General features: G+C 45.2%; 203 protein-coding genes, 2 tRNA genes and 2 riboswitches (2 of these 207 only partly in view). Of the genes, 118 read left to right on the top strand and 87 right to left on the bottom strand.

Annotated features, from left to right (window positions below; genetic code table 11):
* Nucleotides 1-10 carry the end of a squalene synthase HpnC gene (gene hpnC / locus H8K33_RS01545; protein ID WP_186889218.1) on the top strand. 800 nt of this gene lie to the left of the window's left edge, so only the last 10 of its 810 coding nucleotides appear in the window; its start codon lies off the left edge, out of view; it ends in the stop codon at nt 8-10.
* Nucleotides 11-39: 29 nt separating this feature from the next.
* Nucleotides 40-744, top strand: coding sequence for a M24 family metallopeptidase (locus H8K33_RS01540; RefSeq protein ID WP_281387216.1), 705 nt, complete (start codon nt 40-42; stop codon nt 742-744).
* Nucleotides 745-855: 111 nt separating this feature from the next.
* Here the strand turns inward: H8K33_RS01540 and H8K33_RS01535 are convergent, their stop codons facing one another.
* Complete coding sequence (locus tag H8K33_RS01535; RefSeq protein WP_186889216.1) at nt 856-1,710, bottom strand: hypothetical protein; 855 nt, start codon at nt 1,708-1,710, stop codon at nt 856-858.
* Nucleotides 1,711-1,925: 215 nt separating this feature from the next.
* Here H8K33_RS01535 and hpnD point away from each other — a divergent pair, with 215 nt between their 5' ends.
* From hpnD to H8K33_RS01505, 6 genes are all read left to right on the top strand, one after another.
* Nucleotides 1,926-2,759 carry a presqualene diphosphate synthase HpnD gene (hpnD, locus tag H8K33_RS01530; RefSeq protein WP_186889215.1) on the top strand — a complete coding sequence of 278 codons (834 nt, stop codon included), beginning with the start codon at nt 1,926-1,928 and terminating at the stop codon, nt 2,757-2,759.
* 5 nt (nt 2,760-2,764) lie between these two features.
* Nucleotides 2,765-4,174: a hydroxysqualene dehydroxylase HpnE gene (gene hpnE, locus H8K33_RS01525; RefSeq protein ID WP_343043769.1), complete on the top strand. Its 1,410-nt coding sequence runs from the start codon at nt 2,765-2,767 to the stop codon at nt 4,172-4,174.
* 121 nt (nt 4,175-4,295) lie between these two features.
* Entirely contained in the window at nt 4,296-5,165 is an 870-nt protein-coding gene (locus H8K33_RS01520) for an alpha/beta hydrolase (RefSeq protein ID WP_186889214.1), read from the top strand.
* A gap of 432 nt (nt 5,166-5,597) precedes the next feature.
* Nucleotides 5,598-8,243, top strand: a complete 2,646-nt coding sequence (locus H8K33_RS01515; RefSeq protein WP_186889213.1) for a TonB-dependent receptor — start codon at nt 5,598-5,600, stop codon at nt 8,241-8,243.
* Nucleotides 8,244-8,628: 385 nt separating this feature from the next.
* Complete coding sequence (locus tag H8K33_RS01510; protein WP_222613245.1) at nt 8,629-10,260, top strand: sensor histidine kinase; 1,632 nt, start codon at nt 8,629-8,631, stop codon at nt 10,258-10,260.
* Nucleotides 10,261-10,286: 26 nt separating this feature from the next.
* Nucleotides 10,287-10,952 carry a response regulator transcription factor gene (locus H8K33_RS01505; protein ID WP_186889211.1) on the top strand — a complete coding sequence of 222 codons (666 nt, stop codon included), beginning with the start codon at nt 10,287-10,289 and terminating at the stop codon, nt 10,950-10,952.
* 174 nt (nt 10,953-11,126) lie between these two features.
* Here H8K33_RS01505 and H8K33_RS01500 read toward each other — a convergent pair whose 3' ends face one another.
* On the bottom strand, nt 11,127-12,356 hold the full coding sequence (locus H8K33_RS01500) for an extracellular solute-binding protein (RefSeq protein ID WP_222613244.1): 1,230 nt from the start codon (nt 12,354-12,356) through the stop codon (nt 11,127-11,129).
* 400 nt (nt 12,357-12,756) lie between these two features.
* Between H8K33_RS01500 and H8K33_RS01495 the strand changes: the two genes are divergently transcribed.
* Entirely contained in the window at nt 12,757-13,971 is a 1,215-nt protein-coding gene (locus H8K33_RS01495; RefSeq protein ID WP_186889209.1) for a DUF5009 domain-containing protein, read from the top strand.
* Between the two features lie 64 nt (nt 13,972-14,035).
* On the opposite strand, the gene H8K33_RS01490 is transcribed toward H8K33_RS01495, so the two are convergent.
* A complete protein-coding gene (locus tag H8K33_RS01490) occupies nt 14,036-14,659 on the bottom strand; it encodes a hypothetical protein (protein ID WP_186889208.1) in 624 nt (207 codons plus the stop codon).
* A gap of 287 nt (nt 14,660-14,946) precedes the next feature.
* Between H8K33_RS01490 and H8K33_RS01485 the strand changes: the two genes are divergently transcribed.
* The 7 genes from H8K33_RS01485 (at nt 14,947) to H8K33_RS19715 (ending at nt 21,836) form a co-directional block, all read left to right on the top strand.
* On the top strand, nt 14,947-15,540 hold the full coding sequence (locus H8K33_RS01485) for a DUF6882 domain-containing protein (RefSeq protein ID WP_186889207.1): 594 nt from the start codon (nt 14,947-14,949) through the stop codon (nt 15,538-15,540).
* Nucleotides 15,541-15,631: 91 nt separating this feature from the next.
* Nucleotides 15,632-16,210 carry an SAM-dependent methyltransferase gene (locus tag H8K33_RS01480; RefSeq protein ID WP_186889206.1) on the top strand — a complete coding sequence of 193 codons (579 nt, stop codon included), beginning with the start codon at nt 15,632-15,634 and terminating at the stop codon, nt 16,208-16,210.
* 129 nt (nt 16,211-16,339) lie between these two features.
* Nucleotides 16,340-17,434: a type 1 glutamine amidotransferase domain-containing protein gene (locus H8K33_RS01475; RefSeq protein ID WP_186889205.1), complete on the top strand. Its 1,095-nt coding sequence runs from the start codon at nt 16,340-16,342 to the stop codon at nt 17,432-17,434.
* A 516-nt stretch (nt 17,435-17,950) separates the two neighbouring features.
* Complete coding sequence (locus H8K33_RS01470) at nt 17,951-18,508, top strand: GbsR/MarR family transcriptional regulator (protein ID WP_246443226.1); 558 nt, start codon at nt 17,951-17,953, stop codon at nt 18,506-18,508.
* A gap of 36 nt (nt 18,509-18,544) precedes the next feature.
* On the top strand, nt 18,545-19,915 hold the full coding sequence (locus H8K33_RS01465) for a cytochrome ubiquinol oxidase subunit I (protein WP_186889203.1): 1,371 nt from the start codon (nt 18,545-18,547) through the stop codon (nt 19,913-19,915).
* A gap of 3 nt (nt 19,916-19,918) precedes the next feature.
* Nucleotides 19,919-20,953: a cytochrome d ubiquinol oxidase subunit II gene (locus tag H8K33_RS01460; protein ID WP_186889202.1), complete on the top strand. Its 1,035-nt coding sequence runs from the start codon at nt 19,919-19,921 to the stop codon at nt 20,951-20,953.
* Between the two features lie 622 nt (nt 20,954-21,575).
* On the top strand, nt 21,576-21,836 hold the full coding sequence (locus H8K33_RS19715) for a hypothetical protein (protein ID WP_222613243.1): 261 nt from the start codon (nt 21,576-21,578) through the stop codon (nt 21,834-21,836).
* Nucleotides 21,837-21,972: 136 nt separating this feature from the next.
* On the opposite strand, the gene H8K33_RS19810 is transcribed toward H8K33_RS19715, so the two are convergent.
* On the bottom strand, nt 21,973-22,701 hold the full coding sequence (locus H8K33_RS19810; RefSeq protein WP_246443223.1) for a TRADD-N-associated membrane domain-containing protein: 729 nt from the start codon (nt 22,699-22,701) through the stop codon (nt 21,973-21,975).
* 97 nt (nt 22,702-22,798) lie between these two features.
* Nucleotides 22,799-26,914 carry an ATP-dependent RNA helicase HrpA gene (gene hrpA, locus H8K33_RS01445; protein ID WP_186889200.1) on the bottom strand — a complete coding sequence of 1,372 codons (4,116 nt, stop codon included), beginning with the start codon at nt 26,912-26,914 and terminating at the stop codon, nt 22,799-22,801.
* Nucleotides 26,915-26,938: 24 nt separating this feature from the next.
* Here hrpA and argA point away from each other — a divergent pair, with 24 nt between their 5' ends.
* Nucleotides 26,939-28,249 (top strand): amino-acid N-acetyltransferase, encoded by a 1,311-nt coding sequence (gene argA, locus H8K33_RS01440; protein ID WP_186889199.1) that lies wholly within the window; start codon nt 26,939-26,941, stop codon nt 28,247-28,249.
* A gap of 98 nt (nt 28,250-28,347) precedes the next feature.
* The gene (locus tag H8K33_RS01435) at nt 28,348-28,620 is read left to right on the top strand and encodes an oxidative damage protection protein (protein ID WP_186889198.1); all 273 of its coding nucleotides are present in this window, start codon (nt 28,348-28,350) and stop codon (nt 28,618-28,620) included.
* Between the two features lie 146 nt (nt 28,621-28,766).
* Here the strand turns inward: H8K33_RS01435 and aceB are convergent, their stop codons facing one another.
* The gene (gene aceB / locus H8K33_RS01430; RefSeq protein ID WP_186889197.1) at nt 28,767-30,353 is read right to left on the bottom strand and encodes a malate synthase A; all 1,587 of its coding nucleotides are present in this window, start codon (nt 30,351-30,353) and stop codon (nt 28,767-28,769) included.
* A 452-nt stretch (nt 30,354-30,805) separates the two neighbouring features.
* Between aceB and H8K33_RS01425 the strand changes: the two genes are divergently transcribed.
* Nucleotides 30,806-31,714: a LysR family transcriptional regulator gene (locus H8K33_RS01425; RefSeq protein ID WP_186889196.1), complete on the top strand. Its 909-nt coding sequence runs from the start codon at nt 30,806-30,808 to the stop codon at nt 31,712-31,714.
* 89 nt (nt 31,715-31,803) lie between these two features.
* Here the strand turns inward: H8K33_RS01425 and H8K33_RS01420 are convergent, their stop codons facing one another.
* Nucleotides 31,804-33,513 (bottom strand): methyl-accepting chemotaxis protein, encoded by a 1,710-nt coding sequence (locus H8K33_RS01420; RefSeq protein ID WP_186889195.1) that lies wholly within the window; start codon nt 33,511-33,513, stop codon nt 31,804-31,806.
* A gap of 245 nt (nt 33,514-33,758) precedes the next feature.
* Nucleotides 33,759-33,962: a cold-shock protein gene (locus tag H8K33_RS01415; protein ID WP_186889194.1), complete on the bottom strand. Its 204-nt coding sequence runs from the start codon at nt 33,960-33,962 to the stop codon at nt 33,759-33,761.
* A gap of 316 nt (nt 33,963-34,278) precedes the next feature.
* On the opposite strand from H8K33_RS01415, the gene H8K33_RS01410 reads away from it, so the two are divergent.
* On the top strand, nt 34,279-34,722 hold the full coding sequence (locus H8K33_RS01410) for a hypothetical protein (RefSeq protein ID WP_246443220.1): 444 nt from the start codon (nt 34,279-34,281) through the stop codon (nt 34,720-34,722).
* A complete protein-coding gene (locus H8K33_RS01405) occupies nt 34,719-35,729 on the top strand; it encodes a CapA family protein (RefSeq protein ID WP_246443219.1) in 1,011 nt (336 codons plus the stop codon). Before H8K33_RS01410 ends, H8K33_RS01405 begins: the two co-directional genes overlap by 4 nt.
* Before the next feature lie 72 nt (nt 35,730-35,801).
* Here the strand turns inward: H8K33_RS01405 and H8K33_RS01400 are convergent, their stop codons facing one another.
* The 5 genes from H8K33_RS01400 to H8K33_RS01380 form a co-directional block, all read right to left on the bottom strand.
* Entirely contained in the window at nt 35,802-36,113 is a 312-nt protein-coding gene (locus tag H8K33_RS01400) for a 2Fe-2S iron-sulfur cluster-binding protein (RefSeq protein WP_186889193.1), read from the bottom strand.
* A 23-nt stretch (nt 36,114-36,136) separates the two neighbouring features.
* Entirely contained in the window at nt 36,137-36,433 is a 297-nt protein-coding gene (locus H8K33_RS01395; protein ID WP_186889192.1) for an SCP2 sterol-binding domain-containing protein, read from the bottom strand.
* A gap of 13 nt (nt 36,434-36,446) precedes the next feature.
* The gene (locus tag H8K33_RS01390; protein WP_186889191.1) at nt 36,447-37,100 is read right to left on the bottom strand and encodes a class I SAM-dependent methyltransferase; all 654 of its coding nucleotides are present in this window, start codon (nt 37,098-37,100) and stop codon (nt 36,447-36,449) included.
* A gap of 86 nt (nt 37,101-37,186) precedes the next feature.
* Entirely contained in the window at nt 37,187-38,128 is a 942-nt protein-coding gene (locus H8K33_RS01385) for a CysB family HTH-type transcriptional regulator (protein ID WP_186889190.1), read from the bottom strand.
* 185 nt (nt 38,129-38,313) lie between these two features.
* The gene (locus H8K33_RS01380; protein ID WP_186889189.1) at nt 38,314-39,303 is read right to left on the bottom strand and encodes a fumarylacetoacetate hydrolase family protein; all 990 of its coding nucleotides are present in this window, start codon (nt 39,301-39,303) and stop codon (nt 38,314-38,316) included.
* Between the two features lie 266 nt (nt 39,304-39,569).
* Here H8K33_RS01380 and H8K33_RS20045 point away from each other — a divergent pair, with 266 nt between their 5' ends.
* Nucleotides 39,570-41,168: a methyl-accepting chemotaxis protein gene (locus tag H8K33_RS20045; protein ID WP_186889188.1), complete on the top strand. Its 1,599-nt coding sequence runs from the start codon at nt 39,570-39,572 to the stop codon at nt 41,166-41,168.
* A gap of 44 nt (nt 41,169-41,212) precedes the next feature.
* The gene (locus tag H8K33_RS01370) at nt 41,213-41,743 is read left to right on the top strand and encodes a GNAT family N-acetyltransferase (RefSeq protein WP_186889187.1); all 531 of its coding nucleotides are present in this window, start codon (nt 41,213-41,215) and stop codon (nt 41,741-41,743) included.
* A gap of 79 nt (nt 41,744-41,822) precedes the next feature.
* Here the strand turns inward: H8K33_RS01370 and H8K33_RS01365 are convergent, their stop codons facing one another.
* Together H8K33_RS01365 and H8K33_RS01360 are read right to left on the bottom strand one after the other, a co-directional pair.
* Nucleotides 41,823-42,290, bottom strand: a complete 468-nt coding sequence (locus H8K33_RS01365) for a cyanophycin metabolism-associated DUF1854 family protein (protein WP_186889186.1) — start codon at nt 42,288-42,290, stop codon at nt 41,823-41,825.
* Between the two features lie 2 nt (nt 42,291-42,292).
* The gene (locus H8K33_RS01360; RefSeq protein ID WP_186889185.1) at nt 42,293-44,557 is read right to left on the bottom strand and encodes a cyanophycin metabolism-associated ABC transporter; all 2,265 of its coding nucleotides are present in this window, start codon (nt 44,555-44,557) and stop codon (nt 42,293-42,295) included.
* Nucleotides 44,558-44,584: 27 nt separating this feature from the next.
* Between H8K33_RS01360 and H8K33_RS01355 the strand changes: the two genes are divergently transcribed.
* The 3 genes from H8K33_RS01355 (at nt 44,585) to cphA (ending at nt 49,804) form a co-directional block, all read left to right on the top strand.
* The gene (locus tag H8K33_RS01355) at nt 44,585-44,923 is read left to right on the top strand and encodes a hypothetical protein (protein ID WP_186889184.1); all 339 of its coding nucleotides are present in this window, start codon (nt 44,585-44,587) and stop codon (nt 44,921-44,923) included.
* Nucleotides 44,924-44,965: 42 nt separating this feature from the next.
* Complete coding sequence (locus H8K33_RS01350; RefSeq protein ID WP_186889183.1) at nt 44,966-47,146, top strand: cyanophycin synthetase; 2,181 nt, start codon at nt 44,966-44,968, stop codon at nt 47,144-47,146.
* Nucleotides 47,147-47,233: 87 nt separating this feature from the next.
* Complete coding sequence (cphA, locus tag H8K33_RS01345) at nt 47,234-49,804, top strand: cyanophycin synthetase (protein ID WP_186889182.1); 2,571 nt, start codon at nt 47,234-47,236, stop codon at nt 49,802-49,804.
* A gap of 63 nt (nt 49,805-49,867) precedes the next feature.
* On the opposite strand, the gene uvrB is transcribed toward cphA, so the two are convergent.
* The gene (gene uvrB, locus H8K33_RS01340; RefSeq protein WP_186889181.1) at nt 49,868-51,961 is read right to left on the bottom strand and encodes an excinuclease ABC subunit UvrB; all 2,094 of its coding nucleotides are present in this window, start codon (nt 51,959-51,961) and stop codon (nt 49,868-49,870) included.
* A gap of 286 nt (nt 51,962-52,247) precedes the next feature.
* On the opposite strand from uvrB, the gene H8K33_RS01335 reads away from it, so the two are divergent.
* From H8K33_RS01335 to H8K33_RS01265, 15 genes are all read left to right on the top strand, one after another.
* Nucleotides 52,248-52,323, top strand: a tRNA-Asn gene (locus H8K33_RS01335).
* Between the two features lie 64 nt (nt 52,324-52,387).
* Nucleotides 52,388-52,463, top strand: a tRNA-Asn gene (locus H8K33_RS01330).
* Between the two features lie 119 nt (nt 52,464-52,582).
* A riboswitch (TPP riboswitch) is annotated at nt 52,583-52,680 on the top strand.
* A 59-nt stretch (nt 52,681-52,739) separates the two neighbouring features.
* Nucleotides 52,740-54,866, top strand: a complete 2,127-nt coding sequence (locus tag H8K33_RS01325; RefSeq protein ID WP_186889180.1) for a TonB-dependent siderophore receptor — start codon at nt 52,740-52,742, stop codon at nt 54,864-54,866.
* Nucleotides 54,867-55,052: 186 nt separating this feature from the next.
* Nucleotides 55,053-55,535, top strand: a complete 483-nt coding sequence (gene iscR / locus H8K33_RS01320; protein ID WP_186889179.1) for a Fe-S cluster assembly transcriptional regulator IscR — start codon at nt 55,053-55,055, stop codon at nt 55,533-55,535.
* A 15-nt stretch (nt 55,536-55,550) separates the two neighbouring features.
* Complete coding sequence (locus tag H8K33_RS01315; protein WP_186889178.1) at nt 55,551-56,819, top strand: IscS subfamily cysteine desulfurase; 1,269 nt, start codon at nt 55,551-55,553, stop codon at nt 56,817-56,819.
* A gap of 25 nt (nt 56,820-56,844) precedes the next feature.
* The gene (gene iscU, locus H8K33_RS01310) at nt 56,845-57,231 is read left to right on the top strand and encodes a Fe-S cluster assembly scaffold IscU (RefSeq protein WP_186889177.1); all 387 of its coding nucleotides are present in this window, start codon (nt 56,845-56,847) and stop codon (nt 57,229-57,231) included.
* A 49-nt stretch (nt 57,232-57,280) separates the two neighbouring features.
* Nucleotides 57,281-57,604, top strand: coding sequence for an iron-sulfur cluster assembly protein IscA (gene iscA / locus H8K33_RS01305; protein WP_186889176.1), 324 nt, complete (start codon nt 57,281-57,283; stop codon nt 57,602-57,604).
* Nucleotides 57,605-57,640: 36 nt separating this feature from the next.
* Nucleotides 57,641-58,144, top strand: a complete 504-nt coding sequence (hscB, locus tag H8K33_RS01300) for a Fe-S protein assembly co-chaperone HscB (RefSeq protein WP_186889737.1) — start codon at nt 57,641-57,643, stop codon at nt 58,142-58,144.
* 82 nt (nt 58,145-58,226) lie between these two features.
* The gene (gene hscA, locus H8K33_RS01295) at nt 58,227-60,092 is read left to right on the top strand and encodes a Fe-S protein assembly chaperone HscA (protein ID WP_186889175.1); all 1,866 of its coding nucleotides are present in this window, start codon (nt 58,227-58,229) and stop codon (nt 60,090-60,092) included.
* 19 nt (nt 60,093-60,111) lie between these two features.
* On the top strand, nt 60,112-60,450 hold the full coding sequence (gene fdx / locus H8K33_RS01290) for an ISC system 2Fe-2S type ferredoxin (protein WP_186889174.1): 339 nt from the start codon (nt 60,112-60,114) through the stop codon (nt 60,448-60,450).
* A gap of 278 nt (nt 60,451-60,728) precedes the next feature.
* The gene (locus H8K33_RS01285) at nt 60,729-62,336 is read left to right on the top strand and encodes a sensor histidine kinase (RefSeq protein ID WP_186889173.1); all 1,608 of its coding nucleotides are present in this window, start codon (nt 60,729-60,731) and stop codon (nt 62,334-62,336) included.
* 124 nt (nt 62,337-62,460) lie between these two features.
* Nucleotides 62,461-63,255 carry a thymidylate synthase gene (locus tag H8K33_RS01280; protein WP_186889172.1) on the top strand — a complete coding sequence of 265 codons (795 nt, stop codon included), beginning with the start codon at nt 62,461-62,463 and terminating at the stop codon, nt 63,253-63,255.
* Between the two features lie 12 nt (nt 63,256-63,267).
* On the top strand, nt 63,268-63,750 hold the full coding sequence (locus H8K33_RS01275) for a dihydrofolate reductase (RefSeq protein ID WP_186889171.1): 483 nt from the start codon (nt 63,268-63,270) through the stop codon (nt 63,748-63,750).
* Between the two features lie 116 nt (nt 63,751-63,866).
* Complete coding sequence (locus H8K33_RS01270) at nt 63,867-64,328, top strand: DUF4337 domain-containing protein (protein ID WP_343043768.1); 462 nt, start codon at nt 63,867-63,869, stop codon at nt 64,326-64,328.
* On the top strand, nt 64,313-65,143 hold the full coding sequence (locus tag H8K33_RS01265; RefSeq protein WP_222613242.1) for a MipA/OmpV family protein: 831 nt from the start codon (nt 64,313-64,315) through the stop codon (nt 65,141-65,143). Before H8K33_RS01270 ends, H8K33_RS01265 begins: the two co-directional genes overlap by 16 nt.
* A gap of 68 nt (nt 65,144-65,211) precedes the next feature.
* Here H8K33_RS01265 and H8K33_RS01260 read toward each other — a convergent pair whose 3' ends face one another.
* Nucleotides 65,212-65,898: an ABC transporter ATP-binding protein gene (locus H8K33_RS01260; protein WP_186889168.1), complete on the bottom strand. Its 687-nt coding sequence runs from the start codon at nt 65,896-65,898 to the stop codon at nt 65,212-65,214.
* Between the two features lie 9 nt (nt 65,899-65,907).
* On the opposite strand from H8K33_RS01260, the gene H8K33_RS01255 reads away from it, so the two are divergent.
* Both H8K33_RS01255 and mnmH read left to right on the top strand, forming a co-directional pair.
* Complete coding sequence (locus tag H8K33_RS01255; RefSeq protein WP_186889167.1) at nt 65,908-66,552, top strand: arylesterase; 645 nt, start codon at nt 65,908-65,910, stop codon at nt 66,550-66,552.
* Nucleotides 66,549-67,613 (top strand): tRNA 2-selenouridine(34) synthase MnmH, encoded by a 1,065-nt coding sequence (mnmH, locus tag H8K33_RS01250; protein WP_186889166.1) that lies wholly within the window; start codon nt 66,549-66,551, stop codon nt 67,611-67,613. The genes H8K33_RS01255 and mnmH overlap by 4 nt, the downstream gene beginning before the upstream one ends.
* 39 nt (nt 67,614-67,652) lie before the next feature.
* Here mnmH and ccoS read toward each other — a convergent pair whose 3' ends face one another.
* From ccoS to H8K33_RS01220, 6 genes are all read right to left on the bottom strand, one after another.
* On the bottom strand, nt 67,653-67,817 hold the full coding sequence (ccoS, locus tag H8K33_RS01245) for a cbb3-type cytochrome oxidase assembly protein CcoS (protein ID WP_343043767.1): 165 nt from the start codon (nt 67,815-67,817) through the stop codon (nt 67,653-67,655).
* Between the two features lie 9 nt (nt 67,818-67,826).
* A complete protein-coding gene (locus H8K33_RS01240; protein ID WP_186889165.1) occupies nt 67,827-70,112 on the bottom strand; it encodes a heavy metal translocating P-type ATPase in 2,286 nt (761 codons plus the stop codon).
* Entirely contained in the window at nt 70,112-70,357 is a 246-nt protein-coding gene (locus H8K33_RS20210) for a heavy metal translocating P-type ATPase metal-binding domain-containing protein (protein WP_390320079.1), read from the bottom strand. Before H8K33_RS20210 ends, H8K33_RS01240 begins: the two co-directional genes overlap by 1 nt.
* Nucleotides 70,358-70,808: 451 nt before the next feature.
* Nucleotides 70,809-71,183 (bottom strand): Rieske (2Fe-2S) protein, encoded by a 375-nt coding sequence (locus tag H8K33_RS01230; protein ID WP_186889163.1) that lies wholly within the window; start codon nt 71,181-71,183, stop codon nt 70,809-70,811.
* A 26-nt stretch (nt 71,184-71,209) separates the two neighbouring features.
* Nucleotides 71,210-71,869: an HAD-IIIA family hydrolase gene (locus H8K33_RS01225; protein ID WP_186889162.1), complete on the bottom strand. Its 660-nt coding sequence runs from the start codon at nt 71,867-71,869 to the stop codon at nt 71,210-71,212.
* A gap of 57 nt (nt 71,870-71,926) precedes the next feature.
* The gene (locus H8K33_RS01220) at nt 71,927-72,934 is read right to left on the bottom strand and encodes an RluA family pseudouridine synthase (RefSeq protein ID WP_186889161.1); all 1,008 of its coding nucleotides are present in this window, start codon (nt 72,932-72,934) and stop codon (nt 71,927-71,929) included.
* A 687-nt stretch (nt 72,935-73,621) separates the two neighbouring features.
* On the opposite strand from H8K33_RS01220, the gene H8K33_RS01215 reads away from it, so the two are divergent.
* From H8K33_RS01215 to H8K33_RS01185, 7 genes are all read left to right on the top strand, one after another.
* Entirely contained in the window at nt 73,622-76,687 is a 3,066-nt protein-coding gene (locus H8K33_RS01215; RefSeq protein ID WP_186889160.1) for an Rne/Rng family ribonuclease, read from the top strand.
* 163 nt (nt 76,688-76,850) lie between these two features.
* Nucleotides 76,851-77,990 carry a GTP 3',8-cyclase MoaA gene (gene moaA, locus H8K33_RS01210; protein WP_186889159.1) on the top strand — a complete coding sequence of 380 codons (1,140 nt, stop codon included), beginning with the start codon at nt 76,851-76,853 and terminating at the stop codon, nt 77,988-77,990.
* Nucleotides 77,991-78,040: 50 nt separating this feature from the next.
* On the top strand, nt 78,041-78,679 hold the full coding sequence (mobA, locus tag H8K33_RS01205; protein WP_186889735.1) for a molybdenum cofactor guanylyltransferase MobA: 639 nt from the start codon (nt 78,041-78,043) through the stop codon (nt 78,677-78,679).
* Nucleotides 78,680-78,790: 111 nt separating this feature from the next.
* On the top strand, nt 78,791-80,047 hold the full coding sequence (moeA, locus tag H8K33_RS01200) for a molybdopterin molybdotransferase MoeA (RefSeq protein ID WP_246443217.1): 1,257 nt from the start codon (nt 78,791-78,793) through the stop codon (nt 80,045-80,047).
* Nucleotides 80,048-80,230: 183 nt separating this feature from the next.
* Nucleotides 80,231-81,139, top strand: a complete 909-nt coding sequence (locus tag H8K33_RS01195; protein WP_222613241.1) for a substrate-binding periplasmic protein — start codon at nt 80,231-80,233, stop codon at nt 81,137-81,139.
* A gap of 58 nt (nt 81,140-81,197) precedes the next feature.
* Nucleotides 81,198-82,034, top strand: coding sequence for a peptidylprolyl isomerase (locus H8K33_RS19790; protein WP_246443216.1), 837 nt, complete (start codon nt 81,198-81,200; stop codon nt 82,032-82,034).
* A 221-nt stretch (nt 82,035-82,255) separates the two neighbouring features.
* Complete coding sequence (locus H8K33_RS01185; protein WP_186889156.1) at nt 82,256-82,786, top strand: lipocalin family protein; 531 nt, start codon at nt 82,256-82,258, stop codon at nt 82,784-82,786.
* A gap of 55 nt (nt 82,787-82,841) precedes the next feature.
* Here the strand turns inward: H8K33_RS01185 and H8K33_RS01180 are convergent.
* Together H8K33_RS01180 and purM are read right to left on the bottom strand one after the other, a co-directional pair.
* Nucleotides 82,842-84,076, bottom strand: a protein-coding gene (locus tag H8K33_RS01180; RefSeq protein ID WP_186889155.1) for an IS3 family transposase whose coding sequence is annotated in 2 segments (ribosomal slippage) — nt 82,842-83,728 and nt 83,728-84,076 — 1,236 coding nt in all. Because the reading frame shifts where the segments join, the coding sequence is not laid out codon by codon here.
* A 155-nt stretch (nt 84,077-84,231) separates the two neighbouring features.
* Nucleotides 84,232-85,275, bottom strand: coding sequence for a phosphoribosylformylglycinamidine cyclo-ligase (gene purM / locus H8K33_RS01175; RefSeq protein ID WP_186889154.1), 1,044 nt, complete (start codon nt 85,273-85,275; stop codon nt 84,232-84,234).
* A 207-nt stretch (nt 85,276-85,482) separates the two neighbouring features.
* Here purM and H8K33_RS01170 point away from each other — a divergent pair, with 207 nt between their 5' ends.
* From H8K33_RS01170 to H8K33_RS01110, 13 genes are all read left to right on the top strand, one after another.
* The gene (locus H8K33_RS01170) at nt 85,483-86,571 is read left to right on the top strand and encodes an AI-2E family transporter (RefSeq protein ID WP_186889153.1); all 1,089 of its coding nucleotides are present in this window, start codon (nt 85,483-85,485) and stop codon (nt 86,569-86,571) included.
* A gap of 70 nt (nt 86,572-86,641) precedes the next feature.
* On the top strand, nt 86,642-87,319 hold the full coding sequence (gene hda / locus H8K33_RS01165) for a DnaA regulatory inactivator Hda (RefSeq protein ID WP_186889733.1): 678 nt from the start codon (nt 86,642-86,644) through the stop codon (nt 87,317-87,319).
* A 51-nt stretch (nt 87,320-87,370) separates the two neighbouring features.
* Nucleotides 87,371-88,066 (top strand): histidinol-phosphatase, encoded by a 696-nt coding sequence (locus H8K33_RS01160; RefSeq protein WP_186889152.1) that lies wholly within the window; start codon nt 87,371-87,373, stop codon nt 88,064-88,066.
* Nucleotides 88,067-88,081: 15 nt separating this feature from the next.
* A complete protein-coding gene (gene pcnB / locus H8K33_RS01155) occupies nt 88,082-89,479 on the top strand; it encodes a polynucleotide adenylyltransferase PcnB (protein ID WP_186889151.1) in 1,398 nt (465 codons plus the stop codon).
* A 4-nt stretch (nt 89,480-89,483) separates the two neighbouring features.
* Nucleotides 89,484-89,960 carry a 2-amino-4-hydroxy-6-hydroxymethyldihydropteridine diphosphokinase gene (gene folK, locus H8K33_RS01150; protein WP_186889150.1) on the top strand — a complete coding sequence of 159 codons (477 nt, stop codon included), beginning with the start codon at nt 89,484-89,486 and terminating at the stop codon, nt 89,958-89,960.
* Nucleotides 89,961-90,016: 56 nt separating this feature from the next.
* On the top strand, nt 90,017-90,364 hold the full coding sequence (locus H8K33_RS01145; RefSeq protein WP_186889149.1) for a DMT family protein: 348 nt from the start codon (nt 90,017-90,019) through the stop codon (nt 90,362-90,364).
* A gap of 159 nt (nt 90,365-90,523) precedes the next feature.
* Nucleotides 90,524-91,336 carry a 3-methyl-2-oxobutanoate hydroxymethyltransferase gene (gene panB / locus H8K33_RS01140; protein WP_186889148.1) on the top strand — a complete coding sequence of 271 codons (813 nt, stop codon included), beginning with the start codon at nt 90,524-90,526 and terminating at the stop codon, nt 91,334-91,336.
* Between the two features lie 98 nt (nt 91,337-91,434).
* The gene (locus tag H8K33_RS01135; RefSeq protein ID WP_186889147.1) at nt 91,435-91,689 is read left to right on the top strand and encodes a type II toxin-antitoxin system Phd/YefM family antitoxin; all 255 of its coding nucleotides are present in this window, start codon (nt 91,435-91,437) and stop codon (nt 91,687-91,689) included.
* The gene (locus tag H8K33_RS01130) at nt 91,689-92,111 is read left to right on the top strand and encodes a type II toxin-antitoxin system VapC family toxin (protein WP_186889146.1); all 423 of its coding nucleotides are present in this window, start codon (nt 91,689-91,691) and stop codon (nt 92,109-92,111) included. Before H8K33_RS01135 ends, H8K33_RS01130 begins: the two co-directional genes overlap by 1 nt.
* A gap of 204 nt (nt 92,112-92,315) precedes the next feature.
* Complete coding sequence (locus H8K33_RS01125) at nt 92,316-92,630, top strand: hypothetical protein (protein WP_186889145.1); 315 nt, start codon at nt 92,316-92,318, stop codon at nt 92,628-92,630.
* Nucleotides 92,618-92,911 carry a type II toxin-antitoxin system RelE/ParE family toxin gene (locus tag H8K33_RS01120; RefSeq protein WP_186889144.1) on the top strand — a complete coding sequence of 98 codons (294 nt, stop codon included), beginning with the start codon at nt 92,618-92,620 and terminating at the stop codon, nt 92,909-92,911. Before H8K33_RS01125 ends, H8K33_RS01120 begins: the two co-directional genes overlap by 13 nt.
* A gap of 58 nt (nt 92,912-92,969) precedes the next feature.
* Complete coding sequence (locus H8K33_RS01115) at nt 92,970-93,932, top strand: carbon-nitrogen hydrolase family protein (RefSeq protein WP_186889143.1); 963 nt, start codon at nt 92,970-92,972, stop codon at nt 93,930-93,932.
* A gap of 19 nt (nt 93,933-93,951) precedes the next feature.
* The gene (locus H8K33_RS01110; RefSeq protein WP_186889142.1) at nt 93,952-94,452 is read left to right on the top strand and encodes a hypothetical protein; all 501 of its coding nucleotides are present in this window, start codon (nt 93,952-93,954) and stop codon (nt 94,450-94,452) included.
* Nucleotides 94,453-94,499: 47 nt separating this feature from the next.
* On the opposite strand, the gene H8K33_RS01105 is transcribed toward H8K33_RS01110, so the two are convergent.
* The 7 genes from H8K33_RS01105 to H8K33_RS01075 all read right to left on the bottom strand — a co-directional run bounded on the left by H8K33_RS01105 (nt 94,500) and on the right by H8K33_RS01075 (nt 101,348).
* On the bottom strand, nt 94,500-95,903 hold the full coding sequence (locus H8K33_RS01105; protein WP_186889141.1) for a S41 family peptidase: 1,404 nt from the start codon (nt 95,901-95,903) through the stop codon (nt 94,500-94,502).
* A gap of 82 nt (nt 95,904-95,985) precedes the next feature.
* Entirely contained in the window at nt 95,986-96,687 is a 702-nt protein-coding gene (locus H8K33_RS01100) for an SDR family NAD(P)-dependent oxidoreductase (protein WP_186889140.1), read from the bottom strand.
* 245 nt (nt 96,688-96,932) lie between these two features.
* Nucleotides 96,933-97,196, bottom strand: coding sequence for a TIGR02450 family Trp-rich protein (locus tag H8K33_RS01095; RefSeq protein WP_246443215.1), 264 nt, complete (start codon nt 97,194-97,196; stop codon nt 96,933-96,935).
* Nucleotides 97,197-97,202: 6 nt separating this feature from the next.
* The gene (locus H8K33_RS01090) at nt 97,203-98,750 is read right to left on the bottom strand and encodes a cryptochrome/photolyase family protein (RefSeq protein ID WP_186889139.1); all 1,548 of its coding nucleotides are present in this window, start codon (nt 98,748-98,750) and stop codon (nt 97,203-97,205) included.
* A 7-nt stretch (nt 98,751-98,757) separates the two neighbouring features.
* Nucleotides 98,758-100,116, bottom strand: coding sequence for a DASH family cryptochrome (locus H8K33_RS01085; RefSeq protein ID WP_186889138.1), 1,359 nt, complete (start codon nt 100,114-100,116; stop codon nt 98,758-98,760).
* On the bottom strand, nt 100,113-100,274 hold the full coding sequence (locus H8K33_RS01080) for a DUF2256 domain-containing protein (protein ID WP_222613240.1): 162 nt from the start codon (nt 100,272-100,274) through the stop codon (nt 100,113-100,115). Before H8K33_RS01080 ends, H8K33_RS01085 begins: the two co-directional genes overlap by 4 nt.
* A gap of 27 nt (nt 100,275-100,301) precedes the next feature.
* Nucleotides 100,302-101,348: a MerR family transcriptional regulator gene (locus H8K33_RS01075; RefSeq protein WP_222613239.1), complete on the bottom strand. Its 1,047-nt coding sequence runs from the start codon at nt 101,346-101,348 to the stop codon at nt 100,302-100,304.
* A 219-nt stretch (nt 101,349-101,567) separates the two neighbouring features.
* Between H8K33_RS01075 and H8K33_RS01070 the strand changes: the two genes are divergently transcribed.
* The 3 genes from H8K33_RS01070 to H8K33_RS01060 all read left to right on the top strand — a co-directional run bounded on the left by H8K33_RS01070 (nt 101,568) and on the right by H8K33_RS01060 (nt 102,632).
* Nucleotides 101,568-101,963, top strand: coding sequence for a thiol-disulfide oxidoreductase DCC family protein (locus tag H8K33_RS01070; protein ID WP_186889136.1), 396 nt, complete (start codon nt 101,568-101,570; stop codon nt 101,961-101,963).
* Between the two features lie 93 nt (nt 101,964-102,056).
* Nucleotides 102,057-102,368 carry a high-potential iron-sulfur protein gene (locus tag H8K33_RS01065; protein WP_186889730.1) on the top strand — a complete coding sequence of 104 codons (312 nt, stop codon included), beginning with the start codon at nt 102,057-102,059 and terminating at the stop codon, nt 102,366-102,368.
* 6 nt (nt 102,369-102,374) lie between these two features.
* Nucleotides 102,375-102,632, top strand: a complete 258-nt coding sequence (locus H8K33_RS01060; RefSeq protein WP_186889135.1) for a TIGR03643 family protein — start codon at nt 102,375-102,377, stop codon at nt 102,630-102,632.
* 9 nt (nt 102,633-102,641) lie between these two features.
* On the opposite strand, the gene H8K33_RS01055 is transcribed toward H8K33_RS01060, so the two are convergent.
* From H8K33_RS01055 to grpE, 6 genes are all read right to left on the bottom strand, one after another.
* Nucleotides 102,642-104,246, bottom strand: a complete 1,605-nt coding sequence (locus H8K33_RS01055; RefSeq protein ID WP_186889134.1) for an FAD-binding domain-containing protein — start codon at nt 104,244-104,246, stop codon at nt 102,642-102,644.
* A 106-nt stretch (nt 104,247-104,352) separates the two neighbouring features.
* Nucleotides 104,353-105,468 (bottom strand): acyltransferase family protein, encoded by a 1,116-nt coding sequence (locus H8K33_RS01050; protein ID WP_186889133.1) that lies wholly within the window; start codon nt 105,466-105,468, stop codon nt 104,353-104,355.
* Between the two features lie 149 nt (nt 105,469-105,617).
* Entirely contained in the window at nt 105,618-106,283 is a 666-nt protein-coding gene (gene can, locus H8K33_RS01045) for a carbonate dehydratase (protein ID WP_186889132.1), read from the bottom strand.
* A 155-nt stretch (nt 106,284-106,438) separates the two neighbouring features.
* The gene (dnaJ, locus tag H8K33_RS01040; protein WP_186889131.1) at nt 106,439-107,560 is read right to left on the bottom strand and encodes a molecular chaperone DnaJ; all 1,122 of its coding nucleotides are present in this window, start codon (nt 107,558-107,560) and stop codon (nt 106,439-106,441) included.
* 429 nt (nt 107,561-107,989) lie between these two features.
* Nucleotides 107,990-109,927, bottom strand: a complete 1,938-nt coding sequence (gene dnaK, locus H8K33_RS01035) for a molecular chaperone DnaK (RefSeq protein WP_186889130.1) — start codon at nt 109,925-109,927, stop codon at nt 107,990-107,992.
* Nucleotides 109,928-110,125: 198 nt separating this feature from the next.
* On the bottom strand, nt 110,126-110,704 hold the full coding sequence (gene grpE / locus H8K33_RS01030; protein WP_186889129.1) for a nucleotide exchange factor GrpE: 579 nt from the start codon (nt 110,702-110,704) through the stop codon (nt 110,126-110,128).
* Between the two features lie 396 nt (nt 110,705-111,100).
* On the opposite strand from grpE, the gene rfbB reads away from it, so the two are divergent.
* The 11 genes from rfbB (at nt 111,101) to waaC (ending at nt 123,000) form a co-directional block, all read left to right on the top strand.
* On the top strand, nt 111,101-112,162 hold the full coding sequence (gene rfbB / locus H8K33_RS01025; RefSeq protein WP_186889128.1) for a dTDP-glucose 4,6-dehydratase: 1,062 nt from the start codon (nt 111,101-111,103) through the stop codon (nt 112,160-112,162).
* A 38-nt stretch (nt 112,163-112,200) separates the two neighbouring features.
* Entirely contained in the window at nt 112,201-113,091 is an 891-nt protein-coding gene (rfbA, locus tag H8K33_RS01020) for a glucose-1-phosphate thymidylyltransferase RfbA (protein ID WP_186889127.1), read from the top strand.
* Between the two features lie 20 nt (nt 113,092-113,111).
* Entirely contained in the window at nt 113,112-113,669 is a 558-nt protein-coding gene (gene rfbC / locus H8K33_RS01015) for a dTDP-4-dehydrorhamnose 3,5-epimerase (protein ID WP_186889126.1), read from the top strand.
* Entirely contained in the window at nt 113,666-114,607 is a 942-nt protein-coding gene (gene rfbD, locus H8K33_RS01010; RefSeq protein ID WP_186889125.1) for a dTDP-4-dehydrorhamnose reductase, read from the top strand. The genes rfbC and rfbD overlap by 4 nt, the downstream gene beginning before the upstream one ends.
* A 1-nt stretch (nt 114,608) precedes the next feature.
* Nucleotides 114,609-115,943, top strand: a complete 1,335-nt coding sequence (locus tag H8K33_RS01005; protein ID WP_186889124.1) for a flippase — start codon at nt 114,609-114,611, stop codon at nt 115,941-115,943.
* Nucleotides 115,944-115,992: 49 nt separating this feature from the next.
* Nucleotides 115,993-116,805: a glycosyltransferase gene (locus H8K33_RS01000; protein ID WP_186889123.1), complete on the top strand. Its 813-nt coding sequence runs from the start codon at nt 115,993-115,995 to the stop codon at nt 116,803-116,805.
* 10 nt (nt 116,806-116,815) lie between these two features.
* On the top strand, nt 116,816-117,778 hold the full coding sequence (locus H8K33_RS00995; protein ID WP_186889122.1) for a UDP-glucose 4-epimerase family protein: 963 nt from the start codon (nt 116,816-116,818) through the stop codon (nt 117,776-117,778).
* A 22-nt stretch (nt 117,779-117,800) separates the two neighbouring features.
* Complete coding sequence (locus H8K33_RS00990) at nt 117,801-118,361, top strand: sugar transferase (protein ID WP_186889121.1); 561 nt, start codon at nt 117,801-117,803, stop codon at nt 118,359-118,361.
* 51 nt (nt 118,362-118,412) lie between these two features.
* Nucleotides 118,413-120,311 (top strand): polysaccharide biosynthesis protein, encoded by a 1,899-nt coding sequence (locus tag H8K33_RS00985; RefSeq protein ID WP_343043766.1) that lies wholly within the window; start codon nt 118,413-118,415, stop codon nt 120,309-120,311.
* 101 nt (nt 120,312-120,412) lie between these two features.
* Nucleotides 120,413-121,789: a phosphomannomutase/phosphoglucomutase gene (locus H8K33_RS00980; protein WP_186889120.1), complete on the top strand. Its 1,377-nt coding sequence runs from the start codon at nt 120,413-120,415 to the stop codon at nt 121,787-121,789.
* A 221-nt stretch (nt 121,790-122,010) separates the two neighbouring features.
* Nucleotides 122,011-123,000 carry a lipopolysaccharide heptosyltransferase I gene (gene waaC, locus H8K33_RS00975; protein ID WP_186889119.1) on the top strand — a complete coding sequence of 330 codons (990 nt, stop codon included), beginning with the start codon at nt 122,011-122,013 and terminating at the stop codon, nt 122,998-123,000.
* On the opposite strand, the gene ftsB is transcribed toward waaC, so the two are convergent.
* From ftsB to H8K33_RS00950, 5 genes are all read right to left on the bottom strand, one after another.
* On the bottom strand, nt 122,997-123,332 hold the full coding sequence (gene ftsB / locus H8K33_RS00970; RefSeq protein ID WP_186889118.1) for a cell division protein FtsB: 336 nt from the start codon (nt 123,330-123,332) through the stop codon (nt 122,997-122,999). The genes waaC and ftsB overlap by 4 nt on opposite strands.
* Before the next feature lie 124 nt (nt 123,333-123,456).
* Complete coding sequence (eno, locus tag H8K33_RS00965) at nt 123,457-124,740, bottom strand: phosphopyruvate hydratase (RefSeq protein ID WP_186889117.1); 1,284 nt, start codon at nt 124,738-124,740, stop codon at nt 123,457-123,459.
* A 438-nt stretch (nt 124,741-125,178) separates the two neighbouring features.
* Complete coding sequence (locus H8K33_RS00960; RefSeq protein ID WP_186889116.1) at nt 125,179-125,496, bottom strand: hypothetical protein; 318 nt, start codon at nt 125,494-125,496, stop codon at nt 125,179-125,181.
* A gap of 75 nt (nt 125,497-125,571) precedes the next feature.
* A complete protein-coding gene (kdsA, locus tag H8K33_RS00955) occupies nt 125,572-126,426 on the bottom strand; it encodes a 3-deoxy-8-phosphooctulonate synthase (RefSeq protein WP_186889115.1) in 855 nt (284 codons plus the stop codon).
* A gap of 33 nt (nt 126,427-126,459) precedes the next feature.
* Entirely contained in the window at nt 126,460-128,097 is a 1,638-nt protein-coding gene (locus H8K33_RS00950) for a CTP synthase (protein WP_186889114.1), read from the bottom strand.
* A 184-nt stretch (nt 128,098-128,281) separates the two neighbouring features.
* Here H8K33_RS00950 and H8K33_RS00945 point away from each other — a divergent pair, with 184 nt between their 5' ends.
* From H8K33_RS00945 to H8K33_RS00935, 3 genes are all read left to right on the top strand, one after another.
* A complete protein-coding gene (locus H8K33_RS00945) occupies nt 128,282-128,908 on the top strand; it encodes a GNAT family N-acetyltransferase (RefSeq protein ID WP_186889113.1) in 627 nt (208 codons plus the stop codon).
* Between the two features lie 328 nt (nt 128,909-129,236).
* On the top strand, nt 129,237-129,881 hold the full coding sequence (locus H8K33_RS00940) for an RNA polymerase sigma factor (RefSeq protein ID WP_246443213.1): 645 nt from the start codon (nt 129,237-129,239) through the stop codon (nt 129,879-129,881).
* Complete coding sequence (locus H8K33_RS00935) at nt 129,878-130,597, top strand: anti-sigma factor (protein WP_186889112.1); 720 nt, start codon at nt 129,878-129,880, stop codon at nt 130,595-130,597. The genes H8K33_RS00940 and H8K33_RS00935 overlap by 4 nt, the downstream gene beginning before the upstream one ends.
* Nucleotides 130,598-130,654: 57 nt before the next feature.
* Here the strand turns inward: H8K33_RS00935 and H8K33_RS00930 are convergent, their stop codons facing one another.
* Nucleotides 130,655-130,972 carry a hypothetical protein gene (locus H8K33_RS00930; protein WP_186889111.1) on the bottom strand — a complete coding sequence of 106 codons (318 nt, stop codon included), beginning with the start codon at nt 130,970-130,972 and terminating at the stop codon, nt 130,655-130,657.
* 251 nt (nt 130,973-131,223) lie between these two features.
* Between H8K33_RS00930 and H8K33_RS00925 the strand changes: the two genes are divergently transcribed.
* From H8K33_RS00925 to H8K33_RS00915, 3 genes are all read left to right on the top strand, one after another.
* Complete coding sequence (locus H8K33_RS00925; RefSeq protein ID WP_390320213.1) at nt 131,224-132,078, top strand: DUF3034 family protein; 855 nt, start codon at nt 131,224-131,226, stop codon at nt 132,076-132,078.
* Nucleotides 132,079-132,137: 59 nt separating this feature from the next.
* Nucleotides 132,138-132,629 (top strand): group I truncated hemoglobin, encoded by a 492-nt coding sequence (locus H8K33_RS00920; protein ID WP_186889109.1) that lies wholly within the window; start codon nt 132,138-132,140, stop codon nt 132,627-132,629.
* Between the two features lie 143 nt (nt 132,630-132,772).
* Entirely contained in the window at nt 132,773-133,372 is a 600-nt protein-coding gene (locus H8K33_RS00915) for a sigma-70 family RNA polymerase sigma factor (protein WP_186889108.1), read from the top strand.
* Between the two features lie 51 nt (nt 133,373-133,423).
* On the opposite strand, the gene H8K33_RS00910 is transcribed toward H8K33_RS00915, so the two are convergent.
* The 4 genes from H8K33_RS00910 to H8K33_RS00895 all read right to left on the bottom strand — a co-directional run bounded on the left by H8K33_RS00910 (nt 133,424) and on the right by H8K33_RS00895 (nt 138,760).
* Nucleotides 133,424-134,407 (bottom strand): lipid A-modifier LpxR family protein, encoded by a 984-nt coding sequence (locus H8K33_RS00910; RefSeq protein WP_222613237.1) that lies wholly within the window; start codon nt 134,405-134,407, stop codon nt 133,424-133,426.
* Nucleotides 134,408-134,517: 110 nt separating this feature from the next.
* On the bottom strand, nt 134,518-135,321 hold the full coding sequence (locus H8K33_RS00905) for an alpha/beta fold hydrolase (RefSeq protein ID WP_186889106.1): 804 nt from the start codon (nt 135,319-135,321) through the stop codon (nt 134,518-134,520).
* Between the two features lie 107 nt (nt 135,322-135,428).
* Nucleotides 135,429-137,936 (bottom strand): DNA internalization-related competence protein ComEC/Rec2, encoded by a 2,508-nt coding sequence (locus H8K33_RS00900; protein WP_186889105.1) that lies wholly within the window; start codon nt 137,934-137,936, stop codon nt 135,429-135,431.
* Nucleotides 137,937-137,941: 5 nt separating this feature from the next.
* A complete protein-coding gene (locus H8K33_RS00895) occupies nt 137,942-138,760 on the bottom strand; it encodes a TatD family hydrolase (protein WP_186889104.1) in 819 nt (272 codons plus the stop codon).
* A gap of 248 nt (nt 138,761-139,008) precedes the next feature.
* Between H8K33_RS00895 and H8K33_RS00890 the strand changes: the two genes are divergently transcribed.
* The 5 genes from H8K33_RS00890 to H8K33_RS00870 are packed head-to-tail and all read left to right on the top strand — an operon-like array spanning nt 139,009 to nt 143,134.
* On the top strand, nt 139,009-139,365 hold the full coding sequence (locus tag H8K33_RS00890) for a DUF1272 domain-containing protein (protein WP_186889103.1): 357 nt from the start codon (nt 139,009-139,011) through the stop codon (nt 139,363-139,365).
* The gene (locus H8K33_RS00885; protein ID WP_186889102.1) at nt 139,358-140,317 is read left to right on the top strand and encodes a GlxA family transcriptional regulator; all 960 of its coding nucleotides are present in this window, start codon (nt 139,358-139,360) and stop codon (nt 140,315-140,317) included. The genes H8K33_RS00890 and H8K33_RS00885 overlap by 8 nt, the downstream gene beginning before the upstream one ends.
* A gap of 16 nt (nt 140,318-140,333) precedes the next feature.
* Entirely contained in the window at nt 140,334-140,897 is a 564-nt protein-coding gene (locus H8K33_RS00880; RefSeq protein ID WP_186889101.1) for a cysteine hydrolase family protein, read from the top strand.
* Between the two features lie 49 nt (nt 140,898-140,946).
* On the top strand, nt 140,947-142,155 hold the full coding sequence (locus H8K33_RS00875) for a toxin-antitoxin system YwqK family antitoxin (protein ID WP_186889100.1): 1,209 nt from the start codon (nt 140,947-140,949) through the stop codon (nt 142,153-142,155).
* Between the two features lie 46 nt (nt 142,156-142,201).
* Nucleotides 142,202-143,134 carry an EamA family transporter gene (locus H8K33_RS00870; protein ID WP_186889099.1) on the top strand — a complete coding sequence of 311 codons (933 nt, stop codon included), beginning with the start codon at nt 142,202-142,204 and terminating at the stop codon, nt 143,132-143,134.
* On the opposite strand, the gene H8K33_RS00865 is transcribed toward H8K33_RS00870, so the two are convergent.
* From H8K33_RS00865 to H8K33_RS00840, 6 genes are all read right to left on the bottom strand, one after another.
* The gene (locus tag H8K33_RS00865) at nt 143,131-143,553 is read right to left on the bottom strand and encodes a nuclear transport factor 2 family protein (protein ID WP_186889098.1); all 423 of its coding nucleotides are present in this window, start codon (nt 143,551-143,553) and stop codon (nt 143,131-143,133) included. The genes H8K33_RS00870 and H8K33_RS00865 overlap by 4 nt on opposite strands.
* Before the next feature lie 27 nt (nt 143,554-143,580).
* The gene (locus H8K33_RS00860; RefSeq protein WP_186889097.1) at nt 143,581-144,147 is read right to left on the bottom strand and encodes a hypothetical protein; all 567 of its coding nucleotides are present in this window, start codon (nt 144,145-144,147) and stop codon (nt 143,581-143,583) included.
* 161 nt (nt 144,148-144,308) lie between these two features.
* Nucleotides 144,309-144,509: a hypothetical protein gene (locus H8K33_RS00855; protein ID WP_186889096.1), complete on the bottom strand. Its 201-nt coding sequence runs from the start codon at nt 144,507-144,509 to the stop codon at nt 144,309-144,311.
* Nucleotides 144,510-144,722: 213 nt separating this feature from the next.
* On the bottom strand, nt 144,723-145,865 hold the full coding sequence (locus H8K33_RS00850) for a C1 family peptidase (RefSeq protein WP_186889095.1): 1,143 nt from the start codon (nt 145,863-145,865) through the stop codon (nt 144,723-144,725).
* Nucleotides 145,866-146,181: 316 nt separating this feature from the next.
* A complete protein-coding gene (locus H8K33_RS00845; RefSeq protein WP_246443210.1) occupies nt 146,182-147,618 on the bottom strand; it encodes an FAD-binding oxidoreductase in 1,437 nt (478 codons plus the stop codon).
* A gap of 2 nt (nt 147,619-147,620) precedes the next feature.
* The gene (locus tag H8K33_RS00840) at nt 147,621-148,643 is read right to left on the bottom strand and encodes a DUF1338 domain-containing protein (RefSeq protein ID WP_186889093.1); all 1,023 of its coding nucleotides are present in this window, start codon (nt 148,641-148,643) and stop codon (nt 147,621-147,623) included.
* A 113-nt stretch (nt 148,644-148,756) separates the two neighbouring features.
* On the opposite strand from H8K33_RS00840, the gene H8K33_RS00835 reads away from it, so the two are divergent.
* The gene (locus H8K33_RS00835) at nt 148,757-149,671 is read left to right on the top strand and encodes a LysR substrate-binding domain-containing protein (RefSeq protein WP_186889092.1); all 915 of its coding nucleotides are present in this window, start codon (nt 148,757-148,759) and stop codon (nt 149,669-149,671) included.
* An 88-nt stretch (nt 149,672-149,759) separates the two neighbouring features.
* The gene (locus H8K33_RS19785; protein WP_186889091.1) at nt 149,760-150,257 is read left to right on the top strand and encodes a pilin; all 498 of its coding nucleotides are present in this window, start codon (nt 149,760-149,762) and stop codon (nt 150,255-150,257) included.
* A gap of 129 nt (nt 150,258-150,386) precedes the next feature.
* Here H8K33_RS19785 and H8K33_RS00825 read toward each other — a convergent pair whose 3' ends face one another.
* The 8 genes from H8K33_RS00825 to H8K33_RS00790 form a co-directional block, all read right to left on the bottom strand.
* The gene (locus H8K33_RS00825) at nt 150,387-152,660 is read right to left on the bottom strand and encodes a TonB-dependent receptor plug domain-containing protein (RefSeq protein ID WP_186889090.1); all 2,274 of its coding nucleotides are present in this window, start codon (nt 152,658-152,660) and stop codon (nt 150,387-150,389) included.
* A gap of 286 nt (nt 152,661-152,946) precedes the next feature.
* Nucleotides 152,947-154,404, bottom strand: coding sequence for a cobyric acid synthase (locus H8K33_RS00820; RefSeq protein WP_246443208.1), 1,458 nt, complete (start codon nt 154,402-154,404; stop codon nt 152,947-152,949).
* Nucleotides 154,405-154,494: 90 nt separating this feature from the next.
* Entirely contained in the window at nt 154,495-155,811 is a 1,317-nt protein-coding gene (locus H8K33_RS00815; protein ID WP_246443206.1) for a cobyrinate a,c-diamide synthase, read from the bottom strand.
* A gap of 79 nt (nt 155,812-155,890) precedes the next feature.
* Nucleotides 155,891-156,679, bottom strand: a complete 789-nt coding sequence (locus H8K33_RS00810) for an ABC transporter ATP-binding protein (protein ID WP_246443204.1) — start codon at nt 156,677-156,679, stop codon at nt 155,891-155,893.
* Nucleotides 156,676-157,647, bottom strand: a complete 972-nt coding sequence (locus tag H8K33_RS00805) for a FecCD family ABC transporter permease (protein WP_186889725.1) — start codon at nt 157,645-157,647, stop codon at nt 156,676-156,678. The genes H8K33_RS00810 and H8K33_RS00805 overlap by 4 nt, the downstream gene beginning before the upstream one ends.
* Nucleotides 157,648-157,744: 97 nt before the next feature.
* A complete protein-coding gene (locus H8K33_RS00800; RefSeq protein ID WP_186889088.1) occupies nt 157,745-159,592 on the bottom strand; it encodes a TonB-dependent receptor domain-containing protein in 1,848 nt (615 codons plus the stop codon).
* A gap of 231 nt (nt 159,593-159,823) precedes the next feature.
* A riboswitch (cobalamin riboswitch) is annotated at nt 159,824-160,063 on the bottom strand.
* Between the two features lie 298 nt (nt 160,064-160,361).
* The gene (locus tag H8K33_RS00795) at nt 160,362-162,056 is read right to left on the bottom strand and encodes a hypothetical protein (protein ID WP_186889087.1); all 1,695 of its coding nucleotides are present in this window, start codon (nt 162,054-162,056) and stop codon (nt 160,362-160,364) included.
* Nucleotides 162,056-162,922 (bottom strand): ABC transporter ATP-binding protein, encoded by an 867-nt coding sequence (locus H8K33_RS00790; RefSeq protein ID WP_186889086.1) that lies wholly within the window; start codon nt 162,920-162,922, stop codon nt 162,056-162,058. Before H8K33_RS00790 ends, H8K33_RS00795 begins: the two co-directional genes overlap by 1 nt.
* A gap of 428 nt (nt 162,923-163,350) precedes the next feature.
* Here H8K33_RS00790 and H8K33_RS00785 point away from each other — a divergent pair, with 428 nt between their 5' ends.
* Complete coding sequence (locus tag H8K33_RS00785) at nt 163,351-165,732, top strand: ATP-binding protein (RefSeq protein ID WP_186889085.1); 2,382 nt, start codon at nt 163,351-163,353, stop codon at nt 165,730-165,732.
* Between the two features lie 65 nt (nt 165,733-165,797).
* Here H8K33_RS00785 and thrC read toward each other — a convergent pair whose 3' ends face one another.
* Together thrC and H8K33_RS00775 are read right to left on the bottom strand one after the other, a co-directional pair.
* Nucleotides 165,798-167,270 carry a threonine synthase gene (thrC, locus tag H8K33_RS00780; protein ID WP_186889084.1) on the bottom strand — a complete coding sequence of 491 codons (1,473 nt, stop codon included), beginning with the start codon at nt 167,268-167,270 and terminating at the stop codon, nt 165,798-165,800.
* Nucleotides 167,271-167,489: 219 nt separating this feature from the next.
* Nucleotides 167,490-168,077: a helix-turn-helix domain-containing protein gene (locus H8K33_RS00775; protein ID WP_186889083.1), complete on the bottom strand. Its 588-nt coding sequence runs from the start codon at nt 168,075-168,077 to the stop codon at nt 167,490-167,492.
* Nucleotides 168,078-168,256: 179 nt separating this feature from the next.
* Between H8K33_RS00775 and kbl the strand changes: the two genes are divergently transcribed.
* The 3 genes from kbl (at nt 168,257) to H8K33_RS00760 (ending at nt 172,056) form a co-directional block, all read left to right on the top strand.
* A complete protein-coding gene (gene kbl, locus H8K33_RS00770) occupies nt 168,257-169,480 on the top strand; it encodes a glycine C-acetyltransferase (protein ID WP_186889082.1) in 1,224 nt (407 codons plus the stop codon).
* Nucleotides 169,481-169,640: 160 nt separating this feature from the next.
* Nucleotides 169,641-170,591: an NAD-dependent epimerase/dehydratase family protein gene (locus H8K33_RS00765; protein ID WP_186889081.1), complete on the top strand. Its 951-nt coding sequence runs from the start codon at nt 169,641-169,643 to the stop codon at nt 170,589-170,591.
* 82 nt (nt 170,592-170,673) lie between these two features.
* Nucleotides 170,674-172,056, top strand: a complete 1,383-nt coding sequence (locus H8K33_RS00760) for an L-serine ammonia-lyase (protein WP_186889080.1) — start codon at nt 170,674-170,676, stop codon at nt 172,054-172,056.
* A 40-nt stretch (nt 172,057-172,096) separates the two neighbouring features.
* Here H8K33_RS00760 and H8K33_RS00755 read toward each other — a convergent pair whose 3' ends face one another.
* From H8K33_RS00755 to H8K33_RS00745, 3 genes are all read right to left on the bottom strand, one after another.
* On the bottom strand, nt 172,097-173,944 hold the full coding sequence (locus H8K33_RS00755) for a sensor histidine kinase (protein ID WP_186889079.1): 1,848 nt from the start codon (nt 173,942-173,944) through the stop codon (nt 172,097-172,099).
* 154 nt (nt 173,945-174,098) lie between these two features.
* Nucleotides 174,099-174,935 (bottom strand): LytR/AlgR family response regulator transcription factor, encoded by an 837-nt coding sequence (locus H8K33_RS00750; RefSeq protein ID WP_186889078.1) that lies wholly within the window; start codon nt 174,933-174,935, stop codon nt 174,099-174,101.
* Nucleotides 174,936-174,950: 15 nt separating this feature from the next.
* Complete coding sequence (locus H8K33_RS00745) at nt 174,951-175,982, bottom strand: sensor histidine kinase (protein WP_186889077.1); 1,032 nt, start codon at nt 175,980-175,982, stop codon at nt 174,951-174,953.
* A gap of 469 nt (nt 175,983-176,451) precedes the next feature.
* On the opposite strand from H8K33_RS00745, the gene argH reads away from it, so the two are divergent.
* The 3 genes from argH (at nt 176,452) to H8K33_RS00730 (ending at nt 180,344) form a co-directional block, all read left to right on the top strand.
* Nucleotides 176,452-177,846 (top strand): argininosuccinate lyase, encoded by a 1,395-nt coding sequence (argH, locus tag H8K33_RS00740; RefSeq protein ID WP_186889076.1) that lies wholly within the window; start codon nt 176,452-176,454, stop codon nt 177,844-177,846.
* A gap of 222 nt (nt 177,847-178,068) precedes the next feature.
* On the top strand, nt 178,069-178,683 hold the full coding sequence (locus H8K33_RS00735; protein WP_186889075.1) for a TRAP transporter small permease subunit: 615 nt from the start codon (nt 178,069-178,071) through the stop codon (nt 178,681-178,683).
* Entirely contained in the window at nt 178,683-180,344 is a 1,662-nt protein-coding gene (locus H8K33_RS00730) for a TRAP transporter large permease (RefSeq protein WP_186889074.1), read from the top strand. Before H8K33_RS00735 ends, H8K33_RS00730 begins: the two co-directional genes overlap by 1 nt.
* Nucleotides 180,345-180,475: 131 nt before the next feature.
* Here H8K33_RS00730 and H8K33_RS00725 read toward each other — a convergent pair whose 3' ends face one another.
* Entirely contained in the window at nt 180,476-181,564 is a 1,089-nt protein-coding gene (locus H8K33_RS00725) for a TRAP transporter substrate-binding protein (protein ID WP_186889073.1), read from the bottom strand.
* 165 nt (nt 181,565-181,729) lie between these two features.
* On the bottom strand, nt 181,730-183,082 hold the full coding sequence (gene pmbA / locus H8K33_RS00720) for a metalloprotease PmbA (protein ID WP_186889072.1): 1,353 nt from the start codon (nt 183,080-183,082) through the stop codon (nt 181,730-181,732).
* A gap of 77 nt (nt 183,083-183,159) precedes the next feature.
* Between pmbA and yjgA the strand changes: the two genes are divergently transcribed.
* The 3 genes from yjgA to H8K33_RS00705 are packed head-to-tail and all read left to right on the top strand — an operon-like array spanning nt 183,160 to nt 185,070.
* Complete coding sequence (gene yjgA, locus H8K33_RS00715) at nt 183,160-183,768, top strand: ribosome biogenesis factor YjgA (protein WP_186889071.1); 609 nt, start codon at nt 183,160-183,162, stop codon at nt 183,766-183,768.
* On the top strand, nt 183,746-184,378 hold the full coding sequence (mog, locus tag H8K33_RS00710; protein ID WP_390320215.1) for a molybdopterin adenylyltransferase: 633 nt from the start codon (nt 183,746-183,748) through the stop codon (nt 184,376-184,378). Before yjgA ends, mog begins: the two co-directional genes overlap by 23 nt.
* Before the next feature lie 17 nt (nt 184,379-184,395).
* Nucleotides 184,396-185,070, top strand: a complete 675-nt coding sequence (locus H8K33_RS00705; RefSeq protein ID WP_186889069.1) for an alpha/beta hydrolase — start codon at nt 184,396-184,398, stop codon at nt 185,068-185,070.
* Between the two features lie 124 nt (nt 185,071-185,194).
* Here the strand turns inward: H8K33_RS00705 and H8K33_RS00700 are convergent, their stop codons facing one another.
* Nucleotides 185,195-186,925: a DUF418 domain-containing protein gene (locus H8K33_RS00700; protein WP_186889068.1), complete on the bottom strand. Its 1,731-nt coding sequence runs from the start codon at nt 186,923-186,925 to the stop codon at nt 185,195-185,197.
* Between the two features lie 202 nt (nt 186,926-187,127).
* Entirely contained in the window at nt 187,128-188,960 is a 1,833-nt protein-coding gene (locus tag H8K33_RS00695; RefSeq protein ID WP_186889067.1) for a DUF418 domain-containing protein, read from the bottom strand.
* Between the two features lie 247 nt (nt 188,961-189,207).
* On the opposite strand from H8K33_RS00695, the gene H8K33_RS00690 reads away from it, so the two are divergent.
* Together H8K33_RS00690 and cysK are read left to right on the top strand one after the other, a co-directional pair.
* Nucleotides 189,208-191,781 (top strand): penicillin acylase family protein, encoded by a 2,574-nt coding sequence (locus H8K33_RS00690; protein WP_246443202.1) that lies wholly within the window; start codon nt 189,208-189,210, stop codon nt 191,779-191,781.
* 203 nt (nt 191,782-191,984) lie between these two features.
* A complete protein-coding gene (gene cysK / locus H8K33_RS00685; RefSeq protein ID WP_186889066.1) occupies nt 191,985-192,971 on the top strand; it encodes a cysteine synthase A in 987 nt (328 codons plus the stop codon).
* 102 nt (nt 192,972-193,073) lie between these two features.
* Here cysK and H8K33_RS00680 read toward each other — a convergent pair whose 3' ends face one another.
* Complete coding sequence (locus H8K33_RS00680; RefSeq protein ID WP_186889065.1) at nt 193,074-193,616, bottom strand: YaeQ family protein; 543 nt, start codon at nt 193,614-193,616, stop codon at nt 193,074-193,076.
* A 46-nt stretch (nt 193,617-193,662) separates the two neighbouring features.
* Nucleotides 193,663-194,529, bottom strand: a complete 867-nt coding sequence (gene purU, locus H8K33_RS00675) for a formyltetrahydrofolate deformylase (protein ID WP_186889723.1) — start codon at nt 194,527-194,529, stop codon at nt 193,663-193,665.
* A 233-nt stretch (nt 194,530-194,762) separates the two neighbouring features.
* Between purU and H8K33_RS00670 the strand changes: the two genes are divergently transcribed.
* The 9 genes from H8K33_RS00670 to H8K33_RS00630 all read left to right on the top strand — a co-directional run bounded on the left by H8K33_RS00670 (nt 194,763) and on the right by H8K33_RS00630 (nt 203,518).
* On the top strand, nt 194,763-195,788 hold the full coding sequence (locus H8K33_RS00670) for an NADP-dependent oxidoreductase (protein WP_186889064.1): 1,026 nt from the start codon (nt 194,763-194,765) through the stop codon (nt 195,786-195,788).
* A gap of 296 nt (nt 195,789-196,084) precedes the next feature.
* On the top strand, nt 196,085-197,521 hold the full coding sequence (locus H8K33_RS00665) for a hypothetical protein (RefSeq protein WP_186889063.1): 1,437 nt from the start codon (nt 196,085-196,087) through the stop codon (nt 197,519-197,521).
* Nucleotides 197,522-197,546: 25 nt separating this feature from the next.
* The gene (locus H8K33_RS00660) at nt 197,547-197,993 is read left to right on the top strand and encodes a hypothetical protein (protein ID WP_186889062.1); all 447 of its coding nucleotides are present in this window, start codon (nt 197,547-197,549) and stop codon (nt 197,991-197,993) included.
* A gap of 29 nt (nt 197,994-198,022) precedes the next feature.
* Complete coding sequence (locus H8K33_RS00655; protein WP_186889061.1) at nt 198,023-199,627, top strand: sensor domain-containing diguanylate cyclase; 1,605 nt, start codon at nt 198,023-198,025, stop codon at nt 199,625-199,627.
* A 175-nt stretch (nt 199,628-199,802) separates the two neighbouring features.
* On the top strand, nt 199,803-200,489 hold the full coding sequence (locus H8K33_RS00650; protein ID WP_186889060.1) for a hypothetical protein: 687 nt from the start codon (nt 199,803-199,805) through the stop codon (nt 200,487-200,489).
* A 106-nt stretch (nt 200,490-200,595) separates the two neighbouring features.
* Entirely contained in the window at nt 200,596-201,126 is a 531-nt protein-coding gene (locus H8K33_RS00645) for a GbsR/MarR family transcriptional regulator (RefSeq protein WP_186889059.1), read from the top strand.
* A gap of 96 nt (nt 201,127-201,222) precedes the next feature.
* Nucleotides 201,223-201,696: a thiol-disulfide oxidoreductase DCC family protein gene (locus tag H8K33_RS00640; protein WP_186889058.1), complete on the top strand. Its 474-nt coding sequence runs from the start codon at nt 201,223-201,225 to the stop codon at nt 201,694-201,696.
* 26 nt (nt 201,697-201,722) lie between these two features.
* Complete coding sequence (locus H8K33_RS00635) at nt 201,723-203,045, top strand: SDR family oxidoreductase (protein ID WP_186889057.1); 1,323 nt, start codon at nt 201,723-201,725, stop codon at nt 203,043-203,045.
* Entirely contained in the window at nt 203,042-203,518 is a 477-nt protein-coding gene (locus tag H8K33_RS00630; RefSeq protein ID WP_186889056.1) for a DUF2269 family protein, read from the top strand. The genes H8K33_RS00635 and H8K33_RS00630 overlap by 4 nt, the downstream gene beginning before the upstream one ends.
* Before the next feature lie 166 nt (nt 203,519-203,684).
* Here the strand turns inward: H8K33_RS00630 and H8K33_RS00625 are convergent, their stop codons facing one another.
* The 13 genes from H8K33_RS00625 to H8K33_RS00565 form a co-directional block, all read right to left on the bottom strand.
* The gene (locus tag H8K33_RS00625) at nt 203,685-205,151 is read right to left on the bottom strand and encodes a DNA recombination protein RmuC (protein ID WP_186889055.1); all 1,467 of its coding nucleotides are present in this window, start codon (nt 205,149-205,151) and stop codon (nt 203,685-203,687) included.
* An 80-nt stretch (nt 205,152-205,231) separates the two neighbouring features.
* On the bottom strand, nt 205,232-205,630 hold the full coding sequence (locus tag H8K33_RS00620) for a group II truncated hemoglobin (RefSeq protein ID WP_186889721.1): 399 nt from the start codon (nt 205,628-205,630) through the stop codon (nt 205,232-205,234).
* Nucleotides 205,631-205,640: 10 nt separating this feature from the next.
* Entirely contained in the window at nt 205,641-208,151 is a 2,511-nt protein-coding gene (locus H8K33_RS00615; protein ID WP_246443200.1) for an ABC transporter permease, read from the bottom strand.
* Between the two features lie 109 nt (nt 208,152-208,260).
* Nucleotides 208,261-209,505, bottom strand: coding sequence for a cystathionine gamma-synthase family protein (locus H8K33_RS00610; RefSeq protein ID WP_186889054.1), 1,245 nt, complete (start codon nt 209,503-209,505; stop codon nt 208,261-208,263).
* 201 nt (nt 209,506-209,706) lie between these two features.
* Entirely contained in the window at nt 209,707-211,128 is a 1,422-nt protein-coding gene (locus H8K33_RS00605) for a protein-disulfide reductase DsbD family protein (RefSeq protein WP_186889053.1), read from the bottom strand.
* Nucleotides 211,125-211,580, bottom strand: coding sequence for a protein-disulfide reductase DsbD domain-containing protein (locus tag H8K33_RS00600; RefSeq protein WP_186889052.1), 456 nt, complete (start codon nt 211,578-211,580; stop codon nt 211,125-211,127). Before H8K33_RS00600 ends, H8K33_RS00605 begins: the two co-directional genes overlap by 4 nt.
* Complete coding sequence (locus H8K33_RS00595; protein WP_186889051.1) at nt 211,577-212,551, bottom strand: TlpA family protein disulfide reductase; 975 nt, start codon at nt 212,549-212,551, stop codon at nt 211,577-211,579. The genes H8K33_RS00600 and H8K33_RS00595 overlap by 4 nt, the downstream gene beginning before the upstream one ends.
* A 302-nt stretch (nt 212,552-212,853) precedes the next feature.
* Nucleotides 212,854-214,059, bottom strand: coding sequence for a hypothetical protein (locus tag H8K33_RS00590; RefSeq protein ID WP_222613236.1), 1,206 nt, complete (start codon nt 214,057-214,059; stop codon nt 212,854-212,856).
* A gap of 58 nt (nt 214,060-214,117) precedes the next feature.
* Nucleotides 214,118-214,609: a hypothetical protein gene (locus tag H8K33_RS00585; protein ID WP_186889049.1), complete on the bottom strand. Its 492-nt coding sequence runs from the start codon at nt 214,607-214,609 to the stop codon at nt 214,118-214,120.
* A gap of 67 nt (nt 214,610-214,676) precedes the next feature.
* Complete coding sequence (locus H8K33_RS00580; protein WP_186889048.1) at nt 214,677-215,279, bottom strand: RNA polymerase sigma factor; 603 nt, start codon at nt 215,277-215,279, stop codon at nt 214,677-214,679.
* A 199-nt stretch (nt 215,280-215,478) separates the two neighbouring features.
* The gene (locus H8K33_RS00575; protein WP_186889047.1) at nt 215,479-216,354 is read right to left on the bottom strand and encodes an alpha/beta fold hydrolase; all 876 of its coding nucleotides are present in this window, start codon (nt 216,352-216,354) and stop codon (nt 215,479-215,481) included.
* Nucleotides 216,355-216,497: 143 nt separating this feature from the next.
* The gene (locus H8K33_RS00570) at nt 216,498-217,487 is read right to left on the bottom strand and encodes a flagella assembly protein FlgT middle domain-containing protein (protein ID WP_186889046.1); all 990 of its coding nucleotides are present in this window, start codon (nt 217,485-217,487) and stop codon (nt 216,498-216,500) included.
* A gap of 73 nt (nt 217,488-217,560) precedes the next feature.
* Nucleotides 217,561-218,412 carry a ferritin-like domain-containing protein gene (locus tag H8K33_RS00565; RefSeq protein WP_186889045.1) on the bottom strand — a complete coding sequence of 284 codons (852 nt, stop codon included), beginning with the start codon at nt 218,410-218,412 and terminating at the stop codon, nt 217,561-217,563.
* 56 nt (nt 218,413-218,468) lie between these two features.
* On the opposite strand from H8K33_RS00565, the gene H8K33_RS00560 reads away from it, so the two are divergent.
* A complete protein-coding gene (locus tag H8K33_RS00560) occupies nt 218,469-218,999 on the top strand; it encodes a gamma carbonic anhydrase family protein (protein WP_186889044.1) in 531 nt (176 codons plus the stop codon).
* A 96-nt stretch (nt 219,000-219,095) separates the two neighbouring features.
* Complete coding sequence (gene hslO / locus H8K33_RS00555) at nt 219,096-220,022, top strand: Hsp33 family molecular chaperone HslO (protein WP_186889043.1); 927 nt, start codon at nt 219,096-219,098, stop codon at nt 220,020-220,022.
* Nucleotides 220,023-220,190: 168 nt separating this feature from the next.
* Here the strand turns inward: hslO and H8K33_RS00550 are convergent, their stop codons facing one another.
* Complete coding sequence (locus H8K33_RS00550) at nt 220,191-224,561, bottom strand: Ig-like domain-containing protein (RefSeq protein ID WP_186889042.1); 4,371 nt, start codon at nt 224,559-224,561, stop codon at nt 220,191-220,193.
* A 669-nt stretch (nt 224,562-225,230) separates the two neighbouring features.
* Here H8K33_RS00550 and H8K33_RS00545 point away from each other — a divergent pair.
* From H8K33_RS00545 to H8K33_RS00525, 5 genes are all read left to right on the top strand, one after another.
* Nucleotides 225,231-226,451 (top strand): efflux RND transporter periplasmic adaptor subunit, encoded by a 1,221-nt coding sequence (locus tag H8K33_RS00545; RefSeq protein ID WP_186889041.1) that lies wholly within the window; start codon nt 225,231-225,233, stop codon nt 226,449-226,451.
* Nucleotides 226,452-226,459: 8 nt separating this feature from the next.
* Entirely contained in the window at nt 226,460-227,206 is a 747-nt protein-coding gene (locus tag H8K33_RS00540) for an ABC transporter ATP-binding protein (protein ID WP_246443198.1), read from the top strand.
* 14 nt (nt 227,207-227,220) lie between these two features.
* Nucleotides 227,221-228,378 (top strand): ABC transporter permease, encoded by a 1,158-nt coding sequence (locus H8K33_RS00535; RefSeq protein WP_186889040.1) that lies wholly within the window; start codon nt 227,221-227,223, stop codon nt 228,376-228,378.
* On the top strand, nt 228,375-229,544 hold the full coding sequence (locus H8K33_RS00530; RefSeq protein WP_186889039.1) for an ABC transporter permease: 1,170 nt from the start codon (nt 228,375-228,377) through the stop codon (nt 229,542-229,544). The genes H8K33_RS00535 and H8K33_RS00530 overlap by 4 nt, the downstream gene beginning before the upstream one ends.
* A gap of 201 nt (nt 229,545-229,745) precedes the next feature.
* Nucleotides 229,746-230,686, top strand: partial view of a DUF6600 domain-containing protein gene (locus H8K33_RS00525; protein WP_186889038.1) — the 5' portion only. Its footprint extends 1,378 nt past the window's final position; the window shows 941 of its 2,319 coding nt (coding positions 1-941); the start codon lies at nt 229,746-229,748; the stop codon falls past the right edge of the window.

Here is a 230,686-nt window from a genome sequence, read left to right as displayed (position 1 = left end):
AAGAATGTAAATCTATGCAAACATCTGATCATTCACGCTATGCCTGACATCCTGCAAATTCAAGCTCATCAAAAGGTACAACACTGTGCGAAAACGGTGATGGCACAACTACCACATTTACTCATTGCGGAGGATAGTGAATACACCATTGCAGCAAAGGCATATCAATTATTATGCGAGCAGGGTTTAACGGAAACTTGGTATTACGACTGCCCGGCTCTGGTGCTAGCTGGTACCCGCAGCTGTCTTTCGATTTCGGGCAGAGAATACCAAGCCAGCCAAGAAAAACTCGGTGGAAAAAATCTGATCAGTATCGATTTAAGTCCAAGTCTTGACACAGTTTGGGGAGATTTTTCACGTACATTTGCTTTTGAGTTTGGTAGCTACGTCGAACATGCGAAAACACTAGAGTACCAAAATGGTTTAAGTTTTCTTAGAAAATTACATGAAGAAATGTGTAATTGGGTTCGTCCAAACACCAGCTTTCACCAATTATTTCAATGGGCAAATGTACGAATTCGCGAAAGCGGTTTCGTCAATTTAGATTTTCGTACAAATGTAGGGCATAGCATAGAAGTGCAACGTGAACGACGACAGTACATACAAGCAAACAATCACCAATTGATCTCAAGCATCGATTTTTTCAGCTTCGAACCTTTTATTCGCCTAAAAGGTGGCCATTGGGGCTTTAAGCATGAAGATATTTATTATTTCGGCGAAGACGACAAATTAATTTGCCTATGATTTATCGCTAGTAGAACAATAAAAAAGCCAGGCAAGCCTGGCTTTTTTTAACTTAAATGAGTCGATTCAACAAGAACCTCAAAAACATCCCAGGAATCAAAATCAATTCAATCAGACCGCAACACAACTAATGCCTATACTATTTGTAGGGGCAGGATTTGCCAAAGATGCAGTACCTTTACCATTAGTCACTGTACATTTTTGACCCGTTGGCTGAGTCGTAATCTGAACATCATAGCTGTCGCCATTAGCCAAACTAAACGTCATCGTGTATGCACCGTCTACCAGTAAATTACGTGTATCCAAAGTACCATCAGCCAAAGTATTGGTCAACGTCAAATACGTTCCTGATTTTAATCCTGCCAAAGTGCCGCCAACAGGAACACCTGTCGAGCATGCAACCGCAATATTTGTTGGTGGACTACTGAGGTTAGCGACACCAGAAGCATTTTGAATTTTGCAAACTTGTCCCACTGGAGGCAAGAACACTTTCGCAGCATATTCTTTACCGTTCACAGCATAGGTTTGAAACGAGAATACGCCATCGGCAGTCAAGGTGGTTTGCGTTGCGCCATTCATAGACAAAGTTAAGGATTGGCTTGCAGCGAGTCCGGTCAACGATCCAGCCAGCGGCACATTGGGCACGCAATTCACAGCAATATTATTTACCGCAGCTTCACCACTCATCTTGCCACTGCCGTTGCTAACGGTGCAATTAACGGGATTTGGCTGCTGTCCTACCGTAATATTGTAAGAAGCATTACTCGCGACACGGAATGAAAAAGGACCATCTACACTCAAAGCTTGCGTATAACCGACTTCATTCACAAGCACTAAGTAGCTGCCAGTTGCCGTTAAGCCTTTTACATTACCGCCAACCGAAGTGTAAACAAAGCCACCACAGCCGACTAATACGCCTGCTAATAACGTGCCTAACACTGCCACTTTTTTATTTAATTTAATCAAGATAAGCCTACCTCATTACGATATATAAACGACTCAACGCTGTTTGCCCGTCAAGACGACTGCACAATAATCCGGCATTGTACAACATGCTTGCTGCATTTTTTTGTCTATATATTGTAAGAACAAAACGCGCGAACGCTGTAGCAAGTTTGTGCTTAAACGCGCAGTCGGTTAGCATTACGCCTTAATTCATAGCCTAGCCTAACCAATTCAGCATGTCTCCAGACGAATATTGCCAAGAAAAAGCCGCACAAAGCGGTTCTAGTTTCTATTACAGCTTTCTATTTCTGCCACAAGAAAAGCGCCGAGCCATCACCGCACTTTATGCATTTTGTCGTGAAGTGGACGATGTGGTTGATGACTGCACAGATGAATCTGTCGCCAGAAATAAGCTGCTCTGGTGGCGTCAGGAAATTCAATCAATGCTCAAAGAGCATCCTAGTCATCCGGTGACCAAAGCTTTACTACCCCATCTGCAAACTTATCAGTTAGATGGCGCACATTTTCTAGCGATCATCGATGGCATGGAAATGGATTTGAATCAAAACCGGTATCTGGATTTCATCGCCCTGCAACGTTATTGTTGGCATGTCGCTGGCGTCGTTGGCGTGCTCTCCGCCAGCATTTTTGGCATCAAAAATCCACAAACGAAGCAATTCGCAGAAAAATTAGGTCTGGCATTTCAAATGACCAATATCATCCGCGATGTTGGAGAAGATGCCCGTAAAGGTCGCATCTATCTACCCGTTAATGAACTGCAGCAATTTAATGTTCCGGCGAGCGACATTTTGAACGCGCGTCATAGTGAGCAATTTGTCGCATTGATGCAGTTCCAATACGAACGCACACAAAAACTGTATGACGAAGCATTTGCCCTATTGCCGGAAGAAGATCGCCGCGCGCAAAGAACCGGATTAATCATGGCGGCAATCTATCGTGCGCTTTTAGTCGAAATCCAAGAAGATCAGTTTCAGGTATTGAAACAAAGAATCTCGTTAACTCCGATACGTAAATTGTGGTTAGCTTGGAAAACCTATATTCGTGGTTAATTTCAGTGATTAAACACAAAGCAAAAAACGACAAAAAACACATTGCCGTGATTGGTGCGGGTTGGGCTGGTTGCGCTGCCGCCGTCACTTTATGTCAACAAGGGCATCAAGTAACTTTGATCGAAGCCTCACGTACATTAGGTGGACGAGCACGCGCTGTGGAGGTTGATGGTCGCTTAGTCGACAACGGACAACATATTCTACTTGGTGCCTATTCTGCTTGTTTAGAGCTGATGCGATTATTGAGAATCGATCTAAAAGAAGCGCTACTACGCCTTCCATTGCAGATGGTTTATCCGCATCAGACCGGTATTCAATTTATTGCGCCAAAACTTCCAGCACCTCTACATGTCCTGTTCGCGCTAATGAGCGCAAAGGGTTTATCTGGTGCAGACAAAATGGCCTTGGCGAGATTTTCTACGACCGCCCGTTGGATAGATTGGCGTCTCCATCAAGACTGTACCGTTGCAGAACTATTGGAACGTTATGAGCAGACCGAAAATTTATGTCGTTACATGTGGAATCCGCTTTGTATCGCTGCGCTAAACACCCCGCCTGAACGCGCCTCAGCACAAGTTTTTTTGAACGTTTTGCGCGATAGTTTAGGGGCAAAACGAGCGGCCTCAGACATGTTAATTCCACGCCTCGATCTTAGTCGTCTATTGCCGGATGCCGCCGCCGAATTTATAAGACAACACGGTGGACAAGTCATAACTGGTGTTTCAATACAGTCCTTAAAGCAACAAGACAATCAAAGCTGGCGGCTTGAATCGCTCAGGACCAAGCTCGCGCCAACAACAGCCATTGAAGCTGACCCAATTACCAATCAACAGTTTGATGGCATCGTGATCGCCACCAGCGCAAAGCAAGCCCAACGCTTACTTTCGGCCGCAACGATAGACTCAACAAATCAATCCAGATCAGATACAACGCAAGCATCTCTAACAAACTTGGAATTTGTATACGAGCCAATCAGCACCTGCTATTTGCAATACGCAGAATCATTAAAACTTGATCGCCCATTCTATGCATTGGCGGATGACCCGCAGCAAAAACATTGGGCGCAATTTATTTTTGATCGCGGACAACTCAACCCAGCTCAAACTGGATTAATGGCTGTCGTGATCAGCGCATCGACCGCAGCAAGCTCCCATGCCACATCACAAGTTATTGCGGATATTTGCCGGCAGCTCGCACAACAATTGCAAAATGCGGCATTCGCGACGCCTATATGGACGCAAGTCATTACCGAGAAACGGGCAACATTTGCCTGTACACCCAATCTAAAGCGCCCTGCAAATCAGACGGAAATTCCTGGTATTACTTTAGCGGGCGATTTCACCGCAAGCGACTACCCGGCAACTTTAGAGTCCGCCGTTCGTAGTGGAATAGAAGCAGCGAAAGCCTGGATCTAGTTAAGTAATCGGACGACGGATCTAGACCTTTATTTCACACCCAAGGGCGAGTCAATTTGGTATGTTTATACCTTGTTTGTCGTGCTATTATTTTTACTCAAACATTCATTCAGGAGAAATAATGCGTCATCTTTTTTCGCTGTGCATCATCCTATCTCTATGCGCTTGCAAGAGCGTCATCATTGAAGAATCGCAATTCATTCGACCCGATAGCATCGCTCCCTATCAATCCAAAGGAAAATTTGATGATCAGGCATTAGCAAAACTTCTGCCAAACGCTAGCTTAAAAGAAGAGCAAATCGCGATTGATTCACAAGTTCAATTAAACGGATTCAGTGTCAAGCAAACGCCAGCCTCAGTCACCGTCCTCTATTTCGGTGGTAATCGTTCACACATCGACGACGCAGCCAAGGTCATTAGCCGAAGTGTGGGCAGTTGTCCGATCAATTTCACCATGTTTGATTACCGTGGATATGGACGTACCAACGGCAATCCAAATGTGATTAATTTGAAAGAAGATGCCTTACGAATATATGATTACGTCAAAGCGAACACCTCAGGTCGATTGATCATTCACGGTCACTCTCTAGGCAGTTTCATGACCGCTTATGTTGCGCAACACCGTCCAGTCGATGGCATTATTTTAGAAACTACGGCAACCAAGGTAAGCGACATTTTGCGTTTGCGCACACCTTGGTATGCAAAACCATTTATTCGCTTTGAGATTGTCCCTAGCTTGCAAGCAATTGACAATACAAACGCACTCGCACAATACAAAGGAAAAAGCCTGGTCATCTCGGCAGAAAATGACCAAACTACACCACCAGAGCTGGGGCTGGCGGTATTCCAGGCAATCGCAGCGAAAGAAAAACAACACTTGTTTGTGAAAGATGCGGGGCATAATAATTTGTTAGATAAAAAGGAAGTACAAGCAAGCTACTGTGAGTTCGTACAATCTTTTACATCACCGACGCAAGCAACTGGTAGTTAACTTTTCCGCAGAAACCTCTGCACAAGCGTAGCAAGCAAAGTGTGCGTCGAAAAACGCAGCTGTGCTAGAGCACAGCGAGCATCGCAAACTCAAAATTCGGGCGCGCAGCAGGTAGTGCAGAGGTCCCCTCACATGACATACGCTGACTAGCGGTGCATTCTCACAATGCCTCACTAGTCAAATCACACATTGCTCCGAGAAGTCCTACCTCAATAAGCCTAAGTAAAATCACTTAGGTGCAAGAGTAAATTTCTCAATTGCGGCACTACTCCACAAAGATAAAACTACGACAAGCCTCATTACTAACAGAATTTGTTGTAATGAGCTTCGCATCGAGCGTGTTGGGGAGTACAAACGGCTCGATACCTAAGTCATTATTAATATACTTTCGAGAGAGCTAAAATGCCCCGCCTCAGAACATCACGATCAATTATGCACCTAGCCATTGCCAGCGCCTGTTCGATGCTGGCTTTCCAAGCAGATGCGCAAGAAGTTTCAAACAACCAAAATACGACAACCAAAGCCGAGGATAAAAAAAAGGATGCCATTCCTGAAGTGATTGTTACAGCTACACGTCAGGCAACCTCGTTATTAAAAACGCCTGTCGCCGTCACAGCACTCAAAGCAGAAGATTTATTGCGCGCCAATGTGAAGGAATTATTAAACCTGAGTGGTTCCATCCCGAACGTGCAATTTGGTTTATCCAGTGCCGATTCAGGTGTCTTGGTTTCGATTCGAGGGGTGACCTCTACCAATTTTACCGAGATTGGCGACCCTGCTGTCGGTATCCATATTGATGGAATTTACTCGCCACGCCCACAAGGCTCGCTGGCATTAATGTTCGATCTTGATCAAGTTGAAGTATTACGCGGTGCACAGGGAACACTGTTTGGCCGCAACTCAACCGCTGGCGTGGTAAATATTTTGCCTGCCAAACCAGAATTCAAAACCAATTATGGCTGGAGTTCTTTGAACCTCGCCAATTACAACGGCAAAGAAATACGCTCCGTTTACAACTTTGGCATTAGCGATAATTTTGCATTACGTGCAGCAGTCATGGTGGATAAACGCGATGGATACATCAAACAAGAACGCGATCTCAGCGATCGCGGTGTATTACTGTCCGATGGTAACGGTGGTTCAAGCTTCACCCCCGATGGTAAACCTGACGTTGACCAACGCCTCAACCGTCAACTATCACCAAAAGACTATTACACCAATTCTGATCAATGGGCGACACGCTTAACAGCACGTTGGGCGATTGATAAAGATCTTGAATGGACTGGTGGTTTTGAACATTATCAAAACTCTGGCGCAGGTGAAGTTGGTCTGAAAGACTGCAAAATGGCTGCTGGTACCCGCTTCGCTTGCGGCCCACAAGGTCAGTGGTACGCAAAAATTAATGTGCCAGGCAAACTCGATATGAGCATCGACACTTATCGCAGCAATCTGGTGTGGAAACTGTCACCACAAACAGAGTTAGGTTACAAAGTCGCATACGCGGTACAAAAACGCGTACAACATCATGACGATGATGGCGGCCAATCCTTTCTTGCTTCCGATGTCGGTGTCATGGAATCATGGGGCAATTGGGGTGCGCAACACGCTTTAGATTGGGCTAGTTACACACTAGATTCCAATTATCGTTCCTTGGTGAACGAACTCCAGATCAAACAAAATTTTGATCAATGGCGTTACGTGGCAGGCCTGTTCAATATGTCTGAGAAGAATGCGATCAATTTTGCGCAAGATAAATTGATCGAAGCACCATGGGGCATGCCACACGCGCAATACTACGCACAACCAGATCGCCAAGTGCATTCCAAAGCGCTGTTTGCTCAAGCAGACATCAAGCTGGCAGATCAGCTGTCAGCGACCGTTGGTTTCCGTATGAGTAAAGACAGTCGTGAAGACATCGGCGGTGTCAGCGCAGGTCTATGGAGTGCCGAAACACCTTGGTATTACAACGGGAAATATGTACCAAAAACGCCAGGCACCGGTACAGCGCATAACGGTACCGATTTGACATTTGATATGGGACCATTTGCTGGAGTTGGAGTATTCCCTAGTCCGGTAGTCAATACCCATAAAGCTAGCTGGGAAAAACCAACATATCGTTTAGGTTTGCAATACGACTTTGATAAAGCGACCATGGTGTTTGCTTCTGCCGCAACTGGTTATCGCCCTGGTGGTTTTGGCGATAAATTTGATACTTGTGGTGGCGGCACTTGTGTCGATGGCGGCACACAAAAATACAGCTACCTTGAATACAATCCGGAATTAACGACCAACTTCGAACTCGGTTATAAAGGCCGTCATTTCAATAACAAACTAGATCTGAGCGTAGTTTACTTCCACACCAAATATAACGACATGCATGTCACCGGCATGAATGCAGTTGGTCAGAGAAAACTGCGTGCTGGAGAAACCTGCCCAGATTGGGACCCAGCTTGCGATGTCGTCACCGCATGGAAAACTGAAAACATCGGTAACTCGAAAATCCAAGGCTTAGAAATTGAATACAAAGCACGTCCTTGGATCGGTGGAAGCTTGTCGGGATATGCATCTGTAATGAACTCAAAAGTTTTGTCCTATCCAACCTTTAATGACAATTGGATGTGCGGCCACCGTGAAGAATTTGGCGCAGAAGCTTGCGCTCCACTGTACTTGGGAGAGGATCCAAGTAAGCGTGGTCGTGCAATTCGCGATGTCAATGGCAATCAATTGCCAATGGCTCCGAAGTATTCCTATGCCATCAATTATTCACACGATTTTGAACTCGACAATGGTTGGATACTGACGCCATCGATTGGTATGCGTTACCAAAGCCGTATGTATTTCACTGTTCGCAATCTCGACAATCGCGTGCTGGGTGACTATCAAGATGCCTACACCAATTGGAGTGCTGCCGTGAAGTTGGCTGGTCATGATGACAAGTGGAACGTGGAATTATGGGGCACCAACTTGAGTAACAATATCGTCAAAAATTGGATGGGGCAAGGCAACGCAGGTGGCTATACATTTAATAGCTACAATCCACCAAGAATGTTCGGCCTGCGTGCCACGATAAATTATTAAGATCACGGAGGGTGATATAAATTTTTGGATGCGAATCACATTCGTATAGCGCTTCCCCCAGGACGTTCTACCAATTAGTTCCATTTGTTGGGTCTCCCCCATTGCCCCAACAAAAAGGACTGGAAACAGCAACACCAGTTTTAAACAGAACTAAGTAATAAGACGAACTGGCTTTACACGGCAAATTTCGCTAAGAGATTTGCCGTCTTTTTTATTGATACATTCAGCTTTCCATATCCATGTTCAAGAAAACTGAGGAAGATTAGAGAACTAAAATTATCACGCATACTTTTTGCAAAAGCAGATCGCGAATGCTAAATTATGTCTTGTGATGAACTTCAACAATTTGGTGCCTGCTAACTCATCACGCTATTCAGGAATTACGATGCGATTCACGCGACACCATTTTTTTACTAACCGCTGGACCTTGTTAGGCATGATGTTATTCCTAACTGTTGGGCTATTCGCATCTAGTACGCTTGGTTGGCTTTGGTATGCAGAGAAACGCGCAACCGCAGCACGTCAATCCTCGCTCGATTTGCTGTGGATGGAACAAATCATCACCAACAAATTAGAAACGCAGCAGGTCATGTTACAAAATTGGGCGCTCGATTTAGATCCTGCATCGAAACCATCCCGGCAAGAATTTTTACGAAGAATCGATGAATTAATTAAAGAAAACCATGCCATACTCGCTGTAGAAATCATCGACGAACAGCAGCAACGCCTAATCGGCTTGCCAGATTATGATCAACGTCCCGCACATTTGCCACCACTCAACGACCCTTTGGTGAGTGAAGCAATTCAGCAAAGTCGTCGTCTCAATTCCAGCGCTTACAGTCAAGTCATAGAACAATTCGCGCCACTGTGGGTGTTAGCACTACCAAATAGCAATGAGCAACATCGCCTGCACCGGATTGTGGTCACTTACAATCTAGATAAATTGCTTACGCAGGAAGTCCCTTGGTGGTTTGTCCAACGCTACGACCTCAGTTTGGTCGATGAACACGACAAGCAATTGTCACCCAGTGAAGGTGGGATTGTCGCGCACAACAAAGAAATTAACCGTCTCGATTTTGGACCATCTGGCAGCGGCCTAACATTCAAGACCAGTGTTCGTACAGTTCAAAATTTCGATAATTTATTGATAGGATTAGCCATCGCGGTACTTTTGTTTGGTATCTTGATTATCTGGTTACTACGTTTATTGCGGCGCTGGATTAAAGAGCGCAAAGCAGCGCAACAAGCATTACGTGAACGTGACGAATTGCTGCAACATACCGCACGACTATCGAGCTTGGCTGAATTTGCATCGGGGATGGCACATGAACTAAACCAGCCATTAGCAGCCATCGCCAATTACGCAGCGGCAGCCGAATGCTTGTTAGAGACCGATAAAATTCAATCCCCTAAAGTCAGGCAAGCGATAGAAAAGATGGGCGAGGAATCGCGACGGGCTGGCAAAATTATGCATAGCATGCGCAATTTCATTCAAAAAAGTGCGACGCCGCATGAGCCCTATTCGATCTCACAACTGGTGCATGAATCGATAGAACTGATCGAAGCACAAGCAAGGCGCCAACATGTACGCATCCAAGTAGATTTACGTACAGAAGATATTAAAATTGACTGTGACGCAGTGATGCTCAAACAAGTGTTATTCAATTTAATGCGTAATGCTTTAGATGCGATGGACGCTAAGCAAACAGATCATGCACAGCAACTAGAAATACGCACAGAACAAACAGAAGATTACCTTGTCTTTAGCGTCACAGATCAGGGGCAAGGTGTACAGGATATCGACAAATTATTTCAGGCGTTTTATACCACCAAATCAGAGGGAATGGGCTTAGGCCTAGCGATTTGCCGTACCGTGATTGAAAATCATGGCGGCAAGATTTGGGCAGAAAACAATCCAAGTGGCGGCGCAAGCTTTCACTTCCGCTTACCGCTAAAAACACAACAGATGCCACAAACACAATCAGCACAACCAGTGCCATCAATACAAAGATCATGAGTGCATAGAAATTCAAAGGCAGAAAAATGACACAAAAAAAATCACACGAAACACAGACTGAATGCCAATCACGTATTGCGATTATTGATGATGATCCAAGTGTACGCAATTCTTTGGTCATGCTATTAGAAACTCGCCATTGGCAAACTACAGAATTTGAACGAGCCCAGGATTTTCTCGATCAAGCGGATCCCGTCGATTTTAATTGTCTGTTAGTCGATGTAAGGATTCCTGGCACTAACGGATTAGAGTTATTTGACGAATTGATCCGTCGTAGCAAATTGCACAGTAGCTATCTACCGCCGGTGATTTTTTTAAGCGGCCACGGCGATATTCCCTTAGTAGTACGTGTACTCAAACAAGGTGCGGTCGACTTCCTAGAAAAACCTGCCGACCATCGCAGCTTACTCGATGCCATTAGTCGCGCCATCGTCAGTGATGAAAAAGCACGCGCAGGCCATCAAGGACAAGCAGGCTTACTGAAAGAAATCGCAGAACTAACACAAAGAGAACGCATGGTTCTGACAGAAATTGTAGCGGGTTATTTGGGAAAGCAAATTGCCGATCACTTATCGATCAGTCCAAAAACAGTAGAGGCACATCGTTTACATATCTGCCAAAAATTAAACGTCAGAACTAGCATGGAATTAGTAGCAAAGCTACGCGATATTCCACCTAGCCTGTGGCAGTGAGGGATGAAAAGTCTATGTGAGCAATACAATTCAGCAACTACAAAAGCAATGTATCAATTCTGAAAATGAACTGAGTCAATAATAAATACGCTCAATAAGCGCACTACAGAAGCTCAACAAATAAGCTTAACAAATAAGCTGTATCAACTCAGTAAATTAGCACGACAACTAGCTTTACGGTTCTGCAGCCAAAATGGCATTCGCTTGCTTCGAAGCCTGTTCTAGATTTTTCTTAATGGCGACTTGAGAGTGCGCATCTTTTTGCCGGTTTACTACCGCGACTATCTTGGCGATGTGCGTACGAAACACCGTTTCCAATTGTGCCCACGCGGTCACTACAGGGTAATGTCTACCCAACTTTACCTGTTGAATAAATTCAGCATAATGTGGGTTTTGCATTAATGATGCATCGTAAACCGCATCTAATCGCGCCGGCAACATTCCCGACAATTGACTAAACTTCACCTGTGCTTGCCGCGACACAAGGTATCGCAATAATTTCCAAGCCTCTTCTTTGTTTTTTGAAGATTTCATCAAGGCCAAATCAGATCCAGAGAAAAACGTCTGATTACCTTTGATCCCCGCCGGATACGATGCGACGCCGAAATTTTGCGCAGTAGCCGTGCCCATTTGTCCACCTTTTGCCTTAGGCGTATTCAACATTTTCAACACCCAAGGTCCACTAAAAATAACCGCATATTGATTCGTAAAAAAACCAGATTCAATCTGTACTGAGTCTTTTTCCAAAGCCGATAGTGGTACTAAACCTTCATCTGCGAAGCTGGTGTAATAGCTAATGGCCTGCAAAGTTTCTGGCGAAGAAATACTCACTGTCTTACGATCTGGACTTAGAAAATCTCCGCCGGCATTCCAAATCCACGGTGCCAAATTATGCAAAATATCTGAATCACTTTTCCCGGGATAACCTAAGGCTGCGACTTTTTTTCCTTCGAAATTGATACCATTAATTTTTTGCATGGCTTGCTTAAAACTACTCCAATTGGCAAAAGCATCACTCGCTTTCACCCCTGCCTTTTTAAACAGATCAGTACGATAATAAGCAACCCGTGCTCCCGCATACCAAGGAATGGCGAACACTTCCTTTCGATTATGTTGATGCGTTGTCACCCACAAGGCTGGGAAAAAAGCTTTTTCTCCACCAACTTCATTTTGCTGCACCAAACTAAGCGGTTCAAGCGCATCTTTGGCCGAAATCGCTGCAACCCAAGTGCTACCTAATTCCAGCAAATCCGGCCCCTGCCCTGAATCTGCAGCGGCACTGATTTTGCTCCAAGCGTTCTCCCAATTCAGTACCGTCACATTCACTCGCAAATGTGGATTGCTTGCCAGATAGGGGCGCAATATCTCACGCATATCCTGCTGCGGCTGAGCGGTGGTCGACATGACCCAAATATTCAACTCAGATGATTTGCCCGATGCGATCGCGGTGGCGCTAAACGTGCTCAACAAAACTAGGCAACACAGACAATTAAGACTAAGCAAGCCCTGTCGCTTCATGGCATTGACTGTATAAATTGAGTGGAATATTTTCATAGAGATTTAAGCAGACACTAGCGAAAGAAAGAACTTGCAGTGTGCCCCAAATTCATTTCAAAGGGAATGCGCACCCATATCACCTAAGTATATTTACCTAGATTAGAAAGTAGTTCTATGCATTGTCGTTTTAGTTTGCCCGGAGTAAATTTCTGCTTGGCACTATTAAGCAAGGCGCATCAATATCGGCAATTGCCCGATGCTGCCTGAGAATTGCATTTCTTCTTCGTATTCTGAAAGTTTGTTTTCTATGTTAAATCCCATCAACACCCTGAAGAATCAAAGGGTGATTTCGATTGACGCGTTTCGTGGCATCACTTTTTTAATCATGATCATCGTCAACGAATTGGCCAGTGTCAATGGCATTTCTATCTGGCTCAAACACATGCCTGCGGATGCCGATGCGATGAGTTTTCCTGATATCGTCTTTCCTGCATTTTTATTTATTGTCGGTATGTCGATTCCGTTTGGCATCAATCACCGTATCGCAAAAGGTGAAAACCGATTCAGTTTAAATCTGCACATCCTATTGCGCGCTGCAGCCTTGATCGTAATGGGGCTATTCATGGTGAACGCAGAAGGAGGCTATCACCAAGCCTCAATGTCAATTTCTATACAACTATGGGCCTTATTATCCTATGTGGCATTCATGTTGATTTGGGGCGTTTATCAATTTAAGCGAGCCATCATCAATCATCTGTTATTAGCAACCGGCATCACGATATTGATCATATTGGCGTTGATTTATCGAGGCGGTGAAGATGGATCACAAACGATGTCACCACAATGGTGGGGCATTTTAGGCTTGATTGGGTGGGCTTATTTAATCTCTTGCGTCATCTATCAGCTGTGCCAGGGAAAACAAGAATTGCTGATCTTGGCGACGGCATTGTGTACGATCTTATACATCGTTCTGCATACCGATAGTTTTGGCGCAATGGCAGAATCTAGTAGTTTGTGGAAGTTAATGGCGAGTCTGGATGCACATGCCGCACATAGTAGTATCGTGCTAGCTGGACTGGTTTCTAGTTTGATCTTTTTCGAAGAAAACGCAAGGCTCTCACAGGCAAGACGATTTTCTCGCGCTTTTAGCCTGATGATTACACTCATCGTTGCAGCGAGCCTGCTGCGACCAGAGTATAAAATTTCAAAAATTTATGCGACACCATCTTGGTGTTTCTACTCTGCCGCGATCTGTATAGGCGTATTCGGTTTTTTATATTGGTTAATGGATCTTCAACGGATTCAAAAGTGGATGTTACTCATTAAACCTGCTGCCATCAATCCACTCATCTGTTACCTGCTCCCTTTCATTATTGAATCAATCTTGAGCATGCTAGGAATACGCTCCCCCCTACGATCCTTCGATGGCAACCTTGGTATGCTAGCCGCGTTATTCTATGCAGGCCTGATCATATTGCTAGTGCACGGCTTGAATAAAATAAACTTCAAATTAAAATTCTGAACAAACCGAGGTGCAAAATAATCGAATATTGCAATATTTAATCCGTGCATTATTTATTAGTACATTATTTATTCTCTGATGCATCCTTAACTGGTGCGTCTTCAGGTGACGCAGAATTTTTTATCAAGTCCTCGGCCTTTTTGGTTTTCCATTTCGAATAGAAATACGCACCACCTGCCACCGCACCAGTCACCGTTGCCGCTGCACCAATGACTGGTGCGGCAGCGACAACAATTGGCGGACCAATAATCGCGGCACCTGCGGCAACGCCAGCAGCAATCCCTAATCCCATAGAAACGGTTTCAGTTTTCTCTTTAATCTCGGTATGATTTTCTTCTAACTTATCATCCAGTTTTTTCACGCCATCGATGACGTGTGCGCTAACCACTTTAGCACCTTGAGCGGCGCTATCGGCAATTTGCATGCCCTTCTCTTTCACTTGCTCTACCAGCGCTTGGGTCGTTTCATGTTCGATCACATTGGTCAACGATTGCTGCACAGACTTACCAGCGGCCAATGCCATTGAAGTAGTTGCAGCAGCGGTTCTGTTTAGTGCGTCCTTATTGACATTCTGCGTCACCACATTGCTAAGGTCTTGCGCTCTATGCTGCACATGAAGCAAACCACGACCAGCACTATTCGCCGATTGCACTGCCAATTGACTAAGCTTTTCAATACGATCTTTCATACGAGATTCCTAACAAAAGAAAATACATAAATTCTAATCGCCGAATTGTAACCACAGAAATCATATCAGCAACGGGAAAATTAAATGCCTAGTACCGTATAACAGAATCAATCAGCATATGTATTAACCTCATGTAATCGCGCAAATGCTTGTAAATTCAGGTAATGAAATCGCTCAATTTCATCACATGAATACAAAAAACCGTGCTGTTATAATGTGCAGAATTTCCACTCAATCGCTTATCAACGCATAAGTTTTTGATTTTACTAGGTTTTTTGTTAGCAATCATGAGCAAAATCATCGCATTTTTTCGCAATTTCCTGCACCGCCCCAAGCAAAAAGAAGTCTCAGCCAACGCAGCTTCATTCATTTCCTCGGCGCATGAAGAGATGCTGCATCAACACCTACAGCATGCGTCGAACTGGCAATATGGCAAAGAAAAAGGCTGGTCTGCGGATTTAGAAGCGGGCGTGATTGTGTTTCAATTTGCTGGTGAGCGCACTGGCACCAGTCATTTCCAGACCATAGGCATCTATGACGAAACCGATGGACGCTTTGTATGGGCTTGGTCACAGCGCTCACTTCCATCTCGACTTCGTGCTCACGCGACGATGGCAAAGCACTGGGGACAAGCGCAACGGCATGCCTCTTTTATCGCAAGCAGTGTCCAATGCAGTATGGATCAAGCTTGGGAATTTGCAGCGGTAACAAGAAAATTAGCAGGTGCGCATAGTGTGTATCGCGGTCGAATTGGAAATCGCTATATTTTCATGACAACCGAAGAGATTCATATCAACGACCTTACGGCGCCATCATTACCATCAGAAGTAAGGACAAAAAAACCAGATTGGACCAAAACTCGTCAACGCAATTCTTGGTAATACGCAAAAACCAAGTCGAGCTTTTCCAAGCTTATTCAATGTAAAAACTTGTTTAAGAACTTCAATTCTTTAGACGATCAATAAGTCAACTATGCTCATCATCACAATCAAACAAGGTAAAGAAAAAAGTCTGCTCGAAGGCGATCCTTGGATTTATCTCTCTGCCATCGAACGCGTCGATGGTAAGTTTCATGAAAAAATGAAATTTGGCGCGACTTGCTTAGTGCGTTCATCCAAAGGTGAATTTTTAGCACGCGCAGGCTGGAGTCCAAAATCACAGATCCGCGCGCGGGTCTGGTCTTTTGACGAATCAGAAGCAGTCGATCATGCAATGTTCAAACGCCGAATTCAAACAGCGCTAGCAAAACGCTTACCGCTCAATGCCAAGCCTGGCAAGCCTCAGCGCCTGATCAATGCAGAAGAAGATCAACTTCCGGGTCTGATTGTTGAATACCATGCGATTCAACATGGCTTTCTGGCATGTCAATTTCAAGCTGCAGGCGTAGATGCATGGAAAGTTGCCATCGTCAAAACCTTGATCGCCGAAACTGGCTGTAGCAATGTTTACGAACACACCGATTATCTGGTGCGCAAAGGTGAAGGCCTTTCAGGTGGTGCTGGCGTATTAGCAGGTGACGAGCCTCCTGCTGATTTATCCGATATCACTTAATCTTCGCTAGCGATCACATGCATGTGCTATATCCCTGATCGCTTTTTGATAAATCCGTCATTTTTCACCTTTTTTTCACCTGCTATGTTCTACATTGTTGAATGATATTTTCTCAACAAAGGAAGAATGATGTGGAAAAAAATTCTCTTAGGATTAGGCGCACTAATTGGCGCCTTAATTCTTTCAGGCCTTGCAGCAACGGCATGGTTCATCAGCTTATTAGATCCAGAAATTGACATCGGCAAACTCAAAGCAAGCCGCCCTCACGATGTCGCTTACATCCACAATGCCAATACCCCGCCGCGCGGCAAGATTCTTGCCGTCGTGACCAGCACAGCGCAGATGGGCGAGAAAAAGAAAAAAACGGGTTACGAATTAAGCGAACTTGCACGCGCCTATTATGTGTTTCAAGCTAACGGTTTTGAGGTCGATATCGCCAGCCCACTAGGAGGCAAAGCACCTGCCGTTTTAGATGATGACGACATGGCTGAATTTGATTACGCATTCTTAAATGACGACAAAGCCACCAAGAAAACCACGCAGACAATTCCCCTTTCAGAAGTCAATGCTGATCACTATCAGGCCATTTATTTTGTTGGCGGTAAAGGGGCGATGTTTGACTTTCCAAATAATCCAGACATTCAAAAATTAGTGATGGATTTTCATCAGAAAAACAAAACCATCATCGCTGTTTGCCACGGTCCTGCCGCACTCACCCAGGTCAAACTCCCTGATGGTTCCGCCTTCATTCAGCAAAAACGCATCAGCGCGTTCACCAATCAAGAAGAATTGTTTCTCATCCCGAAAGCAAAAGAGCTATTCCCATTTTTGTTAGAAGATGAGCTCAGAAAACAAGGCGCCATCGTCGAAATTGGTCCGCGCTATTTGCAACAAATCAGCCACCACGACAATCTCATCACAGGTCAAAATCCTTGGTCAGTTTGGAAAATGGCAGAAGCAAGTATTCAACAACTTGGTTTTCAACCCATTCCACGCAAGAAAACTAGCGAGGAAATTTCGGTTGATATTCTTGTCCATTATGAAAAGCACGGCTATGAAGAAACCAAAATTTATCTACAAGAATTTTCCGGTACCACAATCAAACGCGATCTAATCGCAATGCATGCCCTCGTGGCGGCGATGTCTTATCAGCCTGCGAAAGTGATCGACCTGCTGGGTTTATTGAGAGCTGCAAAAGCACTGGCTGGGGATCAGGCTAGTTAAAAAATCACAAGTCGATAGTCGTATATTTTATTTTTGATGCTACAGATTCGCACTTTTTGCATTTAGCACCTACCCTTCATGGCTTAAGGATCTACACAAGTCAGAGCGCTACTAAAAGTCCCCTCCCTTTCAAGGGGAGGGCTAGGGTGGGGATGGGTGACAGTGACGCAATCAGCAGCATCTATCGCACGACGAAAACCCATCCCCATCCCAACCTTCCCCTTGAAGGGGAAGGAGTATTTCATCGTTATCAGACTTGTACAGCTAGCTACTTCTTGAAGAGGAAGGCTGGAATGAGGAATAGCTCAAAACCAAGCGCCAACAAATCCTGCACCAATTTCCCTCTAATCCACTCAGCCATCAAACTAAGAACTCACTTCCTTCAAGCAACAAATCTTTTCCGCTAGTAGCCATCTCCAAAATCACGCACAAAAAACAAGAAAAAAATAATCGTGCTATATTTCCTGAAAATACTGGAAATTCAAATAATACTGTAAATACCAACAAGGAAAAATGATGGCTATCAATTCAACAAAAGAAAAATTCATCTCCCATTTTGGTGAAATGGGCAGCCGCTGGGGCATTAATCGCACCGTCGGGCAAATTTATGCCCTCATCTTTCTTAGTGAAAAACCACTATGTGCCGACGAGATTGCCGAGCAATTGACTTTTTCCCGCTCCAACGTCGGCATGAGCTTAAAAGAATTGCAAGCCTGGCGCCTGGTCAAGCTAGTTCACATCCCAGGCGAACGCCGAGAATTTTTTGAAGCCCCCAAAGACGTATGGGAAATCTTCCGCAACTTAGTGGAAGAACGCCGCCGCCGTGAAGTCGAACCTACACTTTCCATGTTACGCGAAGCCTTACTCAAAAACGATGCGACAGAAGATGAACAATACGCATTAGGTCGCATTCAACAAATGCACGACTTGATAGAACTCACCAGCGCATGGTTTGACGACGTCGAAAAACTCTCACCAGAAACTTTGCAAACCCTCATGAAAATGGGTTCTAAGGTGGTCAAGCTGATCGAATTTACCGATCGTCTTCGCTTCGACGGCAAATCCAAAAACTAGCCACCACCAAGCAAAACCACGCATAGAGAATTCATCATGTCAGCAGAACTCGCAAGCAGCTTCGACCCCATGTTATTGGCACGCATACAGTTTGCCGCCAATATCAGCTTTCACATTCTTTTTCCCAGCATCAGCATTGCACTCGGCTGGGTACTCGTCTTTTTCAAATGGCGCTATAACCGCACTCAGGCAGAACAATGGCAACGCGCCTACTATTTCTGGGTGAAAGTATTCGCCCTGAGTTTCGCGTTGGGCGTGGTCAGCGGTATCACCATGAGCTTTCAATTCGGCACCAACTGGCCGGGCTTTATGGAAAAAGTCGGGAATATCGCCGGCCCACTTCTCGCTTATGAAATCTTGACTGCTTTTTTCTTAGAGGCGACTTTTCTCGGCATTATGCTATTCGGGCAAAAACGTGTCGGGAATCGCCTGCACACCATCGCCACTATGCTCGTCGCAGGCGGCACGACGCTGTCCGTGTTTTGGATCATCGCCTTAAATTCTTGGATGCACACGCCAGTCGGATTTGAAATGATTAACGGCCAGGCACACGCGACGAACTGGCTACAAATTATTTTCAACCCGTCTATGCCATATCGCTTTACCCACATGATGCTGGCCTCCGGTTTGACGGTGGCATTTTTGATTGCTGGCATCAGCAGTTATCGCTATTTGCGCGGTGCTCGTAGCGACGATGTGAAGATCGGCATCAAAACGGGCGTTAGTCTTGCTGCGATCTTGATTCCTCTACAAATTCTGGTCGGTGATTTGCATGGTCTCAATACCCTAAAACATCAACCTGCAAAAATCGCAGCGATGGAAGGGATTTGGGAAACGCAAAAAGGCGCACCCGCCATTTTATTTGCGATTCCAGATCAAAAAGAACGCGTCAATAAAGCTGAAGTTGCGATACCCAATCTAGCCTCGCTCTACCTGACCCACGATGCCAATGGCGAAATCAAAGGACTCAATGATTTTGTCGGCAAGCATCCACCCGTTGCACCTGTTTTCTTTGCCTTTCGCATCATGGTGGGCGTAGGTCTTTTGATGCTGGCGATCTCTTGGCTAGCCTCGTGGTATATGTGGCGAGCGCCTGCCATGCCGACTTTTGTTTCACGTGCATTAGTCGCGATGAGTTTTTCTGGTTGGGTCGCCTTGCTGGCGGGTTGGTACACCACAGAAATTGGTCGCCAGCCTTACTTGGTACAAGGCGTACTCACTATCGCCGAAGCTGCTGCCAAAGTACCTGTTCCTATGTTGGCCAGTTCCTTAATCATGTATTTAACGCTGTACGTGTTTCTGATTATTTCCTATATCTCGGTGGTGTTTTATTTAGCCCGCAAAGCGGATAGTTCAGCAAGCGCTACTATATCTTCAACCAAAGCATCAATCACATCAGAAGGATAAATCATGATCACTCCACTCCATCCCGATTTATCTCAACCCGCAGGTTGGTTACCGCTAGCCTTTCTGATCGTCATGGGCTTAGCGATGTTGGCCTATGTGATTTTAGATGGCTATGATCTCGGCGTCGGTATTCTGATGCGCCATGCAGAAGACACAGAAAAAGACATGATGATCGCTTCCATAGGTCCATTTTGGGACGCGAATGAAACTTGGCTGGTACTAAGTGTCGGCATCTTATTAGTTGCCTTCCCCACCGCACATGGACAAATACTAGGCGCACTGTATTTACCCGTCGCAATCATGCTACTGGGTTTGATTTTGCGCGGAGTCGCATTTGACTTCAGGGTAAAAGCACAAGCACAGAATAAACCAGCTTGGAATTTCGCCTTCCATCTTGGCTCCATACTTGCCGCCTTTTCACAAGGCTTCATGCTCGGCATGTTGGTGATAGGATTTCAAACGAGCATTTGGAGCTATGCGTTCGCTGCCTTAATTGGCTTGTGCTTAATGGCTGCATACTGCCTTTTAGGAGCAACATGGCTACTGATGAAGTCAGAGGGACAACTGCAAATCAAAGCAGCAACCTGGGCAAGACGCAGTTTATGGGTGGCGGGCGTTGGCATTGCCACCATCTCCATCGTCACGCCATTTGCCAGTCCAAGCATTGCGGAAAAGTGGTTTAGCTTTCCTAACTTTATATTGCTATTTCCCATCCCGCTCATCACCGCGATTTTATTTTGGTGGATAGATAGGATATTAAAACGCCTACCTGCACAATTAGCGCAAGGCAACCAGCGCTGGATTTGGACACCATTCGCCAGTACTGTGGGGATATTTTTCTTGGCATTTCACGGCTTGGCGTACAGCTTATTCCCCTACCTCATCATCGACAAAATCACGATCTGGCAAGCTGCGAGTGCGCCTGAATCTTTGATGATTATTTTTGTGGGAGCTTGTGTAGTTTTGCCTGTCATCATTGGGTACACGGTGATGGCATATCGGATATTTTGGGGTAAGGCTACTTTGCTGGAGTATTAAAAGCTCCCTTCTCCCGCGAGCGGGAGAAGGGTTGGGGATGAGGGGCTTGGATGACTGTAAGAATAATTTGTTTGGATTTGTATTCTGTAGTTTTGAATTCTCGCACTGAAATTACGGATGTGCTTTCTTGAAGTTTACTGGTCGGGGGTAGCCCGACGGCTACTTACTTTTCTTTGCTTCGCCAAAGAAAAAGTAAGCAAAAGAAAGGCGACCGTAGACTCGCCCCTGCGGGGTGCTTACGCTACGCTTCAGCATAATTTGTGCATCACAAAAAATGGGAAAGTGTTGAAACTGTTCTGAGGAATGTTCGCTTGCAAGCGAACACCGTTCCGCAGGCGAGGCGCATGCGCCTCGAATCCCCTGCTACACCTCAGACAACAACACTTTCTTATCCATTTTCTGTGAAGCACAAATTACATCGTCTCAAACGGTGGTAGGTCAAAAACAACGACCATCAACGGCGATTGGAAAAATAAAAGTCCATTGATACTGTTGAGGCATTCAGCTTAGTCTTGTCCCACGTATCGTCATTTCCGCGAAGGCGGGAATCCAGCGGCGTAACAGCCTAACGTCACTGGATCCCTGCCTGCGCAGGGATGACGTCTCTATTTTTTGAGTTTAATTGATCGCCATTGCGGTTGATACTGATTGTTTTGATCTTGCAGTTGCTTTTGACGTTGCCGTTGTTTTTGACCTTCACCCACTTCTGACACTGCCAATTGTGCAGGACAGAAAATGGATAAAGAAAGCCTTGTTGTCTGAGCGAAGCGAGTTTCAAGGCTTTCCCATTTTTTGTCCCGCACAATTGGGAAGCCGAAGGCCAGTGGCAGCGTGGTCGCCTTTCTTTGCTTACTTTCTTTGGCGAAGCAAAGAAAGTGAGTAGCTGTCGGTCTACCACCGATCTGTAAACGATGAGATTGTTTACAAGCGAAAATTTGAATAAAAATAGGTGACTTGTTTGCGAATAATTAGCTATTCCCGCATGGGCAAAAAAGCTTGCCCACCCTACGGGACTATCGCTAAAGACGTCGCGAAGATAAAAATTCAATCATTTTTTGAGTCATTGCTGATTTTTCTTTTACGTCATCCGTGGCTTCAACCAATTTAAATGCCAATAACACGTTTTGAACATCAAGCAAACTATCATGATATTGCTTTAGTTGAAGGACAGTTTTACTATAAAGCACGAACACTGATCCGCCTATAAAACTCACAACTACACCAGCACCTGATGAAATATATGCGATATCTTTCAAATCTCTAAAATAGAAACCTAACCCTAGTCCTACAAATATTAAAACAAATCCAAGAAAAATAATGTATCCAGACAACTTAAAACTTTGCTGCGAATGTTGCTTTACCAACGAATAGTACTCACTAAGATTCTCCACATTTATTTTTACTAGTCGATCAAAGTAAGGTTCATCTTTTACGTCGAGAAACCCGAAATAGAGTCTTTTCAATGATTCAAGTTTTTCAAGGTCTGACAAAATTTTATTCGGTTCGGTACCTAACGCAGCCAAAAGAAATAAAAATCCGATAATCCAAATTGGGGCTTCTATCCAAAGAGGGAGTTGATAACCGCCAAAATATTTGAATATAAGTGAAATGAACATGCCAAGGCTAATTACATAAAATAAACTTCTGTGCCTAGACAACCGTCTAAAGTCACTTTTCGTATCAACAATTTTTGACTCGAGGCTTGCCAATTGGTCGGTTGCTGAAACAGCTTCATGTTCATTACTCATTTACAGTCCTCGAAAAAATTATTCTCACAAATAACAAACCCAGCAAACACGATAGACCAATTAATAAGAAATTCAAAGTAGAATAACTTCCTTACTCCTACCGCAACAAACTCTCCCAAACCTTCTGCAAACGCTTAACAGACACCGGCATGGGCGTCTTCAATTCCTGCGCAAACAAAGACACCCGTAACTCCTCTAACAACCAACGAAACTCTATCAATTTAGGATCTGCATCCATACCCGATCGACGCGGTGTACGCTGCCAAGGCTGCGCTACACTATTCCACTCGGCGAGCAACTTTGCATCGCGCGCAGGATCGGCACGTAGTTTGTCCATACGTACTGTGATCGCTTTGAGGTAGCGTGGGTAATGCGCCAACTGAGCGAAATCGACTTCGGCGATGAAGCGTTTTGTGACCAGATTTTGCATTTGTTGCTGCATGTCGGCTGCCGCTTGCGCGTGGGCTTTGAGGCCTTGTAGCTTCTTCGGCAGGCTGTAGTATTCGGCCAAAATCAAGCCTGCTAAACGGGCGATTTCGTTGGCTAATAAATTCAGTCTTGCCTTGCCTTCATCGCGGCGTTTGTTGAATTCGCCAGAATTCTTCGGTAAGGGCGATTGCATGAAGGCGCGATCTAAGGCGGTGGTGACAATTTGTTCGCGTAGTTCTTCTTGTGAACCTAGCGACATAAATTGCATACCCATTTGCTGTAAGCCCGGGATGTTCTTTTCTAAGAACTTGACTTGTTCTTTCATCTGCAAGGCGAACAAGCGACGTAAGCCTGAGTGATGAACGCGCGCTGCTTCATCGGGGTCGTCGAAAACTTCGATGTGGCAGTGGCTTTGTTTATCGACTAGGGCTGGGTAACCGATTAAGGTTTGTTTGCCTTGCTGGACTTCTAGTAGTTCTGGTAGTTCGTCGAAGGTCCATGCGTTTATGTTTTCTTGTTGGATTGTTGGGGTTACGGATTTTGTTACGGTTGCGGATTGTGCCGAGCTTAACGACGCTGGGTTCCCGCTTTCGCGGGAATGACGGTTAATTGTGGATTCGGTTGCTGCAGATTTAGAGCTATCTAGCAGAGCTAATTTGTCGGCACTTGCAATCTTTTGAAAACTCTCGCGGGCTTGGGAGCCAAACTCGGCGCGCAAGGTCGCGAGGTTGCGTCCCATTTCTAATTGGCGTCCGTGTTCATCGACGATTTTAAAATTCATGGTCAGATGTGCAGGTAGCTGTTCAAATTTGAAATCAGTGCTCAGGCATTGCAAGCCTTTTTGCTCGCGTATGTCGGCGATCAAAGCTTCTAAGAAATTGCCTTTACCAAAGTCATTGCGTTCACAAAATCCCGCTGCGTAGTCAGGTAATGGCACGCAATGACGGCGGATTTTTTGTGGTAGCGATTTAATCAATAGCTGCACTTTTTCTTTAAGCATGCCTGGCACTAACCATTCGCAACGATCACTGGAAACCTGATTGAGTGAGAATAAAGGTATCCAGAGTGTAACGCCATCGCGCGGGCTACCTGGTTCGAAGTGATACGAGAGCTGCAAACCCACGCCTGAGACTTGCATAGTCTTAGGAAACACATCGGTGGTAATACCTGCCGCTTCGTGGCGCATTAACTCGTCTTTGTTTAAGTAGAGTAATTTAGGATTACCCTTAGTCGCTTCTTTATGCCATTGTTCAAATAAGACGGCGTTGTAGACATTGGCTGGTAAATGTTTGTCGTAGAAAGCAGCGATCAAATGATCATCAACCAGCACGTCTTGGCGACGTGATTTGTGTTCGATGTTTTCAATCTCGCGTATCAGTTTTTGATTGAAAGCGAGGAACGGCGCACGGGTGTCGAAGTCGCCTTCGACCAACGCGTCACGAATGAAAATTTCGCGTGCTTCTTTCGGGTGCGTTAAACCGTACTGTATGCGCCTTTGGCTGTACACGACGAGGCCATACAAAGTCGCGCGCTCAAAGCCTGAGACTTGTCCCGTGCGTTTTTCCCAACGGGGTTCGCCGTAGGATTTTTTAAGTAAATGTCCGCCGACTTTTTCTAACCACTCTGGCTGTATCTGCGCGAGACAACGTCCATATAAACGCGTGGTATCAACCAACTCAGCAGCCGTAATCCACTTACCAGCTTTCTTCGCCAAATAAGAGCCAGGCCAGATATAAAATTTGATGCCGCGTGCGCCTAAGTAATGTGAGTCTTCTTCCGATTTAAATCCGATATTGCCTAACAAACCCGTCAATAAGGCGAGGTGTAATTGCTCATACGTTGCTGGCGCTTCATTGATACGCCAGCCCTGCTCTTTGACGATGGTCAGCAATTGCGAATGCACTTCACGCCATTCGCGCAGGCGCATTTGACTTAAAAAATTAGTGCGGCAATTATCTTGTAATTGGCGATTGGTTTTCTTATGTTCGATCGCGTCTTCAAACCATTTCCAGATTTTGAGATAAGACGTGAATTCGGATTTTTCATCGGCGAATTTTTTGTGCGCCAAATCGGCAGCGGTCTGCGCATCCATCGGTCGATCACGCGGATCTTGTACCGACAATGCAGCGGCGATAATCAAAACTTCACTCAGAGCCTGATTATCACGTGCGGCTAAAATCATACGGCCGACGCGGGGATCTAACGGTAACTTTGCAAGTTCTTTACCGACTGCGGTCAATTGATTGCTATCGTCCATCGCGCCCAACTCTTGCAAGAGTTGATAGCCATCGGCAATTGCACGACCTGGTGGTGGTTCGATAAAAGGAAAACTCTCTACATCGGTCAGGCGCAAAGATTTCATCCGCAAAATAACGGCAGCTAAGGATGAACGCAGGATTTCGGGTTCGGTAAAAGCCGTACGTTGTTTAAATTCTTGTTCATCGTAGAGACGAATACACACACCAGCCGCGACACGACCGCAACGACCGGCGCGCTGATTCGCGGCAGATTGGGCGATGGCTTCGACTTGTAATTGCTCGACCTTATTACGATAGCTATAACGCTTGACGCGTGCCAAACCAGCATCGACCACGTAGCGTATGCCGGGCACGGTCAGGGACGTTTCTGCGACATTGGTCGCTAAGACGATACGACGCGCGTTCGAAATTTTGAAAACACGTTCTTGCTCTTGCGCCGATAAACGTGCGAACAAAGGCAAAATTTCTACATGCGGTGGATGATGCTTGCGCAGTGCTTCTGCGGCATCGCGAATTTCACGCTCACCTGGCAAAAACACCAACACATCGCCAGATCCCAAACGACATAATTCATCGACGGCATCCGTGATCGCGACCATCAGATCACGTTCTTTGTCTTTTTCATCCGCTTGAATTGGGCGATAGCGCACCTCTACCGGATACAAACGACCCGACACTTCAATCACCGGTGCGGCTTTACCATTCTCACCAAAGTGATTGGCGAAGCGTTGGGCGTCAATCGTCGCGGAGGTAATGATGACTTTGAGGTCACGACGCTTAGGCAGAATCTGCTTGAGATAGCCGAGCAAGAAATCAATATTCAAACTACGCTCATGCGCTTCGTCGATGATGATGGTGTCGTATTGACGTAAAAGCGGATCGGTCTGCGTTTCTGCCAGCAAAATACCGTCGGTCATCAGCTTGACTGACGCGCCTTTGGTCAAGGTATCGGTAAAGCGCACTTTAAAGCCGACGTGTTCACCCAAAGGCGAATTCAATTCTTGTGCAATTCGCTTGGCTGTAGAAGACGCTGCAATACGACGTGGCTGCGTGTGGCCGATCAAGCCTTTTTGGCCGCGCCCAAGTTCCAGGCAAATTTTAGGTAATTGCGTGGTCTTACCGGAACCGGTTTCACCGCAGACGATGATGACCTGATTTTTCTGCAGTGCTTCGGCGATTTCATCGCGTCTGCCTGAGACCGGTAATTCTTCAGGATAAGTAATGATGGGCGGTGGATTACGGAAAGGTAACGCTGGCTCAGGTCGGGCTTCTGGCTTTTTCGACTGCGTGGGCTGTGTTTGCGGCTTAATCACTGCCGTCTTAACCGCCGAAGTAGATCTATTTCCCGACTGACTAGCATTTTCAGTACGACTCTGCGGCTTCGCAGGCGCACCTAGCTTTTCCTTTTTCGGGAAATTAGCGGGTTTTGTTGGTTGTTGGCCTGCCTGACGCAGCTTATCGCGCAATTGACGTAGGTCTGAAGCGACTTTTTCCGGAGAATTTGTATTTGTTTTGTTAGATGACATAGTACCTGCGATTATAATTCGTCCATGGAAAATTCTGTTCAATTCGTTCACTGGCTGCGCTCAGTCGCGCCCTATATTCATGCCTTCCGTGGAAAGACCTTCGTGGTCGCCTTTCCGGGGGAACTCGTGGTGGCTGGCGCCCTGCCCGTTTTGGCGCAGGATTTATCGCTATTGCACGCGCTCGGGATCAAAATTGTGATCGTGCATGGCTCACGTCCACAGGTTGCTGAGCAATTAGCGCTGCGTAATGTCGAAGGCCGTTTTCATAATGGCATACGCATCACTGATACGGCTGCGCTCGAGTGCTCGAAAGAAGCTGCGGGTGAATTGCGCCTAGATATTGAAGCTGCCTTCAGTCAAGGTTTGCCAAATACGCCTATGGCACATTCTGCCATTCGTATTATCTCTGGCAATTTTGTAACCGCCAAGCCTATCGGTATTGTAGATGGTGTCGATCTGCAGTTAACTGGAACGACCCGTAAAGTCGCGTACGATACCATTGATCGTATTTTAGATGCTGGTAGCTTAGTTTTATTGTCACCGCTAGGATTTTCACCGACGGGTGAAGCATTCAATTTAACCATGGAAGATGTTGCGGTATCTGCTGCGACCGCATTGCGCGCAGATAAGTTAATTTTTATCTCCGAGACGCCGATGATGGTTGACCAAGATGGTGATGAAATTCGCGAGCTTTCTTACAGGCAGGCTGAATTTGAACTGGAGCAAAAATACCTACCATCCGATTCTGCGTTCTATCTGGAACATGCAGTAAAAGCCTCGCGCGGTGGCGTCCCCCGTATCCATATTGTGCCTTACAAAATTGATGGTTCAGCTTTATTAGAACTATTTACGCATGATGGCGTGGGCACGATGATTTCCACTGAAAATCTCGAGAGCTTACGCGAAGCAACGATTGAAGATGTGGGCGGCATTATTAAGTTAATCGAACCACTGGAAGCCGATGGCACTTTGGTTAAACGTGGCCGTGAATTAATCGAACGAGAGATCAACTATTTCTCGGTGATTGAGCATGATGGCGTGATCTTCGGTTGTGCGGCACTTTATCCTTTCCCTTTCGACAAAATGGGAGAAATGGCGTGCTTGACAGTGAATCCAGATGTGCAGAGCCAAGGCGATGGCGAGAGAATTCTCAAGCATATGGAAAAACGTGCGCGACGTGCTGGCTTTCATTCATTGTTTGTATTAACAACTCGCACCGCGCACTGGTTTCTAAAGCGTGGCTTCGTGCAAGCCAGCGTTGATGATCTGCCAAAAGATCGGCAAAAAATGTATAACTGGCAGCGCAAATCCTTGGTCTTGATCAAGCAGCTTTGATACTCACTTACACTTGAATTGAGATTCAAACGTATAATCGCGATTCGTAAGTATCAGCTATCACCTCAGAATTTTGAATTATTGAAGGAGTACCAATTATGGCCCGCATGGTCCACTGCATTAAATTAGATAAAGAAGCTGAAGGTTTGGACTTTCCAACCTATCCAGGCGAACTAGGAAAGAAAATTTACGAAAGCGTGTCCAAAGAAGCTTGGGCAGCTTGGTTAAAACATCAAACCATGTTGGTGAATGAAAACCGCTTAAATCTAGCGGACACGCGTGCCCGCAAGTATTTGGCAACACAAATGGAAAAACATTTCTTCGGTGATGGTGCCGATGCCGCACAAGGGTATGTGCCACCAAGTGAATAAGCATCAATACGCATCTAAATAAAAAGCGAGCCTTCTGAGCTCGCTTTTTAATTGCACAATAATCAATGTCTGGTTGATCTTGCCATTTATTAGCACCGAGCTAAATTCTGATCGATTTAGCTGGTGCAGTCTCCTCAAATCACCGCTTAAATTTCTTCGTACAAAGGCAAGGTCAAAAACTCGGCAAACTCAGCAGAGGTCGACATCTGTTCGAAAATTTGCGCTGCTCTGTCATAAGTTGCACCATCACCGACAGACAGCTTCACTTTGACCAATTCCTCCGCAATCATCTCGCGCACCATTTCTGCAGTGATCTTACGACCATCTTCCAGCACACCTTTTGTGGACCGAATCCACTGCCATACTTGGGAGCGACTGATTTCGGCAGTCGCCGCATCTTCCATCAAATTATGAATCGGCACACAACCGTTACCTGCTAACCATGCGCCAAGATAATGTATGCCGACATTGATGTTGTAGCGTAGACCCGCTTCGGTAATCGGAGTTTCTGGTTGGAAGTTCATTAAATCCTGTGCACGGACAACAACGTCAGGGCGCTTCTTCGCAATTTGATTCGGTGCATCACCCAACACTTTCTTAAACTCCGCCATCGCCAGATCAACCAATCCTGGATGCGCGACCCAACCACCATCATAACCATCGGTCGCGTCACGTGCTTTGTCATTCCGCACACCCGCCATCGCGATTTCATTTTTCTCAGGATCATTTTTGATCGGGATTAAGGCTGCCATGCCACCAATTGCAGGCGCATTACGCTGATGGCAGGTCTTCAACAACAGTAAGGCATAAGAACGCATGAATGGTGCGGTCATCGTCACTTTCGCGCGATCTGCCAAACAGAAATTCTGATCATTTTTAAACTTCTTAATGCATGAAAAAATATAGTCCCAACGGCCGGCATTCAAGCCAGAACTATGCTCACGTAACTCATACAAAATCTCATCCATCTCAAACGCAGCGACGATGGTTTCAATCAGGACTGTCGCCTTAATCGTACCTTGTGGCAAACCGAGTTCATTCTGTGTCATGACAAAAATATCGTTCCACAAACGCGCTTCCAAATGTGATTCCATTTTAGGCAAATAGAAGAAAGGTCCAGCGCCACGGGCAATTTGCTCTTTCGCGTTATGAAACATAAATAAAGCAAAATCAAAGATCCCTCCAGATACGCGCTTACCATCGACCAAGACATGTTTTTCATCCAAGTGCCAACCACGTGGACGCACAACCAAAGTTGCGATCTTTTCATTCAATTGATAGCTTTTGCCATTTTGTTCGAGACTAATCGTACGACGCACCGCATCACGTAAATTGATCTGTCCTGTTATTTGATTATCCCAATTTGGGGTATTAGAATCTTCAAAGTCAGTCATATAACTATCAGCGCCTGAATTAAGCGCATTGATAATCATCTTGCGTTCAACTGGCCCCGTGATCTCTACCCGACGACATTCCAATGCTTTTGGAATCGGCGCAATCGTCCATGCAGCATTTCGAATATGTGCAGTTTCTGTTAGAAAATCAGGTCGCTCGCCAGCATCCATCCGCGCAGCGCGTGCCACTCTCAATGCGAGCAATTCTTGTCGATGGACTTCGAATTGACGACTTAGTTTCGCGACCAGATTTAAGGCATCTATCGTCAATATATGCTCAAATCCTGGCTTAATTTCCCCAGTAATTTGCATGCCTGCGGGTAATGTTAGTTGTGTCATCGCTGCCTCATTCAAAAAATTTTAAAGAAATGGTAAAAATACGGTTCAATCATTGCAGTGCACAATTTATTCCTCAATAGCGATTTCCAGCAGTAGAAATGCATGATTCAATCAAATATGAAGAATTTATTTATGAAAATCAAAAATTTGTGCCAAATTTAGATGCAAATGAATAGGTAAATCAAAGTATATTCAACATCTATGTGTACATAATGCCTCGTTTTATCACAGTATTTTTAACTTTTAATCACAAATAAACCAATATCAACTATTTATTGTTATTATTAGTTAAAAGACTAGGTATATTTTGCACAGAATAGCGCTGTAAAAATGCACTAATTGCGACTAGCAATAGATGTGCAATCAATTCATATGCAGCACAAAATATCGACAGAATATCGAATAATTTAGTCAATTTCTCAGAGTGAAATTGCATTTGGCGGAGACTTGATATGGACCAATTCAAACAAATTTCGACTTTTGCCGAAGTTGCCACTCGTGGTAGCTTATCTGCAGCGGCTCGCGCCGAAGGTGTGGCACCCGCGATGATAGGTCGACGCCTCGATGCTTTAGAAGAAAGACTCGACGTTAAACTTTTGCAACGCACGACTCGTAAAATTGCATTAACAATTGAAGGCGCTGCGTTCTTAGAGGATTGCCAGCGCATTCTTGCCGAGTTAGAAGAAGCAGAAACCTCCGTTTCTGAACGCAGTGCAAAAGCCAGTGGTCAATTAACGATCTCTGCGCCAGCAGGGTTTGGACGTCAACATGTTGCGCCACTAATTCCCAACTTCTTGGCCGAACACAAAGAAGTGAAACTCACTTTAAACTTAAATGATCGCGTGGTTGATTTGATTGGTGAAGGTGTTGACGTCGCAATTCGTATTGCAACACTAACGGACTCTAATCTCATCGGCGTGAAACTCGCCGATAATAAACGTGTCGTCGTCGCATCGCCCGATTACATTAAGCGCCACGGTCGCCCGCAAACTTTAGACGATTTACATCACCATAATTGCCTCACATTCAGTAGTGATGGCAGCCAACGCGGCTGGACTTTTAAAGAAAACGGAAAAAATGTTCTCCGCAAAGTTGAAGGCAATATGGTTTGCAATGACGGTGCTGTATTACATGACTGGGCGCTATCCGGCAAAGGATTGGCGTGGCGCTCTATGTGGGAAGTGGGTAGTGAAATTGAGACTGGCAAATTAATCACAGTGCTTGATGAATACAATGCACCGGGCAACGACATCTATGCAATTTTTGCGCAACGTCGTCATTTGCCGCTAAGAATACGCGCATTCGTTGATTTTTTGAGAGCGTCTTACAGCAAACCAAATTACTGGCAACATAAAATCTGAGTTCAGGACTAGTCTGCATTTGAGTATAAAAAAAGGCGATTAAATCGACTAATCGCCTTTTTTACCTGTGCAAGTAAGCAAGTTCTTACTTAGAATTCTTCCCAATCTTGATCCGAGCTTTCTTGCTTGTTACTTCTGGCTGATGATGCGGAGCTCTGATGAGATAATGACTTCACAGCGGCCTTTTTCACGACAGGCTTAGCAGCTGCTGGCTTCGCTGTTTTTGCTTCTGCCACAAATTGCTGGTTTCTATCGTTATCATTGAGCTTAAAGATACTGACAGCCTGGTTCAGATTATTTGCCTGCTCTTGCATACTACCAGCAGCAGCAGCAGCCTCCTCCACCAAAGCAGCATTTTGCTGAACTGCTTCGTCCATTTTTGAGATCGCGATATTTACTTGCGCAATACCATCGCTTTGCTCAGCACTAGCGGCTGTAATCTCCGCCATAATATCTGCCACGCCTTTAATCGAAACAACAATTTCATCCATCGTATGACCGGCATCATCAACTAAACGAGAACCGGTATCTACCTTACTGACAGAGTCATTGATTAACTCTTTGATTTCCTTCGCAGCACTTGCAGAACGTTGTGCCAAACTACGAACCTCGGACGCAACTACCGCAAAACCCCGCCCTTGCTCACCCGCACGTGCAGCTTCAACAGCCGCGTTCAATGCAAGAATATTGGTTTGAAATGCAATGCCATCAATCACACCAATAATATCGACAATTTTCTTAGAACTATCTTTAATGGAGTTCATCGTATGCACAACATCGCCAACAACCTGACCACCTTTGCTCGCAACGCCTGATGCTTTCAAGGCTAAGGTATTTGCTTGGCGAGCATTGTCAGCATTTTGCTGGACTGTCGACGTTAACTCTTCCATCGATGATGCGGTTTCTTCCAGACTAGCAGCCTGATTTTCAGTTCTGGCAGACAGATCCATATTGCCCGTTGCAATTTCTCCTGAAGATACTGCAATTGATGAACTACCTTGTCGTACCACAGTCACTGTTTGGACCAAGTTCTGGCGCATGTTTTCTAAGCCACTTAACAACTGCCCCATCTCGTCATTCGATTTCGCTTTAATTTGCGTCGACAAATCACCATTACCAATCGCTTCAAACTGCGTCAATACAAACTGTAAGGGATGAGAAATAGCAGCCAGCAAAAAGTATGCAGATACTGCAACCGCAATTAAACCAGCCAACACACCAACAATATCAACCCACATAAACACTTTAAATGCTTGCTGACTTTCCTTAAGCTGTGCCTCAGCTAATGCAAATTGCATAGACTCCAGCTTAATGATCTTTTGCGAGTATTGCTCATATAACTTACCCATTGCACCAGCATTAATTTTGTCAGCTTCCTCAACATTCCCAGCCTTAGTCGCGGCTAAAGTAGGCATAAATCCTTCTTTTAAGAACTTATCTAAAAGCTCTTTCGCCTCGGCAACGATAGGCTTCTCCGCTTCAGACATCGGCAATTTAAGATACTTGTTCCAATCCTCGGCCGCATCCACCAAATAGCCATCGATTCGTTTAAGTGTCTCAGCGTGATTTGGCATCTCTGGATGCGCAATAGCACGATCAAGCAATACGCGCGCGCGTAAGTAAGTGACCCTTGAATCCGACAAACTTTGCATCGATGGCATTTGATTTGCAAACAATTCACTAATAATTGAATTGCTATTTTTGACGCCCCAAATCCCCATCAAACCGCCGATGGTTAACATAATTCCCATCACCGCCATCGTGGCAATCAATCTGAACCTAATCGTTACATTAAACATACGCTTGTCTCCAAATTATTGTATGTGAGAGGAAGAATGGATTTTCTCTTATTAGAATAACGCAGTTGCCGAAAATCAATATTGATTTAGCATAAGGCCAGTATAGATAGCTTTCGGTCAATCCGAAAGGGATATTGCTTAAATTCAATGAAAATATGGGGGAAAAACCGAGGAAAGCAACAAAAAAAAACCCGACCTTACGGTCGGGCTTTTTACGACTTTAACAAGCCAAGCAAATTATCTTATTAGATAGCTTGAATGTTTGATGCTTGTTTGCCTTTAGGGCCTGTAGTCACGTCGAAAGAAACGCGTTGGTTTTCTTTCAAAGACTTGAAGCCTGCTGATACGATTGCTGAGAAATGTGCGAACAAATCTTCGCCGCCTTCGTCAGGAGTAATGAAGCCAAAACCTTTAGAATCATTAAACCATTTTACAATACCTGTTGCCATTACAATTTCCTATTTCAGTTAATGTGGGCACTTGCCCGATAAATCGTTTCAACCAAGCAAGAAATGACAGACTGATACTGCACTACTACCTAGAATCTCAACGATAGCCACGATTATACGCATAATTTCTGAGGAAAGACAATTTTAAATTGAAAGCAGGAAATTTCGTGGTGTTTTAAGCCTTTTTGCCTATTTCTTAGTGAAGAATTCAAATTTTCTTCAAAACACGCTCTCATTTTCACGGTCCACATCTTGGCGCTAGTTTTTTTACCTCCTCAACACTACACTAGCGACTTCGTACACTTCACTGATCAACATGCAGACTCTTCAGAAACCTTGGAACAAGGTAACTAATATTATTCCATTCTTGGTGTTACTTTTCAGTTTGACCTTCAACAGCGGTATCGCAAACGCAAATGAGACACCGCTACTACGCTGCAAAGTGAGCTACGCTGGAACCACACATACAATTAATACCGAGTTCATTAAAGATCCCTATCTAGCGCCTATGCACGACATTGGTGGTCGTTTCAGTTTCAAAGCCGTAATGGTAGGCGCGAATAAAAAAATTGCGTACATCAAACTCTATGCCTACTTGCAAGGTCGCGAACTCGACTTTCCCATTCATCAAGCTACCTATCTAAAACCTATTCAAGTAAGCAAAAGTATGAAAGCCCTAACGCCATTCAATCACTTATATGCAGGCGAAGTTGAACGGGAATTGCAGTATCAATGTTTCTTAGGATGGAATCACAAATGAAGAACGTCCTAAAAAGTATGATCAGCATTGTGCTTTGCTGCTTCCTCACTACCGCCTTCGCACAATTACAAAAAACCGCAGCACCGCAATCTAAACAAGTCAGCATCTTATTTGTTGGCGACATGGTTTTAGACGATTTGCCAGGTAAAGCAATCGAACGCGGACAAGACCCGTTCGCTGCATTCGAAAAAATACTGAGTAGTGCCGATATCCGAATTGGCAACTTAGAGTGCGTTATTGCCACCACTGGCAAAGCGACGGAGAAAAATTTCACCTTCCGCGCGCACCCACGCGTCATTCCTTTACTGAAAAAACATTTCGATGCAATCTCACTGGCGAACAATCATTCTGGTGATTACGGCCCCGAAGCCTTTAGCGAAATGTTGACACTACTCAAAGAACAAAAGATGGCGCACTTTGGTGGCGGCAATAATCTCAGTGAAGCACATCGCCCACATATCATCGAAAAGAATGGATTGCGCATCGCCCTACTTGGTTACGATGAATTCATGCCACGCAGTTTTGAAGCCAACATCAATAAAGCAGGTGTCGCCTGGAGTGAAGATGAGCAAGTCGTTGCCGACATTAAAATCGCACGTCAACACTATAAAGCAGATATCGTGATTCCTTTCATGCATTGGGGCTGGGAAAACGAAATGATAGCCAACCAACGTCAGCGCAAGCTAGCACGCATCATGATTGACGCCGGTGCTGATGCAGTGATCGGCGGTCATCCACATGTGATCCAAGATACCGAGACTTACAAAGGCAAACCTATCATTTACAGTATCGGCAATTTCATGATGGATGCTTTGGATAATGAAGCGCAAACCTTAGGCTGGGCAGTGCGACTGCATGTTGATCAAGATGGTGTCAAAGCTTGGGATACCCGTATCGCGAAAATTAATCCCGAAGGAATTCCTAGCCCACTGTCGGATACTGATAGCGCTTGTTGGAATAAGCAGACGGGGCTGAAGGCTTCATGTAAAAACACACAAGGGCAATAAGCAAAAAAACCGATAGGCTTTTCAAGGCTATCGGTTTTCTTTTTTTGAGCTATAGATTCATGCCTTATAGATTCATACCTGACTCGAGACCCAATCAAGCAATACAAGGTCACTCAAAGGCTTAGCAACGCAAGGCAAAATATAGCCTTCTATCTTCTCATCAAAACTTAAGCCCGGCCATTCGATCTGATACGCAATTTGACCGCTTTGCAAGCGACAAAGACAAGTACGACAAGTCCCATTCCTACAAGAATTAGCCAACATCAAGCCTTGCTTTAAAGCCGCATCCAGCACGCTTTCTTCAGCGGCACACAAAAACGCTTTATCGTATTGTGGCAAGCGTATTGTGAATGACTGAATTTCTTGTATCGGTTGAATTTGCATACTCACTGTATGTCGCGAAGGTTTCAAACAACTTTTTGCAAACGCATTGCGATACTCATATCGCCTGCGACTTTGAGCTTGCCACTCATAAATCCATTCACAGGATTTAACTCACCTGCTAGTAAAGCGACTAAATCAGCTAGCGATAAACTGACGGTGCAATCGGCATCTTGATTCTGATTATCCACCACATGCGGATTTGCCACCGCATCAACGAATATCACACCATCATCACCGCAATCAAATTTGAGGCGTGCATGCAAACTACTATCTTGACCTAATTTGTGTCGAATCTTTTCTGTACAGATTTGCAGCGTCATTTCTCAACTATCCTTATTTCAATACACAGGTCAACATCCAGAAAAATTCATTACGACTGACACGAATATCGCGTGCAATCGTCGCAAATTTCTTTTTCAAATAACTATCTGTCGGGAAGTTTTTAATTACCTCGACGCGAGTACCATCCGGCAATTCACGGATTTGATAGGTATTACCATCGCTATCGGTGCGAGCCGTTGGTCGTGTAAAGTCCTCGATGACATTGTCGTCAATCAAGACAACCAAGCCACCAGAGCCTATCGCTTTTCGAATATTTTTAAAGGCAGAGTCGTATTCATCACGTCGGACATGCGACCACATTCCAGCCGCAAAACAGGCGTTAAATTTGCGGTCGGCTGGCAACTGTAGATCATGCCAATCGGCGATCGCGAACTGCACTTTATCTTCTGGATAATCATGATCTTGTGCCAGATCCAGCATCACTTCATTGATATCCGTCGCCAATACGGATTTGGCTGATTCGGCAATATGTTGCGTCCAAAAACCAGAACCGCAACCAAGTTCCAAGACATCACGATCAGCCAACGCTTCCGCAATATGCTCAGCAGCAGCATACGCATCTTCTTCTAAATCGGGTTCTTGATATTTCTCATCAAAGCTCTCAGCGCATTGCGCATAATAATCGGCTAGTGCTTCACGCTTCATTTCATTCTTTCGGGGTAAAAATTATTCAAAACTGTTTGTAACAGATGCTTATGATTATTATTGGTAAGACGAGATTTGACGATGCATTAAAGATCGTAACTATCTTTACCGCCTTGCATCACCTGATCGATCAATTTACGATTCATGGTCGGTGATAACATCTCGATAAATGTGTACATGTAAGTGCGCAGATAAGCACCCTGCCGCACGGCGACACGCGATACATTCATTCCAAACAGATGACCAACTGGAATGGTTCGCAAATTTTGGTCGCGCTCTGCATCAAAAGCCATACCAGCGATGATGCCCACACCCATACCAAGCTCAACATAGGTCTTAATCACATCAGCATCAATCGCCTCTAACAGAACGTCTGGCTTTAAATGACGCACTTCGAAAGCGTGATCAATCTTACTGCGCCCTGCAAATGCGGCGTCATAAGTAATCAAAGGATACTTGGCGATATCTTCTAGCGTAATCGATTTCAATTTCATCAAAGGATGATCGGGCGTCACCACCACCACATGTTCCCATTGGTAGCAAGGCATAGAAACCAGACCGTCAACGCTGGTGATTGCCTCCGTCGCAATCGCGATATCCGCTTGATCACGCATGACCATTTCGGCGATTTGTTTTGGGCTACCTTGTAGCAAGGACAAGCGCACTTTAGGATATTTCTGCATAAAGGCTTGCACCAGCTTTGGCAAGGCATAACGCGCTTGTGTATGCGTGGTGGCGATCGTAAAACTACCGCTGTCTTGCGCAGCAAATTCTTTACCGATGCGCTTTAAGCCATCGATCTCTTGCATGATCATTTCTACCGATTTCAATACCGCACGACCGGGCTCGGTCAAACCACGGATACGTTTGCCGTGGCGGGCAAAAATATCCACGCCTAATTCTTCTTCCAACTCGATAATCGCCTTGGAAACACCAGGCTGCGAAGTAAATAGCGCTTTAGCAGCTTCAGTTAGATTGAAGTTTTGTCTGACCGCTTCGCGAACGAAACGCAATTGATGAAGATTCATGCAGGCATCCTTGAGTCAGAGTAAAGTTGTTATCGATGGTTAATCGCTAGTTATCGGACATAAAGACATTTTTCTTTATATGATAAATATTAACTTTACTCAGTTTATATAACTTGAACAGTATATAGACTCAAGGAATGAATTTCTAGAAAAATTCCCAAATCCCAGCTAAAAACCGCGAATCTTCAGTTTTTGACGTACTCAACCACGCTTTGTTCAATCGCGCCGAAAATCGACTTCGCATTCTTATCCAACATTTCAATTCGAATCTTGTCGCCAAATTTCATAAACTCTGTGGTTGCGGCACCATCAGCAATCATCTCTAAGGCCCGCTTCTCAGCAATGCAGCTATAGCCTTTTTTCGGATCTTTGTTGGAAACGGTACCTGAGCCGATAATCGTGCCAGCGCGCGCATTGCGTGTCTTACATAAATGCGTAATCAACTGCGGAAAAGAAAACACCATATCCACACCAGCATTTGGCTGCCCAACCAAAGTATCGTTCCAAGTGGAACGTAAAGCTAAATGCACTTTGCCATCTTTCCATGCCTCGCCCAATTCATCCGGCGTCACCGCAACGGGTGAAAAACTCGACGCTGGTTTAGACTGAAAGAATCCGAAACCTTTTGCCAGCTCCGCAGGAATTAAATTCCGCAACGACACATCGTTCACCAACATCAGTAATCGAATGTGCTCGCCTGCATGTTGCACCTTGACTCCCATCGGCACATCGCCAGTGATCACCGCGACTTCACTTTCGAAATCAATGCCCCATTCTTCGGACAGCAATTGGATGTCATCCATAGGCCCGATAAAATCATCACTGCCACCTTGATACATCAAAGGATCATGCCAAAAACTCTCTGGCATCTCGGCATTTCGTGCTTTTCTCACAAGTTCAACATGATTGACATAAGAAGAACCATCTGCCCACTGAAAAGCACGCGGCAAAGGTGCCATACAATTTTGCGGATTAAAATCAAAACTATTGATACCTCGGCCTGCGTTCAAGCGTTCATAGACTTCATTCAATTGCGGGGCAATAAAATTCCAGTCATCCAAAGCATGCTGCATAGTCGCGGCAATACCATCGGCAATTTGGGCAGTTTTTAAATCACGAGAGACCACCATCAACTGGCCGTCACGGCTTCCATCTTTCAACGTAGCTAATTTCATATTTAATGCAATTCAATAAAAGTTAGTCAATGGTTATCAGCAAATTGATCACTGATTGTAGACGCGCATTTTACCGCGTGACAGTTGTTGGTTTTCAGTGTGCGATGCAATAAATCGATTTTAGAAACAAATAAGTCTGTGTATGATCAATTGTATGCATCAATCTGTGTCTAGCACCTGTGGTACTTCTGTGCAGCGTTCCGTCTTCTAGTTTTCGTAGTAACTTCAGATACTTTCAATTCTTACCTAAGTTTGGGAGGCTTCAAATGCATTTAAATTCACTCATGATTCGCACGCGTTTATGGATGGGCTTCGGCATGCTGCTGATCATCATGTTGATCATGGCGACTTTTAATACTACGCGACTAAATTCAATTGCAAATCAAACTTCCCTGATGCTTGAACAAAACGTCAGCGGGGTCGAGACCTCCTTAGAAGTCGCTCGTTTAATGCAAGAAAATGGTAGACGTGTCTCTGCCTTATTTTTAACCAGAGATCAAAACCTACGCAAAGAACACTACCAAGCAATCGATACCAACAAAAAAGCCATAGGACAATTGTTGGAAAAGTTGGCAAAGCAAGACAACAATGCCGAGCGAAAGAATTTAATTGAAACGGCAACAAAATCACGCGTCGCCTTTGTTGCCGCGTTTATGAAAGCGGCTGACTCACTTGAGTTGGATGATATTGAGGCGGCTGAAAACCAAATGAATAATATTGTCTTCCCTGCGCTCAACAAGGCAACAATCGATATGAAAACCCTAGTCGATTATGAACGCAAGCAGCTAGAAAAAGAAGATGATGCAGTCAAAAATGACATTAGTTCATCCATTAAAGTGATGATTCTAAGCAGTGTTATTGCAACTGCCATTTGCGCTCTTTTTGCCTATTGGATTACACGCTCAATCACCGTACCGTTGAACGAAGCAATCGATATTGCGACTCGAGTTGGCAACGGCGACTTAACCGCCAACTTTGAAAAAAATTCTGAAGATGAGACAGGCATTTTATTAGATGCACTCGAACACATGAATCAGAACTTAGTTCAGACGATACGGCAAGTCAATGTCAGTGTCGAAACCATTGCCACTGCATCAAGTGAAATTGCCGCCGGCAATGCGGATCTCTCCTCTCGCACAGAATCTCAAGCAAGTTCATTGGAAGAAACTGCATCGTCTATGGAAGAACTGACTTCCACGGTTAAGCAAAATGCAGACAACGCCAGACAAGCAAACTCTATGGCCTTGAAAGCTTCGGACGTCGCTAGAAAAGGTGGTGAAGTCGTAGGCAATGTCGTGCACACCATGAACTCCATTAAAGATAGTTCAAAGAAAATCGTTGATATTATTGGCGTGATTGACGGCATTGCGTTTCAAACCAATATTCTCGCCTTAAATGCTGCGGTTGAAGCCGCCCGCGCAGGCGAACAAGGCCGTGGATTCGCCGTAGTTGCTTCCGAAGTCAGAAGTCTGGCGCAACGTTCAGCGGGTGCGGCAAAAGAAATTAAGGAACTAATTAACGACTCGGTTGCCAAAGTGGATGATGGTTCGCGTTTGGTTGATGATGCAGGTAACACCATGGATGAAATTGTCTCATCAGTCAAAACTCTGGCAGATATTATGGCTGAGATTACCGCTGCGAGTCAGGAGCAAAGTGCCGGCATTGAAGAAGTCAATTTAGCGATTACCCATATCGATGAAATGACACAACAGAATGCGGCATTGGTAGAACAGGCGGCAGCGGCAGCAGAAAGCATGCAAGAACAAGCACAAGCCTTATCTCAGGCGGTGGCGGTGTTTAAATTGCACCCGGCTCAGTATGCCGGCGCTAAGCCAGTACAAAAACATTTGGCGCTACGCGCCTAAACCAAGAAACTAAGTTAAGAAATTAAATTGAGAAATTGAGCCGAATGACACAAGCGCCTCTCGCCACAGAAATTATTTTTGAAACTGAACGTTTAAGCCTCAGAACTTTAAACGCAGACGATGCTAGTTTTTTCCTTCGTCTAGTAAATGAACCTAGCTTTATCGAAAACATTCGTGACAAAGGAATACGCACGATCGCTGATGCAGAAAATGCCATCCAGACAGGTCACCGTGATGTTCAAGAAAAGATGGGGTTTAGTTTGTATCTGGTCGAACGCAAAGACGATCAGCAAGCGATTGGTTTGTGCGGCTTAGTGAAGCGTGACGAGTTGCCGGGCATCGATATTGGCTATGCTTACCTACCGGAATTTGGTCGCAAGGGTTATGCTCTAGAGGCTAATCAGGGGTTACTGAATTACGCGAAAAATTGTTTGCATTTACCAGAATTATTAGCAATCGTCTCGCTACATAACCAAGCATCATCCCAACTTTTAGAAAAACTGGGATTTCAATTTCAAGAAAACATCGACTTGAAAGCTGGTGACACTGTTAAATTATTCAAATATCAGCTTTGATCTCAACTTTGACATCGACCAGCAGCAGTGATCAAAACAATTTGATCCTGCTGCCTATCTCCAAAGTGGCATTCCCTATTTACAGAAATCTATCCAAAATTTTGCGGCTATGTTTATCGATTTCAAACATATTGCGAATTAAAAAATGAATGCCGTGATTATCTGAGATCAAGAGAGATTCTTTACCAATTCGACGAATATCTTCGTCGCCTTTTAAGACAAAATTCGTATCACCACGATCTGTTTTTACATGCCAAGTGCAAGGCGTAGCAAAACTTGTGACGCTGACGATCTTGGCAATCTCGGGCATGAATTCCCGTCCTTCTAATTCTTCGTCTATCAATGTACGAATCGCCGATGGCAAATCCGATAAATGATCGATCCAAGCGACTTCAACACCATTTTCCTTCACCAGCGAGATGCCATCACTCGGCGATTGAATTGGGAATGCGCGCACCGGGCGCACATCCACATGCTCAACACCATCCAGATCAGTCAGCACTAATTGTCGGAAATCATTTCGCGTTAGTTGAAATGTCGTTGTCATTTTCATTCACCTCCCACTGCCAACGCGGCCGCATTGCGCGCCTGGGCTTCATATAATTTAAAGTACGCGCCCTGCTTCGCCATCAAATCATCATGACTACCAACTTCGACCACTTCACCACGATCCAACACAACTAAACGGTCGGCTTTGTGCAAAGTTGAAAGGCGATGCGCAATTGCAATGGTAGTACGGCCTTTCACCAAATTATCCAAGGCTTTTTGAATTTCTTTCTCCGTCTCAGAATCGACCGAGGATGTCGCTTCATCCATGATCAAAATACGCGGATCGATCAGCAAAGCGCGCGCAATGGAAATCCTTTGGCGTTCACCACCCGACAAACCTTGACCGCGCTCACCGACCATCGAATCATAACCTTGCGGCAAACGCAAAATGAATTCATGCGCGTGTGCCGCTCGAGCCGATGCGATGATTTCCTCTCTCGTCGCGTTTGGTTTGCCGTAAGCGATATTGTCGGCAATGGTCCCGAAAAACAAGAATGGCTCTTGTAATACGAGTCCGATATTGCTGCGGTAATCAGCCACGGCAAACGATCTAATATCAACGCCATCAAGCAAAATCGCACCTTCAGCCACGTCGTAAAAACGACAAATCAGATTCACCAAAGTGCTCTTACCAGAGCCACTATGACCAACCAAGCCTATCATTTCTCCAGGTTGTATATTTAAATTTACATTACGATTGACTGCACGATTTCCGTAACGGAAACCAACTTCACGCAATTCAATCTGACCTTTGACTTCATTAATTTTGACTGGATTTTGCGGTTCTGGAACGCTAGAGACATGATCCAAAATATCAAAAATACGTTTGGCCGCAGATGCTGTTTTTTGCGTCGCAGATACGATACGACTCATGGAATCGATACGACCATAAAAATTACTAATAAGCGCAATCGTTGCGACCAATTCACCGACCGTAATTTCAGTATGAGCAACTTGCCAGATACCAAACGCCCACACGACCAAGATACCCAAATCCGTCAAGAAAGTGACAATGGGTGAAAACAAGGACCATACCTTATTCAACTTGTCATTGACGGCCAAATTATGTTTATTCGCTTCACGGAAACGCGTCGCTTCACGCTTCTCTTGCGCAAACGCTTTAACCACACGCACGCCCGGAATCGTGTCGGCCAACACATTCGTCACCTCGCCCCAAACTCGGTCAATTTTCTCAAAACCGGTACGTAGACGATCTCGTACCATATGGATCGCCCACGCGATCAAAGGCAAAGGTAATAAGGTAACCAAAGCTAGCTTGACGTTAATCTGCAAAAGAAAAACCGCGGTCATCAAAAACATCAACACATCGGTCGCAAAATCAAGCAGATGTAAAGAGAGATACACACAAATCCGGTCACTCTCACTACCGATACGCGACATCAAATCGCCAGTCCGCTTACTACCAAAATATTCTAAGGACAGCTTCAACAGGTGTTCATAAGTCGTGGTACGCAAATCAGCGCCTATGCGTTCAGAAACCAGCGCCAAAATATAGGTCTTACCCCAACTCAGTAGCCACGCCAAAATTGCCGCGCCGAGTAATCCACCGATATACATCACCGCCAAAGAGGTTTCTACATGCTCTCCGCTTTGATAAGGAATCAGCACTTTATCTGTCAGTGGTTTGGTCAAGTAGCGAGGAATCATGTGTGCTAAAGTACCCAGGAACATCAAAGTAAAACCAATGATCAAGGATATTTTGTAAGGACGGGCAAATCGCCACAAACGAAACAAAGTCCACGTTGATGGTGGCGTGTGGATGACCTTGGTACACACTGGGCACTCTTCTTGATCCTGTTCAAGGATCGCCTTGCAACTTGGGCAAACATTTTGCTCTGCTTTTTCAACAGGCTTACCTGTCAGATGCTCATGTATTTGATCATTGAACGCATCCATCAAGCGAATGACCAATAGATTTTGACCTAAAGTAAAACGCCAGTGAGCGAGCAAATTCGCTTGATTCAATAATTCTAAATGCCCGACACCTGCATGATCGTGGTGGCGCATTTGCAAGCCTTGGCCATAATCCCAACTCTGCCATTCTGTTTGTTCGCTTGATTTCGATAGTACGCGTTGGTTGGTCAATACAATCAATCCACGCTTGAAATGCAGCTTTGAATCAAGATCAGTTTCCACCGCACTGATTACCATTTCATCTTGCACTAATTGCAAACTCAATTCTTGCTTCCATGCCTCAGGCAGGCCTAGGCTTGAATTAGTGATCGCTGCTATTGATGTTGTCATCGTAAAGAAAACTCCATAGAAGGGAATTTGCAAACAGCAGAAACCCAACAAAATATTAAAAAAACCGCACTTATTTTTGCGTATGCATACGAGATAATGCGCTATTCCTCACCTAAGCTAACTAAAACTGTAGAAGATTGCATCAAGCTGTATGACTGTAACGACAAATTACGGTATTCTGTCGACAGGAAAACAAGATCAAGGAGATTATTTGTTTTTGTAATTGGTAGAAGTATACCAGCAAGCTCGGACGAGATTTTTTCAAATTTGCTGAAATTAACAATGCTTGTCAGCCTGAAATATGCACAGCACGTTATTCACATGGCTAAGCAAACAAAAGCAAATTTGGTTCCAATAAAAAATTGAAGCGAATGGTGATTTCACTATTCAATACTAAAATTGACATTCATGACTACAAAAAAGAAAGACATCACTCCGCTTCGCATATCTCATTTGCGCGGACCGAATATTTGGACTTATCGTCCTGTGATCGAAGTTTGGCTAGATATTGGCGAATTCGAACAACTCCCTTCCAATCAATTACCTGGCCTTTATGAGCGATTAACCGCGCGATTGCCCGGTCTATTACAACATCGTTGTGGTGTGGGTGAAATTGGCGGTTTTCTCGAACGTTTAAGAGAAGGTACTTGGGTCGGTCATATTCTGGAGCATGTGGTTCTTGAACTGCAGAATATGGCTGGGATGCGGACTGGCTTCGGCCAAACCCGTTCCACACATATTGAAGGCGTCTACAAGATGGCCTTCCGTACTCGTCAAGAACAAGTAGGTCGCGCTGCACTGACAATGGGACGTGATCTATTGATGGCATTGATTGAAGATCGTTCTTACGACTTTGATACTGAATTAGAAAAATTACGCGACATGGTCGATTCGCTATGTTTAGGGCCAAGCACCGCCCACATCGTGGATGCCGCGACAGATCGCAACATTCCCTCAATTCGCTTAACAGAAGGCAATCTGGTGCAACTGGGCCATGGCGCCACACAACGACGTATTTGGACAGCAGAAACTGATCGTACCAGCGCGATTGCAGAAAGCATCGCCAGTGATAAAGACATGACCAAATCACTCCTCAAAGCATGTGGCGTGCCGGTTCCCGAAGGAAGTTTAGTCCGCAGTGCTGAAGAAGCATGGGAAGAAGCACAGGATATCGGCCTTCCAGTAGTGATTAAACCTTACGATGGCAATCATGGTCGTGGCGTCACCTTAAATTTAATGACACAAGAAGATGTCGTTGCTGCATATGAGATCGCAGCGCATCAAGGTGATAGCAAGAGTGTCATCGTCGAACGTTATATTGTCGGAGATGAGCATCGCTTATTAGTAGTTGGCAATAAAATGGTTGCTGCTGCTAAGGGAGAATCGCTTTGGGTCATCGGCGATGGAAAATCCAATATTAAAGAATTAGTCGAACAACAGATCAATACAGATCCACGCCGTGGTGAAACTGAAGAATTTCCACTTGGACGAGTAAAACCAGACCAAAGTGCTGAAATCATTTTAGATTTAAAGCGTCAAGGGATGACTGCAGACTCTATACCCGCCGCAGATCAAAAAGTATTAATTCAACCGAATGGCAATGTGGCGATCGACGTCACGGATGAAGTCCATCCTGAAAATGCTCGTTTGGTCGCTTTAGCGACTCGTATTGTTGGTTTGGATATTGCGGGCATCGACCTGGTCTGTGAAGACATTTCGCGCCCATTGCAAGAACAAGGCGGCGCAATTATTGAAGTCAATGCGAGCCCAGGTCTGCTGTCACATTTAAAACCCGCCGTCGGCAAAGCTCGTGATATTGGTGGCGCAATTATTGAACATCTTTTTGGTAGTGAAGACAACGGTCGCATGCCTATCGTCGGCATTGCAGGTAGCAAAGCAACAAGCCTGATCTCTCGCCTGGTGGCAAGCATGCTCACAATGGAAGGCAAATATTCCGGCGTCGCTTGTACCGATGGTCTATACCTTGATCAACGTCAAGTGGTAAAGACAGATTGCACTTCTTGGAATGCTGGTCAGCGTTTACTACTAAATCGCAATGTACAGGCCGCGGTATTCGAAACCAATGCAAAGTGCATTTTGAACGATGGTCTTGCCTACGACAAATGTAATGTTGGCGTGGTTACTGATCTTGATGGCTATGAAAATCTCTCTGATTTTTACATCACCGAAGCAGCGCAGATGTTTAAAGTAATGCGTTCGCAAGTTGACGTCGTTTTACCTCACGGCTGTGCAGTAATTAATGCTTCGATTAATGAGGCCGAAGAATTAGCCGAATTATCTGATGGTGAAGTGATCTTCTACGGTTTATCAACCCACAATCCTGCAATTTGCAAACATCTGCAATTAGGTAAACGTGCGGTGTACTTACGTGATCAGGAAATCATACTTGCGACGGGAAGCACAGAGCAAAAACTGATGTCCTTGTCTGCATTAAAGACTTCCAAAGCTGAACAACCTGAGGCGATCATGGCCGCAGTTGCGGCTGCATGGGCGCTAGACATAACACCAGACATCATTGCTGCAGCTTTAAGAAATTTTGATTCTAATCCACCAAAAAAACACTATTAAAACCCTGGCTTAGACTTAGCCATTTTTCGGCTGAAAGTCATATACGGACATTTTGGGCATTATCGCCACTAGATAGGATAAAGGTTTATGGAAGTTTCACGAATCAGGGCATTACGCGGCCCTAACCTCTGGAGTCACCACACAGCGGTGGAAGCCATCGTACGTTGCACACCAGAAGAATTATCAATTAGCGGAATTTCTGATTTCGAATCGCGCTTACGCGCCTTATTTCCAGAAATCGGCCCATTACAAGCAACTGGACACGATGACGCAATTCCCTTAGCGCGTGTTTTTGAATTGGCGGCTTTAGCGCTACAGGCACAGGCCGGTTGCCCGGTTACTTTTAGCAGAACCACGCAAACTTTAGAACCCGGTATTTTTCAAGTAGTTGTTGAATACTCAGAGGAAGATGTAGGCCGTCTTGCTTTCGACTTCGCCGAAAAACTTTGTCATGCTGCGCTAACTAATAGCAGTTTCGATTTAGCAAGCGCGTTGCATGAGTTACGTGAACTCGATGAAGACTTGCGCCTGGGCCCATCAACGGGTTCCATTGTTTACGCTGCAGTCGCTCGTAATATCCCCTATCGTCGACTGACCAGCGGCAGTCTTGTGACCTTTGGCTGGGGCAGTAAGCAACGCAAAATTCAAGCTGCTGAGATGGATGGCACTAGTGCTATTGCCGAAGCGATTGCGCAAGATAAAGAACTCACCAAAACTTTACTCGATGCTGCAGGCGTGCCAGTGCCTCTTGGGCGTACCGCCATCGACGTGGAAGACGCATGGAAAATTGCTTTAGAAATTGGCTTGCCAGTGGTCGTCAAGCCTAAAGATGGCAATCAAGGCAAAGGTGTTACCGTCAACGTCACCACACGTGAACAATTAGAAGCTGGCTATGCTGCCGCTTGTGAATTCCGTGATGATATTTTGGTCGAGCGCTATTTGCCCGGTAATGATTTCCGCCTCTTAGTCGTTGGAAATAAATTAGTCGCAGCAGCACGCCGTGATCCACCGCAAGTGGTTGGCGATGGCACTCACTCAGTGCGAGAATTAGTCGAGCAAGTGAATAAAGATCCACGCCGTGGCAGTGGCCATGCAACCTCTTTGACCAAAATTCGATTTGATGACATCGCTTTAGCAAGCTTAGCGAAACAAGGTTATGACGCCGACTCTGTACCGACAAAAGGCACTCGCGTCGTTTTACGGAATAATGCGAATCTATCGACTGGCGGTTCGGCCACCGATGTCACTGACGACGTCCATCCAGAAGTTGCCGCGCGCGCAGTCGCTGCGGCACAAATGGTGGGCTTAGATATCTGTGGCGTTGACGTAGTATGCGATAGTGTTTTAAAACCGATCGAAGAGCAAAATGGCGGCGTGGTGGAAGTCAATGCCGCACCTGGTTTACGTATGCATCTCTCCCCTTCTTTCGGCAAGGGCCGCGCAGTTGGCGAAGCGATTGTGTCTGCCATGTTCGCCGATGGCGATGATGGTCGCATTCCTATCATTGCAGTGACTGGCACCAATGGTAAAACCACCACGGTACGCTTGATCGCCCATTTATTGACTGCCAGCGGTTTACGTACTGGCATGACCAATACCGATGGTGTGTATGTGGAAGGTCGCCAAATCGATAGTGGTGATTGCAGTGGTCCACGTAGTGCACGTAATGTGTTATCGCATCCAGATGTCGATGCAGCGGTGTTTGAAACCGCGCGTGGTGGTGTCCTCCGCGAAGGACTCGCATATGATCGTTGCAAAGTGGCGGTCGTGACCAATATTGGCTCTGGTGATCACTTAGGTTTAAATTACATCACCACAGTAGAAGATCTGGCCGTATTAAAACGGGTGATCGTACAAAATGTCGCCGATAACGGTGTTGCGGTCTTAAACGCTGCAGATCCTATCGTCGCAGGCATGGCAAGTAATTGCACCGGTGCCGTGACCTTCTTCGCAGTCGAAAGTAACTTACCGATCATGGCGGCGCATCGCGTCAAAGGTCATCGCGTCGTCTACATTGAAAATAATGAGATCGTGGCTGTCGAAGGAAAACTAATTCAACGAATTCCTCTTTCAGATGTCCCGATTACGCGCAACGGCTCAATCGGATTCCAAGTCGAAAACGTGATGGCCTCAGTTGCTGCAGCATGGGCAACCAATATCTCTTGGGATGCGATTCGCAAAGGCTTAAAAACCTTTATGAACGATAGCGACAATGCACCAGGTCGATTCAATGTCTTTGATTATCGCGGCGCGACTTTAATTGCCGATTACGGTCACAATCCAGATGCGATTACCGCTTTGGTACAAGCGGTAGAAAGCATGCCTGGCAAACGTCGTTCAGTCGTCATCAGTGGCGCTGGTGATCGACGCGATCAAGATATTCGTCAGCAAACTGAGATTCTCGGCAACGCCTTCGACCAAGTGATTTTGTATCAAGATCAATGTCAGCGCGGGCGTGCTGATGGTGAAGTGGTTGCACTATTACGCTCAGGTTTAGCGAATGCAAAACGCACGACTGACATCCAAGAAATCAATGGCGAATTTATCGCAATTGACACTGCTTTATCAACTTTGGGTGAAGGCGACCTTTGCTTGATTTTGATTGATCAGGTCGAAGAAGCTTTAGCGCATATTGCCAAGCGGATTGCAGAGGGCTAAATTTTTTAAGATTTATTTCCAATAAAAAAGCCGGAATCATCCGGCTTTTTTATTCATGAAACACTATCGACCAATGATAGAAGCGACATTATCATGTCCACCAGCACCAAATAACTGCTCCTTTAAAATCGCTAATTGATCACGCACTTTTGCCGCTTGTTCAAACTCCAGATTCTTCGCGTGATCCAGCATAAGTTTTTCTAAACGCTTAATTTCTTTGCTAATCTGCTTCTCACTCATCGCTTCGTACTTGGCCTGCTCTTGTGCCACCATCAATTCATCACGCGCGTCTTGCTGGCTATATACCCCGTCGATGATATCCTTAATTTTCTTATTGATACCTGTCGGCGTAATATTGTTGACAGTATTAAAGGCGATTTGCTTAGCACGACGACGCTCAGTTTCATCAATCGCGCGGCGCATAGAATCGGTGACACGATCCGCATACAAAATAGCGGTGCCGTTTAAGTTACGTGCAGCGCGACCTATAGTTTGAATCAAGCTGCGTTCAGAACGCAAGAAGCCCTCTTTATCTGCATCTAAAATCGCCACCAAAGACACTTCGGGCAAATCCAAACCTTCGCGCAATAAGTTAATCCCGACCAAAACATCGAAGGCACCGAGACGCAAATCGCGTAAAATTTCTACCCGCTCTACGGTATCAATGTCGCTGTGTAAGTATCGTACCTTGACGCCGTTATCGCCCAAAAACTCCGTCAATTGTTCGGACATGCGCTTGGTTAAAGTCGTCACTAAAACCCGCTCATTCAACTTCACGCGTAAAGTGATTTCATTCATCAAATCATCAACTTGCGTCATGGCGGGACGAACTTCTATGCGCGGATCAACCAAGCCTGTAGGGCGTACCACCTGCTCCACCACTTGATCAGCGTGCTGTTTTTCGTATTCCGCTGGCGTGGCAGATACGAAGATGGTCTGGCGCATCTTGCTTTCAAATTCCTCGAACTTCAACGGGCGATTATCTAAAGCCGAAGGCAAACGGAATCCATAATCAACTAAATTAGTTTTACGCGAACGGTCACCGTTATACATGGCATTGAGTTGTCCGGTCAGCACATGCGATTCATCGAGAAACATCAAGGCATCGGCAGGTAAATAATCAACCAAAGTCGGAGGTGGATCGCCGGGTTTAGCACCACTTAAATGACGAGAATAGTTTTCAATGCCTTTCGTAAAGCCAATCTCCGCCATCATTTCCAAATCAAAGCGCGTACGCTGTTCTATGCGCTGCTCTTCAATCAATTTATTTTCACGACGATAAAAATCGAGGCGCTCACGCAATTCCTCTTTGATCGTTTCTATCGCCCGTAACACCGTTTCGCGCGGTGTCACATAATGCGAACCTGGATACACGGTAAAACGTGGAATTTTTTGTTTAACACGTCCAGTCAATGGGTCAAACAAGGCGATGCTTTCAACTTCATCATCAAACATCTCAAGACGCACTGCGAGTTCAGCATGTTCAGCCGGGAAAATATCAATCGTATCACCACGCACACGGAAGGTGCCGCGACCAAAATCGACTTCATTACGCGTATATTGCATTTGAATTAGACGAGCAATCACATCGCGCTGACTTAATTTGTCCTTGGCACGCAAGGTCAAAATCATTTTATGATATTCGTTAGGATTACCAATACCGTAAATCGCCGAGACAGTCGCCACGATGATCACATCGCGCCGCTCCATCAGGGATTTAGTACAAGACAAACGCATCTGTTCAATATGTTCATTGATTGCGGAATCTTTTTCAATAAACAAATCGCGCTGCGGCACGTAAGCTTCTGGCTGATAGTAATCGTAGTAGCTGACGAAATACTCAACCGCATTACGTGGAAAGAATTCTTTGAACTCACTATAGAGCTGCGCCGCCAAAGTCTTATTCGGAGCAAAAATAATCGCAGGTCGTCCGGTACGGGCAATGACATTCGCCATCGTGTAAGTCTTACCAGAACCAGTTACTCCCAACAATGTCTGGAAAAACAAGCCGTCATTGATTCCTTCTACCAATTGCGCAATTGCAGTCGGCTGATCACCAGCAGGCTCAAATATTTGACACAGCTGAAAAGGCGAATCGGGAAAAGTTACGAACTTAGCCTCAACGTCTTTGGGAACAACAGAGATTAATTCACTCATAAGCAACCTTCAATTAACCAGTCAAACAACAAGAATAAGTCATTTAATCCAACCACAATACATAAGCAATCAGGCGTGAAGCTGTAAATCACGAGACTTAGCTGTACATATTATCAGTATTTGTCACTTTATGCTAAAAACAAACTCCTTATCAAATCCAACGCAGCGATCAGAAATATCGATTAAAAACCATAAGACGGAATCAACTTTCAGCCTCTCAAATCACATTACAGCTCCAAAAACTTTTGACAAGTTTAGGAAATCTCCCTATAATGTTTGTCTCTGTTCCTTGATAGCTCAGTTGGTAGAGCGACGGACTGTTAATCCGCAGGTCCCTGGTTCGAGTCCAGGTCGAGGAGCCACAGAATTTTGTAGCTCTAGAAATAGAGATGTAGTGCAATAAAAGTTTAGAAGCGAACCTTCTATTCCTTGATAGCTCAGTTGGTAGAGCGACGGACTGTTAATCCGCAGGTCCCTGGTTCGAGTCCAGGTCGAGGAGCCAAATAAAAAGCCTTGTAGAAATACAAGGCTTTTTTCATTTCCGCAAATACATCGCATATGCATCACATGTCATCGCACACTCCAACACAAGGCGCTCAAAGCGGTTTTATGTTAAAGTCGCGCCTTCGCTAGGGGTCCTGTACGTTTCTGTATGGGTGAGATAGTCCCTTGAACCTGATCTGGATAATGCCAGCGAAGGGAAGCGCAAGATGACTCTGCTCATCCGCCCTCTTTTTTGCTCGGTTCATCCAGACGTAACCAAGTAGAAAAGCACATCATGTCGAATCCACGTTTCCGCAGCTGTTTCAAATTAAGTCTAACTGCCATCGCAGTTACGCAAGCATTTACCATTTCCACAGCGGCCTACGCCCAAAGCAAAGAACAGACTTTGCAAGAAGTGGTAATTAGCGGTAGCCGTAGCGGAAAAACAGAGATCAGTAAAATTGGTGGATTTATTGAGAATGCTTTGCAAGACACTCCACTCTCCATCACGGTTTTCTCGGCCAATCAATTGCAAGATTTACGAATTCGCCAAACTACCGATGCCATGAAATTCGACGCTAGCGTAAATGAGGCTTACAACGCTATCGGCTACGCAGAACAATTTTCCATTCGCGGTTTTGCGCTCGACAATGCATCGAGTTATCGCAAAGATGGATTTGCAATTCCGGGCGACGCCTCCATCCCTTTAGAAAATAAAGAACGCTTGGAAATTCTAAAAGGCATCAGCGGCTTGCAAGCAGGCTTTACGACGCCTGGCGGCATCTTAAATTATGTAACGAAACGCCCTAGAAATACCGCAGTGCGCACCATCACTTTAGAAGCCAGCGAACGCGGCACTTTGTATGGCGCAGTCGATCTCAGCGGTAAATCCGATGACAAACAATTTGGCTATCGCATCAACGCGGCAGGGGAAAAATTACGCTCTTACGTCAAAGGTGCTGACGGCGAACGTCAATTCGTATCCGCCGCATTTGACTGGCAAATTAGCCCGCAAGCCCTATTCCAGATCGATCTCGACCATCAACACAAATCGCAATTATCGGTACCTGGATTTCAATTATTTAATGGCACCGATCTACCGCGCGGCATTTCCGCCGACTTGATGTTAAACGATCAAACATGGGCAAAGCCAGTTGACACGACCAATCGCAATATCGGCCTGCGTTTTGAGTATCAACTCAACAGTGACTGGACCGCGGCCATCTCCAGCAATCATCACGAATTCAAGCGCGATGATTACACGGCTTTTCCCTATGGGTGTCAGGCGCAAAATCTGTTTCCTGGCTACTGCGCAAATGGTGATTACGACGTGTACGACTATCGCAGCTTGAACGAATCCAAATCACTACGCGGCGCGCAAGCTCTGCTCAACGGCAAATTCAGCACTGGCGATGTTCTGCATAAGTTGGCAATCGGCTTAAGCAACTCTCAACGTCGCGATTATTTTGGCGATTACCTATACGACTATGCTGGCAGCAGCAATTTATTTCACCCCGTTTCGATTCCGCCAACGAATGGCAAATCTGGACCAGTTTCTTTACGTCGGACTGATAAAGAAACTTCACTCTTCGCACAAGACATCATGAGTTTGAGCAATCAACTCGACCTACATGTAGGACTGCGCCACCTCAAGGTGGATCGCGCGCAAGCAGGCAGCCCCAACTTCGAACAAAGCTACAACCTTCCCAACTTCGCCCTGGTGTTGAAGCTCAACAATTCCATGAACACCTACGTCAGCGCGAGCGAAGGCTTGGAGCATGGTGGTGTAGCGCCATTTGGCACCAAAAATGAAAATCTTATGCTCGATGCTGGCAAATCAAAGCAACTTGAAGTTGGCATCAAGGCAGCATTGAGCCGTGACTTCAGCTATTCCGCCGCACTATTCCGCATCACTAAGCCTTTGGAATACACTAATGCCGCCAATTTTTACGTCAGTGTGGGCGAAGCAGAACACCGCGGACTGGAGTTGTCAGCGCAAGGTAATTTAAGCAAAGATTGGACACTAGGTGCCAGCGCGACTGCAATTAATGCGCGTCAAAATAATACAGGCGATGCGACAATAGACGGCAAACGCGTGACCAATGTGCCGAGTTTCAAATCCACGATCTACACCGATTACGCACCAAGCATCTTAAATGGCGCGCACTTGACAGCATCCTGGCAATATTCAGGCAGCAAATCATTTAGCCCCGATAACAAAGTCACGGTGCCTAGATATAACGTCGTTAATCTTGGCTCGCGCTATACGACACAGTTAAACGGCGTCGTCAGCACTTTCCGCTTCGATATCAACAATGCTTTCAATAAATTCTACTGGCGTGATGTAACGCAAAGTTTGGGTGGCTATTTATTCCCTGGCGCACCGCGTACTTATAAAATCTCAGCACAGTTCGATTTCTAAGCCTTATTTCTCATAGAGGCGAACTCCCAAGTTCGCCTCCCCTCCCGCACAGCCCTTCCCTTTTGTAAAAACAGGTAGTACCTGACAAGATTACTCAAGTTTGCTATACTTGAGTCAAATGCTCGGGATTAAAGTTTATTCATCACTATTACCCAGCATCACTAAACAAGTTTGGAGTATTGACTCATGCGTCTAACCACTAAAGGCCGATTTGCTGTCACAGCCATGATCGATCTTGCCTTACGTCAAGACAATGGACCGGTCACACTGGCAGGCATTAGCCAACGCCAGGATATTTCCTTATCGTATCTTGAGCAATTATTCGGTAAATTGCGTCGCCATGAAATCGTCGAATCTGTACGCGGTCCAGGTGGCGGCTACAATCTCGCCCGCAAAGCGCAAAATGTGACGGTCGCGGACATCATCATCGCAGTCGATGAGCCACTTGATGCAACTCAATGCGGCAGCAAAGGCAATTGCCATGGCAGTGATCATGACAATGGCATCCACTGCATGACGCATGATTTGTGGGCGACTTTGAACGCCAAGATGGTCGATTATTTAGACTCTGTTTCTCTGCAAGACTTGGTCAACCAACAAAAACAAAAAGCCCAAGATAAACCTATTGTTATCGTTCGTCACGGACACGCCGAACGCACCATTTCCTAAAATTTGGAGTTTTGAATGACTGCCGCAACTACATCCATACCATTGACAAAAACTTTGATCGACACGCTGAAAGCACCGCATTTTCCTATCTACATGGATTACTCAGCGACGACCCCGGTTGATCCGCGCGTTGCCGACGTGATGATTCCATATTTACGCGCACAATTTGGTAATCCAGCTTCACGCAGTCATGCGTATGGCTGGGATGCGGAAGCAGCTGTTGAAGCGGCACGCGGTCACGTGGCTGCGCTGGTTAATGCGGATTCCCGTGAAATCATATGGACATCTGGTGCGACAGAAAGTAATAATCTCGCTCTAAAAGGTGCTGCACAATTTTACAAAGGTAAAGGTAAGCACATCATTACGGTGAAGACCGAACATAAAGCTGTATTGGATACAGTACGTGAATTAGAGCGCCAGGGTTTTGAAGCAACTTACTTGCAACCTCAAGACAATGGTTTAATCACAATCGAACAGTTAAAAGAAGCAATCCGCCCTGATACGATTTTAGTTTCTGTCATGTGGGTGAATAACGAAATTGGCGTGATTCAGCCGATTGTTGAAATCGGTGAATTGTGCCGGGAAAAAGGCATTATTTTCCATTCAGATGCGGCACAAGCAACGGGCAAAGTTGAAATCGACTTGGAAAAAGTCAAAGTCGATTTAGTCTCTTTCTCTGCTCACAAATCTTATGGCCCGAAAGGCATAGGCGCTTTGTATGTACGTCGCAAACCACGCGTACGCTTAGAAGCGCAAATGCACGGTGGCGGTCATGAACGCGGCTTACGCTCAGGCACTTTGGCGACGCATCAAATCGCTGGCATGGGCGAAGCCTTCCGCATCGCTAAAGAAGAAATGACTAGCGAATTAGCCCACGTTCGCGCCATGCGTGATCGCTTAGCAAAAGGCTTGAGCGAGATCGAAGAAACTTACATCAATGGCGACATGGATCACCGCGTTCCACATAATTTGAATATGAGTTTCAATTATGTCGAAGGCGAATCTTTAATCATGGCGATTAAAGATATTGCGGTATCGTCTGGCTCAGCATGTACCTCTGCCAGTTTGGAACCGTCTTACGTTTTACGCGCTTTGGGTCGTAGCGATGAATTAGCGCATAGCTCGATTCGTTTTACCATTGGTCGTTTTACGACAGAAGAAGACATCGATTTCACGATAGAACTCTTGAAATCCAAAGTCGGCAAATTGCGCGAATTGTCACCGCTGTGGGATATGTACAAAGACGGTATCGACATTTCTACTATCCAGTGGGCCGCGCATTAATTAACTAATTTAAGAGGGAAACATCATGGCATATTCAGAAAAAGTATTGGATCACTACGAGAATCCACGTAACGTTGGCGCGTTTGAAAAAGGTGATGACACTGTCGGTACTGGCATGGTTGGTGCACCTGCTTGCGGCGACGTGATGAAATTGCAGATTAAAGTTGGTGCGGATGGCGTAATTCAAGATGCCAAGTTTAAAACCTATGGCTGTGGTTCCGCGATTGCTTCTTCTTCTTTGGTCACAGAATGGGTTAAGGGTAAAACTTTAGATCAAGCTTTGAGCATCAAGAACACCGAAATCGCTGAAGAATTGGCATTGCCACCGGTCAAAATCCACTGCTCTATTTTGGCAGAAGATGCGATCAAAGCAGCTGTACTCGATTACAAAAACAAACATAGCGCTGAATAATTTTATTCAACTTATTTTTCGCGCAGTTTTAGCGCAATTTGGATAGATCATGGCGATTACTCTGACAGAAAAAGCAGCAAAACACGTCATTCGTTATATGGAACGTCGCGGCAAAGGCATAGGCTTGCGCTTCGGCGTTCGTACCACGGGTTGCTCTGGCATGGCGTACAAATTGGAATATGTCGACGAAGTCGGTAACGAAGATCAAATCTTCGAAACCCACGGCGTGAAAGTGTTCGTCGATCCTAAGAGCTTGCCTTACATTGACGGCACAGAATTAGACTTCGCGCGCGAAGGCTTAAACGAAGGCTTTAAGTTCTACAACCCTAATGTCAAAGACGAGTGCGGTTGTGGCGAGAGCTTCCGGATTTAAGCTAGCTTGACGATATTCATGTCCATGCAAAATCCCATGCAGAATCATTTCGCGCTGTTCAATTTACCGACCAGCTTCGAACTAGACCGTACAAAACTCGATATCGCTTATCGCGAAGTGCAGTCCACTGTCCACCCGGATAAATTTGTACAAGCGGGCGATGCAGAAAAGCGTGTGGCGATGCAATGGGCGACGCAAGCCAATGAAGCGTATCAAACTTTAAAAGATCCACTCAAACGCGCGACCTATTTGTGTCATTTACATGGCGTTGATTTGCAAACGGAATCGAACACCAGCATGCCTGCAAGTTTTTTAATGCAGCAAATGGAATGGCGCGAAGCCTTCGATGATGCTCGGCACAGTAACGATATGACTGCCATGATGCAGCTAGAAAAAGAAGTGCAAGCGGGTTTGAGAACGCAAACGACAAAAGCGGGGGCGGCGATAGCTGGTGGTGATTTTCATACAGCGGCACAAGACATTCGCGCTTGTTTATTTTTAGAGAAATTTCTGGCCGATATCGCTGCATATGATGACTAAGTCATTCTTACGCTGACCTCAGCTCCATAAAACCGATTAATTTAAGACCGACGACGCACCGCGTCATCCTCACGAAAAAATTATGGCATTACTGCAAATTTCAGAACCTGGCATGTCCACTGCCCCGCACCAACATCGCTTGGCCGTTGGCATTGATTTGGGTACGACCAATTCCTTAGTTGCCACAGTGCGCAATAGTATTCCTGAAATTCTCAATGATGAGGAAGGCCGTTCATTATTACCATCGGTGGTCAGATATTTACCGAATGGTCACGCGCACATCGGCTTTAAAGCACAAGCAGAGCAAACAACGGATCCCAAAAATACCATCGTTTCGGTAAAGCGTTTAATGGGGCGTGGATTAAAAGATATCGCCCATGCTGAAAATCTACCTTACGATTTTCATGATGAGCCTGGCATGGTGCAATTGAAGACCGTTGCAGGGATCAAAAGCCCAGTCGAAGTCTCAGCACAAATTCTCGCGACATTACGCCAACAAGCCGAAGACGCGTTGGGCGATGATTTAGTAGGCGCGGTCATTACTGTTCCGGCTTATTTCGATGATGCTCAACGTCAAGCCACTAAAGATGCGGCGAAACTGGCTGGTTTAAATGTACTGCGCTTGTTAAACGAACCAACCGCCGCAGCGATTGCTTACGGCTTGGATAATGGTTCCGAAGGTGTATACGCGGTTTACGATTTGGGCGGCGGCACTTTTGACATTTCGATTTTGCGCATGAGTAAAGGTGTGTTCGAAGTCTTATCGACTGGCGGCGACTCTGCTCTCGGTGGCGACGATTTTGATCACCGTTTGTTCTGCTGGATTTTGCAGCAAGCGGGTTTGTCTTTATTGAATGATGCAGACACACGGGTCTTAATGGTCAAAGCGCGTGAAGCCAAAGAAATTTTGTCGACGCAGACTTCAACTTATATCGATGCCAAACTCTCAAATGGCGAAGTCGTACATCTGCAAATTACCAAGAGCATTTTTACCGAAATTACAGAAAATCTGGTCATCAAAACCATCACTCCTTGCCGCAAGGTTTTGCGCGATGCCAAATTAACAGTGGATGATATTGATGGCGTCGTTCTGGTTGGCGGCGCAACACGCATGCCACATGTACGCAAAGCGGTTGGAGAGTTTTTCCAAACCACACCTTTAGCGAATATCGACCCGGATAAAGTCGTTGCACTTGGTGCCGCGATTCAAGCGAATTTATTAGCAGGTAATCGCGCTGCGGGTGACGATTGGTTGTTATTAGATGTGATCCCTTTGTCTTTGGGCATAGAGACTATGGGTGGATTATCTGAAAAAGTCATTCCGCGTAACTCCACCATTCCTTGCGCCCGCGCGCAAGAATTTACGACGTTTAAGGACGGTCAAACCGCCCTCGCTATTCACGTAGTACAAGGCGAACGCGAGTTAGTCAGCGACTGTCGCTCATTGGCAAAATTTGAATTACGCGGCATTCCGCCAATGGCGGCAGGTGCGGCGCGCATCCGCATCACCTATCAAGTCGATGCCGATGGCTTACTCTCAGTTTCCGCACGAGAAATGCGTTCCGGCGTGGAGTCTTCCATCGTTGTCAAACCATCGTATGGCCTAGCCGACGATGAAATCGCACGCATGTTACAAGACTCATTCAGCGCTTCCGACAGTGACATGCAAGCTCGTGCTTTGCGTGAAGAACAAGTTGAAGCTGACCGTTTACTATTAGCAATTGAATCAGCCCTAGCTAGCGATAAACAATTGCTCAGCACAGAAGAATTACAAGAAATTGAAACATTGATTGAAAATCTGCGTCAAACCAAACAAGCTAGTGATCACGATGCAATCAAAACCGCTATCACCGCACTCGCCGATGGCACAGAAGAATTTGCCGCACGCCGCATGGATCAAAGTGTTCGCAGCGCACTCGCAGGTAAAAACCTGAACGAGTTTGAATAATTTTCACGAAAAAAATATTATGCCTATCATTACTATCCTGCCACATGCCCAACTTTGCCCCGAGGGCAAGACTATTGAAATCGAAGAAGGCAAATCTTTGTGTGAAGCACTGGTCGAAAATGCAGTCGAAATTGAACACGCTTGCGAAATGTCTTGCGCCTGCACGACCTGCCATGTGGTAATACGCCAAGGCTTTAATTCTTTAAATGAATCGACTGATGACGAAGAAGATTTACTTGATGCGGCATGGGGTTTAGAAGCCACTTCACGTCTATCTTGCCAAGTAAAACTCGGTCAACAAGACATCACCATCGAAATTCCAAAGTACACCATTAATCACGCACGCGAAAATCACTAGATCTAAGATTGACAATTTTTCACTTGTTTAAAAATTAGTGGATCAATATGTCTGTTTTTGCTCTCTCTAAGAATAGAATTTGCACAAGTTCAACGCTGTCACTTGTGCAAATTGTTAAAACCTTCTACCATCAGAAATAATTGCTTTGTATAAACGAAGATCAAGCCCGCCTTCCTATAACTAACACATGCCTTAGCAGTACAAATCGCTAAATCATTGTGCATCGAAAGACGACGTATGCTACTGAGCCATTGGGAAAAAAAGAAGGAGCTTAAGTAATGAAGACACCGTCTTTGATTGCCTCAATTTTCAGTCGCATTACCTTACGTCTCGCTGTTGTTCTGGCGGTGTTCTTTGGTTTGGTCGTTACTTCTGTCGTTTTAATTCCGATTCAACTTAGTACAATCTCGGACGACAGCTTAAGAAAACTCGAAGATGATCACTCACGCTCGGCGGCAATTCTTGCTGTTATTTTGAGTGAACCGGTCTGGCAAATTACGCCAGAAATCGCCAAGCATTCTAGTGAAGTTGTGTTTTCCAATCCGAATGTTTCGGAAATTCACGTCATCACACTCCCCGACAAAAAAACCTTCATTACCAACTCTCGAAAAGATACGCAAAAAGGTAAATTCAGAACGCAATCTCGTTTGATCTCGCACGGTGAGCAAGTGATTGGGGAAGTTCAATTAACCTTTACCGAAGAAATTATGGATGCCGAAGTTACCGATAACTTTAATCGGGCGGTCTTTTTTACGGCGATTTCGTTTTTGCTATCCGTGATTTGTATTTATATCGTATTGCAGTGGCGATTAGTGCGCCCCATCAAAGACTTAATTGAAAAATCAGATTTATTGGCGAACGGTGAACTCAACGAAGTAATCTCATTCGATCGTAAAGATGAGATTGGTCATTTAGCGGTCAGTTTAGAGGCCACTCGACAAGCTTTGCAACGGTCGTTTAACGAATTGGAAATTAAGAACCAACAATTATTGGAATATTCCGGCACTTTAGAATCAAAAGTACGTCAACGTACACAAGAGTTGGAAAATGCGAATCATCATTTAGAAGCCGCCCTCGCCAGTGTCAATAGTGCTCAAAATGAATTGGCACGAATTGAGCGTATGGCTGCATTGGGTTCCATGGTTGCAGGTGTTGCGCATGAACTGAACACACCGTTGGGTAATTGCCTGCTAGTAGCCAGCACCTTGAGTGACGAAACCCGTCAAATTGGTAAATCAATGACCGACGGCACGATGCGTCGTTCTGATCTATCACATTACGTTGATGCCGCAACAGAATCGAGTAAATTATTAATGCGTGGCTTGCAACAAGCGGCACAATTAGTTGGTGATTTCAAACAGGTTGCAGTTGATCAGTCAAGCGCGCAGCGTCGTAAATTTACCTTGGTTGTTGTATTCCAAGAGCTAGCTGCACTCTTACACTCTAGCTTACGCAAGACACCATTTAATTTGGAATTAGATATTCCAGATGACATTGAACTAGATAGTTATCCAGGACCACTTGGTCAAGTATTTAGCAATCTCGTGAATAATGCTGTCGTTCATGGACTTGATGGCATGAGTCAAGGCTATATGCGTTGCATGGCAAGACGCCAAGGTGATCATGTTTTAATTGTGTTCGAAGACTCAGGCAAAGGCATTCCACCGAATATCATCAAGCGTATTTTTGAGCCATTTTTCACCACCAAGTTTGGCAAAGGTGGCAGCGGACTAGGTCTAAGTATCACTTTCAACATTATTACCAATGTTTTGGGTGGTGAAATTAAAGTCAGCAGTGAACCAAATCATGGCGCGCGTTTTGAAATGTCGATTCCCCTCACCGCGCCTGGGAACACTGAACATGCAGGACAAATTATTGACGTCTGAACTGTTATACTGCTGTTCATGAAAAAAACTATGCCTTGTCGGTGACCTCGACAAGGCATTATTCTTAGTAATCTTCGTAATTACAGAATCGTCCGACATTAATCGTTTAACGAAACTTATTAAAATGCAACAATATCTTGATCTAATGCGCCATGTTCAAGAACATGGCCATGTAAAAACGGACCGAACTGGCACCGGCACACGCTCTGTATTTGGCTATCAAATGCGCTTTGATCTCAGCCAAGGATTTCCACTTGTTACAACGAAAAAATTGCATTTACGTTCGATCATTCACGAACTGATCTGGTTTTTGGCGGGTTCGACCAATATTGCCTACTTAAAAGAAAATGGTGTCTCAATCTGGGATGATTGGGCCGATGAAAATGGCGACCTAGGTCCGGTCTATGGCTCTCAATGGCGTAGCTGGCCACTCCCAGATGGCGGACATGTCGATCAAATTGCGCAATTGATTCAACAAATCAAAACGAATCCTGATTCAAGGCGATTGATTGTGTCTGCTTGGAACGTGGCGGAAATTCCTCATATGAAATTGCCTCCTTGCCATGCGTTCTTTCAGTTCTATGTGGCAAATGGCAAACTCTCCTGCCAATTGTATCAACGGAGTGCCGATATCTTTTTAGGTGTCCCTTTTAATATTGCCTCTTACGCACTATTGACGCACATGGTGGCACAGCAAACCAATCTTGAAGTGGGTGACTTTATCTGGACAGGTGGTGACTGTCATTTATACAGCAATCATCTGGATCAGGTAAATGAGCAACTGTCACGTCAACCTCATGCCTTACCGACGCTCACTATTTTGCGTCAGCCAGAATCAATCTTTGATTATCGCTTCGAAGATTTTGAGATTGGGAACTATCACTTTCATCCACATATCAAAGCACCTGTTGCTGTATAAACTGACATCAAGATGACAAACCTCACACTGATCGTTGCCACAGACAAAAAGAATGGTATTGGCATTCATAATCAATTGCCTTGGCATTTACCTGAAGACTTAGCGCATTTCAAACGCACGACTTCAGGTCATAGCATCATCATGGGACGAAAAACCTTCGACTCCATTGGACGTCCTTTACCGAATCGTAAAAACATCGTCATTAGCCGCAATCAAGATTGGCAGCGAGATGGCGTCAGTTGTGTCTCATCAATCGAAGAGGCCATTAATCAAAGCGAAGGCCCTGAAGCTTTTGTCATTGGCGGGGCACAAATTTATCAGCAAGCAATCGACAAAGCGCAAAAATTAATTGTGACAGAGATTCAAGATACTTTTGAGTGCGATGCGTTCTTTCCGCGCATCGATGACACCATCTGGCAAGAAAGTCAGCGTCAACACTATATTGCCGAAAGCAATCAGCTCGCTTATGCAATCGTCACCTACACAAGAAAATAGGATTTGAAATGGCAGGACATGGATTTCATGTGCATGGTCCACACGATCATGAAGTAGAACATGCAGCACATAGTAACGATCAATTTTCAAGCAAAATTGCAGTCATGACGGCGATCATGGCAACGGTTGGTGCTTTGTTAGGCTATGAAGGTGGCGCCACGCAAAATTCTGCGGCCATGCTGAAAAATAGTGCAGCGATCAATAAGACTGAAGCATCAAATCGCTGGAGTCACTATCAGGCGAAGTCTAATAAACAAAATTTAGCCGAATTAGCATTGTTACTTCCAACTATTGATGTTGAAAAATACAAAACAGAAATTGATCGTTATAAGACAGAAAAAGAACAGATTAAAAAAGAAGCTGAAGCTTTTGAGCTGAGGGTAGTAGAATTAGAAAAGGCATCGGATGCGGCCTTGCATCAACATCATCGTTGGGCACAAGCAATGACGGCTATACAAATTGCTATTTCTTTAGCTGCAATTGCGCTTTTAACAAAGAAAAAGTGGTTAGAATACACATCCTATACTGTTGCCGCAGCTGGAATGGGCATTGCGACATTGGCATGGATGCATATTTAACGAAAGTCAACATCATGAAAAAGATCGCTTACCTGATGATTTTAAGTGCGTTGGGAACAATTTGTTCTTCTGCACACGCCCAGAATTTTCGCTCTGAGCAATTTTCAACGGTATCTGTTCCTGCGTATTCTTACTATCAAACACCACTTGTCAGTGTTAGCAGCTCACAAACACTCACGATGAGTTCGCCGTTTGATGCGTCCTATACGCCAGCGAAACAAAATAAACGCGGCCTCTTCGTCAATCAAGTTAATTCAAGCAAAATCCATTTTTCGAAATCAGGCAAACTGGACTATGGTTTGAGTTTTGATACAGAACGCCAACGCAGTTCGTCGTTTGAAGATTACTCAGGCAGCTCAAACAATTCAGAATTTGGCGCTAACTTCGCTACTTCAGCTTTCGTCAATTACCGCATTAACGCGAATTATGCACTGGGCTCTGCAATTGCAGTTGGTGTTGGCAAACAAAGTGGAACTCAGTTGAGCGTTGCGGCAAAAGCGAATCGTGTTTTCAATAAGCGCCATGAGTTGACTGCAGTTTTCAGCGTCAATTGGAACTCGCCAAACAATTTATCGAAGAATAGTTTAAGCATGCAAGACTGGCGCCAGTCACAGCACTATCTTTCTTTAAATGCGAATTCACTTAGCCGCACAGAATTACGCATTGGCAGCAGCTGGAATTGGAATATCGATACCAATTGGACGCTATCGACTGGAATCAGTGCACGGCACCATCTGAATTCGCCAGCAAAAAATCCTTTTGTGACACAACGTACACCAGTCACTATTTTCTCTGTTGCGACTTACCGGTTCTAAACTAAAAGGCTCAATGAAACATTGAGCCTTTTTTGATTTTAAAATGACCTCAGAATGCGACAGCAGCGCTAAATTAATCTGCCTGCAGCAATAGAAATCGTACGACCACATCGCGCAGCAATTGATAAGTCATGGGTAACTAAAACCAAACTTGAGCCACGCTCGCGATTCAGTTCAAACATTAATTGAATCACAGCTTCGCCAGTCGCCGCGTCCAAGCTGCCTGTTGGCTCATCGGCAAACAACAATGGTGGCTCGGTGACAAACGCACGGGCCAACGCCACGCGTTGTTGCTCACCTCCGGATAAAAATTTTGGATAGTGTTTCAAGCGGCTTGATAATCCGACCTTAGCCAGCATCTGTTCAGCCTTTTGTTTCGCGTCTTTATCACCACGTAACTCTAGCGGCAACATCACATTTTCGAGCGCATTCAAATGCATCAACAACTGAAACGACTGGAAAACAAATCCTAGCTGATTCTTGCGCAATAAGGCCCTGCCATCTTCATCCAATGCGAAAATATCGACACCACCGAGTTCCACGGTTCCTTCGCTTGGTGTGTCCAATCCTGCCAAGATACCCAATAATGTGGATTTACCTGAGCCAGAGGCACCAACAATCGCCACAGTCTCTCCCGCAGCAACAGAAAACTCGATATTATGTAGAATAGTTAGTTCACCAGTGGCGTCTGCAACTCGTTTGCTCAGATTTTTCACATGTATCGCTGGAATATTGCTTTGATTAGAAAGGCTCATGTTGAATTTATGCGTTTAAATTTTAAGAAAACACTGAATATCTTCAGTGCGCTTTGCTTGATTTTATCGTTGTCGATCATTTCAGGATATGCGCATTCTGCACCAAAAACCTTACTTGTGCTCGGCGATAGCTTGTCAGCCGAATATGGGCTAGCACGTGGTACAGGTTGGGTCGCATTGCTGGAAAAAAAGCTGCAGGACAAAAAAATAAATGCTCGTGTGGTGAACGCCAGTATTAGCGGTGAAACCAGTAGTGGCGGCAAAGCACGTTTAGGCGCACTACTAAAAATTCATCAACCAAGTGTTGTGATTATTGAACTTGGCGGCAATGATGCTTTGCGCGGATTAGATTTAAACGTGTCCGAACAAAATTTCCGTGACATGCTGCAAATGGTCAAAGCAAACAAAGCAAAACCACTATTGGTAGCGATGCAAATCCCGCCTAACTACGGTAAAGCTTATACCGATAAATTCTTTTCGATGTACGCAAAATTGGCCAAGGAAACTCAGTCAGCACTCGTTCCTTTTTTTCTTAAAGGCGTTGCTGATAAAGCGGAATTTTTTCAACCAGACCGGATTCATTTGACAGCAGAAGCACATCCAATAATGCTCGAAAACGTTTGGGGTCCATTACAAAAGTTATTAAGAAGATGACGACATCCCGATTGATCAGTTTCGAACAAGCCTACGCATCACCGGCTGATTTTGATTGTGTTATAGACGTTCGTAGTCCAGCTGAATTCGCAGAAGATCATATCCCGGGTGCGATTAATTGTCCGGTCTTAAACAATGAAGAACGCGTTCGAGTCGGCACTCTTTACAAGCAAGTCAGTCCGTTTGAAGCCAAAAAAGTCGGCGCTGCTTTGGTCGCGAAGAACATCGGCAATCATATTGAGCAGAATTTTCTCGATAAACCAAAAGATTGGAAACCGCTAATCTATTGCTGGCGAGGTGGAAATCGTAGTGGTTCGATGACGCATATCATGGCAAAAATCGGCTGGCATGCGATGCAACTTGATGGCGGCTACAAAGGATTTCGACGTTTCGTCAATCAACAATTACCAAGTTTAACGGCTGCAGCAAAGTGGACTGTGCTCTGTGGGGAAACGGGTACAGGAAAAAGTCGCTTATTACAATGTTTGGAATCACAAGGCGCACAAGTAATCGACCTAGAGAAATTGGCACAACATCGTGGCTCTGTACTCGGTAAATTACCTGAAAATGGACAGCCATCACAAAAATATTTTGAAACAGAAATCTGGCGAAACTTGAGTCGCTTTGATTTCAACAAACCCATTTTTGTTGAAGCAGAAAGTAAGAAAGTGGGAAATTTGCGCGTACCTGATGCCATGATGGAAAAGATGCGCCAATCGCCTTGTATTCAATTGCAGCTTGCTATGGAAGAGCGTATCGCTTTACTGCGCGATGACTATCATCATTTTATTGATGACACTGCTCTGCTACGCGCACAATTAGGATGTTTGACAGACTTACATGGAAAGGAGCGTATCGAACGTTGGTCATCGCTCGCAGAAAATAATCAAATGACAGAACTAATTCAACAATTGCTGTCGCAACACTATGATCCCGCATACCAAAAAGCCATCGCGAGAAACTTTGAATTGATTCATCAAGCCAAGTCATACCCGATTCAAGACAAGTCAGACACTTCTTACCAAATGCTGGCACAGCAACTCATAGAAGAATATTCTTAATTCACCAGTAGAGAACGATGTCGGGCGTTTCGATATGTTCTAAGCGTCTTTATCATCAATAATGCTTTGCCCGACATCGTCAAGCTCTTCAAATTGACGATGGTTTAATGCCCACCAAAAGACGACGCCGATGGCAAAAACCAAAATCACACTCAGCGGCACTAATAAATACAAAATATCCATTCGGTTTATTTGTAGATTCAAGAATGTATTTTAAGAAAGTGGTAAATCGTAATCGGCTGGTTTCAGATTCAGCAATCGCAAGCCATTCACCACCACCAACAAAGAACTTAAGGACATGCCCAATGCGGCGTGCCAAGGCTCTAAGTATCCAAGTACCGCGGCAGGAATTGCGATGACATTATAAAGCAAGGCCCAGCCTAAATTTTGACGGATCAAGCGGTAGGCTTTCTTCGCCAGCTGTATGCTAAAGCTCAAATCACTCAAGCGATTCGACATCAACAAACAATCGCTACGTGTTTGTGAAATCGGCGCCCCCTGCCCCATTGCCACCGACACATTGGCTAAAGACAATGCCGGACCGTCATTCATACCATCCCCGACCATCGCCACCACAGCACCTCGCTGCTGCAATTGCAAAATGTAAGCATGCTTTTCGGCAGGACTTAACTCTGCGCGATAGTCCGAGATACCACATTGTGCCGCAACTTCCGCCACGACATCATGCCGATCTCCCGACAACAATGTCACGTGTTTTCCTTGCTCTTGCAATTCTCGCACAGCAGCAATCGCCTCTTCACGCAAACCATCTTCCATCACAAAAAACGCCAAGATCTGATCTTGATCGGCAAATACAGAAACCGACTTATTACTAAACGCATGCGGAATTTGCCAATCGCTGCGATTAAGCTCTTTCACATAATCCAAACGTCCCAAACGATAGGTTTGCGCCGCAAAACGAAGTTCAATTCCAGCGCCTGCAAGTTCATGACTCTGCCCAAGCGATGCTTGAATAACTTCGTTTGACTGCTTTAACTGTTGGCTAACAAAACTATCAGCAATTGCTTTTGATGCTGGATGCAATGACATTCCGGCCAGAGTGGCAACAAGTGCTTTTTGATGATTCAGTTCATCAGAATTTAACTGATCAGTTTGTAGATAAACTGCTTTCAATACTTTTAATTTGCCATACGTTAAAGTTCCAGTTTTATCGAAAATCACATGCGTCAAATTGGCTAAATTTTCGATTGCAGAACCTTTTGTCACTAACATGCCAAATTTTGCTAATTGACCTATCGCCGCAGACATTACACCAGGCGTTGCTAACGACAAAGCGCACGGGCAGGTCACCACAATCACGCTGATACCTATCCACAAAGCTCGGCTTGGATCTATCGTCGCCCAAACTACTCCTGCACCTACAGCGATTAGCAAAATCGCGAATAAGAATCGACTTGCATGCTTATCCGCCAAAGCGACCAAACGTGGTTTCTCTAAAGTCGCCGACTCCATCATCGCAATTAAATTCGCTAATTGTGTTTGATTACCAACTTGCGTCGCTCGCATCACCAAGGCGCTATGCAAATTCACTGAGCCAGCAATCAAATGATCGCCCATTTTCTTACCAACTGGATTTGCTTCCCCCGTCATTAAGGCTTCATCGCACTCACTATTTCCCTCAACGACCTCACCATCACAAGGCACTTGTTCACCAGCAGGAACCAACAGATAGTCGCCCACCAAGATTTCATCGGCGCGACAAGAACTTACTTGCTCACCTGAAGGATAGGAAACCAGTTTCTGCGCGATAGTGGGATAAATTTGCGTTAATACCGAGAGGGCTGCCGATGTTTTTCGTTTGACGTTATCTTCGATAAAGCGCGCGCCCAACAATAAAAAAACAAACATAATGGCTGAATCAAAATACACAGCGCCACCGAAAAACGTCGCCCAACAACTGGCAAAAAAAGTCAGCAAAATACCCAAGGAAACTGGCACATCCATACCGATATAACGCAGTCTCAAATCGCGTATCGCGCCGCGAAAAAACGGCACTGCAGAGAATCCAATAACTGGTATGGTGATAATGAGGCTGGCAATCTTCAATAAGCGATCAAGATCTGGCGTCAAGTCACCATCCATCTCGGGCACTGGCACCAAATAAGCTGGGAACGCATACATCATGACTTGCATCATCGCAAAGCCTGCGACAAACAAACGCCAAAGCGCCGTCTTCTTTTCTTTTGCTTGATATTCGCTTAGGGATTGATTGGCCGGAAATGCCGCATAGCCAAGATCAACGATTGCTTGAATAATCTTTTTCAAACTCAAGCGATCTGGCTGCCAACGTAGTTGGGCTTTTTGCGATATAGGATTAATTCGAAATGAATGAACACCAACTAATTGTGATACCCGAAATTCGATTAATTGAATACAAGCCGCACAACGAATACCCGCGACGCTGAGTGACTCGGTTTGCAATCGTTCTACGGGGTCAGAGGATTCAGCTGCAGACGGCTGCGCGTTAGCCGTTGCCATCAGAGAGCACTTCCTTGATCTATGTGTTTTGAGCGTAGATACTCATCAACCAAACCATTTTTCTCAATGGCATTCAATACGGCAAGACAACCGTGGCAACAAACTGGTTGCGACACATGTTGAAACACTGTCGTTAAAGCACCTTCTTTACGCATACGTTCGCTACAATGAAAACAAAGACATTTCTCGCGCTTAAAAAAACGTGAAAGATGATTGCCATAAAATTGGGAAAGCGCTAATTGCATAGAAAATTCTAGATACTGACGATTGTTCTATCAATCATAACGGACTATGTGGTTTTTTTCTTGATTTGACGCAAGCAAATTCAATAAAACCAACAAATCATTTATTTGCAATGCATAAATGAAAAACGATGGCTGAAAGCCATCGTTTTTATCACATGGGGGCTTATTAGAAGCCTCTAAACCGAGGTAGACTCACCCGGTGATTTCTTCGTATAGATAGTACTTAACGTACAAAATGGACTTTCTACTTCGCACATAACCGGTAAAGAAACTACACCGGAGCTCAAATGCCACTCGTCTGAAATACAAAAATATTTATGTATATTGACCTCCTCGTTTGAACCAGTTACGGCTTCAATATAGACGAGTCACGACGCAATAGAAAGAAAATTTTAACTATCTAAATGATTTCTAAGATTGAAGAAATTAAACCTTGCTTCGATAAAATTTATTAGAGAGAAGAAATTGGCTTTGAAGTTAAATAATCATCTGGATGCCAAAAAATCTTGCCATCCACTTCTGTAATTTGTATTTTACGCAAACGCCCGCCACGACAAGGTCCACCCGTGCAATGCCCAGTTTCGGGAACATAAATAGCACCATGGGTAGCGCACATAATATACAAACCACTTCCTTCAAAAAACTCACCGGGCGACCAATCTAATTCAACAGGTACATGCGCGCAGCGATTGAGGTAGCCGTGTGCGCCACCATCGTAACGCACCACAAATCCAGTCGCTTCATCGCTACCAGCTAGCAACGGAAAACGTATACCTTTTCCACCTTCTGCTAATTCATCCGAATTACAAATAAAAATTTCTGCCATAGATCACTCTCATCATTCCAATTACATCAAGCGTTTTCTGTCAGCCATTGATGTAAATCCAAAACATTTTTTGCTGAGTACAAAGTCGGCACAGTGGCTAGTAACGACACATCATGAGCGCCGTATTCGACGGCTACCGCACCAGCACCCGCATTGGCTGCCATCAATAAATCATGGGTAGTATCACCAATCATCAAAGTACGTTGCATATCTTGCCCGAGCTCACGCGTCAATTCTTGCAACATCGCTGGATGTGGCTTAGAAAAAGTCTCATCCGCGCAGCGTGTCGCGTCAAACATCGACAAGACATTGACACTATTCATCGCACGATTTAAGCCAACACGACTCTTGCCCGTTGCAACAGCTAGAAAATATCCTTGTTGCGCCAGGTCACTTAACATTTCTTTCACGCCAGGAAATAGCGGCAACTCATGATCACGTACTAAATAATGATAACGGTAACGCTCAATCATTTTCGGGTAATACTTAGGATCGACATCTGGCAGTACAGCCTGCATTGCATCTGCCAGTGCCAAACCGATGACGTGGGCGGCAGCAACATCGTCAGGAACTGGTAGCTGTAAATCTTTGGCCGCAGCTTGTATGCATTTCACGATGGTGGCGGTGCTATCCATTAAGGTGCCATCCCAATCAAACACAATAAAATCAAATAATTTTTTTGCCATATTTCCTTATTTTTCTTCAAGCAAACTCAAAACGCTTAGTCAAATTTTTGATTCAAATCAGCTCAAGCTTTGCAAAAATTTCTCACATTCTTTTGGCAAGGGCGCATTCAAAGTCATTTGTTTGCCGCTCTCTGGATGGGTAAACGTGATTTGATGCGCATGCAAAAACATCCGTTTTAATGCCCCACGACTATCCGTCGCTTTCAACAAAGCACGATTCAAAGCAAAGTCGCCATATTTATCATCACCAGCAATCGCAAAACCACTGGACGATAAATGCACGCGGATCTGATGGGTGCGACCAGTTTTTAGTTCCGCCTCTAACAGTGCGAAGTCGGTATATTTTTTCTTTAAAGTAAATACGGTATGCGATTCCATGCCATCAGCTTGCACGCGCACACGGCGCTCACCGTCTGCTGTCGTATATTTATGTAGTGGCAATTTAATGTGTTGTCTTTGATTTTTCCAATCACCAGCAACCAAAGTCAGATAACGCTTATCCGTTTCACCATCGCGCATTTGTTCATGTAGATTGACTAAAGCAGATCGTTTCTTTGCTAACAACAGTATTCCAGAAGTTTCTCGATCTAAACGATGCACCAATTCTAAGAACTTCGCATCCGGACGCGAGGCACGTAATTGCTCGATCACGCCAAAACTGACACCAGAACCACCATGCACAGCAACGCCAGCAGGTTTATCAATAATTAACAAATGGCTATCTTCAAACACTATCGCAAATTCCGCTCCTGGAACATGTGTCGTATCCTTCTCAGCAATGCGCGTAGGCGGAACGCGTACAACATCACCCTCTTTTAAACGGTACAACTGATCAATTCGACCTTTGTTGACCCTCACCTCACCTGATCGCAAAATCCGATAAACATGACTTTTTGGCACACCTTTGCAGATACGCAACAAAAAGTTATCAATGCGCTGACCAGCATCTTCTTCAGTGATTGTAATGAGTTGCACTTGTGCAAAATTTTGCGATGCGGTCTGCACATCGCCATTTTTGGATGGTTTTTGAGAGTTTCCACCCATATTTATCGCTAAGTCCTTCATTTTGAATATATAATCCCTGAGGCTAGAGCTAACAAAGCTTCAGCATGTGTAAGAAAGACGACTATTCTACACAGGGGCGTGTCTATCGGCCTCGCCATTTTGCAAATTCGATAGAAAAGATGTGTATGCACATCGTTTTTTGCAGGTCAAGGTTGCAACCAATTGTGGCAATCGGACTCATGCAAAGCGATTTGGATCAGAAAGTTTGAAATATAAGGATAAGTCTGGCAAGAGATGCGAATTGACATAAATTCGCTGGCTTGCCGGTTGATGGTTTTAGAAACACCGGTCGATTTCGTCACACGTGATGTAGTTAAATTGAACTGCTAACGCTTTGACACTATTTATTTTAGTAAGTTGCGCATCGCCTGAAGAATTATTAGCTTGATGTACTTCTGTTTCGCCTCTAAGGATGACGAAATGCAAGCCAGAATACTCGGAGACATGTGCACTCGCCCCAGGTAAAAAACCATCCGCGCCAAGCGCACAAAAGATTTAATCACTTCCCATGAATGATTCCAGCTTTAGGCTGATCGCTCGCGGGATTATTTTTTTATTTCTTTGTGCCAGTGGCATTTCCCGCCCCCTCAAACTCTCCGCTCTCGCATACATCCAATGTAAGCACGCCACTATCGTTCAGCCCAGCTGACGCTAGTGATATATGGCTTTAATGCCATGGAGAAAAATATGAAACGTATGCTGTTTAATGCTACGCAGCAAGAAGAGTTGCGCGTAGCGATTGTCAATGGTCAAAAACTGATTGACATCGATATCGAAACCACCGGACGCGAACTCCGCAAATCGAATATCTACAAAGGTGTTATTACCCGCATTGAACCTTCCTTAGAAGCCTGTTTCGTCAATTATGGCGAAGAACGTCACGGCTTTTTACCATTCAAAGAAGTCGCTCGCAGCTATTTCAAAGAAGGCATCGATGTCCGCAATTCATCGATCAAAGATGCTTTGCGCGAAGGCCAAGAAATTATCGTTCAAGTAGAAAAAGAAGAACGCGGCAACAAAGGCGCGGCTTTGACTTCCTTCATTTCTTTGGCTGGCCGTTATCTGGTCTTGATGCCAAACAACCCACGTGGTGGAGGTGTTTCCCGTCGCGTTGAAGGCGAAGATCGTCAAGAATTGCGTGAAACCATGGACAAACTGGACTTGCCACAAGGTATGTCCGTGATTGCGCGTACCGCTGGTATTGGCCGCAATGTCGATGAATTGCAATGGGATCTCAATTACCTGATGCAACTGTGGCGTGCAATTGATGGCGCTGGCAAATCTGCACAAGGCGCTTTCCTGATTTATCAAGAATCTTCTTTGGTGATCCGTGCGATTCGCGATTATTTCCAACCAGATATCGGCGAAATCCTGATCGATACTGACGATATCTACGAACAAGCCCAGCAGTTTATGAGCCACGTGATGCCCGATATGGTGCACCGTGTAAAACGCTACAGCGATGACGTACCTTTGTTCTCTCGCTTCCAGATCGAACATCAGATCGAAACAGCCTACTCACGCACCGTGCCTTTGCCATCTGGTGGCGCGATTGTGATCGATCATACTGAAGCCTTGGTGTCAGTCGACGTCAACTCCGCGCGCGCAACTCGTGGAGGCGATATTGAAACGACTGCTTTCAATACGAATTGCGAAGCAGCAGAAGAAGTTGCGCGTCAATTGCGTTTGCGTGACTTGGGCGGTTTGATCGTGATCGATTTTATCGACATGGAAAACGCTAAGAATCAACGCGAAGTTGAAACACGTCTGAAGGACGCATTGCGCTATGACCGCGCCCGCGTGCAGATGGGTAAAATTTCCCGCTTTGGCTTGATGGAATTATCCCGTCAACGTTTGCGCCCTTCTCTGTCTGAAGGTAGCCATGTGACTTGCCCACGTTGTAACGGTACTGGTCACATCCGCGATACAGAATCTTCCGCTTTGCAAGTCCTGCGTATTATTCAGGAAGAAGCAATGAAGGAAAATTCAGCAGCGATCCACGTCCAAGTACCAGTCGATGTTGCGGCATTCTTATTGAATGAAAAACGTGGCGAAATCCTCAAGATTGAGAACCGTCATCGTGTCACAGCGATTTTGATTCCAAACAAACACTTGGAAACACCACACTACAAACTCGACCGTTTGAAGCATGATGATCCGCGTTTGGAAGAAGCGCACGTCAGTTATGCGATGGCAGAGCAAGCGGATACCGACATTGGTTATAGCAAACGTCAAAAAGACGAAGTCAAACCACGTCAAGAAGCGGTAGTGAAAAGTATTACACCAGAAACTGCACCTATCGTTGAGCGCAAGCCTGCGCCTGTTGCAGCTGCACCAAAAGCATCATCTGAAGGTGGTTTGTTTGCGGGTATTGCGAAGTTCTTCAGTTCTATTTTCGGCGGCACTGAAACAAAAGCACCCGTTGTAGAAGAAAAACCTAAGCATGGTCGCGATAGAAATGATCGCAATCGCCAACGCAATCGTGGACAAAATGGTCGCAATGGACGCAATTCTCGCAACGGAGCTGAGACCGAAGAACGTCCAGTGAATACAAATCCAAATGCAAATGGCAATCGTGTTGCAGATAAAGATGTGAACAAAACTGCGTCGGATACCAATCCACAAGCACGCCAGGGTAAACCAGCACGTCCTCCGCGCGAAGAAAAAGAGGGACAAGAAGGCCGTCGCGATCGCCAACAACGTCAACGCGAAGCAAAGAAAGACAATAACAACCCAGAAGTAAAAGCAGAAGAATTAGCTAATTCTGCAGCGGTTGGCAATGTCACAGCGCCAGCACTAAATAAACCCAAGGTGCAGGAAGTCCGTGAGCCACGTGAACCGCGTGAAAATCTGGCGACAGACCAAGAGCAAGATGGCACAGAACCACAAGCAGAGGAAGGCCGCCGTCGCCGCCGTGGTGGTCGCAACCGCAATCGTCGTGATCGTAATGGTGTAGAAAATACTGAATTAGCTACATCACAAAATGAGCAAAATACTGAGCTTAAACACGATGATCCACCAGCATTTATTCCTGTCGCGGATCTGATGATAAATGCTCCAGCTAGCGCTGAAACAGCTCCGGTGCAAACGAGTTTTGATTTGGCGCCTAGTGTTCATGCTGAAGCAACTGATAAAGTGTTAGCTACAGTCGTTGAATCTCCAGCAGCGAATCTGGTGGAAGCAACAACAACTGTGAATACCAATACAGAATCGTTGAGCGTTGAAACGGCAATTACTGAAGTTGCACCATCTGTTGTAGCGCCTGTTACTGTACCTGTTGCAATGCCCGAAACAACTGCGGCAACGGCAGAGGTGATCCAAGCTATCGCGGAAGAAAGCCAACAAGTGGTAGAACAAACAGTAGAATCAGTCACAAGCAATGAGCAAACGAATTTGGAAGCAATCACCGTTGCCCCAGTTACCACGTCTGCGATGCAAGTGAATGAAACCTTGCCGATGTTCACCGAAGTGAACACCAGTAAGTTAGCCGAGCCTGAGGCAGTTGCTCCGGTGCTGGTGACACAAACGGTAGCATTGACTCCAGCACCAGCTAGCTCAACGAAACCAGCGGCAGATTTAAATGTCGTATTGGCACAAGCAGGTTTGGTTTTGGCGAGCACAGATCCAGCCAAGTTGAAAGCTGCACAAGAAGCTGCGAATCAATCTCAAGCGGTGCCACGTTTGGGACGTGAACGCAAAATCGTTGCGGCCGTTGCTGACGAACCATTAGTGTTTGTAGAAACAAAGAAGTAAGTTTTAATTGAATAAAAATGCAGCCCAGCACAAACATGTGACTGGGCTGTTTTTTTATTGACGCGAATTAAGTTTGATAAATTCAGAACCAAACAAAATAAGAGATAATCACGCACATTATGGTGAGCAAAATATTCACCGAAATGACTCTCTGATTAAAATCATGACCGATAAATTTATTCCCATCAAAACTATTTCTACTGTGAATGATCCAGTGGATTTCTCTTGGGATCATTTATCGCCTTTAGTCGTACCGGTTGGAAAATTACACGACCGCTTACATAGACCCTTACAAGATTTAAGAATCTCTGTCACTGACCGCTGTAACTTTCGCTGCACCTATTGCATGCCAAAAGAGATTTTTGGCAAAGATTACAGTTATTTGCCGCAAAGCGATCTACTGAGTTTCGAAGAAATCACCCGTTTAGCAAAGATTTTTGTTGCGCATGGCGTGACAAAGATTCGTTTAACCGGTGGTGAACCTCTTCTACGCAAAAACCTAGAAGAACTGATCCACATGCTCAGTACACTAAGAACTACTAACAATCAAAACATCGATCTGACACTGACAACCAATGCTGCTTTATTAGCGCGCAAAGCCCAAAGCTTAAAAGATGCAGGCTTAAATCGCCTCACCATATCGCTTGACGCTTTAGACGACAACATCTTTCGACAAATGAATGATGTCGATTTTCCTGTTGATCAAGTACTTGAAGGTATCCAAGCCGCAGAGGTGGCAGGATTTCAGCAAATCAAAATTAATATGGTCGTTAAAAAAAGTGTCAATGCAAACCAGATCGTACCAATGGCACGCTATTTTAAAAACACGCCACACATTTTGCGCTTTATAGAATTTATGGATGTCGGCTCATCGAATGCCTGGTGCTTGGATGAAGTGGTGCCGTCTACTCAAATTCTCAGTGAATTAGTGCAAGCGGGAATGCCATTAAGACCTCTCAAAGCCAATAGCAACAGCGAAACTGCCGAGCGCTATCAACACTTGGATGAGCAAGGTGAATTAGGATTTATTTCCAGTGTGAGTAAAGCATTTTGTCATGATTGCAGTCGTGCACGACTTTCTACGCAAGGGATGCTATACACCTGTTTATTTGCCAGCCATGGGCATGATTTACGCCAGCATTTACGGAATGCCGAGTTAGATCAGCCCGACCTAAAGATTGCTAACTTACTTGCCGCTATTTGGCAAAAACGTCAAGACCGCTATTCTGAATTACGCGGCTTGGCAAGCGACAGCTCTGCAACTGGACGGCAAAAAATCGAAATGTCGTATATCGGTGGTTAATCACCTAAACCGCCTATAAAAAAATCAAGCAGACTCCTGAAATGACAGACATGATTCGAATTGAAGAAATTACTGGTTTGGTGCTCGCTGGCGGACGCGGAATGCGTATGGGGCAAGTCAACAAAGGCTTGCAACTTTTAGGAACGGAGCCCATGGTCGCACATGTGTTACGCCGTCTAAGACCACAAGTCGGTCAGATCGTGATCAATGTCAATCAAGATCTGGAACGATATGCCGAATTTTCTTGCCCGCTGGTATGCGACCTCATTCCGGACTATGCCGGACCGCTTGCCGGTTTACACGCAGGCTTATCCATTTGCACTACGCCCTACATAGTGACAGCCCCCTGCGATTCCCCTTTTTTACCAGACAATCTTGTCGAACATTTGGCTGCTGCCTTAACGCGAGAACAGGCGCAACTGGCGGTAGCAATCACCGTAGCACCAGAAAACCAATTTCAAGATGCGCAGCATCGCACAACCGCGAAATGGCAACAGCAAGCTGTATTCTGTCTGCTGAAGACGGATATACAATCTCATCTAGATCTTTTTTTGAAACGTGGCGGTCGTAAAGTCAGTGACTGGTATGCGGATCTCAAGATAGTCGAAGTCGCATTTGAAAATGCAGCGGATTTTCGCAATATCAATACCTGCGCAGAATTAGCCGAAACTACTTTAGACAGCCATTAAACATTTGCACACGTATACTCAGGTGAATATTCACCAATGACTACCTATTCCATCCATCTACACGATATTTAAGCTGGCAATATGAAGCAAACTCTTCTCACAGAAAACCACATGACAGATCCGCAAAGTGATAGTCAGTTTTTATCGGTAGCGCAAGCCCAAACTTGGATACAAGAACATATTGCCGCGATCACCGATACTGAAGAGCTCGATCTGAAATCTGCCTTAGGCAGAGTATTAGCAATCGACATATTGTCGCCAATTGACGTACCTGCGCACCATAATTCCGCGATGGATGGCTATGCCTTTCATGGCGCACAATTAATTGCCAACCACGATCTGAACTTAGAAATTGTGGGTGAAGCTTATGCAGGCCATCCATATACCAAGCCAGTCCTACCTGGCAGCTGTATCCGCATCATGACCGGAGCAGTGATGCCAAGGTCTTGTGATACGGTCGTTCCACAAGAACTAACGACACGACTAAAAGACACCGCTATCGCCATTCCAGCAAATAAATTGCGACAAGGTGATAATTGCCGCCTTCGTGGCGAAGATTTAGCACTCGGGAAACTTGCCATTGCAAAAGCAAAACGTATAGGCCCAGCTGAATTAGGTTTACTAGCGTCGTTAGGGATCGCCAGAGTGACAGTACAACGGCGTTTAAAAGTCGCTTACTTTTCGACTGGTGATGAAATTCGTTCACTTGGTCAAACACTTGATGCTGGATGCATCTATGATAGCAATCGCTATACAGTGTACGGCATGCTGTCGCGCCTAGATTGCGACATTGTAGATATGGGGGTGATTGAAGATAGCCCCGAAGCTTTAGAGCAAGCGTTGCGTACCGCATGTGTGCAAGCCGATGCGATTATTACTTCTGGTGGGGTCTCTGTTGGTGCTGCTGATTACACCCGGCAAGTGATGGCGCAACTAGGTCAGGTTGCCTTTTGGACGATAAATATGCGCCCAGGGAGACCGATGGCCTTTGGCAAAATACACGCTGATGGCAGCTCGGCCTATCTGTTTGGCCTGCCTGGCAATCCAGTCGCTGTAATGGTGACGTTTTACTTCTTCGTCCAACAAGCATTGCAGCAATTAATTGGTGCGGATGAAAAGCCGGCACTTCTGATACCAGCGATCTCACGCGATGTGATACGCAAACGCCAAGGACGCACAGAATATCAACGAGGCATCGCCAGTCGTAACTTACAGGGTCAGTTGGAGGTGGTAGTTACTGGTTCACAAGGATCTGGTGTGCTACGTTCTATGTCAGAAGCGAATTGCATGATCATATTAGATGATGAACAAGGCAATATCGAGGCAGGCGGTATTGTTAACATCTTATTATTTGAAGGTTTATGCTAAGTCAAGTGACGCCGAAGTAAACGAAATCATGATTTCACGCGACTTTCGACCTGGAAGACGCATAAAAATTTTCACCTGACTCCTTAATCGTCGGCGCATCCCGCCCAAAGCCACTAATCACATTTATAATTGCGATACAGTAATTATTTCTATGTTATGGCCACAATGCGACAAGCGACCAGTGTGATAAACAAAGCTTTTCAACTTCTGCAAATGCATTTATGCGCATTGTGCTACTCCCCTTTACGGGTCGCATCTCACATTCTCGTGTTATGCCTGCTGGCGCAGCTCTCCATTACACCTAGCGCAGCACAGACCAAAATCAACTTACTATTTGGTGAAAATCGCAATGAAAAAGGTGAATTAAACCCAATTCCAGAGCGTTTCACAAATGTATTTGCGAGGATAGAAAAAGATCTGAACATCCAATTTCGGCTACAAATGTACCCATGGAACCGCGCTGTTAAAATCGCCAGCACCGAAGGTGGTTTAATTTTTGGTTTAAGCTTAACGCCAGAACGTGCTGAGATATTCAACTTTTCCGAACCCGTGGTTTACCAATACTTGTGGTTAGTGACGCGTGCAGATCAACAGTTCGATTACAAGACAATTCAAGACCTAAAAGGTAAAACCATCGGTGTTGTCCGAGGTTCAAAATATGGCGGTGAATTCGATCAATTAAAAAACATCTTATTCAAAGCGGATGATGACATCGACGCATATGGCCCTCGCCTAAAAAAACTCAGCAACAAACGCATTGATGCGATGATTTTCGCCAGTCCGTTAACCAATCCAAAAGATGTTGAGAAACTCATCAGCAACATTAAAATACCCAATGAAAATAACAACGAAAATTCACCCAACCAGACAATTCGTTTTGCTGTGCTTCCCGTGCCAGTTCTCAAAGATGGAATACGTTTTGCCTCCTTAAAAGGTCAAAATGAAAAACTCATCAAAGACATCGATCGTATTCTTGCTCAACTCAATTCCAAACCCAAAATCAGGAGGAAACCATCATCTGCATCGACACATATTGATACATACAAATCCGTACATATTGCTACAAAATTAGGACAGGAAAACAATTTCTGATCCTTAGCCAGCACCCTATACTGCTGTTTTATTAAATCAAGCTTTCTTGGAGTTCCTCTTGAAATTACCTGTTCTATTAATTGCCTCAGTTGCCTTATTGAGCGCGTGTGGTGGTAGTGGTGGCGATAGCACAACACCTGCTACTCAAAAAGTAAGCATTTCTGAGGTCACTAGCGATCAACTGGTTTATCGCAAAACAAGTGTGATTACAGTTAAAGGCCAAAATCTAAATCTTGGCATCAATCTTTCTCACCAAGGCTGTTTAAAAATTACCGAGTTAGCTGGTAGTACTGCAACACAAAAAGTTTTTAGCTGCAAAATCATCGCCGCTGGTAGTGTTCCTGTTGTCATCAGCGACGGCAATGCAAATTCACTGTACGCAAGCAATGTCACGATTCCTTTAGCGAAACAACCTCAAGTCACGATGACAACGTCTTTAGGTAGCGTGGTAATTGAATTGAACCCAGCTAAGGCACCAATTACGGTTGATAATTTTTTGAACTATGTTGAATCTGGTTTTTACGTGAATAAAATTTTCCATCGCGTGATTCAAGACTTCATGATTCAAGGCGGTGGTTTCAATGCTGATCTGACACAACCAGCGACTCAAGCGCCAATCAAGTTAGAAGCCGGCAATGGTTTAAGTAATCTACGCGGCACAATCGCCATGGCACGCACGAATGTCTTGGATTCAGCGACGTCACAGTTCTTCATTAATGTCGTTGACAATCAAGCACTCGATACCAACGCAAGTGGCTACGCAGTATTTGGCAAAATCGTCAGCGGTATTGAGACTGTTGATAAGATTAAAGTAGTTCCAACCTCAACTCGAGGCGGAATGAGCGATGTTCCAGTCACAAGTGTGTTGATCAGCGCTATGTTACAAACACAGTAGTCGATTCACCTGACAAGTTTTAGTCTCCCTCTTAGGGCCGGTTCTCATACACGGCCTTTTTTTTGAGAATTGCGCTGGCAATACTTAATGAATACTGAATCCAAAAAAATCACTCAGCAATGCAGGTCTTAGAAACATTCATCAAAAACGTCGACTCAATACATAGGCTGGATCGAAACCGTATTAGAATGAGTTAATCATCACTTCAGGTTAGCAATCCAATGAAAAGACTTTTGATACTCGCCTTTGTTATCACCACCAGCCTATTAACTGCCTGCAATGAAGAAACCGCACCGCTAGCCACAGTAGAAAAAGTTGATTTAAACCGCTATGTCGGAAAATGGTATCAGGTTGCGTTTATTCCTAACCGTTTTCAATCTATGTGTGTCGCTGATACGCAAGCTGAGTATCAACAAGATGGCGATCAAATTCGTGTGATTAATCGTTGTCGAACAAAAGATGGCAGCATAGAACAAGCAAATGGCGTTGCCAAACTTGTTGACGAAAGTGGTAATGCAAAACTGCAGGTGAGTTTTTTCAGGCCATTTTATGGCAATTATTGGATACTCGATTTAGACCCACATTATCAGTGGGTCTTAGTCGGCGAACCTAGCCGCAAATATGGCTGGATATTATCGCGTACCGCGCAACTCGATCCATTCATTCAACAAAAAATTCTAGAAAAAGCAGCGATGCTGGGCTATCAAACCAATCAGTTTCAAATCAGCGCTCAAAGTAATCCTCTAAACTAATCGGCTCCAGCATCGACATCGACTTTATATGTCTAGTCCTAAAATAAGTTGACAACTAAAAGTGTTGCAAACACGCTCGATGGACCTCATTGGGCGTTTTGTTTTTGAGACTAGAGTGTGGTCGTTCGTTGTTATAGATTTGAATGGACTGTGCGATGAGCTTTCGTGCTTGCGCTAGATTTGAGGGCGTTTGTAACAAGAACTCTCCTTTGAGAATGCCGTTGACTCGTTCAGCGACGGCATTCTGATAGCAGTCGTACCCATCGGTCATCGAGCATCGTACTTTGAATTTCTCATGCAGTTGTTGGTAATAAGCGGAGCAGTATTGAATACCTCGATCTGAGTGGTGTATCAGATCGGACACGCTGCTTTTATGACGCAACGCACGTCGATAGGCCACGCTCACTTCCTCTGTTTGCAGGCTGGCATGGACATGATGCCCTACGATCTTTTTTGAATAGATATCTGTCACCAGGCTCAAATAAACAAACTTTTCAGTCGTTGGTATGTAGGTAATATCAGCGACCCAGACTTGTTCTGGCCTACAAGCCTGCACTTGCCCAGAACCTGCTTTGAGTAAGTTGGGATGCTTGTAAAAACGGTGATGGCTGTGCGTGGTTTTATGATAAGCACGCTTTGGCTTGATCAGTAAATGCCGCATCCTGAGTAGATGGAATAAGGCATCTCGCCCCAGCTTAATACCCGCTTGTTGCTGTTTCTCACGCAGTAAATAATGCAGCTTACGCGTGCCAATTTTCGCCTGACGCAATCGAATTTTCGTCACCCATTCGATAACTTGTTCATGTGCATCTCGACGCCCTTGGTCGCGTGCTATTTGTTGATAATATGCCTGACGTGTCCAACCAAAATAATGGCAAGCCTTGTTAATACTTATTTGAGGCGTTTTTTTGTGCTCAAGGACTTGCCTAAATGCTTTTTTGGAATGACGATCCCAAAGTCATCTCGAATGACATTCACAATGGCTTCAAATAGCTGCGCCTTTTCATTGGCGATCTTGAGTTGTTTCTCAAGTTCTTTGATCCGTTGTTCCGGCGTCAGGGGTAAGGGTTCTTGGGACATGGCTAAATTGAGGTTTTTCCTTAATCCTCTATTATGCCAATCTTGTGTACCGTGTTTGCGTAACCATACCAAAACAGTGGATCGACCTTGTATCCCATAGCGCGTTTGGGCTTGTTTATAGGTTAGGTCGCCTTTTTCTACTTGATCAACAACCGACAATTTAAAAGCTAAGGTGTAATCTCTTTGACTCCTGCGTTCTGTTGATTTCATTGACGTTCCTTTCAATTACGAAGAAAACTGTCAATCTATTTCAGGACGGGTCAATATCAACAAAAAGGCCAGAATCTGCGGGGTACAGAATCTGGCCTTTTGTTTTTTGTTTTCGAATTTTGCTCGCGATAAGAACCGAGCAAAACTAAAATATGTTACACCACAATCGTTTGGTGCTCATTAGCTTCGCGCGCGCGAATCGTACCAATCTTAAATACCGTCTCGCCCGCTGCAGCCAATTGTGCCATCGCCGCATCAGCCTGATCCGCCGCCATAATCACGACCATACCAATACCGCAGTTAAACACGCGGTGCATTTCTGCATCGGCTACGCCACCATGTTGTTGCAACCATTTGAATAAAGGTGGCATTTCCCAAGATTTACTATCTAAGATCGCAGTCAATTTGTCGCCCAATACGCGTGGTACGTTTTCTACCAAACCACCACCAGTAATATGTGCCATACCTTTGACTTCCATGCTCGCCATCAAGGCCAGCAAAGGTTTGACGTAAATACGCGTTGGTGCAATTAAAGCGTCTGCCAAGCTACGGCCATGGAAATCCGCGTTCAAATCGGGATTCGCGACTTCGATGATTTTACGTACCAAAGAAAAACCGTTGGAATGAATGCCGGAAGAAGCCAAGCCCAGAATCACATCACCCGGTACGATTTTGCTGCCGTCGATGATCTTGGATTTTTCTACGGCACCAACTGCGAAGCCCGCTAAATCGTATTCGCCTTCTGGATACATAGAAGGCATTTCAGCAGTTTCACCACCGATCAAAGCACAACCAGCTTGTTCGCAACCAAATGCCACGCCTTTGATGACATCAGTCGCCGTTGCCACATCCAATTTTCCGCAAGCGAAATAATCGAGGAAGAACAAAGGCTCAGCGCCTTGTACCAAAATATCATTGACGCTCATGGCGACCAAATCGATACCAACGGTGTCGTGACGATTTAAGTGGAAAGCCAATTTCAGCTTAGTACCAACGCCATCGGTACCAGAAACCAACACTGGCTCTTTATATTTTTTGCTGACTTCAAACATCGCACCAAAACCACCGATACCGGCCATCACGCCTTCGCGCATCGTACGTTTTGCGAATGGTTTAATCGCATCGACCAGCGCGTCGCCAGCAACCATATCGACACCAGCGTCGGCATAAGAAAGAGAAACAGGAGTATTTGTGCTCATAGGATATTCGTCAGTAGGGGCTTGAGGCGGTAAAATAGCGGAATTGCCAGAAATGTGGTTCACAAAAATTAGTAACTTCCTCGAAAATTCAGGGAGAATACTGTTTTGAGTTGATCCAAAAGCGCTATTTTAACAAATCGACCTGAGTTTTACCTAGTTTTTAGGCAAATCGCAGGTTTCATTGCGAAGTTTAACCGACAAAAGTCTATGCCATTTAATTTGACCAGCAATCAAAAGCAAACCATTACGTGGTTAAGCGTTGCGCTCGCATTTATTCTTTTGCTATCTTTACTTGGCCCGATTCTGATGCCATTTATCGTGGCGGCTATTTTGGCATATGTACTTAACCCTTGGCTTGATAAGCTTTGCTTGCTTAAATTTAGAGGAATCCAGTTACCTCGACCAATTGCCGCAACCCTGATGATCTTACTGGTGGTGGCCTGTATCTTGGCAATCGTGTTAATCATGGTGCCAATATTACAAAAGCAAATTCCATTACTGCACAATCAAATTCCCTTATTTCTGGACAAATTCAATACGCTTATCGGCCCTCTCCTGCATGATTTTGGCATTCAAGCCAGTATTGATAGCGAAGGAATTAAGGCCTTAATCAGTAGTCACCTAGCCAGTAGCAGCGATGTAATCGGCAAGGCCGTCTTATCTTCTATTCGGGTTGGCGGCACGGCGGTACTCGGCATGTTAGCCAATTTCATTTTGATCCCAATTGTGTTGTTCTACCTCATGGTTGACTGGCACTCACTGATTGCCCGCTTACGCAATTTCATTCCTCGCCGCTGGATAACACAAACTGAATCATGGTTCAAAGAAGTCGATGAATTACTCGCACAATATCTGCGGGGTCAAATGATGGTGATGGTGGTATTGGCCTGTTACTACTCGATAGGGCTGACAATTGCGGGATTTGACTTGGCTTTACCAGTCGGCATTTTGACTGGTTTATTGGTCTTCATACCTTACTTAGGTTTTGGATTAGGCTTGTTTTTAGCGCTGGTCAGTGCGGTTTTACAGTTTAGCGACTTGCATGGATTAATTGCCGTTGCGATTATTTATGGCATTGGTCAGGCTTTGGAATCTTTTATCTTGACGCCAAAATTAGTCGGTGAACGCATTGGCTTGCATCCATTAACCGTAATTTTTGCCTTAATGGCTTTCGGTCAATTATTTGGTTTTATCGGTATTTTGATCGCACTACCTGCCTCTGCGGTAATTTCCGTAGCCGCGAAAAATTTACGTATTTCGTATTTAAATAGTTCCTTTTATCGTCAATCTCAATGAGTTCCGTCATTGATGTAATAAGTGATGCAGTAAGTGGTAGCAAGACAGATTTTTGACGATATTCATGACAATGAGACAGCTTTTACTTGATCTAGATGCGGAAACTCCTCCGTCTCTGGATACCTTTGTAGTGGGACAAAATGCAGAGTTGGCACAGATTTTGTGCCTATTCTCCGAGCGCACAGCCAGTCAATATGGGGAGCGCTCCGTGTATTTATGGGGCGAAGCTGGTGCTGGCAAAACGCATCTTCTACACGCAATTGCACAGGCACCCAATACCCGCTACATCAAGGCCAACGCCAATGAGGAACAATTTTGGTATAGCCCAGAGGTAGATCTATATCTGCTGGACGATTGCGATCAATTGTCCGCAGCAGCACAGATCGATGCCTTTGCATTATTTAATGAAGCACGGGCGAATGGCGCTTTTTTTGTCGCGGCGGGTAACCATCCGCCAATGATTTTGAATGTGCGTGACGATTTGCGCACCCGACTTGGTTGGGGCTTAATTTATCAAGTCATCGGCTTATCCGACGAAGACAAAATTGACGCTCTAGAACGTGCGGCACAGGCAAAAGGCATAGGATTAGCACAAGGCGTGTTACCCTATTTGATTACGCACTACCGCCGTGACATGCGCTCATTAACATCAATGTTAAGCGAACTTGATCACTATTCGTTGGAAACCAAGCGCCCGATTACGCTTCCCTTATTGCGTGAATTATTGCAAAGAGATCATGCTGAATAATTTCTTGCCTTGCCTCGCGTCACTTATATAGCGAACATTTTGAACATGCTTATGAATAAACAATCCACGCAAAACATCGCCCTATTTGATCTCGACCACACCTTACTACCCATCGATTCCGATTACGAATGGGGTCAATTCCTGTGTCGCATAGGCGCGGTTGATGCAGATGAATTTGGTCGTCGCAATGCAGAATTCTTTGCCCAATACCAAGCGGGCACTTTAGATCCGGTTGAATATTTAGAATTTGCTTTAGGCACCTTAGCGCAATTTCCACGCAAGCAGCTAGATGATTACCATGCGCAATTCATGCACGAAGTCATCAATCCCGCCCTCTTACCAGCAGCACTTGAGCTGCTCAAGCAGCATCAAGACCAAAACGACTTGATCGCCATCATTACCGCCACCAATCGCTTCGTGACGCAACCAATAGCACAAGCCTTAGGCGTAGAACATTTGTTGGCAGCAGAACCACATTTAGACGAACAAGGCAATTTGACTGGTAAACTGCGCGGTGTACCGACTTCGGGCCCCGGCAAAGTCACGCACTTAAACGCATGGCTGGCGCAACAAGGTAAGCAATTGAGTGATTTTACTAAAAGTTATTTTTACAGCGATTCACAAAACGATATTCCCTTGCTCTCTATCGTGACTCACCCGATAGCGACCAATCCGAATAAACTATTGCAAGCCCATGCACAGGCACAAGGCTGGCCGACTTTACAACTGTTTGAATTACACAACTGAGCTGCAAAATTAAGCATGATTAAGAAATTTATCCGCAAAATCTTAGGCGTTAAGAGCCCTGACGACACCATCGATCAAGGCAAAGCGAGCGCAAAGAAAAACAAGCCAAAAGTCTTGAGCGCAAAAGAACACGGCATCGATCCTGACTTAGTATCGAATAACGCGATCCGTGTGACGCAAACTTTGCAGGACAATGGCTTCAAAGCTTTTATCGTCGGCGGCGCAGTACGTGATTTATTACTAGGCGTAAAACCCAAAGATTTTGACGTGGCGACCAATGCGACGCCAGAACAAGTCAAACGCCTCTTCCGCCGCGCTTTTATCATCGGTCGCCGCTTTCAGATCGTACACGTGATGTTCGGGCAAGACTTAATCGAAGTCACGACTTTCCGTGGCGCCGCCAAGAACGAAGCACCTAAAGATGAGCACGGACGCGTCTTGCGCGACAATACCTTTGGTGAGCAGCATGAAGATGCGGTAAGGCGCGACTTCACCATCAATGCCATGTATTACGATCCAGCCAGTCAAACGGTGTTGGATTACCACGGCGGCATCGCCGATATCCGTAAAAAAACTTTGCGCATCATAGGCGTGCCTGAACTGCGCTATCGTGAAGATCCTATCCGCATGTTGCGCGTCGTGCGCTTTGCCGCCAAACTCAAATTCACCATCGATGCCGAAACCCGCGCGCCGATCAAAGTGATGGCAGCCTTAATCAACAATGTGCCCAGCGCTCGCGTGTTTGATGAAATGCTCAAACTTTTAATGAGCGGTCATGCGATGGCATGTTTACAGCAATTACGCAAAGAAGGCTTGCATCACGGTTTGATGCCTTTACTCGATGTCGTGCTTGAACAGCCTTTGGGCGAACGCTTTGTCACCTTAGCTTTAGCGAATACGGACGAACGCGTACAACAAGGTAAAACAGTTTCTCCTGGATTCTTATTTGCCTCGCTGCTTTGGCATCAAGTCGTAGAAAAATGGGAAGCCTACAAAGTGTCAGGCGAATTGCCTATCCCTGCTTTGCATTTAGCGGCAGATGACGTACTGAATACACAAACCGATGCCCTCGCCCTGCAACGCAAAATCGGTACCGACATGCGCGATATCTGGGCGATGCAACCGCGCTTTGAAAAACGCATAGGTAAAGCACCTTACAAGCTATTAGAAAATAATCGCTTGCGCGCTGGTTACGATTTCTTGTTGCTGCGTTGTGCTTCTGGTGAAATCGATGCAGAGTTGGGCGAATGGTGGACCGACTTTATCAATGGCGATGAACAAGACCGAGTGCGCTTGCTGAGCATCAAACCAAAAACGAAAACGGCAGAAAGCGCACCAGCAAAAAAACGCCGCCCGCGCCGCAGTCCGAACCGAAATTCTAGCGCAAAACCTAAAGCAGATTCTGCAGAATAAATTCATGGCGATCAGTGCTTACATAGGTATCGGTGCCAATCTCGGCGATGCTCGTGCGATGGTAGAGTATGCAATTGAAAAGCTACGCAGCCTACCACAAACGCAATTCAAGCAAGCCTCATCGCTGTTCATCACCGCACCAATAGATTCCAGCGGTGATGACTATATCAATGCCGTCGCTGCCTTAGAGACCGATTTAGACGCGCAGATTCTACTAGACCATTTGCAAGCATTAGAACTAGCCTGCGGTCGTGAACGCCCGTATCGCAATGCACCGCGCACCTTAGATCTTGATTTGCTGCTATACGGTCAACAAACGATCAATACTGAACGCTTGACAGTGCCGCATCCGCGCATGACGGAACGCGCCTTCGTCTTGATCCCTTTACTGCAAGTCGATCCTTTCGTTGTCATACCAGGTAAAGGTGCAGCACATGAATTCGCACCAGCGGTTGCGGATCAAGGTATCCGTAAATTATAGACCCCAGCTGTAGACCCAAACCTTAGGCACAAAATTTCAACGCAAGCAAAAACGCCATGCAAATTCCCGTCATCATTCAAACCACCGGACTATTGATACTCTCGAACGTCTTCATGACTTTTGCATGGTACGGACATCTCAAAAATCTCAATAGTAAAGCCTGGTATATCGCGGCTTTTATCAGTTGGGGGATCGCGCTTTTTGAATATTTACTCCAGGTACCGGCGAATCGTATCGGTTACACTCAATACAGTTTGGCGCAACTCAAAATCCTGCAAGAAGTATTAACGCTCGTAGTCTTCGTTCCATTTTCGATGATTTATATGAATCAGCCGTTTAAGTTAGACTATGTCTGGGCAGGATTATGTTTAGTGGGCGCTGTGTATTTTATTTTTAGAAGTTAGGATGCCCGAAAAACCGCCCCAGCGTTGTTGTAGGGTCTTGCCGTACTAAAGTACTGTCAGCGACGCTACGCCTAGCTGGAACAATTTTTCGTTTATCCTGAAAAACCAAATCATGTCGCTTTATAAGTAACATGTGAACTTCACACCAAAGGAAACATCGTGGCTGAATACTTACAAGACCGCAAAGCGGTCACCATCACGACACTCAATACTCTGCGTGAACAAGGCGAAAAAATCACTATGTTGACCTGCTATGACGCCAGCTTTGCGGCGATGATGGATCGCTGCGGTGTCGAGGTTTTATTAGTCGGTGATTCACTCGGCATGGTCTGCCAAGGGCATAGCTCCACCCTACCCGTGACGAACACCGATGTCGCCTATCACACCGCCAGCGTAGTACGCGGCAATGACAAAGCCTTTGTGGTTGCCGATATGCCGTTTGGCACCTACCCAACACCAGAAACCGCCTTTGCCAACGCAGTACAACTGATACAAGCCGGCGCACAAATGGTCAAAGTAGAAGGCGGCGCATGGATCGCCCCTATCATCAAATTCCTCACCGAACGCTCCATCCCAGTCTGCGCCCACCTTGGATTAACACCGCAATCAGTACATCAATTAGGTGGCTACAAAGTACAAGGCAAAACCACCGCAGCCGCCGATCTACTCAAAGCCGACGCACAATTATTGCAAGAAGCTGGCGCGGCATTATTGGTCTTAGAAGCGATCCCAGCAGGACTAGCAAAAGAAGTCACTGACTTATTACACATCCCCACCATAGGCATAGGCGCTGGCCCTGATTGTTCAGGTCAAGTCCTAGTCATGCACGATTTGCTAGGTGTTTTCCCAGGCCGCAAAGCGCGTTTTGTGAAGAACTTTATGGATGGGCAAACGAATATTGATGCGGCGATTAAGGCTTATGTGGCGGCTGTGAAGGATAAGAGTTTTCCTGCTGCTGAGCATTGTTTTTAAACACCATGAGAACGATCTTTTGACGAGCAGCTCTCTTTGCTTGTACGATAAAATTAATTGTAGTAACATGACTACACACTTATTAAAGAGGTGTTAACATGACAATTACAACCTTATCAAGTCGTGAATTTAATCAACACACCAGCGAAGCCAAAAAGGCTGCCAATAATGGCCCAGTATTTATTACTGACCGTGGATCTCCTGCACACGTTCTCTTAAGCATCAAAGATTACCAACGGCTCACCGAAGGTCAGCAAAAAATTGCTGACTTACTGGCGATGCCAGGTGTTGAAGACATCGATTTTGAAATTCCTGCCATGCGTGAACTTGCACGATCCGAGGACTTTACTTAATGTTCATTCTCGACACGAATGTGGTATCAGAATTAAGAAAAGTTCGACTTGGAAAAGCAGATGAAAATGTTGCCAGATGGGCAGACAGTGTCAACACCATCGACTTATATCTGTCCGTCATTACAATTCAAGAATTAGAAATTGGCATACTCTTAGTCGAGCGCCGCGATACCTTACAGGGCGCCATGCTTAGATCATGGCTGAACAGTCATGTATTACCAGCATTCGCCAATCGCATTTTACCTATCGACACACTAGTTGCAAGACGTAGCGCGCAGCTCCATGTACCCAATCCACAGCCTATTCGAGATGGTCTAATCGCTGCTACAGCGTTGGTGCATGGAATGATGGTTGTCACGCGAAATGTGGACGATTTCAAATCGACGGGGGTTCAGATATTGGATCCTTGGGAAAAAGCCTGAAATAGTCTATTTCATCACTTATATACGAGAATGTTCGCTTGAATCCTTATCGACGCTCATGACTTTGACCGAGCTTTCATGTTAGTAAGTTAAGTTTGACCGCATGCTAATCGTGTCTAGCTTGAAAAAGAGGCATGTATTGCAAATCAAAATAGATGGTGTTACTTTAGTGTCACCAGGTATTTTCAAAGAAGGTAAATAATCATGTCCACAACCTCAATCAAACTACCAGACGATATCAAGCAAAAAGCCAATGCGGCAGCGCTAGACTTAGGCATTACGCCACATGCTTTTATGGTCGAGGCGATTCGTAAAGCGACGCTTGCGGCAGAAAAGCAAGCGGCTTTTATCGCTGACGCGCAAGCGGCTCGTGCAGCAACACTACAATCAGGATTAGGATTTGCCGCAGCTGATGTTCATGCACATTTGCGCAAGCGCATCAGTAAAAAAATAAATGCAGAAAAAAAGGAAAAGGTATCCAAGCCAAGCAAGCTCGCAGCGAAACCATGGCGCGCATAATTTACTCGCAACAAGCGCTGAATGATCTCGAACGACTCGTCGATTTTTTATTCGATTACGATCCCGCCATTGCTTTATCAACTTTAGATTTAATTCAAGAAGCCATTTTGCTACTTGAACATCATCCGCTGATTGGCCGACCTATCAAAGATGAACTGCGTGAATTAGTAATCTCGCGAGGTAATACCGGCTATATCGGTTTATATAGTTTTGAAGAATTTGAAGATGCTGTTCTGATTCTTGGAATACGGCATCAACGCGAAGCTGGCTATGAAAACTAGCCTCACCAATTAGTAAGCTAAAAACGAATAATCCGCCACTTAGAACTTAGAAAATTCCATGTCAACAATCAACCAAGACCATATCACCGTCGCCCTAGCCCAAATCGCCCCAGTCTGGCTAAACCGCGTGGCCACGACTGCCAAGATCATCGATTACATTCAACAAGCAGGAAAGCAAAATGCGCGACTAGTTTGTTTTGGTGAGACCTTATTACCGGGCTATCCATTCTGGTTAGATCTGACCGATGGTGCGCGTTTTAATGATGATGTGCAAAAGGATTTGCATGCTTTTTATGTGCAGCAAGGTGTGGATATTGAAGCGGGTGACTTGGATAGTATTTGCGAGGCGGCGAAGACGCATCAGATCGCTGTCATGCTTGGTTGTTTGGAACGCCCGAAAGATCGCACTGGTTATAGTGTGTATTGCTCTTGCGTGTATATCGGTGCGGATGGCGTGATTGGTTCTGTGCATCGCAAACTGATGCCGACCTACGAAGAACGCCTGACTTGGGCTGCTGGTGATGGTCATGGTTTGCGTACGCATGCCTTGGATGGCTTTACCGTGGGTGGTTTGAACTGCTGGGAAAACTGGATGCCTTTGTCGCGTGCTGCTTTGTATGCACAAGGCGAAGATTTACATGTGGGAATTTGGCCTGGCAATCTGCGTAATACTGAGGATTTGACGCGCTTTATTGCGAAGGAAGGCCGTAGTTTTAGTATTGCGGTGTCGGGTCTGATGCGCAAACAAGATATTCCGGCTGATACGCCGCATCTGGATAAAATTTTGGCACGTTGCCCTGATATGTTAGCGAATGGCGGTTCTTGCATCGCTGCGCCGGATGGTAGCTGGATTATTGAACCTGTGATTGATCAGGAATGTTTGTTGATCGCTACATTGGATAGAAATCAGGTTCGACGTGAGCGGCAGAATTTTGATGTCACTGGACATTATTCGCGGCCGGATGTAACGCGTTTAGTGGTGAATCGCAGGCGTGAAAATTTGGCGAGTTTTGAGGATTGATTTCTATTTAGACATAATCATGAAAACAGAAATATCATACAGTTCGTCGAAAATCACTGTTCACACTATACTATCTGAAACGCAAGATTCGAATGCAGACTTGATAGTATCTGAATGCGGATCGACAAATAGGAAGTCTAGGATTTCAATTCAACTAAACGGAAAAACCATAGAAATACTATTTTTATGGTCGCACTTTTCTGATGAGGCAAGTCTTTGCATTCATTGGGAAGAAAATAGTCAGCTACTATTTCTAGGCGGTGGCAGTGTTTCCGCAGTTGTTGACCCAATTAATAAAATCATTAAACACTGTAACTACCCAATGCTATTTTGGAGCTGGGAATTATTTGGCCAGCACATATTGGAGCTAGGAGAGCTTGAGTGTAGGCTGTATAAATTAAATGGCGATCTGGTAGGTCAAACGTCGGTTGATCCTCCTTATGAATATAAGATTACCGAAAAGGCCATTGAATTTTCAAGTATGGTATTGGGTTCAACCAGCATCAAAATACTGAACTAAAAAATTAGACGGATAATTTTTTATCAAGGCACTTAAATTAGCTCAGGCTAGTTCTGCAAATTCAATTCAGCAGAGTTAGCCAGTTTCACCACACTATCTTGCTGCATGTTTTTCAAAGTCTGCACAGCAGCTTCAATTCCAGCATCTTTATTCGCACGTAAATCCGCTTTACTCAAACTCACTTGCTGATCGGGAATCACGCCCACGCGCTCAATACGCTTGCCGTTGACTGGCGCAAAGTCAATTTCACTATAGGCTAAGGCACCGCCACCTGGTACATTGGCGTAGCCCATATAACCGAGCAAGCAACCGCAACTCGTTTCACCCAAGACTTTGGCGCGGCCTATGCCTTGCAAACTGCTGGCAAGAAATTCGCTAGCACTGGCGCTGTCGCCATCGACTAACACCACAACTGGACCAAGATAAGGGTTCTTCACACCACGTAGCTCTAGCTCTAATTTACCAGTACTAATTAATCCAAAAAATAACGCAGGCGGTTTTCCACTGCGCGTAATTCGCTTACCAATCGGGACTGTGCCTTGCACCAGTTGGTTCATCATCGCTAGCGAAACGCCCAATGAGCCACCGCCGTTGCCGCGTAAGTCGATGATCAAACCTTTTGCTGCACGTACTTTATCGTAATTTTTTTCAATTTCTTTGCCCAAGCTTGCATCAAAACTACTCATGCGAAGATAGCCAATTTGCTCATCCAAGATTTTGCCGTTCAAGCTATCTTTGCGCGGTAATTCTGCGCGCTGCAATGTCACTTCGAAAGACGTACCATCATTGCGTTCAATTTCTAATGCAATACTATCTGAGGGCGCGTCTAAATCACCACTATTCAGTATTCGTTTAACTGACTTCGTTTGCGCTCGCTCAGAAGAGTTTTTACGTGCTTTACTCAGTTGCAAGCGCCACCAATCATTGGCATCCATGCCTTCAATTTTTAGCAGTCGGTTCCCTTTTACAATTCCTGCTTTCTCTGCTGGCGAGTCAATCCCGACGCCCGTCACAATCAATTCACCCTGCAAATCAGCGACGCCTAAGCCTATGGTGTAAGCGCGTTTCTCCTTGTCATAAGCGTACTGTTTTGCCGAAAGCACGCGTGTATGCGCATCACCTAATTCACCCACCATTTTGTCCAAGCTTTTCCAAAAAGCCTCATCGCTTGGTGCACTCAATATTTTTGGCTGATGTTCTGCGCCAACTTTTTTCCAATCAACACCATTCAGATTGGGATCGACATAAGCCTCATTCACACGATTCCACACAAAATCATAAGCACGCTGTTTTGTATCAATGTCGAGAGCAAGGCCTGCAGCAGGTGCATCATTACCAATACGACGGGTAAGTATATGATTCGGATCAATCGCAGCGCAGGCCAGCAAAAGCTGTATCAGTGCCAACGACAGGCATCGTTTAGTCCAAAGACTTATATTCAGTTTCAGCATGCGCTAGTTCACTTTCTTGATCTGAAGTTTTACAACATAGGAGTAATCACATTCATCGCATTCTAACTTTTCAGTGCAACATTTACCATGGCAAGCGCTCTCCTTTGTAGCTGACAAAACTAGCACTATCTTCGGCTTGCAATTGATCGATCACTTCCAACATCTCATTTGCTGCTTGCGTTGCGCGTCTGCCAATCTCTGCGCCGCGGAAAGGTTGCGACAGCGCAGAAGTCACCGTGCCAGGATGCATCGCGATTACAATCGCATTTGGCTGGGTGCGCTTGATTTCTATCGCTGCAGTCTTAATCATCATATTCAATGCCGCTTTCGATGCGCGATAGCTATACCACCCGCCTAGCCTGTTGTCTTCTATGCTGCCAACTTTTGCAGAGAGCAAAGCAAATACGCCACGCTGTTTATCGAGCAATTTGGAAAAATGACGCAGCACGATTGCGGGGCCAAAGGTATTCACCATAAAGGTGGTTTGCATTTGCGCCATATTCAAGTCACCCAATTTTTTCTCGGGCATGAAGTCTTGCTGATGCAAAATGCCTGCGGCATGGATGATGAGATGGAATGGGCCTTTTGATTTAATTTGCTCTGCCGCTGCTTCAATACTACTCTCGTCTGTTAAGTCGATTGCAGGAGTTGAGTTTCTATGTAACGCGACCACACTTGCACAATGAGGATCATTTTGTAGTGCTTCGACAAATGCTGCGCCGATGGCACCGCTTGCACCGATTACGCATGCTCGGAAACCTTCTGGGAAAGAATGTAATTGCATGGTGTAGACCTTTTATCGATATGTGAAATTTCAGTTGGAATGTGCATCAGATTCCCTCCCCTTCAAGGGGAGGGCTAGGGTGGGGATGGGTTTTCTTTCCCCGAACAAACCGCAAGTTTTCGACCAAACCCCATCCCCATCCCAACCTTCCCCTTGAAGGGGAAGGAGTTAACAGCACAAATTCCATAAAGCTTGCACGGCGGTTTGGCGGCGCGGGTTGCACCAGTACTTCAAATTTCCAAACATCACACCCATCCCTGCTTCCAACGCGAACTATCTTGCAACTCACGCCACAAGATAATTCGCTTATTTCCTGAATAAACCGCTTCAATCTCTATCTCGATGATCGGTGCATTCAGATCGTCTGGCTGCACTATGCGACTCACCAAGAAATGTTTTTGCTTAGCGACGATCTCTACTGCCGTCCATTTAGTCAGTAGAAGTTTTTTGGGATTTAACTTAATCAGCTTGCCAGCTTCAGTCGACTGCTCTTGATTTTGTCGATTCATATTCGCTCACAATTCGTCTAAATTCTCACGCAAATAATTAGCGCGCTCAGATAAATCATGGCGTGCTTCCACACTCATCTTGCGCAACTGCGGATACACCATGCCGATCCGGGGATTGTTCGACAATTGTTTTTCATTGCGCGAAAAGAAGTCCCAATACAGCGCATTGAATGGACAGGCATTCTCTGTCGTACGTTGTTTTTTATCGTAGTGGCAGCCTTTGCAATAGTCACTCATGCGATCTATGTAAGCCGCACTTGATACGTAAGGCTTGGTCGCCAACACACCACCGTCTGCATATTGACTCATGCCCAAAGTATTCGGCAATTCCACCCACTCAAACGCGTCGATATACACACCGAGATACCATTCATGCACACGCTGTGGATGCAGGCCAGCAAGCAGTGAAAAATTCCCTATCACCATCAAGCGTTGAATGTGATGTGCGTGCGCTTGCTCTAAAGATTGCCCTACCGAATGCGCTAGACATCGCATCTTGGTCTTGCCTGTCCAAAACCACGCGGGTAATTCAGTTTGATGATCAAACACATTTTCTTGCGCGTAGTCAGGCATGAAATGCCAATACACACCACGCACATATTCACGCCAACCGAGGATCTGCCGGATGTAGCCTTCAGCCGCTGCAATTGGTACATCGCCGCGCACCCAGGCTGCTTCGACTGCTTCCACGACTTCGCGTGGACTAATCATCTTGACGTTTAAAGCAAACGACAACAGCGAGTGAAACAAACGCCAAGCTTTGCTACTCATGGCATCTTGAAAATCACCAAAGTGTGGCAAGGCTAAACGAATGAAAGCCTGCAATTGCTGCAATGCTTCGTCTCTGTGCAAAGGCCATGCAAATGCATTCACATTAGGATTGCCGAAGCTTTTCACATCAGCATTTTGTATCGTCGCCCACAGCGCACTATGATCATGGCGCGGTCGAAAATCTTCTGGCTCCCACGGCAATCCGGGCCAGGCTTTTCGATTATCGTGATCAAAGTTCCAGGCACCACCGGCTGGTTCCTGATCAGACATCAAGATTCGATGTTTCACTCGCATTTGCCGATAAAAATGTTCCATCAGCCACTTCTTACGCCCGTCAAAAATCTTGGCAGCCTCGTCCCTTTGTGTAAAAAAATGTTCACTATCAAACATATGACAATGCAAAGAAGTGTTCTGCGCAAATTCATGCAATTGCTGGTCTAAACGATATTCATCCGGTGCTTGATATTGAAACTCTTTCGCTTCATAAGTCGCCGCCAATTTTTCTATATTCGCTGGAATCGCATGTAGATTATCGGGATCATCAATCGTCAGATAATGCACACGATGTCCAGCTATTTGCAAACGCCGTGCGAACTCGCGCATCGCTGCGAATATGACGATAATTTTTTGTGCGTGATGCAATACATAATCTGTCTCCTGCCTTACTTCCATCATCACGTACAACACATCGTCTTGCTGATGTTGAAACCAACTATGTTGTGCGTTGAGTTGGTCGCCCAAAATCAAGCGCAAGGTCTGCGTCTTTTGCTTAGCATTTGTCATAGTATTCTTAGAGTGCATTCCAAAGCCGACGATAGGAGCCGTCAGGATCATGTTGTTTCGCCTGCTTTTGCGGATCAAACCAACGCCCGCCCAAATAGCCACGTGGGTCGGTACCTAATCCTGCCAAGTACAAGCAATTGCCCTGATTGCTGTAGACATCGTAATCTAGCAATTGCGATTCAAACCATGCCGCCGCCACGCGCCAATCGCCGCTCAATTCATGTAGCCAATAACTCAGCACTTGTTGTCGCAGACGATTTGATAAGTAGCCAGTAACGATGAGTTCACGCATCGCCGCATCAATCAATGGCTCGCCAGTTTGAGATTGTGTCCAAGCTTGGAATTGTTGTGGATTAAATTCAGGCAAAGTTACCGGTGTTTTGCTTAAACCATTGGCACGATAAAGTTGCACAGCATACTTAACATGTAAGAAGCGAAAATAATCGCGCCACAGCAATTCAAACCATATCCAATAACTGCTATCGCTCTTGCCATGCTCATCTTCAAATTGACGTAGAGCAGCCACAATTTGTGGTGCGGATAAAGCGCCACTGGCTAACCACGGGGAAAATTTGGTAGAAAATCTGGTGCCGTGCAGTTGATTACGCGTTTGCTTGTAATGATGCGCTAGGTCTGTAGAAAAATAATGCGACAGGTGCTGCAGTGCTGCCTGACTGCCGCCGCGAAATTCTGTCATCCAATACGGAAATGAGGAGCGCTCATCACCGATTAAATAACTAAGATAGTCGACCAAATTCGCATCTGGTATTGCTGCAAACTTCTGCAAATTCGAATCATGTAAAACAAATGTTTTTGAGATTGCACACGACACAGGCTGGCGTATCGCATAAGCACCCTTCTCAATTTTATGTCTGAATGTCGTGAATTGATCCGGCATCTGCGCCGAGGTAAAATCGAACGCCGCTGGTGCATACATCGTTGATTGCCACATCGTATGCACTGGCAAATGCAATACGCGCAAAGAATCCACCTGCGCGATTTCTTCAGGAGCAGCAATCTCTTCGCAGATGATCGCTTCTAATGCATAACGCTGTAATAAATACGTCCACAAATCAGTTTGCGCACTCAGGTCGCCGTCGAGTTCTAGCAAATCACATTCATACCGCTGTAATTGATGACGAAGATCTAATAAGCAATCGCGCAAGAATTGTTGCCTATGCGCGGAGATACGCGCGAAACCCCATTTTGTTGAAGTAGAACGCAATGCGCCATAGGCTGCACTGTGACAAAACACTGTCAACAGTTCAGCGCCAATTTTTTCTGCCAAAGCGCAAGCGTGATTTAAGGCAGGATTGTCTTCCAATCGAAGATCGTTCCGAAACCAATAAATAATCAGCTTTTTCATAAGGATTTTTCTGATGCCGAAACTCGCGCACGACGACAACGCTCAGAGCAATATTTGACGGCTTCCCAATCCTTTTCCCATTTCTTACGCCAAGTAAACGGCAAGCGACAGACTCCGCAAATCTTACTCGGCAGATCGGATTTTTTACGCATCTTCATGGCGTGGGCTTCGTGAAAGATGCCATCTCAATACTGTATGCCTTCAGCCTGCGCCACTCTGACGAGCGCCTGCTCTAGCGAAGAACGCGCATGGGCTGCGGTGTGGTGCAAATCGCGATGCAAACTTGCATCGTCTTCATTTCGGTTTTCGCATTGCGCGCTGTAACGCTCAAAGCTGCTTAACATCTGCAATAAATCCACCAAATGTCTTGGGCATTCACAATGAATACTGGTTGCAAACTTTGCGATATGCATCAAGTTATCATCATCGAGCAATCGTGCTGGAATTAAATTATTGCGTTTGCCACGTGCTGTTTCGCTGGATTTAATCGGGCTTTTCTTCATACGCCCGATTCGTCCCTGCTGCTCTGCGAGCGTTAAAGCACGTGCCATGGCGACTCGACACAAATGATCAATCTCTAACATATCAGCAGGAATCCGCGCAACGTGAAATCCTGCCAATCGTAATTGACGAATGGCATCACTTGATGCGAAACGATACAAAACCAACACCGCGGTCGCCTGACATGCTTGCTGCGCAATGCTCAGCAGCGGAATTTGTTCTTCTGGTGCAGTCAATTCACCTTGTTCAATCACCATGACATCGACTTTGACATCTTTTAATTGTAGCGGTGCCTGTTTGAGATTAAAGGCCGTTTGAACCAAGCTCAATTTGCTTTGTTCTGGATTCAAATTAATCAAAGACTGGCGCAACATCACGCCAACTAATACAATCCTCAACAAGCCGTTACTGACTTGCACTTGTGATTGTGCAGCAGGCAAATTTGCAACCGCACTCAGCATCGCCAGCAACTGCTGTAAATCAAGATGCGCTACCGCACCAATAGAATTACCTGCATCAACCAATTGCTTAATTAACCCAAGACGACGTACATCTTCAAATGAATACTGACGTTGCCCACGTTCAGAACGCGTTGGGTCAGTGACACCGTAGCGCCGTTCCCATACGCGCAAAGTCTCCACAGGAACACCAGACAATCGCGCCGCCGCGCCACTGCGGTACGTGGCATTCGTATCGTTGGCAGAGGATTTCCGTATTTCATTATTCATCATTTCATTATTCATACTTAGCTCACTTTCGTAGCGTATTCATCGTAAAAAACCGAGATGTATCTTTGGACAGATCATTAAGAACCGATATTGAACCGAATAAAACCATAATATCACAAGTTTTTACGGTTCACTTATTGGACGTCATTTTGGTTTTGGACTAAGCTATCAAGCATCGTGAAAGTCAGTGCAATAAGAAAACCTAAGCCTATGAGAAATGACATGACCATCAAACGCGGCGATACAACATCGGTCTGTACGATCTATTTTGATGGTGCCTGCCCTTTATGCTCAAAAGAAATCGCGACTTATCAATCGTGGCGCGGCGCAGACAAAATTCAGTGGATTGATGTCAGTCGCTGTGCTGAAGAGGATTTGGGAACTCAGCTTGATCGAACGCAAGCTCTCCGCGAATTGCACGCCCGCGATGAAAATGAAATGTTAGTATCTGGCGCCGCTGCATTCATCCTTATGTGGCGACAATTGCCAGCACTAAAATGGATCACTCCCTATCTGGAACGCCCTCGGATGCTGGCAATCTTGAATGCTATGTATCGCGTCTTTTTGAAATGCCGACCACTTTGGCGTAAGCCTGGCCAACAAATCAAAGTCCACTAAGTCCTAGCCCACTAAAACGCATCAAAGATACAAAGTAACTTTCACCACAACGCACCGATCACACTTTATGCAAACTTCAACGAGAAGGAAATCATCATGAAATCACGCCGTCAATTCTTGCTTCAAACCATTCCTGCGGCCTTAGGTTTGGGCGCAGCATTGCAAGCAAGTGCACAAGCAAACCGTGTCGATGAAAACGCTCCTGGCTCAGCTGCACTTGGTTACAAACACGATGCAACTAAAGTCGACACAAAAAAGTTTCCCGCTTACGCAGCCGGAAAAAATTGCGCCAACTGTATGCTCTATCAGGGCAAACCAACCGATCCGTGGGCGAACTGCGCAGCCTTAGGTGGCAAACAAGTTGCGGCTAAAGGCTGGTGCATGGCATGGGCGAAGAAAGCATAAATCGCTATGCAACAAATCGATCAAGCAACTATCGATAGAGTAATACAAATGGCGTGGGAAGACCGCACCTCTTTCGACGCCATTCAACGCCAATTCGGCTTAGATGAAAGTGCCGTAATCCGGCTGATGCGTAGCGCCATGAAAGCATCAAGCTTCAAAATGTGGCGTACGCGGGTGACAGGTCGCAAGACTAAACATCAGGCTTTGCGTGGTGCTGAGGTGAAGCGGTTTAAATCTAATGATCAAAAGAATCGAGATTTTTGAAGCACCATATTAAAAATCGAAACCTAGTTGTGACGCCTCATTGATATCGTTGCTTGAATGCGGTTCTTGCGGTTCTTGCGGTTTCGATTTTTTCGCATCATTTTTGCTTCGCTTTGTACCACGTGAACTCCTTGACCCATGCTTCCTCACCACCGCCGACTTAGCTGCTTTAACTTCCGATTGTCCACGCACAGCGAATAATTTCGCTTTCGCCTCACGTGTCGCGGCATCAAGATCAACTAAAGGAATGGGAATGTCTCGCCCCAATTCAATTCCGCATGCAAGCTGCACATCGCTTGACATAGTCCACGGTTCAAACAAAAACAAATCTGGCACCTTGCGCATGGCAGGCAACCAGCGTCGCACAAATATGCCTTTAGGATCATGGTCATGTGCTTGCTTAATCGGATTATAAACACGCGGTACATTGATGCCTGTGGTGCCAGCTTGCATTTGCATCTGGCTCCAATGAATGCCGGGTTCATAATCTAAAAACTGGGTCGCCAACCAATTACCTACTTGGCGCCAGTGTAGCCATAGCGGATATGAGGCGACCGACACCAACATTGCGCGCATACGAAAATTGATCCAACCGGTTTCACGTAACATCGCGATACAGGCATCCACCATAGGCCAACCGGTGCGACCGTGTATGAATGCTTGGAAATGTGCTTCGTTCCAATCATGTTCACGCATACCATCGTAACCGCGATGCATGTTTTGAGTTTCAATTTCCGGTTCAGATTCCAGTTTTTGTATAAAGTGACAATGCCAGTACAAACGGCTGACAAAGGCATTCAAGCCTTGCTTCATCCGCGTCGCTGATGGGTCTTTTGAGGCCAAGGGATCGTCATGCAATTGTTCCATGCGCTGCACAGTTGCATGTACGATTTCGCGCAGGCTCAAGCATCCAAATGTCAAATACGGCGATAGACGTGAGCAAGCATCTGGTGCAGATAAAGGCGATGAAATTCCACCGCGATAATAAGCGCTACGCTCATATAGAAATGACGATAGCAGCGCCAGACCTGCCTGTCGCCCACCAACTTGTCTTCGTGGTGGATCGGGCTGCATCAACTGTAATCGGCTTGCCGACGGCGGTAATGCATCTTGCCAATGCATCTCAACAAATTGCATATGCGGTGGAATAGGCAAACATAGCTGCTCAACATGCGCATCCCAACTTGCCTTCCAATGATCGCGATCTGCCAATCGGCGCACCACACCAAACTGGCGAAACTCTAAGTAATTGACCTGATGTGCCTGACACCACCGCGCTACAGCCAGGTCACGTTGATAAGTCCAATCATTACCCGTTTCTTCATGCGCGCACAAACATTGAAAAGGCGCTTGATCGTATATGCGTGTTAATACTTCTAATACATCGCCTGTGACGACATGCAAACGACCACCGTGCTGTTTCAACGAAAGATAAAGTTCACGCAGACTTTCTAAAATGAATTCGAAGTGTTGACGCGCTGCATCTGGCTGCAACCACAATGCTGGCTCAACCACATACAAACAAAGCACAGGCCCACGTGATGCGGCCTCAACCAGAGCCGCATGATCATACAAACGTAAATCACGCTTGAACCAGACAACGCTATAGGACATACAAAAAACACTAGAGAGAATCAAGCCCTCTAGTATTCCAGATCGTTAGGAATGCTTTCCTAGCGAATTCGGGTCAAATCACCGTACCTAGCGGTACAAATTGTTTTCACTTGTATGGGAAATAGCGATCACGTAGTTGCATGAAGGGTGTTTCGACCACACGATATAAGACATAAGTTGCCAGCAGACTTAAAGCGAACATGCCGCCTATCCCCATCCAAGATTTAACCGAAACATCCCAAGCTTCAAATGGGCGAATCAAGGCGTTCATGAGAGGCTTATGTACCAAATATAGGGCATAAGACCACAAAGCCAAGACCGATGCCCCAGGAATACGCCAACGATATAAATACGAATTAGGACTAAGTCCTGCCAAGGTCAACAAGGCAAATCCGGCGGCCAATAAGCTATAGCCAAAGGTCGTGGTGAACCACAAAAAACCTTGTCCGTTCACGTAGCTATAAAAAGTGAACAGATACATGGCGAAACCGGACAAGATTGCGCCGCCTAGCAAACTCAAGTGGCCATGTTTGAGAGTCCGCGCCCATATTTGCGGATGGAAATTCTTCAGCATTGCCAGCGCAACGCCGGGTAACAGTTCATCAAATCGACACCAAGTGGAATAGTAGATGTGGACGTAATACTGGGTAAAGTCATCACCGACATTTCGCCACATTAAATAACGCATACAAGCAGCGCCTGCCATCGCGCTCAACAACACTATCCACATCACCCGAATAGACTTTAGGTAAGTAAGCGTGAGGATCGCCACCAATGGCAGCACCACGTAAAACTGTTCTTCGATGCTGAGTGACCAAGCATGTGAAAACGCTGAACCTGGCTTTAGATCGAAATTTTGCGTGAAGCTTAAAAACTTCCAAAGCGGCGTGACCGCGTTGCCGCCCGCCTCGACTGGAAACAGAAAATAGATTGCCAGCACCACATAAAAATTCGGCAGTGTACGCAGTGCTCTTCGGATGTAAAAAGTCTTGAGCGAAAACCCATATTCACTTTTTAAACCAGCAAAAATCTGATTACCAATCAGGTAGCCACTTAAAACGAAGAACAAATCCACACCAACCCAACCGATTTCACTGAGAAATCCGAAACTGGGTTCGTGACTGACGAAGACCATGTAGTGATACATCAAGACGAATAGAATCGCACAGGCGCGTAGCGTATCAAGACCATTGATACGAGAGAGATTTGTATGGGATTTCATGAGTTAGAGGACAATTACGAAGTCCGTAATTGTCCTCTATTTGCGAAATATTTTTGAGCTTATTTAGCGCACTTCGTCACAGGGTTTTCGCGTTTAAACACATACTTGATGTGCACACTTATAAACGCGTATCGTGCCAATATTTCGGACTATTGATATCGCGCCAAACTACGTTCCAAATGCGGTGCCAACATTTGTGGGGAATTAATCGACATCCCCAGTTCATTCAATAAGCCATCTTGAATACCATACACCCAACCATGAACTTCTACTGACTGACCACGTTCCCAAGCATCTTGGATGATCGTGGTTTGACATACATTCACGACTTGCTCAATCACATTCAATTCGCATAGTCGATCAACACGTTCTTTTTCTGGTAAGACTTCGCCCAGATATTTCTCATGTTTTTGATGTACATCTTGGACATGGCGTAGCCAGTTATCGGCTAAGCCTACACGGCGTCCTGTCAATGCAGCATGCACACCACCGCAGCCATAATGACCGCAAACAATGACGTGTTTCACTTTTAAAACATCCACCGCAAATTGCAACACCGACAGGCAATTCAAATCGGAATGTACAACCAAATTAGCGATATTGCGATGAACGAACAACTCACCGGGCAATAAGCCCAATAATTCATTAGCAGGAACCCTGCTGTCAGCGCAACCTATCCACAGATATTCTGGACTTTGTTGTTCAGCGAGTTTTTTGAAAAAATTAGCGTCCCGACTGAGTATCTCCGCAGCCCACTCGCGATTATTTTCAAATAACTGATCAGGGGTGACGCTTCCGCGTATGACTTCTCTCATATTGCTCCTTTGCTATTTTCACCAACGACATTTTACCTTTTTTAGAATGTCTCATCGAATTTATCCCTACGAAATCAAGGTCTTAAAATGACTGACTCGAAAAAAAAGCGCTGATAAAGAATTATCTGCGCTTTTCTCTTCATTCATGAGACATCTTACTCAAAAAACTTTTTCACTTTTTCCATCCACGATTTACTCTGTGGACTGTGCTTAGAACCACCTTCTGTGGTCAGTTGTTCAAAGCTACGTAGCAAGTCTTTTTGCTTCTCAGTTAATTTTACTGGCGTCTCTATCACAACGTGACAGAACAAATCGCCAGCATAACCAGAACGTACGCCCTTCACGCCTTTGCTACGCAAACGGAAAGTCTTACCCGATTGTGTACCTTCAGGAATCGTGAAACTGGCTTTACCACTCAAAGTCGGCACTTCGATATCGCCACCTAAGGCCGCTTTAACAAAGGAAATTGGAATTTCACAATGTAAATCATCACCTTCGCGTTGGAATACCTGATGTGGTTTGATATGAATTTCCACATACAAATCCCCCGGAGGACCACCGTTAATTCCAGGTTCACCATTGCCGGACGAACGAATACGCATGCCGTTATCAATACCAGCAGGAATCTTCACTTCCAGCGTTTTATTGCGCTTGATACGACCAGTACCATTACATGGATTACATGGGTCGGTAATCATCTTGCCTGTGCCATGACACTTAGGACAGGTTTGCTGAATACTGAACAGACCTTGTTGCATACGCACCTGACCATGCCCGCCGCACGTGGTACAAGTGACAGGTGAAGTACCGGGTTTAGCACCAGAACCATGACAAGTATCGCAACCGTCATAACTAGGCACACGGATCGTGGTATCAAAACCGTTCGCTGCTTGCTCTAAAGTGATTTCCAAGTTGTAACGCAAGTCGGCACCACGATACACTTGTGGACCAGAGCTGCGGCCACGACCACCACCAAAAATATCACCAAAAATATCACCAAAGGCATCGGCAAAACCTGCACCGCCACCACCTCCGCCGCCACCCATATTAGGATCAACACCAGCATGACCGTAGCGATCATAAGCTTCGCGCTTTTGCGGGTCAGACAGCATTTCGTAGGCTTCTTTGCCTTCTTTAAATTTTTCTTCCGCAGTCTTACTGTCCGGATTGCGATCCGGATGATATTTCATCGCCAGCTTGCGATAAGCCTTTTTGATTTCATCTTCTGAGGCGTTTTTCGCAACACCCAGAATTTCGTAAAAATCACGCTTCGCCATCTCGATTACACCTTGTTTTAGTTAGGGTCTGTTGACCTGTGTTTTGGGCAAGCGTTCAAATCAAAACGCGGGATGGCAAGGCGCATCTCGCTGCTGCGGCTGGCTGCCCCAGCAAGAGATGCAACGCTGTCCATCGTGCGTTTTGAATTGAACCCTTCGGGAATGGCTCAAATGCGCACATGCCGTTGTTGCAATCTGCTCACAGTGTTCACACTGCCGCGCAGCTTGCGCCTAGCCCTGTGCGCATTTGCGCGCATTCGCTTGCCTAAAACATAGGTCAACAGACCCTAGATTCATCTCACAACAAAACCTCTCAACACCGAGGCACAGAGTTTTTAGAGAAAAACAAGAGTAAGACTATGCCTTTCTCTGTGCAACTCTGTATCTCTGTGCCTCTGTGTTGAGAGGTTTGCTTTTTTTACGACCGTATTACTTAGCGTCTTTCACTTCTTTAAAGTCAGCATCGACCACGTCATCATCTTGTGGTTTCGCATCTGCACCTGGGGCAGCACCTGCTGCACCGCCAGCAGCGGCTTGTTGTGCTTGCATATCGGCGTACACTTTTTCACCTAACTTTTGAGATGCAGTCGACAAGTTACCGAGCTTGGTGTCGATCTCTGCTTTGTCGCCAGATTTCAAGACATCTTCCAACTCTTTGATCGCTGCTTCAATCTTCTCTTTTTCGCCAGCATCTAACTTATCGCCATGCTCAGCCAAAGCTTTCTTGGTTGAGTGAACCAATGCATCGCCTTGATTGCGGGATTCAGCCAATTCTTTGACTTTTTGATCTTCTTCCGCATTCAATTCAGCGTCTTTCACCATTTTTTGAATTTCTTCTTCAGTCAAACCAGAGTTTGCCTTAATAGTGATTTTGTTTTCTTTACCAGTCGCTTTGTCTTTTGCGCCTACATGCAAAATACCATTCGCATCGATGTCGAAAGTCACTTCAATTTGTGGTGTGCCACGTGATGCTGGTGGAATACCTTCCAGATTGAATTCGCCCAAACCTTTGTTACGTGCTGCGATTTCGCGCTCACCTTGGTAAACCTTAATCGTTACCGCTGGTTGATTATCATCCGCAGTCGAGAACACTTGGCTGAATTTGGTTGGAATTGTCGTATTCTTTTGAATCATCTTCGTCATCACGCCGCCCAAAGTCTCGATACCCAAAGACAAAGGTGTTACGTCCAACAACAAGACGTCTTTACGGTCGCCAGACAATACGGAACCTTGAATCGCTGCACCAACTGCAACCGCTTCATCCGGATTCACGTCTTTACGTGGTTCTTTGCCAAAGAATTCTTTGACCAATTCTTGAACCTTAGGCATACGTGTCATGCCACCAACCAAGATGATGTCATCGATGTCAGAGGTTTTTACGCCTGCATCTTTAATCGCCATGCGGCATGGTTCCATGGTCTTCTGGATCAATTCTTCAACCAAAGCTTCCAACTTAGCACGTGTAATTTTCAAATTCAAATGCACTGGTGCGCCATTTGCCATCGCGATATATGGCTCATTGATTTCTGTTTGCTGTGAGCTAGACAATTCAATTTTCGCGCGCTCTGCAGAGGCTTTAATACGTTGCAAAGCGATAGGATCTTTGGACAAATCCAGGCCATTGATCTTTTTGAATTCGTCGATGATGTAGTCGATGATACGTTGATCGAAATCTTCACCGCCTAAGAATGTATCGCCGTTGGTGGACAAAACTTCAAATTGCATTTCGCCATCAACGTCAGCGATTTCAATGATAGATACGTCGAAAGTACCGCCACCCAAATCGTAGACTGCAATCTTGCGATCGCCTTTTTCTTTTTTATCTAAACCGAAAGCCAAAGCCGCGGCGGTTGGTTCGTTGATGATACGTTTGACGTCCAAACCAGCGATACGACCGGCATCTTTAGTCGCTTGACGTTGTGCATCATTGAAATAAGCAGGAACAGTAATAACCGCTTCTGTTACTTCTTCACCGAGGTAATCCTCAGCCGTCTTTTTCATTTTGCGCAAAACTTCAGCGGAAATTTGTGGCGGGGCCAATTTCTTGTCGCGTACAGAAACCCATGCATCGCCGTTGTCTGCTTTAGAAATGGTGTAAGGCATCAAAGAAATATCTTTTTGCACTTCTTTTTCGTCGAACTTACGACCGATCAAACGCTTAACAGCGTACAAAGTGTTTTTTGGATTCGTGACAGCCTGACGTTTAGCAGAAGCACCGACGAGGATCTCGCCATCTTCTTGATAAGCGATGATCGATGGCGTGGTGCGCGCGCCTTCTACGTTTTCGATCACTTTTGGTTGGCCATTCTCCATCACTGCGACGCAAGAGTTGGTTGTACCTAAATCAATACCGATCATTTTTCCCATGATATTTCCCTATCCTAAAAAATTATATTTTTAAACTTGGTGAACGCTAATTTGAGACTGCAAAGAATTACAGTCTTTACTTCATGACACATTGCGCTCGTCTATTTCTGATGTATGGCAAAAAACCGCATTTTCAAGGCTTTTTTCGCAGTTTCTTTGTACTTTTGTGCGTTTTACTCGCCTTTTGCCATGAATTTCTTACTTTGGCTGCGCCACAGTAACCAAAGCCGGACGCAACAAGCGATCTGCAATTGTGTAACCTTTTTGCAAAACAGTCACAATAGTGTTTGCTTCTTGCTCAGCTGGCACCATAGAAACCGCTTGGTGCTTGCTTGGATCCAGTTTATCGCCCTGCTGAGGATTTACCTCTAACAGGCGATTCTTTTCAAACGCAGCATTTAATTGCTTAAGCGTCATTTCTACGCCTTCTTTAATCGATTCCACTGTTTGCGTTTCGACTTTCAAGCCCATTTCCAAACTATCTTTGACTGGCACCAAAGACTCGGCAAAACTTTCAATCGCAAATTTGTGTGCCTTTGAGATATCTTCTTGAGCGCGGCGACGAATATTTTCACCTTCGGCTTTAGCACGCATAAAAGCATCTTGCAGCTCCAACACTTTGGCTTCTAATTGCGCCAAAGTTTCAGCTGATACACCAGGTTCAATCACCACTTCAGGCTCGACCTGATTTTGTGCAGCAGCTGCTTGTAGGGCTTCAACATCAATTGAAGTTGCTATTGTTTCAGTATTTTCTACTGGTTTATCTTGCTCTTGCATTAACAATCTCCATAAAAATCAAGCATTGCCCATACAAATGAGGTGGGTATTGCACAATTCAAGAGTGAAAGTGGATTTTTTTTAACTAAAAAATAGGGAGCCGCGTGATCTGCGCCAAAACCAGCGACAAAAAATTACCAACAGACAACACACTTAATTACTTTTAGGACAAAAAAGCCCAAGGACTGCGCCGAATTTCAGGTCAAGTGGCGTAAAATTGCGGACTTTCATGAATAACATGAAGACTTACGCGAAATGCACTAGCTAGAGTCTGGCCTCGAATACCTTGGTCTGAGGTACGTCGCCAATAACAGTACGATTGTACTGAGAGGTGGCAGCAACAACGCTAGCATCTATTTTACGTAAGTTCTCACATCAACAAGATTGGATTTCGGCATGATTTTAGTCACTGGTGGCGCTGGCTTCATAGGCGCAAATTTTGTTTTAGATTGGCTAGCGAAAAACGATGAAGCTGTTATCAATGTTGATAAGCTGACCTATGCAGGCAATTTAAATAATCTCGCCAGCTTAAAAAATGATGCTCGCCATATTTTTGTTCATGCAGATATCAGTGATCGCGACGTTCTGAACCAATTATTACAAGAACACCAACCAAGAGCAGTCGTGCATTTTGCTGCAGAAAGCCATGTTGACCGCTCGATTCATGGACCTGCGGCGTTTATCGAAACCAATGTCAATGGGACATTTAGCCTACTAGAGTCAGTCCGCGCTTACTGGCAGGCACTTCCTGAACCAGAAAAAAACGCCTTCCGTTTTCTGCATGTTTCTACTGATGAAGTTTATGGCAGCTTAGAGGCCAATGATCCGCCTTTCACCGAGACCACGCCTTATGCACCGAATAGCCCTTATTCGGCATCCAAAGCAGCTTCCGATCATTTAGTGCGCGCTTATCACCATACTTATGGCCTGCCTACGCTGACCACGAATTGTTCAAATAATTATGGTTCCCTGCACTTCCCAGAAAAACTCATTCCTTTAGTAATCACCAATGCACGTGCTGGTAAAGATCTGCCTATCTACGGCGATGGTAGTCAAGTACGTGACTGGCTCTATGTCAGTGATCATTGTGCGGCGATACGTCGGGTTTTAGAGGCTGGCCGTCCGGGCGAAACCTATAACATCGGCGGCTGGAATGAAAAGACCAATCTGAATGTCGTTCACAGCATTTGTGACCTTTTAGATGAGTTGCAACCAAAAGCAAATGGCAGTTACCGGGATCAGATTCGCCACGTCAGAGATCGGCCTGGACACGATAAACGCTATGCGATTGATGCGCGTAAGATTGAACGTGAACTAGGCTGGAAGCCCGCTGAATCTTTTGAAACAGGTTTACGCAAGACGGTTAGCTGGTACTTAGCAAACGATGCGTGGACTGAACAAGTTTTATCTGGTGAATATAAAAACTGGGTGAGTTTGCAGTATCAAGATAAAACTTAATTCACATAAAAAAATTCATAAGAAAACAAGAGAAAAACATGGCACAAATTCAACGCAAAGGCATTATTCTGGCTGGCGGTTCCGGTACTCGCTTGTATCCAGTGACGAAATCAGTATCGAAGCAATTGCTACCGATTTACGATAAACCAATGATTTATTATCCGCTGACATCCTTGATGCTAGCCGGTATGCGCGACATTCTCATCATCTCGACGCCGCAAGATACGCCACGTTTTCAAGAATTACTCGGCGATGGTTCGCAGTGGGGCATCAACCTCAGTTATGCTGTGCAACCTTCACCTGATGGCTTGGCGCAGGCCTTCATTATTGGCAAAGAATTTGTCGGCAACTCGCCGTCTGCCTTAATTTTGGGTGACAATATTTACTATGGTCATGAGTTTGAAGCGATGCTGCGTAGTGCGGATAACAATCAAGAAGGCGCTACCGTCTTTGCTTACCACGTGCATGATCCTGAACGCTACGGTGTGGTGGATTTTGACGATCAACGTAATGCCTTGAGCATAGAAGAAAAACCACTCAAACCCAAATCCAATTACGCAGTGACTGGTCTGTATTTTTACGATCAGCAAATCTGCGATATCGCGGCAAATATCAAACCATCAGCGCGCGGTGAATTAGAGATCACCGATGTGAATAACGTCTATTTACAGCAAGGCCAACTCAAAGTTGAATTGATGGGTCGCGGTATGGCGTGGCTAGATACTGGCACGCACGATTCCTTATTGGAAGCGGGTCAATTTATCGCGACAATAGAAAAACGTCAGGGCTTAAAAGTCGCTTGTCCTGAAGAAATTGCCTTCCGTAAAGGCTACATCAGCCCAAGCCAATTAGAAGATTTAGCCCAGCCCTTGAAGAAAAATGAATACGGCCAATACTTATTGCGCCTGCTGAATCACAAAAGCTTTTAAAGATCCGCGAAACACTTGCCATGAATATTATTCAAACTGATTTACCCGAAGTCTTGATTTTAGAACCCAAAGTATTTGGGGACGAACGCGGCTTTTTTTATGAAAGTTTTAATGCAAAAACTTTTGCCGCTCGTACTGGTGTGAACACCGAATTTGTACAAGATAATCATTCCCGTTCTGCAAAAGGTGTTCTACGTGGATTGCATTACCAGATTCAACAAGCACAAGGTAAATTGGTGCGCGTGATTGCCGGCGAAGTATTCGACGTTGCAGTTGATGTACGTCGCAGCTCGCCAAATTTTGGCAAATGGACTTCGGCTGTCTTATCCGCAAGCAATTCTCGTCAAATGTGGATTCCACCAGGCTTTGCGCATGGTTTTATCGTCACCAGTGAATATGCCGAATTTCTTTATAAAACGACAGACTATTGGGCGCCGGAACATGAGCGTTGCCTGCTATGGAATGATCCAGCATTGGCGATCAATTGGCCGCTAGGTGGTATCGTCAATGGAAGTCCATCCTTGTCGGGTAAAGATCAGCTAGGTAAATTATTGGCTGACGCTGAGGTTTTCGCATGAGGATATTGTTGACGGGAACCAGTGGTCAGCTCGGTCGTAGTTTGGCAAAAGCCTTGAGCGACTTTGGCGAGCTCATTACGCCACAGCGCGCGGAGTTGGATCTGTCTGATCTTGCATCGATTGCCCCCTATATTCAACAATGCAAGCCAGATTTAATCATTCATCCTGCCGCCTATACGGCGGTCGATCAGGCGGAAAGAGAAAGTGAACTGGCTTATTCCATCAATGCGGAAGCACCAGACATTTTGGCACAAGAAGCGAAGCGCCTTGGCATAGGCTTAATCCATTTTTCGACTGACTATGTGTTTGATGGAAGTAAAGGAACAGCCAATGGTGAGCGTATTCCCTATTCCGAAGAGGATATTTGCGCCCCCCTCAATGTTTATGGCGCTAGTAAATTGGCCGGCGAACAAGCAGTTGTAAATAGCGGATGCGCGCATTTAATTTTTCGCACCAGTTGGGTGTATTCCGATTTCGGCAAAAACTTTTTGCTGACAATTTTACGTTTAGCGAAAGAAAAAACCGAACTCAATATCGTTAACGATCAATGGGGAACACCAAGTTCGACTTTGTTTTTGAGTAATGCAGTCAAACAAATTCTTCTGCAATTGCAACAAGCAGAGACGCCAGCAACATGGTGGCAAGCTCATCAAGGCATCTATCACTTAACACCAAGCGGATTTACTAATTGGTGTGAATTTAGTCAGCATATCGTGACGCATGCAGCGCAACTTGGTCTGTTAAACGCACCTCTGCCAACGATACAAGGAATACCGAGTTCAGCTTACCCTACCCCAGCACAAAGACCACAAAACTCCTGTCTTGATAAAACTAAGTTAAGCCAGAATTTTGGTATTGACATTCAAAATTGGGATCTGGCTTTACAAAGCTGTCTGCAAAATATGGCGTCATTAAAATTAGCGGACGCTAACGTCTAGTATGTCGCTCAAGAAAAACACCATCTGGAACCTGATTGGCAGTGGCTCGCCCTTGCTTGCGGCTGCGGTCTGCATTCCTTACACCTTGAAGGAATTAGGGGCTGAAGGATTTGGTGTGCTCACTTTAATATGGGCATTGATCGGTTATTTCAATTTCTTTGACTTTGGTGCAGGACGCGCCTTAACTTATGAAGTAAGTCGCTTACAAACAGCGATGCTAGATGCGACTTTAGATCAGCGCCGATACGCGATTCATACTATTTTAAATGCTGGGCTATTACTCACCGCAGTCACCGGAATATTAGGCTTTTTATTGATTATGGGTTTCGCCTATCCGTTGGCACATGATTGGTTAAAAATTACACCTGCCTGGCAACACGAAACCAAGCTTGCTTTACAAATCACTGCCTTAGGTGTCATACCCGCAACACTTACCAGCGGCATGCGTGGTGCACTTGAGGGTTTGGGACAATTCAAAGAATCGAACATCAACAAAATCTTTTTAGGATTTTGTATGTTTATTCTGCCTGCTTTATCGATCATGTTGCATGGAAACAGCCTATGGAAAATCACCATTTATCTGGTGCTCGCTAGATTTGTCACCGTTATTTATGGCGCGATACAGCTAAAACATTATCTGTTTATCCGCAATAAACTAGTCGAGGTCAAACAAAATTTGGGCGGTATAAAGCTACAAATCCGTCAATTAGTCTCTTATGGTTTTTGGGTTACGGTGACGGGCATAGTTAGCCCGCTCATGGTCTATGGTGATCGTTTTTTTGTTAGCGCTTTAGTTGGTGCGGATAAGTTATCGGAATATGCGATTCCGCAAGAAGGTTTGATGCGCTTGTTAATGATTCCGATTGCGATTTGTGGGGCTTTAATGCCTGTATTTGCCACCATCGCTTCTCGCACAGACTTACATCAGTCTTACTCCACCAATTTACGCCGTATGGTCAAAATTATGGCAGGACTATGTCTGTTAACTTTACTGGTCGCCTATCCTGGCTTCTCATGGTGGATTTCGCCGGAGTTTGCACAAAAAGCGTTTCCAATTACGGTAGTTTTAGTATTTGGCACCTTTATTAACGGCATCGCTGTAGTACCATATACCCTGCTGCACGCAACAGGAAATACCAAGACGACCGCACTGTTCCATATATTTGAATTGTTTTTTTATATGGCGTTGCTAGTGCTGCTAACCAAACAATTTGGTTTAATTGGCGCGGCCTTTGCTTGGGTCTGTCGGGTTAGTGTGGATTGGGTACTTTTACATTTTGCAGCACGACGTCTGTTCAAACCAACTTTGCAGGATCAAGAATGCGCACCATCATGATGCAGACAAATACAAGTAATAGATCATCAAATTCGGTGAGATTGCCTGCATGATTCATGTTGCTATTATCAGTCATGGGCATGAAGAACTTCTGATCAACAGTCAGTTAGGTGGACTGCTGAAAGAGCGTGCACATCTGAAAATCTGGATTAAAGATAATCGGCCTGCCGCTACTCTAAAAGCTTATTGCGAACAGCATCAAGTGTTCTACACAGATGCAGATGCGGGTTTAGGCTTTGGTGAAAACAATAATTACCTGTTTGACTTAATTCAAAAACAATCTGGCTTCCAAGCACAAGATTTTTTTCTGGTGATGAATCCGGACATCACCGTCACACCAGAAACGGTGTTCGCCCTGACAGAAAAGATGCAGCAATCGGCGCATGCCATCGCCACACTCAATCTGTATCGAGATCAGGCAATGAGCATCCCAGACAAAAACATCCGGCATTTTCCTGGCATGTTATCGATTATCAAAATGCCGCTCGTGAACACGTTTAGCGAAACCTACGATAAAGAGAGCATCGCCGCTGCAGTGGACGATATCCCTGTCGAATGGGCTTCTGGCGCTTTTTTAGCATTCAAACCAGCGCTTTATCAGGCACTGGGGGGATTTGATCCCAGCTATTTTATGTACTTTGAAGATGTGGATATTTGTTATCGCGCGCGTCGTTATCACAACCAGGCGGTACATTATTATCCACACTTAAAAGCGATTCATACCGCTGCGCATAAAAACCGGAATATCTTTTCTCAGCATGCGCGCTGGTTCTTTCACAGCTTTTCAAAATTTTTATTGCGTCGTTATCTGCGTCTGAGCTCCGTCTATTCAGGCAAACGCTCGCAAGACTCTACAAGCTAGTTGTCGCAATATGAACAATAAAATTCTTATCACTGGCGCAACAGGCTTTGTTGGATCGCACTTGCTCCAAATGGCATTGGCGCAAAATCGCCAAGTCATTTGTCCAGTGCGAACTCAGAGCTCAGCAACAGACGCATGGGTCAGCCACATTAGCGGCATCGATAGCAAAACTGATTGGCAAGCGCATCTGACAAATGTCAACACTGTCATTCATTGCGCGGCCAGGGTACATGTCATGAACGATACCGCCGCAGACCCACTGCTTGCGTTTCGTGAAGTGAATTTATACGGTAGCCTACGATTAGCAGAGCAAGCCGCCGCCGCCGGAGTGAGTCAATTCATTTATCTAAGCTCAATCAAAGTCAACGGTGAGGTAACACCAGACGGCACTGCATTTACTGAAGATGATGCCCCGCAAGCCAGCGATCCCTATGGCATTTCAAAACAAGAAGCAGAAACTACCTTACTAGAACTTGGTCAGCGCACAGGCATGGCGATCACCATCATCCGTCCACCTTTAGTTTATGGCAAAGGTGTTGCCGCGAATTTCCTCAGCTTATTGATTTGGGTAAAAAAACAAATTCCCCTTCCTCTAGCTAGCATTCACAATCAGCGCAGTTTTGTGTTCGTTAAGAATTTGTGCGATTTCATTTTACATTGCGTGCAAAATCCGCAAGCCTTTAATCAAATCTTTCTCATTTCCGATGGCAAAGATTTATCGACTACAGAATTATTACAAGAAGCAGCAAAGGCATTAGAGGTGCCATCACGCCTGTTGCCCTGCCCTGTTAGCGTAATTAGATTCGGCGCACGCTTGCTTGGTAAAAGCAATATTGCCGATCGTCTCTGCCAATCTTTGCGAGTTGATAGCAGCAAGGCGCGCGAGCAAATGCGATGGATGCCCCCTTACACTGTGCAACAAGGCTTGCGCGAGAGTGCCGCCATGCTGATGTCGAACCACAAGCAACCATAATTTAAAATTGAGAGTTAGCACAATGAAACGATTAGCCGATTTACTACTTGCCTTGATGGCCGCTGTCATATTACTGATCCCATTTATCGTGGTCGCACTGATGGTGCGCCTGACATCAAAAGGACCGATCATTTACTGGTCTGATCGCGTTGGTCGTTACAATCATATTTTCAAAATGCCGAAATTTCGCTCGATGTTGATCGATACGCCTGCAGTGGCAACTCACTTGTTAAGTAATCCCGATCAATATCTGACACCGGTCGGCTCTTTTCTACGCAAATCCAGTTTAGATGAATTACCACAACTGTGGAGTATTCTAAAAGGCGATATGAGTTTTGTCGGCCCCCGCCCTGCCTTATACAATCAAGCTGATTTAATCGCTCTGCGCACTGAAAAACAAGTTCACACCATCGTCCCCGGCTTGACAGGCTGGGCACAGATCAATGGCCGCGATGAATTGCCGATTCCGCAGAAAGTGGAACTCGATGCATATTACTTGCAGCATCAATCGCTGTTACTGGATATCAAAATTTTGTTCCGCACTTTTTTTAAAGTGATTAAGCGTGATGGCGTTACCCATTAAGACTCAATAAGACGCAAGAAGGCACAAACAACTTGAACCAGCCATCCCATCATGATGCAAACCTTAATTAATCTTCCGCGCATCCAAAAGCAAATTATTGCTGGCGTGGTGGATGCGATTTTTTTACCGCTGGCTTTTGTTCTGGCGATTTTTCTGCGCTATGAAACCATCCATATTGAATTAATCAAACATTATGGCTGGTTAATTGCTGCTGTACCTTTGTTCGCCATTCCTATCTTTATTAAAATCGGTTTATACCGCGCAGTGATACGTTACATTGATCATAAGATGGTTAGCGTGGTCGTGATTGGTGTGACGCTGTCGGTATTGGCATTAGCATTTCTGAGTTTTATGTTGCAGTTGACCGCTATCTCACGCGTTGTGTTCGTCACTTACTGGTCAGGCGCGATTCTTTACGTCGGAGCCAGTCGCTTAATCGCACGCACCTACTTAGGTGGCCTGCGACGCAATCCGAACGCGATAAAAATCGCAATCTATGGCGCAGGCACTGCAGGCATGCAATTGGCGAATGCGCTGCGCGCTGGACATGAGCTAGACTGCATCGCCTTCATTGACGACAATCCTACGATGCATGGCTCTTCCATTGCTGGCATCAAGGTGTACGCAGTCGAAGCGATTCCTCAGTTAGTCAAAAATTTTGGGATCAAAGAAGTTTTGCTCGCCTTGCCCAGCGTTTCCAAAGCCAAACAAAAACAAATTCTCGATCATTTAGAGGCTTACAAAGTTCGCGTCAAAGTCACGCCATCAATCAAGAGTTTGATCAACGGCGAACTACGGGTTCAAGATATTCGTGATGTTGAGATTGAAGATTTATTAGGCCGCGATCAAGTTGAACCAGATGAAGCTTTATTGGCGACGTGCATCACTAATAAAAACGTTCTAGTCAGCGGTGCTGGCGGTTCTATCGGCTCTGAATTATGTCGTCAGATTTTGCGCCAAAAACCTAAGAGCCTGATGCTCTTAGAAATGTCGGAATTTTCTCTATATTCGATAGAACAGGAATTGTCTGCGCTAAGAGATCAATTGCAATTGGCCTGCGACATAAAACCTTTCTTGGGATCGATACACGATAGCGCAAAACTAGACAAGATTTTTCGTGGATTTCAAATCGATACGGTATATCACGCAGCCGCTTACAAACACGTGCCGCTGGTCGAACATAATCCCATCGAAGGCATACGCAATAACGTCTTCGGCACCTACAAATTAGCACAAGCGGCAATTGATGCAGGCGTTAAGCAATTCGTTTTGATTTCTACCGATAAAGCTGTACGTCCTACCAATGTGATGGGTGCGACGAAGCGCTTAGCCGAATTAATTTTGCAGGCAAATGCGCGCCGTCAACAAACGACACGATTTTGCATGGTCAGATTTGGCAATGTGCTAGGCTCTTCTGGCTCGGTCGTCCCTTTATTTCGCAAACAAATTATGCAAGGTGGGCCGATTACTTTGACCCATGCCGACATTACGCGTTATTTCATGACGATCCCTGAAGCCGCGCAATTGGTGTTACAAGCCGGAGCTATGGGTCAAGGCGGTGACGTGTTTGTACTCGACATGGGCGAACCTGTACGCATCATTGATTTAGCACGTCGCATGGTGCATTTGTGCGGTTTAGAAGTGAAGTCGGCAGAACATCCAGAAGGCACGATAGAAATCCGTGAAGTTGGTCTGCGTCCGGGTGAAAAACTGTATGAAGAATTACTGATCGGTGACAACGTAGAACGCACCACACATCCACTGATCATGCGCGCCCAAGAAGCCGAATTAGCTTGGGCAGATTTGCAAGCAGCCTTAGAAGAATTAGACCAGGCATGCAGCAATTTCGATTATGAAAAAGTCCGCAGCCTGATACAGCAGTTGGTGGTTGAGTATCAACCTCAGTGTGGTATTGAAGATTTTATTTGGCAGATTAAAGACAAAGCTTAGACGCTGAGGCGCAAAGTACGCAGAGATGCTTATTCAAAAAACTCTGCGCCTCTGTGGCAAAGCTTTAAAAATTAATTCGCATTTTTTAGATAGAAAACATTATGTCCCTACTTTCCAAAAGTATTTTTAAAGCCTACGACATTCGCGGCATCATCGATAAAACCCTAGACGCTGACGTCGCCTATGCGATTGGTCAGGCTTTCGGTAGCGCCGCTTTGGCTAAAGGTGAAAAAACCGTCGTGATTGGACGTGATGGTCGTTTATCTGGACCTTCGCTCACAGCAGCTTTAGCGATGGGCGTGCAGGCCACTGGCGTGAACGTGATTGACCTCGGCGTAGTCGCGACACCCATGGTGTATTTCGGTACCAATGTCTTGGGTGCGACATCTGGCATCATGGTCACTGGCAGCCACAATCCACCTGACTACAATGGTTTCAAAATGGTGTTGGCGGGTGAAGCGATTTATGGCGATACCATACTCGGGTTGTACGACAGAATCGTCGCAAAAGACTTCGCTGTTGGTGACGGAACTTACAGCACCCACGATATCAAAGCCGCCTATCTGGAGCGCATCGTCAGTGACGTCAAACTCACGCGCAAAATCAAGATTGCCGTCGATTGCGGCAATGGCGTTGCTGGTGCATTCGCAGGTGATTTATATCGTGCGATGGGTTGCGAAGTCACAGAACTATTTTGTGAAGTTGATGGCAATTTCCCGAATCATCATCCCGATCCCGCACATCCAGAAAACCTACAAGATCTGATCCGCTGCTTACAAACCAGCGATGCAGAAATTGGCTTAGCGTTTGACGGTGATGGTGACCGCCTCGGTGTGGTGACGAAAGATGGACAAATCATTTACCCAGATCGTCAATTGATGTTGTTTGCCGCTGACGTATTGAGCCGCCATCCAGGTGAACAGATTTTGTATGACGTGAAATGCACACGTCATTTATCGAGCTGGATTAAGAACCATAGTGGCGTTCCATTAATGTGGAAAACTGGTCACTCGCTGGTCAAAGCCAAGTTAAAAGAAACTGGCTCTCCTTTAGGCGGTGAAATGAGTGGACACGTGTTCTTCAAAGACCGCTGGTACGGTTTTGACGACGGTATGTATGCTGGCGCACGCTTGCTAGAAATTCTAAGTAAAGTCGCGGACATGACGGCAACCCTCAATGATTTGCCGCAATCGACCAGCACCCCAGAATTGCAGTTGAAGTTGAATGAAGGCGAAAATTTTGCCATCATCGCTGAGATGCAAAAGAACGCGAATTTCCCGGGCTCGACCGAGATCATTAATATCGATGGCTTACGGGTTGAGTATCCAGATGGTTTCGGTTTAGCGCGTTCATCGAACACAACACCAGTGATTGTGATGCGATTTGAAGCGGAAACGCCAGAAGCTTTGCTGCGAATTCAGACGGCATTGAAAGCAGCGATTTTGGCGGTTAAGCCGGATGCGGTTTTGCCGTATTAAGGACTTGTTATATTCCCTCTCCCGCTAGCGGGAGAGGGTTAGGGTGAGGGGAACTCAGTAAGCCGTTGCGTGTGTTATACGAAGTACAAAGATTACTGAACCGCCGTCAAAGCATGCTTTGACTCCCCTACCCTTCTCCCGCCTGTGGGAGAAGGAAGCAAAACCAAAATTCGCCGTCAGTAAATAGCCTCATTTTTTGTAAATTAAATTTATTCTCCACCGTGAAAATTCTATTGATCCGCGTTTCCTCCCTAGGCGATGTCCTCCACAACATGCCCATGGTCGATGACATCAAAGCCCACTACCCTGACGCACAAATTGATTGGGTGGTAGAGGAAGCCTACGTCAATCTGGTCAACTTACAACCCAAGGTCAACAAGGTTATCGCCTATGCACAAAGACGTTGGCGCAAAAGTTTAGGGAGTAAAAAGACGCGCGCGGAGATTAAACATTTCTACCGCACCTTACGTGAAGAAGCTTACGATTTTATTTTCGATACCCAAGGCTTGCTAAAAACCGGCATCATCATGGGCATGGCTCGCAAAGCACCGAATGGCAAAAAAGTCGGATTAGCCAACGGTACGGAAGGTTCAGGTTATGAAGGCATTTCAAGAATTTTTCATGACTTAAGTATTCCTGTCGACCGCCGCACGCACGCCGTTTTACGTGGACGCTTGGTCGCTGCTGCCGCGCTGAATTATCCAGTCGATACACCCGCCAGTTTTGGTTTACAAAAACTCGATCTACAACCTGAGTGGATGCCCGCTACACCCTACATCGTTTTCTTTCACGGCACGGCAGGCGAATCCAAAAAATGGTCACGCAATAATTGGATAGGAACCGCCCGTGACTTACAGGTCACTGGTTGGCCGATTTTACTACCATGGGGAAGCGAAGCTGAAAGAATAGAAGCTGATGCGATGGCAGAGCATATGAGTAATGCGCGTGTCTTACCTAAGCTGTCTATGCAAGAAGCCACCGTATTGGCACAACGCGCAGCCTTGGTGATAGGCGTCGATACTGGCTTAGTTCACATTGCTGCTGCCTACGAAACGCCAACGATAGAACTTTATTGCGATTCGCCAAAATGGAAGACAGAGGGGAACTGGTCAGAGAAGATCATTAACCTTGGAGATCAAGGAAGGCCGCCTAGTGTTGCGGAAGTCGAGATTGCGTTTGAACAGCTCTTGAGCAAACTAAGTAATGATTAATTTGGCTTAATTACCGGCAATTTATTGTTACTCGCTGAAGGTTTACTGTCCACCTTGCTTCCAGCATCCAAAATCTGCACAAAGATTTCGTCTTTCTTGATCATGCCTAGTTCAAAACGGGCGCGTTCCTCGACGGCTGCCGTGCCATTTTTTAAATCTTGAACTTCAGAATCTAACTTAGCGTTGCGCGCTTTTAGTTCATCGTTTTTCTCATGTGCTGCATTCACCTGTTTATCTAACTCCCAAACGCGCAGCCAGCCGCCCTTGCCTAACCACAGTGGATACTGGATCAGGACTAACAAAGCTAATAAGGCGATGGTAATTAGACGCATGCGATCTTAGGTGAAGGTCAAAAAAAAACAATTTGACTATATTTCATAACGATAAAAAGGGGAAGCTGACTTCCCCTTTTTTACGACATTAATTCACTACATTAACTAACTTCTCTTAATGCGATTACTTCAAATTATAAAACGCATCGCGGCCTGGGTAGCTAGCGATTTCGCCCAAATCTTCTTCGATACGCAAGAGTTGATTGTATTTTGCCATACGGTCAGAACGTGACATAGAACCTGTTTTGATTTGCAAAGCATTCATACCAACGGCGATATCGGCAATCGTGCTGTCTTCAGTTTCGCCAGAACGATGTGAAATCACCGCGGTGTAGCCAGCGCGTTTCGCCATTTCGATTGCGGCGAAAGTTTCTGTCAACGTACCGATTTGATTAATCTTAATCAGAATAGAATTGGCGATACCTTTTTGTATGCCTTCTTTCAAAATCTTGGTGTTTGTCACGAATAAGTCATCACCAACGATCTGTACTTTTTTGCCGAGTTTTTCTGTGAGAATTGCCCAACCTTCCCAATCGCCTTCGGCCATGCCGTCTTCGATAGAGATGATAGGGTATTTGTCGCACCAGGTTGCCAGCAAATTAGTGAAATCTGTAGAGGACAAAGTTAAGCCTTCGCCTTCCAAATGGTACTTGCCATCTTTGTAGAATTCACTCGCTGCGCAATCTAAGCCCAACGCGATTTGTGTGCCTGGCGTGTAGCCAGCTGCTTCAATCGCTTGAATGATCAACTTGATCGCTTCTTCGTGGTTTTCTACCGATGGTGCGAAACCGCCTTCATCACCAACCGCTGTCGTCAAACCTTTGTCGTGCAGGATTTTTTTCAAGCTGTGGAATACTTCTGCGCCGTAACGAATCGCTTCACGGAATGTTGGTGCGCCAACTGGGATGATCATGAATTCTTGCAAATCCAAGTTATTGTCCGCATGTGCGCCACCGTTGATGACGTTCATCATCGGCACTGGCAATTGCATCGCGCCTGAGCCGCCGAAATAACGATACAAAGGCAAACCAGCTTCTTCTGCTGCCGCTTTCGCCACCGCCATTGACACTGCCAACATCGCATTCGCGCCTAAACGTGCTTTGTTTTCTGTACCGTCGAGATCGATCAATGTGCGGTCTAAGAAAGCTTGTTCATTCGCATCCAAACCCATGATCGCTTCAGCGATTTCTGTGTTGATATTTTCACAGGCTTTCAAAACGCCCTTGCCCATGTAACGGGACTTGTCGCCATCGCGCAATTCGATCGCTTCACGGGAACCAGTGGATGCGCCAGAAGGCACAGCCGCACGACCCATCACACCAGATTCCAACAACACATCACATTCCACAGTTGGATTGCCGCGTGAATCAATAATTTCACGACCGATAATATCAACGATAGCACTCATGCAAATTCTCCTAAACAATCAAAATTCAATCAAAACTCAATTAAAATACCAAGGCTCAAAACAGAGCTAGCTCGTGGTGCAGATAATCACAAGTATTCGGATACGAGCTTGTCAAAACGCAGCAAACACTTTGATGTTCTCAAGGGTCTGCGATCACTCTCAGCTTCAATACACACGTGTGGTTTTGAAGCGATTATCTTTTTCCACAATTCACCAAAAAAATTGGTGATAAAAATTCATCGTTCGCTCAAGAGTCATAATTGCACCCTTGAGGTCTTTATCCCCTCCCCTTCAAGGGGAGGGTTAGGGTGGGGATGGGTTTTGGTCGCATGATCATTTTACAGATTAAACGACTGAAACCCATCCCCATCCCAGCCTTCCCCTTGAAGGGGAAGGAGCAAAAGCACAATACCCACCCTACAATTTTGCAACGTATCGTTATGTTTTTGTTTCATGTATGTATTTAAAGGCACTACCTAATTTTTGAGGTAACCAACCTCTTTGTAGCGCCCCTTTTATACAAGCTTCAATATCTTTTGGTGTAACTGGTATCTCGGGATTCCCAATCCAACTATCACACCGCATCCAAGGAAAAGTAATACATAATACCTGTCCAGGCTCCGTCGCCAATTCAACGGCTGCTGTCATATCATTTCCGAATGCGCCTTGGCAATAGGTTGGCTTGCTACGGACGGTCCAGCGATATTCAATTGCGTTGACAACTATTCTTCTTGCCCCTTTTGTTGGTATAGTCATCGCACAATCCAAGACATGACACTAACAATAAAAAAACGCCCCGCAAAACCATTCAGCTCTGCGAGGCATTCAATCTTAATTAAAACTAGATTCTAAAAATCCGTTTTTCTTGACGATACGATCTAAATCTAACAGCGTCGCCAAAAGTTCCTTCATGCGCCCGAGTGGCACCGCATTCGGACCGTCGGACATCGCTTGTGCAGGATTTGGGTGCGTCTCCATGAACAAGCCTGAGATCCCAACCGCGACCGCAGCACGCGCCAACACTGGCACGAATTCACGTTGACCGCCTGATGAGGTACCTTGGCCGCCAGGTAACTGCACTGAATGCGTCGCGTCAAATACGACTGGGCAATTGGTTTCGCGCATGATCGCTAATGAGCGCATATCCGACACCAGATTGTTATAACCGAAAGACACGCCACGTTCGCAAGCCATGAAATTATCTTCTGGCAGACCAGCTTGTTTCGCAGCCAGACGCGCTTTCGCGATCACATTGATCATATCGTGTGGCGCTAAGAACTGACCTTTTTTGATATTCACTGGCTTGCCAGATTGCGCGCAAGCTTGAATGAAATCGGTCTGACGGCACAAGAACGCTGGTGTTTGCAAAACATCGACTACGGCCGAGACTGGTTTGATTTCATCAATCGCGTGGATATCGGTCAAGACGTGGACGTTCAATTGTTTTTTCACGTCAGCCAAAATTTCCAAGCCTTTTTCCATACCCAAGCCACGGAAAGACGTACCAGAAGAACGGTTCGCTTTATCGAACGATGATTTATAGATGAAAGGAATTCCGAGTTCAGTCGTGATTTCTTTCAATGCACCCGCAGTATCCATCGCCATTTGATGCGACTCAATCACGCAAGGGCCAGCGATCAAGAAGAAAGGCTGATCCAGACCAACGTCAAATCCACATAATTTCATGTTGTTTTCCTTTAAGCTAATATCGCTTAATAATTACGCTTGTTGAGCTTGTTTGTGGGCAATCGCTGCTTTGGCAAACGCCGTAAACAGCGGATGTCCATCACGTGGAGTCGATTTAAACTCTGGGTGATATTGCACACCTAAGTAGAATGGATGCACGCTCTTCGGCAGTTCAATAATTTCGCACAAGTCTTCGGTTGGGGTACGTGCTGATACAACCAGACCCGCATCTTCAACGCGCTTCAGATAATGATTATTGGCTTCGTAACGATGACGATGACGCTCAGTCACGACATTGCCATAGATATCAGATGCCAAGGTATTTGGCTGAACAGCACAAGTCTGTGCGCCTAAACGCATAGTGCCGCCGAGGTCAGAATTTTCGTCGCGCAATTCGACTTTGCCGTCATGACTTTGCCATTCATTGATCAAAGCAACCACAGGTTGTTCTGTTTCCAGATCAAATTCTGTCGAGTTCGCCATCGCCAAGCCAGCTTTGTTACGCGCATATTCGATCAAGGCAACTTGCATACCTAAGCAGATACCGAGGTAAGGAATTTTGTTTTCGCGGGCATAACGGGCGGCTAAAATCTTGCCTTCCACGCCGCGCTTACCGAATCCACCAGGGACTAAAATCGCATCGTATTTTTCTAAGGCTTTGGTGCCGTGTGCTTCGATTTCTTCAGAATCAACATACTCGATATTCATCTTGCTTTCAGTATGAATACCGGCATGACGCAATGCTTCCGTCAACGACTTGTACGACTCTGTCAGATCAACATATTTACCAACCATGCCGATGGTGACTTCTTGTTTTGGATTTTCCAAGGCATAGATAAGCTTGTCCCACATAGACAAATCGGCTGGTTTTGGATTCAAGCCCAACTTGTCGCAAATGATCTTGTCTAAGCCTTGATCATGCAACATTTGTGGAATCTTATAAATCGTATCGGCATCCCACACAGAGATCACCGCTTCTTCAACCACATTGGAGAACAAGGAAATTTTTGCGCGTTCATCATCAGGAATACGACGATCAGCACGGCACAATAAAGCATCTGGGAAGATACCAATTTCACGCAATTTTTGTACGCTGTGTTGGGTTGGTTTGGTTTTCAATTCACCAGCAGAAGCTAAGAAAGGAACCAAAGTTAAATGCACAAAAGCAGCGGCATTGCGACCTGCGCGCAGACTTAATTGACGCGCCGCTTCGAGGAAGGGCAAGGATTCGATATCGCCGACCGTGCCGCCGATTTCGACCAAAGCAACGTCAAAACCTGCCGCGCCACGATGGATGTATTCTTGGATTTCGTTAGTGATGTGTGGAATAACCTGAACCGTTTTGCCCAGATATTCACCACGACGTTCTTTACGAATCACGGATTCATAGATCTGACCCGTCGTAAAGTTATTCACTTTTTTCATCTTAGCGGTGATAAAACGCTCATAGTGACCTAAATCCAAATCAGTCTCAGCGCCGTCATCTGTGACGAATACTTCACCATGTTGGAATGGACTCATAGTTCCCGGATCCACATTGATGTAGGGATCGAGTTTGAGCATAGTAACTTTGAGACCGCGCGATTCAAGAATAGCAGCGAGTGAGGCAGCAGCGATGCCTTTGCCTAGAGAGGAGACGACGCCCCCAGTAACGAATACGAACTTAGTCATTGCAGAAGGTGCCCAACGGCACAAGCGGGAAATTCGAATTATACCTCATGATGCCTGTGGGCGCACGCCAAGGACAAGATTTTTTGCGCTAGTGGCTAAGACAAAATAGTGCTAAATTTCATTTATTCAATTATGGTAAATGTCCCCAAAAACCCCAGAGAATGTCATTATTTACAATAACATTATGAGCAATAATAAAGTCAACTATAGTCAGTCAATTCTGGCTTCTCTACCAAGCTCGGCGGGCTTAAATATCAAATCAAACAATCCGTTCACTGCACACCCACTTCCCAGATTAGACTCAAGTGAATTTCATTTAAGATCGATTCGCGCTGAAGATCTAAGCACATGGTTTAACTATCTCACGTTACCTCAAGTGATGGAACATAGCAGCTGGCAACTCAAATCCCCTGAAGATTTACAACAATTTATCCAAATTCAAGATTGGTCGCAGGCTCAAGCCCAAATCAAATTTGCTATTGTCAACAGCCAAGACCAACTCGCTGGCACAATTGGATTTCACACTTATTCGAACCTCCATTTGAGCGCTGAAATCGCCTATGATTTATCACCTGCTTTTTGGGGACAAGGCATCATCAGTAATGCCTGCCAAGCGTTAACTAAATGGGCACACCAAGAAATAGGACTAGTACGGGTTCAAGCATGCGTACTTGATATTAATTTGCGTTCATTACAAGTTCTACAGCGATGCGATTTTGAACGCGAAGGTCTGCTACGACAATACAAACATATTCGTGGACAGGCACGCGACTATTGGATGCTCAGTCATATTCAATCCACCAACAATTAAATTGACCCGCTTTTGCACCGACATGAAACAGGCAAAGCGGATTAAAACTGTGCAGAATCAAATTGATGGGCGCCCTATCTTCAGACCAATTTGCAGGATTCTGAAGAATTTTGCATCCGATTCACATCAGCAATCGTATAAGTTGTAAGCATCAGAAAGAAATTCTAGAACTTACGCAAAAACGTCTCGGCGTTCTTGTTGCTGCCTCGTCGTGCTTGCGCGCTGTCTTCGCTGGTTCCCCTAGCTGACACAATTTTGCGCAAGTTCTACATTAGAAAGAAACCAAGTTTAGCCAACACAAACAACTTTCTTCACAAAAGGATACCCCTTGTCAAACCTACATTCAAAGACCGTGGCATCCGATCCAGCACATTTACATTTGTGCCTGATCGCAGTCGCCAAACAGGATGCAAAGGCATTCAAAGACTTATATCAGTCTTGCTCGCCAAAACTATTTAGCTTTATTTTGCGAATATTACAAAATCGAGAGCTAGCGGAAGAAGTTCTGCAAGAAAGTTTCGTCAATATTTGGAATAACGCAGCGAGCTATCAAAGCAGTTTGGCCTCACCGATGACATGGATGACGACGATCGTGCGTAATCGTGCCTTCGACTTACTGCGAAAACTCAATAATGGTCAACACTTAAATGTCAGCTATGACACAGATCAGTTTGAGGCAGAAGTCTGGCAGGCAATGGAAAGTCCAGATGCAACGCCAGCTCAAGCATTAGAACTCAGTCAGGATGCAGCGTCGCTAGCACGCTGTATGACAAAATTAGAAGGGCTACATAGACAAGCAATGAGCCTAGCTTACTTTCATGATTTATCCCATAGCGAGGTCGCGGAGCAAATGCAGCTACCGATGGGGACGGTAAAAACTTGGATACGACGCGGATTAGAGAAGCTTCGTCTCTGCCTGAATACCCATAACGCTAATCATGCCAACAATGCTGGTGCTGGGGTCAAGCTATGAATCTCCAACACAATAAGCGCCTGCAACACAAACTGGCAGCCGAATATGTACTCGGCACTTTACGTGGTGGCGCACGTCGCCGCTTTCAAAGTTGGCTGAGCAATGACCCACACTTACAACAAGTTGTCAGAGAATGGGAGCAACACCTGATGCCTATGATGGAATTTAGTCGCAAACAAGTGCCGCAAGCACAAGTCTGGCGCAATATCGAACAGCAACTCAAGTTAGGCGCAACGCAAGGAAAGAATGCGCTATTTGATTTTGTGGAATCACTCAATTTCTGGCGCAGTTTTAGCGTCATCGCCAGCACTGCCCTGATATTGCTCGCGGTTTTTGTCATCAAGCCATTAGAACCCGACGTCGCACCTGATTTATATGTTGCAACACTATCTGATGAGCAGGCTCGCCCTATCGCAGTGATCTCTAGTGATGTCAAACATCATCAAATTTTGCTTCGCTTCGTTGACAAGCCAACACTGGCAGCAGATAAAAGCTTAGAACTGTGGTCTATTTCCAAAGACGGCAAAGTGCGCTCGCTCGGTGTGATTAGCGACACTGCAGATAAAAATGTATTGCGTATCACCTTACCGGCAGAAATCAATAGCGATACACCGCAATTACTCGCCATCAGTTTAGAACCCAAAGGTGGTTCGGGTAATCCAGAAAAACCTAGTGGTCCAATTCTATTTAAAGGTAACTGGCTCAAGACAGGCTAAACCATTTCTAACTAAGTGAGCACCAAGCCATCCGTGCCGAATAGCGTGGATGGCTTCTTAGGGCGTGTTGACATAATATTTTGGCAATGCGTTCTTGGAAAACCGCGGGATGGCAAGGCGCATCTCACCGCTGCGGCTGGCCGCCACAGCAAGAGATGCAACGCAGTCCATCGTGCGGTTTGCCAAGAACCCTTCGGGAATGGCCGAAATGGACACATGGCGTTGTTGCAAGTCGCTTACAGTACTCGCACTGCGGCGCGCCTTGACGGTGAAGTCAGGGTTTCGAGCAGCATGCTGCTCGCTGACGCAACGAAGCATCTTTGTAAAGATGCTTTCCTTCAGCGATAGCCTAGCCCTGTGTCCATTTCGACTCATTCGCATGCCAAAATATTATGTCAACACGCCCTAGTAGCCAAAGTCAAGAAAACAAACGCTCAAGAATATTTTTAAAAATATTTTAAAAATCTTGAATCCAGTCGCCGCTCCCCTGCGTATAAGTCAATAGCAGTCGCTTGAAACACAACTTTGTGCTCAGTAAGACTCGTCAATCAAACATTCAGGGAGTTAATATGATCAGGCTCAAACCTCACCCAGCAATCAAACTTATCGCCATCGCGAGTATAGGCATGTCCGCAGCGACCGCGCAGGCACAAGATTCACGCTTACCGGACATGGGCAAGCTCACCGCGACGGGAGGCGTCAGTCAGGTGGAAGGTGCTGGCGGTGGCGGTTTAACGCCATGGGCTTTGATCACCGGTTATGGAACTCGCGATAGCTACGGAGCAAACGCGCATTACACGCAAGTCAATACACAAGATTATCGTCTGAAGACTTATGGTGTCGCAGTAGGCATCGCTGATCGTGTCGAATTCTCATTGGCACAACAAGAATTTACTGGCAGTCTGGCACCGCTAGATGCACTCAATCTAAAACAAGACATTTTCGGCATCAAAGTCAAACTCGCTGGTGATGCGGTATATGACCAAGCTGGCTGGATGCCACAAATTGCCGCGGGTCTGCAATACAAACGCGATGCCACAATTGGCGGCCTTGGTGCGTTGGGGATTACGAATGTCAAACAACTCGGTGCCAAAGATGATCACGGCGTTGATTACTATGTCTCCGCTACCAAAATTTATCTGGCACAAAGCTTACTGGTCAATGGAACCGTGCGGATGACCAAGGCAAATCAAATGGGATTACTTGGTTTTGGTGGTGATAAAAAAGATCAATACCAAGCGCAACTCGAGGGCTCTATCGCTTATCTGATTAACCGAAAGTTAGTTGTCGGTGCCGAATATCGGATGAAACCTCGTAATCTTGGCGTAGACAATGAGAAAGATTTTTCAGATGTCTTTATTGCGTATTTCCCCAGTAAGAATTTTTCAGTCACTGCTGCCTACGTTCAGCTAGGTGACATCACGATTTTCAATCCCAAAAAACAACGCGGTTGGTATCTGTCCATGCAAGCAGGTTTCTAAGCTGCATTGACGAAAATTTCAGGATCACATCCCATCACTTTTTTTGAAAGAACACCATCATGAACAACACATTTGCAAATACCGGCAAAAATAGTTTGCATAACACACTGAGCCACACATTTCTTCAGTTCATTGGCATCGCTTTAATCGCAATTTGCACTAGCTTTGCTGCGCAGGCGCAAAGTATGGAAAAAGATGACAGTATTTATCAAGGCCTAGGTAAGACCGAAGGCATTACCAAAATCGTCAATGACTTTGTACCTTTGATTTTGGCGGATAGCCGTATTAGCGCCTTTTTCTCCAAAATGAAGAAAGATGAATTTAGTGCCTTATTGGTCGCGCAGTTTTGCGAATTGGCGGGCGGTCCATGTCAATACAAAGGCAAAGATATGTACGAAGCACATCAGGGCATGAGTATTAGCAATGCGCACTTTAATGCACTGGCAGAAGACTTACAAATTGCCATGGAAATGAATCAAGTTCCGTCTTCGGTAGCCAATAAATTGGTCGCCAAACTCGCGCCTATGCAGCGTCCCATCGTCAGCAAATAAGCATCTGCAAATGGATTTAACGACGATATCTGAGCGATATTAGAAAATTACCTCGCCAGTATCGTCGTGAATTCAATCGCACATCTTATTTGACGAAAATAACAAGTCAATGCCTACAGAGACATTCAAAACGAAATGCTATTATGGCCATCAGCCTACATTTATACGATCAACTAAGCGCTTTACGGCCGCAACTCTTGCGCTTCACAAAACAACGCATTTATGACGACGCGATTGCCGAAGATGTCGTACAAGAATCTTTACTTGCCGTGCTAGAAGCACCCGAACGTTTCGCCGGAAAATCTTCGTTGGCGACTTACGTCATCGGTATCCTGAAATTCAAAATCATTGACAGTTTTCGACGCACAAAACACGCACAGAATCGACAAGCAGAATTTAGTTTTGACACAACTTGTAGTATCGAAGTATCACACCATCGAGTTGATGATCGTTATGGCATTCATCGAAGTAGTTTGTGCGAAGAATTTGATCCAATGACAGCGTTAGAACAAAAGAATTTCTTTACTCAACTAGAACAGGCACTGGGATCCTTACCAAGCAAAAATGCGCGTGCGTTCACGCTCGCGGATTGTCTGGAAGTTGATAGTACAGAAATTTGTGAAGAGCTTGGCATGAGTAAAAATCACATGATGGTGACACTGCATCGGGCACGTCATGCTTTAAGAAAAGCGCCAGGACTAAAAAATTATAGCCCAGTAGTAGAGTGTCATTCCTTGTCGTGACAGCAGCACAGCCAAATTTGCTAAGTCAGTCAATTCAGCCACGACTTAAGCTCATTGCAGCGCATAAATGAGCTGAATTTTTGCAAAATTTTGCGCTGCTTTTGCGTTTGACAGTTGTTTAATTTCACTACCACGGCGTATGATCGATGCATAAAATCCCCAGACATCGCCGCGATACTGATAACCAAGTTCCACTTCTGGAATGACGCGCCTTGGATGCATTGCAAGTGTTTGCTGATTAAAATACCCGCCTTGCAAAGTAGCGTTATAGGCATTCGCTCTGAGTTCAGCACGAGCAAACACAAAACTAGCCTGATCTTCTCGTCGCGCATTCAAACTACCATAGCGCCACAACAGTTCTGTTCTCGCATCAGTGAAAATATTTCCTGCTCTAACTTTAAACCGACTGCCGAGATCCATGTTTTGCGTGAATTTCCAAGGCGCTGGCGCGAATTCAGCATTTAACACTAGTCCCCACTCTTGCTGCAACTGCGTGCTCCAAGCTTGTGGCAGAGGTTGATTTAAGGCTTGGTGTAAATTTGTTTGCGTCCATTCGCCACCAGCGCATGGGCCAAGACATCCTAAATCCAAACCTAAGCGCAGACCACTACCATCACTATATTGCACCTCACGATAGACGCCACTATAAATCCAGCCCGCATAGGGATGATCAACCGGACTGATCTGTTCTGGCTTCAATTTAATATCAGACGCAGTATATAAATCTTGTCCGAAATGCCAACCATAACTAATCGATTGCGTCGGCAAACGTAGTGTTTTACGGATGATCAGATGATTGCCGCTGGTATAGAAACCATCATCTTTATTCATGAGCAAACTATCGTTATCGATGTCCAAGATTACTTGTGTGCGGCCTTGGGCTTGTACTTGCTGATACTCGGAGGAAGATGGTAACCATGAACCACCTAATTCTTTGGTGAGCTTATCCTGCGCCACACTGTTGCCACTTAACAGAAGCGGCATAAGCACGAAAGAGGATGTTAAAACCAAGGATGAATAGATTGATGCGCGCATAGTTAACTCAAAGTAGCCAAGTGAGAACTGTATTTTACTCGATGAATACTTACTTAGAAGCATTGCCTTGATGACTTAGGGCATATTGATCTAGGGCGTGTTGACCTGATTTAGCGCGCTTTTTTCAACAACGTTTGTATCATCGCATGGCAAGCTTCGGCAGTTCGTTCTGGCATTTCCATCGGTAATAAATGCCCTGCTGGCAATTGCACGAAATTCTCCCCACACAACTGACGCGTGGTCGTCAAACCACCCTGCCGACATTCAATCGATTCCGTACCACCAACAAAACCAATAGGCACCTGAGTACTTTTTCTGGCAACCGAACCAAGGTTACCAGGTAAAGTCATATAGATCTGACTTTCAATTTCACGTGTGAATTTTAGGCAAATGCCTTCTGGATGATCTTGCATGCCAGCGTCGATGTAATCTTGCAATACTTCTGGCGGCCAGATCGCGAATTTTTCTTTCGACGAAAAATGCTCAAACGCTTCTTGTTTATCTCGCCATATCATGCGACGTTTCAGCGAGAATTGCGCAGGTGAGTATTTTTCCAGCAATCCAAGCACACGGAAAGTTCGCAAAAAAGCTGAACGCCATCCCGTCACCACCGGAGAATCAATCATCACCACACAACGCACTAAATCAGGACGTTGACTGCTAGCCATCAGAGATAAGATCCCACCCAAAGAATGGCCTAATAAAACCACGGGCTCTTGATAACGCGCCGCTAAAGTATCGATTAATTCTTGCACTAAAAAAGGCCAATTCGTCGTCACTGGATAGGCTGGATTGTGTCCGTGCATGTCTAAATATTGAATCTCGTAATGCGGTGCTAATTCATTAAACATTTGACGATAGCTCCCTGCTGGAAAGCTATTACCGTGACAAAAGTGAACGATGGGTTTGGACATTTTTTTCTTGAAGAATGATCTGATTTTAATTTTGAAGCTACGAGCTTGCAACTTGCCTAAGCCTGAACCTAGACATGTCCGGAAAGCAAAGTCAAAATTATTGATACCTATTGATACCAATAGCGAGCATGCTCTTTGCGATATTCACTCACACTAATGGCGCTGCCAAATTGTAATGTGATTGCACCGCTTGTGTCCGTCCTTAGAGGTTTTATTCCAAAATCAAGATAACGCTGCAATGCAGCTTCTTTCGGATGATGATAGCGATTTAGATAACCAACTTGAAACAAGGCCAAGCTTGGTTTCACCGCCTGTAAAAAAGCAGCAGTTGACGAAGTACCACTCCCGTGATGCGGTGCCAACAATACATCAGCGGCGAGTTTCTCAGGAATGCGATTGACCAATTGATCTTCTTGTACCGCTTCGATATCTCCCGTCAATAATATCGCGTGCGTCTTGGTTGATACCTTTAAAGTACAACTAAGCGCATTAGGCTTCCATTTATCACTGGTGTAAATCACTGGCACTGGATGCAAAATTTCAAATTGAACGCCATCCCATTCCCAGGCTTGTCCGGCAATGCAACGCGATGATTTCTCTGCGATCGCCACAATAGGATGATCCACAGGCAAAGACGATACGACTTGATCAACTTTGACATTCCTCAAAACACTGATAGCGCCACCCGAATGATCATTATCACTATGCGATACCATCAGTTGATCAAGATGGGCAATACCGCGCGCTTGCAAATACGGCAGTAGCACTCGGGTGCCGCTATTACTATCTGCGGATGTACCTGGACCCGTATCGTAGAGCAAGCGATGATGCGCGGTTTCTATCAATACGGCAGAACCTTGTCCAACGTCAAAGGCAGTCACTTGCATTTGGCCTTTTTCTGGTCTTTGTACTGGTTGAAGTAATAGAGGTAAACAACAAATACCGCCCAGCCAGCGCATAGGCATTCCACGCGGAGCGAGTAAGTAAAGTAAGCCAATTGTCGCTGTGCCAAACATCCACCAACTAGGTTTGGGAATTTGCCAAACTGCTAGAGGGCTTCTATTTAAAAAATCTAAAATTTGCACTAAAAATTCCATGCACCAATGGGCAAAACTCAAACACCAAGCTGCCAATGGTGCGGGTAACACGCTACCTAATAAGGCAAGCGGCGTCACCACAAAACTGACAATGGGTATTGCAAGTGCATTCGCAATCGGGCTTACCAAAGAAATTTGTGAAAACAACAGTAAAGTCAAAGGGACTAAACCAAGCGTAATCGCATACTGAGCGCGCGCAGCCAATTGAATTTGCGGCCGCAATTTACGCAAAAAATCTTTATCAGGCGATACTGCCGGCAACACATCAATCCTACCCGCACTTGCATATAACAATACGCTGACAGCGCCAAACGATAACCAAAATCCCGGCCACAACACCGCCCAAGGATCGATCATAATCACCACACCCAAAGCTAGACATAAAACGTGAGAACTACTAGCAGTTCTGCCACTCCAGATCGCCAGCGCCAATACCGATAGCATCCACAAAGTTCGCTGAGCAGGAACGCCAAATCCTGCTAAGGCAACATAAATCATTGCAGCAATCCATCCCGACAATACAGCGACTTTAGGCGCAGGAATCAACAGTGGTAATTGCGCGCGAGTGAAGAACGAGCGTCGCCACAAAAAATGCATCAGGCTGGCAAATAAACCTGCAATCATCGTAATGTGCAAACCAGAAATCGACATCAAATGACCTACCCCTGTACGATTAAACATCGCCCAGTCAGCGGGTGAAATATCGCGTTGGTCACCGATCACCAAAGCACTCAATACGCCAGCATAAGGCGCATGATCAAGATGACGCATCATGTGTTCACGCAGGCGAAAACGAGCTCGCTCGATCAGATTCGGCAAACTCAATACAAACTCGTCTAACAATAAGTTTGTATTGGCCTTGTCAGCACTGGCACGGGCGTTCAGCCGTACGCTGCCAGTTGCTCTTAACCCTTGCTCGAACAACCAAGCTTCGTAATCAAAGCCATAGGGATTGGCATTGCCATGTGGTCGTTTTAAGCGAACAACCAACTGCCAGCGTTGCCCAGGTTTTAACGAGGGAGTATCGATCACGCCATCAGCATCGTCAAACCATCCCAATGCAAGTCGCTTAGGGAATTTGTCCTTAGCAAATTCTGTACTCGTTTGATTCGCGAGAGCAGCTGACTGTATCGAGCCTGGAAGTAAGTAACGCTCCACCGCAAAATTAAATCGTATGCCATTTTCCGTTCGCCCCGGCAATTGATCTATTACGCCTTGCACCACCACATCTCGCCCCTCCCACTCGACGGGTAGTTCATTTCGCAACTGGTAAAGCGCGAGCATACTCGCCCAACAGAAGCCAAGCCCCAAGGCTAAAACTGAGGCTAAAACTAAGCGCGTTGACAACAATAGGGGGAAAGACAGTCTGAAGAATGGTTTAGAACGAAAGCAAAATAAGAGAATCGACAATGCACATAAAACGACAAAGGCGAAACCAACATAAAGAAATGGGAACAGTACAGCTTGTTGCTGTAACAGCGCGACACCAAGAACAAAACCCAGAATCGCGCTGCGCACTAAGCTTATCTCAAAACAAAGCGCGCCTGCATGCGCGGTAAGGCGGCGAGTACATTGGCGGTCGTTTGCTGTGCGGTTTCGAGATGACTTAGTCCCCGCAGACTAGCAAGCTCATGACCAATTTGTGGCAGCTCCCCCGGCGTGTTGATTCCTGGATGACACCACCGTGGTGCGATATCTGGGGCATCTGTTTCCAGCACAATGCTACTTAGCGGCAAGTCACTGGCAAGACGACGTATTTGTAAAGCGCGGGTAAATGTCATTGCACCACCAAATCCTAATCTAAAACCCAAGTCGATAAAATGTTGCGCCTGTTGCACACTGCCATTGAAAGCATGCGCGATACCACCACAAACGGGAATGCGTCTCAAATATTTTAGTATTTTATCTTGCGATTTTCGCACATGTAGGAGCACAGGCAAATCGAAATCTCGTGCGATTTTTAATTGTTCGCTATAAAAAAACTCCTGCTTCTCTCGCAGCGGTGACTCACACAACGCAGGAACAAAGTAGTCAAGGCCGATTTCCCCCACCGCAACCAAAGCCTGCCCCAACACAGGATTGGCCAACAAACGCGCGATCTCAGCGCGTAAAAATTGCAAATCTTCTTCTTTCGAAGTCGCCACATACATAGGATGTATGCCCAAAGCAAAGAAGCAATCTTCTCTTTGCCCGGCGAGCTCCGCTACCACTGAAAAATTAGAGCGATGCACCGCAGGAATCACAATCGCAGATACACCCATACGCGCCGCCTCTTCAGCTAAGACGAGTGATTTCCCAGCAAATTCACTCGCATCGAGATGGCAATGGCTGTCTATCCACATATGAGTTCACCTATCTTTGTCTGTTATGCGTATTGATCAATTTCAAATGTTCTGACTGGATTATAAAGTGCATTCGGCGAATCGTTAACGAAGATAAAACTCCCAATCTCCCGTGTAGCATAAGTGATGTCCTGAAATGACCGCATTTGGTCATCATCTGTGCTTTCATAATGACGATGAAGTGTTAAGCTAAGCATACTAAGTAATTTAAATTCATAGCCATCTTTTATCTACGATCAGAGGGAAATATGCTAGAACTACGAGCAAGCTGTGAACATTGCGATAAAGACTTACCACCCGATGCGCATGACGCCATGATCTGTTCATTTGAATGCACATTCTGTCTTGATTGTGTCATCTCAAAATTATCTGGGGTTTGTCCAAACTGTCACGGCAATTTCGTTCCCAGACCGATTCGACCAACTAATTTTGGCAAGAACAATAATGACTTGATTCACTATCCTGCCAGCACAAGGCGTTTATTTAGACCTGTTGATATCAGCAAGCATACGCAAGAACTAAATGCGTTCCGTGAGCAGCTCCAAACCATGCAGCAGCCAGCTTCAATCAACAATCAACATCTTGAAAATTCAAGTGATGACTAAACAAATCGTCTATTTCTTAGTCCTTCCCGATACCTTGCTGATTGATTTGGCGGGCCCTGCAGATGCTTTTTTGTTCGCGAATCGTCATTGGGGTGAAATCCCATTTGAATTACGCTATATCAGCGCAAGATCAAGCATCGATACTTCGATCGGTTTATCACTCCATCATTTGTCGCCATTACCAACAGAAATTGAAGAGCACGCGCTGATTGTCATTCCTGGCGTACGCGGTGATAGTTTCGATCATCGCACACCAACCGCGCTTGAAACCATCAATTGGTTAAGACAATCCGTGAATAGCAGTCATCGGATTGCTTGCGTGTGTGCTGGCGCTTTGATCGCAGCACATGCAGGTTTACTAAAAAATAGGCGCGCCACGACGCACCACAGTCACTGCGCCGAACTAGCGGAAGTTGACGCGAGTATACAAGTTGAAGACAACCGCATTTTTGTCGAGGACGGCAATATCTTAACCAGTGCTGGCGTTACAGCCGGGATCGATCTGAGTTTGCATCTAATCTCACACATTTGTTCGCCAAAGACTGCGATGGCAGTTGCCAGAGCGATGGTGGTGTATTTCCGACGCAGTGGTAATGACCCACAACTGTCTGCCTGGCTGCAACATCGAAATCATCTGCATCCTACAGTACATAAAATTCAAGACCTCATCAGCCAAGATCCGGCGCACCCGTGGAATCTGGATGAACTAGCCGCACACGCGTGTACCAGCAGCCGCCACCTGACGCGTCTGTTCAAATTACATGCCCAGACATCAGTCCATGACTATCTGACGAGCTTACGACTGAGTTTGGCGAATCAGTTGTTAAATCAATCTAATTTGTCGATAGAACATATTGCAGATGCGGCTGGTTTTGGCTCGGCACGTCAATTTCGACGCAGTTGGCAAAGCGTTTACAACACATCGCCATCTGCTTATCAGCAACAGCGATAATTTCAATTCATCATCTATGTTAAACAAACTAAGCACTGCACTATTGCTAATCGATCTACAACAAGCCTTTGATGAGCCAAGTTGGGGACAACGTAATAATCCACAAGCGGAAAGCAATATAGCGCTTTTGCTAGCCCGCTGGCGACAAGAAAACATGCCTGTCATTCATGTGCGTCACTTCTCTACGGAAGCCAATTCCAGCTTACGCCCAGATCGCCCCGGTGTGGCTTACAAAAACGAAGCAAAACCGATTTCAGGTGAAATAGAATTCAGTAAGTCAGTCAATAGTGCCTTTATTGGCACAGGCTTAGAGAGCTACCTACATCAGCAAAAAATCAATACTCTAGTGATCGTCGGCATCAGCACTGATCATTGCGTTTCAACTACCACGCGTATGGCGGCCAATTTAGGTTTCAATAATTTATTAGTCAGCGATGCCTGTGCCACTTTTGACCGACGTGCGGCAGATGGAAAACTGTTTCTGGCTGAAGATGTTCATCAAATTCATCTCGCCAGTTTAGATAGAGAATTCTGCACGGTGCGTACGACAGCCGAAATTTTGCAAATGCGTTTTGAATAAGCTGTCATATAATCTTCGCCATCTCCCACTGAATAAACTAAACCATACTATGTCCAATCGACTACGTCAGTTTCCCCTCAAAACCTTAGTCATGAACTGCGGTCTATGTTTTGCGGCGCTATTTAACCAATCCAGTTTTGCAAGCGAAGACTGCAGCTTAAATGGCGAATCCGTCAGTATGTACAATGGAGCAACCACCGCTGGCAAAACAGGCATCATACGTTGCAAAGACAGGGATACCGGAAAGCTGCTGCGGGAACGTGAAATCAAATCGGGCAAAATCTATGGGCTAGCGCGTCAATACCGCGATGGCGTTTTGATCTTAGAGTACACCGATGAAGAAAACGGACAAAGGCACGGTTTGCGACGTGAATATGCAAACAACGGCAAACTCATCAAAGAAGAGACCGAAGATCACGGCAAACGTAAAGGCTTGCAACGTGAATGGACGCCTGAAGGCAAACTCAAAAGACTTGAATTGATCGGCAATAGCGAAGCTGAATCTGCCAGCATACGTTGGACTGTGGATGGCGCCATCAACAGTTTGCGGTGCGCGAACAAACCCATTTTGGCGCCACACGTCGACGATGCCAGCTTATGCGGATTTAAAGGCAAGTCATCTAAGATCAACTATTTCCACGATGGTGGACAAAAGCGCGCCAGCGAAACACTCTTGGCTGGCGTGGTACAAGAATCCACACAGTTTGACTACAACAGCGGAAAGATTCGTAGCACCAGCGAATTGAAGAACAATGAATTAACCGAAACAAGCTATGGCGACAACGGCAACAAACGTTTTCAAGTGGTGTTGAACCTTGCTGAAAAAACACGCGCATTTATTCGCAAATCAGAGTTTCACGAAAACGGCTCATTCATCAAAGAACAAAAATTCAGCATGCTAGACCAAGATGGTCGACGACGTAATGTATTAACAGAAGAAACCCAGTTTTATCTGAATGGGCAAACCAGTTCACAAGACCGGTATCGCTACGAAGGCAAAGATTATATTCTCGACGCAAAAACTTTTTCAGACAAAGGCAAACTTGTCGATACAGGCAGTTACGTAATCGAATCAGCGTATCGGCGTCGCGCCATTGGTGTCCATCAAAGCTATTTTGAAAATGGCAAACTCGCGGCTGAAAATCATTTCAACAATGCTGGCAAGATTTATCGACAGAAGACCTGGAATGAACAAGGTGCTCTGATGAACGATGATGAAGTCTTTGAAGATGGCTCAAGAAAAGCCTACAAAAAATAACCGAAGCATCGCGCACCACCACTTTCTTAATGTATAAAAAATCCATATGACACACAGCCAACTCAAACCAATTCACATCGTCACCGCGCTCATTGTGATCGTCTTATGGGGTATGAATTTTGTGGTGATTAAAATTGGCTTGAAGGGTATTCCGCCACTACTACTGGCAGCATTACGTTTCACTTTTGTCGCCTTCCCTGCAATTTTCTTTTTAGCCAAACCAAAAGTTGAATTAAAGTGGCTGATCATCTATGCCGCCACGATTAGTTTTGCACAATTCGCGTTTTTATTTTCCGCAATTGCGGTGGGTATGCCTGCTGGTTTAGCTTCATTAGTTTTACAAGCGCAAGCTTTTTTCACAGTCGGCTTAGCCGCTTTAATTTTTGGCGATCGATTAAAGCCTAGTAATGTGGTCGGAATTTTCATCGCTAGTCTTGGTTTGCTCTTACTTGGTAGTGCCAGCTTGACTGCCAGCGCCTCGGCAAGCACAGCGCAAGTTAGCATCGCCGGATTTGCGCTCACTTTATGTGCCGCTTTGTCATGGGCATGTGGCAATATCGTCAGCAAGAAAATGGGGGCAGTGAATATGCTCAGCTTGGTCGCCTGGAGTGCCCTGCTGCCTATCATTCCCTTTTTTGTTTTGTCGTGCTTTATGGATGGTGTAGCGGTAGTCTGGCATAGCCTGACGCACATCAGCCTGTCTGCAATGCTGGCAATCTTGTATTTATCTGGTGCGGCAAGCCTGATTGGCTATACCTTATGGGGGAAATTATTAGCCGCCTTACCCACTCATGTGGTGGCACCATTGAGTTTACTAGTACCTGTCGTTGGACTCTCTTCTGCTTGGATTATTCTGGATGAATCATTGAACCGGACTCAAATTATCGGTGCAAGCATCGTCATGGCGGGGCTGTTATTTAATGTATTTGGCCAGAAATTAATTACCGCAATACGCACAAAAAATAGGCCGACAATCTAATCCGCGCTCGTCATCATCTCGACCAAATGACGACGACTTTCTGGCGCAGGAAATGGATCAGGCCAAAATTCTGTGATTTTTTGTATCTTGCCATTCGCAATGGTAAAGAAGCTGATCGCTCTGCCTTGTTGCACGCCATCGCTAACAGAAACATCACTGACGACCTGCTGAGTCTCGATCACTAAGCGATTGCAGGTAAATACCCAAGGGCCATGCGCTGGATACTCTGCATTCATCTTCGCAAAGTTCTCTGCTCCCACGATACGCTCACCAGATTGCGGCCACTCCAGTACAAAATCCTCACTCAACACAGCCGCTACAGCGAAGAAATCATTGCTATTCATCAGTTGCCAAAATCGCTCGACCAGCGCACCAGCATGGTCGAAACTGTCCAGCCTTGTTACTAATGTTTCGGGCATAGCGCTCTCACTATTTCGGTAAGATTATTATTCTGCTTCGTCGTTTTCAGGTGTAAAACTCCATTGTGGGCTGAGTAAAATCGTCAACACAGAAATCACCGTTATCACCACAGATACCCAAAACGCGATGGAGGTATCCGCAAGCCTAGATGGATAAATTCGCATCACTGCACCAAGGCCGATTAAGTTACCACCAGCAACCAATACCGCTGAGGCATAGTCATGAAAACGACGCGCCTTATTTGCACCACTGGCCCATTTTTGATGCGTGTTATAACTAGGCAAAACTTCGTGCGCATTACCCAGTTGTTCTAAAGCCGAGAGAAAGCGTCGCAAATTAGTAATTGCTCTTTCAGCCTTGTAGTTAAGAAAGGCCAAGCTCAAAGACGCCACAGGAAACCCCAACATCAACCATTCAACCGGCACCTCACCTTTCGTCTCATTTGATTTCAAGGCGACTAAAGCCGCCAACAAACTGACGACCAAAGTCACATACAAGGCCAAAGCGTGCTGACGCTGAGAGATTCTTGCATTCACTTCTTGATAAGCTGCGATAAAACGGTAATTCGCATCCACCGTGGAATTCTTAGACATAAATTCTTTCTGCTAAAGAAAAAAGCACCAAATCTTATCGCAAGTATCTGGTGCTGGTGTGAAGTGCTTAGTGAAAGCTTAGTGAAAGCTTAATGAAAACTTATTGAGACTTATTGAAAACTCATTGAGATCGCCGAGAGAGAAATCTCTACAGCATCAAACTATCGTGCGACTTGTGATTTGCACTTAAAACTGGAAGTCGATACGGTGTCCACATTCCCCTGTCCACAGGTCGTGATGGCTTGTTGTGACATCATCGAAATTTGCTTACCACTTTCCAAATTACTTTCACTAACAGAGATGCATGCGGTCAAACTGATCGTCGCCAACAAAATACCGAGGCTAGAAATAACTTTTTTCATTTTAATTTTCCTGATTCGAAGAGTGATTTTTTGTCGAGAATGCTTACCGCGCTTAGGCTTAACTACGCAAGGCATACCATCGCAATTTGAAATGCATTTTAGTCGATCTGTCTCTTCCTGTGTTGCCAGATGTATCAGATCGACTGTAGATTCAATGCGAATCACCGCTTCGTGGTTGACACTGCAATCCGAAATAGCAATGCCAAGCACAAATTACTTGATCCCAGCCTTGCGACGAATATCTTCAGGAATCGCTTGCTTATGCACCATGAAATAAATTGTTTTCATGCGAACATAGTTTTTACTCATGTGTAGATGGCCTTCAAATGGCCCACTAGTCGTGCCGTAACTATTTTTCGTTAAGAAGAATGCATTGCCTTTATCATCTTTACTCAAACCAACGATATGCATACTGTGATCGTCGGTACTACGCCAATCATCAAAAGCTTCTTGACGTGAATTCTGCGTGACTTCTTTCACTTCATCTTCCAAAACCGCAAAACCTTCTTTGACATTAAAACCCTTTTCACTGGTGTCGCCACCCCATGAAATGGTGTACCCATTGCTGAGTGCATTGGTCATAATTTTTTCCATGTCGTCGATAGGAACATTCAAGAAGCGATTATCGTGTGACCAATTATCTGGAATTTCTAAACGCATACGCTGGTAAAAAGGGTGATGATTAAAGCTAGTCACTTCAACGTAATCTTCGGGATTCAGTTTTAAGACCTGATCACGGAAAGTTTGCGGTGTATGCAACTTGCCTTCATAAATGAAATTCGCTGGTGGCTTACCAATATAGGCATCCAAAATGCCTTCAAAAGCGGCACGCCATGATTTGCTCGGGCGTCCAGACTTGATTACCGCATCCAAAAATGCCTTACTGGTTGCTGCCAACTCAGCGTGATCAAGCCTTGTTTCGCCTTCTTTCAGTCCAGAGTAATTTGTCTTGGGGACAGCACCATAACGGCGCAACATGTCCATCGCATCATGATTATTACCACCTTCCCAAAAAGTCGCTTTGCCTTGTACACGCAAATACGCATCCGCTTTCAAGGGATAGGCATGACGAACGCCAAAGACTTCAGACAATTCAATTAGCTTCCCACCCTGACGCGCGACTTCACTTTCCATGAAAGATGCTGTTGCAAAATTCCAGCAAGTATTAGTACGCGCCTGATCTTTTGCCGCTGTACGTTGGGCTTCATGTGTGATGGTGAAAGTCTTTTTTGGGCTTGCCGTTGGCGTGGCCGCATTTGCTGTAGCAACAGTCGCTTGCTGTGCCAACACGGTCATGGACGCCAAAGAAAGCGCACAACATAGTGCACCGAGGATAGCGTTTGTTTTTAGTTTCATGATGTCCTTTTTTATTTAACCCAGATTTTCGATTAGGATTTGTGATGATGACGGATGCACTTTTTGAGACAGTTTTGTTGCGAATGAGGCGTCAATAGCTAGCTATTGACAACGAAGAGCAGCAAAAATGGCCAAAAATGCGCCGTCAGCACACAAATAGCGTCGAAGACGCGCCTAATGGAAAATCTGGGTTTATTCTACGAGTTTCGGCGCTAGAACTCTGCGCCTTGCGCATCATAACGGGATGTCGGAATAAAGAATAGAGCATCAAAACGAAAACTGTTTAAACAAATTTGCATGCGAATCATCAAAAAAATCAATGTCCGAAGTGGCAAATTCCCAGTAATTTTTGAGGATCCAGCAAGTCTTGTATCTGCCCTGATAAATGCTTTTGAATTGCAGGTGTGTAGCGTTGATAATAAGCTTGATTATAAGGACCAATGCCATGTTCAGCGCTAAAACTGCCTTGATAGCCTAACACCACCAAATCGTAAATCAGATCACGAATTTCCTGCACGACCGAATCTGACAGTACTTGTTCGGTATCGCTCGGCCAGACCATATTGAAATGGCAGCCACCATCAGCCCAATGACCAAAATCCATCACACGTATCCAAGGATAATGGCTAGCGATCAGCGCTAAAGCTTGCGCACGAAAATCCACCAAAGCCGAGCGCGGCATCGCAATATCAAAGGCAATCACTTTGCCTTCATGGCGTATGGCTTCGCTAATCGCATGCCGAATCCGCCATAACTCTGTTGCTCTTCCTAACACGGCATTTTCTACCACCGTACCAAACAGTTTCTCTAAACATCCACTCAAAAGCGCATTCAAATCGCTACCAGCTTGCGTATCTGAGCGGCTACTAAGTTCAATCAATACACAGTAATCAGGACAGGGCTCAGGGTGAAACGGCTGCTTGATCGCGGGCACATGACGTAACACGGCTTGCAAAGCGGCGCCAGAGATACCTTCGAAGGCAGACAAATACTCGCCACAATCACGCTCCAACACCTGCAACAGCTCCAACACCGCAGACTGATCACGCGGTACGACAAGGGCTGCCGCGGTTAGTTTCGGCAAGTAATGTACTTGCAATACCGCCCGCGTAATCACGCCGTAACAACCGCTACTTCCGACAAATAAATGTTTGAGATCCGGTCCCGTATTGTTTTTGCGCAAGGCATGCTGCAGATCTAATACTTCCCCAGCGGGTTCCATCAATACCGCGCGCAATCCGAGCAAATTTTGTCTGACATCGCCGTACTTAATTAATTTTGCACCGCCCGTGTTGGCAGCAATCATCCCGCCAATTGATGGATTGGCAGCAAGGTCGATAGGGAAAAATAATCCATGTTCTTCAAGAGCCGTATTAAGTTCATGCAAACTAACACCAGCATCAACCTCGACGGAACGATTGACCACATCAATCGCAATGTGTTTCTTTAAACGCTCCAAACTTAACACGAAAAATCGCCCACTTGCATCGGGCGTGCTGGCTGCCACTAGGCCTGTGTTTGCGCCCTGTAAGAGCAAGGCTTGATGATATGTTTGACATAGGCGCACAATCTCCACAACCTGCTCGTGGCTGTCTGGGCGCAGCACCGCCAAAGTCTCGCCTTCTCCATATCTAGCCCCTTTACAATAAGGGCGACAATCATCAGGATCGAGCAATAAGTCAGCCTCGCCTAATAATTTTTGTAGCGTGAGAATCAGGAGTGGCATGTTCATCGGGGAATTTTTCGAGGTCATTACTATTTCACTGATGAATTCGCCGTCATTTTAAAGATGCCCTGTGCATTACTTGTATCGAAACCCAAATCAAGACGTGCGGGATTCGATTCGGGAATCATGTCACGGCTGATTAATTCATAGAAAGAGCCAGGTAGTTGACGAACGATGACCTGACCATCTGTATGAATCAATTGACGCTCAAGCAAATCTGCTTTGAATGCAGTTTGGCGAACGCGACCCGATGCCGATATCTCAACTTGCGCTTTAATTGGTCTACCTAATTTTTTTTGTTCTTCGCTAACGGCAATCACATCCGCAACGCGGTCGGTCGCATGATTAAATACATTGCCTTCCGTGGCAATCCAAGCCATTTCCGCCGACTCACTTAATAACAATTCGTAATCCACTTCAAATGGCACGCCATGTTGTCGGGCAAAACAAGCGAGTAGCACCGGCATTAACTCAAGCGCCTGCGCTAAAGGCAAATGCCCGTCGCGCTCAAGCTCATGCAATTGCGCTACCGCAGCGGGTGTCAAAGGATCACGAGATTGTCCAATCACCCGACTAACTGCTTGTTGGAATGGAATTGAAAAACGCTCTGGATGTAACTCACTGACAAAAAACTGCGAGATATTTTCGGGATCATCCAAATGTGCGTAAGAGCGCCCTGTCATCTTCAATTTCTCTAAGGGATAAACGCCGTTCAAGTAATAGCCAAGTGGTCGCAAAATACGCGTAATCGCCACTTCACCCGGAGGTAATTGTCCAGAATCCAACCAACGTACAGTGCGTAATGCACCATGATCCAACATAACTTTTTCGCCACGCGTGACGATTTCCTGCGTATATTGCCGACCGCTAGGAACGCGCTCCAATACACCTGAAAACAGCAACATATTCAATGCTTGCGCCAACTCGGCACGCGTCACCTTGCCACTCTCACCGCAAGAAAATAAATCGGGTATATGCATTAAATTCACCAAGTCTTGTGCCGCTGCCTGACCTAGCTGGTGTTCTAACAAGACCATCAAATTTTCATTCATCACAATTTCGCCTTTTGTAATTTACGCCATCAACAGATGCTACTCTAGACAATTTGGTACATGAGTACAAAGGAGTTAAAATCAAGACTTAGTGAATAAATGGAATACATACTATGCGTCGCAAAGTTCCTAGTCTAAATGCCTTACTGGTTTTTGAGGCCGCGGCTCGCTTGCAAAGTTTCACGCAAGCTGCCGATGAGCTGTCACTAACGCAAAGTGCGGTCTGCAAACAAATCGCCAATTTGGAGGATTGGTTAGGCCTTGCCTTGTTTGCACGCGTCAAAAAGCGGGTGCAACTTAGCGATGCAGGGCGCGACTATGCTGAAAAAATTCGCCGACACTTAGACAAAATAGAACGCGATACCTTAGAGCTGATGGCACATAAGGAAGGCGCTGGTGTGCTAGAACTAGCCGTCATCCCGACTTTTGCGACACAATGGTTAATCCCAAGATTGGCAGAATTTCAGCAATTGCGGCCTGATATCACTATCAACCTGAGCACAAAGACCAGTGCTTTCTTATTTCCAGATTCTTTATTTCATGCGGCCATACATTCTGGCAATGCTATCTGGCCAGGAACCAGCGGCGATTATTTAATGGCGGAAGATCATGCCATTCCCGTCTGCAGTCCACAATTACTACAAAAATATTTGAGCAGAAAAAAGCATGCAAGCATTAAAGACATTGCGCAAATGCCGCTGCTACATCTAAGTACGCGCTTAGAAGACTGGCGCCGTTGGTTTGATTTACACCAGCATACAAACGATGTTTGTGCGGTAAATGGTGCGCGTTACGAACTATTTACCATGCTCATCGAGGCCGCCATTGCAGGACTTGGCGTTGCTTTGATTCCGCGTTATATGGTCAAGAATCATCTTGATAGTGGTAAATTGCAAATACCTATCGATCTTAGCTTACCTGAGCAGACTGGCTATTACTTAGTTTACCCGGAAGAAAACACCAACTTACCGACATTACAGGCATTTAGAACTTGGTTATTGTCACAAACAGCACAAGTCGCCAAATAAATGAAATCTAGTAAATTGACGTAAGCAGGAAATAACTTGCTAAAATTAACTAGTAATTCAAATACTCACTTACCTAACCGATATTTATATGAAAAAAATTCTCGGCTTTTCACTCTTGGAAGCAATGGTTGCCGTCGCAATTATCGCAATTTTGGCGGCGATGGCGCTGCCATCTTATTTATTTAAAATTATTCGCGAACAGATTGAAACTTCCATACCTCTGATCGACATCGCCAAAACCCCAATCGCAATTGCTTGGAAGACCGAACAAATTTTTCCCGCTGATAACAATGCAGCAGGTCTACCACCACCAGAGAAAATCGTCAGCAACTACGTTACCAGCGTCACGGTTGAAAACGGGGCGATTCACATGAAATTTGGTAACCGCGCGCACAGTAAATTAGAAAACAAAATTTTGACCTTCCGCCCTGCCGTAGTCGACGATGCGCCGGTCGTACCTATCACGTGGGTCTGCGCAAATGCTGGCGCACCTGACAAAATGACGGTAAAAGGTACGGATAGAACCACAATTGATCCACAAAATTTACCGCTGATCTGTCGTGCACGTGATAAACCGAAACCGTAATCGACAAAGCGTCACTAAATTCCATGAGGTATAAAAACAAGGGGTGACAAATCTAAATTTGTCACCCCTTGCTTTATGCAGCGAAGCGATTTCACTATGAAGTGAAATCGCTTCTACAACAGCATGGAATTAAAACTTATGCTCAAAATTCACGCGCAGAGCCACGTTTGTCTTCGATGTATTTGTACGAACTAAAGAACCGCTCGCATCTGTGTAAGTGCTTGAAGAGAAGTTATCTTGATGCAGCGCGTTACCCAAAGCTACACGCACGTTCGACTTGTTATCAAACTTCCATAATGCATACACATCCAAAACTCGCTTAGGAATACCGTAGCTGCTTTGGTTGACAGAGATACGCACCGGTCCTGCATTTTGGAAGCTCAGATTACCACCCAAAGTCAAAGGCACATCGTCCAACTTGTAATCAACACCAAAGTTGGCACTAACAGGTGTTTGTGAATCTAAACGATTGTTTGGACCTGGCACTGAATTCACCGTTGAAGAATTGAAAGCAAGATTCGCACGGAAGTCGATTGCTGGCGCATCTTCCATCAAACTACGCAGTGGAAACTTCGCATCAAACTCGACACCGCGTGTAGTCGCCAAACCATCATTGGTTGGCATCGCCACCCAGCGACCGTCGTTCACGATGGACGTACGCGTAAAATCTTCAATCCGGCGCAAGAAGAAATTCACACTCAAAATACCGCCATCCGTTAAATAATGTTCAAAGCCAGCATCAAGACCCCAAGCCAATTCTGGCTTCAAATTTGGATTACCCATATTGTCTGGGCTAGTCGCACTATTATTTGTTGACAAGAAACGGCGAGGTACTAAACGACCTGTGTCTGGTGCTTTGTAAGTACGGGTAATACCCAAACGCACCTGATCATTTTTACTACCTGGGATCTTGTACAGCGTTTGCAAAATTGGGCTCAATACACTGGAACGATTTTTGATTTCCGCGTAAGTATTGCCTTTGCTGCTGGTATCAATACCTTCCCAACGCACACCAGCGTAGATGGATAAATTTTTGGTGTAGTTCCATTCGTCTTGCACGAACAAAGCCAAGCGATTAACGTTTGCTGAATATTCTTCATCCGCATTAAAGGCGGTAATTGGACCAGTTCCTGTGATCACATCTCTGCGAGTATTGCTGTCACTACGTTTGCTGTAACCACCATCCCAACCTGCTGCCAATGCATGATCTTCAACGAATGGCGCGGTGTATTTACCACCGTAGGTGAAACCATTATCGGTATTTTCTGAACTATAGGTACGAATCAAGGTTTGAGAAACACCTTTTGCGTTGGAATTATTATCGCCTTCACGCTGATTATAATTCGCACCAAAACGTATATCGAGTTTGGCACTATCCGCTAATTTTTTCACATACGATAAATTCGTACGGATGGACGTGCTGTCTGAACGATTATTGGAGTTCTCATCCAAAAACAAAGGCTTTTCACCAATCAAAGTCGCTGTAGATTGTTGATTGCGATTGGTGAAACGGTTCGCATTGACGAAACTTTGCGAGGTCAACATATCACCGTTTTCTAACATCCAATTGATACGTGGTGAAATACCGATGGATTGAAATTTACCTTCGCTTTCGGTATTGGATTTACGCGATAAAGTCACCAGACCTTTGTTATCGGTGAATACCTCTGTACTGGAATCTGGACGGCCGAATTCACCATGATTCAAGTTACCAGAAATTGAATAAGACATTTTTCCGATCTTGTCGGACAGCTGCAAACTAGCATTCACACCTGGCTTACCATTTTCTTCGCTGAAACCGAATTTCAACTCACGTTGGGCGGTAACGATCGCTTTTTTCAAGACGATATTAATTGCACCAGCAATAGATTGTGTACTTAATTCTGCCGTCGCCGCACGAATCACTTCGATACGTTCGATATTGTCAGGAGCGAGCGAATCCAAAGAGAAACCTGGCGGACTAGGTTCACCGTTGAGCATGATTTGCGTGTAGCCAGCACCAAGACCACGCATACGAATCGCACCGCCACGTCCTTGCACACCACCGATGGTTACGCCAGGCAGACGTTTCAACACGTCACCGATATTTGTATCGCCGTAACGCACGATATCTTCTTGCGTCACAACGATCTTACTTGCCGTGTCTTGACGACGCTCGTCATAGCCTTTTGCACCGCTAATCTGCACTTTTTGTACAGCGCCGGCTGGTGCCGCTACTGGCGCTGTGGTTTGACCTGCTGGCGCATTGGCTGGCGTACTTGCAGGCTTTGCAGGTACCGCTTGCTTTTGTTTCGTTTTATCAGCTTCTTCTTGCGTTTGTTGTGCATAAGCGGTTGAACCGTACGCCAACAACACAGACAAAGGAATTAAAGCCAAACGAAATTGCGATGGAACAGAGAACATATAAACACCAAGAGTTAATGAAAGATGGGGCTTCGACTTGAGGGCTGTTGAGAAAGTTCATCACAATACCCAAAAGGAAACACTTTGATACAAAAGCTGAGCAGATAGAAACATATGAAAACCTAATGAAACATAGGTCTGCAATTATCGATGCATGCACAGCTTGCAGGATGACTAGCGACAAAACGCAAGTACATCCATCGAAAGCCGCGCATTATACCTTGATGCACGGGCAATTCGATCTTGGGGAAATATGGAGGGAAATGTTGAGAACTTTACAAATATATCAATTCATACGCTGTAAAGCGTCAAGCAAAGGGATGCAAGCATCGGCAACACGATCAATACTTTGCTCACGTAAAGCATTTAAATCAACGACCGCCTCACTTTGCAAGCCAGCCCAAGCCAACAAGGCCTGGCAAGCTTCTGGATGATCAAACAAGCCATGCAGATAAGTTCCAAGGATTTGATCGTCTGGCGAGCGTGTGCCCTCTTCTTGTGGTGTGCCGCTCTCATCGATCATAAATGCCGGCAAGGTTTCACTACTGGCATAGGTCACGCCCATATGGATTTCATAACCAGCCACTTTGGCACTTTGATCGTGACCGAACAAGCAATGTCCGTGCACTTGCTGCAAGCGTTTTTCTTTGGTGAGCTCCGTTGTGATGTCGAGCAAGCCTAAAGCCATAGAATCTCCGGCTTTGCCTTCGACACCATGCGGGTCACTGACGATTTGACCCAACATTTGATAGCCACCGCAAATACCAATCACTTTACCGCCATATCGCAAATGCTTTTCTAGCACTTGTTGCCAACCACGTTGCTTTAAAAACTCCAGATCGTCGCGAGTATTTTTACTGCCGGGAAGAATAATTAAATCTGCAGATGGAATAGGATGATCAGGCCCAATGAACTGCAAATCGACATCGGGATGCGCACGCAATGCGTCAAAATCTGTGTGATTCGCGATACGTGGAATCGCTGGCACGATGATTCGAAACTTACCGGTATTATTTTGTTTCATTTGAATCGCATCTTCTGCGTCCAACATCAAACCATGCAAGTACGGCAATACCGCTAGAACGGGTTTACCGGTCTTTTGCTCCAACCAATCCAGACCAGGTTCGAGCAGCGTAATATCGCCGCGAAAGCGATTGATGACAAAGCCGATGATACGGTTTCTTTCTGATTCAGAAAGGCATTCAAGCGTGCCAATAAAATGCGCGAACACGCCGCCACGATCAATATCCGCAACCAAGATCACTGGACAATCAACTGCCTCGGCAAACCCCATATTCGCAATGTCGCGTGCCCGCAAATTGACTTCGGCTGGGCTTCCTGCGCCTTCGACAATAATGCAGTCATATTGCTGCAGCAAGCGCGCATACGACTCCAACACCGCAGACATTGCGACAGTTTTATACTGATCATAGTCGCGCGCATCCATATCCGCACGCACTTTGCCATGCACAACAATTTGTGCCCCCATATCCGACGAGGGTTTAATCAAAATCGGGTTCATATCCGTATGTGCTGGCAATCCCGCAGCCTGTGCCTGCAAAGCTTGTGCCCTGCCTATCTCACCACCATCTTCTGTCACCGCGCTATTCAATGCCATATTTTGCGGTTTCATCGGCACCACATTGACCGCTTGACGATGCAATAAACGACACAACGCAGCAACCACCGTCGTTTTACCTGCATCGGAAGTCGTACCTTGCACCATCAGAGTTTTTATCTTCATGATTTGATTATGAACTTATTGAAGTTGGTTTTTTAGATCAGCTATGTGTAAAAAGTAGATCTTACTGGCATTATTTTTGACAAACACGCGCTAATTATCTGAATGCAAAAACAAACGCGCGGTGGCTAGATAATTCGATGGAAAATACGCATGAAAATACGTTGCTTGCAATTGCCCAATCCGATAAATTGCCTCGCCTTGATCTTGCGTCTTCTGCTTAAGCGTATGTGAGAAAGCAGTGAGCGGACAATCAAAAGTCGAATAATGGAATGTATGCCCACGTAACTCGCCATGTTCAGTGATCCAGCTTTGCATACCCAAGGCAGCCAAGCGTTTTTGCATCTTAATTTGTCCTTGAATTAGGCCGGCCATTTTCCATTCTTTGCCGTTTAAATCCAGTAATGACTCAGCCAAACTGATCATACCGCCACATTCAGCATAAATGACTTTTCCCGCTTGTTGAAATGCGTGCAACGATGTCAGCCAAGTGTGTGCCTGACTTAAAGTTTCTGCATGTAATTCTGGATAACCACCAGGCAAATATAATGCATCCGCTTGTGCTGGTATCGCTTGATCAGCTAGAGGAGAAAAATAATCGAGCTGGGCACCCATCTGCTCCAATGCGAGCAAATTGGCCGGATAAATGAAGGCAAACGAAGCATCGCGCGCAATTGCGATACGCTTACCCGCTAATAGCTGAGGCACGTCAACCGCCAGCGATTCATCATCGGTAAAACGCATTGTAGGTATCACTTGCCAAGCATTGACATCCAAGCTGAGGCTATCTGCCATACGATTTAAGATCTCATCGACACCACCAACTTCGTCTGGCAAGACCAGCCCAAGATGACGCTCTGGCAGTGCCTGTTCTTGCCGGCGCAAACTTGCCAAAACAGGGATGTCACGCAAGGCGTTCTGTATCATCGCTAAATGTCCATCAGACGCGATACGATTGGCGACAACACCCGCCAACTGCACTGGACCAAAATCGCGCAAGCCCATTGCCACAGCACCGACAGTTTGCGCCATCGCAGATGCATCAATCACTGCCAATACCGGAACACCAAATGCATTGGCCAAATCAGCGGAAGATGGTGTGCCATCATACAAACCCATCACACCTTCAATCAATACCAAGTCTGCCTGTTGTGCAGCTTCCATCAATAAAGCACGACAAGCAGGCAAGCCTAACAACCACAAATCCAATGAAAAAACCGCGCTACCGCAAGCCTGTCGGAGCATCATGGGGTCGATAAAATCAGCGCCCGTTTTGAATACGCGCACGTGTTTTCCGTGCTGCGTAAAATGACGTGCAATTGCTGCGGTCACGGTCGTTTTTCCCTGACCAGACGCAATCGCTGAGATCATGAGTACGGGTGCCAAAGTTTTAGCCTTAGGTGGATTCATATAATTTTCTTCAAGAATTTGAGCGCTGAAAAATGCAGCAAAGTCGCTTCAAGTTAAGGTTTAGCAATGCCCCCCAACACTAAGCCTTCGCACTAGGCAAAAACAATACTTGATCGCCATGAACAAAGCGCTCAATCGGGTGCGCCAGGCAAAGACTGAGGTTTTCCACCGTCATGATTTGCGCTTTATCACCACATAAATAGGAGCCATCTGGCATCATCAATAAGGCGTGCGAAGCAACGCCATAAGAAAGGTTCAGATCGTGACTAACCATCACTACCGCCTTATTTTTTGTCTGACACTCGCGTGCCAAAATTTGCATCACACTGACTTGATGACTTAAGTCGAGTGCATTCGCTGGCTCGTCCAACAACAGTAGACCTGCGTCCTGCGCCAATAAGGCGGCAATCGCCACGCGTTGACGCTCACCACCAGACAAACTACGTACATCACGTTGTGCAAACTCTTCTACATCGAGCAAGCGTAAAGCTTGTAAGGCAATTTCGTGATCTTGGGCAGATTCCCAATAGTGAGTATCATGATAAGGATGGCGCGCACTCAATACTGTTTCAATCACACGATAAGCAAATGCATCCACTCGCGACTGTGATAAATAAGCCCGCTCTCTGGCCAATTCTTCCAAGCGCCATTCAGGTAAATCTTTGCCGTGCAATTGAATTGAACCTGATTCAATTTCACGCAAACGCGCCAAGGTGCGCAGTAAGGTGCTCTTACCTGCACCATTGCGTCCAATGACGCACCAACATTCACCGGACTGGACTTGCCAATTCAAATCAGCCAATAAGGTTTTAGAACCAACCGACAGGCTTAGCTTATGTGTCGTCAATAAATTCTCAGCCGGCATCATCTTCTCCGTAGTTGATGTAGCTGTATCAAAAACACAGGAACACCGATGATTGCCGTAATCACACCAACCGGTAATTGCTGAGGTGCGACAACGGTGCGCGCTAAAGCATCTGCGCAGACTAAAAAGCTACCACCAGCCAAACTCGCAACAGGAATCAATAAGCGATGATCAGGGCCAAGCGCAAAGCGACAAGCATGTGGAATAATCAAGCCAACGAAACCAATACTGCCTGCCGCACTAACTGCACTGGCAGTTAGCAGCGCGGCACAAACAAAGAGTATTTTTCTCAGACGTCCGATATTAATTCCCAACGTGCTGGCGTTATCAGCGTGCATCGCTGCGATGTTAATCGCCCGAGCATTTTTCATCATCAAAGCAGCGATCAGCAACAAGATGATCCATGATAAGTAACGTGGTTGCGTGTTAGATAAATCACCTATCATCCAAAACACCATTCCACGCAAACTACTATCAGGCGCAATCGACAACAATAAAGTCACAACTGCGCCACAACCAGCGGCGACGATCACCCCCGTTAGCAACAACAGAGGTGCACTTCCTTCCGAACTACCAGATCCGCGCAAGTCTCGATACGCCAACAGAAACAAGAGTGCCGCAACCGAAATAGCGCCACCAAAAGCAGCAACATCGACCATCACGCCAGCACCAAAAAATAAGATGGTCGCCAAAGCACCGACCGAAGCACCGCCTGATAGACCTAGCACATACGGATCTGCCAAAGGATTACGCAACAAGGCTTGCATCAAGACGCCCGACAAAGCCAGCGTCGCGCCAGTCACGAAACCCGACAAAGCACGCGATAAACGTAAATCCAACACGCTGGTCGCAAGATTTGACGATTGTCCCTTTAGCAAATCAAAAAGCGCTTGCCACAATTCGCTGAATGTTAAGGAAACCGAGCCGATCAGGCAGGCAAACACAATACTCGCCAAGGCGAGCACACACATACCCAGTATTAAACTGTTTGCGCGTTTTTGTGTTTGTATTCTCACCAGTGGTTTCCTTTTATCAAGATGTGGGACATCAAAACGTCGATGTCACAACTTATTTAAAGCCGTAACTCAAGCCCAAATAGAAATTCGATTCTGGCGTGCGATAGTGACGTGCCAATTCATATTCTTTATCTGCGACATTATTCCATCGTGCTAGTAACAACCAAGAAGGGCTGACTTTATACGTGGCGATTAAATTCAAAATACCGTAACCCGCTAAACGATTTCGATTCGCAACATCATCAAAACGTTCACCAGAAAAAACACTTTCTGCACCCAGTGTCAAATCCCCCATACGATAGTCAACACCTAAACTACCGTGTTGTTTGGCACGACGCGCTAAACGTTTTCCAGTCGTGTCGTCAGTCGGATCTTGAATATCCATGGTGCCACGCACATTCCACTGTCCCAATCGAGCAGATGCCCCTAGGGTGAAGCCAGACAATGTTGCCTTGTTCACGTTGTAAGCACAACCATAACGATGGGTCGCGACTTCCACTGGGCACGGATTGGTACTAACTAATAAATCGGTGATTCTGTTTTGGTAGTAAACCGCACTCAATTGCCAGACATTATCGTCATAGAACAAACCTGCTTCAGCATTTTTACCTAACTCAGGACGATTCGATGCGACACCAAAGCCTGGGTAATACAATTCATTAAATGTTGGTGCACGGAAGCTGGTGCCATAGCTGGCATTCACACGCAAAACCTCAGTCAATTTATAGCCATACGCAATGCTGCCAGTTGTGTGTTTGCCGTATTGAGAACTATCGTCTACTCGACCACTCAAACTCGCCAGATGTGCATCTTGTTTCATCGTGTAGGCCAGAGCATAGGATTTAGTATCACGCTTGCCGCTGATACCTGCAGTATTAGTGCGGACATCTTCTTCTCTGTCTTCGAATACAAACTGCAAAACATCTTTACCGAATGTCACATCATTCTGCCAAGTCCAACCACGTTGTTTTGTATCGGCATTACCCTTACCATAAGAAGCATCGGTGTACACACGATCGGTGTTGCGCGACAGCTGCAAACTGGAATTCCAATTCGGCGCAAACTTTGCTTTCGCGAATGTCGCGACATTATCAAATTTTTGTTGGCCACGATCTTGATAACTTGGCCCTGCATCAAAATCCACATCCAAAGTGCTTTGTACAAAGTTCACCCCTAGCGTTAATTCGGGCATCAATTTCCACGCCAAATTACCGTTGAAGCTTTTTTGTGTATAGCCATCTTTATCAGCGTTATAGGTAAATGCGCCAGACCCTGGTTTAGATGCAGAGAAACCATCGCTGCTTTCTTTTGCCGTATTTAAACTATATTGAAAATCATTTGCTGAAGAACCGAAAATACCCGCTTCAAATTTACGCAAATGATTGCTGCCAATACCAAAATTCAAACTAGTCCGAGACTGTGGGCCAGATTTTTTCGTGAACAATTGAATCACACCGCCCATCGCATCAGCGCCGTACAAACTGGACAAAGGACCATACACAATTTCTATACGTTCAATTTGCGATAAAGGAATGCTGCTCCAGGTCGCACCACCGGTCGTGGATGAACCAATACGAACGCCATCGACAAACACCACGCTTTGTGAGTTCGCAGCACCACGAATGAAGACAGATGCAACAGAGCCGGAGCCACCAGTGCGAGAAATTTCGATGCCACGTTGTTGCTGCAATAAATCAACGATGCTAGTCGCACCGGATAAATGAATTTGTTCCGCAGTAATGACCACGTTGTCAGCTAACACATCTTTCGCAACTTGCGGTTGGCGCGCTGCGGTAATCAGCACTTGTGATTGTGCGTCTTGAGCATGAACAAGAGGAGAAGAAGAAAAGCAGGCTGCCACAGCCAATGCCAGACAAAGAGGTTTGCAATATTGAGTCATAATAAATTACTTGATAGCTAAATGCCGATCACTACCCGTGATGACAAATAGCAGGTCATAAGCCACCGAGATCCCCGTTGGGTGCTCAAATACAAAGTATGATGTGAATAAGATTAAGCAAAACCAAATCAATTTGGGCTTGCAGATTTCAGCTGAAATTATGAATTCAAAGAAATAGTTTTTACTAAAAAACTAAGGCAAGAAAAATCATCGCCGAACATCCCCGTTCGCAATACTTCACTTATCTTGGCCGGTATCCGGGCTGACAAACATCACCATCACACCTTCCCATGCACAAGCACAGTGGCGATGAAGGATGGCTGGTTTGATCCTGACGAGACTAAAAAGCGCGAAAAAATCAAACGTTTGTACACCGTTGCGGGGGCAGCACACGTATGCAAATTGCATTGTGTTTCCCGTTTAACTGCTGACATGACTATGTCGGCGGGCACCAAAACAGCGGCATTTTAGCCTTTAAACGATCGCAGGACAAGGACACAAATTAATTCCTTAACCCGCGTCAACTCTATGCTATAGAGGAAATAGTCGGCATAGAAACATTAAAGGAAGTCGCAGAAAATCCAACATCCACAAACAATTGCTGTTGCAACACCCAACTATTCCTCAAATTATTTTTCAATTTATTTCTAGTTAAGTTGCACTCTGGTTACTCAAGTCTGACTTTTCCAGCGATAGATTTAGTCATTGATTTATCCATTGATTTTTCAACAGGAAATTCAACCCTTAGCAACTTGCACCGCCGACCATGTTACTTCGCCTTATACAGGGTGTGAATGTAGCCAATTAATGCTGCTACAGCGGCGATTGTTCCGTACATCACTATCGTGTTGATATTCGCCACACCATTAAATCCAAACAAATCCAATTCAGCAACACTATTCGCCTGAGTAGAAATGTACAAAGTGAACAGGTACAAAGACATAAATGTTTTTGAGGTATTCGATATCTTCCCAAAACTGGTCGCCAATGCACTCACACTCATGATCCCTACCGCCAAGGCAAGCGCAAACAAGGGAGAAGCAAAACTCAAACGAAAAATGATGACACCGCTAAACAAAAATCCCAACATCATCGTCGCCAATAACTGTCTGTAATAACGGCGCACCGCACCACCTTTGACAGCGGCCGTCATACCTTCTATCGCTGCTTGAAAATCACGGGTGCTAACATCACTAATTAACACGCCCCAAAACGCCACTACAAAAACCGTTAGTCCAGGCAATACATTGAGCTTGAGTAGCGATGCAAACACCGTGAACACCACCAAGACAATGATCGCAAATGGTGCATTAACGAAAGTTAAAGCGATATCCGCCACCACCTGTCCAAAAAAATTCGCCAACTTCGCCGACCAAATCAATAATGGCTGCACTTGTTTCGCCAGTGGCCTGGTCCAGCCATTTAAAATTTCCAAAGGTGAACGACGTTTTCTGGCATGCGACTGCTTTACTTTATCAGGAGAAAAGCGATGGAATAAAACAATGGCTGGCAATAACAAACTCAAAGCCAAACCCGTCGCACCAAAACGTAACATAGCCATGGGAATCGTCCACATATTGCTAGGCAATGTAATTGGCGTCAGCAAGGGATCAAAGGTACTTGCACCGATAGAAAAGTTATTCGTGAGCAAATGGGTTTTCAAGATCACTATCGTACTTACTAAGCCACTGAAGTCGAACATGAGCCATAAGGATAAAGAGCCAGAACTCATCTCTTCAATTTTTGAAACGATGGCCACTTGAAAAACCCAGGCAATAAAATAAAGAAAGTCGCCCGTTTTCCCCATTAATAAGGGAACACTATCAAATAAAATCGCAGCACTTACCGCAAACACAGACATCGGTCCAAGCACTAACAAATAGGTTTGCAAATACACCCAAAGCTGAATTGGCCCGTCACCGCGTAGCGCATGCAAAACCATAATCGAACACATCGCTACCAAGGCTAGGGCAAGCATGTACGCGACACCACCTAGCCAGCGGCTAAATAAAAATAAACTATTACTCACTGGTGTCGCCGCGATCACGCAACCAATGCCGCTGCGAATGTCTTCGACGATCCGACCGCGTACCAGAAAAAAACCGATCAAGGCCATGATGAAGCTTAGCAAGCTCGCACTTCCCATTGCCAATGCAGAGCTGGTGTAAAGTACGCGCGATTGATTGATCGCCATTAAACTAGATCCAGTTTTTGGATCTACGATCATTGCCCAACTGATTGCCACCATCGCCATAACCGCTAGCAAAGTGCTCAAGCGTCGCATACGCAATCTGACTTCGTTCATTGCCAACACCTGCAACAAATGCAGTGTTTGCCCAAAAACCTGAGATTTTCCAGCGCTGGAACCAGCATGTAAGCCTGAGTTTAAGACGGAAGTTGTGGCGTCAGTTGTAGCGCCATTAATGCGCGCATTGGTTTTCATTGAGAGTGGGGAATCTCGCATCACGCTACCTCTTGTAAAGAATACCGCTGTGCCATTAAGGCATCTTCTAAATTTGGTAACACCATCACCGCATCTGCATGCGGCTGCACCGGATGCGCAATGCGCAATAACATCATGTCTGCTTGACGTTGCGCATGTAAGATTTGAAAGCGCTGACGTAACAATTCAGCTTCGGCGATTGGTAACTGCACCGACCAGACTTGACCATGAGCATTCGTGATCATGTTTTCAGGTGTATCAAAACCAATTAATTTGCCGTTACGCATAATCGCCAATTCACTTGCCACACTCTCGACATCGGAAACGATGTGGGTAGACATCAGAACCAATTTTTCATTGCCTAACTCGCTTAACAAATTTCGGAAACGTAAGCGCTCTTCTGGATCTAAACCCGCAGTTGGCTCATCAACCACCAGAATATCGGGGTCATTGAGCAAGGCTTGCGCAATACCGAGACGACGTCGCATCCCGCCGGAGAATGCCGATGCAGAACGCTGTGCATGTTCAGTCAAGTTGACCAACTCGAGCAAATATCGAATACGCTCAGGGTCACGTACACCTTTGAGTGCAGCAAAATACTGCATAAATTCAAGCGCACTTAAATTCGGATAAACGCCAAAATCTTGCGGTAAAAAACCGAGTCTGGTACGAATCGCATCGGGGAACTTCAAGATGTCTACACCCTGAAAAATGATCTGCCCACTACTCGGTTTCGTCAAGGTTGCAATCATCTGCATTAGCGTTGTTTTACCCGCGCCATTGTGCCCGATCAAGCCAACGACACCACGTTGCAATTGCAGGCTGACGTCATCCACTGCGGTGACATTTTTACCAAATTGTTTAACGACATTGCGTATTTCAAGCATCACACATCCTCCTGTAAATTATGCGTAGATCGCTTTCGAAAGACAAAGCAAATCAAGCTGATGAATACACAGTAAAGCAATCCCAACAAGGAGGTAGCGGCTTTCAGACAGACTGCACAAAACAAGGAATAGGCCGCCCATTCACTGTATTTAAACTAAGATCAGTCACTGTCATGTAGTCGATTTCGTCGTGCATGTCGAAGATTCTGCAAGTCTGTCCACAACAGTGCATGAAGGATCGCTAAGCGCGCCAAAATAGAACAAGCGCTGCCTATTTTTTCCAAAATGACATCGAAGCATATGAAAACCGAGCATTTTTCAAATCGACATCGTGCCTTTACAACATTCCATAGAGGAAATAAGGCAAAATCAAGACAGAAACCCTCGAATATGTTTGAATCAAAAGAAATCCTCTGCCGATCCGACGAATGTCACTACCTCCACTCAGATTTTTAGAACATGAATCCTTTGGCCGCCGTCTGCTGGGACGTCTGTTGCCATTGATTGTATTTATCGGGACTGGAATCGCCACCGAACTCATTTTATTTGAGGAACACAGTAGGCAGGAAAGCCTAGATCGGCAAAAAATCATTAGCCACGCTGGCGAAGTGCGTGCGATTCTCGAATCAGAATTGAATGCAACGATACATCTTGCTTCTGGTTTGGTCGCATTTATTCAAGTAAAGAAAGGTGATTACAAACTCGCTGAAATTGAGCCATGGCTAATTAGCCTGCAAAAACAAGAATCCAGCATTCGCAACATCACTCTGGCTCCCGACAACCGGATTCAAACCATCGCCCCACGTTTGGGAAATGAGTCGGCATTAGGTATGTATTTTCCTGAGAACAAAGATCAATGGCCAGCGGTTGAACGTGTCATCAGCAGTCAACGCCCTGCACTTGCCGGGCCGTTAAAACTGATGCAAGGTGGTATTGGTTTAGCCTATCGTGTACCGGTTTTTTTAGAAAATGGAAAATATTGGGGCCTGGTCAGCACCGTACTGGACGCTGAATTAATTTTTGCGAAAGCGAAACGACGGGGCGAAGAATTGCAATTGCAATTTGCGATTATTGATCTTGATCTTGCTCCAAATGCCAAACCGCTCTATGGAAAGATTGATGCACAGCATAGTATCGTTAGCCGCCTAAAAGTGAACGCCCCCGGTCGTCGAATTGAAATTCAGGCGATGACAGCACCCACTGATCAAAATCATTTATTTACTCACATACAAAGATTGGCGGGTTGGTCGGTAGCACTCATATTGAGTATTCTGATCGCAAAAACTTTCCAATTTTATCGGCATCAATCTCGCTCCTATTTTGCGCTCAACGAAAGCCAGCAACGCTTTATGCGGGCTTTTAATACCGCACCGCAAGGTATGGCCTTAGTCAATGAAGATGGTGAATGGATCAGCGCCAATCCTATGCTGTGCCAAATCTTGGGATACAAAGAAACCGAGTTAAGAAAGATTTCATTAGCAGAAATCGCGCCGAACTTAGCAATTCAAAATTTGCGACAAGAATGGCAAGCACAGAATAAAAATAGTTTGCAATACGAACTAAATTTGAAACATCGTAACGGACAAGATGTCACCTGCTTGCTCAGTCTTGCATTCATCAATTATGAAAAGCTAGAAAAAGCCTATTGGATTTTTCAAATCATCGATATCAGTCGACGTGTTGCCGCGGAAAAGCAAATCAATGCAAATGCCGAATATACCCAGGCGATACTCAGTAATGTCGCGGAAGGAATCATTTGCACCACGATCAACGGTGTCGTGCTAAGTATTAATCCAGCGGCAGTCAGTATCTTAAAGTTCCCTGACGAAGGTTTTCTCAGTGTCGATTTTTTCCAGCTATTGTGTGGAGAAGACAATCCAGACTTACTGGCTGAAGTCGAGCACTTCATTCAATCATCAGCGACACAACAAGTGGCGCAGTCGGTCGCAGACTCCGCTTACTTTAAGCGTGAAAATATCATTAAAGATTATTTGGGTAATGATATTCACATCGAATTTAGTATTTCTTTCACCCAGCAAAAAAACCAGACCGACGTCATCTTTGTGTTGCGCGATATTAGCGAACGCAAATATCTAGAGCTGATGCAAAGTGAATTTGTCTCTATCGTTAGTCATGAACTGAGAACACCACTCACCTCGATTATTGGCTCTTTAAAACTGATAGAAGGTGGCATTTTCGGTCATTTACCAGAATCTCTGGCTCGCATGATTCACATCGCATTACAGAATGGACAGCAACTTGCACTAATCATCAATGACATTTTAGACATGGATAAATTAGTTGCGGGAAAAATGGAATTTAAGCTGCAAGAATTGGAGGCTAGCTCCCTGATAACGACAAGCATAGAAAATAATCAAAGCTTCGCCCGACAATATCAAATCCGCTTTGAATTTGATCAGCCAGAGCAAGAACTGACGGTAAAAGCAGATCCACAGCGCGTACACCAAGTCATGTCAAATCTATTATCGAATGCCGCAAAATTTTCCAAGTCGGGAAACAAGGTTGAGATTAGCATCACTAAACTGGCTAACAGCGTCAAATTTACGGTGAAAGATTATGGCGAAGGGATTCCACAGCAATATCAAGATCGCTTATTTAAGAAATTTTCTCAAGTTGATAGCAGCAGCACACGACGCAAAGGTGGCACGGGCTTAGGATTATCGATTTGCAAGGAAATGGTGGAACGCATGCAAGGCGAGATAGGATTCAATTCCATTGAAGGACAGGGTTCCAGTTTTTACTTTACCTTACCACTGGCAAATTCTGGCAACAAATCCCTTGAGTCTTGAAGAAAGAACGAGCCAACTCAGCACCACTGGGTGAACATCGTTCATCGATGCTCACCCGCCCATTTTTATAGACCTGTATGCGCAGCAATCAAGGCCTTGATTTTGCTGACGTCAGCATCCATCACTTCAAAGCGTTGTGGCAAGCTTTCGATATTTTCAAAACCCGCTGGTCGCTCCGCATCACGTCCCAAGGCTTCACGTATAGTTTCGTTAAACTTTGCTGGCAATGCAGTCTCCAGCACGATCATGGTCACACCAGCTTGCATGTATTCACGTGCCACTTTAATACCGTCGGCGGTGTGCGTATCGACAGTCACACCATAATCTTGCTCAACTTGGCGTATGGTTTGCAGACGATCAGCATGTATAGATTTACCCGAGACGAATCCAAACTGAGCAACTTTCTTAAACTCATCACCATCACTACCCGCTTGGCCTGACAAATCAAAGCCACCTTCGGTGTCAACCTTCTTGAACAAGGCCGCCAGACGTGCGGTATCGCCGTCGAGCAAGTCATAAATAAAACGTTCAAAGTTTGAAGCTTTAGAAATATCCATTGATGGACTAGTCGTGTGATAAGTCTCGGCAGACTTACGCACGCGATAAATACCCGTACGGAAGAATTCGTCCAACACATCATTTTCATTCGTTGCGACGACTAACTGTGCAATCGGCAAACCCATCATACGCGCAATGTGACCAGCACAAATATTTCCAAAATTACCAGAAGGAACCGTGAACGAAACTTGTTGATCATTATTAGTGGTCGCCGACAAGTAGCCGCGGAAGTAATAAACGACTTGGGCAACAACACGTGCCCAATTGATCGAATTGACGGTGCCAATTTTTTGACGACGCTTAAATTCCAGATCATTCGACACTGCTTTTACCATGTCCTGACAATCATCAAACACCCCATTCACCGCGATATTGATAATGTTCGGATCTTGCAGACTAAACATTTGCGCAGTTTGAAATGCGCTCATTTTCTTATGTGGCGATAGCATGAAAACCCGTATGCCTTTTTTCCCGCGCATGGCATATTCTGCCGCACTACCGGTGTCTCCTGAGGTTGCACCAAAAATATTCAGTTCAGAATGATTCTTTGCCAATGCATACTCGAACAAATTACCGAGTAACTGCATCGCCATATCTTTAAATGCTAAGGTTGGACCATTTGACAATGCCTGCAAGATGAGCTTAAAGCCATCTTTTTCTTGTAAGGTTCTGAGCGGCGTAATTGCTAATGCAGATTCGTCTTGACGCGCATTCTTATATACCTCAGCGGTGTAAGTTTTAGTCGTAATCGCTTTCAAATCTGATTCTGGGATATCGCTTGCAAACTTACGCAACACCTCGAAGGCCAAATCAGCATAGCTTAAATTGCGCCATGCATTTAATTCATCAGGGCTTACCTGCGGATATGACTTCGGCAAATACAGGCCACCATCTGGTGCTAAACCGCCAAGTAAGATTTCAGAAAATGAAACAGTAGAATCAGAAGATGCTGCGTAACCGCGAGTGGACAGGTATTGCATGATTGAGATTAAAGATAAAAGTAAGCAAAGAAGGGATTCAGCTTAATTATATCTTGCATTGCAGCAGGAAATTCAGCACGAAGCGAATTTCCATCAAAGAAGCGGCAAATTTTCCATGGAATCGGCCAAGACCGATCAAAAACAAACTAGGAATGAAAGAAATTCACCTAAATAAAGAGTCATCACGCAAAAATTCTTACAAAGAAAAGCAGCACCAAACTATCTATGCGTCACCACCATCAATGCTTTGGCTTCCGTCTTACCCACATTACGAATCGCATGAGTACGATCCGCATCATACCGAGCAGTGCCACCCACCTTGAGTTTTTTCTTTGCCCCATCGACTTCGACCTCGATACTGCCAGCAATCAAGGTTAAGTGTTCCGATGTACCCGGATCATGCGGATTAGACACCAAGGCACCGCCGGGCGCGAGAATTAACTCATACCATTCGAAACGTCCGGCCAGTTCCATCGGACCTAATATTTTTAATACATAGCCAGAATGTTCGCCCGGCAAGGTCGGTGTCTCATGCGGTTCTAACATGCGAATCAAATCAATTTTCGGTGCTTCGGATGTCAACAACTCAGCCATACCGATGCCAAGCGCATTTGCAAGACGCCAAGCGACCGCAATCGTTGGATTGGCTTTTTCTCTTTCAATTTGAGACAACATTGACTTCGACACTCCCGCAGTGCGGGATAAGTCTTCCAAAGTTAGCCCTCTTTCTAGCCGTAAACGCTGTAAGGTAACCCCAACCTCAGGTGGCGCCGCGGGCGTTGTCACTGGTGCAATCACTTTTTTCATAGTTTCGCTTGCAAAATTAAATAAGCATAGATAATATTCGTTATATTGAATTTTAGTTCGATATATCGAATTTTAGAAAAAATAGTATATTTTCAAAATTTCCAAGAAAATATAATCGAAAACAATGTTCTTAATCTTTTCCATCATACCAGAAGCCCCTTTCCTGTCAGGAGATAAAAATGAGCACCAACCTGAATACAAGCGTGAGCGCCAAAAAGAATTCTTTTTTCACTGGATTAGCCAGCAATCTGGATAGTTTGCGTGAACAAGGTCTGTATAAGCCTGAGCGTGTGATCTCATCTCGTCAGGGTTCCTTAGTGCAATGCGATGATGGTCGTCAGTTAATTAATCTGTGTGCCAATAACTATCTGGGCTTATCTGGCGATGAAGCAACCGTACAAGCTTCGATCAAAGCAACTGAGCAATATGGCTACGGTCTATCCTCTGTGCGCTTCATCTGCGGTACGCAAACGGTACACAAACAATTAGAACGCGCGATTGCAGATTTCCTCGGCATGGAAGACACGATTTTGTATGCCGCAGCTTTCGATGCGAATGGTGGTGTATTCGAGCCATTGTTTGACGAAAACGATGCAATTATTTCCGATGCATTGAACCATGCGTCGATCATTGACGGCATTCGTCTGTGTAAAGCAGCACGCTTCCGCTACGCTCATAACGACATGGCCGATCTGGAAAAGCAATTACAAGCAGCCGCCGACAAACGCCATCGCGTCATCGTCACCGACGGTGCTTTCTCTATGGATGGCACGATTGCTCAACTCGACAAGATCTGCGATCTGGCTGATAAATATGATGCCTTAGTAATGATCGACGAATGCCATGCATCTGGCTTCCTCGGCAAAACGGGTCGTGGCACACATGAGCATCACAATGTGATGGGTCGTATCGATATCATTACCGGTACTTTAGGTAAAGCTTTAGGCGGCGCGATGGGTGGATTTACCGCAGCGCGCAAAGAAGTCATCGACACCCTGCGTCAAAAATCACGTCCTTATTTGTTTTCGAATACGCTCGCCCCATCCATTGCTGGCGCGTCTTTAGCGGTATTGGAACGTTTATCCAAGTCCACCGAATTGCGTGATCGCCTGCATGAAAACACCGCCTTCTTCCGTAAAGAAATCGAAGCCTTAGGCTTCACCATCAAACCAGGTACACACCCTGTGGTTCCAGTGATGCTGTTTGATGCACCAGTCGCCCAAAAATTTGCAGCACGTATGTATGAACTTGGCGTGTTAGTGACGGGATTCTTCTACCCAGTCGTACCTATGGGTCAGGCGCGAGTGCGCGTGCAGTTATCAGCAGCGCACAGCAAAGAGCAATTAGAAACAGCCCTCGCTGCATTTGCGCAGGCGGGTCGTGAATTGGGTTTAATTAAGTAATATCAAAAATAAATAAAACCCCTCAACGCCGAGGCGCAGAGACGCGGAGGAAAACCTTAAAAGAGAGGTTTTCTCTGTTTCCGACCATCTCTGCGCCTCAGCGTCTCGGCGTTGAGGGGTTTTGAATTGAAGTCACTCTTAAGAAAAATTAGGAAAAAACATGGAACGTATTTTAGTCATCGGTGCTAACGGTCAAATCGGTAGCGAATTGGTTGACGCATTAGCGGCGCAGCACGGCGCAGAGAATGTGATCGCCGCAGACATCAGCCCTAGCAGCTTGTACGGTGCAAAAATCTATGAAGTCGTGGATGTATTGAATACAGAGCGTCTGGCAGAAATTCATGACAAGTATGAGATCACACAAGTCTATCAACTCGCGGCACTATTATCGGCAACAGGTGAAAAAGCACCCTTAAAAGCCTGGACTTTGAACATGGATGGCTTGCTGAACATTTTGGAATTGGCACGTATCCGCGGTGAAGCTGGCAAGCCATTGAAAGTCTTCTGGCCATCTTCCATCGCGGCATTTGGCCCGAATACCGAAGCCGTCAACACGCCGCAATACACAGTGATGGATCCGAACACGATTTACGGCATTAGCAAACTGGCGGGCGAACGTCTGTGTGAATACTACTTCCAGAAATACAATGTGGATGTACGCAGCATACGCTACCCGGGCATCATCAGTTACAAGTCGCCTCCAGGTGGCGGCACCACTGATTATGCGATTGCGATTTTCCATTCTGCGCTAAAAGGTGAAGCTTATTCTTGCTTCCTCGAAGCGCAACAATCTTTGCCGATGATTTACATGCCAGACGCCATTCGTGCAACGATTAGCTTGATGGACGCACCGGCAGAAAAGGTCAAAATTCGTTCTTCATATAACGTCAGTGGTATGAGCTTTAACCCACAAGAACTCACAAGTGAAATTACTAAAAACTTACCAAACTTTCAGGTACACTACGCCCCGGATAGCCGTCAGGCAATCGCTGCAAGTTGGCCACAAAGTTTGAATGACGAGGCTGCTTACAACGATTGGGGTTGGAAGGCAGAAGTTGATCTCCCTGCATTGGTAACAGACATGCTGAAAAATGTGAAAGTTACCAGCTAATCAGAATGAAAATATTCTGATTCAGAGATCGTTTCATCAGTAAAACATTTTCTATTGTGGTCTCGAAATAAGGAATATTGGCATGGACATGCGTGTGTTTGATCTGTTTAAAATTGGCGTCGGCCCTTCTAGTTCTCATACAGTTGGACCGATGATTGCGGCACGTCGTTTTTTGCTGGAATGTCCGAATTTAGATCAGGCACACAAAGTACAAGTGGCCTTATACGGCTCACTCGCACTCACTGGTCTGGGTCACGCCACTGACAAAGCAGTTTTGCTAGGTTTGATGGGCGAAACGCCACAAGACGTCGTTCCTGATACCGTCGATGACAAACTGGCAGAACTGGCGCAATCGGGTGTCATGCATTTGCTGGGCAAAGTCAAAGTAGATTTTGATATTTTGGATGATGTGCTCTGGCATAAAAAAGAAGTCTTACCAGGCCATCCCAACGGCCTGCGCTTTACTTTGACACGTACCGACGGTAGCCAACATAGTCAAACCTTCTATTCCACTGGTGGCGGCTTTATCTACACCGAAGAAGAATTAAATACCAATGCGAGTACGGTTGCGGTACCTGCGGTCAGCGTACCCTATCCTTTCGGCACCATGGCAGAATTATTAGCGCATGGCAAAAGCACTGGACTCTCTTTAGCAGCACTCTTGCGCGCCAATGAACTCAGTCATTGCACTGAAGCAGAGCTAGACGCGGGCTTAGATAAAATCTGGGCTGTAATGAATTCCTGCATAGAACGTGGCTTGAAAATCACTGGTGAATTGCCAGGCGGCTTACATGTGCAACGCCGTGCAGCCAAGCTCTGGCTGACTGCTAATGAAACCCATAACAGCCTGCCACATGATGGTATGCATAAAGTGAGTTTGTACGCGATGGCGGTCAATGAAGAAAATGCGGCAGGCGGCCGTGTCGTCACTGCACCAACCAATGGCGCTGCCGGCATTATTCCCGCTATCATCAAATACTATTCACAAGATTGTCATCCTAGCGATCCAGTTAAAGGCATCCGTGAATTTATGTTGGTGGCTGCGGCAATCGGTATGCTGTGCAAGAAAAATGCATCTATCTCCGGTGCGGAAATTGGCTGCCAAGGTGAAGTTGGCGTGGCTTGCGCCATGGCTGCGGCTGGCTTAACCGCCGCATTAGGTGGCAGTAATGAGCAAATCGAATCAGCTGCCGAAATTGGCATCGAACATCATCTCGGCATGACTTGTGACCCTATCGGTGGATTAGTACAAATTCCATGTATTGAGCGTAATGGCATGGGTGCGGTCAAAGCAATTACAGCAGCTTCATTGGCATTGAAGAGTGATGGCACCCACCACGTTAGTTTGGATCAAGTCATCGAAACCATGCGCGTGACCGGCTTCGATATGCAAGCAAAATACAAAGAAACCTCTTTGGGCGGCCTGGCGATCCATGTGGTCACCGTCAATCACGCTGCTTGCTAATCTGGATGACGTCTCACTAGTAATTCAGCAATTCTGCCCGTCAAATTAGAGTAGGTTCCGCCAGTTCGGTGCTGGCGGTCAAAGGAATTTCAATCATAAATTGGGTTCCTTTGCCGACTTCACTTGTCACTTCAATACGACCACCAAGCATCGCAGTGACGATGTTGTAAGCAATACTCAAGCCAAGTCCAGAGCCTCCCTGCCCTAATTTGGTCGTAAAAAATGGATCAAATATTTTTTGCAGACTATGCTCATCAATTCCTACTCCATCATCAGAAAAAAGTATTTGCACCCAACTATCGGGAAGTAAACTAGCTTGTAGCAAGATCTGTCCATTCTGCTTCCCTTCAAAACCATGACGTAAGGCATTGTTGGTTAAATTCATGAGCACCTGTTCCAAAGGACCGGGAAAGCTATCGAGCAATATGCCTTCAGGTACTTGATTAATCAATTGATGCGAGGTTTTACGCAAAGCAGGACTCATAGTAACAACCACTTCATGTGCAACTTCATGCAAATTAAATCGTCGCCTTTGCTCACTAGTCTGATCAACCGCGACTTGCTTAAAACTATTAATCAAATCGGCTGTTCTGCGGAGATTTCGATTCAATATGTCGGCGGAATCATGTACCGACACCAAGAAGTGATTTAGATGTGAACGTGATAATCCCCCGTCTAAGCCTGCTTCAAACTGTGTTTGCTGATCTTGTAAAGCGCTCGCTACCATTAACGCATTGCCTACCGGCGTATTTAATTCATGCGCGATGCCAGCAACCATCGATCCTAATGAAGCCAATTTTTCTGATTGCACCAACTCACTTTGGGTGCGCTTTAATGTTTGCAATGCCTCGCTTAGCTCCGCAGTTCTGGTCACGACCCGCTGCTCTAATTCGACGTTCAATATATGTTGCGCCTGCTCTGCAGCCAAGCGATCCGTCTGATCCAAAAATAATGCAACGAAGCGCCAACCATCAGACAATTCAAAAGTAGCAGTACTCACCAAAAAATTGCGCATCTCACCACTCGCAAGCCGCATCATCACTGGATATCCGATCACGCCCTTCCCCAAAGTTTGACGTGCAATTATTTTGCGTTGGTCTTCACTTTCAAAGATGTGCAAGCTGTCGATAGACTGATTCAGTAATTGCTCACGTGCGTAGCCAAAATCGCTGATGAAGGCATGATTAACATCGATCAGCCGCCCGTCTATATCACCGGAAATAGAAGGCAAAGGATTGGACAAAAATAGTGCGGAAAATGAAGCTTCTGAACGACTAAGTTCCTGTGCCTTGGCCTCAAGCGACACACCTAATTCACGGACTCTGGAAAACTCATGGCGCAATGCCCACACGCCGACTAGACCTAGTAATAAGGCGATGACCAACACGCCAATCAAAATTAATAAGCGCGCCGACAAATCTGGCTGCACCGGGTTGATCACACCCTGTTGAATCAAGATGAAGTAAGCGACACATGCAAGGCAAGCGCTGGCAGTCATCGCAATCGCATGGCGTACAGACAAAGCCCAGCTTGCGGCCATAATGGAAATAGGTACGCAGACTATGCCTGGCGCATTAAATCCAAAGGTACGAAAACCAAATACGATTGGGATCAAAGCAAATCCCCAAAGAATCATCACCAAGGCAGATTTTACTTTTCCAAGTCGCAGAAATAACACGACAAGCGCAGCGATCAACATACCAACAACCGCACCACCATTTCCTATTCCCTTACTAAAATAGAGATTGGCGAGAAATGCGAAAGCACAGGCAAAGAATGCTGTGACTGCGATGCCAAACAGAAGCTTAATCCCGACCTCATTGATTTGAATGCGGTCTCGACCTTCTTGCACATGTAAAGTCTCATTCGGATCGACATCAACTTGCATATCTGCCTCGCAAAGAATTTCTGGTTACACGAATTTAGCAAGGCCAATTTCATCAATCCAGTATCACATTCGACTTCGGACAACCCACACAATTTGAATTCAACGACAAGCTTACTTCATACTCATTCACACTCAATCACGCTCAATCAGCCTATTAGCGAACTAAGGATTTAATGACGGGCCACTGCCGTCGTGAAATCGGCAAACGTTCATCAGAGCCGTGCACGATCACCTGCCAACTATCAATCACTTTCTCCGACTCTTGCTTATCTTGTTTATCGAGATCGAGATCTGTTTCACTAATATGAACGGCACGCTCGACGCCAAGAATCGCGTTTCTTGCGATCAAGGCATTCCTATGAGCGCGTACAAAAACTTCGCCCAATTCAGATTCAATCGAGACCAATGACTCTTCGGTCAGATATGCGCGGGATGAGGTTTGTATCGTCACGTACTTCTGCTCTGCCTTCAAAAACAATACATCTCGGACGGGAATAAGTAGGACACGATTTTTTTCCAAGACAGAAAAATTTTGCCGAACTTTTGGAATAGTTTTGAGTGATTCGCGCAACTTCTCTTGCTGTATTTGCGCATTATTTTGCTGCCGAAATGCCTGAATTCTTACCAGTGCATCTTGCAGCCGCGAAGCTTTGACGGGCTTAAGTAGATAATCCATCGCATGCACTTCGAACGCTTGCAATGCATACTCGTCATAGGCGGTCACGAAGATAATTGACGGGCGTACACTTAATTCGGCATTGGCAATATGCTGCGCCAATTCAATTCCTGTCATACCCGGCATTTGCACATCAAGTAACACAACATCTGGTTGCTTATCCACAATAATGTCGAGTGCTGTTTGTCCATCGGCAGCTTCATCAAGCAATTCACAAGCGCAGTTTTCCTGTATATCACCTATCAGCGTTTTCATACGCACTCTGGCTGGAGCCTCGTCATCAACAATCAAAATACGCAAAGAAGTCATCGTCATTGAATTAGTTCGGAATTAGGATTTATCAGGAAAAGTCAGCTGCACAACAAATTTGTCATCGGTTTGACTAGTTTGTAATTGTGCTTCTATATCGTAAAGCAACTTCAAACGCTGTCGTATATTATCCAATGCCATATGATTGCCTTTTGAGAGCTGTGCATGTGGATAATAGTTGTTTATCACTTTGACTTCAATTTTATCCAAGCTTTTTTGAATTGAAATACATATAGGTGCCAAATTTGTTGCTGGCTCCACGCCATAATGGATCGCGTTCTCTATCAAAGGTTGTAACAATAATGCAGGTACTTTTGTCGCACTCAGTTCAATTTGCTGAAGTTCTTGCAGTTGCCAATCGACCTCCAAGCGGTCGCCCAAACGAATTTTTTCAATCGCCAAATACTGTTTACACAAGATAATTTCATCTGCCAGCGTTGACATATTTCTAGTATCACGCATTAAGGCGCGAAACAAATCTGCCAAATCTTCTAAGGCAGTCTCAGCACGTCGTGGCTCAGTACGAATCAACGACAATACCGCATTCAAGCTATTAAATAAAAAATGTGGACGTATTCTGGCTTGTAAAGCTTGCAAACGCGCCTCGCCTAAGGCGGGTGAAAACGCCTTAGTACGCAATTCAAAATAATGCTGGAAACCTAGCCCAATCACAAAGCAAAACAAAATTGCCAGCAACATGTCCAAATTAGGAAAGCTATAGGCAAACCATTCCAAATCGCCCAAAACAAAGATCACGACATAGCAAACCAAAGCTGGCACCGTACCGCAGACGATTCTTTGCATCCAAGCAGATGCAGGCTCTCGCTCAAGCACTCGTCGAAAGCCGCATAAAAATAATAAAGAAAGCAGACAAATCGACTCAACCAACATGGAGGTTTCTACAAAATCCTGAAAATTTTGTGCCCAGCCCTGTCCTCTTGCCATTAAGCACAAAAGGACCAACAAATTACTTGAAACCAGTACGCGAACAACGATACCCAAATTACAGCAATCAGGGATTAATAACTCGGATTTTTCTTCGTCTTTCTTCATTTCTATTAATTTTTAAATTCTTATCAATTTTTATGAACTGCCAAAATGACCGCAATTACCGTCTAAAAAAGCTCCGCGGTGACTAAGGCCGACGAGGATCTGGTTCTAGATCTGCTATAGATCTAGTCCTAAATACAATCAAAGCAGATCAAGCTTGATTACGATCTCATTCACAGAGCTTAAGGACAAATACGGCGAAACCCCAAAAGTCTGCTGCTACTCGCGGTATAATCCACGATGATTTTTACACTGCAAAAGAAGTCCGCTTAAACTTAACAATGAACTTAGAAATAAGGGTGCAAAACCAAACCATGGTGAATGTGCAGTAATTTCTATTAGAGATGATTTATCAGGTCTAGGCAAAGCGACACAATCGCTTTTTACCCTAAACAAGCTTCATCAGCCTGTTTGCTCAACAAACTTCAACTTGTTTTTGCAGTTTCACTATTTATCTTAATTTACAGCCACTATGACATCACAATTTTCCAAAAAAAGCGAGGCTTGGTCAGCACGCTTCTCTGAACCTGTCTCTGATTTGGTGAAACGCTACACCGCTTCGGTATTTTTTGATAATCGCATGGCGACTGTCGATATCCAAGGCTCACTCGCACATGCCGAGATGTTGCAAGCCCAACAAATCATCAGTGCGCAAGATTATGCGGACATTCAACGCGGCATGGCACAAATCAGTGCGGAGATTGAATCGGGCCAGTTCACCTGGTTGCTCGACTTGGAAGATGTGCATCTGAATATTGAAAAACGCTTGACTGAATTGGTTGGCGATGCGGGCAAACGTCTGCACACCGGGCGTTCACGCAATGATCAAGTTGCCACGGATATTCGTTTATACATGCGCAATGCGATTGATAACATCATTGAATTAATCGCAGCCTTCCGCTTAGCTTTATTAGATTTGGCAGAGAAACATAGCGATACCATCTTGCCAGGCTTTACCCACATGCAAGTGGCACAACCGATCACGTTTGGTCATCATATTCTGGCTTATGTAGAAATGTTTGGGCGCGATGCCGAGCGCATGGCAGATTGTCGCAAACGTGTGAATCGCTTGCCTCTGGGTGCAGCGGCATTAGCGGGTACAACCTTTCCGATTGATCGCCTACGCGTCGCTCGCACTTTGGGTTTTGACGATGTCTGTCACAATTCTTTAGATGCGGTGTCGGATCGTGATTTTGCGATTGAATTCTGTGCTGCAGCGTCTTTGGTCATGACGCATATTTCACGCATGTCGGAAGAATTGATTATTTGGATGAGTCCACGCGTTGGCTTTATCGATATTGCAGATCGCTTCTGCACCGGCTCTTCAATCATGCCGCAAAAGAAAAACCCCGATGTACCTGAGCTGGCTCGCGGCAAAACCGGACGCGTCAATGGCAACTTAATCGCCTTGTTGACGTTGATGAAGGGTCAACCTTTAGCCTATAACAAAGATAATCAAGAAGACAAAGAACCCTTGTTTGACACAGTCGATACACTAGTCGATACCTTACGAATTTTCGCCGATATGGCAAGCGGCATTACCGTCAAACCAGATGCGATGCGTGCCGCAGCTTTGCAAGGATATGCAACCGCAACGGACTTAGCTGATTATTTGGTGAAGAAAGGCTTACCTTTCCGTGATGCACACGAAGCTGTTGCACTGGCAGTTCGTACTTGCGTCGACAAGGGCTGTGATCTTAGTGATATGCAACTGGCTGAATTACAAAGCTTTAGCCAACTCATTGAAGCTGATGTATTTGAAGTATTGACTTTGGAAGGTTCGGTTGCAGCACGTGACCACATCGGTGGTACCGCACCAAATCAGGTCAAACTCGCGATTGCACGATTACGCGAGCAACTTAGCTAAGCGCAATAAACAAGACTGGCTGTCTGTTTTTCGTCTTGACTCGTTCGATTGCGCTACAAGTCGCCAGCTTAATCCATTATCATAGCAAGTAATTGCTTAAATAATAAAACGTCATCACGTCTTGATTGCAATAATTGCAGCGAGATCTGATGACGTTTTAACGTTGTACAAAAATATAAAATCTGAATTCATCAGAATAAGTCAAAAACGAGGAGACCAATCATGCAATTTCTGCTTACGCTATCGCGAAAAATCGATAGCGCAAACGACAAAATCGGCAGTGTACTTAGCTGGGCACTACTAGCTGCCGTACTGATATGCGCAGGGAATGCTCTCGTCCGTTACAGTGTCAATCACAGCTCAAATGGGTGGATGGAAATCCAATGGTATCTCTATTCTGCGGTATTTCTGCTTGCTGCTCCCTATACCTTACGCCGCAACGAGCATGTGCGTATTGATGTTATCGCTGGAAAATTTTCTAAACGCACTCAGGTCTGGCTTGATCTGTTCGGATTCCTATTTTTCTTGATGCCGATGGCTGGCCTAATTCTTTATTTAGGCACTCCCTACGCGATCAATGCATTCACCCGCCAAGAGATGTCGAGCAATGCTGGCGGCTTAATTGAGTGGCCGGCAAAAATGTTGATCCCACTAGGATTTGCTCTTTTGGTTCTACAAGGTATCTCCGAAATCATCAAGCGAGTTGGCTACTTGCGTGGTTTGGTCGATGCAAGCGCATTTGATAAACAGAGCAAAACACCACAAGAAGAAATCGATGCCATCAAACTGGCCAATCGTGACAAACTCCCGAACCACTCAAGCGGAGAACAAGCATAATGGAAGCATTTTTGATCGCAAATCTGGCGCCAATTATGTTTGCGGCGCTCGTCATTTTTTTATTGTCTGGTTTCCCCGTTGCCTTTGCTTTAGCTGCTAACGGCTTGTTTTTTGGTTTGGTGGGCATAGAACTTGGTTTACTCAAACCAGAACTCTTACAAGCTCTACCGAATCGTATTTACGGCATTATGTCGAATGACACCTTGCTGGCAATCCCGTTTTTTACTTTCATGGGACTGATCCTCGAGCGATCAGGCATGGCAGAAGACTTACTCGACACCATAGGACAATTATTTGGCCCACTGCGGGGTGGTGTTGCTTACGCTGTGATTTTTGTTGGTGCCCTACTTGCAGCAACAACTGGTGTGGTAGCAGCGTCCGTTATTTCAATGGGATTGATTTCATTACCAATCATGCTGAAGTATGGATACGATCCCAAGGTCGCATCTGGCGTCATTGCAGCGTCAGGCACTTTGGCACAAATTATTCCGCCTTCCTTGGTATTGATTGTCATGGCGGATCAATTAGGCCGTTCCGTCGGCGATATGTATCAAGCAGCTTTCCTACCAGGATTGTTGCTCACAATGATGTATGCCGGCTATATCTTAATGCTTTCGCTGTTCCGTCCTAAGTGGGTTCCAGCCTTACCAGCAGAAGCGCGAAATTTACGTCAAGCCAATGGCGATAGCGGTGTACCGTCTTTATTGATTTTATTGGCAATCAGCAGCCTCGCTGCCTTTGCCTTTGCCCACTATTACAGAAATCTGCATCCAGAAATCGCGAAAGATGCCTTAGGAATCTATTCTGGCAGCGTGGGGATTGGGATTGCTTTTTGCCTGGCATTAATCAACCGGAAATTCAAGATAGGTCTGCTATCGCGGATGGCAGAACAAGTTACTTTTGTTCTGATTCCGCCACTGGCTTTGATATTTTTGGTGTTGGGGACGATTTTCCTTGGCATTGCAACGCCCACAGAAGGTGGTGGCATGGGTGCACTTGGTGCAATCATCTTAGCGCTGATGAATGGACGATTAAATTGGAAACTGACTAAGCAAGCACTTGATTCGACTTCACGCTTGTCTAGCTTTGTAATGTTTATCTTGATCGGTTCAACGGTGTTCGCGCTCGTGTTCCGTGGCATCAATGGTGATATCTGGGTAGAACATTTATTGACAGGTTTACCAGGCGGTCAAATTGGTTTCTTGATCGTGGTGAACATTCTATTTTTCGTACTCGCCTTCTTTCTGGACTTCTTTGAACTCGCGTTTATTTTGGTTCCTTTAGTCGCACCCGTTGCAGAAAAATTGGGCATTAATTTGATTTGGTTTGGCGTCTTATTAGGCGTGAATATGCAAACATCCTTTATGCATCCACCGTTTGGATTCGCCTTATTTTACTTACGATCAGTTGCACCAAAAATCGTGAAGACCAGCGATATTTATTGGGGAGCAATACCCTTCGTGATCGCCCAAGTCATCATGGTAGGTTTGATTATTGCCTTCCCCAATTTGGTATCAGTCGATAGTCAGGAAATAAAGAAAGAAGAGATTCAATTAAATCTGAATCTGCCTGATGATGAGCCATTAACGCTAGACCCATCGACGGACCCCATGCCTGAGGAGCAAAGTGAAACGCAAGCCTCTCCTGCGCATTCACTGTAAATCCCTATCCGTCTGAACTAACGAATCAAGATTTAGATGCTACATAAAAAAAGCGCAATCGCCATTAAGTCATTATCGCGATTGCGCTTTTGTTTTATATTAGGGCGTGTAGACCTAGTAAAAGCTGAAATTTACTTCAATTTATGCGTGCTATTGAAACGTGAAAAAGTGTCTTCAGCAAAACGGAACCATGTCGTTTGGTTCTGTCTGAACGCCAGCCAATCAGTATAGATTTTCTTGAATTTCGGATTTGTTGCAGCTTCTTCTGTAAAGACTTCTTGCGCTGCATTAAAACACGCTTCCATCACGGTTTGTGGAAATGGCTTCAAGACCACTTTGGCATTGCTCAAACGCGCCAATGCTGAAGGATTGCGCGCATCATATTTGGCCTGCATATTGACATGCGCTTCTAAGCTCGCTGCTTCAATCGCTGCTTGGTAAAGCTTTGGCAATTTATCCCACTCTTTTTTACCGACGTAGAAAGACAACTGCGCACCACCTTCCCACCAACCTGGATAGTGATAAACCTTAGCTACCTTATTGAACCCGAGTTTTTCATCGTCATAAGGGCCTACCCATTCAGCCGCATCGATTGTGCCTTTTTCCAAGGACGTATAAATTTCACCACCAGCAACCTGCACCGGAACCACACCCAGTTTCGCTAAAACTTTTCCAGCAAAGCCACCGACGCGAAACTTCAAACCTTTTAAGTCTTCGACACTCTTTACTTCTTTTCGAAACCAACCACCCATTTGGGTACCTGTATTTCCACCTAAAAAATTGACGACATTGTGTTCAGCAAAAAATTCACGCATCAGTTTCATGCCGTTGCCATGGATCATCCAAGCTGTTTGCTGACGAGAATTTAATCCAAATGGCACCGCACAATCAAAAGCAAAAGTGGCATCTTTACCGTAGTAATAATATGAAGCGGTATGTCCCATCTCCACCGTGCCATCTTTTACCGCATCCAATACCGCGTTGAACGGCACCAGCTCTGGCGCAGCGTAGGGACGAATATTTAATTTACCGTCGGTTAATTCTTTCACTCGATTACAAAAAGTTTCCGCTGCACCGTAGATCGTATCCAAATTTTTCGGAAAACTTGATGCTAAGCGCCAGTTTAAAGTTGGCAATGCATCTGCAGCCAGACTTGGTGCGGCCACACTTGCGGCAGTAGCACCCACAGCAGCTTTTTTCAAAAACGAACGACGTTCCATGCGATCTCCATTTTTATTAATGTAAAGAGTTAATCAAATTAAGTCTGCCCATACGGTTGGCATTTCACTCCAGACTTAAATTCCCATTGCATTCTATTAATAATTTACTACACAAGCAATCCTTCTATCTTGTGCATTGCGATGTGCGGACTTAAGCTTCGAGGCTTAGCTTCCGGCGATCGTCATTCCATCCACTAAAATCGAACCTGTCGTCTTGGTGCCACGAGTCAAAGTATCATTACCAATCGCAACAATATTTTCAAACATCTCACGCATATTGCCAGCGATAGTGATTTCTTCAACCGGATATTGAATCACACCGTTTTCTACCCAGAAACCAGAAGCACCACGGGAATAATCGCCCGTCACATAATTCACGCCCTGCCCCATCAATTCTGTGACCAATAAACCGGTACCCATTTTCTTCAACATATGCGCAAAATTATCACCGCGCTTCGTCAAGCTAGAAATCAAATTTAAATTATGTGAACCACCAGCATTACCGGTCGTTTGCATACCTAATTTGCGCGCTGAATAGGTCGAGAGGAAATAACCATTCAATACGCCATTCGTCACCACTTCGCGCTTCAAAGTCTTAACACCTTCGTCATCGAATGGCGAAGAACCCACTGCACCTAAGACATGCGGATCTTCCAATACTTGAATGTGATTCGGAAAAATTTGCTTACCCAAAGTATCGAGCAAGAATGTGGATTTACGGTACAAAGCGCCGCCGGAAACGGCTTGCACAAAAGCACCCAATAGACCAGCTGCTAAAGGTGCTTCAAATAATACGGGACATTTACGCGTATCAATCGTGCGGGCATTCAAACGTGCCAATGCACGTTCTGCCGCATAACGACCAATCGCTTCAGGTGAAGCAATTTTCTTAGGGTTACGATGTGAACTATACCAATCATCGCGCTGCATTTTTGAGCCCTTGCCCGCGATCGGCGCTACCGAAATCGTGTGACGTGAGAATGGATAACCACCAACAAAGCCACGTGAATTAGCCGCAACAAAATGCGATTGCTGTGCATGAACACTAGCGCCCTCACAATTCGTAATGCGTTTATCGACTGCATACGCCGCCGCTTCAGTACGGCATGCCAGATCGATCGCTTCTTCGGCAGTGACTAACCAAGGGTGAAATAACTTTAAATCTTGTGGATGCATTTCTAACATCTCGACATCCGGCAAACCAGCGCAATCATCTTCGGCCGTAAAACGCGCGATGTTGTAAGCGGCCTCAACAGTATCTTCCAAAGACTTCATAGAAAAATCAGAAGTACTGGCATTTCCGCGCTTCTTGCCGACATAAACCGTGATTCCTATGCCTTTGTCGCGATTTTGCTCTATGGTTTCGACCTTGCCTTTACGTACACTAATCGACAAACCACCGCCTTCGCTGACTTCTACCGCCGCATCTGTTGCACCTTTGTCACGGGCAATGCGCAGCATATCCTGGGTAATTTGTTTAAATTGATCCTGAGTATGGGTAAAAACTGGTTTAGACATAGCTTCTGTTTCTTTAGCTGAAAGGATAAAGAGAGTATCATAGCAGTCGTTTCAATAAGTTTATAGAAGATTTACCAATGCCAAATCCGAATCGAGGCTCTTGCGGCTACCAGTCCAACGAGTTTGAACCAGAATACGACCGTCCATCTAAATCCGAACTCAAGCGTCAAATGACCGCCCTGCAAAAAATGGGACAAGAGTTAGTGGATTCTGCACGTGATCGCGTTAAACGCGTTCCTATGCCAGAAGATGTGCGCGACGCCATTCTGGAATGCCAGAACATCACCAACCACGAAGGCCGTCGTCGCCAAATGCAATTTGTTGGCAAAAAGATGCGTACCTTAGATGAAGCCGAAGTTGCGCTGATTCAAAAAACCATCGATAGCTGGAAAGGTGCTTCCAAATCCGAGACAGCCGCCATGCATTCGCTAGAACGCAAACGCGAAAAATTGCTGGCGAAAGATGAAGCGCTGACCGAATTGATGGCAGAAAATCCTGAACTCGATGTACAACATTTGCGCACCTTAATTCGCAATGCGCGCAAAGAACAAGCAGAAAACAAACCGCCAAAAGCCTATCGTGAAATCTTCCAGATTCTGAAAGAAATTCAAGCGAAAAATAAAGCCGCTACTGCATCCGACGATGACGCAGAAAACGACTACGATGCAGAAGATGACGACAATTGATTTAGATCGTGCTTTGCGGATCGGCTTAGTGTCGATCTCTGATCGTGCTTCCGCTGGTGTATATCAAGATCAAGGTCTTCCGGCTTTGCAAACTTGGTTTGGTTCTGCACTGAGCACGCCGTGGATAATGGAAACGCGTTTAATTCCCGATGAACGTCCAGCGATCGAACAAGCTTTAATTGATCTAGTTGATCAAGCTCGCTGCGATTTGGTGATCACCACAGGCGGTACAGGTCCAGCACGACGCGATGTCACGCCAGAAGCGACGCTCGCCGTTGCGACCAAAGAAATGCCAGGTTTTGGTGAGCAAATGCGCCAAATCAGTTTGCAATTTGTGCCGACTGCTATCTTGTCGCGCCAAGTTGCCGTGATCCGAGAAACCGCTGATCACGCGGCCTTAATTTTAAATTTGCCAGGTCAACCGAAGTCGATTAAAGAAACCTTAGAAGGTTTGAAGGATGCCGATGGCAAGCAACTGGTCGCTGGTATTTTTGCCGCTGTGCCTTATTGTATCGATTTGATTGGTGGCCCCTATGTGGAAACACATGAAGCGGTCTGCAAAGTATTCCGCCCAAAATCAGCGCTACGCGTAAAAATTTCTGAAGTATAAAATTTCCTGAATAAATCATGACGACTGAACTCTTAGAAACCGTAGAAATCGAAAGCGGCGCCAACCCTAGCGCCGCCATTATTTGGATGCATGGCTTAGGTGCCGATGCCAACGATTTTGTGCCTATCGTTAAAGAGCTCGATTTACGCAATTGCCCGGCGATTCGTTTTGTTTTTCCAAATGCGCCGCAAATTCCCGTCACCTTAAATGGTGGCTACATTATGCGTGCGTGGTATGACATTGCCGCTGCGGGCACCGACATCAATAAGCGTGAAGATGAAGCTGGCTTGCGCCTATCTCAGCAGCAGATCGAAGCCTTGATTGCACGTGAAAATGCGCGTGGCATTGCTACAGACAAAATCATCCTAGCTGGCTTTTCGCAAGGTTGCGCAATGAGCTTGCAAACTGGTTTGCGTCATCCACAAAAATTAGCCGGCATCATGGGTTTATCTGGTTACGTACCACTTGCAGATAAAATCGGAGAAGAACGTCATGCAGCAAATCAAAATACATCGATCTTCTTGGTGCACGGCACGGTTGATCCTGTCATTCCAATTCAACGCGCACAACAATCACGCGACCTGCTGATTAGTTTGGGGTATCCGGTCGAATGGCATGACTATTGGATGCAGCATTCAGTAGCGCCACAAGAAATTATCGACATCGGCAACTGGTTGCGTAAGGTTTTATAAGAAAACCAACCGTTCGATAAAAATGGGCTACCCGCAGGTAGCCCATTTTTTTATTTCAGCCATAAAGACATTTGCACAAACTATGACGCGACTTTGTATCTGAGATACTCGCCAGCGCCTAGGTTCAATTTTTAAACGCAGGTAACTTCCAGTAAGTAATTGCACGCCACAACCACTCCATCGGACCATAACGGAATTTGCTCAACCACCAATGGCTAAACAAAATTTGCACCACTACCACGAGGAGTACCACCACAACTTGGTGAGCACGTTCCATGCCGTAGTAGCCTAAACCATAGCTGTAAAAAATAGCGGAGCAAATGACGGATTGTGACAAATAATTCGTCAAAGCCATACGACCATATGGCGCCAACAATTTGACCTTTGCAAACACGCCCTTGCTATGAAATAGAATGACGATTAAACCGACGTACCCCAAACATGCAGGCAAATTCCCCAGATACAGCAAACCCATCGCAAACATATAAGGATCATTTTCTAAACCAGCCACTGACGCAGTCGAGACAAAGCTCCCGGCAATGCCGATACCTATGCCGAAAGGCAATCCTATCAATGCCATCATCTTAAATTTAGACAAATGCGCCTGCGTATTTTGCATCATTCCAGATTGGACAAACCAATATCCGATTAAAAACATACAGCAAATCAAAACACTAAAAATGGCGACATTCGTCCAATTCTCCGAGAACTCTTTGGCACGAAATTCTAAAGCTTCAGCGTAAGTGCCCTTTGATAAAATGACGACTTCCCGGCGATTGTCTTCTTGCTGTTTCTGAATACGCTCGGCTTCTTTCTTTTTGTCTTCAGCACGCTGATCAGCCTTTGTTTTCTCAGGCACACTCGCCGTAGATTTCGAAGTAGCTTCAGAAGAATTCTCGGCGACAGATGACGCCTCCGATGTCACACTGGCGGCGGATTTATTCAGTTGTTGAGTTTCATTAGCGTTCTGCTTCGAAGCCTGCTCAGATCCCAAATACTGCGCAGCACCACCTAAGGTCATCGATAGAAACAATGCGGTGTACAACAAACTACCAATCTTCCAACTACGCGCCTCTTTTGGTTGATGCGCACGATCCAGCAGAAAAGCAAACAAGAAAGCAAATAGACCAAAGAACAATGTTGGATGCATTGATGCCATTGCTGGCACCAAAAAGCTCGCAACACCAAGCAAGAAAAGCACGGCACCAAGCATACACAGAATCACCGCAATAATAGGACGAGGCTTCGCAAAAATGCGCAGCGTTTTTTCATTGCGCATGAGGAATGCCATCGCACCAAACATGGCAAGCGCAGTCGCCAAAGCTGCCACTTTATTCAGTGCAGGTATCACGGCAATTAAACCCAAAACAATCACAGCGATGGCAATCCAACGCGCCTTACCGAACAAGACAATCAACAAGCCACATGCACCCATCGCATAACTAAATAAAATATCACCAGGCCAAATCAAGATGTAATGTAAGACGCCAAAAACGCCTAACGCCAGCAAACGACGAAAATACGGTTGAAAAAAGTCTTGCCCTTTTTCTTCAGCGCGCATCAACATCAGCGCAAAGCCCATCCCAAACAAGAGCGAGAAAATGGTCCAAAACTTACCGGCAACAAAGTAAGAAACAAAATAGGAAGCTAGCCAATTCGCACCACTTAATCCAGCTGGCATACCTTCGCCTAGCTCACCGACAGAACGATTGAAAAATTCGACGTTCATCAAAAAAATACCTATTAAGGCGAATCCCCGAATCACGTCCAGAACCGCAATCCTGTCCTTTACCTCGACTGGAACGACAACTTGATTGGCGGCCATGTCTAGCGTAGTTTCATTCTCTCTTTGCATATCATCCTCAATTAAAAAGGCCTTATCAGTTCATATCAACAAAACCAAAAAAGCGCCACGAATTTCATCGTGACGCTTTTGATTTATGCTTCCTTGTGTGAGCTCGTTTTGTTGAGCATCGACATTTGAGCAACTCTGAGTTAATTATGCCTCAATTACAAACTAACTAGACATTTTTTAATCATATAATTCACACCCAAAGTTATTGGCTCACTTGTGGATACAAATCTGTACGCTCAATTTTCATTGCCGGCATTTCCCAATATGTCACAGCGCGCCATACCCATTCCAAAGGACCGTAACGGAAACGTCCTAACCACCAATGGCTAAACAAAACTTGCGAGCAAATCACCGCAACCGCAAATCCCAGTTGCTGAGCACGGCCGAGGCCAAAATTACCAAGACCCCAACCATAGAAGAAACTCGCTTGAATCACAGATTGTGTCAAATAGTTCGTCAAAGCCATGCGACCAAACGGCGCTAATACCTGGATCTTGGCAAATATTGAACCGCTATACAACATCAACACAACGATACTGACGTACGCCAGACAAGTAGGTAAATTCGCCAAATTCAAGATCATCTGTGTCAATTGCCAACCATCGCCAGAGACACCCGGTGCATGACTCACGGCAATGCTACTCGCCAATAAACTCATACCCCAACCCAAAGGCAATCCCAACAAAACGATCTGACGGAACAAGTGCAGATTTTCGCCAGCTTTCGTAATGACTTGGGCACGAACGAACCAAACGCCAATCAAAAATAATGCAATCGCTGCAAATGCTTGTCCTGCTGCGTTAAATGCGCCATCCATAAAATCAGCGAAGCGATGTTTAACGAACTCTGGATAACTGGCTTTCGTCATCGCTTGCAGATCTTTTTCAATATTTTTGCGATTTTCATTAATACGATTGATCGTATCTGCATCGCGCTCTAACTTTTTCTGCGCTTCAGATTTTGGCGCTTCCGCCTTTTTCTTTTCGGCGGCATCGCTGCCCTCCTTCAGATCTTTTTTCTCAGCTTTTTTTACGCCTGCATCAGGACTTGCTTTTGCTAGTTTTTCCGCCGCCTCTTCTGCTTCCTTCTTCACTTGTTTTTCAGCGGCTAACTTGACCGCTTCTGGTGAGTTGAATACGCTGTTTAATGGCTGTTGATATGCAATCACACCAAACACCAAACCAATGGCAAATGGCAGACTATAAATCAACACACCAGCGCGCCAAAATCGCGCCTCTGCTGGTTGATGAAATTTAGCAGATAAAAATGCGATGACGAAGAATGCAACCGTCATGCCCGTTAAGCCATTTCTTGCATCGCGCATTGCTGGCACAACCCAGCTAGCAATCGCAGCAAGTGTCAGCAAGCTCGCAATCACCAGGCAAATCGCTGAGAACAAAGGTATTTTCATGCCAAGGAAGGAAACGATTCTTTCATTACGAATAAAAATCGCGATGAAGCCCATAAAAGCGATACCGCCAACCACTGCCGAAAACGATCCCATACCTGGAATGAAGCACACACCAATTAAACCAACGATACTTGCGACCACCCATTTCCATTGCCCAAACAAAATAATTAACAAGCCGGCTGCGGTAAATGCATAGCTATATAAAATATCGCCAGGCCACAATAAAACATTGTGCAAAATCCCGAAGATTGCCAATGCAATAATTCGTCGGATATACGGTTTAATAAACGCCCGCCCAGTCGCTTCGGATCTGCTAAGCATTACCGCGAAGCCCATACCAAATAAAAGCGAGAAAATAGTCCAGAATTTACCTGCGACAAAGAAATTCACAAAGTAGCTGGCGAGCCAGTCAATGCCATGCACATCCGCAGGAATGCCAGTGCCCATGGTCAGAAACGATCGATTGAACCATTCGATGTTCATGAAGAAAATACCGATTAAGGCAAAACCACGAATGACATCCAGAGCCTGGATGCGTTCACTTGCTTTAATAGGTTTCAAAGCAGGAAGTGTATCGGGGGAGCTGCTGTTCGGACTACCCGTATGTAAAGATTGTTCCATCATGATTTTTATTTTCAGGTTAGGTTAAACCCAGACTTCCCAATCTAGGCTATAGAGGAACACAACCGTTAAGAAAACACGATCGCATCAAGCAAGCTGCATACTATGTCAATATAAAAACATAAACCAACAAGTTGCGATGAAATGCAAAATCAAGGGAATGAAATTGGTTTAATCGACCCTATATTGGCTCTATACTGAGCACATGCTGTTACAAATCACCTAAAATTATTGTCTCTAAAGAAAATACATGCCGTCTCCTTATACATTTTCCTTACCAATCGTCACACTTGATAGTATTGGCAAATATCGTCGTCAGCTCAAGAAGTTCAGCCAATGCTATCCGCTTTTGCTCAGTCTGCTTTTGCCATTTCAGACTCAGGCACAAAATGCGATAACGACGAAAATGACAAATGCCAATAATGCGAGTACCGGTAAAACTGCACAGGAATGGCAAGTCTCTGGGCTACGTCAATCAGCAGAAATTTTAGTTGATCAATGGGGCGTACCGCATATCTATGCAAAAAATGAAGATGATTTATTTTTCGTGCAAGGATTTAATGCTGCTCGTGATCGGCTGTTTCAACTAGATCTATGGCGCAGGCGCGGCTTAGGTCAATTATCTGAAGTATTCGGCGCAAATTATTTAGAGCAAGATCGCGCCGCACGTTTATTCCTTTACCGTGGTGACATGAAGCAAGAATGGAAAGCCTACGGACCACACGCGGAACAACTCAGCAAGCAGTTTGTCGCGGGGATAAATGCCTATGTAGACTATGTCACTAAGCATACCAAGGCCTTGCCATTAGAATTCAAAACACTTAAATATCTGCCAGTCAAATGGCAAGCTGAAGATGTAGTGCGTATTCGCAGCCATGGATTAACACGTAACTTAAGTGCTGAAGTGACGCGTGCCAAATTCGCCTGCAATGGCAATTTACAATTAGACGAAGTACGTCAAACACTGTCTCCTAAGTGGATGACCAAACTACCTGTGGGCTTAGACCCTTGTCTACCAGAAGGCATCTTGCGTCAATTTACCTTGGCCACTCAAAACGTGATATTTGACAAGCAAACGATGCGTATCACACAGTTTGAATCACCAGCAACTTTGCCGAGCGAATCAAGGGCAAGCAACATCGCGAGTCTGAACTCTGCTGATTCTGAACAAATGGAGGGAAGCAATAATTGGGTACTTGCACCATCCAAAACTAGCACTGGTCGCGCCATGATGGCAAACGATCCACACCGTGCTTATTCAGCCCCCTCCTTACGCTATATCGCCCACTTAAATGCGCCAGGTTTAGATGTGATTGGCGCTGGTGAACCGGCATTGCCAGGAATTTCCATCGGACATAACGGCACAATTGCATTTGGTCTGACCATCATGGGTATTGATCAGGAGGATTTGTACGTCTACGAACTTAATCCAAGCAATCCTATGCAATATCGCTACAAGGGCCAATGGGAAAATTTCATCCAGCGTCCAGAAAATTTTAAGATTAGAGATCGCGCAGATCAACAAACGGAATTATTGTTTACGCGCCATGGCCCGATCATTTTTCAAGATCATCAAAAACATCGCGCTTATGCAGTACGAACAGCTTGGTTACAAGCAGGCATGGCACCATATTTCGGTAGCATCGACTACATGCGAGCCAAAGATTTCGCTCAATTTAAAAAGGCCATGTTGCATTGGGGAGCACCAACGGAAAATCAAGTCTATGCTGATATCAAAGGAAATATTGGCTGGATTCCAGGTGGTTTAACGCCGATCCGTAAAAACTGGGATGGTTTGTTACCCGTACCTGGTGATGGTCGCTATGAATGGGCTGGCTTTTTATCTGGCGACAAGCTGCCTTTTAGCTACCAACCGAAGTCAGGCTGGTTCGCTTCCGCCAATGAAATGAATTTACCCAAAGACTATCCGTATCAACAACGCAAACTCGGCTTTGAATGGCCGCATCCAGCACGCTATCAACGTATCGCGGATGTTTTATCGCAAAATAAAAAGTTCTCCATCGAAGATTCGTTACGTCTACAAAACGACGTACTGTCTTTGCCTGCGAAACGCATTACCGACATTCTCAAGCGCATTGATATCAGCAATAGTCCTGACGAAGCTAGCCAAAAAGCGCAACGACTCTTACTACAATGGGATCACCAAGAATCAGCAGACTCAGCTGCGGCCGCTTTATTTCAATTCTGGTTAAGTCAAACCTTAGCACCAGCCTATAAGGAGTTAATGTTAGGCACACACGCCAACATCGTGACCAGCATGCCGGATATGACGCGGATGCTGAATTACCTTGATCAGCCAAGTCAAACTAAACAAGAATTTGCCAAGATACCCGATGAGGCGAGCAAGATCCGTGATCAGCTGATGATTAGTAGCCTGACACTTGCTTATAAAATGCTAGAGCAAACACTGGGCAAAGATCAACACGCGTGGCAGTGGGGGCAACTACAGAAAACGGTATTCGCTCATCCATTTTCAAAAATTTTGGATAATGCCTCTAAAACGCAATTCGATATTGGCCCATTGCCGCGCGGTGGTAGCGCCAATACGGTCAATCAATCGTCTTACCGACTCAGTGACTTCATTCAACTCAATGGACCTTCGTTTCGGGTCGTAGTTGACGTCGGGAATTGGGATAATTCACGCGCAATCAATGCACCGGGGCAGTCTGGCGATCCAGCTAGCCCACATTATCGCGATTTAGCGGATAAATGGGCTAAGGGGGAATATTTTCCCCTACTCTATTCTCGACAGGCAGTGGAAGCCAATACACGTCAACGATTTGTCTTGGTACCGACCAAATAGCCTTGATGCGAAATTGATTTTTGTCGATGGATCAGCTCTTTTTGCAAGGTTCCTGTATTAAGCTTAGCAAAACGCCGCTAGTTCAAGCCCATTCTCGGTGCTGCAAAATCCATATAAGAATATGACCTTATATTCTTTTGAGTTTGTACTGAGGTGGCTTATCCTCGTTGCTTATCTTGGACAAACTTAGCGATGAGGAATTTATGCCTATCTATCAAAACAATGCCGACTCTATTGGTCGTACCCCGCTCATCAAATTACAACGTATTAGCGACGGTGCTGGTGCGACTATTTTGGCAAAAATCGAAGGTCGTAATCCTGCATATTCCGTTAAGTGCCGTATCGGCGCAGCGATGGTCGCTGATGCAGAAGCACGCGGCCTGCTTGGTCCGGGTAAAGAACTAATCGAACCAACCAGTGGCAATACAGGTATCGCGCTAGCGTTTGTTGCTGCAGCAAAAGGCATTCCTCTGACGTTAACGATGCCAGAAACAATGAGCATAGAGAGACGTAAATTATTAGTCGCTTTCGGTGCAAAGTTGATTCTGACCGAAGGTGCAAAAGGAATGAATGGCGCAATTGCCAAAGCGGAAGAAATTCGTGCCAGCGACCCTGATCGCTATGTCTTGCTACAACAGTTCAAGAATCCTGCCAATCCAGCGATTCATGAGAAAACAACTGGTCCTGAAATTTGGAATGATACCGAAGGTAAGGTCGATATTTTTGTCTCTGGTGTGGGCACTGGCGGCACGATCACAGGCGTGTCGCGTTATATCAAACAAACGCAAGGAAAAGCGATTCAAACCGTCGCAGTAGAACCAACGGCGAGTCCGGTATTAACACAAAAGTGTAACGGGCAAGAAATCAAACCAGCGCCGCACAAAATTCAAGGTATTGGTGCGGGGTTCGTACCTGACGTCTTGGATCTTTCCTTGGTTGATCTGATCGAACAAGTCAGCAATGAAGAAGCCGTTGAATATGCGCAAAGACTGGCAAAAGAAGAAGGTATTCTGGCCGGTATTTCTTGTGGCGCGGCGACTGCGGTAGCTGTTCGTTTAGCTAAGCTGCCAGAAAATGCAGGTAAGACAATTGTCGTGGTCTTGCCCGATTCAGGTGAGCGTTATTTAAGTTCGATTTTATTTGACGGCTACTTCGACGCCAATGGTGTCGCGGTAACGACAACAAACTAAGAACAACAAGCAAGACCATTTTTACTTAGCAACTAAGGCTTGTACCTTGCCTTAGTTGCCTTAGTTGTTTTGGATGCTTCGGATGCTGCATCAAAATAATCCCTACTCAAAATCCTTGAACGTCTCTAAATCGATCTGCACGGATTGATCGCCAGCAGACATCCAAATCTGCCCGTCTTGTATCGTGCATTGTAATTGCATCGTGCGAGCTGCCATTTTGGCGAGCTCTTGACTCGTTTCCGACGCAATGTTTTTGACGCATAAATTTTTCGCACGGTCGAGGCGATTATTCATTTGCTTCCACCAGATATTGCTGGCATGCGAAAAACTATAGACCACGACTTGCTCGGCACGACCGCAAGCTTTTAGTAAGCGGCGATCATCCGGTTGCCCTACCTCTCCCCACAACAAGATCGCATCGGTGTAGTCTTTCTCCCAAAAATCTGGTTCTTCAGTATCAGAGATTCCTTTACCAAAACTCAATCTTTCAGTCGCGTGAATAGCGAAAGCGACTACCCTTACCATCATACGTTCGTCGGTCTCGGATGGATGACGCGCAATAGTCAAACTATGGTCGGCATAATAGCCTCTGTCCATATCAGAGATATTCAGTTCTGCTTTATAAATTGTTGATTTCAGTGCCATTATTCTTCTTGGTGCTTTCAGTAAACATGTTAAAAAATGATAGGTCTTAATTAAATACAACGGTCTTATGACCGTTTAATAAGATACGATGTTCGATAAAGTAATTCACCGCACGCGCCAGCACTACGCATTCGACATCACGCCCGATTGCGGTTAACTTTTCGGGATCCATTGCGTGATCAACGCGTTCTACATCTTGCTCAATGATCGGACCTTCATCCAAATCACCAGTGACAAAATGCGCAGTCGCTCCGATCAACTTTACGCCACGATCATGTGCTTGATAATATGGTTTAGCGCCCTTAAAACTCGGTAAGAACGAATGGTGAATATTGATCGCACGTCCATTTAAAGCTTGGCACATGGTATTTGATAATATCTGCATGTAACGCGCCAACACCACCAACTCGGTCTGATTGGCATTGATCACTTCTAATACTCTTTGTTCCTGCGCATGTTTTTCTTCCGCGCTTGCGCCTGCTGCTAATGGCAAATGATGGAAAGGAATATTGTAACTAGCCGCCAATTGATAGAAATCTGTGTGGTTTGAAATAATCGCTTTGATCTCCACCGGCAATAAACCGCTCTTAAAACGAAACAGTAAATCATTTAGGCAATGACCAATTTTTGACACCATTAACACCACGCGCGGCTTGTGATGCGCATCGTGAAGTTGCCATTCCATCTGCCAGCTGCGCGCAACCTCTGTAAATTTCTCACGTAAAACTTGTTCACTAATCGCAAAGTCTTCTACGGAAAAATGTACACGCATAAAAAACAACTTTGAATGCGCATCACCAAACTGCGCCGAATCAATAATATTGCAACCATGATTGGCGAGAAAACCGGAAACGCTATGAACGATGCCGCGTTGATCAGGGCAAGACAAAGTCAGGATATATTCTGGACGCATAGATACTTGAACAGCTGGAAAAGTGAAGGAAAAATAATTGGTGGGAATACACGCAAGAACTATCAGCAAAAAATCAAGCATGTATTGTCGCATGTTCAGCCCATCTTTTTTTGCTTTGCAAAATAAAAGCACAGTCGTTCTATTTAAGGTATATTCTGCTTTGAATTTCGCTCTTGTTCTACATTTATATATTTGCTCCTTCCCCCCTTTCTTTTTCATTCGGAGACCGCATCATGACAACAATGAATCGCCAAATTCGACTTGCGACACGGCCGCTTGGCTTCCCAACTGCGGACAATTGGCTGCATACATCCGAAGCTTTACCATTTCTAAATGACGGAGAGATTCAGATCAAGACTTTGTACCTGTCGATCGATCCAGCCATGCGTGGATGGATGAATGGTGGCAAGTCATATATACGTCCGGTAGAAATTAATGAAGTCATGCGTGCAGGTGGTATTGGCATCGTGATTGCATCCAAATCAGATCGCTTCCAAATTGGCGACTATGTGTCTGGCAGTATTGGTGTTCAAGAATACTGGACTGGGAAAGCCGATGACAAATATGGTGCATTCTATAAAGTCGATCCCAAACTCGCCCCCTTGCCAACGTACTTAAATGCATTGGGTATGCCAGGTATGACTGCGTATTTTGGATTGCTTGACGTCGGTCAGCCAAAAGCTGGCGAAACAGTGATGGTATCAGGTGCCGCAGGCGCAGTTGGTCAAACCGTAGGCCAAGTCGCTAAACACAAAGGCTGCCGTGTGGTTGGTATCGCTGGTGGCAAAGAGAAATGTGATTTTGTCGTGAATGAACTGGGTTTCGATGCGTGTATCGACTATAAAAATAATTCCGTAAAAGATGGATTGAAAGAGCACTGTCCAAACGGTGTCGACATCTACTTTGACAATGTTGGCGGTGAAATTCTCGATACGGTACTCACACGCATCAATATGAAAGCGCGGATTATTATTTGCGGAGCGATTTCACAGTACAACAACACCACAGCAATTAAAGGCCCATCGAATTACCTCGCTTTACTCGTCAACCGCGCCAAAATGGAAGGCATCGTGGTTTTTGACTACGTTAAACGTTATCCAGAAGCGATCAAAGAAATGAGTGCATGGATGGCACAAGGTCAATTTCATACACGTGAAGATATTGTGCAAGGTTTAGAGAATTTTCCAGATGCATTACAAATGCTGTTTGAAGGTAAAAATTTTGGCAAATTAATTTTGCAAGTTAACACTGAAAATTAATCCCCGAATTGTCTGAGTTATTTAGCCAAATTACTTAACTAAGTAATCTAGCTAAATAAGCTATTCGAGTAGACCAGCTGTCATAAACCTTTCTAGCAAATAGTCAGGCTAATCAGACGATGTTTTAAAAATCATCTGATTAGTCTGCTGAATCTGCTGCTCAAATAACAATAACTGTCGTTTTCGCACAAGCTCAAAAATAAGACATTGCAAGCCTAATTGCTACTGTGTAATATGAAATTGGGTATTGATTGGGCATCCTTAACGCGAAACAGATTTGTTCGAGACGAGGTTTTATGAAAGCTTGCTCCCTTAAGTACAGTAATAAGCACAGTAATAAGCACAGTAATTCCCGTCTATGGCAAATGCATGATTGTAATGCCTATACTGCTACACGTGAAAACAAGTCAGACCCAATACACAGTAATAACTTATCAAAATTTGGTACGAAGTTAGTCACCATACTCATTTGCTTGCCGCTATTTACAACAAATCCAGCCATAGCGAGCGCAGCAACGGCGGCAGAAACATCGGAAACAACACCGTCACAGAATCAAGACTCGAACATTAAATTCAGTGGCTTTGGCACGATAGGCGCTGCCTATAACAGCTCAGCGAAATTTGATTATCTGAGAGATCTCTTGCAAAACCACGGTGTCGGTGCGAGCCGTCGCCTTGATGTAGGCATTGATTCATTACTTGGTCTGCAGATATCTGGCAGTCTTAGCGAAGATCTTGAAGCAACAGCACAAACTGTTGTGCGGCGGCGAGAAGGTAAATTCAAACCAGAACTGACTTGGGGCTTCATTAGATATTTGCCTTCAGATGGACTCGATCTGCGAGCTGGTAGATTAGGCTTTGATGTGTATCCTCTATCTGACTCTAGAAACGTTGCATATTCTTATATTTGGGTGAGACCACCTGTTGAATATTTTGGCGGTTTAATCGTCAGTTACATCGATGGTGTTGATGCTGCCTACAAATACGATGTCGGCAGTGGGCAAGCAAAAATCAAAATTTTTGCAGGCAAAGCGCAAGAGCGAGTACTGACAGAAGCACCCAACATTTATTTTTCTTTGAAAGGCTCAAAAATTACTGGAGCGCAGTTTGAATTTCAATCGCAGAAATGGCTGGCGCGTCTTGGATATTCGGAACTCAAGTGCAACAATAATTTCCCTAGCATTGATCATTTAATCGACACTCTCAGGTCTCCTTTATTTGCACAGTTTGGCTCAAACGCAGAAATGCTGGCAAACAACTTGTCATTCAAAGGGAAAAAAATCCATTACTTATCTGCGGGTATCGTATACGACGATGGACCATTACAGGCGCAACTCATGTTAAGCCGTCTGAGATCTGAAACTTTGAGTTTCAATTCGAATATCGCCGGATTTTTTACTGTGGCATATAGAGTAAAGGCCTGGACTCCCTATCTCACTTTCGCCAAAACACGACCAGCAGAATCAAAAAATATTATTACAGGCTTACCGCTAGGCGTTCATGCTGGGATCGACCAAGTAGAAGCAGGTGTGCAAAGCTTTTTAAAAGCGACACGCAATGAACAAAGCTCTCAATCAATAGGATTTCGATACAGTCTCAATCAAACCAGTGATCTCAAATTGCAAATCGACAGAATACATAATCAAGAACCGCTAATTGTGCGTGCAGTGCAGCCAGATTGGAATGGAAGAGCAACGATCATCAGTGTTTCTTACAATTTTATTTTTAATTAATCCTGACGGATAAATCACAACGATCATGTGTGCAGCCAAATTTACGATGATTTTGTTGGTGTTTCTGGCATTTGCCAGCTATAGCAATGCACTCAAAGCCTCGAATGATTTTGTGGTGATTGCCAATCCACATTCAGGTATCGATCGTATGAGCAAAGACGAGGTGATTAATGTCTATATGGGACGCAATCGCAAGCTAGCCTCTGGAATCAATGCGCAACCAATTGATCTCGAAAATCCATTGACAGAAAAGGCGAATTTTTACAATGTCATGGTCAGTAAAGAACTGTCAGAAATTAGTTCATATTGGGCACGTTTAATGTTTTCTGGACAGGGATCACCACCCAAACAAGTCTCATCGACAGAACAAGCAATCGAGCTAGTAAGTAGCATCAAAGGTGCAATCGCCTATGTAGACAGAAAAAAGATCGACAGGCGCGTAAAGATTGTGTTTGACCCACTGAAGTCATAAGCCAATTTAAAAAATTAACACTCCGCTCTATGCTAAAGCTACTTCGCACCAGCATCGTTTACCGTAGCAGCGTAATGCTGCTCGCAATTGCATTATGTGTGGGTGGAATATTCGCGGCCATCACGTATTTTTGGGAATCCAATACCGAACAAGAGTTAGCGAAAAATCGAATGGGAACTTTACTCAGCACAGTCGAAAATACCGTGAGTATTGCTTGCTATTTATCAGACTCTAATTTGGCAAAAGAACTGGGACAAGGCCTGTTAAAAAATGAAGATGTTGCTGGCATTAAAATATATTCAGAAAAAATCGTTCTGACCGAATTGCATAAGGAAAAAAAATCTAATAAAAATAAATCCTTCGTCCCGAATCTCACTACAAATTTATTAATACAACGACCAATTTACTCTCCATTCAATAATAAAGAATCGGTATGTCAAATTGAACTAACGCCAGACATTCAGTTCATTCGATCACAAGTCAACAATAAAGCGCGATTTATCGCCCTGCTACTGATGCTGCAAGCATTGATCATGGCTGGCGCAGTGGTTGTTATTGTGATGTATTTAATCACACGCCCGATCAAAAGGATTTCGGACCGACTGCATCACTTGTCGGCCGATGCAAACACTTCGCTGCCACTACCGCCGGGCAATGAACGCGATGAGATTGGACAATTGGTACGCGATGTGAATACGCTGTTCTCTAAGTTATCTCACCTTTTGGAAGATGAACGCGATCTGCGCATGCAACATCAAATCGGCGAAAGAAAATTTCGCGCGATTTTTGACAATTCAGAAACTGGCATTTTTTTACTCAATCCAAATGGAGAAGTGATCTCTTCGAATCCCGCGTTTCTCAGATTGTTCTCGATGAATCATGACGCATCAGCTGACACCATCAAATTTAGCTTAATTCATAACCTCAACGATTACGCGCTAAGACTACAGGGAATGTTAGAAAATGCCACGCATGACGAACATGTTTCGTCTGAAGACTTCATGATAGAAGTGGGCACACCGGCACAGAAAAAATGGATCAATCTGGTACTGAGTTCAGTTGAAAACAACATCTTGCAGGGCTTGGTCAACGATATTACAGAAAGAAAAATCCTAGAAGAATCGGCGACACAATTAGCGATGACGGATCATCTCACCAATGTGGCAAATCGCCTTGGTTTAGAAAAAAACATCGCCAAAATTCAGTTCGAAATGCATGCAAACATGATTAGCAGCTTCTATGTCTTAATGATTGATCTGGATGGATTTAAAGCGGTGAACGATCAATTTGGACATGACATCGGTGACAAAGTCCTGATGCACTTCACACATTTGCTCAGCAAAATCGTTCGCAAATCAGATTTCATCGCGCGTACTGGCGGAGATGAGTTCGTCGTGATTTTGAAAGAGGTTGATGTGATAGAAAAGGTTCAAGATATCGCAAGAAAAATCATTCACGAAGCGGCACAAACGATACAATTTGGCGATTCAATCAACATTCGGATCGGTGCAAGTATTGGCATTAATTTGGTGGATACGCCTGACTTCGATATGGCGAAAATATTGCAACAAGCAGATGAGGCAATGTACCACGCAAAGAAATCAGGTAAGAACCAATATTATGTTTTTCAATAAGTCTGGCCAATATTTTTTCTATGAATAGAAAAGCTGAAGTCGGATTGATCAATAGCATCAGACAGTACTAATGGTATCGCCACAGAAGCCTCTGACCAGGAACAACAATCACATTACCTAAATCATGCTGAACGCTTTATCCTAGCAACTTTTAGATCGCTGCTTAATCATCCCTATGTTGCCATTACACCGCCTTCAGCAGGATGTCAGTTACTTCCACCATTCACCAACGCAAAGAATATTTTCGGCAAGCATAGCATTGGCGATTTCTTTGCTGTTTATCAGTCAGCTAGATCGTGACTTTCTGAGGAAGACAGGTCCGACGAATCCCTCCGTTTCAACATTAATGATGCTGAGTTTTGTGCGTCCAAACACACCGCTCCCGGAAGAAAAAACGACAGTACGCCTAGAATCAATTCTAAAACCGAAACAGATAAAAGCGCTAACTGTCGATAAACTTCCTTCAAAATCGCTCATCAATCAACAGGGGATTATTGAAAATAATCAAGCCGAGCAAGCAGAAGAACCAAAATCCGAACGAGATTTGATCGCGATATTTCCTGAACAATCCACAAGCAAGTCTCCAACCCCCAACGTGAATAATCAACTCAATAAATCTGGAATCGCAAGGTATGGCATCGATAGTGCGGGGGTGAAACAAGCTTATGAGGCCAGCAAATCTGATATTCAAAAATTAGCGGAAAAAAGTGGCACCACCCTAGAAGACCCCAAATTGACAAAGCACGACAAGTTCCAACAAGCGGCCAATCGGGCAGCAAAGCCTGATTGTCTGCGTCAAGGTGGCAGCATTTTGTCTTTATTCGTGGTGGCTTATCAGGTCGCGACAGATCATTGCAAGTAGACGCATCAAACGACGCATCAAACAAATGTATTAGGCACGAAAAAGCAATTCAATACTCCACAATTTCTGTCTTGACAGAAATTAAGGAAATACCTACACTACTAGCATGGAACTTACACCTGTCAAACAAAAATTCATACTGCACTGGGGCGAAATGGGCACCATGTGGGGCGTTAATCGTACCGTCAGCCAGATTCACGCCTTACTATATATTGTCGGCACACCGCTCACTGCAGAAGAAATTGCCGATACGCTGGGCGTGGCACGCTCGAATGTTTCTAATTCACTCAAGGAGTTACAGAATTGGAAATTGGTCAAAGTTGCGCATGTAATGGGAGATAGACGCGCACATTTTGAAACCTCACTCGACGTTTGGGAACTGTTTCGTACTGTAATACGTGAGCGCAAAGATCGTGAATTAAACCCGACAATTGCAACCTTACAAGCCTGCTTAGACAGTCCTGATATCGATCAAGAAGATCGTGCAAGTAAAGCGCGTATTGCAGAAACACTGGCGTTAATGAAAACCTTGACTAGTTGGACCGATGAAATGCTGCGCTTAGAGCCAAGCACTTTAATGAAGCTGTTAAAGATGGGGGCCAAAGTACAACAGTTTGTGCGTGGTGACGAAAAATAGATTTAAAGGAACAGCGCATCAAGTGATTGACTGATGCGCATTTTTTTCAAACTATATTTCTGTTTTAACAGAAATAACAGAAGCAAAGGAACTATCATGAACGACTATCCACTCACCCTGCTCTACGATGAATCATGCCCGCTATGCAAATTAGAAATCGACAATCTGCGTGCACGTAACGTCCAAAATTTTTTGCATTTCATCGACGTATCAGCGCCTGACTTTGACGATAGCAATTACCTCGCCAGTAAGAAAGACATGATGGACATCATCCATGCAATACGCCCCGATGGCAGCATGGTCAAAGGAGTTGAAGTATTTCGTCTGGCCTATGGTGCTGTCGGCTTAGGCTGGATCACTGCGCCGACCAACCTGCCTTTACTCAAACCATTTTTCGACTGGGCTTATGTGTATGTCGCCCGCAATCGCTATCGTTTATCTAATCGTTTTTCTGGTGTCTTATTCAAAATCGCGGCGGATCGTGCTGCAAAACGTGCGCTCAAACAAAGTCAACAATGCAAAGATGGATTTTGCGATATCAAATCAGTCAAAGAGCAAAGTGACGCTTAAGAAGCACAAAAGTGAAGGAGATAAAAATGCGTATCCTACTCTGCGGCGCCCATGGTTTTTTGGGTCGCCATATTAGTCGCACATTACTGGAGTCTGGACATGAGGTGATTCATGGTGTGCATCGATTTAGCGACGATACTTCAGCACAAGGTCGCGAATTACTGATCGATTACGTCAAAGACACCTCGACTGATATCTGGGAAAAACGTTTAGCAGCCTTAGGCAAGATCGATATCGTCATTAATGCAGTCGGCATTTTGATGCAAAGCAAACACGCGCCGTTCACCGCAATACACCGCGATGCTCCGATTGCCTTGTTTCGAGCTGCATGTGATGCTGGTGTGCGTGGCATATTACAAATCTCCGCACTGGGTCCTGACGACAATATGATCAATGACAGGCCAAGCAATCAACATGCATTGAGTGTCTATATGCAGACGAAACGCGAAGCTGATCACTATCTAAGCCAACTTCCCTGCCCACATTTGATTTTGCGACCATCTTTACTTATTGGTGTTGATGGCGCGAGTAGCAAATTATTCCGTAGTCTCGCCAGTTTGCCAATGATAGGCTTGCCGGGAAATGGTGAGCAACAGTTACAGCCTGTGCACGTCAAGGATCTCTGTCTTGGTGTCATCAAGTGGCTAGCTCAAGTTTCCTCAGGTACGGTGAAACGACATCAAATTATTCGTGCGGTCGGGCCGAACGCAATGTCTTATCGAGATATGTTGGCTCACTACCGCCAAGCGATGGGGTTATCGCAAGCACGATTCACTCACATACCAATGTCGATAATGCGGATCAGCGCACGACTTGCCACCTATTTGCCGCAAAAAGTATTTGCACCAGAAACCTTGCAAATGTTAGAACAAGGTAGTGTCGCAGATAACACCGCGTTTACCAAACTATTGGAACAAAAGCCAAGAGGTGTCAGTGCTTGGTTTGACCAAGACGAAACAAACACGCTAGCCGCAAGCGCAATGATGGCGTGGGCGACGATGTTGTTTCGACTAGTGCTCGCCTTTCTATGGATCAGCACAGGCATTATTTCTCTGTGGGTTTATCCAATCGAAGGCAGTGCCAATTTACTTGCGCAAGTTGGCATTAGTGCGCACTATGCCAGTCCCGTCTTATGGCTAGCGAGTGGCCTTGATCTGATTCTCGGCATTCTCAGCCTCATTCATCCTAGCCGTCGACTATGGATTTTCCAATCCATCCTTATCCTCACGTATTCAGCCATCATCAGTGTATGTTTGCCAGAATTCTTAACGCATCCATTTGCCCCCATTCTAAAAAATCTGCCAATACTCGCCATTCTGTTCGTCTTAATTGCCAGCGACAAAAAATGAACACCTATCTCTTACTCAAAACACTCCATATCATTTCTTCCGTGCTCTTAGTCGGCACCGGATTTGGTTCTGCTTTTTATCTATACTTTATTAATCGCAGTAAAAATGTCGCGGCGATCGCCGAAGTATCACGGCTAGTAGTGATTGCCGATTGGTGTTTCACCACACCTGCCGTCATCATTCAACCCATTAGCGGTATCGCCTTGACAATGATGGCGGGTTGGGCTTTGCATACCCCGTGGATATTATTAAGTCTGGTCTTGTACTTACTTGCGGGTGCATGTTGGCTACCGGTAGTTTGGCTGCAAATTAAGATGAGGAATATGGCCAAGTCGGCCTGCGCACAACAACAAGAATTACCTAGTCTGTATTGGCAGTACGCGCGTTATTGGGAATACTTGGGATATCCAGCATTTCTGGCAATGCTAGCTGTGTTCTACCTGATGGTAAATAAACCGGCCTTATGGGCTTGAAGGTCAATCTTGCTGGAGGCAGATTAGGATTCATATATTTCGCCAATAAACGCTGGGCTTATCAGCCCAGCCTTGTATCTACATATGCGGAGAATTGAATGTAGGTTGGCGCTGAACGAAGTGAAGCCCAACATCGTACGCCGCAGAGAATATTAAAACCTGCAACTCAAGCTTCTCCATCTTCACTAGTATCCTCAATCCCTAGCAGGCTCTGCGCGGCATCGGTTGGCAATGCTTCCACCAACTTCAACTTGCGCGTCATCTGACGTGTACGAACTTCGGCTTTATCGATGTTGTCCGCAGCCTTCACCAAGGCATTTTTTGTCGCTGCCAGTACATCCCCGAATTTACTAAACTCCGTTTTCACAGCACCCAAGACTTGCCAAACCTCAGAAGAACGCTTCTCTAAAACCAAGGTTCTGAAACCCATTTGTAGGCTATTCAACAAAGCCGATAAAGTCGATGGTCCCGAAATTGAAACGCGGTGAGTGCGTTGCAGTTCATCGGCTAAACCCGGACGGCGCATGACTTCTGCATACAAGCCTTCCGTTGGTAAAAACAGAATCGCAAAGTCGGTTGTTAATGGCGGTGATAGGTATTTCTCAGCGATGGTTTTGGCTTCATTGCGAATCACACGTTCTAGTTCTTTACCCGCTTGCGCTACGCCTTCAGCATCGGCGCGCTCGGCTGCATCCAATAAGCGCTCATATTGTTCTTTGGGGAATTTAGCATCGATAGGCATCCAGACTGGCGCACGATCATCTTCTTTGCCTGGCAATTTAATCGCGAACTCGACTCGTTCACCACTATTCGGAATAGTCTCGACATTCTTTGCGTATTGATCTGGCGTGAGCATTTGTTCTAACACCATTTCCAGCTGCACTTCGCCCCAAGTACCGCGCGTTTTCACATTGGTGAGTACACGTTTTAAATCGCCAACACCAATGGCTAACTGCTGCATTTCACCCAGGCCTTGATGTACTTTTTCTAAGCGTTCGGAAACTTGTTTAAACGATTCACCCAAGCGTTGTTCTAAAGTCGCATGGAGTTTTTCATCAACGGTTTTACGCATTTCTTCTAACTTGCTAGCATTATCGGCTTGCAGTTGCTGAATTTTTTGCTCTAAGGTTGCGCGAATTTCCAACATGCGCTGGGCATTCGATTCCGTCATGCTGTTTAAGGTTTGATTAAGCGTATCGGCAAATCGTTTCAAACTCAGACCTTGCTCTTCACGTGCGCTTTGTCCTTGCAGAATGAGCGCCTGTCGCATCTGCTCTAGCTGCTGTGCATTGCTTTCATTGAGTTTGACTAACTGCTGTGAAAATGCGTCGATCTGATTATTTTGCAAAGTGGCGACACTGGTTAATTGTGCGCTCAAGGTCTGTTGAAATTGCGTAAAATTCGCGCCTAAATCTTGTCTCGTTGCTTGCGCCGTGGATTGAACTTGTTCACGCAAGACCCGTTCTGTGCGCTCTTGGGCTTGCTGTTGCTGGATAAGTGTTTGTTGTAATTGCGTTTGCAAAGCAAGCCATTGTGCATCCTGATTACCGCCCTGTTTGCGTAACAAGATTACTATTTGCAAGAGGACGACCACAGAAACTGCGATGATCAAGATGATTTCGATAGTGTTCATGGATGTAGACTTATAAGTGAAATTTGAAGCTGACGTCCCTACTCCTGCTTGCGAGAATATGGGACATATCTATACTCGAATTAGCCAGGCGTATTACGCATCCAATCAGCAGTCTGATAAAACGAACTCATTAAGTGTTCCTGCAAGGCTTGGTCAATGCCTACATCTTGCATCGCCCACGCCATGCAACGCAACCATTGATCACGTTCAGCAACGCCGATTGCGTACGGCAAATGTCGGGCTCGCAAACGTGGATGACCAAATTGTTCGATGTAGAGATTAGGGCCACCCATCCATCCCGATAAAAACCAAAATAATTTATCTCGCGAACTATCATTCGATTGCGGATGCATTTGATTAATGCCCGCAAACTCAGTTTCTAATTGCATCAAATCATAGAAACGATCGACCATTTCTCTGAGCTTATCTGCACCACCTATCAACTCGTATAAATTCGATTTTTCTTCCTGCTCTTCCATAAAACTCACTTTAACTATTCCGCAAAGACATCAATGGCGGTTGACTCAAAACATTTCGCAAGCCCAACCAGCCTCCGATCAAAGCACATACTGCCCCCACAATAACGCCTGCACCAATGACTACGGGCGAGAAAGTCCAAGCAAATTTAAAGGCAAAGGTGGCAAGTGCCCAACCTATCGCCAAGGCGCCGCATGCGGCAAGTGCGCCAGCCAGACTACCAACTAATAAAAACTCTACCCACTGTGCTTGCGACAATTGCTTGCGCGTGGCACCCAATGCACGGAGCAAAGCGGCTTCACGCATGCGGATATCTTGCGAACCAGCCAGTGCTGCATACAAAACCAAGACACCAGAAACCAGAGTGAACAAGAATAGAAACTCAACCGCAGTAATCACTTGATCCAAAATATCTTGTAACTGCTTCAAAATCGCACCGACGTCCATCACGGTTAAATTCGGAAAATCTAGTGTCAGTTGATTGGTGAACTGTTTTTGTTCATCCGGTACACGGAAAGCAGTAATGAAAGTCTGTGGCATATCCTGCATCGCTTTAGGATTAATCACCACGAAGAAGTTAACACGCATCGAACCCCAATCCAATTTACGCAAGCTGGTAACTTTGGCGGAAACTTTTTGACCTGCGATATCAAATACCATTTGATCGCCTAACTTCAATTGTAAAGTTTTCGCCAAACCTTCTTCTACCGAGGCTTCTGCCTCCGTCGCGCTAACATCTTTGTACCATTCACCCGCCACGACTTTATTGAGAGCTGGCAAATCAGCCATCGTCGATAGATTAAATTCGCGCTCCACCAAAGAATTGGCACGTTCATCTTGATAGGAATTTGGTTTTAATACTTGATCATTAATTTGTATCAAGCGCCCACGTATCATGGGGTAAATCATGGGTTTGGCGAAGTTTTCTACGCGCTTAGCGATTTCGGCTTTTTGATCGGGCTGAATATTAATGACGAAATGATTCGGCGCATCGGCAGGCGTCGATTGTTTCCACGCCGCGATTAAATCACCGCGCACCACAGTCAAAAGCAATAAAGCCATCAAACCTAAAGACAGGGAAACGACCTGCACCACGGTCGCACCAGGACGACGCTGCAAGGCAGTTATCGCAAAACGCCAAGCGGCAAAATTAAAACTAGTACGCAAGCGCCTCAAGACAAAAATACTTAACCAGGCAATAAATGAAAACAGTAGTAAGCCAACAATAAATCCGACTGCCACCATAGAACCTACTTTGACATTACCGGTTTGCCACAACAACAGCGCAATAAAGATTCCCAAACCTAATGCATAAGTCGCCAAAGTCATGGCTTTCGGTGCGTCTTGCTCGCGGCGTATTACTTGATTATGCGGCACATCGCGTAATTGCAAAATCGGTGGCATCGCAAATCCCACCAGGAGCAAAATTCCGACTGCAATACCTTGCCAAGCCGGCAGTAAACTAGCCGGCGGCAAAGCGACAGAAACCAAACCACCCAACCACTCCAATAATAAGAAATGGCTGGCAAAACCTATCACCACACCGGCAATACTACCTAGTATGCCCAGCATCAAAAATTCCAACAGATACATCGTTGTCACTTGATTTTGGGTTAAACCCAAGCAGCGCAACATCGCGCAGGCATCAATATGGCGTAACATAAATCGACGCGCGGCCATCGCTACCGCTACTGCGGCTAACATGGCCGACAACATGCTGACCATGGATAAAAACTGTTCGGCACGATCCAGCGTGGTACGCATCTGCTCATTGCCATTGGCGATCGTTTCGATACGAGCACCCTTAATTTTTTGCTCGATGAGATTTTTTTCCAGTGTCACTCTGAAATTTTCTACCGCTTGCTTATCGCCTGCCAACAATAAGCGATAAGTAATACGCGAACCTTCTTGCACTAATTTTGTAGCAGCCAAATCCTGTTCAGAAATCATGACACGCGGTGAAAAACCGAGAAAACCCGCACCACGATCTGGCTCCGAGGCGATGCTCTGGGTCACGATGAACTGTTGCTCACCCATACTGAGTTTGCTACCAATCGCAATTTTCAAACTTCCCAGCAAGGCAGGATCGACCCACGCTGTGCCTACCGCGGGAATACTATCCACTTCAACTTCTTTTTCGCCCTGCAATAATTTCAACTTGCCTCGCAAAGGATAGCCATCAGTGACTGCTTTCAAAGTCACTAATTTAGTCATCGCAGCATCACCCTCGCCTGCCAATGCCATACTAGGAAAAACCACGGTTTCAGCCGTTTTCAAGCCATTCTCTTTGGCTAACTGCTTCCACTCTGGTCGTATCCCTTGTGTAGAAACGACTAATAAATCCGCCCCCAAGACCTGATGCGCATCACGCTCCAAACCGCTGCGCATACGGTCAACAAAAAAACCGACCGAAGATAAAGAGGCTACGGCCACCATCAAGGCGATCAGCAAAAATCGAAGCTCACCAGCACGCCAATCGCGTTGCGTCATGCGAACTGCTATAGGCAAAATAAATGAAAACATGGTGCTCCTGATTGGCGGTAGGACTAAAGTCGAATTGAACATCTCAATCAAAGGCAGCGCATACTATGGAGCATATGCGCTACGAATGACTGAAGCAGCGTGACAGCAATTAATATTGATTCAGCGCGTTGGCAAAATCTTGCAACAAATCTTCGGTATCCTCGATCCCCACAGAGACACGAATCAAGGAATCAACAATACCCATTTCGGCACGGCGCTCCGGTCCCATCTCGAAGAAAATCGTATGCGCTACAGGAATCACCAAAGTGCGCGTATCTCCCAGATGTGTGGCGTTAATCGCTAGTTTCAAGTGATTCAAATAATCGAAGCAATCGATTTCCGGTTTCAACTCAAAACTTAACAAAGCACCATAAGCACGGAACAACTCCGTCGCCAATGCGTGTTGAGGATGTGATTCTAAGCCGGGATAATGCACCACCGCCACACGTGGATCCGCTTCCAACAAACGCGCCAATGCCAAAGCATTATCACTTTCACGCTGCATGCGTAGCGCCAGTGTTTCGGCACCGACCGCAACTTGATGCGCTGCCTCTGGTGAAATTGATGCACCAAAATCGCGTAGGGCCTTGGCACGAAGGTGGGCGATGCCTTGTTGCGCCGACGCTAATTTACGGAAATTGGGCGCGATATGCGGATAACTAGCCCAATCAAACAAGCCGGTATCGGTCAAAGCGCCACCTAAGACATTGCCATGACCGGCGATGGATTTCGTCAAGGAATTCACCACCAAGCCCGCGCCCACTGCTTTCGGGCGGAATAAATAAGGCGAGGTCATGGTGTTATCAACCACATACAAAATGCCGCGTTGCTGGCACAGTTCACCAATGCGTTTGAGATCGGCAATTTGTGTACGTGGATTAGCAATCGTTTCTACAAACACCATGCGGGTCGCGGGTGTGATCGCTGCTTCAATCTCTTCGACCTTGGTCGCATCCACTAAGGAAAGCGTAATACCTTGCTCAGCACAAGTTTGCCAAACACTATTGGTATTACCAAACAAGAAACGCGAAGAAATGATGTGATCACCCTGACGCAACAAACCTTGAAACACCGCACCAATAGCAGCCATGCCAGTTGCGAAGCATAAACTCGCACTACCATCTTCCATTTTGGTGATCTTATCTTCTAAAGCAGATACGGTGGGATTGCCTTGGCGACCATAGCGATAACCCGCTTGCTTGCCTTGAAACACATCCGCCAACTCTCTGGCATTTTTGTAGCCGTATGTGACGGAAGTGTGAATAGGTTTATGTGGCGAACCGTGTTCTATCTCTTTTTGACGGTCGTTGTGCAAGATGGTTGTGGTAAATCCGTAAGGCTTGGTTGAGCTCATGATAAAAATAAATAAATGGTTTATCAAAGTTAAGAGTTTAACCCAGATTCACATTGGGCTCTGATTAAGCTACATAGACAGAAACACGTCTTACTTGGTTCTATTAATAGAGAAATAAAAAAGCGAACCGATTTATAAGGTCGGTTCGCTTGATGTTTCGGCTATTGATACATTAAGCCTAAGATGATCCTAACCTAGGTTTCAATTAGGTTTGTTAAAACTTGCAAGACCCTGCTGCAAATAGGCTAAGTATTTTTGCGCATCTAATTCGACCCCAATTGGCGGTGTTACTAACATTTTTTCATCGGCTGATTGCAAGACATAATATGGCTGAGAAATGCTAGCGAAGCGACTTGCCTGTAAATGCTTAAACTTCTTTCCGATGGTCGTGACCCGCGTTTTCAGAATCGCAGAATCAAATTGCTCATGCTCAGGCAGTGCTGTTTTGTCGTCGGTGTAAAGTGAAACCACGACATAGTTATCCTTCAACACAGTGAGCACCGCAGGATCTGACCAAACCTCAGCTTCCATCTTTCTACAATTGACACAACCGTGCCCAGTAAAATCTAAAAGCATAGGCTTGTTCACCTGCTTTGCATAAAATTTAGCTTCCTCGTAATCAAAAAAACCTTCGATGTGATGTGGCATGTGGAAAAATTCACTGTACTTTCTGGGAGCATTGCCTATAGTTTTCTGCGCCAATTCAACTGATATTTTCGGCGGCAACAAACCGCTCAAAGGATGTAAAGGATTTCCAAAAAAACCATTGACAAGATAGAGAGAAAACGCAAAGCACAACATAACAGCACCAGCACGCATGCGGCCAATATGTACTAACACACTATCATGTGGCATTCGAAACTTTCCCCACAAATTCAATCCCATCAGAACACTCAATAGTATCCAGATTCCTATGAAAAGTTCGCGAGACAGGATATTCCAGTGATAGGCCAAATCAGCTGTCGACAGAAATTTGAATGCCAAGCCCAATTCTATAAAACCTAGACTGACCTTGATTGAATTAAGCCATGCACCTGACTTAGGCAAGTGCTGTAATGTTTTGGGAAACAAGGCGAAGATAAAAAAGATGCCTGCCAAAGCAGTAGAAAATCCAAGCATCCCGATAATTGGTGTCAAATAGTTTTGCATACTATCTACACCGCCAACTGTCACCAATATGCCCCCAATTAAAGGACCGGTGCAAGAAAACGATACGACTGCCAAGGTAGCAGCCATAAAAAACAGACTCAGAACGCCCTTACCATGAGACTTTTCTGCGATACGATTAACCCAACGACTTGGTAAATTTAAGTCAAATAATCCCAATAAAGCAGCACCAAAAAAAACCAACATAAAAAACAAAAAAACATTAAAGATACCGTCGCTTGCAAGCTCGTTTAAAGCTCCAGCTCCAAACATCAGCGTCACGACCAAACCTACACCGACATAAATCAACACGATGGACAAGGCATACGCCAAAGCACTAGGCAATAGCGACTCCCCCTTCTCACTTCTTTGCGTGAAATGACTAATGGTAAGCGGTGCAAGTGGAAAAATACATGGCAAGGTAAACGCGATGCAGCCAAGTACAAAACACTCAAAAAAGAGAACGAGAAGACTCATACGTTTGGCGAAATATCCAATTCGATTTCATCAGGAGGCAAGCATTCTTTATCACGACATGCCATGAATTCAATTTTGGCTTTGATTTGTGTTGGCTTTTTTGTCCAGCGTATTTTTTGTTGAAACTGGACTTCATTCTCGAAATACTTCACATCGGTCTTAAAGAGTTTCTCGTAATAAGTAATACTTACTGGTTCCGATGTTTTTCCCAGCAATTGATAAGCCGCAGAATTCACAAATTGAATGCTTGTGGCTGTTGGCCCGGCGTTGGACTGATACTGCGAAAAAATATGCCAGCCTGCTTGCAACTTAGCCGTAATTTGTACGGTGGGTGTGCCCTTAAGCGATACTATTTTTGCTGACCAATCTACCGGGCTGAGCAATGAACTTTGTGCGAAAGAAGAGTTGGCACAAACCAGCGCCAACAACAAGGTGCTCAATAAGTATCTCACGGCGCAGCTTTCTGAACGGCTGATTTTCCATCGGTTAATTTAGCGATCCATGCGACTAAGGCAGCTTCTGCCTTGTGATCATTAATTCCTATCTCGATACTGCTATCCAAGCCTAACACCTTACCCTGCCCATCCACCAAGGCAAATGAGGGATAGCTAGATAAACCAATATCGGTACGGATTAACTTATCGCCTTCAACCAGAATTGGCCAGGCAAACTGATGTTGCGCGACATAGTCTTGCGCTTGCTTGGTACTGTCAAAGGTGATCGCGATTGTTTGTACCTCAGGATAATTCTGCGCAAAGCGATTAAGCTCTGGAGTTTCTTTGATGCATGGCTCACATTTATCAAAATAAAAATTGAGCAAGGTGAGCTTGCCTTGAAACACGCTCTCAGTCATGTTTTTACCATCGACTGTTGTGAGCTTAAATGCTGGAAAAGTGTCACCTACTTTAATTTTTTTTCGCAAAAATTCAAGAGCCGAAAATGCTTTCTTTTCTTCGGCGCTTGTTTCGACATATTGCACATCATCACCCATGATCACTTTTGAAAAACTAAATGGTTTCTTATCTTTTTTTACTTGATTAAATCTCGCCTCATCAACTACCAATTTATAGATTTTAATTTCTGGTGCCTTTACTTTAGGCATTTCAACTATTGCTGCATCAATTTTTGCTACATCAGCTTTGACGATGGCTGCTTTCTTTTTTGCATCAGATTTCAATCTCTCTGCAATTTCGATGGAAGTTAACTGCGAAGTAACCTGCAAATCACCAAGGATAAAATCGGAGCTTTTGAAGTTCACATCTGTTTTTTTCGCTTCTTCAAATTGTTCTTGGCTAACAATAATTTTGTACGTAACTGGCGCAAGCGACTTTGCCTGCATCATTTGTTCTTGGGCGAGCACCTCATGTTGATAAGCAAAACAAACGATTACCAACGGCACAATCAGTCTCCACAAATTCTTCATAGTATTTTTCTTTCGAATTATTAAATAAAATTAGGGTGTTTAACTAGCTTATTTCAGACCAAGTTTCTTTGCATTGAGTATATCAAGATAATAACTAATTGAGTCTACTTAGAAAAAATTATCTCTTAGTCTTTTAAATATCATCACTCAACGGGTAAAAAAAAGGCGAATCGGTTCTAAGAATCGATTCGCTATCACCTTGGCTAGGCAAAAATCTTATTGATCATTACTAAATTTTGAGCTTCTTTAAAACTCACATTCACATAATCCTAACGGACTCAATGAATTTGAATTGATGTCAATTACTTCTTTTCTACTTTGATTTCTTTCTCATTTTTTTGTGCTTTATCAGTTTTGTCACTCCAATCAAACTTCATCACCTTTCCCATCTCTTTACTCAAATCGCTCAATTTATAGTCACTAGGCACGGTGAACATGCTGGCAGGAACCTCATCGCGCTTTAGATTAGTCAGACGATAAATGCGCTCACCGGAACGTGGGTCACTATGTTTGGAATACACGGTGATTTGCAATTCGGGCGAAGTCCAACTTTCGTCGCTGACGACGATAGGGTTGACGTTACCAATTTCACCGGCAGGAATTTCGTAACTCAACACTTTGCCATCGGCCTTTACTCCATCGAAATCACGGCTTCCCAAAGTCTTGGTCTGACGTTTGGCTGACCATTTTGCATCGCTAAAAATACGTGAGAAGCTTGCATCAAACACTGCACTACCGCCATGCATTTCCATACCTCGACCAGATTCTGGCCCACGTACATCGATGGTCATGTTTCTTTCCATATCACCCGAAATCACCTTACCATCGGCCGATTTCACGGCACGACGAACGACTACGTGACGTTCACCTTGCTTATCACCTTCGCCTGCGAGTTTGAGTTCGATAATTTCTTTGCCATCAGCGGCCTTAGTAATGTTCTCGGTGACGATATTGAGAGCCGGTTTGCCAGCTTTCATTGACACTATCGGCATCATCTTGAGCGCAGTTTTCGTTTTTGGATTTAGGACGATTCGACCAGATTCTGGATCATTAATAATAATTGTTCGTATCTCCCCTTTAGGATCACGAATTTCCTCTCTGGTACGACCTTGCGAGTCACGATAAGTCAACATAGAAACTTTGTTAGCGATAACATTGCCATCTGCTAGTTTTTGCTGATTTTCTGTAATCACCTCTGCACTATATGGCGCATTTTTGATGATTTTCTCAGCCATGCGAAAGCCCTGTGCATGGCTTAACAATTCACCTCTGGGGGCATGTTTGACAAATACCTCACTCCGAATGATTCCCTGCTTTTTATCAGCATCTTTTGCGGCAACTTTGTCCGATTGCGGCGTCTCTGTATCTGCTAGTTGAAACTCAAAAGCAAATACTTTCTCTGGCACAGTGACATTCAACTTCGTCGCATAGACTGGTGCAGTAAAAAACAACGCTGACAATATAACTGCGAGCAATGGTTTCTTCGTTTTCATCAATTTAAGCATCATTCTCTCCTTCATTATTAATCTGAACACTTGGCTAGGTACCCTTGTCAACGGCAAATGTTTACTCGCCAGGAATAAACCGTACCGCTAAATATTCATCGTTCTCACCAACAAGCATTTCTGCCCTTGATGTTTCCCCGGCTGTTTGTGGATTCACCGGGACACCAAGTGAGGCCAACATCGTATGCGGGACATCGGCACGTACAATACGCATGCTGTCTTGCTTCAAGATATTTTCTCCGCTCTCCAAAGCGATGAACGGAATATCTTCATATAAATAATCAGCTTGTGTAAGCGAGCCGGCCTCTGTATTGAGTAACATAGGTTTATTCAGTACCATCAATGCCACCAACAAACTCATCACTAACACACCACTCCACTGCCAAGGTTCAGCAAACCATTTACGCCACCATGCCTGCGGTGGATGTTGCTTCTTAAAAGCCACAAGCAAATTTGCCTCGACACCCGCAGGCGCATGAAAATCACGCATTTCCTGCTTGAGCGCTGCAAATGCTGGCCTTAATTGCGCATTCACTTGATCACCATCTAACATACAATTTCTTTCATACTGTCGATTGATCTATTCCACACTGCATTTTTTATCCAGAAGCATGCTTGCATTAAGCAGCTTCACATCGATAGCTTTGCAAACGATCTGCTAAAGCTTGACGCGCCCTAGATAAACGCGAACGAACGGTGCCTACGTTGATCTGACAAATATCGGCAATGTCCAAATAAGACAACTCTTGCAGCTCAAACAGAATCAGCACATCGCGATAATGCGGTGAAAGGCAAGCAATCGCAGCTCGCAAATCTTCTGCCATTTGGTGATGCAATAATCGTTCTAATGGATTTAATTCTTCACTTGCCACTTCTACCGGCGTATCCATTTCATCTGATTCATGTTCTGAAAAAGACGAACCCGGTAACTGATTATTGAAGCGGTGCTGCGTTGTTTCATCAAACTTCATCGCCACATTTCGTGCTACACCAAATAAAAAATACAATAAATTGCCCTTCAACGCATCATAGTGATATTGATCTGCCATCAGCCCCATAAACACTTCTTGCACGACATCCGCAGCAGCTTGGGTTGAGCCACAACGCAACACCGCGTAGCGAAATAAAGCCGGATGGTGGCGACGATACAAAGTCACAAAGGCGGACTGATCGCCATTGCGCATTTGTCGAATCAATTCAATATCCGGTAACAAGTCGCCCATTCGTCATTCATATTGTGTTGGTTAAGCTGCGTTCATACTACTATTCCGTTTGAGATAAAGAAAAGTTCCAACAATTATCTGTATTATTTTTGTTTGCCGCTCTTTATTTACGCTACATCGATAGATTCGACGAAAATGAGGACAAAAAAAAACCTGCAAATCTATAAAGCTTTGCAGGTTTTCTGATTATCCAAGCAAATTAGCGCAAAAATTCTTCTATCATTTGCGCTAACACTTCCGGTTGATCATGATGCAGCATATGTCCGGCATTCATCACAATCTTGGTTTGCAATTGAGGAATGAACTGCATACGTCGGTCAATCTCGATCCTTGCTTCTTCCTTGGAGCCAATCATGCGCCAAATATCAGTGTCATTTGCCTCAACCCATAACACGGGAGCGGCAATGTTTTGCCAGCATTCTAAGACTTCATCGACGTGATAAAGCAAGGGACTCGAATTTTTATGCGCCGGATCTGCCAGTAATTCCCACTGTCCCTGCGCATTTTCTTTAGCCCAATGCTGTGCTAAAAAACTCGCTCTTTCATCAGACAGACGTGGATTCGTCTTTTGCAATCTGGCGGCAACTTCCAGTGCATTCGCGTAAGTACGTAGGCTTGGAACTTCACGCAGTTCATCTAACCATTTACGATAACGGCCTGGCGCCTGTTTGGCTTGCGTCATCGGCATGCCAAAGCCTTCGAGATTAATTAATTTTGCGATGCGTTCTGGACGAACTCCCGCGTACAACATCGCAATATTACCGCCCATGCTATGCCCCAAGAGATTCACCGTTTGCTCAGGTGAATAGTGCTGCAAGATTGCATCTAAATCAGCAACATAATCTGGGAACCAGTAACTTTCTACTTTGGGATATTCAGTTAGGCCAAAGCCGCGCCAGTCGGGCGCAATGACATGCCAATCTTGCGCTAAACAATCAACCACAAATTGAAATGAGGCCGCCACATCCATCCAGCCATGTACCATAAATAGCTTGGGCGCTTCTGGGTTGCCCCAGTGACGAATGTGCATATTCAATCCACGCAGGGCAACAAATTCAGAGCGGCTGGCATTCATATTATTAACCTTTAAACAAAAATAGTACGACCGTTCGATTATTATAACCCATCATGATGAAAATGCTGCGTCACACAAAAAAAGCCTTGGAAGAATTTTCTTCGCAAGGCTTTCATTTCAGAAAAAATAGTTAAGTGATCACATCATGGCTTAGCGGCATCGAACCGGACAAAGTCACCCACTTTCACTTTCACGGCTTTAGCTTGAGCATTATCTTCTACCTCGCCCATGGCAAACTGTAATTGCGTTTGATTCAGTTGTACCTTGCCCATGCTCGCTTGCGGAGCTCCGTAGTAACTTGGACGTGCCTGCAATGCTGTCAATCCCATCGCAGGCAATTGATCATATTCAGAGACCACTAAGCCCACATCACCGACAATCAAACTAGAGTTCACACCAGCATCGAGCATAATCTGATTTCCATTTACTTGAATAATTCTCGACATCATGGGAAATGCGGCTAAGTCTTTTCTAATCCAAGCAACAGATTCTTCGAGCACCGCATCAATTGCTTTGCCAAAGTTGGTCGCATAAAAGGCGACGCTACCAAATGGCTTATCACGTCCAACTTTACCTTCATCTTCTGCAGGGCGATATAAATGATGACGGCTTAAGAACGCGCCTGTCATCCCGTCATAAATCGCGAATTCAATTTCGATGTGACGACTACGCGTCTCCCACATACCTAAGAATTTTTTATCGCTTCGTATCCCGGCGTTTCGAACCTCACCCGCGACCACAAACTGTGCATCATTGTCCGCTGCAACTTGTTTTACTAATTTAGTCGATGGGCTGTCTTGCTTAATATCAAAAGACAATAAATCCTTTGACTGACGTGTTAAAAAATTGCCCGAGCGTTCGAGCCGACTTAACATTTCGCGCGGAATACCTTGTGCAACATCGTCTAAATCTTGCACCTGCAAAGGTACTTTGACGGCAAATCCCGTCATGACAATTTTCTTCTTCAACACCCTGTGCTCAACCACTGGCGCTGGTTTCGGTTTTGCAAATAAACTGCAGGCCGATAGCGATAAAGAAAAAATTAGCAGCAAAGCCAACGACAACATTCCTCGACTAAATGCAGATGACACAGCACCAGTTTGGTCTTTTACTGATTGAGAACGACTCCACATAAGCTGATTCCTTTATTTGATTTCTCTACGCGTCTTATGCACTCTTAAGAACTATTAAGCACTCTTACACACTTTATGCAATTTTCATTGCCTGTAATTCTTCAGCTGTGAAACCCGCAGCGAGACGAGCAACTACATTAAATGGTGCACGTAAAGTAGGCGCTCTAAATTTCACCGCCAACTCAGCGAAACAGGTAATGGGTTCAAGTTGACGCTGTTCACAAAGAAAGCCAAACCAACGATTGCCAATCGCTACGTGACCGATCTCATCACGTAAAATAATATCGAGAATTTCTGCTGCCGCCTGATCTTTCGCTTGCGCTAACTTAGCTCGTAGCGCCGGAGTCGCATCAAGACCGCGCGCCTCCATCGTTCTCGGTACTAAAGCCATTCGTGCCAAGACATCTTCTTGCGTTTTTTCAGCGAGTTCCCACAAACTATTATGCGCAGAAAAATCACCATATTGATAGCCCATTGTCACTAAGTGATCGGCTAACAAACCAAAGTGATAAGCCTCTTCTTGGGCAACTTGTAGCCAATCAAGATAATAGGCTTCCGGCATATCCGGAAAACGCCACACCGCGTCTAACGCCAAATTGATCGCGTTAAATTCAATGTGTGCGAGTGCGTGAATCAAACTTGCACGCCCTTCTACTGTGTTCATTGCCCGTCGTTTCACTTCTAGCGGTGCCACCAACTCGGGTCGCGCTGGTCTGCCCGGAATTTGATCCGGGGAAGTCAAAACAGCATGCGTATCTAACGACAATTGGCGATCCAAGTAGGCTTGTCGCATCTCGGTAACGCCCTTTGCTTTCAAGCGAGCATCAGGCTCAGCAAGCCAAAATAAGCTGAGCGCACGTAATTCATGTGGCGGTGTACTTGTTAAAGTTGAATCAGAAAATGCTTCAAGAGTCGGTGAATTCATGCGATGGGCGGTAAAATGTCGTTTAATTTTGAATCCCTCTATTTTACGGAAGAATCATGGCCATTTATCAGTTAGCTGACATTTCCCCTGAAATTGATGCAAATGCATACATCACCGACAGTGCACAGGTGATTGGCAAAGTGACGATAGAAGCAAATGCGAGTGTCTGGTTTGGTACGGTAATACGTGGTGACAATGAACGCATCCACATTGGCGAAAATAGCAACTTACAGGAATCTTGCATATTACATACGGATCCAGGATTTCCACTTACCATCGAAAAGAATGTGACTGTCGGACATCAAGCGATGCTGCATGGCTGTACGATTGGTGAAGGAAGTTTGATTGGTATACAAGCAGTGATTTTGAATGGCGCAAAAATTGGCAGAAACTGCCTGGTTGGCGCAGGAGCATTGGTCACCGAAGGTAAAGAATTTCCAGATAATTCTTTAATCGTGGGCTCGCCTGCCAAGGTGATACGCACACTAGATGATGCGGCAATTGCAAAAATGCACGCTAATACACAAAACTATGTACGTCGCGCACAAGAATTTAAAACACAATTGAAACGCATTGATATCGAATAGTTCAATGGATATTCGATCTACCAAGCTAACAATCAATCCAGCAAAGAACCAACAAAAAAACTCACAACAAATATTGAATCAACTCTAGGAAATACCGTGAAAGATAATCTGCAAAAATTTATGTTCGAACACGCTGGCGTACGTGGCGAATTGGTGGAGCTACCAAATACCTGGCAAGAAATTTTGTCGCATCAACATTATCCACAACCCGTCAAAGCCATTCTGGGCGAGCTTTTGGCAGCGGCATCTTTGCTTAGTGCCAATCTGAAATTCAATGGCACTATGGTGATGCAAATACATGGTGATGGACCGATCAAATTACTCGTGGTCGAATGCGACTCAGAATTACGTTTACGCGCAACCGCGAAACTTGCCGCAGATGCAGTGATTACTGATGATGCGACATTGAGCGAATTAGTACACAGTCGCGGACAAGGCCGCTTTGTGATTACTTTAGATCCCAATGACAAAATGCCTGGACAACAAGCCTATCAAGGAATTGTGCCGCTCGATGGCGATTCGATTTCTACCATCATAGAAAATTATATGATGCGTTCAGAACAGCTCGACACCAAGCTTTGGCTAGCTGCAGATGATCAAGTTGCACGTGGTCTATTATTACAAAAATTACCTAAAATTGGTGGCACCGAATCGAGCGTTGAAGATGAAACAGAAGCATGGAATCGTGCGGTAATTTTGGGCAGCACCTTAAAACAAGAGGAATTACTGAGCACCGATATTGAAACCCTAATGAATCGCTTATTTTGGGAAGAAAGCTTGCGCGTGTTCGAGCCTATGCATCCACAATTTCATTGCAATTGCACACGCGAAAAAGTCGGTGATATGTTAAAGATGCTAGGGCAAGAAGAAGTCAGCACTGCGGTTGCAGAATTAAATCAACTCGATATCAACTGCGACTTCTGCGGCAAACACTACAGCTTTGATCAAGTCGATTGCGCGCAATTATTTATCACCACTAGCATCGTTGATGGCGTCATCGCACCCAATATTCACAAGCATTAATTATTCATTGGTTTTCATGAACTTATAAAATGTATGCAGTGTTGGTCGCTAACTACTTTTTTTGCGCGCACTGCATACTTTTAAATCGATCAAGACCTCACTACCCTAAGCGATAATAGCAAGGCGAATTCCACATCACTGAATGCCAATTCGCGTATTCAGATGTGATTAATATTGATATGAGAATCGCAGATTGAGACGATTTGCTTTGTTGCCGGCATTGGCATTGGAATGCGTGAAATTAATGATCGTCACCATGCCATTTTTCCACATCATATCGGCGCCTAAAGAAATCAAAATCATTCGTCTGTCTAGATCATTATTTGGCACTAAGTAAACTGCATCAGGCTCATCAATATAATTGATCTTCAAACTATCACGACGAGCAAAATCACGTTGCAATTCAACTTTTAAACGTGGAATCAATTCGCCCCATGAAGTCGCCACTTTCATCTCGCTATTAAATCCTAAGGTACTGCGTTGACTCAACATGGTCTGCTTATGGTAATGCAACAGATAGTCACCATCGCCCGATTCAGAAAAAGGATCTAACTTCAATTTCGCCATATCAAGACGCACATAGGGAACGAGAATGATTTTACCGAAACTAAGATCGCTGCTGATCGCACCCGAACTAATCATTTGCGAACCTTTCCATTCACCATAAGCCAGAGATAAATCATTATCTTCAAAACGGGCAAAACGGTCTTGAATTTGATTGACGCCTAACATGAATGAGAATCGCATCGATGGCAATAATTGTGTCGTCAAATAACTTGCCGCGGTATTTGCCGTCGCCTTCATAAAGGATAAATCGCGTTCAGATTCGCTATGATCGCGTGCGTACCCAACACCGAAACCAATATGCGTCTGACCACCAGCGAAGCAACGATCTCCTCCTGCGCTAAATCCCAAAGTAGAGTACTTCAAACCATTCACCGTGCGATAACGTCCGGTGCTATTTAAGCCAGAAACCCAATATGAAATTGCGCCACATTCGCGTTCATTTTTCTGCTCTCCCGCAGTTTTCCCCGCTGCAGATTGCGATGCCAAGCTCAACATTCGTCCATTGAAATGTTCGATTTGCGTTTGTTCAAAGTGCCGTACTGCCGCCGTATTTGCGGCGAACATCGCCAACACTCCCGGATCTTTCGATGGATCTGGACGTGGGATTACGGTAATCATTAACTGCGCGACATTTGAAGTACCGCCAACCGCAGTCGCCGTTAATTGCAGACTATCCGTACCAACATATCCGACCGTTGAGGTGTAAGTCACTAGCGTGCCATTCACACTCGCTACACCATGCGCTGGTGCACCATTAAGGCGAATGCTGACACCCGTAAAAGTTGGCCCAGAAATTAAACTGGCCAGATCGATACTGCCACTGCGCCCAGTTTCCACGGTTAAATTTGCATTCTTTAAAACAGGTGCAGCAGCAACCACGGAAATTTGAATCGTGCCAGAAGCAAAACTGCCATTACTGCCGAGCAGTGAATAACTAACACTGTCTGGCCCGACGTAGTTTTGTCTGGGCGTATAACTTAGCCCCAAGCCTTGAACGACGACGCTACCTTGCGTTGCTTGAGCGCTGATATTCAGGCTTTGTGCGCCCTCCAGATTCAGTACAGGTAAAATATTAGCAGTGCTATTTGTCTGAACCACGCTAGTGTTTATTGCACCTGAAATTGCTTGCACAGTGATTGTTATTTTAGCGAGATTAGATGTACCAAAACTTCCACTTGCACTGACCGTGACAGAATCTGTCCCCACAAACCCAGACACAGGGGTATATAACAGCTCCAGACCTCTTACAATCAAATTACCGTGACTAGCTGTGTCAACAATCTGAAGCGTCGCCGCTTCTCCATTAATTTTAGGGGCAATCACATTAGAGATACTATTTGCAGCAACTTGTGCGGTTGCATCGCTTAATTTGGGTGGTTCTGCTTGCACATTAATCGTAATCAATGCCGGAGACGAAGAAGCACTCACGCCATTAGCAACGACAAGGACGGTGTCGGTACCAACAAATCCAGTGTTGGGAGTGTAAATAACACCTAAACCGTTCACAGATATCACACCGTGAAGCGGCGAAGTGACAACAGACACTGTTGAAACATTGCCGCTTAACGAAGGTTTAATTTGGTTAGCACTACTGTTCTTAGGTACGGAAACAGTCATGGGGAGAATGCTTGGAAACTCAGGAATGACAGTGATACTCAAGCTAACAGGTGGTGAGTTTCCATTAGCCCCAGTTGCACTAATTACTACCTGATCGGTTCCGCTAAAACCAGCGTTCGGGGTATATCTAAGTTCAAGTCCATTGAGCGTTATCAATCCATGCGAAGGCCCAGAAATAATATTAAGGGAAGACGCATTTCCTGTGATTATGGGAGAAATCCGAATTTCCCTACTATCTTTAGCTACTGTAATACTGATGGGATCTAATTTGGGAACTGTTGATAGTACAGAGATCGACACTACCGCTGATTCCGATGTTCCACCAGGACCTGTAGCGTTAACACTAAATACATCAACACCGACATAGTTCCTATTCGGCGTGTAACGAATACCTAAACCATCCACTGTCGTTGTACCGTGAAGTGCGCCATTCACGATACTAATAGTTGAAGCTGTGCCTGTAATTTGAGGTCGAATGAGATTATCAGCACTGTCCATCGGAACAGTAAAGCTTGACTCAGCCACGACAGGTGGCGTTGCTGTAACGGATATTGTGATATTTGCCAGAGCTGAACTTCCACCCGGACCAATTGCGGCAATACCAATAGTGTCGTTTCCAACATATCCAACCACCGGTGTATAACGCAGAGAAAACCCATTTACAGACACTACACCATGTGATGGCGAGTTAATAATGCTGAGACCTGTTGCTACGCCAGAAACCAACGGATTAATCAAATTAGCACTGCTATTCAGAGGAAAAGCCAAGTTCATATCTGCAACGACGGGGGCAGCATTGCTTACATTCGTTACATTGATTGAAATAGTAACTGAATTAGAGGTGCCTCCCGGACCTGAAACCGTCAAGGTAACGCTATCACTACCTACAAAATTTGGTCGCGGGGTATACAACACTGTCAGACCACTTACTAAAACATTCCCATTAGTAGCATCCCCCCTGATATTAATGCTACTGGCAACACCTAAGATCACGGGCGAGATATTATTGGCGTTACTATTCGAAGAGATATCTACATTTCGCCCAATAGCAATTGGAGGTCGCTCAGCAACCGAAATCGAAATTGTCGATGGAGCCGATGTCCCACCAGGACCAGTAGCCGTAATAACCATGGTATCTGATCCGATATAACCCATCACCGGCGTGTATGAAACACCCAGTCCACTGACACTTGCTGCACCGTGAGATGGGCTAGTAATAATATTTATCGAAGTCGCAGTACCATTTATAAGCGGCAAGATATAATTATTTACACTATCAACAAAGACACTAAAACTGCCTGCAAGAACTGTAGGTGGTGGCGGACTGATCACAATTGAAATCGTGGCCGTGCTTGATGTTCCACCTGGTCCTGTCACAGCGATCTTCAAATTATCACTGCCGAAATAACCTGCAGATGGCGTGTAACTTAATTCAAATCCGCTAACAGAAACCGTACCATGTGCAGGTGAATTAACCACGATCAGGTTTGTCGCAGCTCCTGATATGACAGGCACGATGCTATTTGCGCTACTGTTAGCCGGAACAGTCACACTACTTGATGCTACAGTTGGTGGAGGTGGATTAACAGTAACAGCGATTGTTGCAGGCGCTGAAGTTCCACCGGGTCCGGTCACGGAAATTGTCATACTGTCGTTCCCAACATATCCAGGCGAAGGTGTATAAACTAGTCCTAAGCCACTTACCGAGGCCACACCGTGTGTTGGTGAACTAAGGAGATTAATACTCGTCGCAGTCCCAGTAATGTTAGGAGTAATTGTATTTGAACCACTATTTGCATTTACTACAACACTACTTGACGCAACAGCTGGCGGAAGAGGGTTCACCGTGACTGAAATATTTGCTGCACTAGATGTCCCCCCGGGACCCGTTGCTTGATAGCTAAACGTATCACTTCCAACATACCCCGCCAATGGCGTATAACTTATCGATAAGCCACTAATGGTTGCACTACCGTGCGCTGGAAATGTTGCTAGAGAAATACTAGTCACACTACCTGACATGCCAGGAGTAAACACATTCGCGGCACTGTTCTGAAGCACAACAAGATTATAAGTGTTCGCAACTGGTGGGGATGGCAATACTGTCACAACAATCGTTGTAGTGTAGTTGACCGGGACTGAAAAAAAAGTCGCACTCACATCAATATTAAAACTAAAGATTCCCACACTTGTCGGCGTCCCAGACAGCAACATTTCATGGTTAGAAGTTGCTGGTGGAGGTGGTGCAATTGTGGATATACCAAGACCTGAAGGAAGTGATCCGTTCAATGTGTAAACATTATCTTGCGTTCCTGTTCCAGCAAAATTTTGAGAAAAGGCCTGACCTTGGGTCATGGTAAGGTTCACCGTAGCCCCGGGATTCAAAATAGTTTGCGCATTTGCGCCGTAGGCACAGAAAAAAAAGACTATCAATGCAAATGTCTGAAGAAAAAGTGGGGATAGACTCATCGCCATGACCGACCGCATTGATTTTATTTTTGATCGTGAATTTATATTCCAAGTCATCTTCGCTCCCCCGCGATTTACTATGGTTAGTCATAATTTCCCTCGAAATAATCTGAAATTGAAGGTCATCATTTAAGCAAAATAGATAATTCAATTTAAATCAGCAAGGCAAAATGAGTTCAAATACACAAAAAATGCTTATCAAAATTTTAGTTTTTTAATACATATGAATTACAAATTTATTTGTATAAGCAGTTTGATTGTACATGGCAAGTATTCCTATGCATGCCACGGCATGACATGTTCTTAGTTCACTGTCTCATTCTCGTCGATTCTCAATTCGATGCAAGACATTTATTTGATCTGAATCTTTAAAAATAGAATAAATAAGAAACAAAAAAAATCACCATATAATTTTAAGTTACGATACTAATATATAGGCCTTTTTATTGGCATGAGACGTAACGACATGCACAACAAACGGCAACTTGCCTGAACTCGCTAGTAATCAATTTGATGAATCTCCATCAGACTTTATCTAAACAGGTTTGAACAATAATGATAAATACCGAATCACAAAAAACCGTTCTCAGTCAACTGAAAATTAATCGTGAAGTGTCACCAAGCAAGAAAAAATCTGTCTCTTACGGACGTTGGCTGATTGTCCTTCTCATTGCAATTGCAATACTTGCTTATCTCTTCAAACCCAGTACACAAGAAGTACAACTTAGTTCTGTTGTGACTACTTATCCATCGCAACAGTATGCGCAACTAAGTGCGTCCGGTTATGTGGTGGCGCAAAGACGTGCGGCTGTCGCGAGCAAGGCGACTGGCCGATTAATATGGCTGAACGTGCGCGAAGGAAGCAAAGTTAAGCAAGGTGAAATCATTGCAAAACTTGATGCGAGTGATGTACAGGCCGCGATGGCTGCGGTGCAGGCGAATATTCGTCAAGCTGAAGCAGGTGTGGCGCAAGCGAACGTCGAATTGGTCAACGCAGAATCGGATTTACAACGTGCTCAAGGATTGAAGGCGCAAGGATTCTTATCGGCGCAGGCGATGGATGCCGCCACTAAACGAGTTAATGCAAGTAAAGCCGCAATGAGCTCTGCCAAAGCGGCAGTGGCGGTGGCAAGATCACAACTACGAGTACAACAAGTAAACCAAGATTTCACCGAAATCCGCGCACCTTTTGATGGCGTTGTGCTCAACAAAAATGCCAACGTTGGCGACATCATTACCCCCTTCTCTAGCGCTGCCGGTAGCCAAGGTGCAGTTGTCACTATGGCTGACATGACGACCTTAGAAGTCGAAGCGGATGTCTCCGAGAGTAATCTGGCAAAAGCCACGATAGGACAACCTGTTGAGATTACTTTAGATGCTTTACCAGACACACGTTTTCGCGGCAGCATTGCAGGTATCGTACCGACCGTCGATCGTGCCAAGGCAACGGTAATGACGAAGATACGTTTTGAAAAACTCGATCCTCGCATCTTGCCGGAAATGAGTGCCAAGGTGACCATACTGTCGCAAGTGGCAACGGACGCCGATCAACAAGCCGTCACTGCCATCAATCCAAAAACCGTCGTCGATCGTGATGGTAAAAAAGTGGCATTTCGTGTCAAAGCGGATACGGTCGAAATGCTAGCGGTCACTTTGGGCAGAAAGATCGGTGACAATCAAGAGGTCACAGGCAATCTTCAATCGGGTGACAAATTAGTCTTGTCTCCTGATGCGAAATTAGTGGCAGGTAAAAAAGTTGTAATCACCAATAAATGAGTGAACAAATGACCGATCCAATGTCATCCATCATTCAAGCATCGTCCACACCACCGATCATCCGGATTCGCGATTTGGATAAATCTTATACACGCGGTGGCCAGCATATTCCAGTCTTACAAGGTGTCAATTTAGATGTTGAGACCGCCGATTTCTTAGCGCTAATGGGCCCAAGTGGCTCAGGCAAAAGTACGCTGTTAAATCTGATCGCTGGCATCGATAAACCAAGCGCTGGCACCATAGAAATTGCGGGCGTCAATATTGCCAATTTAAGCGAAGGCGAACTCGCTGACTGGCGCGCCGCGAACGTTGGCTTTATTTTTCAATTCTACAATTTGATGCCCGTATTAAATGCCTTTGAAAATGTCGAGCTACCTTTATTATTGACGAATCTGTCGCGTTCGCAACGTAAAGCGCATGTGACGGCGGCCTTAGAAATGGTCAGTTTAAGCGATCGCATGGATCACTATCCAAATGAACTATCGGGTGGTCAGCAACAGCGTGTAGCCATTGCGCGCGCACTCGTGACTGATCCAGCGCTGATCGTGGCAGATGAACCAACTGGCGACTTGGATCGAGTGACTGCGGGAGAAGTATTGGATTTATTGGACGAATTACATCGACACCTAGGCAAGACCATTATCATGGTAACGCATGACCCCAAAGCAGCATCGCGCGCGCATCGATTAGTTCATTTGGAAAAAGGTGTGTTAGTACCAGATGAAGCGGCCGAAACACCCGCACAAGCGGTCTGAACGACGGCGCCATCATGTTCATCTTCCGTCTCTTACTCAAAAACGCTTTTCGGCACAAGCTACGAACATTATTGACCATGATCGGTTTAATCGTGGCGATCTGCGCTTTCGGTTTACTACGCACGATTATTGACGCTTGGTATGCTGGTGTCGATGGCACGTCCAGCGTGCGTTTAATCACGCGTAATTCTATCTCACTGACTTTCCCGCTGCCTTTAAGTTATGCCGAGCGTCTGCACAATGTCGACGGTGTCACGGGTGTCAGTTGGTCCAACTGGTTTGGTGGGATTTATATTACCGAAAGAAATTTTTTTCCACAATTCGCAGTCGAGCCTGCAAGTTATTTGGCACTGTATCCAGAATATGTTTTAAAAGACGAAGAGAAAAAAGCCTTCATTTTAGATCGACAGGGTGCCATCGTTGGACGTAAATTAGCCGATCAATATGGTTGGAAAATCGGCGATCAAATTCCCCTACGCGGTACGATTTTTCCCGGCACCTGGACCTTCACGCTACGCGGCATTTGGGATGGCGTCGATGCAAAAACAGATGAATCGCAATTCCTTTTTCATTGGCAATTGCTCGCTGAATCGAATCGACAACGTTTAAAACGCGGCGCTGATTACGTTGGTGTTTATATTGTGCGAATTAATGAACCTGATAACGCACCTATCGTTTCGGAAAGGATAGACGCCTTGTTTAAGAATTCTTTGGGCGAAACCTTAACAGAAACGGAAAAAGCCTTTCAACTCGGCTTCGTATCAATGAGTGAAGCGATCTTGGTTGCAGTCAATGCGGTTAGTTTTGTCATCATCATTATTATTATGGCCGTCATGGCGAATACGATGACCATGACGGCTCGCGAACGGCTGGCTGAATATGCTACCTTGAAAGCCCTCGGATTTTCACCGGGCTTTGTCGTCAAACTCTTATTTGGTGAAAGCTTGGTCATCGCATTAATCGGTGGCGGTGCTGGCTTGCTGCTCACCTTACCGATTGCGGCGGCATTTGCAAAAGCAGTTGGTACACTCTTCCCAACATTCATGGTGTCGCAAACCACCATGCTATTACAAATTCTAGCCAGCCTGATTGTCGGTGTCGTCGCCGCTGCTTGGCCAGCATGGAAAATGAGCCGTATCGATATCGTCAATGGTCTGAGGCATGTCGCATGAAGGCGATTCCATTTTCCTACGTCGCACGAAACTTATGGGTACGCCGTGTTACCACGCTGTTAACTGCGGGTGGCATGGCCTTGGTGATTTTTGTCTTCACCGTTGTCTTAATGATGAGTGAAGGCATACGCGCCACCTTAGTCGCGACCGGACAGCCCGACAATGTGTTGGTGTTACGCAAAGGCGCTGGAGCCGAAATTAATAGCGGCATCTCACGCGACCAGGCAGCAATTATCGCCAGTTTACCGGGTATCGCAACCAATCGAGATGGCAAGCTTCTCATCAGCAAAGAACCGGTTGTACTGAACAATTTAGCCAAACGTAGCAATGGCAAACCCAGCAATGTCACTTTGCGTGGAACTTCGGCATTAGGTTTGGAATTGCGTCCACAGGTAAAAATGATCGAGGGTCGGATGTTTCGCCCTGGCAGTTCCGAAATCGTTGCCGGACGCTCGATTGCACAAGGTTTTCGTGGTGCCAGCTTGGGAGAAACACTGCGCTTCGCACAAAGAGATTGGCTAGTCGTTGGCATTTTTGATTCTGGCAAAACCGGTTTCGATAGCGAGATCTGGGGCGATAGTGAACAACTGATGGCGGCATTTCGTCGCAATGCTTATTCAACGATTGTATTTCGCCTCAATGATTTGACCGCCACAGACAATCTACAAGCGGCGATTAAGAATGATCCTCGATTACAAATTGATGCCAAGCCTGAAATTCAATTCTACGCAGAACAAAGTGAAGCACTCGCGACCTTTATCCGCATCTTAGGATTAAGTTTATCAGTGATATTTTCAATCGGTGCCATCGTTGGTGCGATGATCACAATGTTTGCGGCTGTTGCTCAGCGGGTCGGCGAAATTGGTGCATTACGTGCGCTTGGATTTAGACGAAGTGCAGTATTAATTGCCTTTCTATCAGAATCCTTATTACTATCTTTAGTTGGCGGCGTAATCGGCTTATTCGCGGCATCCTGGATGCAAACTGTCGATATTTCAACGACAAATTTTCAAACATTCAGCGAACTTGCATTTCAATTCAAAATGACAAGTGAAATTATTTTACAAACAATCATGTTCTCGTTAAGCATGGGTTTCATTGGTGGTTTCATTCCAGCATGGCGCGCCTCGCGTATGAAAATTGTCGATTGCTTACGAGCATCATAACGTTTTTGCACATTTGGATCTTTTTGTAAGCAAGCGTAAATCCTGCCTTTCTAACATCTCGCGTTTCCTATAATTTGATCACATCAGATTTTTTAGCATTTTGTGAATTTTTGTGACATCCAAAAACACATCTGCTGCGTTATGTCTACACAGGTAACACCGCTGACACTTTCAACTATTCAAATGTGCGAAAGAAACATCATGAATATACTGCAACATCCCAAGAAAATCGCAAGCCTCACTGCTATCGCTATCAGCTCCTGCCTGTTCATTGGTCAGGCACATGCGCAAAATAATCTTCCCCCACCACAAGCCAATCCGCCAGCCAATCCGCCAAGCAATTTACAAAATGCACCGGATGACCAAAATTACGAACCACCAAGTCGGATTGCGCGAGTTGGCTATTCCTACGGCAATATCAGTTTTGCAGATGCTGGTAGTAATCAGTGGGTGCCTTTATTAGCGAATCGCCCAATTTCAACTGGTGACAGTGTTTCGGTACCCGACGGTGGTCGTGCTGAGTTACAAGTTGGTGCCAATGCTTTGCGCTTAAATGAGCGCACACGTATTAGCTTCATCACCTTGAACGATGAAAACACACAAATTCAGTTGTCACAAGGTAGTTTAGTGCTACGCGTACGCGCTTTGCAGGAACGGGAAAACTTTGAGGTCAACACGCCTAATCTGAGTTTTTCAATTCAAGAACCAGGTGAATACCGCATCAATATCAATGAGGACAATACCAGCACCGTGATGGTTCGTCGTGGCGTCGGCGTGGCACAAGGTGATCGCGATGTCATTACGCTGCGTGAGGGCGAACAAACGCGCTTCTCTGGTACCAATTTAAATCACACACAAATTGTTCGGGTGCCGCCATTCGACACCTTCGATCAATGGGCTGCTGATCGTGATCGTGCTGAGGACAATTCTATTTCTGCGCGTTACGTGCCGCGCGATATGGTGGGCTACCAACAGTTAGATGAATATGGCAATTGGGATACTCACCTCGAATATGGTGCAATTTGGTATCCACGTGGTATTTCAGTTGGCTGGGCACCTTACCGCGATGGTAAATGGGTGTGGGTTGCACCTTGGGGTTGGACTTGGGTAGATCGTTCACCGTGGGGTTTTGCGCCCTATCA

The sequence above is a fragment of the Affinundibacterium amnicola genome (assembly GCF_014284275.1).
In the GTDB taxonomy this organism is placed as follows: domain Bacteria; phylum Pseudomonadota; class Gammaproteobacteria; order Burkholderiales; family Burkholderiaceae_D; genus Undibacterium; species Undibacterium amnicola.
The sequence above is the reverse complement of the archived record's forward strand: the minus strand, read 5'-3'. Positions and strand labels throughout refer to the sequence as shown.

Excerpts from the sequence above, each read along its gene's own strand:
- cphA (WP_186889182.1), top strand. The coding sequence starts at position 47,234 with ATGGAAGTTTCACGAATCAGGGCATTACGCGGCCCTAACCTCTGGAGT.
- pmbA (WP_186889072.1), bottom strand. The coding sequence starts at position 183,082 with ATGTCTAAACCAGTTTTTACCCATACTCAGGATCAATTTAAACAAATT.
- H8K33_RS01470 (WP_246443226.1), top strand. The coding sequence starts at position 17,951 with ATGGCTATCAATTCAACAAAAGAAAAATTCATCTCCCATTTTGGTGAA.
- H8K33_RS00950 (WP_186889114.1), bottom strand. The coding sequence starts at position 128,097 with ATGACTAAGTTCGTATTCGTTACTGGGGGCGTCGTCTCCTCTCTAGGC.
- H8K33_RS01260 (WP_186889168.1), bottom strand. The coding sequence starts at position 65,898 with ATGAGCCTTTCTAATCAAAGCAATATTCCAGCGATACATGTGAAAAAT.
- H8K33_RS00915 (WP_186889108.1), top strand. The coding sequence starts at position 132,773 with ATGGCCATCAGCCTACATTTATACGATCAACTAAGCGCTTTACGGCCG.
- H8K33_RS01500 (WP_222613244.1), bottom strand. The coding sequence starts at position 12,356 with ATGTCGACCACCGCTCAGCCGCAGCAGGATATGCGTGAGATATTGCGC.
- H8K33_RS01100 (WP_186889140.1), bottom strand. The coding sequence starts at position 96,687 with ATGCAATTACATTCTTTCCCAGAAGGTTTCCGAGCATGCGTAATCGGT.
- H8K33_RS01350 (WP_186889183.1), top strand. The coding sequence starts at position 44,966 with ATGACTACAAAAAAGAAAGACATCACTCCGCTTCGCATATCTCATTTG.
- fdx (WP_186889174.1), top strand. The coding sequence starts at position 60,112 with ATGCCTATCATTACTATCCTGCCACATGCCCAACTTTGCCCCGAGGGC.
- H8K33_RS01055 (WP_186889134.1), bottom strand. The coding sequence starts at position 104,246 with ATGTCCTATAGCGTTGTCTGGTTCAAGCGTGATTTACGTTTGTATGAT.
- hrpA (WP_186889200.1), bottom strand. The coding sequence starts at position 26,914 with ATGTCATCTAACAAAACAAATACAAATTCTCCGGAAAAAGTCGCTTCA.
- H8K33_RS01135 (WP_186889147.1), top strand. The coding sequence starts at position 91,435 with ATGACAATTACAACCTTATCAAGTCGTGAATTTAATCAACACACCAGC.
- hda (WP_186889733.1), top strand. The coding sequence starts at position 86,642 with ATGAGACAGCTTTTACTTGATCTAGATGCGGAAACTCCTCCGTCTCTG.
- H8K33_RS00665 (WP_186889063.1), top strand. The coding sequence starts at position 196,085 with ATGAAAGCTTGCTCCCTTAAGTACAGTAATAAGCACAGTAATAAGCAC.
- mnmH (WP_186889166.1), top strand. The coding sequence starts at position 66,549 with ATGACGACATCCCGATTGATCAGTTTCGAACAAGCCTACGCATCACCG.
- H8K33_RS00705 (WP_186889069.1), top strand. The coding sequence starts at position 184,396 with ATGACGACTGAACTCTTAGAAACCGTAGAAATCGAAAGCGGCGCCAAC.
- rfbC (WP_186889126.1), top strand. The coding sequence starts at position 113,112 with ATGAATATTATTCAAACTGATTTACCCGAAGTCTTGATTTTAGAACCC.
- H8K33_RS01495 (WP_186889209.1), top strand. The coding sequence starts at position 12,757 with ATGTTAAATCCCATCAACACCCTGAAGAATCAAAGGGTGATTTCGATT.
- H8K33_RS00745 (WP_186889077.1), bottom strand. The coding sequence starts at position 175,982 with ATGAAGAAAGACGAAGAAAAATCCGAGTTATTAATCCCTGATTGCTGT.
- H8K33_RS01225 (WP_186889162.1), bottom strand. The coding sequence starts at position 71,869 with ATGGCAAAAAAATTATTTGATTTTATTGTGTTTGATTGGGATGGCACC.
- iscR (WP_186889179.1), top strand. The coding sequence starts at position 55,053 with ATGCGTCTAACCACTAAAGGCCGATTTGCTGTCACAGCCATGATCGAT.
- H8K33_RS01360 (WP_186889185.1), bottom strand. The coding sequence starts at position 44,557 with ATGACAACATCAATAGCAGCGATCACTAATTCAAGCCTAGGCCTGCCT.
- H8K33_RS00860 (WP_186889097.1), bottom strand. The coding sequence starts at position 144,147 with ATGTCTAAGAATTCCACGGTGGATGCGAATTACCGTTTTATCGCAGCT.
- H8K33_RS00650 (WP_186889060.1), top strand. The coding sequence starts at position 199,803 with ATGTTGCCATTACACCGCCTTCAGCAGGATGTCAGTTACTTCCACCAT.
- H8K33_RS01410 (WP_246443220.1), top strand. The coding sequence starts at position 34,279 with ATGCAGACTCTTCAGAAACCTTGGAACAAGGTAACTAATATTATTCCA.
- H8K33_RS00820 (WP_246443208.1), bottom strand. The coding sequence starts at position 154,404 with ATGAAGATAAAAACTCTGATGGTGCAAGGTACGACTTCCGATGCAGGT.
- purU (WP_186889723.1), bottom strand. The coding sequence starts at position 194,529 with ATGCGTCCAGAATATATCCTGACTTTGTCTTGCCCTGATCAACGCGGC.
- grpE (WP_186889129.1), bottom strand. The coding sequence starts at position 110,704 with ATGCAAGAGCAAGATAAACCAGTAGAAAATACTGAAACAATAGCAACT.
- H8K33_RS00935 (WP_186889112.1), top strand. The coding sequence starts at position 129,878 with ATGAATCTCCAACACAATAAGCGCCTGCAACACAAACTGGCAGCCGAA.
- H8K33_RS00730 (WP_186889074.1), top strand. The coding sequence starts at position 178,683 with ATGGAAGCATTTTTGATCGCAAATCTGGCGCCAATTATGTTTGCGGCG.
- H8K33_RS01390 (WP_186889191.1), bottom strand. The coding sequence starts at position 37,100 with ATGAAGCGTGAAGCACTAGCCGATTATTATGCGCAATGCGCTGAGAGC.
- H8K33_RS00925 (WP_390320213.1), top strand. The coding sequence starts at position 131,224 with ATGTCCGCAGCGACCGCGCAGGCACAAGATTCACGCTTACCGGACATG.
- H8K33_RS00550 (WP_186889042.1), bottom strand. The coding sequence starts at position 224,561 with ATGACCCAAGGTCAGGCCTTTTCTCAAAATTTTGCTGGAACAGGAACG.
- rfbA (WP_186889127.1), top strand. The coding sequence starts at position 112,201 with ATGGCACAAATTCAACGCAAAGGCATTATTCTGGCTGGCGGTTCCGGT.
- H8K33_RS00660 (WP_186889062.1), top strand. The coding sequence starts at position 197,547 with ATGTGTGCAGCCAAATTTACGATGATTTTGTTGGTGTTTCTGGCATTT.
- H8K33_RS00620 (WP_186889721.1), bottom strand. The coding sequence starts at position 205,630 with ATGGAAGAGCAGGAAGAAAAATCGAATTTATACGAGTTGATAGGTGGT.
- H8K33_RS01265 (WP_222613242.1), top strand. The coding sequence starts at position 64,313 with ATGGATGCATATTTAACGAAAGTCAACATCATGAAAAAGATCGCTTAC.
- H8K33_RS00585 (WP_186889049.1), bottom strand. The coding sequence starts at position 214,609 with ATGTTAGATGGTGATCAAGTGAATGCGCAATTAAGGCCAGCATTTGCA.
- H8K33_RS01465 (WP_186889203.1), top strand. The coding sequence starts at position 18,545 with ATGTCAGCAGAACTCGCAAGCAGCTTCGACCCCATGTTATTGGCACGC.
- H8K33_RS00850 (WP_186889095.1), bottom strand. The coding sequence starts at position 145,865 with ATGAAACTAAAAACAAACGCTATCCTCGGTGCACTATGTTGTGCGCTT.
- rfbB (WP_186889128.1), top strand. The coding sequence starts at position 111,101 with ATGATTTTAGTCACTGGTGGCGCTGGCTTCATAGGCGCAAATTTTGTT.
- H8K33_RS00845 (WP_246443210.1), bottom strand. The coding sequence starts at position 147,618 with ATGACCTCGAAAAATTCCCCGATGAACATGCCACTCCTGATTCTCACG.
- H8K33_RS00840 (WP_186889093.1), bottom strand. The coding sequence starts at position 148,643 with ATGAATGAAAATTTGATGGTCTTGTTAGAACACCAGCTAGGTCAGGCA.
- H8K33_RS01285 (WP_186889173.1), top strand. The coding sequence starts at position 60,729 with ATGAAGACACCGTCTTTGATTGCCTCAATTTTCAGTCGCATTACCTTA.
- H8K33_RS00670 (WP_186889064.1), top strand. The coding sequence starts at position 194,763 with ATGACAACAATGAATCGCCAAATTCGACTTGCGACACGGCCGCTTGGC.
- H8K33_RS01400 (WP_186889193.1), bottom strand. The coding sequence starts at position 36,113 with ATGCAAATTCAACCGATACAAGAAATTCAGTCATTCACAATACGCTTG.
- H8K33_RS01185 (WP_186889156.1), top strand. The coding sequence starts at position 82,256 with ATGAAAAGACTTTTGATACTCGCCTTTGTTATCACCACCAGCCTATTA.
- H8K33_RS01130 (WP_186889146.1), top strand. The coding sequence starts at position 91,689 with ATGTTCATTCTCGACACGAATGTGGTATCAGAATTAAGAAAAGTTCGA.
- folK (WP_186889150.1), top strand. The coding sequence starts at position 89,484 with ATGGCGATCAGTGCTTACATAGGTATCGGTGCCAATCTCGGCGATGCT.
- hscA (WP_186889175.1), top strand. The coding sequence starts at position 58,227 with ATGGCATTACTGCAAATTTCAGAACCTGGCATGTCCACTGCCCCGCAC.
- H8K33_RS00595 (WP_186889051.1), bottom strand. The coding sequence starts at position 212,551 with ATGAAGAATTTGTGGAGACTGATTGTGCCGTTGGTAATCGTTTGTTTT.
- H8K33_RS00785 (WP_186889085.1), top strand. The coding sequence starts at position 163,351 with ATGTCACTACCTCCACTCAGATTTTTAGAACATGAATCCTTTGGCCGC.
- moaA (WP_186889159.1), top strand. The coding sequence starts at position 76,851 with ATGACCGATAAATTTATTCCCATCAAAACTATTTCTACTGTGAATGAT.
- H8K33_RS00655 (WP_186889061.1), top strand. The coding sequence starts at position 198,023 with ATGCTAAAGCTACTTCGCACCAGCATCGTTTACCGTAGCAGCGTAATG.
- H8K33_RS00870 (WP_186889099.1), top strand. The coding sequence starts at position 142,202 with ATGACACACAGCCAACTCAAACCAATTCACATCGTCACCGCGCTCATT.
- H8K33_RS01120 (WP_186889144.1), top strand. The coding sequence starts at position 92,618 with ATGGCGCGCATAATTTACTCGCAACAAGCGCTGAATGATCTCGAACGA.
- H8K33_RS00855 (WP_186889096.1), bottom strand. The coding sequence starts at position 144,509 with ATGAAAAAAGTTATTTCTAGCCTCGGTATTTTGTTGGCGACGATCAGT.
- uvrB (WP_186889181.1), bottom strand. The coding sequence starts at position 51,961 with ATGAGTGAATTAATCTCTGTTGTTCCCAAAGACGTTGAGGCTAAGTTC.
- H8K33_RS19785 (WP_186889091.1), top strand. The coding sequence starts at position 149,760 with ATGAAAAAAATTCTCGGCTTTTCACTCTTGGAAGCAATGGTTGCCGTC.
- iscA (WP_186889176.1), top strand. The coding sequence starts at position 57,281 with ATGGCGATTACTCTGACAGAAAAAGCAGCAAAACACGTCATTCGTTAT.
- H8K33_RS01420 (WP_186889195.1), bottom strand. The coding sequence starts at position 33,513 with ATGTTTAATGTAACGATTAGGTTCAGATTGATTGCCACGATGGCGGTG.
- H8K33_RS00755 (WP_186889079.1), bottom strand. The coding sequence starts at position 173,944 with ATGCAAGTTGATGTCGATCCGAATGAGACTTTACATGTGCAAGAAGGT.
- argA (WP_186889199.1), top strand. The coding sequence starts at position 26,939 with ATGGAAAATTCTGTTCAATTCGTTCACTGGCTGCGCTCAGTCGCGCCC.
- H8K33_RS01480 (WP_186889206.1), top strand. The coding sequence starts at position 15,632 with ATGCTCATCATCACAATCAAACAAGGTAAAGAAAAAAGTCTGCTCGAA.
- moeA (WP_246443217.1), top strand. The coding sequence starts at position 78,791 with ATGACAGATCCGCAAAGTGATAGTCAGTTTTTATCGGTAGCGCAAGCC.
- H8K33_RS00560 (WP_186889044.1), top strand. The coding sequence starts at position 218,469 with ATGGCCATTTATCAGTTAGCTGACATTTCCCCTGAAATTGATGCAAAT.
- H8K33_RS01255 (WP_186889167.1), top strand. The coding sequence starts at position 65,908 with ATGCGTTTAAATTTTAAGAAAACACTGAATATCTTCAGTGCGCTTTGC.
- H8K33_RS00640 (WP_186889058.1), top strand. The coding sequence starts at position 201,223 with ATGAACGACTATCCACTCACCCTGCTCTACGATGAATCATGCCCGCTA.
- H8K33_RS00680 (WP_186889065.1), bottom strand. The coding sequence starts at position 193,616 with ATGGCACTGAAATCAACAATTTATAAAGCAGAACTGAATATCTCTGAT.
- H8K33_RS00545 (WP_186889041.1), top strand. The coding sequence starts at position 225,231 with ATGATAAATACCGAATCACAAAAAACCGTTCTCAGTCAACTGAAAATT.
- H8K33_RS00825 (WP_186889090.1), bottom strand. The coding sequence starts at position 152,660 with ATGTTCTCTGTTCCATCGCAATTTCGTTTGGCTTTAATTCCTTTGTCT.
- argH (WP_186889076.1), top strand. The coding sequence starts at position 176,452 with ATGACATCACAATTTTCCAAAAAAAGCGAGGCTTGGTCAGCACGCTTC.
- H8K33_RS01095 (WP_246443215.1), bottom strand. The coding sequence starts at position 97,196 with ATGAATCGACAAAATCAAGAGCAGTCGACTGAAGCTGGCAAGCTGATT.
- H8K33_RS01475 (WP_186889205.1), top strand. The coding sequence starts at position 16,340 with ATGTGGAAAAAAATTCTCTTAGGATTAGGCGCACTAATTGGCGCCTTA.
- H8K33_RS00530 (WP_186889039.1), top strand. The coding sequence starts at position 228,375 with ATGAAGGCGATTCCATTTTCCTACGTCGCACGAAACTTATGGGTACGC.
- H8K33_RS00985 (WP_343043766.1), top strand. The coding sequence starts at position 118,413 with ATGATGCAAACCTTAATTAATCTTCCGCGCATCCAAAAGCAAATTATT.
- H8K33_RS00645 (WP_186889059.1), top strand. The coding sequence starts at position 200,596 with ATGGAACTTACACCTGTCAAACAAAAATTCATACTGCACTGGGGCGAA.
- H8K33_RS00980 (WP_186889120.1), top strand. The coding sequence starts at position 120,413 with ATGTCCCTACTTTCCAAAAGTATTTTTAAAGCCTACGACATTCGCGGC.
- H8K33_RS00885 (WP_186889102.1), top strand. The coding sequence starts at position 139,358 with ATGACTAAACAAATCGTCTATTTCTTAGTCCTTCCCGATACCTTGCTG.
- H8K33_RS00630 (WP_186889056.1), top strand. The coding sequence starts at position 203,042 with ATGAACACCTATCTCTTACTCAAAACACTCCATATCATTTCTTCCGTG.
- H8K33_RS00535 (WP_186889040.1), top strand. The coding sequence starts at position 227,221 with ATGTTCATCTTCCGTCTCTTACTCAAAAACGCTTTTCGGCACAAGCTA.
- H8K33_RS01230 (WP_186889163.1), bottom strand. The coding sequence starts at position 71,183 with ATGGCAGAAATTTTTATTTGTAATTCGGATGAATTAGCAGAAGGTGGA.
- H8K33_RS00815 (WP_246443206.1), bottom strand. The coding sequence starts at position 155,811 with ATGAATCCACCTAAGGCTAAAACTTTGGCACCCGTACTCATGATCTCA.
- H8K33_RS01520 (WP_186889214.1), top strand. The coding sequence starts at position 4,296 with ATGCGTCATCTTTTTTCGCTGTGCATCATCCTATCTCTATGCGCTTGC.
- H8K33_RS00575 (WP_186889047.1), bottom strand. The coding sequence starts at position 216,354 with ATGAATGCCAGCCGCTCTGAATTTGTTGCCCTGCGTGGATTGAATATG.
- ftsB (WP_186889118.1), bottom strand. The coding sequence starts at position 123,332 with ATGCGTCTAATTACCATCGCCTTATTAGCTTTGTTAGTCCTGATCCAG.
- H8K33_RS00800 (WP_186889088.1), bottom strand. The coding sequence starts at position 159,592 with ATGACTCAATATTGCAAACCTCTTTGTCTGGCATTGGCTGTGGCAGCC.
- H8K33_RS00760 (WP_186889080.1), top strand. The coding sequence starts at position 170,674 with ATGGACATGCGTGTGTTTGATCTGTTTAAAATTGGCGTCGGCCCTTCT.
- H8K33_RS01170 (WP_186889153.1), top strand. The coding sequence starts at position 85,483 with ATGCCATTTAATTTGACCAGCAATCAAAAGCAAACCATTACGTGGTTA.
- H8K33_RS01075 (WP_222613239.1), bottom strand. The coding sequence starts at position 101,348 with ATGATGAATAATGAAATACGGAAATCCTCTGCCAACGATACGAATGCC.
- H8K33_RS00635 (WP_186889057.1), top strand. The coding sequence starts at position 201,723 with ATGCGTATCCTACTCTGCGGCGCCCATGGTTTTTTGGGTCGCCATATT.
- H8K33_RS01160 (WP_186889152.1), top strand. The coding sequence starts at position 87,371 with ATGAATAAACAATCCACGCAAAACATCGCCCTATTTGATCTCGACCAC.
- H8K33_RS01115 (WP_186889143.1), top strand. The coding sequence starts at position 92,970 with ATGTCAACAATCAACCAAGACCATATCACCGTCGCCCTAGCCCAAATC.
- H8K33_RS01540 (WP_281387216.1), top strand. The coding sequence starts at position 40 with ATGCCTGACATCCTGCAAATTCAAGCTCATCAAAAGGTACAACACTGT.
- H8K33_RS01275 (WP_186889171.1), top strand. The coding sequence starts at position 63,268 with ATGACAAACCTCACACTGATCGTTGCCACAGACAAAAAGAATGGTATT.
- H8K33_RS00895 (WP_186889104.1), bottom strand. The coding sequence starts at position 138,760 with ATGTGGATAGACAGCCATTGCCATCTCGATGCGAGTGAATTTGCTGGG.
- H8K33_RS01220 (WP_186889161.1), bottom strand. The coding sequence starts at position 72,934 with ATGAAGGACTTAGCGATAAATATGGGTGGAAACTCTCAAAAACCATCC.
- H8K33_RS00905 (WP_186889106.1), bottom strand. The coding sequence starts at position 135,321 with ATGTCCAAACCCATCGTTCACTTTTGTCACGGTAATAGCTTTCCAGCA.
- H8K33_RS00990 (WP_186889121.1), top strand. The coding sequence starts at position 117,801 with ATGAAACGATTAGCCGATTTACTACTTGCCTTGATGGCCGCTGTCATA.
- H8K33_RS01240 (WP_186889165.1), bottom strand. The coding sequence starts at position 70,112 with ATGGCAACGGCTAACGCGCAGCCGTCTGCAGCTGAATCCTCTGACCCC.
- H8K33_RS00960 (WP_186889116.1), bottom strand. The coding sequence starts at position 125,496 with ATGACTATACCAACAAAAGGGGCAAGAAGAATAGTTGTCAACGCAATT.
- purM (WP_186889154.1), bottom strand. The coding sequence starts at position 85,275 with ATGAGCACAAATACTCCTGTTTCTCTTTCTTATGCCGACGCTGGTGTC.
- H8K33_RS00875 (WP_186889100.1), top strand. The coding sequence starts at position 140,947 with ATGTCCAATCGACTACGTCAGTTTCCCCTCAAAACCTTAGTCATGAAC.
- H8K33_RS00765 (WP_186889081.1), top strand. The coding sequence starts at position 169,641 with ATGGAACGTATTTTAGTCATCGGTGCTAACGGTCAAATCGGTAGCGAA.
- cysK (WP_186889066.1), top strand. The coding sequence starts at position 191,985 with ATGCCTATCTATCAAAACAATGCCGACTCTATTGGTCGTACCCCGCTC.
- kdsA (WP_186889115.1), bottom strand. The coding sequence starts at position 126,426 with ATGAAATTATGTGGATTTGACGTTGGTCTGGATCAGCCTTTCTTCTTG.
- H8K33_RS00945 (WP_186889113.1), top strand. The coding sequence starts at position 128,282 with ATGAGCAATAATAAAGTCAACTATAGTCAGTCAATTCTGGCTTCTCTA.
- H8K33_RS01125 (WP_186889145.1), top strand. The coding sequence starts at position 92,316 with ATGTCCACAACCTCAATCAAACTACCAGACGATATCAAGCAAAAAGCC.
- H8K33_RS01490 (WP_186889208.1), bottom strand. The coding sequence starts at position 14,659 with ATGAAAGATCGTATTGAAAAGCTTAGTCAATTGGCAGTGCAATCGGCG.
- H8K33_RS00810 (WP_246443204.1), bottom strand. The coding sequence starts at position 156,679 with ATGATGCCGGCTGAGAATTTATTGACGACACATAAGCTAAGCCTGTCG.
- dnaJ (WP_186889131.1), bottom strand. The coding sequence starts at position 107,560 with ATGGCGAAGCGTGATTTTTACGAAATTCTGGGTGTTGCGAAAAACGCC.
- H8K33_RS00540 (WP_246443198.1), top strand. The coding sequence starts at position 226,460 with ATGACCGATCCAATGTCATCCATCATTCAAGCATCGTCCACACCACCG.
- H8K33_RS00920 (WP_186889109.1), top strand. The coding sequence starts at position 132,138 with ATGAACAACACATTTGCAAATACCGGCAAAAATAGTTTGCATAACACA.
- H8K33_RS00890 (WP_186889103.1), top strand. The coding sequence starts at position 139,009 with ATGCTAGAACTACGAGCAAGCTGTGAACATTGCGATAAAGACTTACCA.
- hscB (WP_186889737.1), top strand. The coding sequence starts at position 57,641 with ATGCAGAATCATTTCGCGCTGTTCAATTTACCGACCAGCTTCGAACTA.
- H8K33_RS01485 (WP_186889207.1), top strand. The coding sequence starts at position 14,947 with ATGAGCAAAATCATCGCATTTTTTCGCAATTTCCTGCACCGCCCCAAG.
- H8K33_RS01365 (WP_186889186.1), bottom strand. The coding sequence starts at position 42,290 with ATGACAACGACATTTCAACTAACGCGAAATGATTTCCGACAATTAGTG.
- H8K33_RS00580 (WP_186889048.1), bottom strand. The coding sequence starts at position 215,279 with ATGGGCGACTTGTTACCGGATATTGAATTGATTCGACAAATGCGCAAT.
- mobA (WP_186889735.1), top strand. The coding sequence starts at position 78,041 with ATGATTCGAATTGAAGAAATTACTGGTTTGGTGCTCGCTGGCGGACGC.
- yjgA (WP_186889071.1), top strand. The coding sequence starts at position 183,160 with ATGCCAAATCCGAATCGAGGCTCTTGCGGCTACCAGTCCAACGAGTTT.
- H8K33_RS01395 (WP_186889192.1), bottom strand. The coding sequence starts at position 36,433 with ATGACGCTGCAAATCTGTACAGAAAAGATTCGACACAAATTAGGTCAA.
- H8K33_RS01060 (WP_186889135.1), top strand. The coding sequence starts at position 102,375 with ATGCAACAAATCGATCAAGCAACTATCGATAGAGTAATACAAATGGCG.
- H8K33_RS00865 (WP_186889098.1), bottom strand. The coding sequence starts at position 143,553 with ATGCCCGAAACATTAGTAACAAGGCTGGACAGTTTCGACCATGCTGGT.
- H8K33_RS01385 (WP_186889190.1), bottom strand. The coding sequence starts at position 38,128 with ATGAATCTTCATCAATTGCGTTTCGTTCGCGAAGCGGTCAGACAAAAC.
- H8K33_RS00570 (WP_186889046.1), bottom strand. The coding sequence starts at position 217,487 with ATGTGGAGTCGTTCTCAATCAGTAAAAGACCAAACTGGTGCTGTGTCA.
- H8K33_RS01415 (WP_186889194.1), bottom strand. The coding sequence starts at position 33,962 with ATGGCAACAGGTATTGTAAAATGGTTTAATGATTCTAAAGGTTTTGGC.
- H8K33_RS00695 (WP_186889067.1), bottom strand. The coding sequence starts at position 188,960 with ATGATGGAACAATCTTTACATACGGGTAGTCCGAACAGCAGCTCCCCC.
- eno (WP_186889117.1), bottom strand. The coding sequence starts at position 124,740 with ATGAGTGCTATCGTTGATATTATCGGTCGTGAAATTATTGATTCACGC.
- H8K33_RS01280 (WP_186889172.1), top strand. The coding sequence starts at position 62,461 with ATGCAACAATATCTTGATCTAATGCGCCATGTTCAAGAACATGGCCAT.
- H8K33_RS00725 (WP_186889073.1), bottom strand. The coding sequence starts at position 181,564 with ATGGAACGTCGTTCGTTTTTGAAAAAAGCTGCTGTGGGTGCTACTGCC.
- H8K33_RS00930 (WP_186889111.1), bottom strand. The coding sequence starts at position 130,972 with ATGAGTCGAAATGGACACAGGGCTAGGCTATCGCTGAAGGAAAGCATC.
- H8K33_RS01000 (WP_186889123.1), top strand. The coding sequence starts at position 115,993 with ATGATTCATGTTGCTATTATCAGTCATGGGCATGAAGAACTTCTGATC.
- H8K33_RS19810 (WP_246443223.1), bottom strand. The coding sequence starts at position 22,701 with ATGAGTAATGAACATGAAGCTGTTTCAGCAACCGACCAATTGGCAAGC.
- H8K33_RS01070 (WP_186889136.1), top strand. The coding sequence starts at position 101,568 with ATGACCATCAAACGCGGCGATACAACATCGGTCTGTACGATCTATTTT.
- H8K33_RS00880 (WP_186889101.1), top strand. The coding sequence starts at position 140,334 with ATGTTAAACAAACTAAGCACTGCACTATTGCTAATCGATCTACAACAA.
- iscU (WP_186889177.1), top strand. The coding sequence starts at position 56,845 with ATGGCATATTCAGAAAAAGTATTGGATCACTACGAGAATCCACGTAAC.
- H8K33_RS01515 (WP_186889213.1), top strand. The coding sequence starts at position 5,598 with ATGCACCTAGCCATTGCCAGCGCCTGTTCGATGCTGGCTTTCCAAGCA.
- H8K33_RS00795 (WP_186889087.1), bottom strand. The coding sequence starts at position 162,056 with ATGCGAGATTCCCCACTCTCAATGAAAACCAATGCGCGCATTAATGGC.
- H8K33_RS01425 (WP_186889196.1), top strand. The coding sequence starts at position 30,806 with ATGGACCAATTCAAACAAATTTCGACTTTTGCCGAAGTTGCCACTCGT.
- H8K33_RS00750 (WP_186889078.1), bottom strand. The coding sequence starts at position 174,935 with ATGACGATGACTTCTTTGCGTATTTTGATTGTTGATGACGAGGCTCCA.
- H8K33_RS01370 (WP_186889187.1), top strand. The coding sequence starts at position 41,213 with ATGACACAAGCGCCTCTCGCCACAGAAATTATTTTTGAAACTGAACGT.
- H8K33_RS00910 (WP_222613237.1), bottom strand. The coding sequence starts at position 134,407 with ATGCGCGCATCAATCTATTCATCCTTGGTTTTAACATCCTCTTTCGTG.
- H8K33_RS01460 (WP_186889202.1), top strand. The coding sequence starts at position 19,919 with ATGATCACTCCACTCCATCCCGATTTATCTCAACCCGCAGGTTGGTTA.
- H8K33_RS01270 (WP_343043768.1), top strand. The coding sequence starts at position 63,867 with ATGGCAACGGTTGGTGCTTTGTTAGGCTATGAAGGTGGCGCCACGCAA.
- H8K33_RS01085 (WP_186889138.1), bottom strand. The coding sequence starts at position 100,116 with ATGAAAAAGCTGATTATTTATTGGTTTCGGAACGATCTTCGATTGGAA.
- H8K33_RS01080 (WP_222613240.1), bottom strand. The coding sequence starts at position 100,274 with ATGAAGATGCGTAAAAAATCCGATCTGCCGAGTAAGATTTGCGGAGTC.
- mog (WP_390320215.1), top strand. The coding sequence starts at position 183,746 with ATGCAGAAGATGACGACAATTGATTTAGATCGTGCTTTGCGGATCGGC.
- H8K33_RS01090 (WP_186889139.1), bottom strand. The coding sequence starts at position 98,750 with ATGACAAATGCTAAGCAAAAGACGCAGACCTTGCGCTTGATTTTGGGC.
- H8K33_RS01005 (WP_186889124.1), top strand. The coding sequence starts at position 114,609 with ATGTCGCTCAAGAAAAACACCATCTGGAACCTGATTGGCAGTGGCTCG.
- H8K33_RS01215 (WP_186889160.1), top strand. The coding sequence starts at position 73,622 with ATGAAACGTATGCTGTTTAATGCTACGCAGCAAGAAGAGTTGCGCGTA.
- thrC (WP_186889084.1), bottom strand. The coding sequence starts at position 167,270 with ATGCAATACCTGTCCACTCGCGGTTACGCAGCATCTTCTGATTCTACT.
- H8K33_RS00605 (WP_186889053.1), bottom strand. The coding sequence starts at position 211,128 with ATGAGTCTTCTCGTTCTCTTTTTTGAGTGTTTTGTACTTGGCTGCATC.
- H8K33_RS01505 (WP_186889211.1), top strand. The coding sequence starts at position 10,287 with ATGACACAAAAAAAATCACACGAAACACAGACTGAATGCCAATCACGT.
- pcnB (WP_186889151.1), top strand. The coding sequence starts at position 88,082 with ATGATTAAGAAATTTATCCGCAAAATCTTAGGCGTTAAGAGCCCTGAC.
- H8K33_RS01315 (WP_186889178.1), top strand. The coding sequence starts at position 55,551 with ATGACTGCCGCAACTACATCCATACCATTGACAAAAACTTTGATCGAC.
- H8K33_RS01435 (WP_186889198.1), top strand. The coding sequence starts at position 28,348 with ATGGCCCGCATGGTCCACTGCATTAAATTAGATAAAGAAGCTGAAGGT.
- H8K33_RS00565 (WP_186889045.1), bottom strand. The coding sequence starts at position 218,412 with ATGAATTCACCGACTCTTGAAGCATTTTCTGATTCAACTTTAACAAGT.
- can (WP_186889132.1), bottom strand. The coding sequence starts at position 106,283 with ATGAGAGAAGTCATACGCGGAAGCGTCACCCCTGATCAGTTATTTGAA.
- H8K33_RS00995 (WP_186889122.1), top strand. The coding sequence starts at position 116,816 with ATGAACAATAAAATTCTTATCACTGGCGCAACAGGCTTTGTTGGATCG.
- H8K33_RS00790 (WP_186889086.1), bottom strand. The coding sequence starts at position 162,922 with ATGCTTGAAATACGCAATGTCGTTAAACAATTTGGTAAAAATGTCACC.
- H8K33_RS00735 (WP_186889075.1), top strand. The coding sequence starts at position 178,069 with ATGCAATTTCTGCTTACGCTATCGCGAAAAATCGATAGCGCAAACGAC.
- H8K33_RS00625 (WP_186889055.1), bottom strand. The coding sequence starts at position 205,151 with ATGAACACTATCGAAATCATCTTGATCATCGCAGTTTCTGTGGTCGTC.
- H8K33_RS00615 (WP_246443200.1), bottom strand. The coding sequence starts at position 208,151 with ATGTTTTCATTTATTTTGCCTATAGCAGTTCGCATGACGCAACGCGAT.
- rfbD (WP_186889125.1), top strand. The coding sequence starts at position 113,666 with ATGAGGATATTGTTGACGGGAACCAGTGGTCAGCTCGGTCGTAGTTTG.
- H8K33_RS01380 (WP_186889189.1), bottom strand. The coding sequence starts at position 39,303 with ATGAAATTAGCTACGTTGAAAGATGGAAGCCGTGACGGCCAGTTGATG.
- aceB (WP_186889197.1), bottom strand. The coding sequence starts at position 30,353 with ATGACACAACTAACATTACCCGCAGGCATGCAAATTACTGGGGAAATT.
- H8K33_RS01510 (WP_222613245.1), top strand. The coding sequence starts at position 8,629 with ATGCGATTCACGCGACACCATTTTTTTACTAACCGCTGGACCTTGTTA.
- H8K33_RS00590 (WP_222613236.1), bottom strand. The coding sequence starts at position 214,059 with ATGATGCTTAAATTGATGAAAACGAAGAAACCATTGCTCGCAGTTATA.
- H8K33_RS01145 (WP_186889149.1), top strand. The coding sequence starts at position 90,017 with ATGCAAATTCCCGTCATCATTCAAACCACCGGACTATTGATACTCTCG.
- H8K33_RS01325 (WP_186889180.1), top strand. The coding sequence starts at position 52,740 with ATGTCGAATCCACGTTTCCGCAGCTGTTTCAAATTAAGTCTAACTGCC.
- H8K33_RS01050 (WP_186889133.1), bottom strand. The coding sequence starts at position 105,468 with ATGAAATCCCATACAAATCTCTCTCGTATCAATGGTCTTGATACGCTA.
- H8K33_RS20210 (WP_390320079.1), bottom strand. The coding sequence starts at position 70,357 with ATGCAATTAGCGCTTTCCCAATTTTATGGCAATCATCTTTCACGTTTT.
- H8K33_RS00775 (WP_186889083.1), bottom strand. The coding sequence starts at position 168,077 with ATGAAAAAAGTGATTGCACCAGTGACAACGCCCGCGGCGCCACCTGAG.
- H8K33_RS20045 (WP_186889188.1), top strand. The coding sequence starts at position 39,570 with ATGCATTTAAATTCACTCATGATTCGCACGCGTTTATGGATGGGCTTC.
- H8K33_RS00700 (WP_186889068.1), bottom strand. The coding sequence starts at position 186,925 with ATGCAAAGAGAGAATGAAACTACGCTAGACATGGCCGCCAATCAAGTT.
- H8K33_RS00610 (WP_186889054.1), bottom strand. The coding sequence starts at position 209,505 with ATGAGCTCAACCAAGCCTTACGGATTTACCACAACCATCTTGCACAAC.
- H8K33_RS01105 (WP_186889141.1), bottom strand. The coding sequence starts at position 95,903 with ATGCTGAAACTGAATATAAGTCTTTGGACTAAACGATGCCTGTCGTTG.
- H8K33_RS00805 (WP_186889725.1), bottom strand. The coding sequence starts at position 157,647 with ATGTGTGTGCTCGCCTTGGCGAGTATTGTGTTTGCCTGCCTGATCGGC.
- H8K33_RS01405 (WP_246443219.1), top strand. The coding sequence starts at position 34,719 with ATGAAGAACGTCCTAAAAAGTATGATCAGCATTGTGCTTTGCTGCTTC.
- H8K33_RS00835 (WP_186889092.1), top strand. The coding sequence starts at position 148,757 with ATGCGTCGCAAAGTTCCTAGTCTAAATGCCTTACTGGTTTTTGAGGCC.
- hpnD (WP_186889215.1), top strand. The coding sequence starts at position 1,926 with ATGTCTCCAGACGAATATTGCCAAGAAAAAGCCGCACAAAGCGGTTCT.
- H8K33_RS01110 (WP_186889142.1), top strand. The coding sequence starts at position 93,952 with ATGAAAACAGAAATATCATACAGTTCGTCGAAAATCACTGTTCACACT.
- kbl (WP_186889082.1), top strand. The coding sequence starts at position 168,257 with ATGAGCACCAACCTGAATACAAGCGTGAGCGCCAAAAAGAATTCTTTT.
- dnaK (WP_186889130.1), bottom strand. The coding sequence starts at position 109,927 with ATGGGAAAAATGATCGGTATTGATTTAGGTACAACCAACTCTTGCGTC.
- H8K33_RS00690 (WP_246443202.1), top strand. The coding sequence starts at position 189,208 with ATGCCGTCTCCTTATACATTTTCCTTACCAATCGTCACACTTGATAGT.